This window comes from Bradyrhizobium vignae (genome assembly GCF_004114425.1).
GTDB classification, from domain to species: domain Bacteria; phylum Pseudomonadota; class Alphaproteobacteria; order Rhizobiales; family Xanthobacteraceae; genus Bradyrhizobium; species Bradyrhizobium vignae.
In genome coordinates, this window is sequence record NZ_RDQF01000014.1 from 1 (window position 1) to 168,409 (window position 168,409).

Sequence of the window (168,409 nt, forward strand, 5' to 3'; positions counted from 1 at the left end):
ATCGTGCCGCCGCGCCACCGCGGACACGCTCGCCCCCGGCGCAAAACTCTCCGCAACAATCGCCGCCTTCGCGTCGGTCGACCAGCGCCGACGCCGGCCCGTCCCCGTGATGATCTCGATGCGCTGCAGCGTGTCGGCGCCGTCTTCAAGGATAGACGTATGCCTATCCTTATCGCTATTCTTACGACTATCCTTACGACTATCCTTGGACATTGTGACCCCGCGACAAACCATTCCGCGAGATATTCTTAGCCGACCAGATCAGCCCTCAGTGCGTGGTCCCTGGATGACGCTCACGTTTCTCCTCGGCAGGGCCGATTACCGCCCAGTACGAGACGATCGTGCAGTGCCCATTCTTGCCGTGGCCCCACCCAGTAAGGTTTCCAATGAAGATGTCGTCGTTATCCGTTTCGAGCCGCTGCCCAACAAATGCGCCCATCCCTAGCTTGTCAGTACTCGAAATGTACGTGAACATTAAAAGATCTCCGGAACGGGAGCCCTTCACTTTGAAGTTGCGGGGATTCCCTTTTCTGTTGGTACGCTCGGCAACGTCTCGATCCTGGATCATCCTTCCAGAGGCCAGAACGTGCCGGGGCACTAGGAATTCGTATTGATCAGCAGGACCATCAGAAGGATCAGTGTAGATGTACAGCGCCTGCTCAAGACTCATCAGCCGTATGAGCCAAGGGATGACGTTTTGCTCGAAGGGGTCACGAATAAAGCCGACGACGACAGCTGCCACGACAAAACCTAGCGCTGCTTTCAGGCCCTGACGCGCCAGATCAGGCGCCAGCGGCCGCACCGCGTCGCGAGCCCGCTTCCAATAGCTTTTTGCGAGCAGAAATCTCGGAGGTAATACAAGCTCTTTGCCAGCTCGTGCCTTGCGCGACTTACCCATGCTCCCACCCCAAAGAACTTCTCGGGCGCAAAACGCCCGAGAAGCCTTTTGCATCCTTAACCGCCGCAGAGCGTCGAGTTTGCCCTGACGATGACCGGTGCCGACGGACGAGAGCTGCGCATCAGATCCTCCATGCGAGCAGTAGAGTTGCTCGCTCTCATCATGTTGGAAGGCGAAAGAAGCGGTTCAAGAGAGTCGATAAAAAAACAGAGCTTTCCATCTAAGTGCCAGATATTATTTGCTTCCCACCACGTACCGCATCGCAAACAGCTACTATAGTCTTATGCTTTCCGCGACATTACAGGCGCGCCCTACGCCATCTGCCATTCGAAAAGACCGAATCTCGGGCAACTCGAGTTGGAGAATTTCAGGCGTTTCGCCACGACCTCCGCGCTCCTACCAGTCCAAAAATACAACAACCGTCTGACAAAGAGCCGAAGCACCAGCTGCACTAGCAGCCAAGGCATTGAAGGTGCTCTGCAGGTTATAAGCAGCTCCCAGCGCGTTGAGCTTTTCAGCCTCTTCCCTCATCCCAATCGTCCCTTTGACTCCGGCAAACTTGTTTCCTGAATTCACCTTCGCAGACAAGAACCACAAACCGGCGGCCAGGATCGCTAGAGCGGCTCGCCAAATTGAAGAAGTGCTTCGCAGTCAATCTTTCCCCCGTATGTTTGCTAGCCGCGGGGCCATCTAACGGCAGCGCACCTTCGCATAAATTGTGCAGCCCTGCGTCCCGTCGCAGAACAAAACCTCTTTCCATCCGGAGGGGTCACAGTCTCCCTCCCAGCATTTATGGTCCGGAGGAAGGGTGCTGCAATCCCGGTGCGGGCCCTCGCGCAGGATACCGGCGATGGCTCTCGCCCTCATTATTGCTTGCGCCTCTTCAGGCGTCTTCCGCTCCGTTGCGTAACCCAGCTGATGCGCTTCCTCGACCGTCTGCGGAATCCTTACGGCGTCTGCCATTTACGGCCCTCCTTTGCGAATGGCTGCCGCGGCGGCTTGTCCGATCAGTGCGGCGTTGTGGATTGCGGCGGCTTCGGCGGCGGCGTCCCCAGGCGGCGCGATGGTGATGGTCACATCGTGAGTACGTGTGCGCGTAGCGTTCAAGAATGGAGAGTCCGGGTTGGCCGTAAACTCCACCAGCTTCCACGTTGGCGTAACCGAACTACCATAAACAACCACGAAGGTCACCTCGTAGCTGAATGCGCTGTAAGGACCAATGATTGTTCCTGGCACGGTCGATAAGAAGATCTTCTTATCCAGGAACTGGCCAATCTTGAGATCTCCCTCGATCAGTAACTCTCCTGCCTTCTCGCACGGATTTACAACCGGCCGAGCTGAGCGCAGCTCCCTGAGCGGGTAAGTGAAGGAGATCGTTTCTATTCTTGTCGCTTCTGAAGAGGCATTCCCTCCAGCGCCGAGCGTGAATGACCTCGTATCGGAAAGAGTTCGCACCCACGACAGGCCTGGGTTCGCGCTGCCCTTCTCATCAACAGTCAACTTTAGAGTAACTGTTGCCAGCCAGTCTTTGATCCAATCAGCCTTGTTGCCGCTCCGTTGACCCGCCCCATAGTATTTCCGGATCGCATCATCCACTCCCTTGTGCAGCTCGCACTTGATGTGGTTGATGCTACGATTCTCTGTAATTTTCTGGGTTTCAGGAGGCTCGTGCCACTCCTGCATCTTCGGGACGTAAGCCCCGCAGCCCCCGACGAAAAGGACAATAGCTGCCGCGCAAAGCAGAAGCCCACAATCCGCATGATGAAAACCGCTCAACGAAAACTAAACCACTGCATGTCGACACACTCTCGGCTTGGTCGCAACGGCTCCCGATCGGACCGAATCAGAGAATCTTCAGTTGTGCTTTCGCTAACCTTGGGTCACCTCTCAGCTTGCACTTGCGACGCCGCCAAAACGCGAAATCGCATCTGCCGGTAAGACAGAGGATCAGGCGATCCTTTTATCGTGGCCTGCAGCCAACCAGCATCCCTCGCACAATCTGAGAAGCCACAGCCTGATCGCGCCTTGAGTCCGATTTGATCACCGGCGTACGGTGCGAAACGTTAGGCGGTTGACCTTCCTGGCCAGCAACGCAAATCGCAGTATGTCGGAGCGGTACAGCACGATGGAGCGCTTGCCCGGAAGCCTCAGGATTTCCGTGGGTCGAGCAGCCATCAGCTTCGCCGGCGCTTCGGCGTCAAGCCGCTCATGCCAGGTGCCGGTTCGCACCATGTCCGAGCGGATTGAATTTGTCCGAGCAGCGGGGTTTCAGGGTGTCGAGCGCACGCACCCTACCCATCTTCTGTCGCTGGCGCTCCGTGAAATTTTTCGCCCTTGATGTCCGTGCAGACGACCGAGCCCTTGTAGGACAGAGGTTGGATATAACCATGCCTGTTCCTTTGCCTGCGCCCATCGGCCCGAAGACAGGGACCATGCCGTCCTTGGTTGAACCGCAAAAAAGAACGGCCGATCCGGCCGACTATTGGTCCATTCTCCCTCCGTACGCCGAATAGAACATTTCCCAGTTGTTGGCTGTGCCGAGAGCACGGGCGCGGCTTCCGCTGCCTAACACCACAATAATGATTTTGCCAAAGAACAATCCCGCATGCACAAGCAGGAGAAGGGTCAGCAGGGTTTTGCGGAGGCACCACCACATGCCTCAGCTTGACCGTGACAGAATGATGTTGGCCAGCCCTGAAGACCAATGCGGAAGCCATTTCCGCTTCCAGCCTGATCGTAGCGTCCCAACGGTCCGGTTTGGTATTACGTGGGATACCCGTCGCAAGGGGACTTGGCATTGGCACCGATGGCCCCGCTTACAAGAACACGTCGGCGCTCATTTGGGTCTGCATTGCGGATCGGTGTGCGCAGCAAGGGCAATCTCATCCGGAACGCAATAAGTGGTGCCATCGTAGAAAGAGACAATCTTGACCAAATGCTCTGACGCCACGGCTTTTTGAATCTATGGCTTCCATATCCATCGCAGTGTCGTGGTCGTCCGATTTGAAAAGATAGCCGTACCGGTCCATCTTAACCTGAACTGCTATGCCGGCAAAAGGTCTGAACTGGTGTTGGCTTAGGTCGCCCACGATCCAGCCGGCGCCCGCGAAGGCCGCAAGGCGTGCTAATTGAAGCGCAATCCGGCATCTTGCCGCGTTTCTCGAGCAAGTGTGGAGATCGGGCAGGCCCACCGAATTCTCTGAGTGCGTCAGCTTGTCGACAGCTGGTCCTAATAGAGCGAGAAGAGAGCGACACATCGAAGCGAGAGGGACATGGACCCATTTAACAGCATCAACCCATTCGACCCAGAGTTCTCTGCTTACAACGCCGCGATGCCGCAAGCGCAACAGCAGCAAGCGGAGTTTGAGCCGTACTTGGATGAAGTGCCTAAGCTTGGTACCTCTGCCGTCGCAGAGGATCCGGTTTCTCCTGATCCCTACTATCCTCATCTGTCTGAAGAAGGCCTTAGGCTCGCCGAGGCCTTCGGACTTGAGCACCCGAGGGCCGACGGTTCTCATTCCGAACACGCGGTCACCGGACGCGAGGACGCCGCTGCCCTAATGGACGAGGACTACACCGGCCAGTTGAGGCCTACGAAGAGGCAGAGGACAGTAAGCCAGACGGAAGGCGATGCCATTGAGCGCCAGCCCCGCGACCCTAGCAATTCAGCCGCTCGCGAGCTGATTGAAGACGCCGGCACACCGTTTCAGGCCAGCGGGCCGTTGATCCTTCCTGCGGAAGAGTACGGTCAGGATATGCTGTGGGCGATGCTGGGAAACGCCGGCTCATCGTCGTCTCTCGAGGCAACCGCCCCTCATGACCTCGCCTTGGATTCAGAAGCGGCCGTTCGTTCCGTCAACTCGCGGCAGGACGACCAGCGCACGTCAGCTGCGCATGAGGGTAGCAGCGTCCCGCCGAGCCAGGACAGCCCACCGGCTCCTTTCATAGTTCATAACGATCGCTTCACGGCGCTGTTCGTACCCGCTGCGGCAATGAGGGGCGGCTCTCCACTCAATCTATCAGGCGCAACCATTCATTTCGGATCTCGACCGGAAAGCGTTTCGCAGCCGAGCGCACAGCCGGCGAATCGGCTCTCGCCAGCACTGCTTGCGCAGACGGTGGAGCAAGCCGCTCCGGCGTCCGCCAGAGCTGAGACGACGCCGCTCGCGGCCCGCGAGATTTACGCCGCATCATTCGCCGTTCCTGAGGGCTTTTCGCACGGGACCCAAGCCGCCTCAATCACAATGATCTCAAAGCTCGCCCGCTGGGGCCTCTTGCCGGACGCAGCGGAGCCGATGAAGCAATACGACATTCGCGGCGAGCGTTACACGGCTCTCTTGGGGCCGGGCGGACCGAACGACGTTCGGCTCATCCACCATCCACAGATGTAGACACTAGAGACAGTCGCTACGTGAGCGGCCAGTCCAGATAGCTCAGGTAGCGGATTCGTTGATGGACGGTAGCTTGCTTCAGCGACACTTGCGAGCTTAGTGAGGTTCTGTGCGGTGCGGATGAGCGCAGCCGGCCCCAATGAACTTGCGGGCGCCATCGCTTAGCGGCTCCTTGTTGAGCCGAACAGCGATGGCCCCTTTTGTTTGCGAAGAGGGGGATCACGTTGCGGGCTGCTTGCGACGAGGTGATAGTGCAGAAAAATCGGAGGTGACTGCCGACCCCCTCAGGGGGCCGTCGTCGCTATAATGTGTGTCTTTCTGGCGAGGCACAGGAAGGAATGGCTTTGACGCATTCGGCCGATGATCTTACCGCGAGAAAGCCCAGCGCCGCGCTGAGAGTCTACAGGACACGACCGCTCGCCTCTTTGATCGGCGCGGATCTTTACCCGGAATCCCACCGACCTGCAGCCCCTTTCCAGCATCACCACGATCGCGGTGCCGCGGAAGGCGATCCGGAGCATGCAGCCGAAACGAATCGCGAGGAACTCCAAATTGTGGTGAAGGCGCGGATCCCCTACCAGTTCGTACAGGAGATTTCGCAGCTCACGTCAGTTAGCTTTCTGGGTGTTGGTTACTTTGGGAGATTTCTTCGGTGTTGATTTTGAAACCATTTTGAAGCCAGACCAGTTTGGCGGTGTTGGACTTTTCTCCGCGACTTGTTTGCCTAAAGGCGCGTTATTTCACAGCCCGTGACGTACAGCCTGGGTGAAGAACTTACTTGCGATTACTTGTCTTTCGATTCAGGGTGTGACTTATCGTGGAATAAGGAGCCATTGGCGACCTCCGGCCCTGCTTTCGAAGCAGCGTGGAGCCGGCTCCGACAGGTCGATCCTGCGCTGTACGCGTTGTTCTAGTGATTCAGTGAGCAGCTCTCGACACCCTAAAAATTCTCGCCGTCCAATCGCGCGGCGGAGTAGTGTGGCTTTTGGAGCGGACGCGCGATGTTCAGGGCGTTACACGCTGTAATCGGGTACAAAAGCAGTTCATGAAGCCAGAATTCTGCATATGGAAGTGGTTTTTTGAGTGATTTCACCGGGATGAGTGTGTGAAGCTGCTTTGCACCTAGGCAGCTTCGGCACCGGACGTGTCTGCAAAGAGGGTTGGCACGGAAGCGAGTTGGTGGGATTGCTTATTGACCCGAGATTCGACGCTTCGAACTCGGCGCATATGTTGTCCCCGGCAACTGCGCTCTGCTCGCCCGGAATAGTTTTAAGATAGAGGCGCCCTGAAATCTGATGCCGTCCAAGCTGCCAGGATTGAAAAGACGGCTCGAGAAGAGCCCTGTCGCGAGTCAGGATGTACTTAGGCGATTCACGTGGGAGATCAGAGCCATTAACCTGTGTCTGGACGACCTTCGCTATTTCCAGGCCCATGCGCTGGGCATTGCTGCACCACAAATGATGATCTTGATGGCGCTGATCGACTTGGAACAGGACGACGGAGTTCCGGTCAACGTGGTTGCAAAGTTGATGAAAGTTGAGTCGGCCTTCATTACGAGGCATTCGAAACAGCTTGAGGATAAGCGATTTGTGCGACGTAAGCGCTGCGCGAGCGATGCACGAATTGTCAATCTGTCGCTAACCGACAGCGCTCGCAGACAACTTGCGAGCATCGCAGCGCAGCAGGAAGAACTCGATGAGTTTGTTTTTGGTTATCCCGACATTACGAACTTTGCAAAGCTGGCTAGTTGCCTTAGCGGAGTCAGGCAACGGCTGGAAAAGGCTCGCCTGCACGCCGCGTTGAAGATGCAAGAACCTTCAAGAGAGCAGCAGCTGCGGGACGCCTAGCCGGTCAACAACTTGAGCCCAGGAACCTACTCGCCGCGGCGATCACAACGAGCACAACCCATCCTGGATCGGAAGCTTGGATTTACTCCGCCGCCCTGCAACACAGCTCAAGCCGGAGCCAAGTGATCAAATTCGGTGCTCCAAGCTATAGCTGTACGCATGCTGAAGGAGCCATGCGCCGACAGAAGCTGGAACGCAGCGATTTACGTCGACTCTAGCAATCGTTTCTGCATCTGCTTCCGTGAGACGATGATAAGCGATAACTCTGCGGCATTTGGCCAATCCTTTGCTCGGAGGCGCGGTATTCTACGAGCGCCGTCTGAGAGCGCTATGGGCTAACCGACCTTCGCCATAGTACCTGCGAAGCTTGTCGAGATGGCCACCGCGATCAGTTGGAGCGAGATGTAAAACAGTGCGGGCGCGGCTCGGTGCTAACCGGACCCGGGGGCTGAAACCAGGCCAACTAGTCCCTACCACATCCGCACTGCCGTTGAGACTAGCGGGAAGGTGACTCGGCGCTGATCGATCTGGAGCAATAGCGCTGTCCCTGCCACATCCCGTTAACCCCAAAGGGCTCTGTATCTGTAATAGCTTACCGCAAGCTGACTGGCCTTTTGCGTGGGCTATCAATACCCGCTCAATGTGCCACGCAAATCCTGCAACCACTCAGACATGCTCTCAGTCTGTCAGCCGTTACGACTTCAGGAATCACCCGGACGGCTCAGGTTGGCGATCAGTGAGACATTGTCGATTGGCGGACCATACCATCCTAGATTCTCCGCCCCAGTTAGAGGGTAGGTCTCGCTGTGCCATCAGATTGCGAATTCGGTGCTTTGCGCCCGCCCGTCGCTCTGCCGCGCATATTTGTACGGCCATGTCATCGCGATCCGTATATCGGTCGACTGTCGAAGTGCGTTTGTGGAATTTAGCAAGCCTCAATCTGGGAGTACTGCGGATTAACGAAAAGCGAGCCAGATAATGACTTTACTGTTAAATTGAAGGGTCTGTGATGCGACGGAGAATACAGCATCGCACGAGTGAGCTACATAACGCCAGTCAGCGATAGATGGAAAGCAGCGCGGATGCGACTTGGCGCCTGCATCGGGGGACTTGATGAGAAAGGCGCTATCCCTATCCGCATCCGCACTGCCAATGAAGCCACGGGATCGAGAGGCTAACGCATCGGCTTTGCTCTCGGGGCTCTTCACACCAAATGCCTCGTGGGTATTAACGAGAAATCGGCCTTGAGTGATCTACCCGGACTGATAAGCGAGACTGAGGGCGTAGCTGATCGCTCGTATTCATCCCCAACATAGTCTGCGCAGAATGAGCAAAGACGGGCTTGCTGACACCGCTGCCGAAAACTTCGTCCGCCAAGCTCATCATTGAAGTAGATCTTAGTCCTCGACATCACTCATCGACAAGCCGCCGGGATGCATAAGTATATTCCAAAGAAATCCGGCGTGCCTGTTCAATGAGGTTGGCGGCGGCGCTATGCCCCCCGTCGATATTCTCATAGTAGAGGTACGGTTGGCCCAACGCAGCGAGCTTCGCCGCCGCCTTGCGGCCATGCGCTGGATGCACGCGGTCGTCCTTGGTGGACGTGAGAATGAAGGGGGCCGGGTAGGTCTTGCCTGGCACCAACCTCTGATAGGGCGAGTAGGCCTCGAGCCACTTGCGCTGTTCGGGAATGGTGGGATCGCCATACTCGCCGATCCAGGAGGCTCCGGCGCCCAGCTTAGTGAACCGAATCATGTCGAACAGCGGAACTTGTAAGATGGCCGCATTGAAGAGCTCGGGTCGTTGGGTGATTGCTGCCCCTACCAGGAGGCCTCCTTGGCTACCGCCGACTACGCCCAGTCGGCGGGGAGAAGTAATTTTGCGCCGGATCAAGTCCTCCGCGACAGCGATAAAATCATCCCATGTGCGCTGCTTCGTTGCTCCTTGAGCAGTCTGGTGCCATTGCGGCCCGAACTCACCCCCGCCGCGCAGGTTCGCGACAACATACGCGTTGCCCTGCTCGAGCCAGAGTCGTCCGGTGAGGCCCACGTAAGAGGGGATGAGCGGAGTCTGAAAGCCACCATAACCATAGAGAAGCGTTGGAGTTGATCCGTCAAACCTTGCACTCTTGGGTCGTAGCAGAAAGTAAGGAATGCGGGTGCCATCGCGCGAGATTGCCTCGAACTGTTCGACGACAAGTCTGGAGGCGTCGAACCTCGGAGGTGTCGCTTTCAGTGCCTCAAGGCGTTCGGTTGCCGCGTCGAAGTACCAGAGCATCGTCGGGCTAAGAAAGCTGGAGACGGTGAACATCGCCTCGTCCGTTTCATGCGATGCTGCAGCCAGACCGACGCTCGCATTCTCTGGAAGCGGGATCGGCGTGGCCCGCCAGGCGCCCTGATGGTACTTGTAGACGAACGCCTTACCCTGAACATTGTCGAGAATCGTTAGGATTAACAGGTTTCTTGTGGCGGTGAATCCGCTGAGCGCTTGTCGAGGCCCAGGCTTGAAAACGAGCGAGGGTCTGGCGCGCAGCGGATCCTGCTTCCATTCGGCCAGGTCATACGAGATGATCGAGCCAGCTGAGAAGGGGGTCTCTCCGGATGGTGGCATCCAGTCTTCGTTGAGTGTGACCAGCAGGCGACCACTGGCGATGGCCCCGATGGTCGCCTTCTTTGGCAGATTGAGCTTAGTCGGCTTGGCCCCAAAGAGAACATACTCATGTTCGAACGAACTGATGCCGCGCACCGCGCCGGTCGCATGGACCCTGCCTTCACTGTCGCGCAGCACGAATGGACTGGCCCCGACATCGGTCGGCTCGCCACGGAAGACCTCGCGCGCTTCCGCGAGCGACTGACCGCGCTTGAGCTCCTTCACGACGAAAGGGTAACCGGCTTGCGTCATGGTCCCTTCGCCCCAATCTCGTGCAATTAGGACCGTGTCGCTGTTTACCCAAGTGACCTGCTGTTTTCCCTCGGGAAGTTCGAAGCCGTTCGTCACGAAGGTTTTAGCGACCGCGTCGAACTCGCGGACGAACACAGCATCCTTTCCGCCCTCGGACAGCTTGAGCAAGCATAGGCGCTCTTCGGGCGGAAGGCAGCTCACCCCTTTGAGGACCCAGTTTTTCTTGTCCGCGTCGGCGAGAGCATCCACGTCGAGGATGGTCTCCCATCGAGGGCTTTGGGTTCGATAGCTTTCAAGGGTCGTACGCCGCAACACGCCGCGCACCTGGTTCTCGTCCTGCCAGAAATTGTCGAGACCGCGCCGTCCCAATGAGACGTACGGAATTCGGTCCTTAGCCTGAAGAACGTGGAGCGCTTCTCCGTAGAAGCGCTGGTAACGTGGGTCGGATTGGAGCGCACTGAGTGTCTTGCCGTTCTCGGTGTGAGCCCAAGCCGATGCGCGCAGCCCTTCGATTTCCTCAAGCCAAAGAAATGGATCCTCAGCGCCGGTTCCACTCGCTAGCGCATGGGACAGTCCCGCGGCCATCAAACAGCTCATCGATAGTGACGCTGCGAGAACAAACGAATTCTTCATGGGAGTTGTCCTGAAGGTTAGCCAGCCGGAGCCCGGCGTGTTGCCAGGTGAGTGGAAGCATTCGGAAGATGCATACTCCGCTTCGAAGAGCGGGCATGCGGGAAATGCGTCCGCTGGCTCTACGTGGTGCAAGCAGCGTGCCGCTTGAGAATTGGAGGTTCTCCAGTCGTTTCCAACCCATGTAAGTGTCGGCTTTTGGACGTCAGTCTCAAACCTGACAACCAGTTCTTTGCAAGAGCGGCATGTTGCGCAGCGGCCGCCTTGCTCGCAGTACGTACATCCTCGATGATCGCTTGCGCAACCGTTCGGCCACTCACAACTCCACTATGGGCAGCATCATCCGTCGACAGTTTCGACTTTAAGTGTGAAGTGCGAGCACAAGTGCGATCTTCGCGGCTTGCTGATCGCGTTGGCCGGCACCATCAGTGCACCGAGCAGACCCCGGTACTCAATGTGATTTGCGGCCTTTTGCCCAGGAGAGACTTGAAACGATTGCCGTTGCGCAACGCTCTTGTCCGCCAGCCAAACCCGTAACCCGCGGCAGGTTGGGTGGCCGAGCCAGCATGGGCTCGATGCTACTATTCCTAGATTCCGCAGCGGGATCTCTCCTGAGCAACCGTGACGGCGGCCAGCCCCAACATCACGTCGCGGGTGACTCCGAAATGGAGACGATAGAGCCACCAGATTGCGCAGCACCGGTCGAGATCGTACATGGCGAGCGCGCGCCTTATTGCCACGACCATCCGCGCCATCGGCTTCATTCCTCGCCTCATCTCGAAAACTCGACGTCGCCGGGCCAGCGTTCTCCATTTCGTGCTTTGATGGGCGAAGGTTCGCGGTGCGCGTGAACCGGGAATGCAATGTAGTCAAGCTTAATGTTCGTCATGCGCTCTTTTCGCGTTTCGAAGCTGGCTCCGCACGCCTATGTGCATGCGATCTACCGTGACCTACAATTGGCGGTACAGCTTCCAAATCCCCAGATCTGGTAGGGCCAATTGGTAGGACTCTCATCAGATAAATACGTTGGCGCAATCCAACTGCTACGCAAAGCGACTACGTCACTGGCGAGGGTCGGTTGCGGCACGCGACCTTTGCTGCCACCTCCTTGAGAACAGCTCCGCGCCGCCAAGACTACGTAGGCTCGCACCGGCAAAGACTCCGCCGCTTCCGAGTGCCCTCCACCGCCACCGGCTTCGCTGCCCGATTTGCGCGAAGTCAGCCGGCCGAGCGCTAGTTTGGCGCCAAGCGCTGTCTGAGCGCGCTGGCAAGTCTCCGCCTCGCTGAACAACGCCTCGAACATTGGCCCGCCGCAGCACACCATCGTGCAGCGCTTGTTGGGACCGCTCAGAGGGAAAGCAGCCGAGATGACCACCCCGCACACGGCAAGGCAGGGCACTGGCAGCGTGTAATTGGCATTCGGCGAGGTCCTCCAGTCCTCCGATCCTGCATGCTATGGTGCAGCCTCGGACTGGCCGACAGCCGGAAGCTACATCGGTCCTCAGGTGAGGCAATACCGGAAGCAATATTGCAGCCCGGATGACGGTGCGCCCCCCCAGACGAAGTGGTCAGGACGAGCGTGCATCATGGGTCCCGCCAGCGGGTCCGATCATGCGTACCCACCGGCGGGCGCGAGCAATCCACTGATAAGCGGTCAATGCTTATCTAGGTAACGAGCCGCAAAGTGACCATAGGGTTTCGGTCCGGCGCGATCACTTCACCATCGGGGTTGCGTCTCATACCCGCGTAAGCTTAACGAACCCTCCTTCGGCCAATTCGGCTTTGTAGCCCCGTCCGTTAAGCTGGATTGTTGTGGGATTATTAGCGGTCGGCATAAACCCTTCTTCGCGCAGCTTGTCCATCAGGGCCGGTGTGGCCCATTGCTCTGCTAGCGGCATTCTGAAGCGCCAGCTCTCCGTGAAAAAAGCTCCGAAATCCGGTACCCCCGCCCGGCCGGGCCTAACCACTTGGTCTTCCGCAGGGTTATGAACAAGACGAACGCGATTGGATTCATCCAATCCAGCCGTGTAGCGATGCCCCTGGATTTCGTAGGTCATTGTCGGCTGGTCCGAGTCCGGCAAGAGACCATGGTGGAACAACCTCTCGACCATGAAGTCAGGCGCGATTTGCGAACCGTGTGAGAATCTCTCGGGAGCGGCAAACGAGACGTCGACCGCTTCCTCTGGTGCGGCAGGTGATGATGGTCCCGCTTCATTCATGATCTGATCGAAGAAATCACGATCTTCTTGTGTCCACACGTGCGCGGTTGGCGATTCTGGTGAACGGGCATTGTTGAGCGGGTTCGGATCCATAAAGCTCTCCTTCCTTTTATGAGAACAAAGGCCTCTTGAAGATCTCCCCGCGAGTGAGCTGAAGTTGGTCATTTGCGGCTTCGTCATCGAGAGGCCAAGCTTGAATCTTAAAGAGGTTGGCTTTCGAGAAGCTGACAAGGGTCGAAGAGGGGAGCCAAACCCCGCATCTGCTACGTCTGATGCGATCATCTCTGAGCGACTCTCGTTCCGCCTGACCTCCCACTCGGCGCGCAGGTCTGCGTCATGCATCGCATTCACCTGGCGCTAAAGCGCGTTATGAGGCCCAGCCGATGCGGACCGCGCAGATCAAGCCTTGCACTGAACGCGTGCATTTCGATTCTGCTCGCAACCAGTCGTTCTGGCTCACACTTCGAGCCCATGCACTGGCGGCTAACCGTAGCCGCGCCAGCTCGAAACCAGACGAGAGCGCGACCTACGTGAGGATCCGGCAACCGCGGAGCGAACTGCTCACCTGATTGGATGAAGAGCGAAATCGCTCAAGCCCAAAGCAGCCGAGACGATCATGCAGGTACGGCGGTGCCGGCGGTCCGGGACTGGCGGACGGCACTGCGCGTAATGGCTCTGCGCGACCGCCCCAGTGCCTCTGATCCTTCGCGTCATGATGCAGGATTGCCGGCCGGAGCTACATCGCTCGAGCGGAACGCTACATCCTCAGGTGAGCCAATGCGAGCGGCCAACTTTGTCCTGGCTGCTATTGACGCTCTGCTTCCTGCAGATAACGCTCGTCTCAGGGCGCGCTGAGAGGGAACGAACATTTCAGCGGCGACCTCGACACCACGCGCACGAATACGACGATTCTCCTCATCCAGGATGAATGAATTCTCTTCCAACGGTCCGTTGGCGAAGAAACGTAAGCCGCTTCGTGCTCGCCTGTCCGGGCATACAAGCGCTAGCTCCTACGTGTGGCGGCAGTGATTAGCGTTCAAAGCTCCCCAAGTGGTAGACAAGATGTACGATCCTGAAACTTTGGTGGGGGTCACCGACTACTTGAGATCGCCATCGTCGGGGTGGGGGGCGAATAAGCCCTCGTGTCCTCGCGCCGGCTATAGCCGAGATACATGTCGGGGCCGCCGGGTCCTGTCGCCGGATACGAGCGGCCCCTGGGCAGACGAGTCGCTCGATCGCAGGCAACCCGGCCGCGCCGTAGGTAAAGCACCGATAGGTGGCAATCTTGCACGCGCGCGAGAACCCCCGCAGGCGCGCTGAGCGGCGGCAAGCGCGCTGATGATGAAGGTCCAAGCCCATCTGCTTAGGGAGCGGAGGCAACCTGCCGAGGCGAAATGGCTCGAGTCGTCGCCAGCCGTGTGCGATGCCGGTCAATTTTGTCGCACACTCGCCACAGTAGCGCAAATGCCTGCAGCCGCCCGACGAATGCAGCAGGTTCGCATATTTGCCTTGCCGGCCAGGCCAGCGATCAACTCAAAGGCTAAATCGTGGCGGAGACGCAGGCATTTTTGTTGCAGACATTACGGTGAGCTTCGTCGTGACACGCTTCAGCCTACATCTTGCATGGCGAAATGACCGTGGGGGACGGGAGCGGCAGTGCGATGCAAGTGCTATCTGCCTGGCCGCACTTTTGGGTCAGCGATCGGCTTCAGACTGGGTCGAGGATGTCGGAGCAATCTACTCGAGAGCGGCTGCAGCCGGTCCTCGATCCTACAGAGGAAAGGTTGACGAGCCGCGCCGTCTTGGGCGCAACCATCGGCAATATTCTCGAATTCTACGATTTCGGGACCTACAGCTTTTTCGCGATACAGATCGGCCAAGCGTTCTTTCCGGCAACCGACCCGTTCGCTAGTCTCATGCTGTCACTCGCGACCTTCGGCGCAGGTTTTGTGACCAGACCGATCGGCGCCATCGTACTCGGCTCGTATTCGGATCGGGCCGGCCGACGGCCCGCGATGACCGCCAGCTTTACCATGATGAGTGCCGCGGTCCTGTTGTTAGCTATCACACCATCGTATGAGACAGTAGGACTTGCCGCTCCGTCACTGGTCGTCTTCGCACGCCTGCTGCAAGGATTTGCTCTCGGAGGTGAAGTGGGTCCGACGACCGCCTACTTGATGGAATCAGCCCCCGCTGACACCCGCGGTCTCGCTGTCTCCTTTCAGCCCGCGAGCCAACAGATAGCTGCGACGGCCGGAGCGTTGGTTGGAGAAATACTCTCGCTCACCATGACAAGCGAAGCGCTCAATGCGTACGGATGGAGGATCGCGCTGTTGCTCGGCGCCGCTACGTTGCCGGTTGGATTTTGGTTGCGGAGCGTCTTACCCGAAACGTTGCACCGGGCCGAGGCGCATGTTCTGGTCACCCAGCCTGCAGGCCAATCGCGTGCCGATCGCCGCATCATGAGCTTGGGATTTGTCATCTTGGCCAGCTGCACGATTACAACCTATGTGATGGGATATATGTCCACTTACGCGATGAATACCCTCCATCTTTCCGCGCCTCTCGCCTTTGGTGCCACGCTCAGCAGCAATGCGGTCGGAATCGCTGCAGCACTTGTGGGCGGCCTGCTCGCCGACCGCGCAGGCCGTCGGCGCATCATGATATGGCCGCAGGTCACGGCATTGCTGATGACCTATCCGGTATTCTTGTGGATCGCAGAGAGCCGCAGTGCTCTAGCACTTCTAGGAGGTCTTGGCGCCCTCACGCTGATCGGAACCATTCCGTATAGCGCTTTCTACGTGAGCATGGCCGAAGGCTTAGCCAGGAATATTCGTGGTGGCGCCTTCGCGACGATCTATGCGTTGGCGATAGCGATTTTCGGGGGCACAGCTCAACCGATCGTCACCTGGCTGATCCACCTTACCGGGAGCGCACTCGTGCCCGCCTGGTACATGCTTTTCGCCGGCGCGGCCGGGCTTCTTGCCATGCTCATGATGCCGGAGACGGCGCCACTCACGCGAAACCATAGACGAACGTAGTGCCACGATCCGTGCCCCGGACATAGCCGAACAAGTTAAGACGGGTTTTACGTAGATCCGAAATGATAGAAAGATCGAACAAAGACGTGATGGCGTAGCATGAAATATTCATCTTGAGAACTTGACCAGTTTTAGATCGAGCAGGGGGCCCGCATCGAAACACAGCGTCTGCGACTTTCCTGCTCCACCTTCGTCGATCCGGCAATTGCGCGATGGCCGCAATCACCGATTGGCTGAACGTGAACGATCACTTTGATCATCTCGAGAACAGATGACGCCGCCAGCACCATCTGTCTTTAGCCGTACGGCATGAGGGCGCGGCCGCCGTCGAAGCAAGCGGCCGCACGAGGCTCAATCCTCATTCTCTGCTTGGCTTGTTCTCCGTTCTCAGTGCCGTACGCACGAGGGATCGGTCAAACAAAAAAACAGGTCGCAGATACCATCCAGCGGGTCCTCCAAGCACTCAGGATAGGAGGTATCGGCTACCTGCACGCTGGCAGCGATCGGTTGCGCGGCAACTGTTGCAGCAAAAGGAGGCACCGCCGCCGTTGCAAGCGCAAAGGCGCTCGCTGTCACTAACACAGACTTTTTCATTCGAGAATCGCTTCCCTAGGTTAGCCCCAACCGTCCTCGACGGGTCTATCTGACGACGCCTTATGCGGTAAAATTGATTTTCTTGATTAGATCTATCTACGGAATGGATAAGTCTGGACATCACCGTACGGCTCAATGTTAGCCCGCTCGGAACCTCTTTGGCGGAGCCCACCGCGGTGGCATGCTGGCGGTGTAGCGGGACTGCATTCGCCAAAATTAGCCATGATCGCATATGGTTGCGGGTAGCAGCCTTTTGCCGATCCCGTCAGACTGCCCTGCCGAAGATTGAAGACGTATCGATAACGGCATCTTGGGTAGACTCCTCTCCGCGCCAGCACAGCCGCAACGGCTCGGAACTAGTCAGCTTATGGACAGCTCGGGGTCGTGGCAGAAGAGCATCTTGATGTAGAGAAGAGCTCGACCTGATCACTTGAGAAGCTCGACGCTGCAAGCAACCAGCTGACTGAACCGCCTGAACCCCTGGCCGCCATTGCAGTTGAAGCGACGCAGCTCCAACGCCACTCGGCTTGAGACGCTCGAGGAATAACGACGAGCCCCAGCATCTTTTGGGGGCCAAGGAGGCTGATGCTGGGGCCGTCGTAGCCTTATGCAAAACTAGCAAACAGGCCGCGTTGTTGTGCACCGCCCGATCCGATTCGTCAAAGCGGCCGTAATGCTCACCTCACCTGCCACCGAACCCTCCGCGATCCGCTGAGTGTTTGCGCGCCCAGTTTGCAATACAAGCGAAAGCATTGCTATGTCCGTCTCTTCCGTCTGCCATACTCAGAGCCGCGCTTCTCGCTCGAGCGCCGATATTCGCCGCTCCGCGGAATTCAGCTTGCTTGTGGGATGACGTCAACCCTCCGGGATCGAGGAGTGGCAAGCCTTCCGCGAGGCGTGCTCTCTTCCCAGGCTCGATCCTTTTGCGAGACGGAGCCTGAACGGCTCGGTGTTGCTCAGGCACTTCGCCGAGCCGATCCGAAGGCATGGACGCTGCCACCGAACGGCTCAGTGCAAGACAACCAGCTCACTAGATCCCGAGTCGAGCCATCTGCGCTGGAAGGTGCGCCGGATCGGGAAGAGGCTGCCACGTTTGGCCGGCCGCGGTGCTCAACAAGGACCTGCAGAACACAGGCGTCAGCTTGCCGCGGTGGATGACAACGTTCTCGTGGCCCTCGGCGGCTCGAGCGCTCTGCCAATGCTGATTGTATCCACGCTGTTCGTCGGACTTCACGTGGCAGGCGGCGAATTCACGATCGCCGAGCGTTGCCAATTGCCAGGCATGTACCGACCGCTTGGTATGGATGTGCACCCACATCGGGCTAGGCGTCGCACCACTGCCCAGCGCCTTGGGCTGCAGCTTGATCTCGAACAGCCTCCCTGGCTCTCCTTTCAAGGCGTGCGGTGGATCCACTGATTCCAGTTCCCCCGCCGCTCGCAACTGCTCAAGGTACCTTTGCGATGGAAATGCATAGGTCTTCGTGCAATCCAACGTGATATCTGCCTTTCGCGCCTCCAAAAAGTTGATCTGTCCCTGCGCCTCGGACCCCATCCTCTTGAGCCGTACTATTTTTTCGTGCACTTCGGGCACTTGCGAAGCCGTGAGCAGGCCACGTCGGCGAGGCTCCTCCAGCGCGGCTACACAGGCCTCGATCTCGGTAGCCTGCGTCTGCAAGCGCTTAATCACGACACCCAGGACGTGTTCGGCGTCCTCGGGCTTCATCTGGCGCGCTTGCGAGACGGCCCTTTGCTGAGCTGGCAGATTGAACTGCAGCAGTTCGTCCAGTCGCTCAAGCAACCCCGCCAATGACTTTCTGGACGGTGGAGCCTGCCACATCTGGAGGTTCCCGGTGGCAGAGGTTGACGCCCGCGCACCTGCCTCCTCCGCGGTCGCGAGTTTCTTGGTACCGAGATCGGAAAGCACGATAACCTTGCCTGCCGGTGCCGTGGAGGCATCGCGCCTGGAGAGTTGCCGCTCTGTTGGGCGGGCCGTCGAACTTCCCTCGCCTGCGGCGTCTGCGCGCCTTCCTTTACCCTTCCTACGGGCCGGACTGGCTCCGCCGAGGGCGGCGTTATCTTCCGCCAGCGCAGCCGAAGGTGGCGGTTCAATCGTGGCTGGCGTGTTCGGCTGCACTGCCAGCAGGCGCATGACCTCGTTCGCCGTAAGCCAGGCACCTTCCACGATCTCGTCCAACAACTGCAACGGAACGTCAGCTTCCGTTCCGGCCTCCCTCAGCGTGGCGACCATGGAGCTCACCCCTGATGCGAATTCCGAAAGCCGCTCCATGACGCCTTCCAAAACGGCGCGATGCTCAGCGTCGAGCACGGCCCCATCGCTGTACAGAACGGCCTCGGCCGTCGAGACGAACGCCGGAAAAACATCCTCGATAAAGGTCCCGAGCAGACGCACGCGGCCGTTGTCGTCCATGAGGGCGTCGCGCACATCTGTGTTGAGCGTGCTCACTCGTGCATCAATCAAGAGCTGTGTGAGAGCGATCCGCGATTGCAGATACATGCACTTCGTGTTGAGCGCCCAGCCGGTCTGATGTCGTAGTCCGGCCTCTTCGGCCTTGCGCACCTCAGGCGTGCTGCTTGGCAAATCGGCAGTCGCCGCGCAGACCGACTGCATGCACTCAAAGCGCAACGCCTTCTTTCCCCACCACTCCATGCAGGCCATATAGCGGGCCGCTACACTTGCAAATATCTCGCTCAGTTGGGCGGGCGTGGCGCTGTCTTTGATCTTAGCGAGCACGCGTTCCGCTTTCCTTCTGTCCGCCTCCAGCTGGTAGATAATCTTGGTGGCCTCAACGTTAGATTTGTCGCCCGCTTCCAGTGTGTCATGGCGGAGCCGGCGAGCCCGATCATCAGGCAGAATGCGACGGGCCAGATCGAAGGGCAAACTCGCATAGTACTCCAGAATTGTCGCGCCTGCTTTGACTTCTTGGTCGAGCAGCTCTTGCTTCTCTGGCACGTTGCGGGCGTGCGTGGCCGCTCGACGAGACCTTTCAAGCTCCTCAAACAAGTTGCCTAATTTTCGCTTTGCTGCCTTGATCTCGTCCCGCGTAGGCGCCGCCACGTCCGAAGTTGGTGGCGGGTTCGCAAGCGCGACAGCTCTATTTTGAGATCCGGAGCGCATCCGCTCGATGGCGGCGTCAAAGGATTGACCGCCTTCCGGCGGGAAGAGGCAAGCTTCCGGGCTCGAACGGCTCAATTGCTCGGTGCGGTCGGCTCCTGCAGCGCCAACCTGCGATGTGCCAGCTCGGCCAATGCCCGTCATGTTTATCTCCGATAAGTCCAGAATGCCAGCCTGTCTGGATAGACCGTCTGGCTGACGAGTAGCTGACCAAGAGCGTTCTTGGATCCGCAAGAAGGCCGATGTCGGCTTGGCTTTGATCGCAGCTCTCGTGTTGGTGAAGAGAGCGAGGCGGGAAACTGGGCCAGTTGCGCATAATCAGCTGAGACTTGATCGCGGCCGAAGTACCCTCGCGGCGAGGCGATCCCGGAGAAGTCCTGTGCCTGTTGTGGGTGGTTCTGCCTACGCGAACTTTGGGCCAAGTCATCCAGAGTCTAGAGAGCAACAGGGAACGCTCCCCTCCTGAACGGCGGATTGTGGTCGCGCAGAAATGGCTCCCGATCGGAGACCCTCAGGTCGCTGCATGCGTCCCGCTACCGATGGGGCACCTCGACTGGAGAGCTTACGAAACCAGCGGCCATAAACCGATCCGACGAGACGGTGAACGGCGATAGGCAAGGACATTTCTCCCTCCAAACGCAGACTCGATTGCACAACTTCCTTTGGAGCTCCATTTCGCGAAAGCCGGCGCCCATCCAGACCCGGTCAGCTCACCCCTATAGCAATATGGCAGCGAGCACACCGAACGCGCCGAGCACCAGCCCAATCAGCGAACCGGTCGTCGGCACGTCTGTGAAGAGCAGAACCGTGAGTACAGGCTCCGCGACCAGGATAGCTCCCACGGATATCGCGACAATGATCCAGATATTCAGATACATGTAGCTCAGGGCGTATCCGAAAACGAGGAGAATGCCACCGAAGGATATCAACACAAACATCGGCAATAGCATTGCCCAATCGCCGCCGGTCTTTCCAAATTGCCTTGAGGCAATCAGCTCGGCGAGTATCGAAAGCGCTTCTCCGAGGAAAATCGCTGTCACGGCTGCAATCTTCAACATCAAGTTCGTCGGCCTCTACGGTTCCGGTCAAAGCAGCCGGGAGACCAGGCATCAGAATTACCGTTAGGGTTGCCCTTTGGTCTATCAGGCGCTTGCAAGCGGTTCGCGCGCTATCGCTCCTCACGGCACTTCAAAAGTCTGCCGGCTGATGACTAGATCCCGACATGCAGCGATTGTTTGGCGTCGATCAGACCATCTTCGCTGCTTGCAGACGCGAAGATTGTTTGGAACGAGCCCAACCACACCGCGCGCCGGCTCCCCAGGCCGGAGCCATCAGGTCTATGCTGCAATCCGCACGGGGAGAGCGGAATAGCCGTGCACGAAGTTAGACGCAATCCGCTCGGGTTCGCCGACGACCTCGAACCACAGTTCCGCAGACAAAATCTCTTCCCAGAGGACTCTCAACTGCAGTTGCGCAAGATGTCGACCGAGACAGCGATGGATGCCGAATCCAAAAGAGAGATGCTGGCTCACATTTTTGCGATCGATCATGAAATTGTTGGCGTTCTCGATGATCTCTTCGTCCCTGTTACCGGAAATGTACCACATGACGACCTTGTCGCCTTTCCTGATCTGTTTTCCGCCTACGATGCTGTCGATCGCGGCTGTACGGCGCATGTGTGCAATTGGCGTCTGATACCGAATAATCTCGGACACCGCGCTCGAGATCAGCTTGGGATTGTCAATTAGCTTTCGCAGCTCGGAGGGGAACTGATTCATGAACAGGAGGCCGCCGGTAATTGAGTTGCGTGTGGTGTCATTGCCCCCAACGATCAGCAGAATCAGATTTCCGAGAAACTCACTCGGCTCCATCTGGCGTGTGGCAGGCGAATGCGCCATCAAGGAAATCAAGTCGAGGCGCGGCTCGGCTTTGATGCGCTCGTTCCAAAGCCGTGTGAAATAGTCTAGGCACTCGGATAAGATGGTGCTTCGCTTGTCCCAGCTGTCGATCGCGTGGCCCGCTTTCGGAGCCGTAACAGCGACGTCTGACCAATAAGTCAGCAGTCGCCGATCCTCAAATGGAAAATCGAACAGCGTGGCGAGCATTTGCGTCGTCAACTCTATGGAGACCATCTCCACCCAGTTGAAGGCCTCATTCCGGGGCAAGCCCGCGAGAATCGTTCTGACGCGAGACCGGATCAAGCTTTCGAGCTTCGTCAAGTTTCCCGGCCCGACGATCGGGCTGACGGTATTGCGCTGCTCGGCGTGCTTGGGCGGCCCCATTTTGATGAAACTCGGGGTGCAATGCTCGCCAGGCACGTCGACAATAGTGACACCTTGGTCTGACGAGAACGCTTTGTGGTTTGTGTCTACGGCTACGATATCTCGGTACTTCGTTATGGACCAATATGGACCATTCGCGCTGTCTTGACAGTAGTGAACGGGATCTTCCTTTCGCAACCGCTCGAAGCAGGCCCATATGCTGTCGTCCTGAAAGCGCTCGCCCTCACTTACATCCAGCTTGCCCAGCGGGATAACACACGACTCCTCAGTCCTATAATCTTCCGATCGCCTTGTCATCATCATCTCTGCACATTCTGCGCTCGCGAGTTTACGGTGCGGCGCAATTCATCGGTTCGAGCTGCCGCGGCGCTCGGCTGCGACAGGCCGCTCGACCAGGCTACCTCACAGTGCAGCTAGCCTCGCCCTACCATGTCGGGCAGTAAGGATCGCATTGACTTTCCAAGTCGATCTACTCAATGGATCAGTGAGAGCTCTCAGCGTCAGTTAGAGATGGCTATGCGCTGGAGGCAGCATCAAGGCGAATGCACCTTCATAAGGTGCTCCCCCGCCTTCGGATACGACCGGAGCGGACAGCTTTCTCAACGTCATGGCTGAACGATCGTCGGGCTAGGATTATTCAGGCAGATCGATCCAGATATCCGAAGGACCCCGCACGAGGGTATCCTGATCTGGAACGTAGATATTATCGAAAATCCTGAGACCATGAGCCGTTGCCGCTCCAAAAATTATGAAAGGGAGCTTGACTTGCTCCAGGTCTTCGAAATTGTCAGCGCTGACGATTCGAACAAACTCAAGTTTAAAGTGTCGGAACTTGATCTGGGATGTGGCCGACGCGACCAGATCGTTCACCTTAGATAGCCCTTGGGCGATCTCTTTCCTCGAGTGGTTGAGTGCCGTGAAAAGGCACGACAGCTCATCAAGGTCGGAACGGCTAAATCGCCTCAAGCGCGACGAAATGGGCACTCCGTTCTTATATCTCACGGTCGGCACAAACCTTATCTCGCAATCCAGAAGGAGGTCTGCGACGGCGCGCTTCACCAAGATCGCCTGACCGATATCTTTCAGGCCGAAATAGCTGCGAGTTGGCCTCGCATAGCAGATCCAGCGGACTGCCCCGGTAACGGCTTCCTTCAAATACGCATCGCGCCCCCCTAAGCGCAAATCACAGTCGCCTTGCGATACAAGGGTACGATAGCCAGGCGGAAACATTTCGGTGTCGCTGGACGAAATCACAGCAGTTGCTCCCGAACGCAATGCAAGTCCAATATCCTCGTCCAAGTTGAAATCGTAGCTCCCGCCTGGCCTAAGCTGGATTTTGTTCGGGTAGACTGTGACGATCGCGACGTCATTCTCCGATGCCGCCCTTCTGATCAGTTCTGCATGCCCAAGATGCAGGGCGCCGAGAGTATGTACGGTCCCGATAGTCTGCCCTGTTCTCGCCACCTCCCGGATGAACGCTTTACCTGCGGAAAGACATGCAAAATGCATTTTCCTACTCCAGTCTCTTTGAACGCAAAAAGAGCGATTCGATAGGTCGGATCGCGCAGAAGGTCTGCCCTGCCTCTCGTATGTGCCTGCAAAGCCACCGAACCCCATTGCGCTTTAGCGCTCGCTCACGGCTCGAACGACCGGCCAGACATGTCCTAAGCTCACCGACACTGCATTCCCTGCTATTTTTCAGTCTCCGAAGCCGTCAGGTGGACCCTTCTCGACCCCGTCTGATCAACGACGAGAATTCAGTAAGATAGCTTGATGGCTCGTGTGGCTCATCCCCCTTCAGAGCGGCCTGTAGGCCCGGACATCGGTCTGCAAAGAACGGTGGCTCGAATGTGGTTATCTTAGCGCCCGAAAAGTCCACCTTTACGAAGCTGGCCTGGAATGGCGACATCCCCCTCAGGTTCGCCTCGCGCAAGGACGATTGGTTCATGCGAACGTACGCGGCCCGTGTTGCCTCCAGATTGGTTCCCGTCATTCCAGCTGCGAGATAGGCCTGAACGAGATTCGCCCCTTCGAGATTCGCCTCATCCAGGGCCATTGATTGCGGGGGATCACCGCTGATCATCGACCTGTAGAGATAAGCATTGGATAGGTCTGCGCGTTCGAGATCGCAGTCGCGCACAAAGGCACAGCGGCCACGAAAGCCCGCTAATTTGGCAGCTCGCATTGTGCTCTCTGTTATCGAAATGCATTCGCCTGATGCCAGCGACAGGTCCGCTCCGTCGAGCTGGCAGGAATGAATGGATGCACCGTTGAGCACGGCACCGGCGAGGTTTGCGTTGGACAAGCTTACGGACAAAAGTCGCGCCTGGCTCAAGTCTGCCTGCTCAAACTCCGCATTTGGAAAATTTGACAAGTGAATATCAGCAAAGGGCGCGCTTATGCCTCTCGCTGCAATGCGGCCGCTTACCTTTGAGAGTCTCAGATACGGAAGATGAGCGCCTTCCAGGACCAGACCATCGACCGAGGTGGGACGCACAATTGATAAACCATTCCCCTTTGAATGGAAGAACGAGCAGGATGCCAGATGTGCTTTCGTGATCGTGAGTTGGCTCAACTTGGCAAAGCGGAAGGAAGCCGAAGGAAGGAAACATTCATTGATGGTCGAACCCAGTAGCTCCGCGCCATCGAATACAGCATCACTCGCGTCGCATTGGTAAGCGAGAAGCCCGCTGAGCATGGCGTTATCAAAGCGCGTCCTTTTCATGCTGCAACCGTGAAACAGGCTTCCTGTTGCATCAATGACATTGCGTAGACTGGCATCATCGAAGTTGCAGACCTGCGCTGCAATCGCATGCATATACGCAAAATCGAGCTTGGCCCCGAGGAAACTTGCCCTCTCTAGCCCCGGACAGATAAGATTCGCCCCAGAAAGGTCTGCCCGATCCAACTTTGCTCCGTAGAGCTGCGCACGATTGAGGGTACAGCGTCGCAACGGGAAATCTGACAAGTCATGACCGTTAAAGTTCTCGGAGGATAGCTGCAAGCCAATCCCGGTCCTTCTGATCGCCTCTTCGGTTCGCCTCCCGACCGCGGCCACCGCGCGCAGCCGATCGGGAGCTCGGCTCCAGTACCGAACAAAGTCGCCATCTGATGCAAAATTGTGTTTCCGATCTGACCAGTGCTCTGCCCCTTCATTCGCGGTGCACTCGCTATCAGCGCCGATCGTTTGCGACATCACGACGATTCCGTATTGCCCGGATTAGGGGGCCTGTTATTGACCTCTTTTTGCTCCGCCTTGGAGGTACGCTATGCGACCGGCGGCGAACTCGTCGGAGAAATGGCGACACAACGCCTCGATGAGGCGCCTATTGTGCCGGCGACCGCCGCAGCCGGCGCGCTTGAGCGCGTCAGCCGAATTCTACTCATGCGCCCCCCGCTGCCGCTCGCTGAGATTGTTCACCGAGCCGGGCAACGCTGACAACACCGGTCGTTCGACAGTGCCGATATGTCCAGTAGTTGCGGTTTGTCTCGTCGGCTCTTATAGGCAAATCCAAATCGCTCTCCATCAAACCGAATGCGAAAACTTCAAGGCATTGCTTCTTTTTCGGAATGAACCCACGGCTTCCCGGCGGAAAAGTGATCGTTCACAGGGCTGAAGTCAGCCCTACTCGGTGTTACCTCATCCGATAGCAATGACCGTGCCAGCCGCATCAGTCGCAATTAAGGGCTGAATAGGCGCCATGAAATCGATACTGACGCCGAATGTTTTGAACCTGACAAACACGCTCTCGTTGTCAGGGACCGCACCATGATCGCAACGCTATCGTCAAAGCCAAGATTGCGAGCTCGTCTGTAGGAGCACAGGAGCCGGGCCTCCGTGCGGGCACGCAATCGATGACTTGCAATCCGACATTTGCGGACCTCCCCGACCTCACGGCTAGCGAATGTTCGAACTCGGCTCGCCCTGCTCCGCGCGCCGGCCGGTCCCTCTAGTGTTAACCCGTGCCACAGATTGTCCTCGACGAGCGATGAACGAGCGCGCAATCGTGACCAAATCGGCGCGCACAGGCGAATGCCCCCGCGATCGGACATAGACAACTTTATGATGCGGATCGAATTCGGAAGGAATTCATGCGATGCCTTCTTCCAGGATCGTAGCTGAATGACCTATCTGGTGGTCCCGCACAAGTTGCGGCATGGCGGCGATGAGGCTCTTGGTATATTCAGACTGTGGATTGCGAAATATCTCGTCAGTGGCGCCACTATCGACGATGCTCCCCCGGCGCATAACCATGATGCGATCGCTGATGTGACGAACAACACTGAGATCATGCGAGATGAAGAGATAACTTACGCCGAGGTGGTCCTTCAGATAACCGAGCAGGTCCAAGACCTGGGCCTGGATCGAGACGTCGAGCGCCGAAACCGGCTCATCGCAGACGATTACAGCCGGATTTGGTGCGATCGCGCGGGCGATCGCAACGCGCTGGCGCTGACCACCCGAGAGCTCGAGCGGTCGTCGGTCCAGTAAGGCCTGGGATAGTCCGACCATGTCGAGCAGCTCGATAACGCGCTCCTGCCGCTTGCGCGGTGTCTCAACGTCGCTCGAAAGGCTGTCGGATATGATGCGTTCGACCGTCCAACGTGGATCAAACGAGCTAAGAGGATCCTGGTAAATGAGCGATATCAACCGCCGCCGAGCCCGCCGTTCGCGCTCGGCGAGCGTGGTCCAAGGCCGGCCTGCAAACCGAACGGCTCCCTCGTCAGGCTCGTCGAGCGCCAGGACCATGCGCGCCATCGTTGACTTTCCTGATCCGGACTCACCCACGACGCCCAAAGTCTCGCCGGATCGCAGTTCGAAGGAGACGCCGTCCACAGCCGGCCGTAAAGTGCCATCCGGGCCCTTAAAGCGCTTCACCAGACTTGTCGCTTCGAGCAGGATGGGACGAGAGTTCGGCGGCGATTGCACGGCTGGCTGCGTCTGCCGGGCAGGCGAACGCACAATGGTCGATGGTGAGAGGCGTGAGCCGCGCGGCCGGCCTGATGGCACAGCGTCCAGCAGCTGCTTAGTATAGGGGTGCCCCGGATCTCTGAATATTTGGACGGGGTTACCACGTTCGACGACCTCGCCTCCTCGCATGACGAGGATCTCATCCGCCACGCGGGAGACCACTGCCAGATCGTGACTGATCAGGATCAGACCCTTGCCCCTCGTTTTGGTCTCCTCAAGGAGTGACAGCACATGAGCTTGCGCTGTCACATCGAGAGCGGTCGTTGGCTCGTCGGCGATCAGGATGCGCGGATCGAGCGCAAGTGCCGAAGCGATGAGAGCCCGTTGACGCTGGCCGCCGGACAATTGATGCGGCAGCTGCTCAGCCTTGGTCTCGGGGTCAGGGACACCGACAAGCTTAAGGAGAGCAATGACGCGCTGCGCGAGCTCCTCGCGTGATGATACCGCACGGTGGAGGCGCAGGCCTTCACCAATCTCTTTGCCGATCCGGCGAAGCGGGTCAAGCGAGACGAGTGCATCCTGTAATACAAAGCCAATCTCGTTGCCGCGGATGCGCCGCCAGGCACGATCGCTAAGTCCCATCAGGTCCGTCCCGTCCAAGCTTAGCTGGCGCGCATGGACATTGGCGTGGCGACCAGCGAGGCCTATGAGAGCCCGCGCAGTCACGCTCTTGCCCGAGCCGGATTCACCGACAATCGCAAGACACTGTCCTGGTCGGAGGGAGAAGGATATACTACGCACAACCGTTTTCTCGTCGATGCCGCGCCCGAAGGAAACACGCAGCGAATCGACCGTGAGGAGGTCTGCCTGCTGCGAGATAGGCTTGGGACGAAGCTGCAACATTCACCTTTTTCCTTCCAGACGGTCCTGTAGATGGCGCCCGACGATGGTGACGCTGAGGGCAAAGGCCGTCACGGCCAGACCGGGTATGATCTCCAGCCACCAGGCGTAGATCACATAATTCCGCCCGGCATTGAGCAACGCGCCCCATTCAGGGGCCGGGGGAGCGACGCCAAGACCTAGAAAGGCAAGACCGGAGGCCCAGATAATCGCCTGCCCCACGCCGATCGTCATCATTGCTGTTAGCGGGTTCATGGCGTTCGGAAAAATATGCCTCCACACGATACGGGGAAATGGATGGCCCTGCACCTTGGCGGCCTCCACATACCCTGCCCCCTTGATGGAGAGCATCTGGCCTCTGATCATGCGCGCATAGCCTGGCGCTGTGCCGATTCCGACAGCTATGACTTCAGTCAATACAGATGGCCCAAAAACGCTCACAAACACGAGGGCGAGCAAGAGCGTGGGAATTGCGAAAAGCACGTCGACAATCCGGCTGAGGATGCTGTCGAATACGCCACCAGAAAGTGCGGCGGCGGCGCCGAAAACCATCGCAATGGACATGCTCAGCGCCGTCGCACCAAGTCCGATGGCCAGGGATTGGGCTGCCCCCTCGACTACTCGAGAGTAAAGATCTCGACCCAGTTGATCAGTTCCGAACCAATGGGCGATCGACGGAGACTGCAATGACGATCTCAAATCAATAGCGAGCGGATCGTGCGTCTGCAGCACCTTTGGCGCCATAGCCGCGAGGGCAAAGAGGCCAATGATGATGAGACAGACGGCAACTCGGAAGGGAACATGGCGGACGATTGCCAGGACTTCTTTGAACGGCCGAGACACGGTGACTTCGGCGAACATGCTCATCTCAACTTGATCCTCGGATCGACCACCCGGTAAGTCAGATCGACAATCACACTGACCACAGCGAATAGGCCCGCAGAGATCAAAACAGCTCCCGAGACAATCGGAACATCTCTCGAGGACGTTGCAGCGACAAGGACTCCACCCAGGCCTTGACGGGCGAAAACCACCTCGATCAAAATCGCGCCCGAAAGAAGTTTGCCGAGCGCCCAACCTGATAAAGTAATGCCGGGCAATGCAGCGTGGCGGAGGACATGGCGAAGCCTGACGCCGAAATCGCTCATACCTCGGGCGCGCGCCGACGTAACGAACGGCTGCTCGAGCACGCGCGTGAACTCGTTCTGAACGACTTGTCCGAAAAAGCCAGACAGTTCAAGGGCCAACGCAAGTGTCGGCAGAACGAGCCCGATCGGCGAATTTCCACCGATGACCGGAAAAATGCGCAGCTTTACCGCAAAGACAACCAGCAGAATTGTGGCTAGCCAGTAAGGCGGCACAGTTGCCAAAAAGACTTGCATGTCATTGAGCAGCTTCGACCATATGTTGTCTCTGCCGGCGATGAACAAGGTTGTCAGGATTGCGATAATCCATGCGATCAGCAGCCCGGCGATCGCCAGAACAATCGTGGGGCCAATCTGTTCCGCGATGATCCCTGCGACAGGCCGATGCTGCTGGTACGATTCGCCAAGGTCTCCATGCAGGATTCGCAATATGTACTTGCCGTACTGAACCGCGAGCGGTTGATCAAAGCCGTATTTAGCATTGATCGCTGCAAGCTCTGCCGACGACGCCGCCCCGACGTTGCCACTCGTCACATTGATGATGATCTGGGCGCGATCTCCAGGCAGCACACACTGAATCAGGAACGCAAACGTTGCGGCAGCCCAGACCACGGCCACGCCTGACAGTATTCGGCGCGCGAACCAAACAATGGGACGATGGGCTACTATCTTCACGGCGTCATTTCTTGTCGTCAAAATGAGCATCATAGAAGACAGGTTCTCCAACTGACCCGCGGTCCAGCCAAACGTCTTTCAGGTTCGGCTTGGTCGCCAAAGTTACGTCCAGCACCGTGAGGCCAATCACGGGAGCCTCATCAACGATCCTACGTTCCGCCTGCTGGTAGAGGTCCGTACGTTCAGCCCCATTGAAATTCTGCTCCGCTTTTTGAATGACGTCCCAAAGCGTCAGATCCTGGTAGCGTGAAGGATTGAAGCGATTGGACTCGCCATTCTGGTCCGGTTTCCACGAGATCCGGAATATCTCGGCGCCGGGGGCAACCCAATAGAGGAGAACGACCTCATAATCATCGGGTCCGAGGTTTTTTCCGGCGAAGAAATCAGCGGGATTGGTGGGCTGAAGACGTACGTCAAAACCGGCCGCCCTTGCCTGCTGCTGGATAACTTGCAAGGCTTGCTCGCCATCTGGCTTCAGAAAAGCGTTCGAATAGGAAATGCGCACGATAAGCGGGTTGCCGTTCTTCACACGAACGCCGCTAGGATTACGCTCAGTCCAACCCGCCTGATCAAGCAGCTGATTGGCTTTCCGAATATCGTACGCATAGGAGCGCCCGAGCTCATGCAGGTATTCCGGCGAGCTCTGACTTAGCGCGCCGTTGCCTTCAAATGGCAAAGAGCCAAGGAAGGATGTGTCGACCGCGGCCTTTCGGTTAGTAGAATAGGCAAAGGCCTTGCGGACGAGCACGTCGTCAAATGGAGGCCGGGCCGTGTACAACGCCAGGCGCAGGGGGGTGCCGCCGGTCAGGTGCCGCAATACTGGAAAGCGGGAATTTGCGTCTTTCCATGCCACAGCCGGGATGTCGTATATGGCATCGGTCTCCCCCGTGATCAGCGAGCCGTATCGGACAGTCTGATCTGGCAGAAACTTCCAGCTAATCCCGTCAACGTAAGCCGGCCCCTGATGTTTGGCGGTGGCCGGTGCTGAATTGTAGTCGGGATTGCGGCGAAAGGTGACTTCTTGCCCGTGACGCCACTTGTCAACAATGAATGGACCTGAACCGACAGGGTTCTCGCAATTCACCGCAAGTCCACGTTTCAGGGCCGATGGAGAGAGGATGCCTTGTGAGGATTGAGCGAACACGTTCAGCAAGGGCTGGAACGGCACCTTCAATTTTATCTGCAACCTCAGAGGAGCGATTGCCCTTGCCGATTCGAAGCTATCGCTAAGATAAGGAGCGGCAGTCGGATTACGAAGATCGGGGTCGTTGCTGAGCCATCCGTTGATATTGTCAGCGATGGCCTGCGCATCGAGAGGAGTCCCATCCGTGAACTTCACATTGGGCTTTATCTCAAATGTGTATACCTTTTTGTCGTCGGAGATTGTCCATGACTCGGCCAACCATGGCACAATCTCGCCATTCTCGCTGCGGGCAACCAGATTATCGCTGTACTGGCGTTGCAGATACCATTGCTGCACCCACCCTCCGAACAGGCACGGCGGCTCTTGAAAATGCCCGTAACGAATAACGCCTCCTGGCTTGACGTTGCCGGCCGGCGCCTCTTGTGCATGGCCGCTCGGCGCAAACTGTGACAGGCTTTGGAGCACGAACAGGCCAGCCACCACTTTTCTTCCGCGATGGTTCGACTGGCAGGTGAAACGCCTCGATGATTGCGCATTCGATAACGACATATCCAAGCTCCAGGGCAATAAATGCGGACGCGAGAATGCAGTGTCAGACCGCCGACCTACTCGCCGTTCTTTCCGGTTCGATGTGAAGGGGAATTCCCAAATGCTCGCGCAATGTCTCTCCCCGATACTCTGTGCGAAACAGACCGCGCTTCTGGAGGAGGGGCACGACATGGTCGACAAAGGCCGCAGTGCCATCGGCCAGCACGTCCGGAATGATGTTGAAACCATCGACCGCGCCAGCGCGGAACCAAGCCTCAATTGACTGAGCGATCTGCTCGGGCGAGCCCACGACCAAGCGGTGGCCAAAAGCTTGAACGCTGCTGATGATCTCGCGAACCGTCCGGCCTTGACGCGCCAGAGTTTCGATCGTGCGATGGTGCCCCACAGAAAACGGAACTGTATCCGCATCGGGCAAGATCTCTTCCGGGATAGGCCTTTCGAGGCTGAGCTTCTCGACCGCCACTCCCATGCTTCGTGCAAGAGCGGCGGTGGCGCGCTCCAGATCGATCAACTCGTCAAGTTGCTCTTTGCGACGAGCCGCCTCTTCTTCGGTTCCGCCGATGCAGGTGACAAGACCTGGGAGGATGAGCGGAGCCGCAGGGCGGCCGAATTGACGAGAGAGAGCACGCAGGCGCTCGGCCTCCTGGAGCGCGGTTGTCAAGTCTCCGGCTGCCGCAAACACGACATCTGCACTGCGGGCACCAAGCCGTAATCCGGGATCCGAGCCGCCCGCTTGAACGATGACTGGATGGCCTTGAGGCGAAGCGGGATGTGTAAGTGGGCCTCGGATGCCAAAACTATTCGTATCAGGGTCGAGCAGCCGGAATTGACTCTGATCTGCGTAAACTCCCGCAGCCTGATCGGCGATGATCATCTCGCCACTCCAGCTCAGCCAGAGAGCACGGACGGTTTCAACAAAGTCCTCGGCGCGTCGGTAGCGATCCGCTCGTGCGACCTCCTGACCGCCAAAGTTCGCCACCGTCGCAGGGCTCGACGTCGTGACCGCGTTCCACGCGGCGCGGCCACCGCTAATGACATCGAGCGATTGGAAACGCCGAGCGAGATTGTATGGCTCATTGTAGGTTGTCGATGCGGTGGCGATCAGCCCAATCCGCTCCGTTTCGCGTGCAATCACAGTGAGAACCAGCGTAGGTTCGAGCCCATTGAGCGGCGGCTGGTGCGTAATGTCGGAATTGATCGCGGGGGTATCGGCGAGGAATACGGCATCCAGCAGACCGTGCTCCGCAAGCTTCGCAGCCCGGACGTAGTGCTCGATATCAAAGAACGCGCTTGGATTTGTGCCCGGCCAGCGCCACGCGGCAGAGTGACCGCCAGCACCGTGGAGATTTAGGCCGATATGGAGCATAGGACTGACCGAAGACATCACACCCCCGAATGCAGCGGCCTCTTAGCCGACTTGATACATCTTGAAACTCCGACCTTCGCCAGCGGTCTCGGCGACCATCCTGCCCCTTCTCGAAGGTCCGCCCTGAATGCCCGCGAACAGACATGTTGAGGAGACTAACAACAAGCCACTCATTGGTGTGAGAGGGATATCACCAAAGACATCCTGGCTACCTCTTGGCACCTTCTCGCAGCGGGGCGAGGCGCAGGAGGCCTTCGACCACGACCATGCCCACTGGCGCACAGGTGCGTTAAACTCGATTTCCTCGCTGAGCTGTTTCAAAACGGGTGCCTTCATATTGGCTCTGCACAGCTCATCAAGATGCCCCGCCACTTCTCTGGAAAGCATTTTGGACGCCTCTTCGCGATCACAAAACGCCTGGACTCCGTCGCCGATGCGAGCGCGGGTCGCGAAAGAATGTGTAGAGGTTGAAAGCAGCCAAACGCAATAGTTGAGTATTCCAATCTACTCTCCTCACTTGGCATCCTCTTCTCTCGCGAGTCTCTATCCTCTTCGTTCAAGAGGCTGGTCGCCGATCAGGCTCACGGATGACACCGATGCCTACGATCGCACCGGCTTCAATTTGGAGGATGGGCACGGAACCGAGCGACATGAATTGATGCATTCGAGAACACATCAGACATTCGGCGCGACAATGTTGATCAGCAGCTTAGCTGCCGACTTTGGCAAATAAGCGCAGCCGGCAAGCTTGCACTCGGAAACTATCTAATAATGCGATGAAACACTCGAAATTCGCGATGCTCCTTGTAAGATAAGGCCCGGCTGATTGGGAAAGGCCGGGCCAGCATTTGTCGGCGACTATGTACCCAGTTGTCCGGATCTCTGCATGCACTTTAAGGAGGGCCAAATTCGAGGAGGTGGTGACGAGACTTCATAGTCAGGAACGGAAGCGGTCGTGATATTAGCCGGGGGCCGCGGCGCCAGTGATGCACCGATGAAACGCGAAAGCGTGACCTGCCTCGCAATACGGTCAGTGGATTGGTCTGCGCCTGCATACGAGCACCGCTGGGCAGGACGCATGTAGCCGCGGGCACCCCAATGTCCGCGATCGTCCCCCAGCCGCCTGAAACGGATTGCCGATGCGGTCCCGGAATCGAATGCTTGGCGCAAGCCGAACCCCGCCTCTTCACAGAGCAACTTGGCAAGAGCCATCGAGCCCGGCATCTGGCGTGTGTCGAGACGTAACGGGGATGTTTGTGGCGGCCATGGCGCCAAGCGGCGATCAACGTGTAGAAAGCGCCGACAGAGCAGGCCCCTTCGCTAGCGGATTGTCGAACTCGGCGCATTCTTGGCGATGAGACACGCGCTTCGTCTAGCGCATTTTGGCAAATAGCCGATGCTGGATTTGCAATCCCCCAAGCAGCAAGGCAATCCGCGGCATACCGAATGCTGCGCTCCCTCTCTTGCGACTACCTGCTCCCGCATCTGAAGGGCAGACAGAATGACGGCATACTCGATGGTGTTACAAGACTTACGCGCAGCCAATCCTGGTGGCCGGATTGGAGATAACCACGACCGCAGGATGCGTTGCCCGATGCTCTTATGCCCTCCAGGACAAATTTACCGATCGAAGGATGCAGCGTGCTCGAAGAAGGCACTAGCCCGCCCTAGTTCGTTTCTCGGGTGACGTCAGGTTTTGGAAAGCTAACGTTCGTAGCGATGGAACTAGACAGCGATGTCAACGGACGGGATCATGGACCGACTCACCAATATCAACCCAGCGGACAAGAATTTCGCTGCATCCACCGTGCAACAGCCGCAACAGCAGCAAGCGGAATTTGAGCAGCATCTGGGAGAGGCGCGACAGGTCGGCCCGATATATCCCCATAGGGACCTCTATGATGTCACTGAGGAAGACGATCGCCTCATCCAAGCAGCGGCCGGCGCCGCCCTCGAGCGCGGGCCACCGCCGGGTCCTACCAGCGTCAGTATTTATGATCGTCGACTTCGCAAATTGGCCGAAGCGCTGAAGCAGTCGGGCAAATCAATGGCTGACCTCGATAACGACACGTTGCTGGGTTACGCCAAGAAGCTGCTGCCAAACGACAAAATCATCGCCCCAGCATTGCTAATGATCGAAAGATACCGCGAGCCCAATGCGGCCCCTCGGCCCGCTCCAACACACTACCGCCCTTGCAAGGAAGATGACCGCCTGATCAGGGAGGCGGCGGGCGCAGGGTTTGGTCGAGAAATGGACGCGAAAACCATCGGAAATTATTCGAGCTCTCTTCGGAAGCTCGCGGCAGCGCTCCGACCATTGTCCATTGCCAAGCTCAGTGATGATGCACTGCTCGGCCATGCCAACACTATGTTTCCGAATGACAAGAAAGTCATCTTCGCCCTGAATAGGCTACGTGAATATCGTAAGATCATTGGACACATCAATTCTCTTGAAGAAGGAGACAACTCACGCGATCCAATAATTCAGCCGGCGACCGGTTCGCTAGCACGGGTTTTCGATGAACAGCCATTGTACGACGCTGCGGACCGGGATTGGGCCTTGCCGGCTGACGGTTTCGATGCTCCGCAGCGGCAAGGGGGCGTGTTAGCCGCTCATTCTCCCACACAAAGTGTAGCCCAGGATGTGCTTTTCGACGCGGCGGAGGGCAACCTTCCAGCTCACAACTTCGAAGCTCCAGTTCTCTGGCAGGAAATGCGTTCATCCGCTCTCTCGCCCGTCCAAAGTTTCGCTCAAGAAAAGCTTTTCGATGCCGCGGATAGCGAGGGCTTGCCGCCAGTCACTAGCTTGCGTGCACCGGCGCTTTGGACGACGGCGAGTTCAAGCGGGCACTCGCCGATGCAAAGTGTCACTCAGGAAGCGCTCTTCGATGCCGCTGACCGGGATGGTCCGCGGCCGGCCATGAACTTCGATGCACCGGTGCGGGGGCAGCCAATGAGTTCAGCAATTCGCTTACCTGTCCAAAGTGTAATGCAGGAAGGCTCTTTGAATGCTGCGGGACCGCACGATTGCGTGCCTGCTGACGGTTTTGATGCCCAGGAGGCCTGGTCGTCCGCGTGGTCAGCCTCCCCCCCGCCCATTCCAAGTGTCGGTCGGGAAGAGCTTTTCGATGCCGAAATTTGGCATTCCAGCCCTCAGCCGCAGAATCCCGCGCTACCTAAAAATTCTCGGCGGATGACGGGCGAAGCCGGTGCGGCCCAGGCCGCGCTTGAGCAGGCCCCTCCCACTGCCACTGATAGCTTCGATGCTTCTTTGACAGTTCCCGAGGACTTCTCCCACGGCACCCAGCCCGCGCCGGACATGATGCGTTCCAAACTGGGCCGCTGGGGTCTGTTGCCGGATGCAGCACAGCGGGTGAAGAGCTACGACATTCGTGGCGAACGCTATACGGCCGTGTTGGGACCGGAAGGGCCGCACGACATTCAGCTTATCCACCTTCGCTCTCCCCCTGTGGGCGACACATTTGACGTGTCGTTCGCAGTTCCCAAGGAGTTTTCCCATGGTACCCAGGCGGCTCCTGACATGCTGATTTCGACCCTGGGTAAGTGGGACTTCTTGCCTGATGCGGAACAGCGGATCATGAACTACGAGATTGGCGGTGAACGCTACACGGCCTTGTTGGGACCGGAAGGACTCAATGACGTCCAGCTCATTTATCACCCTCGCCTCGCTTCGCCAGGTGACGCCCCACCTACGAGGCCAGCGGCTGCTTCAGCTATCCCCGGCACTCTTGCACCGGGATTTGATCCGCCCGCGTTATTCGGATTGCCCGAGAGCGCTCATATGGGGCTGGCGCAGAACCCTTCATTGCCGTCTGCGTCAATGGCTGCGGGCCATCAGCAACTCCCGCAGCTGCCTGAACTCGGAGAGCTGTTCGGCGACGACTGGAGGCACGGCCCACAAGAGGCATCGCCTATCGTGATCGACATGCTTCAAAATCTTAATCTCCTGCCGAACGAGCATGTCCCGATGACCGGTTTCCTGATCTACGGCCAGTTGTACACGGCCGAAAACCTACCCGGAGGCCGCGTTCTTCTGTTCCATCGGCCACAATTTGGCTAACCTCGGGCACGCCGTGATAAAGCTCCGCAAGCGAACACGAAGCATGCCGGATGTTTCGTTCTCCTGAACCAGCGGAGCGACGGCCGGGCTCCGAATACAACGCCAAGATGGCCTCTCGAGCGTGATCTCAACAGCAACGCGCGCCGATCACATCCTTTGCAGCAGCTCGTCAGCCCCCGCTTCAGGCGACGAAGCCGGTGCGCGTGCTCACATGCAGCTTGGGCGAGCATCGCGCCGCATCATATGAGTTTAGCTGCGCGGAGCGATCTTCCCGATCGCTACTAAGATCCAATGAGGATCGACGGCTCCTCGTCAGCAGCTCGAGGCGAACTGACGCAAGGTCTTACAGCTTTCCCCGCGACGGAAGACGGCCAGAGACTATCTGGCCGTCGTGCCACGATCGAAGCTATCGTGCCACGGCTGGTGAAGCCGTCCACCAGCAATAAGCTACCCAGCCCATCCCAGCCCTGTGCCGTACTTGTTTGCTTACCAGATGAACTTTGCGCCATCAGGTAGTTCGCAGATGAACTCGCCTTGGTTCACGAGCTCCGTGCTTCCGACAAGAAGCTTCGAGGCTCGCACCGTCAGCTTGCCTTCGCGGCTAAGGCTATGGCGGATGTACTCGGTCACCGCATGTCCAGAGCTGTCGACCGTTTGGTGAGCATTGGAGAAGCTGATTCCGTTCTGGACCGTCACCCTGAATGCATTGATAGCCAGACCGGCCTGCGTCGCCGATGCAGGTTTGCCGCCCTCCGCGGGGTTACAGTGGCTCATGTCCAGTATGAGCTTCACATTCTTCCCCGCCTGCAGGGCATTGAGCACCTCGGTGTATTTCGGCGAGGGCTCATCGGCTCTCGCCAGAGCGCTAGCGCTCGCGACCGAAAGCAAGGACAACAGGATCGTCAGTCCTTTGCCGGTAATCTTCATATGCTCTTCTCCCTCGATAAGTACCACAGCTTACGTTTTTCAAGATGTCGTGCTCGCAAATTGCTTGACGTTCTTTCAGCAAGCGCGCTCGCGCCTGTACAAGAACAGCCTGCCGCAATCAGGCGCAAGTCGTTGTGACGGCTATTCCGACGTCACAACCTCGTAGGTCAGGTTTTCTAGGGGCTTCGGCTCGCGGGCGTCGACTAGAACGATTCGTTTGATGGTCGGCCGTTTGGAACACAAAACGGCGAGCGGTCGCGCTCGCCAACTGCAGGCCCTTTAAGCGAGAAAATGCAGCCGTCACATCTGCACAAGCAGACGACCTACGAAAGAATAACTCGATCAGGCGCATCCGCTTGCTTGTCCTTCTTAGTCTCAAGGACCGTCTACTCGAGGCGAGGCGTCCGCAATGAGGTGGTGGAGCGAACGCTTCGCGGCGGTCGATGCCCCCGATCTGAACCTAATCGAATCAGCAGTGCCAGAAGCCACAAGGCAGCGCTTAAGCTAAATGGCGTTTATGGTCCGTCAGCTTCCGGAAAGCTGAACCTGCAACAATCCACGCCGACAGCCGGCACTTCGAAGGGAGAGAGAGATGAATGTTGATCCACGGAATGCCGCAGACAATTCCTTTGAGGTTCAGCAGCCGCACCACGTCGGTCGACAGCAGGAGGAGCTTAGCGCCCAAACCAGCACACCGGCAAGTTCAGAAGATCAAGCAAGCTTCGAGCAGCAGCTGAATGACTTGGCTCTAGACGATGTGGATTTGCTCCACTCAACCTCGGAGTCAGTCTCGTTAGCGGCAGATTCCGCGACCGCCGCGCCGCCCTCGTCTGCGCCAAACGAGGCGGCTTCTGAACCCAGTCGCTATCCAGCCTCATCATTCGTCAGTGCGCGCGCTCAGCTTGCCGCAATACTGGCAGGTGCCACTCTTGAAGCACTTCGGAACGAGATCGAACTTGCCGAGCAGCAAGCAGCACGTTGGTCGTCGGCGACCGAACCTGCCATTGATCGAGATCGCGTATTCGACAACGTGGCGGGGTCGTCATATGTCACACTGCGGCGTTTTCAGAACCAGGACGGTGATTGCAAGCCGCACACGGAAGAAAACACGAGTGCAATATCTCATGTCCGCAACACGGCTCGGGATCATTCTTCCGTTGGAGATCCTCTGGAGCGGTATCCCATGGACCGAGCCCGCCAAGCTGGTTGGCATATGCGCGGGAAGACAACAGCATCACCCTTCGTATCGTTGGTCGAGGATCCGACAAAACTCGTCGTCTCTCGCGATCCTTGGGCGAGAGCGATCGCCAACAATGCGGACGCGCTGCACACCTACACCGTACCGAAGTCCACTATCTGGACGCCGGACGACGTGCTGAGGAGCATTGCGCTTGGAATGAATGCCGAAGATCAGGACACCATCGATGGGGACGTTGATTTAATGTGCTCACTGGGTAGAACGCCAACTCGAGAAACCGAACGCCTGTTCCTGGGTGGCAATTTGGAAGGCTACCGGACCGCTAGCGAGGCAAATCCCTACAAGCGCGAGGGTAATGAGTAGATGGTCTGTCGACTGCGCCGTTTGGCGGGTTCGTAGGCGTCAAGCACCAAAACACAGCCCAAGAAGGAACTAGAAAACGGCACACCAGCTCCGCCTCAGGCATAACAGCTTGAGCATAATGGCGGCGTGACCGATGGCACGATCAACTCGCCGATCGACCGGTACAGCGGCTGAGGGCTGCGACGAAGAACGCGCCTCCGACGGTCGGGAGGACGCCGGATCATCCTCTCTCCCCAGCCCTCTCGTTGGAGCATCCTTGCATCTTGGATGTGTTGTGACACCGCCCGGCATCAATTTGTTAGCCGCCCCTCGCGGCTGACGGGCGGCTTTGATGAGGTAAGCCGCTGAACGCTCCCCGCCTTAGCTAGATCGGCCTGACATTAACCGCGCGGTCAACCAACAGGTGTTTCGGCCGTGATCGTATCAGTTATTCACTCGTCCGCAGCAAGCGGCGCTGTTGCAGTACGGCCGATCCGCCCCCTGGATGCGTTCCATCAAAACAATCGATTTTGCCGAGCACACCTAAACGCCCCATAGTCGATCGCAATGTATGGAGGCCGCATTCAAGATGACGTCTGGCAATCGATTCTCTCCTCAGTCCCTTGCCGCACAACTTTGCTCGCACGACGCTCCTGTCGTCGGGTGGACGCATCCCGCGCCTCGCCATGATCTTCCCGCTAAATTGCCACGTATGAGGCGGATCGGATCGCCCGATCCTGGCGTCATGGTTTGCGCAAAGCCTGATAACAACGACTGGCTCTTCGCGCAGGTCAAAGGGGTTTCTGGCGCTACTCTCAATTGGATGGACAAATGCTCACGACGTAGGAAAGAGCGAGACCGACCGTCACGCGCAGGTCGACGGCATGGCCGAACTGTGTCGCCGTTTGCCTCGCAACGATTCCGAATTTGAGGGCACGCTACAAGGAGCCTTTAAGGGCACTTGAATCTTACCCAGCGTCAGATTGTAGGATTTCCGACAGTCTCGCGACAGAATCCGCTCGCGTGAATTCTTCCTGACAGGTAGCAACACTTGCGAACGTCTCAACACCTCAATGCTCGGCCGATCCGCCTCGTCACAGTGCTCGACTGCTCCCCTTCAAAGCTTGCGTCGTTCATCTGCTCTGTGAGCGCAGGATGCCGCACCCTCCTCGCAGCCAGACCAGGATCCAGCGCGCGAGAACAACGCGGACAATCGCTCTTTCGCCTATGCCGACCACAGGCCGAGTCCAAGCTCGAGATTAGATCATTCTTTCGCCGTTCACCCCGTCTGACGAAACGGAGCCGGCGTAACCACCTCAGACAATGCATGATGGCAACGCCGGACTCAATTTGTCCTCCGTTGGCAGCATTTGCTCGACTGCGGCGGATAACGTCTCCGGAGCGACCGAACTTCGGGGCAGTTGACATCTTGCTTGGCTATCATCGGTTAGCGAGAGGATGTGTATCCCGCCGATGGGGCGCGTGTTGATCCTCTCGTCGCGCATCTCGGCCTTTTCCAGCCCATTGGCGGATGCTTAGCGGGTGAAGTGTCCTCAAACGCGGAACACTTGCGTTGTCGTGACGTGACGACACTACGGGCTCAACAGCCTTGCAGGACTGACCGCGGATCAAGACGAATCAGGGAGTTTCCATGTCGGTTTCGCAAGTCTGTTCGGCGCCAAATACAGCCGCTCTCGCCTGCGCTTTCGTTTCGCTCGGGCGGTTTGGCGCTATCGCTACTGCAGGCGCTCGCGTAGCGCATGCAGGAACCGCTATGCTCGGCCTACAGATGCATCAGCGCGCGGCCAGGACTCTCAGCCTCGTCAGAGATTGCAGAGCTCTTGCCGGCGTAAGGGAAATTGTGAGCCGCGCCGCCCGCGCAAGCTATCCGCCGCAGGCCTCCACCTATCCCATGACGATGGACGCGCAGACATGGGTCGCCTGCCAACAAGCCCTTGCGTGTCGTTTACGGCTTTTCGATTTCACGCCAAAGCGGCAGCCTCAGGGTTCCGCCGACTCTCATGGTCAAGCGTGACACGCTCAAGTCCTGGCGAGGATGGACGAGAGGCGATGAATGCGAATTCTCCTGGTTGATGATCATGCGGACTTTGGCCGCGCCGTGAAGGAAACGCTCTTAAATTGTGGGTTCGTCGTCGACGTGACGCGCACGCTGGATGAAGCGTCGGCCGCGCTCGATTGCGCGAACTACCACATGGTCTTGCTCGAATCGGTTTTGCCCGATGGAGACGGATTGGACTGGCTGAAGCAGTTGCGGCGCGAGGGACGATCAATGCCGGCTATGATGATGAGCAGTCTCAATGATCTCAGCCGGCGGATTGCAATTTTCAATGCGGGCGCAGATGATTTTCTGCCAAAGCCAGTGTCTATCGACGAACTCATTGCTCGCATGCGAGCTATTTTGCGACGATCAACGCAGATGACGGCGCCGGTGGTGACATTCGGGAATCTGCATTTCGATCCGATCGCGAGACAGGTCTCCGTCGGTGGACGAGTACTGAGAATTGCGCGCCGCGAAGTGTGCATTCTCGAACATTTGCTCAACCGCGCGGGCCGTACCGTGCCCCGCACAGCGCTCGAAGAAAGCTTGTATGCATTTGACGACGAGGTCTCGACCAATGCGCTGGAGGTCGGGATTTACCGCTTACGAGCGCATTTGAACCAGGCCGGGGCAACGCTCAGGATCAAGACCGCGCGCGGTGTCGGCTACACCCTTGAACTCATCGGCGCAGCATCGGCTGCCTAGCAGTCTCACTTGAAGGCAACAATCCCTTGAACGTCGTTAACAATGACGCCGCCGCCGATGAGCCGTCGGTGGTCGCCAGCAGCTCGCACTCTGCCGCTTTTCCCCGCCTCTGCTACGCCCTGTGCGCAGTCGCTCTGCTACTTCCGCTTGCTGCCGCAGCTCAGGCAAAGCGAGAGGGCAAAGGAGAACCGCCACGTGCTGCGCCTGGCAGCACCACCGGCACGCTCAACCTTACCTCCTCACAGGGAAAGACAGTTCATCTGACCGGACCGGCTGCGAGCATTTTTATTGCCGACCCGGCCATTGCGGATTATCAGGCGCCTTCGAACACCACGATTTTCGTCTTTGGCAAAAAGTCGGGACGGACTAGCCTGTTCGCGCTAAACGACAATGGAGAGGCTCTCGCCGAGCTGCGTGTTGTCGTCACCCAGCCGATCGAGGATCTGCGGGCCGCGCTGAAGGCCGAGGTCGGCGACTATCCGATTCAGGTCAGCTATACCCCGCGCGGTGCGATCCTTAGCGGTACGGCGCCTAATGCCGAGGTCGTCGAGACCGCTAGGAAGGTCACTGAGCAGTTTCTTGGGGCTGGCGCGCTGGTAGTCAACAAGATCCAGGTCGCCGGCTCATTACAGGTGAATCTCAGCGTCCGGGTGGCAGAGGTCTCCCGCAGCGCGGTCAAGGATCTCAACATCAACTTCACCGCCTCGAGCCCAAACGGCGCTTTCCTTGTCACCGGCAAAGGGGGAGGGTCCGGCGCAGCCGGCGGCGGCGGCACGATCGGGATTGGGTTTAGCGCCGGCAACACCAACTTGAGCGCTGTTCTGGACGCTCTCGCAAGCGAGCACCTAGCCTCAATCCTGGCTGAGCCGAATCTGACGGCGATGTCCGGCGAAGCGGCAAGCTTCCTCGCCGGCGGCGAATTCCCCATTCCGGTGATGCAGGATAACCGGCAGGTTTCGGTCCAATTTCGCCAGTTCGGCGTGAGCCTCGAGTTCGTTCCGACGGTTCTCAACAATAATCAGATCAACGTCCGGGTGAAGCCCGAAGTCAGCGAACTGTCGAGCGAAGGCGAAGTCAAAATCAATGGCATGGCGGTCCCTGCCCTCTCGACTCGGCGGGCGAGCACCGTGGTCGAGCTCGCCAGCGGTCAGAGCTTTGCAATCGGCGGCCTCATCAGGCGCAACTTCAACACTGACATCGGCGAGTTTCCCTGGCTTGGTGATGTGCCCATCCTGGGCGCACTTTTTCGCTCCTCATCGTTTCAAAAACGTGAAACCGAACTGGTCATTATTGTCACGCCCTACATCGTGCGGCCCGCATCGAATCCGAACAAGATGAGTGCGCCAAGCGACCGCATCTCGCCGCCCTCAGACGCGGGGCGGATTTTGACGAACACGGTGGCCCGGCCGCCACGAGAGCGCGATGCGCCTCGCGCCAGCGCGCCAGGACTGACCGGCAACGCCGGCTTTATTGTCGAATGAGGATCGTCAAATGACATTGCGACATCTGTGCTACCCGATCTTTATTGCGGCAATAATGGGTGGCTGCGCAAATACGGCCTCGATCCAGCCCGCGCCGGCTGACCAAGAGATCCAGGTCGAGCAGAAGAGTAGCGTGCTGTTCCTGCAGAGCCTTCGTGGCCCCGAACGGCATCGGCTGCGAAGCTTTATTGCAGCGACCAGTCGCGGCCGGCGGGATGCCCTCCATGTGAGGGTCATCGGCTCACCCAGACTCGTCGCACAGGTCGCCGACGAGGCTCGCGCCATGGGTGTTGCCAATTACAACATCCTCCTGTCCGCTTCTCGTGTGGATCTGCCGGCTCGTTCCGGGGTGAGGATCGAAGCGATCACTTTCGAAGCTCATCCTCCGGTCTGCCCCTCGCTCTCCATCGTCGGTCCTACGGTGAACGAGAATTCGTTCAACCCGACCCTTGGCTGCTCAGTCCGGAATAACCTCGCGGTCACGATCAATGATCCTGGCGACCTGTTAGGCAATCACGCTGTCATGCCGACCAGTGGTGATCGTGCAGTGCTTCCCATCACCGCACGTGGGGCAACGACGGTGGGCAACAGGAGCAATTTGGAGGATGACACCCATACCAGGGTTGCGCCAGAAACCCAATAAGCTGCTCGTAGAACTCGAACAGCATGAACGTCGGTTGGCATTCTGTTTGGAATCGGCCGACGAGCCTCCTGGACTCCAGCCTTTGCTCGGTCTTTTTTTGGGGATCGTGCAGCTCGCAGATCAGGTTCTGGGACAGTTCGGTCATTGCCCAGTGGTTTGAGCGCATCGATGTTTGCGCGACGCTAAACGAGGCCGGCGGCAAAGACTGCCTTTGCAACCCTCTCGAAACACTCCATCGGAACGGCCTTGCCCATCGTACCTTTTCGGATCAGCTGACGGGCCAACACATGATCCTCGACAATGCTCAGACGTTGGGCGCGCGCCTCCGCCAGCAACTGTGAAGCCGTTTCGCCCTCGCCGCGGCACACCAGTACCGGAACGCCGGTCTCGCCCCGAACGTAGCGCAGCCCAATCAATGTCGCTCGCCCCGTCAGTATCAATGTCGCCCGATGGACGCCGAGCGGAGACTCGTTCGCCGACTCCCGGCGGAGCCTGCGGTGTTCACCCTTGATCTGCGGATTACCATCCTGTTCCTTGGACTCGCGCTTGGCTTCGCTCTGCGTCATGCGCATGTCGCGCAAGAACAACCAACGCTGAATGAGCAGATCAGCCAAGCCGCCAATCAGAAGAGCGCCGGCAGCGATCGCGATCAGCACTTTGAGCTCTTTAAAGACAAAACCAAAGCAGCTCAAATCGCACACGGGCAAGTATACCAGTGCCCTCCAACTTGCGAGCACAGTGAAAACGAACGTAGCGCCAAGAACCAAAACTTTGACGATAGACTTTCCAAGCTCGACAGCCGACCGCTGGGAGACAATCCGCTTCAGCCCTTTGACGGGATCCAATTTCTCAAAGCTGGGTTTAAGCGGCTCAACCGAAATCGTTAGCCCCCCGCCGGCCAAGACACCGGCCAGAATCGCCGCAACCACCGCCGCACCTAGGATGGGGGCCGCGGCTGCTATAGAAAGGTCTATCAATCCGAGCAACGCCTTCCGGGCCGCACTGTTGAAGGGCTGTTCCTGCAGCTTGTCGATGAGCCGCACGGCTTCGCGCCATCCGTCTTCGATCGAGCTGGCCCTGAAGCACAGGCAACCGAAACCAGCGCAAAGGCTTGCCGCGGTCGCAAAGTCGGCGCTGCGCGGGCTCTGCCCTTTCTTACGCGCGTCCCTCAGCTTCTTGTGACTTGGTGGAAGGTTTTTCTCTTCGCTCGTGTCGTTCATTTCAAGAACTTCTCGAGCCACTCCAGCACGTCGTTGAACCGAATGATCTCTGCTCCCATATATTCGATCAGGAAGACGGCGTAGCTGACCATGATGGTGCCAAAGGCGGCATTCTTGATGGTCGGAGAGAGATCGTTCAGCTTGATTTGCGGCGCAAAGCGCCCCAGCAGCATGAGGGATACGTCAATCAGAAGCAGCAGAGCCAGCACGGGCCCGGCGACCACGAGGGTCGTGTGCATGATATGGTCGAGGAGCCCGATAAACTCCATTGCCCCTTGCTGGGTCAGGGGCGGTAGCAGCCGATACACGGGCCAGATCAGATAACTTCCATAGAGGCATCTGACCATGGTCTGCAGACCCCCTGATACAACGAAGATCGTAACCGCGGCAGTCCCGAGAAAGAGCCCCATCGCGGCGGTTTGACTGCGTGTCGCAGGATCGTCCACCTGGCTGGAGATGCCGCGCTGGGTATCAATGATGTCACCAACGGCCTGGATGCTCCAAAGTGGTATACTAAGCAGAAACCCGAACAGCAGGCCGATAAATATCTCCTTCAAACCGAGGAGCGAGACCGCAACCATACGGGTGCCCGGATCTAGTGTCTGCAAGCCGTTCCTGATCTGCATCAAACACGGCAATCCAATCACAACCGTCGCGCTTGCGCGGATAATCCCGCCAATGTGCGGTCGCGTGAATACCGGAAGAACCAGCATAATCCCGAGGGCCCGGGCCGCGCCAAGACCGGCCGCAACGACGAACTCGACAGCAGTCTGAATCAGAGTTTGCGTCTCGGTGGCTGACAAGGCATCCATTTGAGCTCAGCTCGTCGTTCCTTCAGCCAATGCAACCGTCGCACTCACGTCGTCATGGTGTGAGACGTCAAGAACTCTGCAGATCTCGTGTCCCAGCGGTTGCAGAGCGACAGGCCTCGCAGATGACTTCGGCTTCAACTATCCATATGACTACAGCCATCCGGCGCAGAGGTATGACCATTCGATGAGAGCACCGGCGAAATCTCGCGCCGCCTGCAAGCCACGCTTCTTCCGCTCTCACCGAGCGCGGTTTGAAGATCCGAGGGCCTCAAAGCTTCCATCAATTTCGCAGTCTATGGAGATCGGTCTCGAGCGGCACCTTCATTCGTAGGCTCATTCACCAGAATGCCAGACTCGTGGGGCCGCTTGCAATCAACGCGGTTTGCCCGTTCACTTGCGTCGACAACTCGCCAGGCTGTGCATCGAGGACCAGGTCTCAGCAGGTAATTCCATCACATCGTAAGCAAACCTGAATCGAACGGATAGAAATTCCAAATGGGGTCATTCTTCCTCCGAATACGGCAGGCTCATAGAGCCGAACAGGACAGTTCGGATGTTTATCTGTCTCAGAATAGTGAGGCGAGCTTTCGATAAGCTGACGAACTCGCCCTTTTGTGGTTCGCAATGAACGCCAACAAACGCGACGCTATAGCTGAAACTTAGACAGGCCTGCGTTCCGCGCGCACTAATACCTCGCTGTGAGCGCGGGGAACTCAGTGAAGACATGCTGGGCTTGCTCGATCAGCGGCGCGCTCAGCACCGGAGCAAACAGAACGAGCACGGCGACGACGACGAGGAGCTTCACGGTAAGCGGCAAGGTTTGATCCTGGAGCTGGGTTGCTGCCTGCACGATGCCAATACCCAATCCGGCCACGAGGGCTGCCAGGAGCGGCGGTAGAACCCAGATCATGAACAGGACTAATGATCGGCTCAGATGGGTGAGGATGCTCGCCTCGTCCATCTCACCCCCCCGGGGATGCGTAGCTTAAGACCAATCCGTGCATGAGCCGCGACCAGCCGTCGATTGTGACGAACAGAAAGAGCTTGAAAGGAACGGATATCATTGTTGGTGATACCATTGACATGCCCATGGCCATCAGAATTGTCGTCACAATAAGGTCGATCGTGATGAACGGAAGATAGAGAAGGAAACCGATTTCAAACGCACGCTTAAGCTCCGAGATCAAAAAAGACGGCACGAGGATCGCAAAATCATCGGCTGTTGCGTTGGCGCGCATCTCCTCCGACCAGATATGTTCCGTCGACGACAGGAAGAACGTGCGCTGCTCCTCAGTGGTGAACTTTTTGAGATGGGCGCGCAGCGGCTCGCTCCCCTCCTTGGCGGCGGTCAACCAGTCATCGGCGGTTTGGTAACGAAGTTGCGTATTGGTCACGCGGTTGTAGGTTTGCTCGAATACTGGGGCGCCTATGAACACGGTAAGGATCAATGCAGCACCATACAGAACGATATTCGGTGGTATGGACTGAGTGCCGAGCGCGTTGCGGATCAGGAAGAGAACGACGGAAACCTTGATGAACGCCGTTGTTGTGACAACTGCGAACGCCAGCAGGCCAAGACCGGCGGTCGCCGCAACAAGCGCAAGGATGCTCGGTTGAATGTCAACCATTGACCGCCAACTTGCTAAGTAACCGGATGCCCAACGCTTCACCGACACGTACGATGTCGCCGCGGCCGATCAATTGACCATTGGCAACAATATCGACCGGACCGTCCACCGGCCGGCCAAGCTCGAACACGTGCCCCTCGTTGATGCTTCTCAACGTACCCAGCGGGATGGGCCAGCGGCCGCATTCGAACACAAGCGTGATCTCAATACTGTCGATGTCGGCTTCCGAGAGCGGGATTGCTTGTTCAGCTTGTGGGCGTATCGTCATATTTGCATACCTTAGAGGATGGGACTGCAGGCGGAATGGTCCCCGAAGGATAAGTCTGTCGCCCGCGACCTGCGCCGGCGCCCACAACTTGTCCGCAGCGAGGATGAGCTGGCCATGAGCAAAGGGAATGACTTCGGGCAGCAGTGCGTCGCCGGGCTGTGCTTGGCGAAGAAGCTTGATGGGCGCGCGCAGCGAGCCGATCTCTCTCGCAATTACGACCGGCAATTCCGAAGAACTCTTACCTAAATCTCGCGGTGATTGGCCGATCAGCTCGCCTAAGACACGAAACGCAGACGGAACCAGACCGTCAAGAGGCTCGAACAAGAACAGGCGGGCCTTGGCCGCCAGCGCCCCGAAAGTAACGTCGAACTCCAAATAGGGGTCTTTGGCCGTTGCGTCTTCGACGCAGATCAGCTGCAAATTCCGCGCAAGCGCGATCTCGAGTGGAGCGAGCCAAGGTTCCAGTGCAAGTTCGAGAAGGAGCGAGCGGGTTGGGTCGGAAGGTAAAGTAAGGCCAGACTGGACCGTTGAAATCAGTGCCTCGACGAGAAGGCGGGGCAAGGACAACACAGCGGTCTCGCCTCCGGCGCAAAATACGCAGTCGAGCACCGACATGGCATATGGCTCGGCCTGCCAAACAAGCCGGCTCATACGGATCGACAGCGGCTTATCGCCAATGCGGCTCTGCAGAACCGTGCGCGGTGCGGCGGTCTCGTTGAGCCAGGAGACCACTTCATGCGACAGCTTTGCCGCTGGCTGAAATAGTGCGGGTTCACCCATGGCATTTATCGACAGGTTCCGCGGGTGCAGCTCGCGACGCGGTAAGAGAACCAGCCATTAGTTCGAGCCATCGACCGTCTGGCTGCGCGAACCACCCTGATATCGGAGCAAAACCTCATCGTCGGCATCGACTTCGGCTGCAAACTCCGAACGGACAGCGGTAGTGCGCTGGACATCGCCCTCAATCTCCTGCCATTTCTGGCTCGCCGCCGACCGCTTGGCCCATATGGTGCGCGCCTCATTCACTGCCCGCTCGGCCTGCTCATGCGCGATGCGCGCCTGCTCACGCGCCTGGCGTGCCGATTCGATCTCTGCTGCCAGCCGCCCAAGGACGACTTGACAGCGACGATCGAGCTCGGCCACGGACATCATCTCGAGGGACACCAGCTCCTGATAAAGTTCAGCTTCGGCCTTGGCGCGACGATTCTCAGCGCCTTTAAGATTCTCAGACGCTCGCTGCAGCGCTGCGACCGCCATTTGGCGCCTGTCTTCCATGTTCGACAATTCACGAAGCGCGCTTCGCTCTCTCATGTCTTTCACCAGCCGCAATTTTGACGCTTGTACGAGATTCAGGCCGTCAGACGCGACATCCATGAAACGGTCTCCTCAAAGCTACACGGCTCGTCCTGTCCCTGGCGCAAGAATGCGCGCAGTTCCTCGATTGACTCGATTGCCCGATCAGTCAGTGGATCGCTGCCTGGCTTGTATTCACCGACCTTGATCAGGAACTCAGCCTCATTGTAGCGCGAGAGCAGATCGCGGAAGGCGGATGCCGCCTTGCGATGTGGACCAGAGGCGACCGCATCCATGACACGACTTCGGCTCGACAGCACGTCGATGGCGGGAAAATGCTCTCGCGAGGCCAACGCGCGCGAAAGAATGATATGACCATCGAGAATTCCGCGCGACTCTTCCGCGATCGGATCGCCCGTGCCGTCACCTTCGACAAGCACGGTATAGAATGCCGTGATCGAGCCCCGCTCGCCCATACCGGCTCGCTCCAACAGACCAGGAAGCAGCGCAAAGACGGAAGGCGGAAAGCCGCGCCGGGTGGGAGGTTCGCCGGCGGCAAGGCCGATTTCGCGCATCGCACGGCTAAATCGCGTCAGCGAATCCATCATCAGAACGACCCGCAGACCTTGATCACGAAAATACTCGGCGAGTGCGGTCGCCATATGAGCGCATTGCGCCCGCTCCATTGCCGATCGATCCGATGTCTCAACGACAACGATCGTGCGAGCGAGGGCATTTCCAATGTGACGTTCGATGAATTCACGCACCTCGCGTCCACGCTCCCCTATGAGCGCAACCACGGTGACATCGGCGGCCGCGCCTTTTACAATTTGCGACATCAGCGTCGACTTACCGCAACCGGCATCTCCATAGATTCCGATCCGCTGACCTTCGCCACACGTCAGAAGTCCGTCCAGCACGCGAACGCCGAGCGGAAACGGTTGCTCGATGCCACGCCGCCTCATCGGGTTGGGCGCCTTGCCGCGGAGCGGACTAGTGTGGATCGTCTTTATCGGCCCCTTGCCATCAAGTGGACGGCCGAAGCTATCGATCACGCGGCCGAGCAGGTCGGGCCCGACTGACACTTCCTGCATGCGCCCGGTCGGGAGCACTTCCGCGCGATGGGACAAGCCTACCATATCGCCAATGGGCGTCAGCAACACCCCGTCCGGCAGCAAACCGATGACTTCCGCCTCAAGTGACCATCCGGAAGCGTGATCCTGCAACAGGCAAAGTTCTCCAACACGGGCCCCTGGCAACACGGCATGGAGCAAGGTGCCGATCGCACGCGTGATCCGTCCCCGCACGGCACGCGTATCGACATCCTTTGCTGCAAATCTCAGAGATGCTATCGCCGCATGCACATCTGCTTCTCCGCCAGCTTGATCATGGCCTGATCGTTGCGTCGTCACGGATAGCTTTCCTGAGAAGAAGGATTAAGGCCGATGCGTAATGTGCGGAGCTGCGCGGCAAGTCCTAAATCGACACTGCCGAACTCACTCCACAGAACACACTGGTCCGGCCCCACGGCAGGGTCCGGATCAATTCTGACTTTCGGGCGACCATTCGTTCCGTCGAACGCCAGGAATTCATGCCTTAGTGCATCAGCGTTCACAGGAGACACGTGAAGGCATACTTCTGCGCTGCCATATCTTTTCTCGACGGCGTGACGAACGGTCCTTACCAACATCTCACCCGGATCAAAGGAGCCCAACAAATCGCTCAATATCTCAATGACGAGCTGTGGTAACTCCTCTTGCAGAACGGCTTTTCGCCGGGCCACATCGGAAGCCGCTCGGGCAATCAGCTGTGCCATTTCGTCCGAGCCTGACCTTAGACCCTCGCAGTGCCCGCGCTCCCGCTCCTGCTGATAGGCCTTCCTTGCCCAACTGCGAACCTGCCGCAGGTATCGCTCGGCTAGCGCGCGCGTCTGCACCGCATCGTACCAGATGCCAAGTTCCGCGGCTGATATGAGCGGACCAAGCGGCCGAATCCGCGGGCTATCCGGCAGGATTGTTTCATCGGCCGTCATGCCGCTGGCTCCTCCGTGGCCAAGTGGGCCACCACCAAAGGCAATAACTGACCCGCTGAATTGTGGTGTTCGGCTGCTGGGGATTCGGCGGTGGTCCCCACAGGTAAGCGGAAAAGAACGCGCACACGGTCAAGCTCTGATGCGTCCTTGAGCCAAGCGCCAAGGCAGGCGCAGCCGTCATGTTCAATCTGGCTCGCCAGCTTCTGCGGATCGTCAATCGATGTGGTTGCGACGGCGCTGGATAAGTGTCGGATTGCGAAAGCATGTGCTTCGGCACCGATATTTTCGATCAGACTCGCTACATCATGCCTCGACACAAATTTAAGCACCGAACGGGCATGCCAGATACTGCCCGCGAGCAGCGCCGCCCGACGCGGATCATGCCCGAGCAGAACGTCCCTACCCCAGTCGCTTCCGTTCGAAACCAGCTCACTACCTAGCAGCAATTCGACCAGTCTTTGCTGCAGTCTCGGAGACTTCTGCAACTGCAGCACTGTGGCGGCCGACAGGAGCCCATCAAGATGGCCGGCAAACCGGCTGGGATGGATCAAAGCGGCAAGCTCGCGCAGGCGGTCGGAATGCGGGTTGAGTGAAACACTTGGGTTAGTGGATGCCATCGATACGGACCTGCTGCCGCTATTTCGGATCGGAGGAGAGCTTTTTGCCGGCGGACTGGACCGCTGGCTTGCTGGCATCTCTGCCGAGACTTGTCACTTTGCGCCAGGATTGACGAAGCTGTCGCCCACGTGTGCTCAGCAGCACGTAAGATAGAATGCCCAACGCGGCGAGCCCACCTCCTGCACCGACGGCAACGTGGGTTGCAATGAACTTGGTTGGTTCGGCGGAAGCTGCCGCTGGCACAACTGAGACCTCATGCTGAGCCCGCTCAACCGGCACGAACACGACCGCCACCTTGTCGTATGATAGACCTTCGATGCTGTTGGCGACGAGCATCTTGATCTGCGGCAGCAAGGCTGAGAGCTTCGCGCTCGAGGCGTATCGAATGAACACCGACGCCGAAGACGGGGTTGCATCCTGTCGCAAAAGATCATTCTTCGGCAGAACGACATGAACACGCGCGGAGAGAACCCCATCGATATCGTTGATCGTGCGCGACAATTCTTCACTGAGAGCATAGACGTAGCGGGCTCGCTCCTCAACCGGAGAGGCAACGAGGCCCGCTCCCTTGAACACCTCACCAAGGCTCTTGAAGGATTGGCGCGGCAAGCCCTGGTCATTCAGAAGCTCGATTGAGTAGGCGAGCTGCTTTTCTTCCACCTGAATTGTGCTGGTCCCATCCTTACCGACAACACGGATGGCATCGACGCCCTTGCTCAGGAGCAGCCCAAGCATCTCGTTGGCTTCGCGCTCTTGCACTTTGGTATACAGATCGGCTTTGCAACCGGCGAGGGTCAGAAAAAGCGGCAACAGGGCGAGAGCATGAAGCCGCTTTCTTGCGGGGCAGCCGCTACCGATCTTGTCTTTCGTCAAGACAGCCAACGGCCCGCTCAGCCCGCCGATAGAAGCTTGTTCAGAGATGAACTGACAGCACCTGTCCCCTTGGAGAGGAGCGAAACCTGGATGACGCCATTGTAAACATCCCGCAGATTCGCCAGCGCAGAGTCGAAATGATCCGCACCTTCCGGTTTGCCCGCTGGATGTACCTCGACTTGCTGTGCAGGCAAGACTGGTTGCGCTGCCGGCCCAGGCTGGAGACCCTTGGTAGGATCCGGCTCGCCGACGAGCGTCGGCGAAACTGCACCCGACGGAAATGGTCTGCCCTTATGGATAGTAGAAATGCTCTGAAGGACGCGATCGCCGAGCGGACTCGCCGACATGACTGCGCGCTGTACTTCCGGCAGCAATGGAGCTGGCGCGCGCTCGGTCACAGAAGAGGCGGCACCTTGGTTCGAGGCCGCCTGCGCAAGACTCTCATCAAACTGGGCGTGTGCCGGCGAACAGCCGCTGGAGGCACACTCGACGGAGTTGGCAGGGATCGACGTAATGCCAAACAACATGGAGGAAGTCATTTCTGTCACGTAGTGAGGTGAGCCGTCGGTTCACACGAACGGGCCGGCACTTTAGAGGCACAAGCTGACCAAAAACTGACGAGCAGCTGTCATCTAATGATCACGGTCAGCTTCCAATTTGCGACAGAGCAGCGGCTTCCAAATTTTGGGACAAATTCCCGTGCTTGTTCTCAAGCGTAAAAATAGCGGGAATGCTCATTCTATCCACAAGGCGGCACATCTTGAAGAAACTTCTCTATGCTGGTGTTTTCATTTGCTTGGGCGTCGTCGAGGCGCCTGGCGCTCCCCTGGCGCTGCCATCGACGCCTTATAGTTACACAGTTCTGGATCAGGACCTCGCGGCCGCACTGCAGGAATTCGGCAACAACCTAAATATCAGAGTCAACGTCAGCACCGGGGTGAAGGGGCGGATTCGCGGGCGAATGCCCGATCTCCCACCGCGAGAGTTCCTCGAACGGTTGATCAATCTCTACAATCTTCAATGGTACTACGATGGGCTGGTGCTCTATGTATCCGACGCGCATGAGGCGCAAAGCCGCCTTTTGGTCTTGCGTCCAATCAGCTTTGATGCGTTCAAGGCGGCACTCGATGCGCTCAACATCTCCGACGAGCGTTACATCGTGAGAGCCGTACCGGGAGATGGCCTCGTCTTCGCCTCTGGTCCACCCCGCTTTGTCGCGCTTGTGGAGCAAACACTCAAAGGACTTGCGGCGGAGGCACAGGCACGGCGAAACCCGAGCGGTGACGAAAAGCCACCGCACGAGTCGGTTTTGATGCTGTTTCGGGGATCCTCCAGCGTGGTCATTCGCGAAGGACGACCGAATGACGCTCCTTCGCCGGAGGCACCACATCAAGACGGCATGGTCCACATACCCGATGCAGGTAAGAAATGACCTGATGACAACAGATCGCCTACGAAGAGGTGCAATGCGTCTGTTTATGCCCTGTGTCAGCTTTTCGAAAGCTACTGCTGCCATTGTCAGAGCGCGGATATGTAGATGGCCGATGCCGCACGGCGGCGCAATAAACGTCCAGGCCGGAGCCACTGATGCGAACCAGAGTCCTGGCCAGCAGCATCGGTGACCGTGCTTTGCCGCTTTAGCGCCTCGTGCGAGCTTTTGAACAACTCTACGAACTCTGCCATGCAAATGAGCTTCATCGCATAAGAATGAAAGCCCCTCCGTTGTCCAAAGGGAGGAACAGGATGAACTTCAACTCGCTAAGCCCGGCGGACAACAGCCCAGCGTCCCACTCGTCCTCGTCGCCCGCCGGTCCGAGAGAGTCGCATTGCATAAAGTACCCGAATACAGCCAGGACCTAATTTGGCAGGAACTCGGAGGCAGATCATCGCGTGTTGAGCATTGAGCGGCGGCGAGCGGACCAATTCCCAACAGCCGATCTCTAAGCACCGCGTGGACGCGTCCGATTTCGGCAACGACCTGTTTGGCAAGATCCGGGTCACCTCACGCTGGACCATCTCCAGCGGAGCTCGCGTTGCCCGCAGCGGTTGCTCCGCCGGAACTTGGAGATTTCGCCATGGCGAACGGCCGTCGCGCCAGGGACGAGTGGGTCTTCACTGGCCAAACCGCTGCGCCTGCTCAGATCGAACTGCTAAGAGGCCGCGACCTCATACCGACTAGGGCTGCCCGGACAACCACGTTCTCCAACCTGGGTGTGCCTCACAGGGCGGAATGGCAAGAAGAAGGTTTATTCGTATCAAACCATCCCTAAACTCTGCCCTTTTGGCCTGTAGGTTCGAGCGAACACTCGCGAAGCGGATAAGCATGATGACATAAAGAATGCCAGGCGCAGCTGTGCTTCGATCCGCTCGGGGCAACATGGTCCGCACAATACCGTCGGACTTTTTCGAGCACCCACGCCAGTCAATCTCATACGATCATTCTGGTCTCATCGGGGCAGGCCCCAACACTCTCGTTGGGCAGGCGCGAGGTCGCTAGGCGTGGGTGATTTCACCATCAGATGCTGCGGAGACCTGCGACGTTGTTGCAGGAATCAGCGCACGTGACCATCCGCAGAGCGGCAGACTCGGGTTCATTGATTCGACCTAGTTGGCGTGGAGGCGAGCGATCGAAACCAAACAGGCAAGCCGATTCCGATATCAAGAACCATCACCGCCTTTCACACTTTCATTTCGCGCCTCGTTATGAAACCTCTGAATGCCGTCAGCTTTTGGAAAGCTAATCGAACCTACCATACGGCGTGAACATCTAGACGGCGATGTGCCCATAGATTGTAGCGGAACTGAGCGCTGGGGCGCACTGAGCAATCGGAAGCAAGTGGTAGGAGCCATCGATCCTATCAACATTTATTGCTCGTTGTTCGTCGCGACTCTCGGGCTGCGCCACATGACCGGCTTGTGGTGCGATCTCAAATCAGAGGACGTAGAATGTCAGTCAACAACCTGTCGCTAACCGCCAGCTCCACTTTGTCCGGGCTGGCGCCCGGGCCCTCATCGGCGCGGGATCTTTCAAGTTTCGAGGCGATGCTGGCTATTTTCTCGTTGAAAGACAAGGTCGATGACCATTCCGCACCGCAGAATCCGGCAGCTGCCGACTCAGCCAAGCAGCTGACGGAGGAACTCACGCAGGAGGTGCGGAACATCCTCCCGCCGGAGATCAAGGCCGCACTGGACGCATGTCAGCAGCCGCCAGAGCCATCCTCCACGGAGTCCTCCTCCGCTGCGAGCGCACCGAAGATTGCAGAGGCACCCGTACAAAGCTCAAGGATCACGTGGAACAGCGGCACGTTGACTGATGCCGAGCTGCAGATCGTGTCGGTACTGAACCGACACAAAGACAAATGCCCGCTGGATTGGAAATCTCTTGGAGATTTGGCCAACGATCCCTCCACACGAGCGGATCTAAAAGCGGCGATCGAGGCTCTGCAACAGGACCCAGAGCTCTTCTATGCGATAGGCTCGCAAGGTGACGGCCGCTGCGGCGGGAAGATTAAAGCAGGTGATCTCTCCGGCTTCTCCGATCACCACCCTCAGGTTGGTGCGTTCCAGGAGCAGCGGGCAAAGAGCTATACGCAAAACTACATCCCTTCCGACGGCACCCGGAATGCCGAGCCATCGGTTATGACCCAGACCGATGCATTGCGCGAGCTCTATCGGTATTCCGACAACCTGCCTAAGAACCTAAGCCTTGCGGATTTCAAGCGGATCGTCGACGGCGAAGCCAAAACCGGCAAATGCCCGCCACAGGTCCTTGCGGCCGCTCAATACTTCCTCGATCACCCGGATGAATGGACGCAGTTGTATGGTGGCTCGATAGACAAGGTCCACAAAGAGGACTTCCTGCAGATTGCTTCATCATCGATGAATCTCACGCAAGCCGAGCTCGATACGCTCAATACGATCAACAAGAACCAAAACGCTTTCTTCAGGAACGGTGATCTGACCCGGGAAAAGCTGGCGAGCATGGTCGATAATAAGAGCCTCGCGCCCGAGGTGCGAAAGGCGGCCTCCCAGCTGCTCTCCGATCCTGTGTTGTTCGGGTTGATGAACAACGCAATTACCGGCTACAAAACCCACCATAAGTTCTTCGACTTCGGCGGCGGGCATACGGTCGATTCCGGCAACATCAGCAACAGCGACTTCAACCAGTTCTTCAACAACATGTCGGGTGCGAACCGCACCGTCCTCCAAGTGAAGACGCATGCCGTCCGAACGCCTGCCGAGCAGGACGCGGTCGCGGACATGACGATTGGCGTGGCAGACCAGCCCGACATCAAGTCTCCCAAAAAGAACGGTGGCGCCTTCATGCACGCACTTAATGACGTGCTCAAAGTTGGCTCTAAGGTATTCGACTGGGCCGCGACAGCAGTCGGTGTACTTGGCTTCATTCCAGGCTTGGGGGAATTGGCCGATCTGGCGTCAATGGTGCTCGAAGCCGAGGCGCAAGCTGCAAATCTTCTTCACACTGCCATCAGTGGCGGCAACATAAAGCAAGCGCTGGAAGAAGCCGGGCTGAGCCTTGCGGCACAGGCGGTGGGCTGCATCGCCGGACCTGAGGTCAAATTAGCAATGCGAGAGGGCTTGGTGAAGCAGGCAATTCAAGAAGCCGCGACTGCCGGCATCAACCTGCCGGTTTCAGTGGCCCAGTCCTACGCGCAGGATTATTTGAATAACCTGAAGGCTCGCATCGAATCGGAGCGCTTGCAAACTGCAGGCGCTAACGCCTAGGCGGAGCGACGCTATCTTCTCAGGATCACGCCGGAAACGGCGCTTGCGCGGCCTCCGCGCGGTTGGGCCTCTCTGCCGAGCAGTAGGTCGCGCAAGCTCCACCAGCATACTTGAGCCGCCCCCGAATCCGAGGAACTTATTTCGGGTTTTCATTGCGCACAAACTATGTTGGCCGCACTCGGTCGTTCGACTCCGACCTCAAATCCAGTCTGTCGCTTTGAAGTTCCATTGACTGCATACGCCGCCTGTCAACCCGCGAGGCAGTAACAATACCCGACAGACCGGCCACAGCCGCGGAGCCTGCCGGTTACGCAAGGATCGAGAGCACATTGATCCAAAGGGCTCTTTCTCGAGTAGCGCGCTCCTGCTCGGTCTCCGTGAAAGTGGGTCGCGATTGAAGGATCTGCCATGGCCCCCCCCCCAGGCCGATGGACCGCTCTGGCCGCTGAATCGGCCGTCACTCTGGCTTTCAGCCTCGCTCCCGACGAGGTCAAGCTCCGTGCCGCATCGCCTGACCGCAAGCAAATTGTCGAAAGAGCTTGGAGGCGTCGAAAAGGACGTGAGCCAGAGATTGCAGCACGTCCAGCCCAAAACGCTATATTAGTGGCGGCTTTGATATTTCGCCAACTGAACGCTTTCGACGCGATGAGATCAAGCTCCCCAAACGATTGTTTGTCTTAACCATCTGATCTCCAGCTTTCGCCGGTGACCTTTCAAATACGCTCTGCTGGTGAAGGCTTTTGATGACGATCCACCATCGGCTCATTGTATTTTCTACGACTCGTCAGCTTGTCGAAAGCTAATGCATGCAGAGTGGAGGGTGGAAACTGCCTCCATTGGCACATCGAATTGACATAGGAGAACCCGATGCGCGTTACGAGCTCTAGCGCCGCTGGGCACGTTGATGCTGACCTCCATGCAGCTGGCGGCAAAAGCGGCGGCAAACACGGATCTCACAAGCCAGGCGAGCGCGACGATCATGGCCGATCGCCTGATGCAAACATTCCCGTAAACGGCGGCGCGTCCACTCCGGGCGGTAACTCGCATGAAGCCGCTATGCAGCAAGCGTTCAACGTCGCTCTGGGAGCCGTTGCTCTCCAATTTGCGAATAGTGCAATGAGCCGTTTCGACGATGTCATGGCCGAGACAGAGGAGGATTCCTGACGTCGCATGTTGCGACGTTAGGAAATAGGAGCCGCACGTGGCGGCGAAATCGAGCAAACAGGAGAATAGTATGGGTAAAGGAGTTGGTGCGTCTGGTACCTCGACTGCAGGTGGGGTAGCCGGCACCGCTACTGCTGCAGCAGCTTCCACCACTGCTGAAGTTGCTGGAGAGGCGGCATTCCAAAAGCAAATCGCCGCTTTGACTGCGACCAGCACAAAGGCTGCTGAGAGGGATGTGGAACTTCGCGTTGTCTCGACTGAGCTTTCGACTATCAAAAAAGCGGCCGATGAGCGGGTGCAGTAAGGGATGAGATGGGGCGGCGTCGCCGCCCCACTTTCCCCGGCTGCTGTCTGTGAAGTCGCAACGGGCCGTACGGTTTTGCCGTACGGTCCCGTTCGCTATTCAGGAAACTGACCGTGAATGAACCAAATTGCTTGCATTTCGAAGTGCTGTCGGGGGGTTATTCTGGGCTGACAAGTAAAGTGGGGATCGGATCGTGTCTGATTGGCAGCAGCCTCGATGCAGACTTAATCTTCGTCGAACAAGGCCTCGAACCGCACCATCTCCGTGTCACCCCGCATTCCAATTCAATCGAGATCGAGGCCCTTGCGAGGGACGTCAGGATCGAGGGGCACGAGACTGTTTTAGCGAATGAGCCCATTGTTGTCCCTCTTCCTGTCGTTTTGCATGCCGGGGCGATGTCCATTCGCTGGACGATCGAGGACTACAAACAAGCTGGCTCCATCGACCGGCGGCGTATATCGCTCGCCGTTCTCACTTTTGTCCTGATCAGCTCTGCCGCGGTTGGCGCAGTCTCATCCAGTTTTGTCCAGACCGACACCACCGTGGCGTCAAGTCGGTCGTCCCCTGCTACGACGATTGCACCCACGCTGGCGCTCAGCGCTCCTGATGCTTTGGCCACCAATGCAGCTGCCGAGCGGCTGCAAGAGGAAGTTGACAGAGCGGGCCTTGTCGGCATCAAGGTCGGCTCTGGGGCGGGCGTTGTCACCGCCGACGGCACCGTTACGCCCGCCTCGCTCGCCACATGGCGAGACGTCCAGCAGCGGTTTGATCAAAATAGCGATGGCGCTTATACGCTTGTCAATGCGGTCGCCATCAAGGTTGAGAAGACGCCCCCAGCAATTGAAGTCCAAGCTGTTTGGCGCGGGAGCCAACCCTATATTGTCGTTGCTGGTCAAAAGTATTTCGTCGGCGCGCTCTTGAGCAATGGATGGACCGTCTGCGGGATTGAGGAAGGGCGTGTTTTGCTGAGCCGGGATGGTCGGCTTGCCACCCTACGCTATTAGCGTTTTAGGCCGCAGGTAAGGAAGCAAAGTGCCATGACTAGGCTGCCCCCGAATCCCGTCAAGCCTGGCACCTCTTTTCAGGAGCCAAACGTCGATCATCATGCATTTGCCATCACGCCCGTTAGTTCTCGAGGCAAGTCCATCGCGATTGATCGGACGCGTGGCAATGATAACAAGAGCCACACCTCAATTTCTCGTCACAGCGACGTGCTGGATCCCTTGGTGGACGCCACGATCGAGAGCGCGCTCGAGCTCAGTTCGATCGATGCAGTTTCGCGCGTCAATCTCGACGAGGCGCGCGCCCCGCCAGGTCAGGTCGAGCCAGGCTCGGAACTCGCTTGGCTTAATGAGCCCAATCTCGCGCACGGTCTGCTCTCCTTCGTGACGCCGCGCTTACGTCATTCGCATGTTCTGCGTCCAGAGCAACACGGCCTTCTTCTGGAGCGTTTGGCTGATACGCTATCAGCCGCGCCAGAGGATTTGGTGTCACGTGAAGGGGCCGCGCTTCTGCAACTGGAGCTGCAGCGATTAATCCTGCTCCGGCAGAGTCACAACGGCTTGATCAAAGGCTAGCGATGGCCGGGCCAGACAAAGTGCAACACTTCACATCTACACAGCGCGTTTCCGAAGCCGGCGCTGTCGAGCTGATCTCCGGGCCGGAGCGAGATTTGCTCTGCGTGCTTTCTTATGTCTACCTTGCGTGCGGACAGAGCGCCAAGAGCCTGGCTCTGTTGCGGCTGGTCGCTCACGAACAGTCCCAAGACATCGGCCTGCTCCGCATCCTGGCCTACGCTCTCATCTCGGAGCGTCGCGGTGACGAAGCACTGTCGGTATTGGACAAGCTTGACAAACTGGATGACGAGCCGTCTTCGTGTCTGCCCTTGATGCTGATGCGCAGCCACGCCCTGCGTCATGCTGGCCGCATGACCGAAGCGCAAGCCGCCTTCAAACGTTATGTTTTGTTGCGGGGCAGCACAGCTGCAATCGAACAACAATAAGGCTTCTCATGGCCAACCTTCTACGAAATCTCATCACGCGCGCGCCGGCTCACCCGGATTTGATGGTCGCGTTGATGCTTCTTCTGGCGATCGGAATGATGATCATGCCGATCCCGATCATCGTGATCGATATGCTGATCGGCTTCAATCTGGGGTTTGCCATATTGCTGTTGATGGTAGCCCTGTATCTCAACACGCCTCTCGACTTTTCGTCCCTACCGGGCGTCATCCTGATCTCCACCGTCTTTCGTCTCGCTCTTACCGTTGCAACGACGCGACTGATCCTAGCCGAGGGCGATGCCGGCAGCATCATCCATACGTTCGGCGATTTCGTCATATCCGGCAACATCGCCGTCGGCATTGTCATATTCCTGATCGTGACCATGGTGCAGTTCATGGTTCTCGCCAAGGGTGCCGAACGGGTGGCGGAGGTATCGGCGCGCTTCACGCTCGATGCGCTGCCGGGAAAGCAGATGGCGATCGACGCAGAGCTGCGCAACGGCCATATCGATCAGCACGAAGCCCGCAGCCGGCGCGGCGCGCTGGAGCGAGAAAGCCAACTGCACGGCGCGATGGATGGCGCTATGAAATTCGTGAAGGGCGATGCCATAGCCGGACTCATAGTCATCTGCATCAACATGCTGGGTGGCATCACGATCGGATCGCTCTCCAAGGGCATGTCCCTCGAGGAGGCGATGCATCAATACACCATCCTGACGATCGGTGATGCGCTCATTTCGCAGATTCCGGCCCTGCTGCTGTCAATTACCGCAGCAACCATTGTTACTCGTGTCAACGGTCCTTCCAAACTCAATCTCGGCGCTGATATCGTCAACCAACTTATGGCCAGCACGCAAGCGCTACGCTTGGCCTCCTGTGTCTTGCTTGTGATGGGGCTCGTTCCTGGCTTCCCTTTGCCCCCCTTTGTCATACTGGCCGCGCTCTTCTCCGCCGCCAGCCTTCTCAAGGTTAGCGTGCAAGAGGGCAAGATCGCTCCCAAAGCCGGCGCCGGTCCCACCGGTTCGGCTCCCGCTTCCGCACAGGGTCAGAAGCAAGCCGTGCCCGCGGAGGCACTTCCAATTACGCTGTTGCTAGCGCCGAGCCTGATGCAAGCAATCGACGTAGGGGAACTCGAGCAGTGCGTCGCTCGGGTTTCGGCATTGGTTTCAGCTGATCTCGGCATCACAATTCCACGCATTCCCGCCCAAAGCGCAAAGCACCTGGCCCAATCGCAATTCCGGGTGGATGTCGAAGGAGTGCCCGTGGAAGAGGGCGCCATTGACCCTACACAACTCTTACTTAATGACGACGTGGCGAACATTGATTTGAGCGGGATCCCCTTTTGGCACGACCAAGACACGAATCGGATATGGATCAAACAAGCCCATGCGCCTGCTCTCAAAGCTGCCGGAATAGGACACTACCGTCCGAGCGAAATTATCGCCTTGCGGGTCCAGTCAACGTTGACACGCTATGCACAGCGCCTGGTGGGCATTCAGGAAACGCGTCAGTTGCTTGGCCGGATGGAGCAGGAATATGCCGATCTGGTGAAAGAGGTGCTGCGCACGACACCGATCCCTCGCATCGCGGATGTCCTACGTCGCTTGTTGGACGAGGGCATCCCGATTCGGAACACCCGTTTGGTTTTGGAGGCGCTTGCAGAATGGAGCGAACGGGAACAAAATGCCGTACTACTCACCGAATATGTGCGCTCCGCTCTGAAGCGGCAGATCTGTCACCGCTACGCCAACGCCCATCGTGTTGTGGCGGCTTTTATCGTTGAGCGCGAGACCGAGGATATTGTGCGCAGTGCGGTGCGCGAGACCGCTGTCGGTCCGTATCTCGTTTTGGAGGACCGGCAAAGCGAGATGCTGCTTTCACAATTTCGCCAGATCCATGCGAGCATCGCACGGAGCCAGAACCAGCCAGTTATCCTGGGCTCGATGGATATCCGGCGCTTCGTCCGGGGCTTTCTCACCCGCAATGGAATAGACTTACCTGTTCTCTCCTACCAGGATCTCGCCTCGGATTTCACCGTCCAGCCGATTGGCTCGGTCAAACTTGCGCCTGGCAAGGACAAGACTCCTATAGGCGGCCATCGTGACCTCCTCCCTGCGGCCGGCTGACGAGCACGGGTTTGGGGTCGTGAGGTCGCTTATGAATTCATGTAAGATTACCGTTCTGCGGCGCTGGCGTAACTTTCGTCGCCATTCGTGCTCGGCCTTTCTCCCCATGCTTGCTTTTGTGCTGCTCGCGGGTTGCGTTAACTCGCACAACTCGAGTCTTTCACAGCAGCCGGCGTCTACGGCAGAGCTGGTCGGGGCCAAGGATGTCGATCCAGCGATGCGCGAGCGCATCGCTCGCGCTCTCGGCCAGGATGCTGACGAGAAGGCTTTGCGCGATGCGCTGAAGCAACGACCGGACAATGTTGATGCCGCGATTCCTCTTGCGCGGGCTTTGCTGGCACGCAAATGCCCGAATGATGCGCTTGAGGTGCTCGACGGGATCTTATTGGCAGCCCCTGGCGACCTGCGCGCATTGAATGCCAAAGCGGTTGTTCTCGATCACGAGGGCCGACATCGGGAGGCCCAAGAACTCTACCGCCAAGCTCTCGCGGCGGAACCCGCAAACCCGATGCTGCGCAATAACTTCAACCTGTCCCTCGACCTTGACGGTAAGACGGAGACTGGCGGCGCCAACCCAGCACCGCAGGCGGACGTCCGGCACTTCGCGGCGCTATCTCGAAGCCAATGCGGGAGCGGATCGGAATGGTGACGTCTTGATGCTTAGCTCTCAGCATGCCGGCAGCTAGGCTTCCCATCAACGCGGAACACTCAATCGGCGGGAGCCCCCGCGACCTCGTCGGTACAAATGGCAAGCTTCATGTTTCAGCGCACCAACAATTTACCCGATACACAATGCGCTTCCGAGGCAAATGAAATGAGAACGAGCGCGACTAAGGGCCGGTACTACGCGCATCGCCAGCGATTCGCCGGATATACTGCCCTCCCCTGAACTCGGCGCCATCGAGTTTCCCCCGTCCCGCCATACGCGCTGGTTGACGAGCCGGCCGGTGGTTGAGATCTCAAGATCATTCGAGAACACGCTGGCAGTGTTTATGGCGGAGACATAGAGCATATTGCTGCGAATCCGCAGCGATACTCTAGCTCGGCTGTGCCGAAAGGCTCAACGCACAGCGGACGTTGCGTTTTGCTTCGGCACGAAGTCTGGTTCGGAGAAAGCGCGATATTTCAACTATCAGCGGGAACAAGAGCGCCGGGCTCCTGAGAACGGAATCCGGAGGTCGCCCGAGTGAGCTGTTCAAGCGCAAAAATGATTGGCGCGAACAATTTACTGGGTGAGATGAACTCACCTCAATAACAGATTTCCGGGTTACTCATCCGCTTGTCGATAACACGGGCGATCTCTTGCTTGAACATCAGCTCCGGATCGACGGCAACGAACCGCTCGTCCTCTCTCAGTCTTTCAATCCCGAAGCGAAAGCCCGCGCAGCAGCTTTTGGTTTGTTGAGGTAAGTGACTCGATCATGGTGCTTGATCCCACCAAGCACGAGGGCAAATGGAACAAGAAAGGATGCAAATTGCAACAAGCGGGTAAACCGCGTTTGTTACGGTCGGCTTTAGGGCTTAATGTTTACATGGCACCGCGACGCACGGTGGCGAACCAAGGACTCCTTCTTGCCGAATGCGAAGGCATCATCCCTCCGGGCAACGGAACGGCGCCCTTGGCACAGCGTCGGCGAGGGCGGAAGCAATAGAGCTGAGCTATCCGGTGGCTGGACGAGGGCCCGGGATGTGCTGGCGGAGATCACGAAGCTGTTTGAGCGTTCTATTCGACGCTCCCGCCGATGAATTCCCAGCGCGGCCGCTTGCGCGACTGGATCGTTTGGCCGACCTATTGGCCAGACGGTGGGTTCTTTTCATCGTCGAGCGCGCAATCAAGCAGGACGTGCAGCAGAACAACTGAAGTATCGCTCGATCTCCGCGATCGCGCGTTCCTCCCACTCTGCAGCTTGCGCTAGCAATGAGTCCCGTTGGATTGGCCGAAATGCGGCGGACTGACGGCACAACGAAGCTATCGCGCGATAGCGGCGCACGTTTTCCATAACGGCCGGTCCGGTCATGTGTGGATCTCCTCCCCTGCTATCCCGGGCAAGAACTTGCTCTAAAACCGTTTTCGATCCGTTAGCGGTCGGAGAATGGTTGGCCGAACTTTGCCGGCATGACGGAGGCCGATGATGAATGTCTTCCACAAGGAACACATCCACATAAAACCCGGCTCGGCAGTGCTCCATCCGGGCGCTTCTGCACCCCGTTGGCTCAGTTTATTGGTTGGATAGCGGAGTTAGCAACAGCTAGCGCGAGAGAGGCACGTTTCGGCTTGCAATCTCAATCAGGATGACTGTGAACTGGTCTGTCTTTAGAATCCTCACTAACTCGTTTGAGCAATCCGTTTATTGGTGATTTGAAAGACAGAGAGCCGGTGCTTTGTCGCCATTCTTCGACAGCAAACGGCACGCAACTGTGACTTCCTCCGTCTCATCGGAGCTAGCGAGATTGAGCAGTTGTTTACCTCGCCGGTCGACAACCGAGATGCTGCTTAGCGACGGATTCTCTCAATCGCGCAACCCTATGCAATCTAGCGTAAGCTTATCGCATAACGTTCCGAGTCTCTTCCGTAGCTCCGTTTACTTGACTTAGCGGTGCGCTTGCGCGGCCGGAGTGCACGGGGGTTTCACCGAGAATTTAGCGGAATCGAAGAAGGCCAGAGATACTCATCGATACTCATGGGAAGTGTATCGCCGCAACTGCTGAAATTAAAGGGCTATGGGAACGAGGCTAACGTTCGGGATCCACTGGGCCGCAGACTACCACCATTGGTCCACCGCGATTGATGCCGGGGCTTTCCATCGGATGCCACGTGTGCCGCTAATTGTGCTTCAAAACGTGCCGCAGTCCTACCCCTCAATATGCGGCGTCGTGGATCTGCTGAAACTATCGTGCCTGTCAGCATGGCGGCCCGCCAGAGCGCCCCTCGCGAGGTCAAGGAGGCCGTTTTAGACCCGCAACTAGCAATGACAAGTGTCCCCCGGTCTTGCCGCCGTGTAGATCACAAAAGGCTACTGCGCCATTCAAGGGGACGCTTCAGCCAGCCGAAAGACCTCTCGCCATCAGCCTACCAAAACAAGGAGACGACGGGATCTTGTTTGTAGCATATGCTCTGCGAGCGTACGGATGACAACAATTGTGGGCCGGCGCGCTCGCATCCTACGGGTTTAGGGGCACTCGGATGATTACGCCGTTTCGACGGAACTGGAGTCCAAACGAATTATTCAATACTCTTACGCCAGCGATGTTCGCCGCCGAGCCGTCGGCTGTCCGCGCACGTTGGGACAAATTGTGGCCTGATCTGTACACCGAATATGACGCCCGGTACTTGAAACAAGAGTTAGTGGCGAGAAATCTTATCGCTTCCGATGAAGCTGCTGCATTCTTTAACGCCTGGGCGGTTGACGAAGAGCGCCACACCGACGGATTTATCCGGATCATTGAACTTGTCGCCAATGGATCCGAAAGGACTCTTCGGGAGAGATTGGAGGCTCGATCTCATGATTTTGGACCGATCGTTGAACATCTGAAGGACGAATTTTCCGTGATGGTTATGATCGCTTTTGATGAAATGTGCACTTGCCGCGCCTATGCAGCAGAAAAGCCGTTTTATGACGCCCTTGGGAACAACACGTTCCATCATTGGCTGCGGGAGATAATTGCCGACGAGGCGGTCCACTCGATGAACGCCGTTAATGTTATCCGCTCGCGCTATCGCGATCGCATTGGCCAAGTCGGCACAATTCTTGATAACCTAATCCGCGCGGCCGATATTCTACGCTATTCTGGTACCTTCGTCCTAGACTACTTCGGCGCAGTGTACTCCAGGGAGCTGCTCGCCGACTCCCGCCTCGCTACCATGAGAAATATTGCCAAGCCACTCACCGTATAGAGCGAGATCTGTAACCACGGGCTTGCGGAAAGTTGCACCGGCATCATACCGCCTTCAATCCCCCCTTCTGCAAGTTGCGATTCTGCCAGTTGGCGCCAAAGCATGCTGGCGGGTCATACGTAAATGTAGTGTTCACGACAGGTCGACGGCTCACCTTCTACCAGGATGGTGCGCGCCAGTTCTGTTTTGTGTCCGGTTGACGTGCGCGCGGCCGTGAGTACGCCCCTCCGCCAATTTGGTCCGCTCTTTGCTCTGCTGTTGGCGAACGACGCGCAGCTAAGCGCTTTGTCAGATTTGTCCACCATGAACGTGGATCAGTATGGAAGGTGCCATGAAGAACGGGATTTCGGCCGCCGCCGAGGCAGGAGATGTCACCGCTAATACCTCCGGCTCGAGGACGCCCACCGCGCCGGCGCTCGAGCACAGAATGGATGATAGCACCGACTTATATCTACCTGAAGAGGAGAGCGTTTTTGCCGACAGAGTCAGATCGGATCGACCAGCTAGCATCACGCTTCAGAACGGCCTCCAGGTGCTCGTGATCCCAGATCATCGCACACCCGTCGTGACTCAGATGATCTGGTATAAGGTCGGTTCCGCCGACGAGCCGCCTGGCAAATCGGGGCTTGCGCATTTCCTCGAACACCTGATGTTCAAGGGCACTTCCAAACATCCCGCGAATGAATTCTCCAAGGCCGTCTTGCGCGCCGGCGGCAATCAGAACGCCTTCACCGGGCTCGACTACACCAGCTACTTCCAGCACGTGCCGCGCGAGCACCTCGGCAAGATGATGGAATTTGAAGCCGACCGCATGACCGGTCTCATTCTCAAAAATGAGGACGTGCTTTGCGAGCGCGACGTCGTGCTGGAGGAATTCAGCATGAGAGTCGCCAACAATCCACGTGAACGTCTCGCCGAGCAGATGATGTCGGCGCTTTACCTCAACCACCCCTACGGTCGCCCCATTATCGGGTGGCGCCACGAAATCGAAAACCTTACCCGGGAGGACGCACTTAACTTTTACAAGCGCTTCTATGCACCGAACAACGCGATCCTGATTGTCGCTGGCGACGTCGCCCCCAAAGAAATCCGCTCGATGGTAATGGAGACATTTGGTGGCATCCCCACGCAAACATCGATTCCCCTGGAACGCCTGCGGCCGCAGGAGCCGACGCCGGCAGCGCGGCGCATAGTAACGTTCGCCCACGCCCTCGTCGAGCAGCCGGCCCTGCACCGCTATTATCTTGTAGCACCGGCTCGAGCCGCGGCCGCCGGCGAAGGTCCCGTGCTTGACGTACTCGAGCAGTTGATGGGCGGCGGCGTCAACTCATATCTCTATCGTTCGCTGGTGGTCGAACAGCAGCTCGCGGTCACCGCCAGCGCGAGCTACCATTCTGCCGCGCTCGATCCCTCACTATTCGCAATTTCCGCCCTGCCAAAACCCGGCGTCCGACTGAGCCAGATCGAGCGCGCCATCGACGACGTAATAGCCGACATTGCAGGTAATCCCGCTTGCACCCAAGATCTCGAGAGGGTCAAGACGCGCCTGATCGCGCAGGTAACCTACACCCAGGACAATCATGAAATGCTCGCGCGCTGGTATGGCCGCGGCCTGACAACGGGACTATCCGTCGACGATATTCGGGGCTGGCCGGACCGCATCCGCGCGGTCGGTGCACAGCAGGTGCACGAGGCCGCGCGGAGATGGCTCGACAAGAAACGGTCGGTGACCGGCTATCTCATCAAAGAGTCCACCCCGAAACACGGAAAGACGCTCTAATGATCCATCCTTGCACACGGCGTGAGATCCTTCTCGGAGGAGCCTCGCTCTCAGTCGCGATGCTCGCTTCGGCAAATTCGCTCGCCACCACGAGGACACTTGCCCGCACCAGGATCAAGCGCCTGGTTTCGTCTTGCGGTATAGAAGCCTGGTTCGTGCAGGATTCCACTGTTCCGTTGATCGCGATGGAATTTGCCCTCACCGGCGGCGCGACTCAGGATCCCGCTCAAAAACCTGGCGTAAGCCACATGGTTGCTGGCCTGCTCAAGGAAGGATCTGCCGGACTTGACTTCAAGACCTTTCATGAGCGGCTCGACCGTCGTGCGATTGATCTGCATTTTCACTCGACTCATGATCACTTCCGCGGCTCCTTGCGCACCCTGGAGGACAATGCAGACGAAGCCTTCGACCTTTTGCGGATGGCGCTAACCTCGCCCCGTTTCGACGCGGCCGATGTCGAACGGATCCGTGCCGCTGTGCTTGCACGCCTTCGGCGCGAGTCAACCGATCCTTCGTCTCTGGCCCGTCGCAAGTTCCTCGAAGTCGCCTTTAGCGATCATGCTTATGCTCGCCCGGCCGGCGGCTCGCTGGAAAGCGTACCGAAGATCGCGGTCGCGGATCTCAAGAGCTATGTCCGACGCGTGATCGCCAAAGACATGCTCAAAATCGCGGTGGTCGGCGACGTCGATCCAGGGGTTCTCTGCAAACTGCTCGACAAGACCTTTGGCAGTCTGCCGACCAAGGCGGAAGCGACGCCGGTTCCCGAAGTCGTCGCAGCAAAGCCGCCGCAGCGAGTCTTTGTGCCGCTCGACGTGCCGCAGACAGTTGTGACTTTTGGCGGTCCAGCCGTCCGTCGCAGCGAGCCCGATTTCATGGCCGCCTATGTCGTCAACCACATCCTCGGCGGCGCCGGCCTGACGTCGCGCCTGTTCCGCGAAGTCCGCGAGAAGCGAGGCCTGGCCTATTCGGTTCGTGAGAACCTGGTCTGGTTGGATCATTCAGCCGTGTTTCTCGGCAATAGCGGCACCCGCACCGATCGCGCCCTCCAAACGGTCGAAGAAATCGAGAAGCAGGTCCGCCACATCGCCGAGGAAGGACCGACACAGCAGGAACTCAACGATGCAAAGTCCTACCTGAAGGGCTCGCAAATGCTGACTCTCAACACATCGTCAAAGCTTGCGCGAACACTGTTGCAGCATCAGCTCGACAAGTTGACCATGGACTATTTCGAAAAGCACAACGGCGCGGTCGAGGCTGTGACCTTGGATGACGCCAAAAGAGCAGCACAACGGCTGTGGGGCGCGGGTCTGCTCACAATTATCGTCGGCCGCTCCCCAGAGGACGCAGCGCAGCCGACCACCAAGCCATCGGCGACTACACCCTCGTCAGGCGCCCAGCAGCTAGGCGCCGCCCCGAAGGCGCTACCGAATTGACTTTTCGAGCAGCTCAGGCGCTTAGACGCGTTTAGCTATTGCGCGCAAAGTAAGTCTAGCCACGCGCCTTTGGCCCGCGGCGATATTCGCTCGTGGACTGTTGCCGTGCGGTCTTTCAAGCGCAGTTTTGCTCAATCGCGTTACCGCCGTAGTCGCGTTCCGTTGTCCTCGAGCTGCGTTAAGCCGACAGGCTGGCGTACCGTGGCGCCAGCAGATCGATGCCCCTCCAGCGCAAACTTTGGGGATCTGCAACACTTCGGCGGTTGCCCATGAGGACAAGAATGGCTAGCTTTACGCCCAGCCCGAATATGCAGACCAACTATCTGAAGCGCGAGCGACCAGAACACACGAGAACTGGACGCGCACCTCGCATTCCATGTCAACCGGCCTTGCCCAGCAAATTAAAAGGCTGACCACAATGGGCGCTTTAAAACGCGACGAGAGCGCATGCAGCCAGGCCATCCTTCATTACCTGCTCTGGGCCGTACCACGCAGCGCCGTCGGCGAAGAAGAATGCCGGTCCCGGGACGCGGGGTTCTTTTGACGCAGCGTGCTCGGTGTCGCTTTGTCACCGATGTTGCTCCATCGGGCTTCGTCCCGCTCACCCTTCGATCTCCCTCTCAATGACACGACAATCTCGCCTCAGCTTGAAGAGATGCATGCTTGCCATTTGCGTTAGCAACCCGTTTCAGCACTGGCATGTCTCAATATTCTTCAGCAGAGTGAGAGATCGGCCGTTCACGCTCATATCACTACTTGTCTGCCGAACAAAATCGGTCTGAACCAGCAGACCCTTGATCATTTGCCAAACCATGCGGACAGCGTAGCCCGACTCGATTGTGCTTCCCCGAGCGCGGAATCTGACGCGACGTAAGATTCGGTCGCTTCATGCCAATCTAGATATCGGCGCAATAGACCTGGCAATCGCAGATCGTTGGTCTTGGCGGCGCGCATTCCAGCCGCTTACAAACCTCACGTAGATCACCGGTACAGGTGATTTATTCCCTATCTCGGCCTGCATCGTCGTTGCGATCCAAGGACGCCACTCGCATAATGTTGAAAATGTTCATCGGTTGCAGAGCTCTCGCGTCAAAGGCTCATTGCCCCTTCTTTCTGCCATGTTCGCACCCAAAGCAGAGACGCGCCGGTTGCGCAGTCTGCGCGCGGCAATAGCGCGTGTCTCAGGAGATTTCCATGGTGAAGCCAGTTGTAATTGTGGTAGGTGCGGACAAAGGAGGAGTCGGCAAAACGACCGTATCACGAACGCTGCTGGACTACTTCAGCGTCAACAACGTGCAAACACGCGCGTTCGACACGGAGGCGCCGCGGGGAACGCTGAAGCGCTTTTATCCCGAGATCACCGAGATCGTTGACATGATGACGACGGCGGACCAGATGAAGATCTTCGATACGCTGAACTCCGGGCTGTCAGTCACCGTCATTGATGCCCGGGCAGGCTTACTGTCCTCTGCGCTGGCTTCCTTGCGCGACATCGGATTTTTGGAGTCGGCGCGGTCTGGCCAGATAACATTCGCCGTGTTCCATATCCTGGGATCATCCATCGCTTCGCTAGACGAGATCGCGGAGACCGCGACGTTCATGAGCGGCGCAAAGTACTACCTGGTCAAGAACTTCATCAACGACACTCAATTTTTCCAGTGGGATCAAGCGACCTACAACTCCTACTTTCACCGCATCAAACATGCGACTGAATTGGTCATACCGAAGCTTAACGAGATGGCCTATGAGCAGGTGGAAGTCGCATCCGTGCCATTCATTGACTTCGTCGCAAACAAGGGGCGGAACGATGAACCGGCGAACAACTCCTTCGTGCTGCGCGGCTATGTCCGGCACTGGCTGTCAAATGTCTGGAGCGAATTTGATCGCATCAACTTGACGGAATTGGCCGGAGCCAAGTCCGCCACCCGGGCCGGCGAAAAGTAGTCGCATATTCGGCGAGCTCAGGTCTGGCCCACGTACGAAACGAAATTGATCTGCTGGCTATGTTAGCAACCCCTATCTACGTCATTTGCTCTCCTAGCCCGCAGGTCGGTAAAACTCTCATCGCTCGGGCGATGAGCGAGTTTTTGCTGCTGAAAAACGGCACAGTGCTGTCGTTTGATGTCAATTTGAAAGAGCCGTCGTTGCTCGACTACCTCCCCAACATCACGGAGACCGCGGATGTAATCGACACTTATGGCAAGATGCAGCTGATGGACCCTCTCGTTATCCACGACCAAGTAGCCAAGGTAATCGATCTCGGCTTTCACGCCTTCGATGAATTCTTCAGGATGTGCGAAGAGATCGGCTTTATAAAGGAGACGGCGCGCTGCTATGTCGCCCCCATCATTCTCTTCGTCGCCGGCGCTGACCGCATCTCCTTTCGCGGTTATGAAATGCTGCGGCGGCGAATTCCGCCGGCGTCGCTGATCACTGTCCACAATGAATTCGTGCTGCGTGGCGGACTACCTGAAGCGATGGATGGCGAGCGGGTGCTTCGGATTCCCGCGCTTCCGCTGTTCCTCAAGAGATATATAGACCGGCTTAGCTTTTCCTTCACTGGATATCTGCGTAGCGAGAATGACTGGTCCACCGAGCTGCATCAATGGATCCGGCGGAACTACAGCATGTTCCGCGATCTGGATTCGAGTGTGATGCTGCGAAAGGCCTATCGATCTCGGGGCACCGATATCGACAGCCTACGTTGCACAAGGGCTACTTGAGCCTTCTGCTCGCCATCTATTGGTTCAGCCTATGAGTAGCTCTTCGATGGCGCTCTCAAGGGTCGCGAACGCATGATTTGCGGTATACGACTCTTCAGTGGACGCGCATCTTTGCTCGCCGAAAGAACGAACGGGAAAGTCGCAAGTCCTCGGATGCAATTATTCGGCAGGAATGAGGAGCCAAGGAATGGCCGCTCCATGACCATCGCTATGCTTGATACTCCAGGGACGAAGCCTCTCTGATGACCTCAATTGACGATACACTAACTGAGATCAGATCGCTTCGGAACGAAATCTGGCGCTGCCGGCGATTGCTTAAAACGGACCTGCCTGGCGCGGAGCGCATGGCCGTTGAGAAGCGTCTTCTTGAACAGCTTTCTGCCTTTGAACGGCTCTTGTCGACGGCGTTTCCTCTGACCTTGCGCCCCAAAGTGTATTCGACCAAGAGCACCACAATCGGGCCAAGCGCCCCCTGAAAGGCCCATGAGAACGGCGCATCCATTCGGGAACGCGATGGACGGCTAACAAAAGAGGTTTTCTAGCTCTATCGGTAGTTTGAGCCCGGCTGTCGAGGGCAGGCTCATCCCAGCTGAGATCTGGGGAAGACCGCGATCGAACTAACCTGCAACACCAACATTCCTGGCGATCTTTGGCAGATATAGCCGAGTTAGCGACCTGACGGAAAATACCTAGTTCCCGAGCACAACGCTATGGCTTGATGGGCCGCACGGATTCCTGCAGATGTCCGGCCGTAACCACCACAGTTTACGCAGGTTCTCCTTCCGACCAGTTACAGCAAGCCGATGGCCATCTCTCGACGGCCTCGAAGTAGGCGAATGGCTGCAGCACTGAATAGAGCGCAACTGCTGCAGTACAAAATCGCCCTTCAGAGCGCGTTACGACCTCGTAACACGCGTGGACGCACATCGATCGCTGATCGAGGCCAATCGATTCACGGAGCTCAGTCCCCCTGATAGATGAACTGCAGCTCAGCAGGATGATGCTTCTGCCCCCCAGCTGACCAGACTGCGGCGCCCGTCAGCCTAAGGCTCGTCATTGTCGCCCGATTTCTGAAAGCTACGGCTCGGACGCCTCACTCTCGAGGGAGGACGACTGGAATCCTGTTGAGACGCCGTCTCGGCCCCTCGTTTCTCTCCGCCGCAATCGGGATCATGCGGCGGCATTCGCGGCGCAAGTTCTTGAAGTTGTCCCTAAGACAAAACATGGCTACGACCACATCGCTACGCCCTGTAAAGCGGTCACAGAAGCGCATCACGTCTGGTCGGCACGACGTCAAGACTTCCTCGGCCTGCCGATCTCGCGCACAAGCTTGTCCTGCGCACCACATGGCTGTGATCGCGATCACGATCGGAGCGAGAGCGGCTGCACACCGGGGCGCTTTGCAGACCCAGCTCATTCGCCGCTCTTGATTCACCAAACCTGCCTTAAGTCTCATATCCTTCATTATTATTCTTTGGCCCGCGAGCGCATTCTGTTTACCGGATTGGGCGGTCTCCGATCGTCGTCCTGCCCCACGCAACACGCTCATTGCGAAGACCGAGATACAACAGAGATTCGGCGTTTAGCGCTGGTGTGGCGATGCTGGCTCCCAATATGGTGTTCTGCTTCGCAATGCCTACAACCTGACGCTACGGACGATTCAAGCACTTTGAGCGTCTGGCATGCGTAAATACGTCCTAAGACCCACATTGCGAGCAGTAGGACGAACTCCCGACCACTGCACGCTTGAGCGACAGCCCGCGGGCCGGAACGCCACCGATTTTGGTGGATGACGCTCAGCCTAGTGTTGGGGGCCGACATCGAGACGATCAGCGACAAGTGCGTTGGCGCAGCTCGCTTTGTTCGCGGTCTCAACCAGCCGACCTGCAGAGTCGAAGAGTGCAGTACGATTGAGTTTCCGAGAAGCACGAAGTTTGGACCGACAGGCCAGGATGCCGTGGCTGATGGTGGTTGTCGCAACTGTCACGTCGGAGCGTCAGCCTGGGTGCCGCCTAGTCCATCATTCGGAAAAGACTATTCGTCGTTGACTGCTGCAGTCTTTCTGAGGACGAGCGCGGACCGAGCGCTGTGTTCACGATCCCACGATCTAGAAGGAAAGCAAGACTTCACATGAGGAAATTAACGGTACGCGAGCTTTCCAGGGCCGGCAGGTTAAGTGTTGTGGCCTCAGCCATTCTGGCTTCCCCAGCAGCAGGTGCCAGTGAGGATCTGGCGAGCGCCGTCAAGCAGATTTTCAAGCCGATTCCCTCAATCGCCCCAGCGGTGAAGGACAATCCTATCACCCATGAAAAGGTCACACTGGGCAAATCCTTGTTTTTCGATCCGAGGCTATCGGCGAGCGGGTTATTAGCTGCAACACGTGTCATAACCTTGGGATGGGCGGGGTAGACTGACGTCGATTGGTCATCGCTGGCAGCTGGGGTCACGTCGTGCGCCAACAGTCTATAACGCGGTCTTCAACGTGGCGCAGTTCTGGGATGGGCGCGCGGCGGATCTTAAGGCGCAAGCCGCAGGCCCTGTCCAGGCCAGTGTCGAAATGAATGCGACGCCCGATCGCGTGCTGAGAACATTGAATTCAATGACCGATGTGTCGTTATGTTCGACAAGGCTTTTCCCAACGATGCGGTGCCCGTTTGAAATTTTGCCAAGGCCATCGAGCTTTTCAAGGCGACATTGATTACTCCCGCCGCCCCCTTCGATCAGTACCTCGAAGGCGACGAATATGCTCTCACCGATCAGCAAAAAGCCGGGCTAAAGCTATTCATCGAAAAGGGCTGTTCCTGTTGCCACAACGGAATCAACATCGGTGGACAGGATTTCTTCCCGTTCGGCGCGATTAAAAGGCCAGCCGAAAGCCTGCTTCCGAGGGAGGACAAGGGTCGTTTTGCCGTCACCAAGGATCTTGGCGATGAGTGTGTTTTCCGCTCAGCCCCGTTGCGTAACGTCGCATTGCGCCCGCCCTACTTTCATTCTGGTCAGGTTTGGAGTCTTAAACAAGCGGTTGGCGTGATGAGTGAGGTTCAGCTTGGCGCAAAGCTCGGCGATGAAGAAACTGACGAGATTGTCGCCTTTCTGAATTCGCTCACCGGGCAGCTGCCAGTGATCGAGTACCCGATACTGCCCACGCGCACCATTGCAACGCCAAAGCCCTCCTTAGACAAATAGGCCTTCATGATGGTGGCACGCTAGGCGGTCCACGCTGGAGCATTCAGCAGGCTCCGATTGCAAGTCTCGACCCCCAACCCGTTCCTCCCAAGACGAAAGGGTTCGTGAGGGTTCGATCAAATCATCCATCTTGGGCAGCTCAATCCTGGGCCGCGTCGCGATGCAACGAAGGGCAGCGCCCTGAAATGGCCCGCAACCGGTGCTGCGCGGAGGACGCTCTGCCTAGCTCGCGAGCACCGCATATCACCTCACATCAGCCCCTTTTTCCAAGCGCCCGAGGGGGCCTACCTTCTCCTCCGCCCAGATAGGAAGGTGCGCCAAATAGGATGGCATGGACTTGTGCGTGATTGACGAGTTTTACGGCCGCATGTTCGCCAAAGCACCATCCCGAATCCACGAGGCGATAGATCATCCTCAGCCTCCATCTGGTAGCTCCTGCATGTGCGCTTGGTGACGCGAGCGTCCCAAGTCCTACAATAAAATACAGCGATTGAAGACGCGGAGCGGAGACCGATACAAAGCCTCCCTTGCCGCAAGACGCGCAGATATTTCCTTGAAACGGCACGCGGATTGCTGGGTAGGGATCAGCCAGTCGCCGTAAAGGAAGCCACGGCGTAGCCGGAGTTCCAATGAAGTTTATCCAATTCATCTTGATCGATCTGGCTTTTATGCTGCTCGCACCCGAGAATGCAGAAGCCATGACCGTGGCTCACGGCGCAAACTTCAAATCGGCTGGCAAAACCGTGGGATCCGTGATGCGGATTTCCGGCTCCGAGCCAGTATTCAGCTCTGGCCTGAGCCGGCATTTTGAGCGCCAAACCTCTCAAGCCGCGCAATTTGGACATTCAGCAGAAGCCCGCGCGCGGGCCAAACGGGCTGAAAACCTCGCCCTAATGGACAGGCGCTTTGCCTCTCATTGGCAAGCGTACTGGGCAGCGTCCGAGTCGCAGTGCGGAGATGCTCAAGAAGCCGCTGATCTTAACACAGATCTGCAGTTCTCCGCCGCACCTTATGCCCTCACGCGAGCAGAGATCCCGTGCTGGAGCGGCACAGGCCGGATTATCTGAGGCATGGCCATCATCTCCATTGCAGCGATTGTGCTCGTGACTTGGATAGGAACATGCAGCGCAGGCGCAGGTTCATGAGGGAAGCAAAAACGGGCTATATTGAGGTGGCGTTCAACGGCTCTCTCGCAAACATTCCGTTAGATGCGCAATTCAGCCTGCCGGCCAAAGGCGTCACAGCAATTTTTGGTCCGCCCGGGTGCGGCAAGACCACACTCGCGCGCTGCATCGCTGGCGTGCAGCATGTGCCGACTGGATTTTGTGCCGTCGATGGAGAGATTTGGCAGGACGAGACGACGTTTCGACCGCTTCATCTGCGTCCCGTCGCATATGTATTCCGACCACCAGTTCCTCTTTCTCATTGGTCTGTACGGCGCACCCTACAATACAAGGTGTCAAAATCGACACCAACACTCATCGATTTTGATGGAGTGGTCGAATTGCTCGACTTGTCGCCGCTGCTCGAGCGTTCGCCATCACATCTTTCGGCGGCCGAGCGACAGCGACTTGCCCTTGCCAGCGCGCTGTTGGGCCAGCCTCAGCTACTTTTGCTAGACGATCCACTCATTGTGCTCGACCGCTACGCCAAATGCGAGATACTGCCATTTCTCGAGCGCATGCGGGAAAAGCTCTCATTGCCCATGATCTACATCACCCATGATATTGCCGATATCGAGCGTTTTGCCGATCATCTTGTCATGATGAAAGATGGCCTCGTGACTGCGGCCGGGCCACTCAATGTCGTTCAGAGCGATCCGGCGCTTGCCAGGCGCGGCGAAGCGGCAGTCTGCCTTGATACATTGGTCGGCGGCTATGACGGACGCTACAGGCTGATCATGCTCCGCCTCGACGGAGCACGCCTTCTGGTACCTGGATTGCCGCTCAGACCGGGCGCGCAGCTGCGTCTGCGCATCGCAGCCGGCGACGTCAACATTGCGTGCGAGCCACCACGTGCAAGCTCGATCCTCAATGTGTTTCCGGCACGCATCAAAGCCTCTCTGCCATTCGGAGAGGCGGAGGTCACCTTGGTGCTGGCTCTTGAAACTGGCCGTTCTGGCGTGCCGCTTTTGGCGCGCATCACGCGCCGCTCCTTTGATGCGCTGCGGCTCAGCAATGGAGCGAACGTCTTTGCGGAGGTCGCGCGCGCCGTTCCGCTCGGGCTGCCGAGCAGTGCTTGCAAAGCACTGCCACGATCCGCATGAGAACGTTCGACAGCTATGCCCCGATACGAGAAACACATCAACAGGAACCCGGTCGTGATTGTTAATCTGGATGATATAGATCCGAAAAGTGTGGCGGCCATTCTCTACCGCCCAAAAGACGATGTGGATAGGCTACTCGCCGATTTCGCTCAGGATATCGCGCAGCAAGGCGTATGCATCGGCGGCATCGTGCAGCGACACGCGAGGTGCGCAAATGGCACGCATGTCATGCTCGCAATCGACGTTACCACAGGACAAGAGATCTCGATTTCCCAACCACTTGGCAGCGGAGCTATGTCCTGTAATCTCGATACAAATGGGCTTGCCGAGGCCGCAGCTGTCGTTTCCCGGGCACTTCGCAACAAGATCGATCTTCTTGTGATCAACAAATTCGCCAAACAGGAAGCCGCTGGCCGGGGCCTGCGCACCGAATTCGTTGACGCGATCACCCGAGGCGTACCAGTCCTGACAGCCGTTCCGAAAAAATGCCTTGCCGACTGGCGAACCTTCACCGCGGGCGTTGGCACGCTGCTGCCTTGTGATCGTCAATCCTTGGAGCAGTGGTGGCGCGAGATCTCAACGCGCCTGGCGCGCAGCGGGGCGTTCAGCCCCGGCTGCGGTCATTTGGGGACGATGATACCGGATCGCTTGATGACGACAGTGACACTGTCGTCCACGCCGTCTCCGAAATCGCCCATCAGGCTCTTTCGCCGCCTCCGAAAACAGCCTTAGCTCTCTTGCGTCCGCTCCCACGCTCTGCGCCACCGCGATGCCTTGCGAACGTGCCGATTTCGGACCTTCTATCGCGAGACATCGCAGTTCAACCAGCTGCCCGCTCTCGCGCTATCAACCCCTCAGTCGGGTCTGCAGTGCCTGCCGGTCGACGACGAGATTGCTTAGGTTCAGGTCTGGCTGACGTCTTCCCGCTAACCGCCTGGCCAGCGCCCGCGTACCGTCGAGCACAAAGACACCGCAATCGTAGCCGTTCCTCTGCTGGCGTATGGGGGCGTTTTGTAGGTTGTCTCCGGCTCCCACCCGCGCAGCGAGCATTGCTGCGGGTCTATCATTGCGCCCCCGGGCGGAGTCGTAGTGGTAGGCGACCGGATTGTTGCGATCGCGGCGGTCCACCAGCAGCAACGACCAATGGGACCCGCGGTCATCGAGGTCCGTGGTGCTGGCGTCATTCACCGGCAAGAACAGAAAGTCGGCTGTGTCGTTACCATTGGGATCATCGACAATCTGATGGAATGCGGATAGCGCCTCGGCGTTGGTGCCCTGGCCCAACCGAAAAGCCATCAGAGGATCTACAAACCGGGTCCGGGTGGCAAGATTTGGATTGCTCGCCCACAACTCCTGCGCCAGGAGTTCGTAGTCCCGCTGGATATGCTCGTCGCCCAGCCAGTCCCTGGCTCCGAGCACCCGCCCGCTCCGGTCGCCGGCGGAGGCACTCGCAGCCGAACCGCCGACCCTGGCCTTAGGAGCCGAGGATGGGCCAGGATGATGGATCAGCTGAGCGTCGCGGCGTCCTCGCGGACCCAATGTGATGGAGTAGGTCTCCCCGTTGATGGAGACCGGCTGGGGAGCCATCCGCGAACTCGGCAACAGCATTTTGTTGTCCAGTACATCGAGCAGGAAATCCGGCACCGGCTGTGAGCCATGCTGCCAATCCTCGCCGACGAGATATCCGATATCCTCCAGCTCTTGGTACGCCTGATGGCCCGATGAAGAACGGAGGTCTGCCGGCAGGGCTCTGCACCGGCCGTGACTGGGCATCGTCACGCATGTCCTGAGGTGTGGACGGTAGGTCAACCAAAGAACCGAGACCCCGATAGATGTCTGAGGACCGAGCTGGTTCGGTCGTCGGCGTGGGAAAGTCGAAATAGGTCGGCAGTTGTGGGGACCAAGTCGAGCTCGACCCAGCCTGCTCCTGCAAGCCGGCCTGACCCGGGCCTAATACCGGCGGCCACTCACTTTCGGGCGGCGGCGTCGGCAAATCTCGCATCCAGGTCGGGGTGGAGGTTGAGTCCGAGCCTGCTTTTTGCTGAGTAAAGGGTACACCCAGCGCTCTGTTTGCCTCGACGACTTGCACCTGCCTGAGCTTCTTGAGAGTCACGCCAGATTTCCCCTTGGCTTCGGCGTAAGCCCGGTAGTCTGCATCCAGCGAGCGTTGCTGCTCATTGTTGCCGTTGATTCGGCTCGCGATGCTCTCCTTGCCCTCTGTGCGGAGCCAGTCACTGAACTTGCGTTGCGCCGAGGCAGTACCTTGAATGGTTTTTCTCCTGTGCTGGGAACTCGGGTCGAGCTTGCTCAGCTCTTCGTTGGCGAGGCCCTCGATGAGGCGGGCGTCGTCCTCGTAAGGGCGAAATCCTTGTTGGGGCTCGAGACCTAGGTACTCTCTAAATGGATCGAGTGGGGCCGTCCGCTTTGTGGCCTTACTGAACGCCGCATAATCTGCGTTCAATGACGATTGCTGCGCAGGATTGCCGCCGATTCGGTCCATGATGCTCGGCCTGCCCTCCCTTTGAAGCCAATCACTAAAGGAGCGTAGCCGGGAAACCATCGTCGAAACGGCGGCTTTCTCTTTTTTGGTTGCGTCAGATCCAAGCTTGGACAGAGCGTCGGTCAAGAAGTCATCGATCGTGGAGATGTCCTCCGGATGAGCCGACAATGTTTCGCGCCCCATCAGGCGGGCCCCGGCACCGACAGCTTGGAGCCCGTCAGCCCCGATCCTGCGCAGGTGAGACAGTGCCGCGCTGAGGCGGTCACGATCATCACCACCAGCTTCGACGTATTCGTCGATGTCGGCGGCTAGCGACCTTGGTTCATTGAACGCCCGAAGAGCCAATGGCCCCTTATTCTGGGCTCGGAGCCAACGAGCGAACGTGTTGAGCGCCTGCACATTGGACTTGAGCGTAGCAGCCGGGACCTTTCCGGTCCCGCGGCCTCTGGTACCATCAGGAGTAATTCTGTAGTCTTTGACGTTTTCCACGAACTGGCGGATCATCCGCTCGTCCTGGGGATGCATCGGTTGCTCTCGCGTGGTCACAAAAGCTGGGGCCGGAATGGGATTCCAGCCTGGAAATTTCGGAGTGTCTCCAATGCTCCACCCACATAGTTCCTGCTATTGGCGCTCGCCACCTTCATAAACTCATCTTTATAGGCGGCTAGCCGATCAGCATTGCCAAGCAAGTCCTTCAGCGTGATGCCTTTGGTCGGAGGAACTCGCTGAACATTCGAAGAGCGGTCACGTAGTTCTCGATGGTCTTGGTCTTCCGGTTCGCGCTACCCAATGCCGTCTTGGACTCTTCAATCAGCTCCAGGTCCTCCTCGGACGGTCGACTGCGCTTTGCGAAATCCATGCGGAGCTCTGAATAGACGGCGTCGGAGGACGAGCCGCCGGACGACTTCTCCCGGCGACTTCCTCCAAACACCTTGCCGATCCCTGATTTGACCCGCGAGAATAGTCCACGGGACTTGCTCTCCTTGGTCCGCGCCTCCGGTTGTAGTTCCGACGACGCTGTGTAGCGCATGCTGCTGAATGGCCTGTCCCGCAAGTCAGATTGGTAATCGCTTGCGGCCGAGCCAAGATGAGCGTGCGGAACATCGACGCTGTAACGCGTGCTGCTGAAGGAACTGTCCCGCAGGTTGGACCTGGGCGGCATCCGCATCGAACCACCGATATCCGGACGGTCGATATTTTCGTGCGACCGGAGAGCTGGAGCCTCGGGCGAACTCGGCTCGGACGAACTCTCCTCAGCAGAGCGGAGTTGCAGCTCACCCACTGCTGCTCGAAGCCAGCTTGATCTGGAGGCTCAGCATCGACCTCTTGCCGCGCACGCTGCAGCTCTTGTTGCTCGGCGTACCAGCGCATCCAATAGTTCGGATCGCTATATCCCGGCTCCATACTACTCTCCTTAGATGACATAACTCTTCATAGTCGCCCCGGAGTCACGCTCCGGTGCACCGACCACAGATACTCCAGCTTAAAGAAGCCGGCCGACGAGACCGATGCCTGAACAAAAGAGACCCCCAGCGCACGCCTCTCCGAACTCGCGCATTACTCACACCTGCCCAGCATTGCGTGCTGCTGCAGAGCGCCCGCTCCTGATTGGCCTCGCTAATAACTGAAAACAGTCCGAGAGAGACGAAGGCCCACTTGCCTCATACGAAGAGCAACGACCTCGCGTACTACTCCCGGGCGAGGTCGCCTGCGGCGCATCGGGGTCGAAATTGAGCTGATCCATTGCGTTGGAAGATCCGCCGGAATTTGATGCTTGCGACTGCGCTTTTTGCTTCTCACTCAATTCTTCACGCCAATGCCTCACATCCGCGACAAACCGGGCCATGCCTGCATAGTTACCTACCCGACACCTAAGATCTTCAGACAGTGAGCTCTCTCCTCGTGATGATGAGGCTTCAGAGTGATCGCCGCATGTATGATCCAGACTGTACAACCTGACGCTACGTAGAGTTAGCCCCCATCGGCACCGACGAGGAGCCTGGTTGGCTCTCAAACATTTCAGGATCCGGAAAATCCTCGAGCCTGCCGGCCGCTTCAGCGCCTCAATGAGCGAAGCGCCGTAGCCTATGATTACTCGCGCCTTGCTCAGCAACGGCGAGCATCTGGACTTACAAGCCAAATGTTGTCGCGGCGTTACAGCCGCTCTTGTTTGCTCCAGATGCGACGAACCTCGCGCTTCGTCAGGTTCAGTATTTCCATTAGATCTCGGCAGGTCGAAAGTCATTCATCACATTGATGGCGCGATGAGGCAGTTTGCTCTGAGGGACGCAGAATGGGCTTCGACCAGACCCTTGCAGGGAACATCTCAGCCGGTCGCGCGAAGCAAGGCTGTTTTCATGAGCCTTGGCAAGGAAGCGCTTGGCTACAGATTTTTCTCTGATCGATGCTCCCAGCGCGCGGGCACGCCTGTATCAAAGGCCGCTGGACTCCACTCCTGAGAACGGATGGCACATAGCTTGCTTCAACAGTGAAGCCACCATGTACAGAGAGCAAATTTGTGAGGACAGCATGCTCGGAGTTGGAAGTCAGTTGCCGCCGTTCGAAATCACCGGCGTGAAGCCCGGTTTTCAAGCGCAGGAAGAAGGAGGACAGAGTGCATTCGAAACGTTGACCGAAGCGAGCTTTCCAGGAAAATGGAAGATCATCTTCTTCTATCCCAAGGATTTCACCTTCGTCTGCCCGACAGAGATCGCTGAGTTTGCCCGGCTTTCCAAGGAATTCGCCGACCGCGATGCGGTTGTACTGGGTGGTTCGACTGACAATGAGTTCTGCAAGCTTGCTTGGCGGCGTTCACATGTCGACCTGCACAAACTGCCAATCTGGCAGTTTGCCGACACAAAGGGAACGCTCGTCGATGGTCTTGGCGTGCGTTCACCCGAAGGGGTTGCCTATCGTTACACCTTTATTGTTGACCCCCAAAATACGATCCAGCACGTCTATGCGACCAATCTCAGTGTCGGGCGCAGTCCTAAGGACACGCTCCGCGTTCTGGATGCGCTGCAAACCGACGAGCTCTGTCCCTGCAACCGCGAGATCGGCGGCGAAACCTTGAAGGTTGCTTGAGGCAGCATGTCTTCGATCGAACAACTAAGCGACAGGATTCCCGAGTTCGCGAAGGATGTCAGGCTTAATTTGACCTCCTTGGTGGCCGATGAGACGCTTCCGCCGCAGCGAAAATACGGGCTGCTGCTGGCGAGCGCGATTGCCACCCGCAATGCAGCCCTGATTGCCACGATGGAATCGGCTGCGTCCGCTGTGATGACATCCGCGGCGATTGCCGCAGCGAAATCCGCAGCCTCCCTGATGGCAATGAACAACGTCTACTACCGCTTCGCCCATCTCGTTTCCAACCCGGAATACAAGACGATGCCGCCACGGCTGCGTATGAACGTCATCGGCAATCCCGGCGTGGACAAGTCCGACTTTGAGCTGTGGTCGCTTGCCGTCTCCGCCATAAACGGCTGCGGTGCCTGCCTCGATGCCCATGAGAAGACACTGAGAGCCGCGGGCGTCAATTCCGAAGCGATCCAGACTGCCGTGCGCTTTGCCGCGATCATGCAGTCAGTGGCGATCGCAATCGAGGCCGCTGGGCCCAACCCCTCTCAGGCGAGGGGTTGATCCTTCCTCTAGCATCCAATCGCTGGTTGTGGCGCCATTCAGTGTGACGCCACAACCACTCTGCAATTCATGTCTTGCGCAGCGTCCCCACGAAAGAGTGGCTTGCTCGACTTCCAGGAGCCGTGCAGGGGAGGCGCCACAGATGCGGTGAGACCCTATCGCCTAACGCCGGCCGCACCACCACCCTTAATTCCACCATCATCCAAACTTGAACAGCACTCCATATCCACCGCGCGGATGGGTCCATTGGATGTCGCCGGTGGGCTCGGCGATCACGCGGCAGGTGCCGCACTCGATGCAGCCGTCAACTGTTATCTCGACCTGGCCGTCGTCGTTGAGCTCATAGCATCGCGCGGGGCAGGCTTTCAGGAGTGCAAGTAGCTGCGGCGATGGCGTGGTGTGCGCACGGACCTTGACGTGAGGGTTACCGATATCGACAAGATAGCGGTTGTAATACAGCTTGTCCTCGACGCGCACTGGGGGTTCGGCATTCATGCATTGATCTTCCATTGTTGAGCTTCATACTGTCGCGGTCAACGCCAGGCCCGAGCAAAACGACAAGCATCGCCAAACAGACCTGTCCATGACCGCGCCTTGACAAAGGATTTCAGGGTCGCCTTCTCCTTCTCAGCCTTGGGCGTGCCATCGACGCGCACAAAGTTTTGCATCGCCTTGGAGATGAGCTGCGGATAGGTGAGAAAAAAGTTTTGTGACTGTGTATGCATTAGGGGCGGCAAATCCTTGTACTTCTTTAGATCTTTGATGACGAAGGAGTCGTCTAGCATCTTCTTGTAGATCGACAGATTTGTTGCAGTCATCGGCTCGCCGCGCGACTTCACCAGACCTATTGCTTCTGCGGCGATGCGCCCGGAAGTCATCGCGAGATTGGAGCCCTCACGATGAATGGCATTGTTAAGTTGGGCCGCATCGCCCACCACGACCCAGCCTTCCCCATAAAGCTGCGGGATCGACTTGTACCCGCCTTCAGGAATGAGATGAGCCGAATACTCCTTGACTTCGGACCCTACTATCAGGGGCGCCACAGAGGGATGGCTCTTGAATTGATCGAGCAGGCCGTAGGGTGTCTGGCCCGTGCGCTGGAAGTCGGCGACGAGACAACCGATGCCGAGCGAAATGCACTCTTTGTTGGCATAGATGAAACCCATACCCGTCATGCCGCGGGAAATGGTACCGGCCGCCTCGATCACGACGCCTTCATCGCCCTTGAGATTGAAGCGCGCTTCGATAGTCTCGCGAGGCAAGAAGTGCATCTCCTTCACCGCGAGCGCAACGTTATCGGGTGTCGGCCGCGCGCGCAGGCCCGCGCGCGTCCCGAGCAGGCCATTGACCCCCTCGGCCAGCACGACGACATCGGCATGTATTTCGCCGTCGCGGCGATCTGTACGAACGCCGACGATCCTTTCACGCTCGTCTCGTACGAGGTCAGTGACGGTCGTCTCGCACAGCACGGTCGCGCCGGCCTCCCGCACCTTGGAAGAGAACCATTTGTCAAACTGGGCGCGTATAATCGTGTATCGGTTCGGCCGTTCCTCATTGAAGTCGTCTGAACGGTAATGCATGCCGACATGGGAGCGATCGTCCATGATCCAGAACCGCTGCTCAATCAGATGACGCTCGAGCGGCGCCTCCTCTCGAAACTCGGGGATCAGCTTTTCCATCATGTCGGCATAAAGGATGGCGCCCTGCACATTCTTCGATCCTGGATATTCGCCCCGCTCGAGCTGCAGCACCTTCATGCCGCGTTTGGCCATAGTCAATGCCGCCGCGTTGCCGGCCATACCCGCTCCGACCACGATCGCATCGAATCTCTCTTCAATCATCTTCATCTCCTCTAGACCGCGATCCGGGCCCGCGAATTCGGCAAAAGCCGGGCGCGAAATGCGGAGGTCAGCGCCGGTAGCAATTGGATGGCGTCACTGACGATCGCGAGATGGGCGAAGTCGAAGATCGGAGCGTTCTTATCAGTGTTGACGGCGACGATCAGATCAGCGCCCTCCACGCCAACCCGGTGCTGGATCGCGCCGGAAATGCCGGCGGCGATATAGAGCTTTGGCCGGATGGTTTTGCCCGTCTGGCCGATTTGCCGGTCAGACGTAACCCACCCTTTTTGTACCAGAGGACGCGAGCAGCCATATTCAGCGCCAAGCAGAGTTGCGAGCTCGCGCACCAGCTGAAAGTTCTCAGGCGATCCCAGTCCCAGGCCGCCCGCAACCACGACATCGGCATAGGCCAGATTGGAGGTTTCTGCATCGCGGTCGGGTAGGAACGACAATACTTTTGTGACAATATCATCTTCGAGAAGGCCGAGCGGATGGACGATGATACGAGCGGCATCGCGTACGACGCGCTCAGGCATCGGCATGACTCGCGGGCGGACGGTTGCCATCTGGGGACGATAGTTCAAGGTATAGATCGTGCAGAGCAGCGAGCCGCCAAAGGTCGGACGCGTGGCCGCGAGCGAACCATCGGCGTCGACGTCCAGCGCCGTGCAGTCGGCAGTGAGTCCCGTCGACAGAGTCGTCGCCACGGAACCTGCGAGATCACGACCGAGCGTGGTCGCCCCCAACAGCAGGATCTCGGGCTTGTAGGTGTTGACGAGTTCGGTTAGCGCCTTGGTATAGGATTCGTTGCGGTAATCCGACAAAACATTGTCGCTCACGATATAAGCCAGATCGGCGCCATAGCAAAAGGCGTCAAGCGCGGCGTTACGTGTGTGCTGCCCCTCTGGACCGATAACGACAGCGGCAAGATTTACCTTTAGCCTGTCAGCAAGCTTGCGCCCCGCTCCCATGAGCTCCCAGGAAACCGGATGCACCTGGCCGCGCTCCAACTCGACAAAGACCCAGACGTGCTTGTACGCCTTAAAGTGCTCCGGCAGTTCTTTTTTGGATGCTGCGCGGCCGGTCCCCGCAGGCATGGCCGTTCTGGTGGCATTGCTCATACTCTAGATTCCCCTCAAAGATAGGCGCGCCAGCGCCACAGGTTTACGTAGCTTCGTTGACTGAGGATCACTTTTGGTCAGCAAGGGGCCAGCTGCTCTGCCCCGTCTGCTTGGTCCGATCGGCCGCACAACAAGAGGCGCCGTCGCGACAGACGTACCGGTCCGGCCGGATTTGGAGAGGTCCTCCAAACTGGACGCTTGCGCGCCAGGTTCGACAAGCGCCACCGCAGCGGCCAGGGCGCCGCGGGCTCTGACCGGTCGCTTCCATGCCTGAGTTGGTAAGCCGTTCGCTGCGCAATACCTGCGCCTCACTTTCGGCCCAGCGGCTCCGCATTGACGGTGACAACGAGGGCAATCCCGGCCACGCACCTGTCACGCAATCCATGGCGAGCCTCCAGCATCGAAGACCCCCATTGGCCGACGCTGGCCCTCTCCCTGACGCATGTTGCTATCCGCCATAGAATGGATACGAATCTGAGCGGAATCAGGGATCGATTTGATGCGCACGATGCTGTGCACACCCTCTGCAGGTGTAGCGCGAAGAGGCAACTTATCCATTGACCACCATCTCACCGTCGACACGCAGCTTCGGTCGCATCAAACACCCTTTCGAACCGACCAAGCGATCGTAGGCCACGAGATGATGGTGAAGCGCTCGGCAGGCAGTAAAAGCAGCATCATTTGGTCTTTCTTCAATCTCATCTCGGACGACTACCATCTGTCGGCATCGATGATCGGATTGGCAGGACAACAGCAAGTGTCGTACCAGTTGCAAAAACCACTGAAGGTCGGTCAAAAGTACCGGTTTGGCAGACACTTGAAATGGCCGCTGTACCGTAGACACGACCGGTCCACACATGGGTCGGGAATACGACAGGCACCGCTCGGGTCACGGCCGCAGAGAGTTGACAGATGAAACGAAAGCCCCACATCGGGCTGCCACGGCGCCCCGACGGACAAACCTTGCTTGCAGTGGAGCGCGAGATCACTTCAGCTCGCTCAACGGGACGAAGGCCGCGGGCTTGTTAGGGTCTGCGACGGCATCCTTCAAAACCTTGAACACTCGCTGGTCGATCGGTGTCGATGCCACGAAATCGGCATAGGCCTGCTCGAGCATCGCCTTGCACCGAGCTCTGATTTCCGGCTCTGCGGCACCAGTAAATTGTTCTTTGGCAAAATACTGTCCCATGCGTTTTAAGATGTGAAGGCGCGCGACGTTCACGATTTTAGGGTCGTAATCGACGCCAAGCAGCGAAAAGAAATCCTCTGCCGATGAGGCCTTGCTGAGCCGATCCAGGATACCGGCTGCGGGGGATGAGTTTATCATGAAAAATTCTCCTTCGGATTAGCTCTGGACGGCCAATGAAATGGCCTGGCGCCTGTTGAGTGCTGCCGTCGTGCCTCGCACAGCTGGTGCGCATCGCCATAGCGTGACTGCGGAAACCATGCCCTCAACTTCCCGGCCCAGATCGGCAGGTCCGTCGATGACATAGTCAGTCCCGATGAAGTTCCGAGATTAATGGCCAAACCGCGATCGGAGCTGACGCTCGCCGGACCGGAAATCAGTCGCGCGAGAAGACGCCGATTGGCAGTCCGCGGACGGCTCGCCATTGGGTAGGAGATCACAGCACGTATGGCGGAACGGCAAGTAAGATCTGGAGGTAAGATCGCGCCGGGGATCTGACGCTCGCCAGTTGGACGCCGTTCGCCCATCAGCGACATCGGACACCATCCTTGCGGCGCAGCCGGTTGCGAATGGTCGACGCAAACGCTGAACACGGCTTTTCACGCGGGGCGCGATGCCAGGCATCCGCACACGTCGTGCCAGATCGCCGCGATGGTTTCACGCTCGACCGGCAGCTTGTGCTCGATAGCATATTTGCGGACTTGCAACAGGATCTGTCTGACTTGATCCGCGCTGGCGTCGAGCTGCAGTTCATCGAGTAACGCGCTGATCGCCGCAACTCCGGAATGCTTGCCGATCACAAAACGGTTGCAGCGACCAAGCAAAACGGGATCGAGCGATTGATAGGTGCGTTGATCCTTCAAAAGGGCAGCGACATGAATGCCTGATTCGTGCGTAAATACATGCTCTCCGACAATCGCTTTGTTCGTAGGAATAGCACGTGCGGCCGCGGCTGCTACCACCGCGGCAACGTGTTCGAGCTCTGGGAGTATGATGCCGGTCTCCCACCCGTAGAGCTGCTTGAGTGCGACCGCGATTTCCTCCAGCGGTGCATTTCCGGCCCGCTCGCCCAGCCCCATGACGGTCACTGAGGCGTGGCTCGCGCCAGCCTTGATGGCGGAGAGCGTGTTGGCGGTTGCGAGCCCGAGATCATCGTGACCGTGAAATTCGAGTTCGAGATCGGTGGACGCACGCAAATTCCTGACCAGCGCGTAGGTTGCGTCAGGATCGAGCACGCTTAGCGTATCCGCAATACGAAAGCGACGCGCGCCCGCGGCTTTTGCAATTGCCATCAGTCTGATCAGAAAATCGATGTCGGCGCGGGAGGCATCCTCACCACCGACGGCGACCTCAAGGCCGCGCTCACAGGCACATCCTACCACTCGCTTCACCCGCTCCAGCGCCTGGTCGCGAGGACAACCTAGCTTGGCCGCGATCTGGACATCGGAGGTCGGGATCGACAAATTGATCATGGATACCTTTGCTTCAATCGCCGCGTCGACATCGGACTCGCGCATTCGGCACCAGCCTATGGTGGTCAGCGGAAGATCTGCTTCGACAATGGCGCGAATGGCCTCGATCTCGTCGTTGCCCATTGCCGGCGTTCCCGCCTCGATCTCCGTGACACCGGCCCGCGCCAGCGCCTGCGCGATTGCCAGCTTTTCCTCTGTGGTGAACGCAACGCCAGGTGCCTGCTCGCCGTCGCGCAATGTCGTGTCGTTGAGCACGGTGGGCTTGGCGCGCACTTGGTCGGACGAAGACGTTTTGGCGGCGGTGCTGGCGGCAATCACGCGAGAGCTCCTCATAGTTTGACCTACGACGCTTCAGCAACCAGCATGCCAGCCCGCCGTCCCAGGCAACCCGTTGGGAAATCTACCGCTTCCGTCCTCGACTTTCTTCAGCATACAGATTGTTGCAAATGCGACAGGCTCGTGAAGCGGATGGCTTGCCTGTTGCTGCGCCGAATTCAAACGTTAATGCAATTGTCGCGCGCCAGGATGTGAGAATTGTCGCGGAGTGCTTGGGGCCCGCCGCCGCCTTGCATACATGGTCACTCGCTCGCATCGAAACCGCATCAACCGCGTCCTCACTCTCGCGCGCGGCTTACCAAATCCGGCGAGTCTCTCTCGGATGACGGAGCGATAGCGGAGCCTTGTGGCAGTTCGGATGGCCAGTCGCCGGCAACGAACGGCCGAGCGGCCTGCAACAGAAAGTCGCGCCGGCGCTCGGCCATCCGGCTCTCACCGCTTTCTTCGCCGAAGCAGAGATTGAAGTCCTGACATTGATTGCACACGGGTGTCGTGCACATCACAAGGCCTTCATTTTCGCAAAGCATGCGGTAGAAGAAGCGCTTCCAGCGCATATTGTTGACATTGCGCGCGGCGAGCGGCGCGAAATGGCGGCTCAGCAGACGAGATAGTTCGCCACGATTGCGCAAGCCGAGAGCTTCCCACAGGTGGTCTGGCTCAATGGCACGGCGCGCGATCATCGCAGCCAGCCAGCGCCCGATATTTCCTTCCGTCGAGCGTTGATTGAGCAAGAGATCGCGCAGCATTGCGATCTCGTCGTCCTCTTCGCACTTGAAAGCCGAGAGCTGCTCCGCGAGCTTAATCTCAAGCGCAGGAAAGTACTGCTCCAGCAAGGCCGCCAGTTCAAGGCCGGACAGGCCAGCCTTTTCGGGAAGGAAGCCACCATCCATTGTGGCAGCCGCCAGGATCGACGCCAGGACATGGCGATCGAGATTGCTCTCAAGGGCAATGTCGGCGTCTGCAGGAGGCACACCGGTGAGCAGGCGGTAGGTTGCAATTCCCCTATGCACCTGGCTGCTGGCATCAATGGCGCAAGCAGCCATCAACGGGAGGAAGTGCGCTTCGGACATGATTTTTTTGGGTCTCCACAGTAGTCAGATTTGCGCTGCCGCATATTTTTGATCAGGGTCGATCGGTAGAATGCCGGCCTCCCGGGATCGACGGGGGGAGACCGGCATCCGTCGCGCGCCGCACAAGGCCGCGACTCGCGACTTTTACGAGACCGCGAGCTCGGCGGCGGTCTTGCCGATGATGGATTCGTCCACGGGCTTCATAATGCCATGCTCCATCAGCATGTCCTCGAGTTCGTCCATAGAGATTGGGGTCGGGATAATGCCTTTGCCGCCATTGTTGTGAACCTTGGTCGCAAGATTGCGATAGTGATCGGCCTGCTTGGAATCGGGTGCATACTCGAGCACCGTCATGCGGCGTAGCTCGGCATGCTGCACCACGTTGTCGCGCGGCACGAAGTAGATCAGCTGAGTTCCTAGCTTCTTGGCCAACGCTTCCGCCAGTTCTAGCTCCTTGTCGGTCTGCCGCTCGTTGCAGATCAGACCGCCCAGCCGAACGCCGCCAGAGTTCGCGTATTTCAGGATGCCCTTGGAAATGTTGTTCGCGGCATACATCGCCATCATTTCACCTGACATCACGATGTAGATTTCCTGTGCCTTGTTCTCGCGGATTGGCATCGCAAAGCCACCGCAGACGACGTCACCGAGCACGTCGTATGAAACATAGTCAATGTTTTCGTAGGCGCCGTTCTCCTCCAGGAAATTGATCGAGGTGATGACGCCGCGGCCGGCGCAGCCGACACCCGGCTCAGGACCGCCGGACTCCACGCAGCGAATGTCCTTGTAGCCGATCTTCATTACGTCCTCGAGCTCGAGGTCCTCCACGCTGCCGGCGTTCGCCGCAAGGCTCAAAATCGTGTCTTGCGCCTTAGCGTGCAGAATCAGACGGGTCGAGTCCGCTTTTGGGTCGCACCCTACAATCAGAATTTTCTGACCCATCTCGGCCAGCGCCGCCAGCGTGTTCTGCGAAGTGGTCGACTTGCCGATGCCGCCCTTTCCGTAGAACGCGATTTGTCTCAGTGAAGACATGTTGCTCTCCATCAACCGATTTACCAAACGTTTCGCGCTTCTTGCACGCAAACTTGTTTCTCTCTCAGAAACGGGGCACACGGGTTCAAGGGAAGGAGCGCATCGCTCGTCTTACGCGTCGACGTGCACTCAGCCCTCACTCAGTGTTGCTGCCGCTTATCAGCAACCGCCGTGCCAACGCTTGCCCGTGCTCCCTAAGCTTCTGATTACGTTTCTAAAACAGGCGGCCGGTGAGTGAGGCTCTGGGCGTTTTCGATCTGCGTGGCTGTCAGAAAACTAACAACGACCACAACCATCAACGCGAAAAGCAGATTTAGCGTGACCTGTTCCGATGGCTTCAGGTGCGGAACGGAACTTGCTCCGGCTTGAGGACACTGAATATGCCGCTCGGACTGGAAACCTGGCGCACCAGCGGCAAGAGTTGCATATACGGTACGGCGCTTGGCCCGCCCGCATTTGAGATGATCGGCTATAAACTCGGATCAACTCTCGAGAGTAGCACCCCCATGCCAAGCGTTCAGCTCAACGCACCTACATAGGTATGTCATGGCGACAATCATCTTTTATCAGAAGCCCGGCTGCGCCACCAACGCGCGTCAGATTCGAGCGCTTAAGTCCGCCGGCCACGACGTGATCGCCCGAGACATCTTGAAACAGCCATGGGATGCGGAGGATTTGCGCGGCTTCTTCGGCAACATGCCCGTCGACTTCTGGTTCAACCGAGCTGCGCCCCGTATTAAGTCAGGCGAAGTCAATCCAGATACTATCGACGCGGCAAGCGCACTCACATTGATGGTGGGCGATCCGCTCCTGATACGACGACCGCTGATCGATGTAGGCGGGGCACGATGTGCTGGACATGAGCCCTTGCTGTCCCTGCTTGGCCGCACGTCGCAAGATGATCTGGAGGGATGCTTACACGACGCAAACCGCACGCGTTGCCCGCAGACGTGAGAAAACAGCGGACCGTACCTCCAGCACATCAAGCGAGGCAAAGATGACGTTTCCACCTTCCGACCTACGCGGGAAATAGGCGACGAGGCCTTCGCTGACACGGGCCTGCGCGAGTGACTGCTCTGTAACGGGCATCCGTATACTACGCTCGAATGCCGTTCTTCTCACCGTTCCAGTGGGTGAGAGGCCGCAGCAGTTACGCCCCTTTATCACGCATGAACTCCGCGGCCTGGGTTGGATCAGAGCAGCGATCAGAGACGTGGTTTTTTGAAGAGATCTGTCTCTCTTGAACTGAATAAGAATGAGAACAGACCACCACCCTTCGCGGGCGTGATCCTTAAGCAACTTAGCGACTTAATTGCCTTATGGCCGTTCCCATTTTGATCGACGTCAAATCCTCCCTCACCCGCCCTGTGTGACAGAGATCTCGCGCGGCTCTTCGCGCGGACTTTGGAATGGAGAATTCGATGAGAACAAGGACAGTTACGACGATAGCATCGCTGCTCGCCTTAGCGACCTCGTTGGCCAGCATCCCGGCACAGGCTGCGGATCTGGCTCGGGCGCCGATCTACTATAAAGCGCCTCCGATTGAACCCTCTAATCCATGGATGATCCGCCTGCGCGTGCTTGGCGTTTTGCCAGATACCGCAGGCAGCACGGTCAACGTCGCCGGGGCGCCCTCGCTGTCCTCACCAACTTCTGGGCTATCAATCAGCGATCAAGCCATACCCGAGCTCGACATCACCTACTTCTTCACAAAGAACGTTGCCGCCGAACTCATTCTCGGCGTGACCAGCCATCACATCAGCGGCAATGGCGCGCTCACTGGCCTCGATATCGGCAAAGCCTGGCTGTTGCCGCCAACACTGACCCTGCAATATCACTTCACCGATTTCGGCGCGCTCAAGCCCTATATCGGCGCGGGCATCAACTACACCGCATTCTTCAATCAATCGGCAGCCAATACGTCTCTCGCCGGTCTTGCAGTGACGGATTTGCGCATCAGCAACCAGTTCGGCGCGGCGGTCCAATTCGGTTTCGATTACATGCTTGATCGTAACTGGGGCCTCAACTTTGACGTGAAGAAGCTGTGGCTGCGGCCAGAGTACTCCGCGATCGTAAACAATGCGATTGCCGTCACCGGGCGTGCCAACATCGACCCATGGCTCGTCAGCGGCGGCGTCACATACAAGTTTTAGCGCTAGAACAGGATCAAAACGGGGAGTCCGTTTGATGAAGGGAGACGCGGCGATCTCATCGAGCGCGTCCCCTAGCCTTACCGCAGTGCAAGCAGAACGAGATGACGCGTCAAGAATGCGTCATCTCGCGAGATGCGGAGAGCTATTCGCAGCGCTGCTCTCTGTGAGCTACCGATCGTGCAGTATGGAGTGACCGTACACGACCAGATCGACCCAGCATATGTTCATATTCTTACTGGTCGCGCGTTGCAAAGGCGCCATTTGCAGATTGCGCCGGAGAAGAATGGCGGCACGCGGCGGCAACTTGAATGACTTGCTGTTCTCACATCCGAAGCGTGATGGCTACGCTCAACCCTCAGACGATCTGAGTTCCGAGCCGCCAGCTCATCGTCGGACAGGCCGTCGATGCTTGTTAGCCCGGGCAAGTGGCAGCTAATCGACGCCTCTAGCTTCGCTTCAGCACCATCACAAGGCGGTCGACACGTTTGCCCTGCTTGAGGTGGTAGTTCGTCAACATCCTCAGGCGTGGTCCCGCGGTACCACACTCCATCGGGATAGACGACCATCAAGGGACCAGAGTTACAAAAGCCAAGGCAGCCTGCCATCGTGAAGCCAATATCCTTGAGACCTTGCGCTTCGATCGCCTTGGCCATCCGATCCCATAGGGCTTGCGCGCCGGAGGCGCCACAGCTGCCGTGCGGATGAGTTGGCGGACGCTGCGTGTTGCAGGCAAAGACATGATGCCTATAAAGCTGAGGAAGCTCGAATTCGGTTTCTGAGTTCATGCGCCTGCCTATCCTGAGTCAATGGGCTTCATCTGAAAAGAGCCTGGGTTGCGAGCACATCGCCCCCACAATTCTAACAGCGCATCAACCAATCGATGCTAACATTTCCACTCGCGCTTGAGAAAGCAGGCGAAATGGGTGGGCGCCATCGTGATTGTCGTCGCTAGATCAGTGATAGATATTCTCGCGACCAGAGGAGCCCCCTTGATCAGTTCCAACCTCTTCTGCCCTCATTCCGGTCTTTCCGCTCCGGCATCACTGTCCAACTTCTCCAAAGCAAGTTGCGCACCAGATGCGTAACTTTCGTTTTCTGCAACGATCCCTTGCTTTGCGCGACTCACAATTGTTGCGAAGGTTGCGACAATGTCGTTCGCTTCTGTTTCGGACACGACAAACCTCGCATAGCGTTTGACCTCCCGCTTCAACCTTCCGTGCGCAGAATAACCTTGAAGCTCGGCTACTCTATCTAGCTCTTGCGCTATCATATCTTGGAACGAGCAGTGATCTTCATGACCGTCGAGCAGTCTAGCGAGAAGCTCGAAGATGGTGTGGTGAATCGAGCACGTGTTCTGCCATTGCTCACCGCATTGACCGGCGCGGGTCACAGCATCTTTTTCGCCCTGAAGCTAGGTCGGCCGCTGCCTACCTGTCGTTTGCTCAACAGATGCCGTCTGTCCCGAGAGTCGCCGAGCCACCTTTGCGGCAGCAGACCAAGCCGGTCGCAATCAATGCTAGACCCGCAACACAGCGGCCCGCGATTGGGACCACGCTTCACACGATACGCGTCAAGACGAGCGTGCAGTGGAAAGTGCGAAACAACGAGCACGGCCATTAATGCATTTGCTCCTAACGAGCCCTAACTGACGATGGTGGCGCCATTCGCTAAGAGCGTCCCACGAACCGACGTTTGGCACGCCAGTTGCAGCGCAGGCAATAAAGCCAGCTGTACCGGCCGGCCTTCTGACACAGGATCGTCGTTCCTCATCCCCAGACGATCCTGTCAGTCTGGGTCCCGCCATCTCCAAGCCCAGACGATGCCCTCGGCGAACTTCCAGCCGCCGGGGGCATTTCCCGCTCAAACATATCAGCGGCGGTAGCAAGCATGTCCCGCCTGCCGGCTCGATTTGGCGAGCCAGCGCAGGAGCAGCTCTTTGGTGCTACGGAGGTTAAAGGCTGTGCTACGGAGGTTAAAGGCTGTGACACGCATCTAACAGCGCTCACGAGCACAATGGCCTCATTCGAGGGCAAAGCGCCTCAGGCAGCTCGAGCACAATAAAGCGCTAGGCCCGTTAGTCCGGGTGGATCGTGATATCCATGGTTTCGTCGCTGTCTCCGAAGGGGTCGGCAAACCGATCGTCCTTGAGCAGCTTGACGCCGCACAGGCAAACATCACCTTCGATCACGGCGAGCGCTACCGGGTCAAGCGATTGTCCATCTCAGGGGCCGTCGATGCACACCCCAGTTTCGATCTCGACTCTTGCACCGTGCCAGCCGCAGCGGAGAAAGGAACGGTCCGCCGAGAAACACGCACCGCAGCCGATGTTCAGCCAGACACTCTCATGCGGACAACGATTGACGTAACCAAAATAGTCATTGCCGAAGGTGCGCACCACAATAAAACGGCCGGCGCTCGCCCCTATCATCAATCTGCGACAGGCTAACGCTCATTGCCCCACTCCGCTCGATGGCATCGGCCTGGCAGACGACAAAAACCTCGGTGCGACCGCTCATCACATTGCCGATTATAGGTTCGCTCATCCCGGCCTCGCAGTTTGCTGCTTGAAGGCTTCAATCGCAGCCCGGGTCAGCTGAAAAATCCCACGGCCACGAGCGAGCGGCCGAAACGCCGAGCTGGCATGGGCGTTGAGGACATCAAACCACTGGTTCGGCGTGAGCTTCGCCGGACGCTCGCTGATTTGGATCACCCTCCCGTTGGGAGCGAAGCGGACGTGGATGATGACTTGTTGCGAGTTCATAGCGATCCCCTATTTTTGCTAACTCTAATGATCTTGAGTGGTCACCGAAGAATCTCAACTGTGATGTGCTTGGTTTCCTGCACCTTGGCGCGTGGGCCTCTAGCCGCGGCTTGGACCCGGCGCCTCCTCTACTATCGATCAGTCCTTCTTCGCGCTCGCCTGGAGCTTTCTCTTGCGGTGTTAAGTCGAGTGCATCCGCCCGCTGGAGAATTGCTGCGAACACAGCAGCGTCTCCACGCCGAGAGCTCGGCGGCGGTGATATCGGGATCGGACAGTGGAATGAATGATGTATTCTCCTCCACAGGGTGCGCGCCATCAAGCCGATACTCTGCTGGCTCAGTGCTCACCGCCCAAAATTCCCTTCGGCCAACACGATGTCGATCGCCCGTATCGGATCGGCCGTAATCTGCACGCAGCGATCCGATCCATCGACCAGATGAAGGTCGAAAACGCGCATACTGCCGGAACGGCGGATTCGTCAAATCCGAGGCATAAAGCCGCGCCCAAGCAAGCTGCCAGCCGCTCGACTTCGATCAATTCCTCCGCGGTAAGCGCGATCGTGGTTCCTCTATGACTCGTCAAAGACGGTTCGTCATTGCCAGAACAGACGCTCCGGATCCGCATTCAACTCGTCGATTGCAGAGGTCAACCGATGGTAAAGGCTGTAAAGTTCCCAGATTCCTCGCGCATGATTCTTACGAAACAGCTTCCAGATCCCGCTCACGCCATCATAAAGAAGCAGCGCGACATCGATGAGAGCGCCATCCTTGGCGATGTTGCGCGAGCAACAGGGGCTCTCGACGAGGTAGCCGCCCCTCACCGGCGTCACGTAGGGCGAGACGTAGAGATAGCGTTTGCGCGAGCTTAAGCCGTGCTCGATCCGCTTGCGATCGAGCTCGTTGGGGTGAGGCACCAGCCCGGCCTTTGCCTTTCTCATCAGCGCAGCATTCATGGCGACGCCTCCATTCAAAGCACTGTAATTTCTTCTTCAAGACAGCCGATGAGCAGCTGATCACCAAAATCGACAATGTAGATCGGCACGTTCGCTTCCGTATGGATCGCGACGTTGATGATCTCACCGATCGCTCCGGCGGCGAGCAAGACTCCATCGGGCTTCGTATCGGGAAATGAGTCGTCGTTGATAAGGTCGACTGCGGTCTTGACCCGCTGTCCCCGCCGATATTTCGGAGAGCCGCGCTGCGTCATGACTCCTCCGGCAATGGCAGATCATCGACCTCCTCGCAGGCGTCCGCCGGCTCTAGTTCCTTGCGTTTCATGCCAACGCGGTAACCGCTTTCCAGATATTCGACGCCGTAGATGTAGAATTGCTGCAGGAATGTGCCGATCGAGACGACGTAACCCACCTCTCCCTTCTTCACTAACACGTCGCCAATCTCCTTGCCTCGATAGGTGCCATCATTGCGGATGGTGCGATTGGCTCGCACCTTTTGGCCAAAGCTGAAGACAGGCGGATCGCTGAGCTCGACGACGTCGCTGTCGCGAACGATGCTGTTCATGTGCCGCGCCTCATGCATCGCTCCTTCAGAGATGCGCGGGCCGCCTCGCCCAGGCGAGATCCTGGATCACGTCATCCTCCTGCGGCATCGCGAAGCGCCTTCGGATCGCCGCGCGGAATGAAATACCCACCAGGGACGTGCTGCCGACCAGCAACAGCACGCCGGAGGGCAATCCAGCACGGTCCTCGTGCGTGATGGAGGACCGAACGTCGTCTATGCCGGCGCCAACGCGCAGCACGAAGCTTACAATGCTTTTCAGCACCACTGGTTGGCATGCCGATCATGGGGTTCACGCTTTAGGCTGGCGCCTGGTAGCGAGGCACGGATGTGTCAACCACGCAGGTATTGTCGACTGGACAGGCGGCGACACATTGCGGCTCGTCGAAATGGCCAACACATTCAGTGCATTTCGCCGCTTCAATGACAAAGCTTCCTCCCTTTTCCGAGATAGCAACGTTCGGGCATAGGGGTTCGCAGGCTGAGCAGCTCGTACACTGCGAGGCGATGATCTTAAATGGCACATATTTCCCCTTACGCTGCAGAGATCAGAGATCCTTGCGGGAGCGCGGCGCCTCCTCGCCGCACGTGCTGGAACTCCCCGCGCTTCACCTTGTCCAGATAGGATTTGAACCAGGCGATCGCCGACTTCTCAATGAACTCATGGGCGTATTGATCGACCGGCTCGATCCCCGCCTTGATCAGATTGCTTTTCGGGCAGCCGCCGATCTTAGACACGAAGACCGCGTGGCAGTCATGGATGCCGCGCATGATGGCGGAAAGCCTGTCCTCCTCGCCATAACCGCCCTGGCAATAAACGTCCACACGGCGGTGCCCGACGAATTTGGCACCGGATGTAGAAAGTTCGTAAACCTGGAATTCCTTTGCATGCCCAAAGTGCTCGTTGATCAACCCCGAGCCCTTGGTTGCGACGGCCACTAGAAGAGTAATCGCGCTCATCTCTCCGGCAAATTCCGCAAGCTCCTTTTGAGCGGCCGCTACTTTGGCGGCACGCTCATCCTCTACCCTGCCCTGATATGCCTCGCGCATCTCCAAATCATATTGGACGTCCATTCTCATGACCTGATCCGTGGTGAACTCTGCGCTGCGATCTTCCCCGAGTAGGCCAACCGCATCGGCGCGGCACTGGCGGCAATGCCGCATCATTTTTATCTCTCCTTCGCAAGCATCTTGCAGCGCCTTCAACTCCTGCGCCGTCGGTCCGCGCTGACCGTTGAGGCCAAATACTGTGCCGTGCTCGGGCGCGGAGATCAGGGGCATGATATTGTGAAGGAACGCACCGCGCGACTTGACCGCCTTGTTGACCTCGACGAGGTGGTCGTCGTTGATGTTTGGAATCATCACCGAATTGACCTTGCACAGGATACCCCGTTCGCTAAGCATCTCGAGGCCCTGCAGCTGGCGATCGGTCAGTATCTTTGCCGCGTCGATGCCGGTGTAGCGCTTGTGGTTGAAGAAGATCCACGGATAGATCTTGGCGCCGATTTCGGGATCGACCATGTTGATGGTGACGGTGACGTGGTCAATTTTGGACCTGGCGATGGTATCAATATGGTCTAGCAGAGCCAATCCGTTGGTTGACAGGCACAGTTTGATGTCGGGGGCGGCCTTGGCGACCAGCTCGAACGTCTTGAACGTCTTTGCTGGATTGGCGAGGGGATCGCCGGGACCAGCGATGCCAAGCACTGTCATCTGCGGAATTCTAGTCGCGACCGCGAGCACTTTTCTTACCGCCTGCTCAGGAGTGAGCTTCTCGCTCACCACGCCCGGACGCGATTCATTAGCGCAGTCGTATTTTCGGTTGCAGTAATTGCACTGGATGTTGCAGGCAGGCGCGACCGCAACATGCATGCGGGCGTAATGATGATGCGCTTCCTCGCTGTAGCAGGGATGGTTCTTAACCTTTTCCCAAATTTCGGACGGCAGATCGCGTTGACCTGCCTGCGAGCCGCAGCTCGCCTGCCCGGTCTTGGCAGAAGCGCGGCAGCCGGCGGACTGCATAATCGTGCCGCTATCCACTCCAGCTTTGACATATTTTCCGCGTTCGACGACCGCGTTCATTTTCGTTTTTCCCTGCAGGCATCATCGACCACCCAGGACCATCCGTGAGCGAGCCTCAAGAATCTGGGTAGCAACTTGCATGCCATGGCGGAGACGATGAAATTGCAGCCATGCGCCAACGAGTTAGCGGAAGCGATCGTCGCTGGCGCATAGAAGAACAGCAATGATGCGCTTGTTAGCGATGCGACAGATACGTCATTATTCTCACGCAGAGCTCCATGGCTTGCGCGTTCATTCTCACGCAGCTCGCCAGAACTCCATCTGAACGGGTTTTCTCGCGTTGGGCTCTCACAATATGCCGATACGAGCTGGGAATCCCGGGCTTTCCAATGCCACCAATGGTGAGCAGTATCTCAAGCGCGCAAGGGAGCCCATTCGCAAGCGGTGTCAGACTGTGCAGCACCGTCGCCCAGCTCCCAGCCATGGCACCGGCGACTCTTGGCCAACCGCATCGTAAACGCGATGCCAGCGATTCTCGCCAATGCCGACGCGGGTGATACCCTGTACTTCGCCCCAGCGTCGGCTCGACTGCCGAGCAAAGGCCTGTGTCATCGATGCCGTCACGGCGGGTTGACGTTTGCTGCCGACGCCTAGGCATTGGCTCTAGCCGGCCGCGGCAACGCAAACCTTATTGGCGAAGACGCCGGCAAACGCCTCTGGTGTGGTCGGCACATCGGGCTTGGACAATTCGGCGCGGCCAGGACTGAGATTGGAAGCAATGCTCGAAGGCCTCAGGCCGGCAGCGACGTCCACGAGCGCCTTTGCATCGGCCCTATCGACGAACTCGATCTGCGGAGGCGCCTTCACGAACCGTCCCCGTTCTCTCCCCGTTTTTTAGCGTTGATTGTGATCGGTAACGGGGTGTCGCTCGCCATCTCGGGCAAATCGAGCACCCAGCCATTAGCCACTTTGATCCAGCCGCCCCACAGTGTCTCGTACTCGGATTCTACGATTGGCTCTTCGAGATCCTTTTTTGGCACGTAGATCGACAGGCCCTCCGGAGACCGGCGGATCATGATTTTCACGACATCTACTCCCTGACTGTGACGCGGGAGATGGCGCGCATGCGAGCCACGATGTCTGACACCGCGCACACCACCTCATCGACCTCCGCAAGGGAGGTTTCACGCGACAGAGAAAAGCGAATGGCGCCGTGCATCCGCCACCGCGGCAGCTGCATGGCACGCAGAACATGCGATGGCTGCATGGAGCCGGAGCTGCAGGCTGATCCTAGCGACACAGCGATGCCCGTCCGATCGAGATGGTGGGCGATGGCTTCGCCTTCGAGATGGTCGAAGGCAATATTGGCCGTGTTCGCCAACCGATTGCTGGTGTCGCCGAGCACAACGCACTCGCCATTCTTCAAGATTTCCTGCTCAAGACGGTCGCGCAACGCGGCAATGCGATCGCGCTCGGGTTCAAGCCGCTCCGCCGCAAGCTCGGCGGCTTTTCCCAGGCCGACAATGCCGGGAATATTCTCAGTCCCGCCTCGGCGCCCTCGTTCCTGTGATCCGCCGCAGATCAGCGGCCGGAATTCTGTCCCTTTGCGCAAATATAGCGCGCCGATCCCCTTGGGGCCGTGCAGTTTGTGCCCGGATAGCGACAGCATGTCGATCGCACTGTCCTTCAGGTTCACGCACACCTTACCGATGGCCTGCACCGCATCAGTGTGAAACAGCGCGCCCGCCTCCCGAGTCAACTCGGCTAGAAGCTCCACAGGAAAGATCGTTCCTGTCTCGTTGTTGGCCCACACAACCGAGGCAATCGCTGTGCGTGGCCCGAGTGCGCAGCGAAACGCCTCGATGTCGAGCCGACCGCGGGAATCTACGGGTACGATGTGCGTCTTGACTCCTGTTGTCGCCAATTGCTCGGTTAGCGCAAGAACGGCGGAGTGCTCTACCGAGGTGGTGACGATCTCGTCGCGATCTTCCTGTGTCGCAAGCGCAGAGAGGATGGCGGCATTATTGCCCTCGGTCCCTCCCGAGGTGAAAACGATTTCATGATCGTATGCGTTCCCTAGCAGGATACGCAAGCTACGCCGGGCCTGCCTCACAGCGACTGCGACCTCGCTGCCAAAGGCATGCGTGGACGAGGCATTGCCGAATTGCTCGGTGAAGAAAGGCAACATGGCTTGCACGACGGATGGATCAGTTCGAGTCGTTGCATTATTATCGAGGTAAATCAGCATTCGATTTCGCTCAATCCACTGCCTCGCCTGCAGCCGCGACGGGGATCAGGCGCACCAATTCGCCAAGTTTTCGACAAGCCGCGCCTGAATGCCTTTCCTCATGTTCGAAAGCTTACAGCAACGTGCGGGCAGTGGACAGCCTGACCATGACCCTGCTGCCATCGATCCCGATCAGGTGACAGTCGCCACCATCGCGTCGCAGAGTGGGTCGAATCTCGTTCGATGGCGCCGCGAATGCGACGCTCTCGGTCCGTCGCAATGGGCGACGATTGCCTCAGTTGTTTCGGTTCGGCCGGCATGCTTCTATGTCCTCCTCATCAGCTGAACGATTTGTTTCATCAGCTGAACGATTTTCCGCATGAGCAGTTCGCAGTGGCGTTCGGGTTGTGAAACGTAAAGCCAGAACTCTCCAGTGCCATCACGAAATCGATGGTCGTGCCGATCAGATGCTCACGGCTCTTGTTATCGACGAACACCTTCAGCCCATCGCAGTCGATCACGGTGTCGTCAGGCTTCGGTTCTTCGACCAGACCCATCTTGTATTTGACTCCATTGCAGCCGCCCGCTTCGATCATGACGCGCAGACCGCCGGTAGGATGGGTCGACGATGAAATCGCGCTCTTGATTGCGTTCACTGCGCTATCCGTCAGGTTGATCACGGCTTTCCCTCATCAGCTTCGATCTAGCTGCTAAGGGCAAGCCACGTGCCAGCGCGCAGCCGCTTGATGATGCTCACTTTTTTGGATTGCGCCTGTTGGCGTTGAAACCGGTGTCGGGTTCCCGACAGGCTCCCTGAGTGTTAGCAGCCACTGACGCGTTTTCTTCTAAGCTGCGGCGAAGGCCGCTACGCATGCGACGGCAAGCAATTTGCATCGCATCTGGCACCGGCCAAGGCGTCGGAAGAGTTTAGATCGAGGAAGAATTTAATGACTGCAATCGAGAACACCGCACTCGGCAGACTTGAGAAGGAGGGCCGCCTGCTCAATGCCGTACTCAAAGGCGGGACTACCAAGCCGGGCCGGTTCGGCTTTCGCGGCGACGTGGCACTAAAATTCCAGACTCAGGTTGCGGACGAGAAACGGCCGCCAGACTATTCGATTGAGCAGGTGTTGACGATCGCACAGGACGGCGAACGCACTATTCCGGCGCTGGCCGGCTATCTGCATTCCTTCGCCTATCTTGCTGACGTCGCGAGCGTCCTTGACGGCGCCTTAAGCCCAACCGGCAGCTACTTCATCTTCTGCAACAACATTGATTTACTGGCGAAGTACCGAGTGAAGTTCGGTGATATTAGCTTCCACGTCCTACCGTGCGATGAATCCACGGTTTGGAAGGAGATGATGGACCTGGTCGGGCTCAACAAGGACGACATCAAGAAGCTCGATCCGGGCGGCAAGCTTGATTACCTCCTCGATGCCGCAAAGGATCTCGACCTGTCCTATGAGGAGATCTCGTACGACGAAGGGCTAAAGAGGATGGAGCCCGTGAAAAACCGCAACGAGAATCGGCCGGTCTGAGCGCGGTCTTCAGTTGTTGGCCGATGCATCGTCTTCGACAAGATGCACACCAACGACGCAGATATCACCATCCAGAACTGCCAACGCGATCGGCGTGAGCGTTCTACCTTGACATGGACCTTCGACGCACCGGCCGGTGCCGAGTTCGAAGGTCGAACCATGCTTGCCGCACATCAGCCGGATACCGTATGGATCGAGGAATACGTTCCGCTCCCAGTCCAAATTGACGCCGTTGTGCGGGCATTTATTGACGTAGCCAAGCACCTTTTTGCCCCAGCGCACCACAATGATGGACCATGGCCGGTGATTGCCGTGATCATCGACGACCATAAGGTGGAATCCCTTGGCCTGGCGGCTCGAAATGTCGTTAAAGCTGCAGATCGCGTAGATGGGATTTGGCTTCATTTATCGCCCATTGATTGCAAGACCCTTTTCATTGTCGCTATGCAATCAACCTGCAAGAACCGTACAAGTGCCGGTTTGATAGTGTCTGTTGTAATCCAACGCGCAAGCCAGCCCTTGCTGGCTCGCCCAATTACCCGCCGCCGACCGCAGCTTCGTAAGCGCCTTCGGAGAAGGCTGTTGAACGGAGTTTCAGCCGGCGAGGGCGACGCAGCAAGCGCGCGCCCCTTTGAAGCAAGACCGTTGAGCTCGGGATAGAACGGCCAAATGTCCGTCATTTCAGGCCCGCTGCTGCTATTGCAGCCAATTTACTCCATGTGCATCCCTCTAAGAGCGCGCTCCAAGTAAAATGAAGGGTCATCGTCCGACGAATCCGTTTCGTAGCTTCTCTGAGGACCGACATCACTGCCCCCATCTTTGGAAAGATACTTCGTAGGCTTGCCTACCCGCTGCCACTCGTCGTTCTCGTTCTTCGTCCACACATCGGGGCGTTGGTGAGGATCAAGCACCCAGTGGTTACGACCCACGGGAACAAAACCCATGTCTGCTAGACGAGGTTCCATGCCAGCTAGGGCTGGCCGCGACAAGATCAGCGGATGGTCCCCGTCCTCTCGCAGTTGATGTTCTAGCAAGATATCGCCAGCGTTCTCGACAAGCGGATGAGTCACCCTAAGATCTACCACGGATGTGATATCGTTGCGCCCAAACTGCTGCTGAAAATGGTCTCCTTTAATCCGAGCCGGGCCTCCTGCTCTTAGAAGCCCGACAGTTTCGTCGCCCAACCGGTAGCTGTAAAATCGTGCTGGCTTATTTGGGTCGTCGTAGGTGTTGGCGTAACTTCCAGCAACCGTCGCTGCGCGCTCAGCCTTCTGGGAGACGAAGTCCGAGTACTCTTCTGGGTTCTCGCTGATGTGCCTGATATCATTGCGCAAGAATCTCTCAACTCCGCGCAAGAAGGACTCTCGGTCGATCTCTCTAATGGGCGGTTCGGAAACGAGAGAGTATGACGCCGCTGGTTCGGACGACGACCCACCTCGCTCCATTCCTGCAACTGTTTCCGCAAACCGGGGACTATCTTCCGCTTCTGACGAATCGTCAGTTTGGTTACCGGTTGTGAACTGGCTGGATGAGCCAACGCTTCTGCCATACATGAGAGCGCTCCCTATCGGCAAAGTTGCACGCAATTGAGCTCGTGCCGTGCGAGCTCTGCCGGCTAGGATAAAATTCCTAGCTGACCACAACCTGACCAAAGCACTCTGCGCGCTTCGGCGTGAGTACCCGACGCACTCTGCGCGTGAGTTACAGATACTCGCTGCGACAAGCCGCGATCTGCACAGCATCCACTCGGATCAAATCGCCCGACCCGAACGCTCGACACACCTTGTGGCTGCGCCTCTTGACCAGCGAGACAGAAAGTGCCGCGGACTTCGTCAAGTTGCACGATGTGTCAGAGAGTCAAATCAACCGAGCGACGGTGAATGATCGTCTCCTCGAATCTCCGGCCTTCATCTACTAACCCAAACAATGGCGCCGAGAGCGCGAAAGAGACATCATGGCCCACTACATCGTCCGGTTCTTCAAGACCCTTACCGGAGATCAGGGACAAGCCCGTGAGGCCTGCCGGCGCGTTATTGACATCAATGCGTGTAACGCGACCGAAGCAGCATCCCTTGCCAAACGGCAGTTCTGCGAGCTCCGGGAGATCCGAGAGTGGTCGCTGCTCGCGGACCGGATCGACGTCGGCCTGCCGATTTTCCCCTCATGAGGTGATGGCCCGCCAGGCGCCGGCATACTCTTCAGCTATCCGATAGGTCCGACTGCTCTCCCAGGCTGAGCCGGCGTAGTTTGCCTCCTAAACAGCACAATTGCATGGCCAAAGCTTGCCACGCGCTGGTGAGTGCCCCGAGCAGGACGTGAGGCCGCAGGTCGCTGGCTGCGGTGGATAGCCAAAGCCAGCCTCAGAAGGAGGACAATCGAGACGTTGCCCTTCCCGCTCTCGATCTGAGCGATGTATCGCTCCGAAATGCCAGACCTGCGGGCGAGCTCCCGACGCGACATGCGGCAATGCATGCGCGAGCGGCGCACACGGTCGCCGAGTTCGAGCAGGAATTCGGTCTCGGAGCATGGCGGCTCAGCATTCCCACCGGGCAACGCTTCGCCCGCGAACTCGACGACCTCTTCCAGCATTTTTTTGTCCTCTCTTCCCGAACCTAAGACTATGGCTGGTCTTCAGGTCTCTCATTGACATCGATCAAATAGCCGGCTCGCTATCGAGCTCTCGCAGCTGATTGCGGTGCTCCTTCGGAATGAAGCGAATCTTCTCCGGAAAACATAAAGTTCCAATACGGCAGTTGAATTGAGCCAGAGCAAGGTCGTCTGGGCACCGCTGCGTTAGCTAGTCCGGAGATGGAGGACCGCACATGCGACCCGACTTAGTGCAATCCTATGGCAACGACAGCCTCCCTCGGTATACGAGCTATCCAACCGCCCCGCACTTCTCGCCCGAGATTTGCGAAGTCGATTATCGAAAATGGCTCAAATCCGTGCCGCTCCAGCAGCCGGCTTCGCTTTACCTGCATGTGCCATTTTGCCGCTCGATGTGCTGGTACTGCGGATGCCATACCTTCGTAACGAAGCACGATGAGCCAATCGCCCTCTATGCCTCTGGTCTGCGCCGCGAGGCGCAGCTTACCGCTGAGGCGATCGGGCAGAGGCTGCCGGTCTCTCACATCCACTTTGGCGGCGGTACGCCGACCGTCATGCGACCGGAGACGTTCGCGGAACTGGTCGATCTCTTGCGGTCTTCGTTTCTCGTCCTTCCCGATGCCGAAATCGCCATCGAGATAGATCCTCGCACCCTGACTAAGCCGATGACGGAGGCCCTTGCCTCCTGCGGTGTCAACCGCGCGAGCCTGGGTGTTCAGAGCTTCGACCCAGCCGTCCAGCAGGCCATCAACCGGCATCAGACTTTCGATCAGACCGCGACCTCCGTCGAGCGGTTACGCCGGCAGAGCATCGGCCGGATCAACTTTGACCTTCTCTATGGCCTTCCCCTGCAGACGGTGGAATCCTGCCTGGATACCGTTCGCAAATGTCTCGAGCTGCGCCCTGATCGCTTTTCGGTCTTCGGCTACGCCCATGTTCCATCATTCAAGAAGCATCAGCGAACGATCTCCGATGACTGGCTCCCAGACAGTCTCGAGCGACACCTCCAGTCAGAGACCATTGCTCAAGCCTTACTTGATGCGGGGTACGCGCGCATCGGCCTCGATCACTTCGCGCTTGCCAACGACAGCCTTGTCGCCGCAGGCCGGAAAGGCAGATTGCGACGGAATTTCCAGGGTTACACCGACGACACCGCAGACACGCTCATCGGTCTCGGCACCAGCGCCATCGGCCGCATGCCTCAGGGCTTCGTGCAGAACGTCGTTCCCATACGCGATTATCTGGCCCGCATTGCCGAGGAACGCCTCGCCACGACGAAAGGCTACGTGCTTACCGACGAAGACCGATTCCGCGCCGCTATTATCGAGCGAATCATGTGCGATCTTGCGGTTGATCTCCGCCAAGTATCGCGTCTGCATGGCCGCGACCAGGAGTCCGCCGTAGTTGATCGCGCTCGGATTGATAGTCTCATCGCTCATGGCGCCGTGACAATGACCACGGACGGCCTATCAGTGAACGCCGGGGCAGAATTCTTGGTGAGGAGCGTGGCTTCGGCCTTCGACGCCCACCTTGTGCATTCCGCAGCCACTCACAGCCGTGCAGTCTAACCTCAGGGCTCCTCACGAGGCTCGCTACCATGAGACAATGGAAGAGGCTGGGCTCTTCCCGGCTGCCCTCACGCCCGCCAAGGCCATCGTCAAAGCAATCAGCAGCAGGCAGGCCTGCGAAGAAAGTCGACCGCCTGGGGTATTAGAGATTCCTTTCTGAGCGCATCGATCGTATAAGCGTTCGGGCAGTACTCTGGATATTGCAAAGCCGCCGTTCCTGCCCCCGTCTCACGATTGCATCGCGGCTTTGATGCACAAAGTGCGCACACCATTGTCAAGTCATGCAGCACGCCTGGCTGCTTGCGCGCAATCGACCTTTCATCAATCCCGAACACATCGAGTAGCCGTGACAATTCCTTGGCACCGTGCCGGCCATGAGCAATGAGGGCTTCGAGCTCAGCTCGCTGGACGCGAAGGTCGCGCTCAATGGACTCGATCTCGGAGGCACTGAGTGCACGGATGTCGGCGGATTCGCGAAATCGTTCGAACCAATCCGCAATCCTTCCCAACAACCAGCCCGCGATCGACGCTGATTTAGTGATCGATGTCATGGCAACCTCACGAAATTTAATAGACGCAATATTCTACCGCGGAGCGGCGCCTGCATTGCGCCAGGTCAAATGGGGCGCAGTTCACCACCGCCAGCTGCTGTCGAACGGACCTTGGGCTGGAGCGATGGCGACTCAATAGCGTCCTCAGCAATCGCGCGCCAAGCGGCCCCGTCGAGATCGTCAAACTGACCACTCTTCAACGACCATAGGAATGCCAGTAGCCCGATCACGCCAAGCAGCAATGCCAGCGGGACGAGGAACACGATCACTTCCATAGCTCATTCTCCCGTCGCAGACGGCGTCCGCGTAGCGAATTCAGCATGACCAGGATCGATGAGCTGCTCATCGCTGCCGCCGCAATCAACGGCGTGAGAATCCCGCTGATCGCGACCGGAACGGCCAGGACGTTGTAGCCGATCGCGAGCCAGAGATTTTGCCGCATCAAATGCAGGGCCTTGTGCGAGGCATCAATGGCTGCAACGACCGGGACCAAGGGACGGCCCAGGAAGACGAGATCGGCCGTGGCCTGGCTCAGATGTGCGGCCGAGATCGGCGACATCGAGACATGGGCCGCGGCGAGCGAGGGCGCATCATTCATGCCGTCGCCGACCATCAGCACCTTTGCGCCGCGTTGCTTCAGCTGCTCGATCCGCGCGATCTTGTCGGCCGGCGTTACGCCGGCGCGCCATTCCGGGATACCAAGCGCATCGGCCGCCGCCCGCACCGCCGGCTCGCGGTCGCCGGAGAGGATCTCGACCCCGATATTGCGTGCCTTCAGTGCTGCGATGACGGGCTTCGCGTCCGGGCGCAGGCCCTGGCGCACCAAAACGATGAACTTCTCGCCGCCCTTGGCGAAGGCGACGATGGAGGCTTCGGGATCAACGGTGCGCTTGTCGAGGAGCGCATCCGTGCCGCAGAAGGACGGGCGGCCGAGACGAAGGTCCTGGCCGTCGAGCGTCACACTAACGCCCTGTCCCGCCTCTTCCACGGCACCGACGATCGGCGAAACGGCGCCGGCGGCCTGCGCGATCGCGGCCGCCACGGGGTGATGGCTCGACAGCGCGAGCCGACCGGCAAGTGCGAAACTCTCTGCGGGAATCTCGGCCGCGTTCATCACTTCGAGATCGGGCAGCGTCAGCGTCCCTGTTTTGTCGAAGATGACGTGGTCGGCGTCCGCCAGCCGCTCGATGGCATCGCCCGAATTGAGCAGCACGCCCGCTTTGAACATCGCACCCGAGGCCACGGTCTGGACCGTCGGAATGGCAAGGCCGAGTGCACAGGGACAGGTGATGATCAGGACGGCAATGCCGGTGACGATGGCATCGTGCCAGCTCGCACCAAGAGCGACCCAGCCGAGTATGGTCAGGAGCGCGGTCGCATGCACCACCGGCGCATAGAGCCGCGAGGCCCGGTCGGCGAGCCGCATGTAGCGCGAGCGGGCCTGGAGTGCGTTTTCGAGCAGCCGCGTGATCTCCGCGAGCAGCGTCGCCTCCGAGGCCGCCGAAACCCGCACCCGTAACGTGCCGGAGATGTTCATCGACCCGGCATAAACCGGCGTGCCCTGCTCGGCCGTCACGTAGAGCGTTTCGCCGGTGATCAGGCTCTGGTCGATCTCGGAACGGCCCTCGATCACGGTCCCATCCACCGCACAGCGCTCGCCGGGGCGCAGCAGCACGATCTCGCCAGGACGGATCGCCGCGACCGGCACCTGCGAGATCTCGTCGGAGCCGACAAACTTGGCCGCGGTCTCCGCCTTGAGGGCGGCGAGATTACCGGCGACCGCGCGGGTCCGCCGCCGCATGTTCTGGTCGAGGAAACGGCCGACCAGGAGGAAGGTGAGCAGCATGATCGCCGCATCGAAATAGGCGTGCTCGGCGTGATGGACGGTCTCGACCAGGGACATGCCGAGCGCAAGGATCACTCCGATCGAGATCGGCACGTCCATGTTGGTGGTCCTGGCCGACAGCGCGCGCCAGGCCGAACGGAAGAACGGCTGGCCGGCATACGCCGCGGCGGGTAATGCGATCAGCGCCGACAGCCAGTGGAAGAAGTCGCGCTGCTCGGGCAGCATGTCCGAGACATTGCCCGACCACACAGGGATCGAGAGCATCATCACATTCATGGTGGCGAACGCCGCGACGCCGAGGCAGCGCAGCAGAAAGCGGGATTCGGCGACCTCGCTCGCTTCTGCACTCTCGGTCTCGTAAGGATAGGCCTTGTAGCCGAGCTCCTCGAGGCGATCGATGAAGTGCGCGGGATCGAGCGTGCCGGCCTTCCACTCCAGCGCAACACGGCGATCGGTGAGATTGACGCGTGCGAGCGTGACATCAGGCATAGCCGCTAAGCCGCGCTCGATCTTCGCCATGCAGCCGGCGCAGTGAACGCCTTCGACAGCGAGGTCGATGTGCTGGACGCCCTCGCCCGCGCTGCGGACATAGTGCGAGAAATCCCGCGTGACGTGCATGACAATGTCCCTCAGTTCAGGATCACGCGGTTGCGCGACAGGAAGACGCGCTGTCCCCGCGCCTCAGCTTCGATCACGAGGTCCCACTGCCCCGGCGCGACCGCCGCAGCATTGCCGCGATAGAGCCCGATGCCTGCTTCGCTGAGCTCGACCGACAGATCAGCCCGCTTGTCGGTCGGCCGCTCCAGGCGTCCGGCGAATTTCAATCCGGTCATCGGCTGTCCCGCGGCATCGCGCGGCTCGAGCTGGATCATGGCGCCGCCGTCGGCGCGCCGCTCAATATGGGCGTTGACCTGCCAGTTTCGTGCGGCCTGGTCGTGCGCCGCCGAAATCTCGCGGTCATAGGTCAGTCCTGCGGCATAGGGGCTGTCGACATCGGTGCCGGGCAGCGTTGCGATCGCGAGCTTCATCATGGTGACATTCACGCCGATCACGACGCCGAAGAAGGCGACGAGCATCAGGAAGACCTTGGTTCCGGTCAGCGGATTGGATGCCATGGTAGATCTCCTGAGCCTCAAGGCGAGACGAAGTTGTCGGTCGTGCTCGCCGCCACGCCAAGCCCGATATCCATGACGTGGAAATGGACGGGAATCGACTTCTCCGGATTGTTCTCCGCTGGTGCAGTGACGAGCAGCCGCAGCTCGCTGGTCGTGTCGCGCGGGATCACGATCATCGGCCTGTCGGGGGTCACGGAATCGACACCGACGACGTGGACGGTCGCGTTGACAGGCCCGTTCGCGTCGATCGCGATGACGCGGTCATAGCCGCTCTTGTTGAGCAGCCGCACGGTGTAGGCGTTGCGGATCGAGCCGTCGCTGAGCTTGACCGCGACCGGATTGCGATCGTGCAGCACGTTGATGTCGAGCAGCCTGCGGGTCGCCAGCGTGTAGATCATGAAGCCGCCGACGACCGCGATGATCGCGCCGTAGACGATGGTGCGGGCCCGGACGATGCGGTAGATCGGCGCCTTGCCTTCCTGGCGGCGATGGATGTTGATGTCGTTATCGTAGCCGATCAGCCGCTTCGGCCGGCCGATCTTGCTCATCACGTTGTCGCAGGCGTCGATGCAGAGGCCGCACTGGATGCATTCCATCTGCGGTCCGTTGCGGATGTCGATGCCGGTCGGGCAAACCGCGACGCACTGATAGCAATCGACGCAATCGCCGACCTGCTGGCCGAGCGCGCGAAGTTCGGCGGCCTTCTTGACCGAGGTGCGCTTCTCGCCGCGATCGTAGCGATAGGTGACGTTGAGCGCCCATTCGTCGGTGAGCGCAGCTTGAATCCGCGGCCACGGGCACATATAGGTGCAGACCTGCTCGCGCATGTAGCCGGCGAGCAGATAGGTCGTTGCTGTGAGGATGCCGATCCAGATATAGGCGATCATCGGCCCCTGAAAGGTGACGAGCTCCTTCACCAGCGTCGGCGCGTCGTTGAAGTAAAGCACCCAGGCGCCGCCGGTCCACCAGGCGATCAGCAGCCAGATTGAATGCTTGAGCACGATCTCGGAGATGCGCTCGAGCTTCATCGGATCAGTCGAGGCATCCTTCTTCATGCGCTCGCGCCGGTCGCCTTCGATCAGACGCTCGACTGCATAGAACAAATCGGTCCACACCGTCTGCGGGCACAGATAGCCGCACCAGATCCGGCCGCCGATGGAGTTCATCAGGAACAGTGCCACCGCGGCAACGATCAACAGGCCAGTGAAGTAGTAGACCTCCTGCGGCCACAGCTCGATGAAGAAAAAGTAGAAGCGGCTGTTGGGAAGGTCGATCAGCACCGCCTGGCTGGGCGCGCCGAGGCCGCGATTCCAGCGCACGAAGGGCAGGAAATAGTAGACGCTGAGGCAGAACGCCATCAGGCCCCATCTGATCCGGCGGAAGGTGCCGGAGACGCTCTGGGGATAGACCTTTTTGCGGGCTGCGTAGAGTGGCCCGTTGTCGTTACCCGATATGACGTCTTTGGGGTTCACGGTCTTGTTCATCGCCAACGGCTTTCGAGAGGTGCGATTGAACCTAGACCGGACATCGTCGCGCCAGTTGATCCAGCGCAAACGGAGGCACTTTTGTTCGCCTCCGTTTGCGGCCGGTCCGCTATTTTCCGCCACCGAGCGAGTGGACGTACACGGCCATCGCCTTGATGGTGGCGAGATCGAGCCGCCCTTCCCAGGCCGGCATGACACCGGCGCGGCCCTGGCTGATGGTCTCGATCAAGATCGCCTCGTCCGAGCCGTAGAGCCAGATCTTGTCAGTCAGATCAGGTGCGCCCAGCTCCTGGTTGCCCTTGCCGCCATCGCCATGACAGGCGACGCAGTTCTCGGCGAAGATCTTCTGGCCCCTGGCGGGGTCGTATCCCGTCCGCATCGAGAGGCCCGACAGCGCCCGGACGTAATTTGCGACCGTGACGATCTCGTCCGGCTTGAGCACGCCGTCCTTGCCGAAGGCGAGCATCTGGCCTTCATGGGCCTTGGCGTGACCGGAACGCGCGCCGAACTGGATGGTCTGCATGATCTGGTCGAGCGTGCCGCCCCACAGCCAGTCGTCGTCGTTCAGGTTCGGGTACCCCTTGGCGCCGGCCGCGCCGGAGCCGTGACAGGGCGCACAATTATCGCCGAATACGGTCTTACCCTTGGCGCGGGCGAGCGCCAGCAGGGCCGGATCCTTCTCGATGTCGGCGAGCGAGGCCGCGCCCAGCGCCACCATCTTGTCGCCGCGGATCTTCTCGAGATTGGCGAGCTCGACGGCGACGTCGGCGCGCGAGGAGTAGCCGAACACGCCGGTCGTGTTGCTGGAGATCAGCGGCCAGGCCGGATAGACGATCCAGTAACCGATCGCCCAGAAGATGGTGAGATAGAAGGTGATCACCCACCAGCGCGGCAGCGGCGTGTTGAGCTCCTTGATGCCGTCCCATTCGTGTCCGGTCGTGGACTTGCCGGAGAGGGAATCGATGTCGCTATGATGATCGGTCATGGTCTCTACTCCTCCCGCAACGGCAGGCGTGCCGCCTCGTCGAACGTAGCCTTGTTACGGGGCCAGAATGCGTAGGCGATGATCGCGAGAAAGATCACGACGAACACCGGCGTCCAGATCGTGGTCACCAGACCGGACGCGAGATTGTCGAGTGTCAGGATGGCTTTCATCGTTGATGCCTTCTCAGCGAAGATTGACTTTCTCGTTGTAGATCTTGAAATCGACCAGCGTGCCGAGCATCTGCAGGTACGCGATCAGCGCGTCCATCTCGGTCGGTGTGCCAGGCTTGCCGTCGAAATTGCGCACGACAGCCTTGACGTAGCGCTTGCTGAAGGCATCCGCGCCGGAATTGTCGGGATCGGCCTGGGCCTTCAGATCGGCGCCAGCGTTGGCGATCTGGTCGTCGGTATACGGCACGCCCACCGTACGCAGCGTACGCATGTGGTCGGCGATGGCGTCAGGGTCGACCTCACTGGCGCTGAGGAACGGATAGCCGGGCATCACCGACTGCGGCACGATCGCGCGCGGATTGGTCAGATGGGTCACGTGCCAGTCGTCGGAATATTTGGCGCCGACGCGGGCAAGGTCCGGCCCCGTGCGCTTTGAGCCCCACTGGAACGGGTGGTCGTACATGCTCTCGGCCGCGATCGAGAAATGGCCGTAACGCTCGACCTCGTCGCGCAGCGGCCGGATCATCTGCGAATGGCAGAGATAGCAGCCTTCGCGGACGTAGACGTTGCGGCCGGCGAGCTCCAGCGGCGTGTAGGGCCTCACCCCGTCGACCTTCTCGATCGTGCTCTTGAGGTAGAACAACGGGGTGATCTCGACGAGACCGCCGATCGCGATCACCAGCAGGATGCCGACGACCAGGATGATCGAGTTCTTCTCAAAGACTTGGTGGCGCGTCCAGAACGACATTGTCTTGCTCCTCACTCCGCCGGCTGAAGAGCGACGGGCATCTGGACTTCCTGCTCGCCGACGCGAACCGTCATCCAGAGATTGTAGGCCATAATCAGCGAGCCGATCAGGAACAGCGCGCCGCCGGCGGCACGGATGATGTAGAAGGGATGCATCGCCTCGACGGTCTCGATGAAGGAATATTCGAGGAAGCCGAGCGAGGTGTAAGCGCGCCACATCAGGCCCTGGAGGATGCCGGACACCCACATCGCCGAGATGTAGAGCACGATGCCGAGGGTCGCGATCCAGAAGTGCCAATTGACGAGCTTCAGGCTGTAGAGCCCCTTGCGATTCCAGGCCCACGGCACCAGGCAGTACAGCGCGCCGAAGGAGACGAAGCCGACCCAGCCGAGCGCGCCGGAATGCACGTGGCCGATGGTCCAGTCGGTGTAGTGGCTGAGCGAGTTGACCACCTTGATTGACATCATCGGGCCTTCGAAGGTCGACATGCCGTAGAAGGCGACGGAGACGACCAGCATGCGCAGCACGGGGTCAGTGCGCAGCTTGTCCCAGGCGCCCGACAGCGTCATCAGGCCGTTGATCATGCCGCCCCAGGAGGGCATCCACAGCATCACCGAGAAGGTCATGCCGAGCGTCTGCGTCCAGTCAGGCAGAGCGGTGTAGTGCAGATGGTGCGGACCGGCCCAGATGTAGAGGAAGATCAGCGCCCAGAAGTGGATGATCGAGAGGCGGTAGGAATAGATCGGCCGCTCGGCGCGCTTGGGGATGAAATAGTACATGATCGCGAGGAAGCCGGCGGTCAGGAAGAATCCCACCGCGTTGTGGCCGTACCACCACTGGAACATGGCGTCCTGGATGCCGCCCCAGGCGACGTAGGACTTCGAGCCGAACACCGAGACGGGCAGCGGCAGATTGTTGCCGAGATGCAGGACCGCGATCGTCACGATGAAGGCGAGGAAGAACCAGTTCGCGACGAAGATGTGCGGTTCCTGGCGCTTGATGACGGTGACGAGGAAGACGAGCAGATAGACAACCCAGACGATGGTCAGCCACAAGTCCGAGTACCATTCGGGCTCGGCGTATTCCTTGCCTTGCGTGACGCCGAGCAGATAGCCGGTACCGGCGATTAGGATGAAAAAGTTGTAGCCGAGCACGACGAACCAGGGGGCGAGCTCGCCGGCGAGGCGCACGCGGCACGACTTCTGCACCACATAGAACGAGGTCGCGATCAGCACGTTGCCGCCGAAGGCGAAGATCACCGCCGAGGTGTGCAGCGGCCGCAGCCGGCCGAACTGGATCCAGGGCAGGTCGAAGTTGAGCGCTGGCCAGGCCAGCTCCGAGGCGATGATGAGACCGACCAGGAAGCCGGCAATGCCCCAGAACATCGCCATGAAAGACGAGAACTTGATCGGGCCCATATTATAGTTGGGCCGACCGTTGATCTCCGCCGGCGGCAGCGCCGCCGGGCGATCGAAGTAACGGTTGATGATGCAGAACACCGCCGCCGCGCTCGCCGCAGCGCCAAGCGCGGCGTGGAAGGCGAAGGGCGCATCGAGCGCCTTGGCCGAGGCGACCACGCAGAGGAAAGCCGTGACCGCAAATACGAGCGCCAATCCGCTTTCACCGATGGTCATGGATTTGGAGATGGAGGGCTGGCTCATGCGGATTCTCTCTGAAAGAACACAGCACCAGAAACCACGTTCGCCTTCGCGGGGAATTGATTGAAATCAAGATGGATGGATTTCTGTTAATGTGAGGCCGATGCGTCACGACTTGAAATGCCCTTGTTCCTTTGTGCGCAGGGCGATCGCACATGGTCCGTATGCGGCCTGAACGCGCGCCTCGTCCTTCGAGACGACCGCCGCGCGTCTCCTCAGGATGAGGCTCAGCGCCGTCTTGCGCGCTCTTGAAAGTTCCGACGCGTACTCCACCGTCATGCTGAGGGCCGCCAAGCCGGGCGTTTCGAAGGATGCGCTGGAGTCCGCAACAAAGGGAATAGCCCGATCTGCGTCCCTATCAGTCGCTCGCCGTCGCCTTGAGCGCTGCGATGACGTCCTCCCGGGCGATGATGCCGACCAGATTCTGCGCGGCATTCAGCACGATGATGCTCCGGATGCGGTGCTCGACCATGATCTGGAGCACGCGAGTCAGACGCGTGTCGGGGCTGACATAGATGAACTCTGGCGTCATGACGTCGCCGACCTTGCGGCCCATCAGCTCGTGATAGCGCGGCAGCATCTGGGCCGACGTGAAGGCGAAGCACTTGAGGATGTCGAACTTGGTGACGATGCCGACGACCTGCCCGTCGTCCTCGACCGGGTATGAGTTAAAATCGTCGCGTTCGAACATCTCGCTGAGCGCGAGCATGTCGAGGTCGCGCCTCACCGTCGCGACGTCGCGCGTCATGTAGCCGTCGACGGTCTGTTCCAGAAATTTGTACACGGCGCGTCCTCCTCGATGACCTTTGCGGCCGGCCGTCAGTGCGACAGCAGCACGCTCCGCGCGGATTGCGTGACCAGATGCTGGGTGACGCCGCCAAGGATCAGTTCGCGAAATCTCGAATGACCATAGGCGCCCGCGATGATCAGGCCGGCACCGAGGTCACCGGCGACTCTCTCCAACTGCGCGGCGGCGGATTCGTTCGGCGCGCCCTCGCAGATGCGCGCCGTCGCGGTGATGCCGTGACGGGCGAGCCAGTCGGCAACGTCGGTGACGCCGGCGATCGCGACCGAGCGATCGTCGCCCTGCTCCGGAATCATGGCAATGGTGACGTCTCTCGCCTTGCGCAACAGCGGCAGCGCGTCGGCCACCGCGCGCCGTGCCTCTGGCGTGTCTTTCCACGCCACCAGGACGTTGCGCAGGTCGAGCCAGTTGACGGTGTCGGGAACGACGAGAAGCGGACGACCGACCTGCATGACGAGGTCCTTGGGACTTGCGCGCGCGAAGGCGTCGGAGAAGGCCGGGCTGCGTGCGCCGCTGACGACGATGTCGGCACAGCGCGCCTGCGCCAGCACGAACCGCGCCGGAAAATCCAGTGCGCTGCGCCACTGCGCATGTCCGCCGCGATTCTTCGTGGCGGCCCGGAACTCCGCTTCCAGCCCGGCCAGACGCCGCTTGATGGACGCTTCGCCTTCATCAATCAGCCCCTGCGCCTCGGCGCTGTCCGTGAAATAGAGCGGCGGAGCGAACTGCGCGGCTGCAACGCCGACAATGGCGGCTTCGAATCGTTCAGCGAGCTCGCCCGCGACCTCTAGACGCGGCTCGTTGGGCTGATCGAGCGCCAGGCTGACCATCACGGTCGCGTATGTCATCGGGATGCTCCGAAAAGGCAATGACCGCGGCGAAATCTAGCCGCGTTGGCGCCCGGCGGGATGAGATAGATCAAATCGCCGGGCGGCGTGTCGCGGGCATCGCCAATGGAAACAGACATCGGAACTTGCCTCCGGCCCGGCCTTGGGCGAAATTGCCGCCAGGGTTGCGGCGCCATGCCCGCCGCACGGAAATGGGAGCCCCGGTTGCCGTCGATCCGAGTCACGCATCCGCCGGACGATAGCCGCGGTGAGCATTTCCGGGTCCGGATCGAAGGGTTCGGCGTCGGCACCTGGGATTTCGACCTGGCCACGCGGGATTTGGAATGGTCTGATACTGCGCGGACCCTGCTCGGTGTCGCGGAAGGCGAACAGCCGAGCTATGAGTCGTTCCTGTCACACATCGAACCCGAAGACCGCGCACGCGTCGAGAGCGCGATCAGGCGCGTCTCCGAACGCGGCGGCGGCCTCGACGTCTCGTTCAAGGTGGCTGGCGCCTCCCGCGCGGGACAGTGGATCCGCGCCCGGGCCGCCGTGATCCGGGACGAGACCGGCACCGCCCGCCATCTGAGCGGGATATTCCTTGACGTCAACGAGGAGAAGCATCTCGAGGCGGCCCTGCGCGCCCAGGAGAATCACCTGCGCTCGATTCTCGAAACGGTGCCGGACGCCATGATCGTCATCGATTCGCGCGGCATCATGGAGCTGTTCAGCAGCGCAGCCGAGCGATTGTTCGGCTACAGCAAGCAGGAAGCCATCGGCCAGAACGTCAGCATCCTGATGCCGGAGCCTGACAAGTCACGTCACGACGGCTATCTGGAGCGCTATCTCAAGACCAATGACCCGCACATCATCGGCATAGGCCGCATCGTGACCGGCAAGCGCCGCGACGGCACGACCTTTCCGATGCACCTTTCGGTCGGGCAGACGCAGCGCGGCGGTGAGCTTTATTTCACCGGCTTCGTCCGCGACCTCACCGAGCATCAGCAGACCCAGGCCCGGCTCCAGGAATTGCAGTCCGAGCTCGTCCATGTCTCGCGGCTGACCGCGATGGGCGAAATGGCCTCTGCCCTGGCGCATGAGCTGAACCAGCCGCTGGCGGCGATCAGCAATTACATGAAGGGATCGCGACGCCTCCTGGCCGGAAGCCAGGACCCGAACACGCCGAAGATCGAGAGTGCATTGGACCGCGCCGCCGAGCAGGCCTTGCGCGCCGGCCAGATCATCCGACGCCTGCGCGACTTCGTCTCTCGCGGCGAATCCGAGAAGCGGGTCGAAAGCCTCTCCAAGCTGATCGAGGAAGCCGGCGCGCTCGGACTTGCGGGCGCGCGCGAACAGAACGTGCAGCTCCGCTTCATCATCGATCGGAGCGCTGATCTCGTCCTCGCCGACCGAGTACAGATCCAGCAGGTGCTTGTCAATCTATTCCGCAACGCGCTGGAAGCGATGGGGCAGTCTCAGCGACGAGAGCTCGTCGTCACCAATCGGCGCGTTGGTAACGAGATGATCGAGGTGGAAGTGTCGGATACCGGCTCCGGCTTCAGGGACGATGTCATTCCAAACCTGTTTCAGACCTTCTTCACCACCAAAGAGACCGGCATGGGTGTGGGATTGTCGATCAGCCGCTCGATCATCGAGGCTCACGGCGGCCGCATGGTCGCCGAAAGCAACGCATCGGGCGGCGCAACATTCCGCTTCACCTTGCCGACAGCCGACGAGACCTGAGCCATGACGAACAAGGGACATGTTTACGTCATCGACGACGACGCGGCGATCCGGGATTCGCTGAATTTCCTGCTGGATGCCGCCGGCTTCGGCGTCACGCTGTTCGACAATGCGCAGAGCTTCATCGATGCCCTGCCCGGCCTCGGCTTCGGCTGCGTCATCTCCGACGTGCGCATGCCGGGTCTCGACGGGATCGAGCTGTTGAAGCGGATGAAGGCGCAGCAAAGCCCGTTCCCGATCCTGATCATGACCGGTCATGGCGACGTGCCGCTCGCGGTCGAGGCGATGAAGCTAGGGGCTGTCGACTTCTTGGAAAAACCGTTCGAGGACGACCGACTCACCGCGATGATCGAGACCGCCATCCGCCAGGCCGAGCCGGCCGCCAAGAACGACGCCATCGCGCAGGACATCGCCGCCCGTGTTGCCTCCTTAAGCCCGCGGGAGCGCCAAGTGATGGAAGGCTTGGTCGCGGGTCTCTCGAACAAGCTGATCGCCCGCGACTATGATATCAGCCCGCGGACCATCGAGGTCTACCGGGCCAATGTGATGACCAAGATGCAGGCGGGCAGCTTGTCGGAACTGGTGCGACTCGCCATGCGCGCCGGGATCGTCAAGGATTGAGGCAAACCGTCTTGAGGCAGGTCAACACGGGCTCATTCTCGTGTGCTATCCAACCAGAATGAGCGAGATCGGTTCCCATCGTGATCAGCTGCCAATAGCGTCACCCGGACAGCCGGTTGTCTACGTAGTCGACGACGATGATGCCGTGCTCCGATCGCTGCGCTTCCTATTGGAGACCGACGGCTTCGCGGTGCGAACTTTCCGGAACGCCACGGCGCTGCTCAGCGCTATGAACAAGCCTGGCGCTGACTGCTACGTGATCGACTACAAGATGCCCGATATCAACGGCATTGAGCTCGCCGCCCGGCTGCGCCAGTCGCACGGCGAGACCCCGGTGATCCTGATCACGGGCTATCCGGATGAAAATATCTCGCCTCGGGCGGCCGCCGCCGGCGTCACAGACGTGATCTTGAAGCCGCTTCTGGAGGAAAACCTGGTCAAGCGCATTCGCCACGCGATCCAGAGCAGACGTGGAAACTCGGTGCGGCGCTAGACCGCGCTCCCTGTGCGGCGAACCTCGCTGGGGGATCGCACAAATTAAGACCGGTTCGCGCAGGCAACATTCCAAGTTGGGGATGCAATCTCGTCGCCCTCGAGCGGTATCTGACCCTGCAAGTGACGCCTACGGAGTTCTACGTAAGGGTACGCCCTTAAGATATCACGCGAAATTTTCAACTGACTCGGCACGGCGTAAGAAATCCGTCATCACAACGGAGATGGCGCAGATGCTGACCCAAACGATCAATACCCAGGCAATCAACACGCAAGTTCGTGGCAAGATTGGCTCGGCACTTCCCGCATCTGACCAGTTTGTCGCCATCGCCGGCCATGTCGGACTGGTCGCCACCGAATTGTCGTACCGCAAGGAGGAGGAGATCTATGGTGAGGACGAGCCGGCCGAATACGTCTACCAGGTCGTGTCAGGTGCGGTCCGCACTTACAAGCTCCTCTCAGACGGCCGCCGCCAGATCGGCGCCTTCCACCTCCCCGGCGACGTGTTCGGCCTCGAATCCGGCGCCAGCCACCGCCTTACCGCTGAAGCCATCATCGAGACCAATGTGCGCGTGGTAAATCGCGCGAGCCTGGAGAAGGTCGCCGGCATCGACGTGCACGTTGCCCGCAAGCTCTGGGCCATGACCTCCGGCCAGCTGCGCCACGCTGAAGACCACATGCTGCTGCTGGGACGCAAGACCGCGATGGAGCGGGTCGCAACCTTCTTGCTCGAAATGGATCGTCGCCTTGCAGTAGCCGGCATGATGGCACTGCCGATGTGCCGCCGCGACATCGGAGACTATCTGGGCCTCACGCTCGAAACCGTCTCGCGCGCGCTCTCGCAGCTTCACTCACAGGGCATTCTCGGCTTTTCCGGCGCACGGCAGATCGAGCTTCGCAACCGGCAGCGCCTGCGCAATATCGACGCCTTGTAGTGGCTACCTGCCTTTGAACTATGCTCTTCAGATTCCATCGTGACGGGCACTTCGATCCACTTGGTCCTGCGCTAGACGCAGCTCGCCTTCTACGAATAGGCGCATCTTGGAGACGAGTGGTTTGTGAGCAACGCCTATTGTATCGGCATAGCATAGCCGACGCCCAACCATCACCGGGCAATGCTTGCGCTTTAGTTATTCGATGTCTAATCGAGACCGCTCTGAACGCGCCGTCCTCACGTTGAGTTCACCTGATCAAAATGGCATCTTTCCTCACCTATATCTTATCTCGCCTGCCGCGACAGGACGAGTGCGTTCGCTCACGCTGCTTCCGGTACGGCTGAAGCGTGAGTCTGGCAGTTGGCCGGGCAAACCCTGGCGCATGCACCGCACCCAATGCAAGCACCTTGATCATTGAGAACCATAGTCTTCTTTTCGATCTCATCGTCGTCGTCATCGAGGTTGACAAATTCACCATCCTCGCTGATTCCTTTCAAAGTCATGACATCTCGGCCGCACACTTTGAAACAGCGGCCACAGCCGATGCACTTCTTGGCATCGATCGAGGTCAGGTATTGTGGCGTCCAGTCGCGTCCGTCTCGTGTTTGAAACGACATGCATTGCCCCTTTAAGTATTTTCCAGCGCCTTCAAGTCGAGGCTCTTGCGCTCAAGTTCGGCATAAGCATCGTACGCCTTCTGCGCCACCACCATGATCGAGGTCCAGTTGATGGGCAATTCTTCCGAAAGGTCGTGCAGATCCATCTTGGCCTGCGTCGCCTTGGCGGACACTTTCCTTAGTTCGGCCTTCAGTGTTTCACGATCGTTCATGAGTATCCCCAATGGTTCGCCACGTCCGGAAATTTCCGAATCAGGGCGATTCCGTCGCTGACATATTTGTCGCCCGCCTCTGCGAGCTTTGCCAAGTTATCGAAACCGAAGCGATGTCCATCCCGAAGCTGCTTGTTTACGACGATCAGACGCCCGGAGATCAGCACCACGCGGCCCACGCCTTCATATTGCAGGTTTAGAATCGGCTGGGTCAACACGCCGGTCGCCCTCTCGATCGAGAGGGCGACCGCATGGAAGAACAGCTCGAGGCGCCGCAGCGTATCGGGATCAGGATCACCGATAATCGGCAATGCGCGCCCCTTCTCTCCGTCCAGAATATAGGGTTCGAGCAGATCTCGATCGCTCTTCGCCTTCAAGGCTCCATTGGTACCGTGAACGCGCCAAATCTTAATTAACTCCTTTAGGAACGGCGCGTCGACGGCGCTGCCTTTCTGCTCTCGTTTTGTGGTCATATCACCTCATTCGTCGAACTCGAACGTACGCCGTCGGTCCTTTGCCATAGCCTTGCGTAGCCAGGGAGGTGGCGTGCCCTTCAGGACGCGCTCGAGTTTTTCGAGCAACACCAGAATGCTTTCGGGCTTATTCACCTTGATAGGATGGATCTTGTTGGCCACCACTCGCGCAGCCCCGGCACCGCCAATGGCAGCGACGTAAAGAATCGCGCAATCCTTGATCGCCTCGATTTTCGGCGCCAACTTATCGTCGTTGCCGTCTTCCTTAAGGTCGCCCTCAAACTCAATCGCTTTGAGAAACACGTGCCCGCCAGGGGCGACATCGTAAATCGCGATATTCTTTGCCCAACCAAAATGGGCATCGACTCGTCTCAGATCTTGAGTGGCAAACGCGACCTTCATGCAATTGACCTCCCGGCCGCGCCGGTGGAGCTGCGATTGCCTGAGCATCGCGGCAGTCCGGCCGCAGTCCGCCATGTATCGGGCGTAGGCTGATCGTTCTCCTCGCGGTGCGCGATCACGAGGTTGGCGATCTCGAAGATCAGATTGCGGGTACCACGATAGCCCACGGACAGTTGGTGTCCCGCACCAAGTCGATCGAACATCGGAAAACCCGTACGATAGAAGGGCAATTTCAGTCGAGCCGCCGCTTGCCTGCCATGCGAATGGGTGATCAGCAGATCGCAATGGTTTGTCTTGGCAAGCGCTTCCAGATCCTCGAGATCGCCGATGAGTACCTCCTTGGTCTTGATCCGCTCGATCACCTCCGACTGAGTGGTCGTCACGGCCGCGGTCACCTGCGCGCCCATGTCATGCAGCATGCCGGACAGATCGAACAGAAGATCTGGCTCGGCGCCGATAGCAATTTTGCGACCGCCAACATGGAAGTGCGCATCCAGCATTGCATCGGCGAGTTGACCGCGCTGACGCCGATATTTCAAGGGTATGGGGCGGCCGCTGATCTCGCTCAAGAACATCATGAATTCGTCGTTCGGACCAAGACCACACAGCCGCTCGAACACACGAAAAGGCACGCCGGTCTTGACCTGCATGACCTCTGCCGCACGCTGCATCTGCGCCCCGATTGCAATCGTCCATCCGGCGCGGCCCATGCTCGCAATTTCGTCGACGCCGATGCCGCCGATGGTCGTTGGCGTAAACTCATCGGGGATATGCCCATCGAGCGATCCCGCCAGGTCAGGCAGGAAGGACGGGCACAAGCCAAAATCCTCCACTATGACGCGGAGTTCATCAAGATCGCCGGGCGTGAGGTGACATCCCGGCAGAACATTCACTTTCGATGGATCCCGCAGCCCATTGGCGCCGGGCCCTTCCACCAGCACGTCCACAATGCGCTCCACAGCCTTCTCCCAGCCGTCCTGGAACGCGCCCTTGAAATCAGGCGTCGAGACATAGACCAGTGGCAAGTTTGCGAGTTGCGGATGCTTGCCCCGGATTAGCTTGAGGTAGGCATCCACATCGTCGCCGTTGGTCTCAGTGACACCGGTCGAGCAGATTCCGACGATCTTTGGCTTGGCACGGCTGTAGATGTTCAGTATCGCCTGCTCAAGATTCTCATAACCGCCGAGCACGGTCGCGACCTCGCTCATCGCGGTGGTCTGCAGCGGTACTGCCTCTTTGAAATGCCGGACAAAGAGCGTGAGCCCGAAGGATGTGCATCCCTGGGAGCCGTGCAGAAGCGGCATCGCCCCACGCAGGCCCATGAAGGCGAATGCGCCACCGATCGGCTGACTCATCTTCAGCGGGTTGACAGCGCAGGCTTTCGTCGGCGCCGTGACAATGGCCATGACGCCTCCCTATTCTGCGGCCTGTCGCATGGCAGATGGCTCGGACACCAAGATCCCTTCGGTGCGTCTTTGGCAGCAGTCACCGACCGCATTGGTATGCTCTCTGACCGCTGCGACGCTCCTCAGCCCGTGCGCGTAGATTGCATCCTCAAACGTGCCCAGATCGACCGTGTTACACACGCAGTTTTTCCTCGCGTGGCGCGTGGTTTCGGCGAACGCCGGATCGCAGGCGATCGCGGCCAACGGCGATTGCATCTGCTCCACTGCCTTTGCCAATGTCTCCCATGGTGCGGGTCGACGTAGCTGCTCCCACATGGGATTGGAGAGCGATTTGTCGATCTCCTCCACCAGCTTGACCATTCCGACATAGCCCATATAGGCGTGGCAACGCTCCTGATTGATATCGAGCCAGGGCATCGCCGCTTTCAGCGCGACGAACTGCGACTTGCCGCCCGATAGCATGATATCCGCTTCTGCGTCCTTCAACATCTTGTACATTTCGCGCGGCGTCATATCCTCGATCATGTGGGCGTCCCGCCCCATGAGCTCCTTGATGCGCTCCTTGTCTTTCGTGGTTGATTTCTTGACGCTGGTTCCGACTAACTCGAGCCCGGCTTCCTGGAGTGCCGCGACGACCGACCATGACTTGACGCCGCCGGTAATCAACAAGGCCTTCTTGCCTTCAAATCGAGGCTTGTACGGCTCTATCGTAGCCCAGGCTCGCGCTTCCTCGCGCTCGATCACCGCTTCGGTGCGTCCGAGCAGATCTGTCGGCGCGCCGCGTTCAACCAATAAGCGAGCAAGCTGACGCAGCGATTTGCTCGAATCTTGAATACCGTAGAACGACCCCTCGAAGAACGGGATCCCGTAGCGTTGCTCCATCTTGCGTGCGAGGTTGATCATGGACTTTGAGCAGACCAACATCGCCGCCCGCGCGCGATGAGATGAGGCGACTTCCCGATATTTGCCATCGCCGGAGATGCAGGAGAGAATCCGTACTCCAAGCTCGTCTAGCAATGGCTTTACTTGCCAGAGCTCTCCCGAAAGATTGTATTCCCCGATCAGATTGATATCGTACGGCGTAGTGTAATCCGGCTCTTGCGTCCCAATCACGTAGTCGAGCAACGCCTCGCCGGCGAGCTTGTTGCCGAGGTTCTTCGAGCCGACAAAGCCTGGGGAATTGATCGGGATCACCGGCTTTGTGAACCTTTGAGATGCTGCCTTGCAGACTGCGTTGATGTCGTCGCCGATCATCGCCGGGATGCAGGTTTGATAAACGAAGATGGCGGGCGGGTCGCACTTGTCGATGATTTCCTTGATCGCTTTGCAGAGCCGCTTCTCGCCTCCGAATACAATATCGGTTTCGCTCAAATCGGTTGTGAATGCGGTGCGCCACAGATTCGAGCCGGACGACGCCGCGCCGCGATTGTCCCAGGAATTACCTTCGCACGCGATCGGACCATGCACCAAGTGAGCGACATCGGTGAACGGCTGCAGCGCAACCTTCGCGCCATCGAAAGCACAGCCGCCGGCAGCGCTACCCGGCTGCAGTTGCTTGGTGCATCCGTTCTTGCGTTCAGCCTCCGACTTACTGCCGTTCTTGGCGCAGCCAGGCTCGTTGAAAATATTCCGGACCGTGGCCGCTAGTGAACTCATCCTTTTTTCCTCTCAGCGCGGGCTAATTGCATGGTCGACCGTCATGTGCTTGTGCCATCGTCGAGTGCTTGGGCGATGGCACGGCACGGTCGCTCATCAGCGAATGATATCGAAGCTGGAGTCAGTTTTGCCAAGAACGTTCGTCTTCTTGTCGATCTCATCGAAGATCTTGTCCAAGATCTTCACCAAAACATTCAGGCCGCCCTGGTACCCCCATAGGGGGGAGCGGTGATGGTGATGCCGATCAAAAATCGGAAAGCCGATGCGGATCAGTGGCGTTCCAGTATCGCGCTCCAGATACTTGCCATAGGTGTTGCCAATTAGAAAATCGACCGGCTCGGTGAACAGGAGTGAGCGCATGTGCCAGAGGTCTCGGCCCGGATAGGCTTGGCAGTCCTGCCCAAATGGCGAGCTTGCAAGCAGCACCTGCATTTTCTCGTGCCAGGCCTTGTTGCCATTGGTGGACAGCACATGTGTCGGTTCGGCGCCAAGTTCGAGCAGAAACGCAGCCAACCCGTAGCAAAGATCGGGATCGCCATAGATCGCGAACTTCTTGCCATGGATATGCGCGCTGGAATCAGCGATGGCGTCGACCAGACGGCCACGTTCTCGCGCGAGTTGCTCGGGAATCTCCTTGCCGCTGATGCGTGACAGCGCCACGATAAGGTCATCCGTCGCGGATAGGCCCACCGGGTAGTTGAACGATGCGACATCCTGGCCGTGCTCAGCCACGAATGGCAGCGTTTTTTCGGTGCACCACTGCTGCATGGAGATTGTCGCCTTGGCGTGAATCGCGTTGGCCGCATCTTCCAGCGTCGTACCGCCGTCATACATCCGAAATTCGCCGTCGGTCGGAGTATCGAAGACTTCAGAATTATCCGCCAGAATCGTGTGCTGGATGCCCATCAACGCCAAGATGCGCTTGATCTCGCGAAGGTTTCCGACGGTATAGCCATCGAACCCACCAATGATGTTGATCGCCCCGTTCTGCTTGCGCTCCAGCTTCGGCGCAGTTCCGGCCTTACCGTCCCAAAAATGCTCAAGAATGCCCTTGAGCGCATTGTCATAACCGGTGACGTGGCTGCCGACGAACGCCGGCGTATGGGCGAATGGCACGTCGAAGTCGGCCGGAACTGAGCCTTTTTCTTTCGACGTCTTGATGAAGGCGTTGAGGTCATCGCCAATCACCTCGGCCATGCAGGTCGTCGAGACCGCAATCATTTTGGGTTTGTACATGTTGTAGCTGTTCGCGAGCCCGTCGATCATGTTGTTCAGGCCGCCGAATACAGCAGCGTCTTCCGTCATCGACGAAGAGACGCAGGAAGACGGCTCCTTGAAGTGCCGCGACAGATGGCTGCGGTAATAAGCCACGCAGCCTTGCGAGCCGTGGACGAAGGGCAGCGTGCCCTCAAAGCCAACAGAGGCGAATACGGCGCCAAGCGGCTGGCATGCCTTGGCCGGATTGACCGCGAGTGCCTCTCGCGCAAAGTTCTTTTCGCGATATTCGGCCGTTTTCGTCCATTCCTTAATGCGTTCGACCTCGGCGGGATCGCGAGGATTCTCGAACATCTTCTTCTTGGCCAGCATCTGCTGGTATTCTGGACCGCGGAACAGCTCGAGGTGATCGAGCACGTGTTCGGCACTCTGCGCCATTGTTGAAATCCTTCACTATCGAGATTGGTGTCGCCCCGGCTTTCCCACAGAGCGAGATGAGTTGGTTTATTCTGCAGCCAGGAGTTTGGCCCTCGAATCTTCCTTCCAAGGGGCCTTCGTTTTCTTCCAGACCGGCGAGTTGATCGCCATGTCCATGTCACGTGCGAAGATCGCAAAGCCGTCATAGCCGTGATATGGGCCCGAATAGTCCCACGAGTGCATCTGCCGGAACGGCACACCCATTTTTTGAAAAACGTATTTTTCCTTAATGCCCGAGCCGACGAGGTCAGGCTGGAGCTTTTCGACGAAGCGCTCGAACTCATAGCCATTGACGTCATCGTAGATGAGCGTGCCGTCCTTTACGTAGTGCTGAGCTGTGCGCTGATAGTCGTCGTTGTGACCGAACTCGTATCCGGTGCCAATGACTTCCATCCCGAGGTCCTCGTATGCGCCAATCACATGACGCGGACGGAGCCCGCCGACGTACAGCATCACCGTCTTGCCCTCCAGGCGCGGGCGATATTTTTCGATCACAGCGTTCACCAGCGGTTGGTACTTTTCAATCACCCGCTCGGCGCCTTCCTTGATCTTGTCGTCGAAATAGCCCGCAATCCTGCGCAGAGACTCTGCGATCTTTGAAGGTCCGAAGAAGTTGTACTCGCACCAGGGGATACCGAACTTCTCTTCCATGTGGCGCGAGATGTAGTTCATGGAACGATAGCAATGCAGAATGTTGAGCTTTGCCTTCGGCGTTGCCTCGAGCTCAGCCAGTGAACCGTCGCCGGACCACTGCGCGATCACCCGCAGGCCCATCTCCTCCAGCAGAATTCGCGATGACCAGGCGTCGCCGCCGATATTGTAGTCTCCGATGATCGCAACATCGTACGGCGTCGGCTCAAATTTTGGTTTGCCGTCGGACTCGACCTGGTCGAAAATCCAATCGCGCACCGCGTCATTGGCAATGTGATGGCCTAGTGACTGCGACACGCCCCGAAAGCCCTCACAGCGGACCGGCACGATGGTCTTGCCGCCATATTCCTTGGATTTCGCTCTCGACACGGCCTCAATGTCGTCACCGATCAATCCGATCGGGCATTCCGATTGGATCGTGATGCCGTTGTTGAGCGGAAACAGCTCCTGGATTTCGTCAAGAATTTTGACCAGCTTCTTGTCGCCACCGAATACGATATCCTTTTCCTGAAAGTCGGAGGTGAACTGAAGGGTCACGAAGCTATCGATGCCCGTCGTGCCAACGTAATAATTGCGTCGCGAGCCCCACGAATACTGACCGCAGCCGACCGGGCCATGGCTGATATGGACCATGTCCTTGATCGGTCCCCAGACCACCCCCTTTGACCCTGCATAGGCGCAGCCTCTGATCGTCATCACGCCAGGTATGGATTTGATGTTGGACTTCACCCCGCAATCCGACTTGCCGGCTTGGTGAACGTTGAGGTGCTTGGCACGCCGTTTCGCGGTTTTCTCCGGATAGACCTTCAGCACCTCCTGGATCAGCTCTTTGTTGCGAGCCCTGATTTCTGCGATGCTCTGGGTCGAGGCGAGACTCATCTGATGTCCTTCAAAGGTTAGCTGTTGCGACGGCGAGTTCTTGACCAAGACTTTTGCAACCAGCATGCCAGCGTCTCGTGAGCGCAAAAAACAGAGCAATCAAAATCGCTTAGCGCGCCTCGTGCGGTGACGGGGGGATTTGTTGCGAACCCGACATCACGCTTTGGGCAGAAAACTCTTGGTTTGGCCCTGTTCGAAATGGAACAGGGCTGGTTAGCTATGAAATTGCCCGCCAATGCTCGCGCGTGTCCGCGATCGCAGTACTCCTGCGATCGCTCGCCGAAGGCGCCGCACAGCAAGACCGGCTGCAGGGGCGGCTGGCCGACACAGGCCTGCCGATGCTATCTATTTTTGCTGGGACCTACAGGTCCTTACCTGCCGCGATGACGATAAGGTGCATGACCTCATCCTCAGACTCAATGCGAGCTGCCTTGCCAACTGGACATCGTAGGCTCGCCGTCAGGAGAACAGCTGCCGCGCCTTGATAAGCGCACGCACGAGCACATCAATCTCATCACGTGTATTGTAAAGTCCGAGTGACGCACGGCACGTCGCCAGCACGCCGAAGCGCTTGAGCAGCGGCATCGCACAATGGGTCCCCGCCCGCACCGCTACACCGGCGCGGTCGATGACGGTTGCAATATCGTGCGCATGCGCACCCTTCATATCAAATGAAATGATCGGTCCTTTGTCGACCGGGGTCCCGATCATGCGCACGAAATTGATCTCCGCCAATCTCTCCTGCGCGTAAGCGAGCAGTACGCTCTCGTGCCTGCGGATCTGCACCTTGCCAATTGAATTGATGTAATCGATAGCCGCGCCTAACCCGATGGCTTCGACGATCGGCGGCGTACCCGCTTCAAAGCGATGAGGCGGATCGCCATAAATGACGCCGGAACGCGAGACCTCGCGGATCATCTCCCCGCCCCCATTGAAGGGCGGCATCGATGCCAGATGCTCAGACTTGCCGTAAAGCACACCGATCCCAGTCGGACCATAGAGTTTGTGGCCCGTCATGACGTAGAAATCGCAATCTATATCGCAGACATCGGCGCTCAGATGGACGCATCCTTGCGAGCCGTCGACCAGCACTGGGATACCACGAGCATGCGCGATGCTCACCACGTCTTTCACGGGCACGACCGTGCCGAGCACGTTCGACATTTGTGTGATTGCAACCATCTTGGTGCGCGGGGTCAGCAGTCGCTCAAAATCATCGAGCAAGAGGTTTCCGTCATCATCCACTGGCGCCCATTTGATCACTGCACCGAGTCGTTCCCTGAGAAGGTGCCATGGCACAATGTTCGAGTGGTGTTCCATGATCGAGAGAACGATCTCATCACCTGGAGTAATGCGTTCGCGGCCAAAAGTGTGCGCGACTAGATTGATTGCCTCCGTGGCGCTCCGGGTGAAGATGATCTCTTCATTTAGACGCGCGTTCACAAACCGCGCCACCTTGGTACGGGCGCCTTCATACGCCTCGGTCGCCGCGTTAGCGAGGTAGTGCAAGCCGCGATGAACGTTGGCGTATTCGCTGGAGTACACCTGCATCATACGGTCAAGAACCTCGTTGGGCTTTTGCGCGGATGCAGCGTTATCGAGGTAAACAAGTGGCTTGCCGTACACCGTCATGGCGAGCGCAGGAAAGTCCGTACGCACACGGTTCACCTCGTAACTGCCATCGCTCACGGCCGGATGTGCGCTCATCGCCGCGCCTGCAGCCAGCGTTCAGTTTCTACTGTCACAAAATCGCGCAGATTCTCGGACGTGATCCCCTCAATCGCCTCACCAATGAACGCTTTAATCAGCAACATCTGCGCATCTTTCTCGGATAGCCCCCGAGCGCGCAGATAGAACAAGAGAGTGTCATCCAGCGCACCCGATGTCGCTCCGTGGCTGCAGACCACGTCGTCAGCTAAGATTTCAAGTTCCGGCTTGTTGTCGGCCTCGGCCTGGTCGGAGAGGAGCAATGCTCGGCTGGTCAGGGTGGCATCCGTCTTCCGGGCGGCGGGACGAACGACGATTCGGCCCTGAAACACCGAACGGCCGCAATCGTCGATAACCGCGCGGAACTTCTCCCGACTGGTGCAATGTGGCACAGCGTGGTCGACCACGATCGTTGTGTCCGCGTGGAGCTTGTCCCTGACGAGATTAACGCCATTCGCCGAGAGCTTGGTTCCTTCGCCGGTCAGCGTTATGAAACCCTGATAGCGGCTGATGGAGCCGCTACAGGTCATGCTGAAGAGGTCGAGCTTAGCCCTTGCGCCGACGGCGATGATTGCCGACGAGATGTTCACGGCGTCTGAGGCAGCGGCTGCCACCCGGATATACGAAAGGCTTGCCTCGTCACCAACCAGGGCGATCATCGCATCGTTGGCTTGATAGCCGCTCGCGCCTTCAGCCGGGACGAAACTTTCCACGATGGCCGCATGCGCTTCTTTTCCGAGCTGCAGATAGGAGCGTGTATAGGTGGACACCGACGAGCCGGTTGCGACATGAACGATTTGAATTGGACGCTTCACCGCATTGCCGTCGTTGACCGTAATCACCAGACCATCCGTCGCCATTGCGGCATTGAGCGAGATCGCCGAATCGCTCGTCGTGGACAGCACCAGACCGGCCATAGCCCCAGTGGCCGAATCCTCCAGAACCTCTCGCAGCGACCGAACAACGACTCCATTTTCTACCCTGCCGATATCGGATAGCTCCGGCGCGAATATGCCATTTACCAAAACGAGTTTGACCGCCTGATCGGCAGCCACTTGCTTGGCCGACACCTTTGCGCGCACCAGCGCCTCCGCGTCCGGTCGCGGAGCGAGTGGCAGCACCTCGCCGATCAGGGCGCGCAGATCAGTGTATTTCCAATCCTCCATGCGCCGATGCGGGAGGCCGGCACGCTTGTAGACGTCGAATGCCCTCGCCCGGATTTGGGCGACAAGGCCTACACCAGGCAGCCGTCCACGCGCCGCAGCGAAAACATCGCCCGTTGCGCGTTCGGCGTCGGCTTTGGCCAAAACCTGCTTCATCGGGGACTCCCTGAGGCCGTCAGGCCGCGTCTTCAAATTGGGCATAGCCGCAAGCCTCGAGCTCCAGCGCGAGTTCCTTGCCACCGCTCTTCCTGATCCGACCTCTCGACATCACGTGCACAATGTCTGGCACGATATGGTCGAGAAGCCGCCGATAGTGCGTGATCACGATCATTGCTCGTTCCGGCGAACGCAAGGCGTTGATGCCGCTGGCGACGGTACGCAGCGCGTCGATGTCGAGGCCGGAATCGATCTCGTCAAGGAGACACAGACTCGGCTCGAACAATGCCATTTGCAAGATTTCATTGCGCTTCTTCTCGCCGCCGGAGAAGCCGACATTGACGCCGCGCTTGAGCATGTCCTGCGGGATATTCAGCGACCCGGCGACCTCGCGGACTCTTTTCAGAAACTCGGGGGTGGAGAATTCCTGTTGGCCGCGCGCCTTGCGCTGGGCGTTAAGTGCCGCCCGCAGGAAGTTCGTGGTGGTCACACCGGGGATGTCGACCGGATACTGAAAGGCCAGGAACACGCCCTTGGCAGCGCGTTCATTTGGCTCCATCCGCAGGAGGTTCTCGCCCCTGAACAAGACTTGCCCGCCAGTGATCTCATAGCCCGGCTTGCCAGCGATGACGTGCGAGAGCGTCGATTTGCCGGAGCCATTCGGCCCCATGATCGCGTGCAGCTCACCTGCATTGACGTTAAGATGCACGCCGCGAATGATTCCGCGGTTTTCGACACCAACATGCAAATCTCGGATTTCGAGTAGCGCCATTCTGATCTGATCCCTGAAACGCGTCATCTGGCGAGCCGCATTCGAGGCGGCTCGCGGGGTATTTATCCGACAGATCCGTCGAGCGAGATCGAGATTAGCTTCTGCGCCTCCACTGCGAACTCCATCGGCAGTTTTTGCAGAACTTGCTTGACGAAGCCGTTGACGACGAGGCCGACAGCCTCTTCCTGGCTGAGGCCGCGCTGGATGCAGTAGAACAGCACGTTCTCGGAGATCTTCGAGGTCGTCGCCTCGTGCTCGAACGTTGCCGACGAGTTCTTGGCTTCGATGTATGGCACGGTGTGCGCGCCGCATTTGTCGCCGATCAGCAGCGAGTCGCAGGCGGTGAAATTGCGAGTGCCGGTCGCCTTGCGATGCGCGGTGACGAGACCGCGATAGGTGTTCTGCGACCTGCCGGCGGCGATGCCCTTGGAGATGATGCGGCTCGACGTGTTCTTGCCGAGATGGATCATCTTGGTGCCGGAATCGACCTGCTGGAATCCGTTCGAGATCGCGATCGAGTAGAACTCGCCGCGGGAGTTGTCGCCGCGCAGGATGCAGCTCGGATATTTCCAGGTGATCGCAGATCCCGTTTCGACCTGGGTCCACGAGATCTTCGAATGGGCGCCGCGGCAGTCGCCACGCTTGGTGACGAAATTGTAGATGCCGCCCTTGCCTTCCGAATTGCCGGGGTACCAGTTCTGTACCGTCGAATATTTGATCTCGGCATCGTCGAGCGCGACGAGCTCGACCACGGCGGCGTGCAGCTGGTTCTCGTCGCGCTGCGGCGCGGTGCAGCCTTCGAGATAGGAGACATAGGAGCCCTTGTCGGCGATGATCAGCGTGCGCTCGAACTGGCCGGTATTGCGTTCGTTGATGCGGAAATAGGTCGACAGCTCCATCGGGCAGCGCACCCCCGGCGGCACGTAGACGAACGAGCCGTCGGAGAACACCGCCGAGTTCAGCGTCGCGTAGAAATTGTCCGAGGTCGGAACCACGGAGCCGAGATGTTTTTGCACCAGCTCGGGATGCTCGCGGATCGCCTCCGAGATCGGCATGAAGATCACGCCGGCCTTCTTCAGCTCGGCCTTGAAGGTGGTCGCGACCGAAACCGAGTCGAACACCGCATCGACCGCGATCTTGCGGCGGGCCGGGTCTTCCTCGCCGACCTTGGGTTCCACGCCTTCGAGCATGGCCACTTCCCGCAAGGGAATGCCGAGCTTCTCGTAGGTCTTGAGGATCTCCGGGTCGATCTCGTCGAGCGAGGTGACGGTCTTCTTCGGCTTCGGTGCCGCGTAGTAATAGAGGTCCTGGAAGTCGATCTTGGGATAGTCGACGCGCGCCCAGGTCGGCTCCGTCATGGTCAGCCAGCGCCGATAGGCCTCCAGCCGCCACTGCAGCATCCAGGCTGGTTCACTCTTCTTTGCGGAGATAAAGCGGACGGTGTCTTCCGACAGCCCCTTCGGAGCCTTGTCGGACTCGATCAGTGTCTCAAAGCCATATCGATACTGATCGACGTCGATGCGCCGGACGCGCTCGATCGTCTCTTGTACAGCTACCATTGCCCGCTCCGTCGGCGCAACGACAACTCCCGCCGGTGAGGGTTCCGCCGCGATCTATCTGAGTGGATCGCGCAAGGCGCCGCCGACGCGGGGCCAGCGAGTGAGAGAAACAGAAGACGAGTCCAGTAGGCGACGGCTGTCGATACCGTCTTCATAACGTTTCGCGCAGGAGCTCCTCTCATCGGCAACTCCACCTATGCCGGCACGCAGGTGTCGGGCACCGGGCAAACGACGGCGCATTGCGGCACGTCAAAGTGCCCCTCACATTGGGTACACTGGGTCGGATTGATCACATATATGTCGTTCTTCAGGCTGATCGCGGCATTGGGACATTCGAACTCACATGCACCGCAGACCGTGCACTGGGATGCGATTATCTTGTAGGCCATCACTGCGATTCCATGAGCGAAAGTTGCGGGACAGTTTGTTGGCCTTCAAGTCTTGTGCCAGGGTTAAACTTGATTTTGTTTGAGCTATTTTCTACTGACGCAAGTCGCCGCCTCGACTGCGTGTCGCAAATCGTACAACGCGCATGACAGTCGCTTGTGGGGTTGCGCATCTCATGGCAGTCAGCGATTAGGTGAACTGCGTTCGCCAGCGTCAGGGAACGATCTGCGATCCTTCCTAAGGCCGCCATGCCGCGGCGATGATGGATGCGCCGCGCGACTTCCAAAAGTTCTCCGCCAGTGTGTCAGGTCGACCCGGCGCCACATCTTAATGGTTCCACTCACCGGGGCGGCGGCTTCATCGACAGCACCACGACAACAACCCGCGCATTCATCGCCGGTCGGTTGGCGTCTCCAACCGCGGCACGCATTCTCAATTGCCCTGGATTACCTGGCAAAACCGGCATTCATATGCGCTGTATGGACTTGTCTCGCGTCGTGCGGGGACTGAAGCCAGGCGCGCTCGTCTGGTGATCGTCCGCTTCGCTTCGCGTTCGAAATAAGTGCCGCCGCCGGTCAGCAGATCGATGGAGCAGAAAAAAGAGCCACCCCGAAGGGTGGCTTAAGTCAGGGAGGAAAATGCCCATAAGGGCCTCTGGGATCAGGCCGCAGCCTGTTCGATCGGTGCGAAGGGCAGTCCGAGGCTTTCGGCGACCGCTTTGTAAGTTAGCCGACCCCGATGGACGTTGAGGCCTGTGCGCAAATGCGGATTTTCGAGCACGGCGGAAAAGCCCTTGTTGGCCAGAGCCAAGCCAAACGGGAGGGTCGCGTTATTCAGTGCCTGGCTCGAGGTTAGCGGCACGGCCCCGGGCATATTGGCCACGCAATAATGAATGATGCCATCCATTTCGTAAGTAGGTTCAGCGTGAGTGGTTGGGTGCGACGTCTCAAAGCAGCCGCCCTGATCGATAGCGACGTCCACAAGCACCGCCCTCTTGCGCATCGAGCTCAGCATGCTCCGGCGGACCAACTTCGGCGCGCTCGCACCTGGAACGAGCACCGCACCAATCACCACGTCCGCCGCAAACACCTCTTCCTCCACGGAGTCGAGAGTCGAAAACCTGGTGCGAACGCGTCCTTCGAATAGCTCGTCCAACTCGCGGAGCCGGAGTATCGAACGGTCGATGATGGTCACCTCTGCGCCCAGACCAACCGCCATGCGTGCCGCGTGCGTACCAACGACGCCACCTCCGATCACCACGATCCGGGCAGGCTGAACACCGGGCACCCCACCGATCAACAGCCCTCGTCCGCCTGCACTCCGCTTCAGGGCGCTACCCGCCGCTTCGATCGCAAGCCTACCCGCGACCTCGCTCATCGGCGCGAGCAGCGGAAGACCACCATGTGCATCGGTTACGGTCTCATAGGCGATCGCAGTGCATCCAGATTTCAGGAGCCCCTTGGCCTGATCCAGGTCGGGGGCAAGATGCAGATAAGTGAACAGGATTTGGTTTTCCCGCAGCTGACACCACTCGGACGGCTGAGGTTCCTTAACCTTTACGATCATCTCGCTCGAGGCGAATACCTCAGCTGCGGAGGTTAGAATCGTTCCACCAGCATTGCGATAATCGTCATCGGTTGCACCAATGCCAGCGCCGGCATTGGTCTCGATCATAACGCTGTGGCCTGCCGCCACGTATTCGCGGACAGCTCCCGGGGTAAGGCCCACGCGATATTCGTGCACCTTGATTTCCTTGGGGCCTCCGACCTTCATTTAAAAACTCCCTGCCTGGAGCGCCTTTCTAATCGGAAGCGAGCAGCGATATTGCGACCCAGCCATCAAAATGGCGCAGAAATTCAACGATATTTGACAAGCTTCGCAGGATTTCAAACCCATGGGTACCGAGCGGGTCGTGTCACCATGCTCCCTGAGCTTTACCGTCGAAACTGCGCGATGGCGCTGAATCGTCTCGAACTTCGTTCTCGGCTCGTGGAAAAGCTAACAAGCGAAACTCAGCACGCCTAAAGAGCGAAGTCGCAGTCTGCCGGTTGGGCAGATTGCCGTAGAAGGGATATTTCCGTCAGCCTACTGGGTGATGGGTAATGGCTCATGACCATTGATCATAAACTTGGTTTCCGAAAGCTGGACGATGCGCAGCGCGTTCAACAGATGCGAGGCAATTGTTCGCCCCACAACCAATCGACGATTCGTCGACCGCCGAAACCGGTCGCCATCTGCACAAACTTCCGTTCGTCAGCCACCGCTTCGCCGATATCAGCTGCCTCGGCCCCGAGCGGGTGCGCCTTCATGGCTGCAAGCACCGCATCGGCCAAATCAGGCGCGACGATCGCAACGAGCTTGCCTTCGTTGGCGACATGGATCGGATCGAGTCCAAGGAGTTCGCAGATAGCCGCGACCGCCGGCTTCACCGGAATGGATGCTTCCTGCAGACGGAACCCGAGCCCGGATTGATGCGCAATCTCGTTGAGGGTCGCGGCAACCCCACCGCGCGTGGGGTCGCGTATCACGCGGATGCCGCTACCGCCGGCGGCAACCATGCAAGCTACGAGGTTATGCAACGCGGCGGAATCCGAGACGACCTCGGTCTGAAAAGCGAGGTTCTGACGTTTTGACATGATCGCCACCCCATGATCACCGAGGCTACCGGACACAAGCACACGATCCCCGACCCTTGCCTTGTCGGCGGAGAGATCGAGCCCATCGGCCACAATCCCGATCCCGGTCGTAGAGATGAACAGACCATCCGCCTTGCCGCGCTCGACGACCTTGGTGTCTCCGGCAATGATGTGAACGCCGGCCCTGCGTGCTGCGGCACCCATGGAATCCGCGATCGCCTTCAGATCAGAAAACGGGAAGCCCTCCTCGATGATAAAACTCGCGGACAGATAGAGGGGATGCGCGCCGGACATCGCGACGTCATTGATCGTGCCGTGCACAGCCAATGACCCGATATTACCGCCGGGAAAGAACAGCGGCGAGACCACATAGCCGTCGGTCGTCATCACCATCCTGCCTGCGGCAACGTCAAACGCGGACTGATCGTTGCAGCGGGCGAGCCATTCATTACCAAAGGCTTGGTGAAAAAGGCCGGAGATCAGCTGCGCCATGGCACGGCCCCCCGATCCGTGGGAAAGATCAACGCGTCCGTTCTCGATGTCGAGCTTGCGTTGATAGCCCTTTGCGCTCATGACAGCCGCCTCAACGGTTCATCGCGAACTCGGCCATAGGTCCAATACGCCGCACAAGCGCCTTCCGATGATACCATGCAGGACCCTATGGGAGTTTCCGGCGTGCAGACGGTTCCAAACAGCTTGCAGTCGACCGGCCGCTTGGCGCCACGCAGGATCGCGCAGCACTCGCACGCCGGATTGTCTGCGACACGCAGATCGTGGATCGCAAAACGCGTCTCAGCGTCGAACTGCGCGTAAGACCGTTTTAGCTTCAGTCCGCTGTTGGGTACGACTCCGAGACCGCGCCATTCAAACTGCTCGCGCAGTTCGAATATCTGCGATACCTCCTCCTTGGCGCGCCGATTGCCTTCACGCGTCACCGCCCGACTGTATTGGTTCTCCACCTCGTAGCGATCTTCGTTCACCTGCCGCACCAGCATCAGGATCGCCTGCATCACATCGAGCGGTTCAAATCCCGCGATCACGATCGGCTTGCCAAATTGTTCTGCCAGAGGCTCGTAAGGCTGCGTACCAATAATGGTGCTGACATGTGCAGGCCCGATGAAGCCGTCAATTGGAACCCCGCCGATGTCGCGGATTTTGGGGTTCTCGAGAATGCTGTGCATCGCAGAGGGTGTAAGCACGTGGTTGCAGAACACGCTGAGGCCCTTCAGCCGCTTCTTCTCGGCAATTCGGATCATCACGGCCGTCGGGGGCGTCGTGGTCTCAAATCCGATGGCAAAGAAGACCACCTCGCGGCTCGGCGCCTGTTCGGCGAGCCGGATAGCGTCGAGCGTCGAGTAGACCATCCGAATGTCGCCGCCGAGCGCTTTAGCTCGCAACAGCGACTGTCCGTGCGACCCAGGCGCGCGCATCAGGTCGCCGTAAACGCACAGAGTGACCTCAGGTCGGTCGACAAGCCGGATCGCCATATCGATTCGACTGGCGGGCAGAACGCAGACGGGACAACCGGGCCCGTGGATCATGCGGACGTTCGCGGGCAGCAGATCCTCCAGGGCATAGCGGGAGATCGCATGAGTGTGTCCGCCGCAGAATTCCATGAAACGATAGTCTCTTTGCGAATTGACCTCGAGGCCAATCGCACGCGCAATGCCCTGCGCGATGGCCTTGTCGCGAAATTCGTCGGCATATTTCATGATCAGCGTTCCCCTGCGCTGCCTAGCTCCTGCAGCAGCTCCAGCGTGCGCTTGGCTTCCGTCGGATCGATCTTAGCAAGCGCATAGCCGACATGGACAAGGACGCAATCGCCGACCTTGAGCTCGTCGAGGAGAGCAATCGATATCTCCAGGCTGATGCCATCGATGGACACTATGGCCATGTCGTTGGGAAGAATTTTCGCAATCTTTGCCGGAACCGAAAGGCACATATCAGGCTGTTCCCCCCTTGGCGGACGACTGTTGAGTTATCTGCAGAGCGGCAATCCAAGCCTGGCCAAGGCTCAAACCGCCATCATTGGGCGGCACCCGCCGTGGCATGAGCGGGGTAACGCCGGCAGCGATGCAACCGCGCGGGATTTCATCCGCTAGCGCCGCGTTCAGGAAGCAGCCGCCGCTCAGAACGACGGTATTAACGCCCGTCGTCTGGGCAGACCGCGTGACCCAGTCAACGCAGGCAGCGGCGAAGGTGCCATGAAACAGCCCGGCGCCGCCCACCGCGTCAATGTCATCTCCAATCAGCCGCGCAAACAGCGGACGAAGTGACAGCACGCCGCCATCGATCGTCCAGCCGCCTTCGAGAATCGCGGTCCGCCGCACCAGTGCCTCGAGCTTCATCGCCGCTTCGCCCTCATAGGTCTGCAAACTCGCAATCCCCAGCAGCGCCGCTGCCGCGTCGAACAACCGGCCCGCACTGGTCGTGGTGGCCCCGCCCGGCTGATCGAGCAAGGCCGACACAGATCCGGCCTGTCGTTGCGCCGTAAAGCGCAGCCCGATTTCGTTACCCCGGCCGACCAAGTGTAATACTGCGCTGCCCATGCGCCACGGCTCGCGGGCTGCACGATCTCCACCAGGCATTTGCAGGGGCGCCAAGTGCCCGATGCGTCGGCACCTAGTCCCTTCGCACAACAATAGCTCGCCACCCCAGTTACCGCCCTCTGAGCCAAGGCCATGGCCATCGAGCACGAGGGCAAGCGCAGGTCCCGCATGGCCATACTCGGCGATCACTGCGGCAGCGTGTGCGTGGTGATGCTGGACAGCGACCAGCTCGCGGCCATTTGCTTCCGCAAACCGGGTAGAAGCCATATCGGGATGCAGATCATGGGCGATGGCGACAGGCTCCACATCAAGGCTCGATGTGAGATGTCGGATCGTCTCCTCGAACGCACAGATGCCTTCGGGCGTATCCAGATCGCCGATATGCTGAGAGACAAACGCTTGGTTGTCCCGCGTGATTGTGATGGTCGATTTCAGTGCGCCGCCGACGGCGAGCACGGGCGGCACAGACTTCGCAAGCCTGATCGGTTCGGGAACATAGCCACGGGCTCGACGAATGAATTGCGGCTGGCCAGCCACCACCGACACAACCGAGTCATCAGCACGCGTCAGTATATCGCGATCATGGGTCACGACAAGGTCGGAGATCCCGTTGAGCCGCCGCAGCGCCTGCGCGTTGTCGATCAGGAGCGGTTCGCCGCAAAGATTGGCACTGGTGGCGACGATGACCGGGCCGGTCCCCGCACATGCTCTTGCCGAGCGAAGCGCATAAAGGATGAGGTGATGCAGCGGCGCTACGGGCAGCATAACACCCACACGCGATAAGCCAGGAGCTATGGCGGGTGCCAGATTGTTGCGCGAAGGCAGAAGGACGATGGGACGTGCTACGGATTGGAGCAGCGCAAGCTCGGGTGCGTTCGCCTTCGCGATGTCGCTGACGCGGTCTACGGAATCGACCATGACCGCGAACGGCTTCTGAAGGCGCTGCTTTCTCCTGCGCAAACGCTGCACGGCATCCTGGTTACGCGCATCGCAAAGAAGCTGGTATCCGCCCAGCCCCTTTATCGCCACGATTTGCCCTCCCGCGATTGCAGCGACAATGGCGCTGATCGCATGGCTGAGCCGAGGCCCACATGTCGGACACGCGATCGCCTCCGCATGAAACCTGCGGCTCGCCGGATCGGCATATTCGGCCGCGCAAGCGGCGCACAGCCTAAAAGCCCTCATCACGGTGTTGCGGCGGTCGTACGGAAGCCGTTCGGCAATGGTGTAGCGAGGGCCGCAATGGCAGCAACTGATGAAGGGGTAAAGGTAGTGACGGTTTTCTGGATCGAACAGCTCATTGAGGCATTGCTGGCAGACAGCAGCATCACCGGCAATCTGCGTTGACAACTTGCCGCCTTCGCTCGTGCCGATCGAAAAGTCTTTCGCCGCCAGCGCCGCAGTCTCCCGAACGCAGATGTGGTCGATGCGTGCCAATGGAGGCGCCTCGAGCGGCAACGTTGCTACAAACTCCGACGCACGGTGGCCCTCGACCTCGATCGTAACTCCCTCGGGGTCGTTGATGACAAAGCCCGCCAATCCGTGGCGCTTGGCGAGTCCATAAACGTAAGGACGAAAGCCGACCCCTTGCACGGTTCCACTCACGCGCACGCGCAGCCGCGTTCTGCCGCAGGTGGTTGCGGCGCTCATCGCCTTGTGTCCTCTACGGAGCGCCTCTGATGCCCCGCCTGTCTATCGATCCAGGCGTAGAGCGCGGCAAAACCCTCGCCTGTGCGAGCCGAAACGACAAGCACCTCGATCTTTGGATTGACTCGTCTGGCGTATTCGATCGTCTTGCCGAAATCGAACTCAAGCAGCGGTGCCAGATCAATCTTGTTGATCACCATGAGCGAAGAAGCGGCAAACGTATCAGGATATTTGAGCGGCTTGTCTTCACCTTCGGTAATCGACAGCACTACGATCTTGCAGGCCTCGCCAAGATCAAAGGCTGCCGGACAGATCAGATTACCGACGTTCTCGATGAAGAGAATACCACCCGTGAGCAGCGGCAAGCGGCGATAAGCCTCGCCAATCATCGCCGCGTCGAGATGGCACCCCTTGCCGGTGTTGACTTGGATGGCTGGCACGCCGGCGGCCCGAATGCGTTCGGCATCGTTCGAGGTCTGCTGGTCGCCCTCGATGACCCCGACTGGCCGGCTGCGCTTGAGCTCAGACACGGCGCGGACGAGCAGCGTCGTTTTACCTGCACCAGGACTAGACAAAACATTAAATACAAGCAGGTCATCGGCGACGAAGAGCGCGCGGTTGTCCCCCGCAATCCCATTATTCTTGGCAAGAATATCGCGCTCGATCTGAATGACCCGTTCCCTGCTCATGCCGGCGACCTTCAAGCCAGCCGGCTCGGCGCCGCTCAGAAGCGCCTGCCCGCCATGAGCCTGGTGATGGGCAGAGCAGCGGTGACGACTATGACTATCGCCAGCATGGTTTAAACGCTGAAGGCCTTGCTCGCCATGCGGACGGGCATAATGGTGATCGCAATCGTCCTGCACATGGGCATCGTATCGCTCATAGCTCTGAACATCATGCGCCTTAGCGCGTTTGGTCGACGGCGACCCTTCGTTGCAGCCGCAAACGGTACACATCAATCGATCTCCAGTTCTTTCACGCGCATCTGTTCGCCCGCGGTTACCTGCAACTGATAGCTGCCGCAGCAAGGACAGCACTCACCGCGTTGCGCAATCTCGACGTTCTTCGAACAGCTCATGCACCAGGCAACGCCTGGCAGTTCGACGATGTTAAGGACTGCACCTTCGGCAACGGTCCGCGCTGCAACCGCAGAAAAGCAGAACCTGATCGCTTCAGGCGCGGCATGACTCAGCGCACCCATCTCTAGGCAGACGCTCCGCACCCGCGAAAACGATCCGTGACGTACTTCCTCCTCGACAATTTGAATGACGCCAAGACAAATCGCCATTTCATGCATGGCCAACTTCGCGAAAACTGAGAGTGAACCCGACGCACGGATCGAGCGATGCAATCACCGCATCGACTGCATCCCGACGTGGTCTACCCGTCAGCACCGCGCCCTGCAGGCTGCGGACAAGCGGTCCGCACGGGTGGAAATTCCACTCCGTCGGCGCAAGGAATTCGAAGCGGGATATCCGGCCCTGAGGATCAAGCTCAACCGCGTGGTAGAGACGCCCCCTGGCGCACTCGACCGCGGCCGCCGCACGGCCGGACCCTAACTTATATCTTTCGATAATCCCATGCTCCGCCGAGTCAATCTGAGCACCGGCCTTGAGCCACGCACATAGCCGCAGGGTTTCAGCAATTCTGGCCCTCAACCGCTCGGCCGCACCGGAGGGGCTCGGCGGGAGCCGATCACGCGTCATTTGGCGCGCCCATGGACCCGTCTCGGGCACATGTCCGTCAAGATCCGGACGATAGCAAAATGTCGGGCCATCCACGAGCAGCCGTTTAACGATATTGAGGTCGTCAGCAACGGACAGGAACGAGTGGTCCGCTGGAATTGGCTTCAGGCCGATCTCATCAAGCGCTGCAATGCGAAGCGCCAATGGGCTACCGGACCTCACCGCGCGCCCCTCATCCGACATGCCGAGCGCGTTCAGCGCACCTACGATCCGCGCTGTTGCTTCGCATTGGGCAGAGCCCCAGGGTGAATGTGCGCTGCCAAGAAGCGCTGACATTCCCCGCATCAAGGAGCGGATTGCCGCCGCACCCGCGACGTCTTGGGCAAGATGTCCGACAAACAGACCGCGTAGCAAATCCGCAATGCGCTCAATAGCGATAAGCGCAATACGACGCTGTTTTGTTGTGCGGGTGATGACTTCGTCGCGCGCCGTCTCGACCGCGGACAGCAGTGCAATTTGCTGTGCAGCGGCACACAATGCGAAGAGCCGCGGCAGCAGCGTGAGCAGCGACGAGGCTTGTTTGCCAGCAAACAGCCGTGCCAGCGGCGGCCGGACTCGCGGCAGGATCTCGATCGCGGCGACTACGTCGGCAGCTAGCGATACGGTGACATCGATTTTGTTGCCGGCAGCGAGGCTCATGCGCACCGCTCCACCAACGTCCTGCGCCACGTATGCCGGCGATCGCTGCGCCCGCGCCGTCTACGGGATCCCACCGGACGGCGAACGTTCTCCAAGCTCTTCATGTGAAGTACGCCTCAATAATTTCCTGCATGCGCTCGGCAGAATCCTGGAAATCCTCGTCAGCAGCCAACGCAACAATCGGAACGCCGCCGATCTCCAGCGTATCAAGGATGATATTGTCCGTAGAATTGAAGAACTGCACCGACCAGACGTTCCTGATCCCGGTCGCCTGCACACGGCACGTGCTGTAGCCGCGGAAGAAGAGTTGGACCGGACCATTGCCCAGACTTTGCTGCAGGAATGCCAGGTCGATAACGCTCATCGGCAGCAAGGTGAGATTGATAACATGCGCGCGCATGCCAAAGCGCCAGACGCGGGCCCGCTCGCGTACTTCGGCGAGCACCGGTTGCACGTTCATCGCGCCGTCTGGCGCCGGGCCGATCGCAAGCTCGGCGGACGTCAGGTCAGTTGCAGCGCGCCGGACAATCTGCGGGATCGCTCCGACCTCAAGATATTCGCGCGCTGGCTCGCTTCCGATGCGCACGCGCCAGATTCCTGCAAGCACGGACTCACGGATTTGCGCCAAAGAGCCATCTGGCAGCGCAACCACGCCGGCGACCTCACCTGCTCCGAGCACTTCGGCTATCAGCTTGCGCTCGGGATCGCTCAGATTCGCAAGTCCGTACAGTTGCGTCCGAGCGCCGCTTCTCTGGCTGCCGACGGCAGCGGCGGCATTCGATAATAGCGCGGCGGCATTCGGATAGGTCCTTTCAAGCTCGTTGCCGTCGCGCCAGGCGTGCTTGGCGAGCGCACGCGCACTCGTCACGCCGCTATAGAATACATCGAGACTTCCAGAGCCCGTGGCAAGGTCATTCGCGGCGCCGTCGGACGCAACGCGGATCGCTGTTCTCATAATGCGATGTTCCGTTGGCTGTATCGAGAGGCAATGCACTTGCCGACACAAGCGCTGCCGGCGTGTGGCCGAACCATCGGTACCGAAATGCGATCGATCGCGATGAAACGGACCGGGCTCCTGCCAATCAGGCGGAGTGTATCCTGCCGTTTGCAGAGGATCGGCGTCGACGAGCCTCGTAGGCCGAGCCACTCAACCAGTTCGCGACCTACGCCGCGCGCAGGCACTGCACCTTGCCTGCGCCGCCGAAACGTATTGACCATCTCAGGAAGTAAGAATGCGACGTGGATGATCCGGAGCAAATATAGGGGATTGGCCACCGGCAGCGGCATCACGGCCGCCATCACGGGAGCGTTCGCGACCAGGCGCGCATCGACGCTGACGCCCTCCACGTCGAATGGAGCGGGTCGCGCCAGACCATGCTGCGTCGGCTGCAACTTCATCACACGCCTTCCCTGACAATGTTCGGTTCTCTAGCAGGGTCATAGCAAGGGGTATGCCAATCACTTTCTGTCCGCGTCTCGCGCTCGAACAAGCGGGTCGAGGCGCCTGACATTTTCGATGCAAAGGTACTTGCGACTGGGATACGCTTGTGAGCAAGCCTGGTCGGCGCAATTGGCGAGCGGAACTGCTAGCGCAGGTGCTCCGGCAATTGCGGCTCATGAGCGATCAAGTCCGCAAAGAAGCGATCGCAGTCCTGGCCGTTGAGGCTGGCCTCAAGCCCCTCAAGTGCCTCCGAGATCAGCCTTGCTTCATTTTCGTCCAAAAGCCGCACCGCGCTGTCGATATGAACGAGCACCTTGGCGCCGGCCAAGGCGTCGGAGAGCAGCATGACCGAGACGCGCCGCTGTTCATTGCCATACTCGCACAGCGCCGTGATGCCGTCGGTCTCGACAATCGTCATTGGCAAGCCAAGGCACATGGTCAGTCTCGGGCCGCTAGATCGGCTGCGCCCCGATCTCATAGTTTGCATGGTCGATATTGTTCGCCAACAGCCGTTCTGATGCAGGCAGCGGCGAGGTCCGCGGCTTTGCCGGCGAGTCCCACTGCGCCAGGAGTTTGCAAGCCAGTTCAATCGCAGGCGAAATCTGAAGGCGTACCGGGGCGGTCAGCGGACCGCCCCAATTCTCCAGGTCCAGCGGCTGACAGCCGATGAGAGCGAGCTCCCGCGGGCACCGACCAAGCAGGTCAGCCGCACTCAAGACCTCCTGAAAGCCGGTCTGATGCAGGCTCACCTTCTTGGCGGCGGTAAATTTTGGCACTTCGTCATCTCGCACAAGCTTCAACTGCCCCGGCAGCAATCCATAGTCGATGGCATCGAACACGATCAGGCAATCGGCCTGCTCAAGAAAACTGACGAGGTAGAGCCCCTGTGTGCCGCCATCGAGGACGGTTACGTTGTCATCGATCGCGTAGCGGCGGTGAAACTCCTCGACCACCCTTACGCCGAATCCCTCATCCGCCCACAGGATATTGCCGATGCCGAGCACCAGGATCCTTTTCTTGTCTTCCGGATTCAGCATCCGCTTCCCAGTCAATCGCGAAACCCGCGCTCACCCGATATCACAGAAGCGATGCTCCGGCGCGACATGCGTCTTCCCGGACCACCGCGTAGATATGGACCAGCGCAAAGGCCACGATCACCCACAGGCCGAGATGATGCCAGGTATGGACGTCCTGGCTGTTCGGCCAAATTGAAAAGACCCAGCCGAACAGCTTGTACTGCCAGCTGTCAGTACCGGCACCTTGCCCATAAAGTGCAAAGCCTGTGATGACCATGAACGTGATCGTCTGCGTAAACATGAAGAACATCGCGAGCTGAGCAAGACGGTTGTGCCCGATGCTCCTTTCGGACTCAACTGTAAGGAACGCATACCAGCGAATCTCGTGGTACACCTCGCGCCAAAAGCACTTGCGCCAGAGCGGCACCCAAAAGATCTGCATGGCACGCGCGTTTCCGATTAACGCCCAATAGATCCGCAGAAGAAAGCCGATACTGAGCACATATCCCGCCGAGAAATGAGCAAAGCGGATATAGCCGAACAGGAAATTGCCGCTTGCCTCTCCCGACATCGCGGGTGTACCGGCTCCATGAGATGGCCGGTTAAACTCAGCATCAGAATGGCCGCCGCATTAACCCAATGCCACAGTCGCACCGGCGCGTAAGCGAAGGCAGCGCCGATGCTCCGTTCAGTGGGTTCCGCATCGACGGCGGCAAGGAGCTTTCGGGCTCTATCCAGCATGTCGCTAACGAACATTGACCGAAGCCATTTCTTGGCCGTCGGGACTCATCACGTGGGTCGAGCAAGCCAAGCACGGATCAAAGGAATGGATCGTGCGCAAGATCTCCAGGGGCCGGTGTGGATCGACCATCGGGGTACCGATCAAGGAGGCTTCAAAAGCGCCAATATTGCCCTTGGCATCGCGAGGAGATCCGTTCCACGTCGTTGGCACGACACATTGATAATTGTCGATCTTGGCGCCCTTGATCTTGATCCAGTGCCCAAGCGCACCGCGCGGGGCTTCACTGAACCCGTAGCCCTTGGCCTCCTTGTGCCAGCTTTCCGGCTTCCACCTGCTGACATCGGCAGTTGCCGTATTGCCTGCCTTGATGTGCATTACCAGCTTATCCTGGAAATAACGCATCTGATGCGCCGCCCACTGGCATTCGAGCGCCCGCGCCGCAGTGCGGCCAAGCGTCGAGAACAGCGCAGTCAGGGGAAGATTGAGCCCCTTGAGCAGTCTCTCGGCCGGCTCCTTGAACCCAGCTTTGCCTTGCGCATAACCGATGATGTATCGCGCCAACGGCCCGACTTCCACCGCGTGGCCGCGCCAGCGCGGCGCTTTGATCCAGGAATACTTGCCGCCTTCGTCGAGCTCCTTGATATCTGTCTTGCTGCCTTTGAGTTTTGGCCCAAGTTCAAAACGCGGCTCGGTGATACCGTCCCAGGGATGCAGTCCACAGCAATCACTTGGATATTTATACCATGAATGCGCGACGAATTCCTGGATCTGCTCGGGATCACCATGGTCGATCGGCAGTATCTCGTTCAGATTGCCCCCAAGAATGACCCCGCGCGGCAGCTTAAAGCTTTTGGCGGAACAGTCATTTGCGTTTTCGGGGATGTCGCCATACGACATCACGTTCTTGCTCGAAAGTCCGCCGCCATGGAGCCAGTCCTTATAGAACGAGCAGATCGCGACAATGTCGGGCAGATAGACGTGTTCGACAAACTCGATCGAACGGTCGATGATCGAGGAGACGATGTTCAGTCGCTCCATATTGATCGCACCCACCGCACCAGTTCCGTCGATATTGATCGCACAGGGCACGCCGCCGACCAGCCAGTTCGGATGCGGGTTCTTACCACCATAGATAGCTTGGATCTTGACGATCTCCTTCTGGAAGTCCAGCGCTTCCAGATAATGCGCTACAGCCATCAGGTTCGCTTCCGGTGGCAGCTTGTAGGCCGGATGCCCCCAATAGCCATTCTTGAACGGACCATGTTGCCCTGATTCGAAGAATTTGGTGAGCCGGATCTGCAAATCCTTAAAATAGCCAGGGGACGACAGCGGCCAGGGCGAGATAGACTGCGCGAGCGCGGAGGTCGACTTCGGATCGGCCTTGAGCGCGGAGACCACGTCGACCCAATCCAGTGCGTGCAGGTGATAGAAATGTACGAGGTGATCATGCACGAGCAGGCACAGCTGCATGATGTTGCGGATCGAATTGGCATTCTCCGGAATCGCAATTCCTAGTGCATTTTCAACCGCGCGCACGGAGGTGAGCGCATGGGTGCCGGTGCAGACCCCGCAAATCCGCTCGGTGAACGCCCAGGCGTCTCTAGGATCGCGCCCGCGCAGGATGACTTCGATACCACGCCACATCGTCCCGCTCGAGACCGCATTGCGGATCACATTGTCGGAATCGAGATTGGCTTCGACACGCAGGTGGCCTTCGATCCGCGTCAACGGATCGATGACGATTCGCCTGCCTGAACGATCAAGATTGAACCCATTCGGTGTCTGGACGGCCACCGTCGCCCCCTCCTCAACTCGGTTTGCTTTTGTGGGGTGCGCGATCCGGCTTGTGGGTCATCCGCTTCACGGCCGTGATCGCCGCATGTGCAGCGACGGTTAGCCCAACTACGCCGGCAGCGGCCATGCCGATCTGGTCGGCGTTCTCCTCGATCCCGAACTGCTTGATGGTTGTGAGTCGGTCGTAAAATGACCCCTTATCCCAGAAGCCGTCTTCGGAGCAGCCAAAGCCGCCGTGGCCGGATTGAATCGGAAATGAAACGCCGCCGTTCCACCGAAGGGCCGAAGAGGCATTGTAGGTGGTTGGCCCCTTGCAGCCCATCTTGTACAGGCAATAGCCCTTGCGTGCGTACTCATCGTCCCACTCTTCGACGAATTGGCCAGCGTCGAAATGGGAACGCCGATAGCACTTGTCGTGAATGCGCTCGGAATAGAACATACTTGGACGCCCTTGGCGATCGAGCTCCGGAAGCTTTCCGAACGTGGTGATGAAAGTCACGAGGCCACTCATGACCTCCGCGATAGGCGGGCACCCAGGCACCTTGATGATCGGCTTGTTGGTGATCACCTTATCGATCGGCGCCGCGCCAGTCGGATTGGGCTTGGCCGCTTGCACGCATCCCCAAGACGCACACGTACCCCAAGCGATGATGGCCATGGACTCTTCCGCCATGGACCTGAGCTTTTCAACGAACGGCTTGCCGCCGTCAATGCAGAACATGCCACCCTCGTTCAGCGGTGGATTGCCTTCGACGGCGAGCACATACCTGCCTTTGTACTTGGCACGAGTTTCCTCCAAGATGGCTTCGGCCTGGTGTCCCGCCGCCGCCATGATCGTATCGTCATAGTCGAGCGAAATCATCGACAGCAGCGCGTCCTTGATCAAGGGATGGGCCGAGCGGATAAAGCTTTCCGAGCAGCAGGTACACTCGAGCCCGTGCAGCCAAATGACGGGCAAACGCGGTTTGGTCTCCAGGGCATTGGCAATACTGCTTGCGGCGAGCGGACCAAGCCCCAAGCTCGCGGCAGTCAAACTGCAGAATTTGTGGAAACTACGACGCGTCATACCCTGACGTCTGATCACGCTGTAGAACGTTTCCGTTGCACCACTCATGAAGCGTTCCATGTGAGTTGTCTTCGGCCGCAACGAATTACTGACGTTCAGCAAGAAACAAGCCACCGAAGCGAAACACTTGACAGATACCATGTCACCGCTTCGGGATTTGCGGACTGTCGAAAGCAGCCAGCGAGCCACAAGCTGCGCGATTGATCTGTCATGCCAATCGTGTCCGGTTTTGGACGTCCATGTGAGCACTTCAACAGAGCAGCACGATGTTTCATCACTGCACGGCGACTACGTCTTGCTCGCGTTTGCATGACCGCGACACTCACGTGTTATGCCGATTGTTCAATGGAATTGGTGCAGTTGACGGGCACCGAACTGCCCCCCAGTGTTAATCAGACTTGCCGATTGTTGACCAAAGGGGCGTTAATCCGCTCATAGTCGCAACTGCGCAAGCAGCCCGTACCAAAGCGTCTGTCGATAGACGAAGAGAAGCAGCAATGTGAGTCGGACACCGCCCTCGCTTTTTTGGTCTGATCGATCCAGTCTGCCTTTAATTCAAAGCGCCTCGCCGCACGGCATCGCTGCAGGATCGTAAGCGAGAGCCTGGACGTTCGGAGGTATCACAGGAGCGTTCATCGCGCGAGCCGATCGACAGCAATGCGCGATCGTCTTGGCGCATCGCGACGGCAAACCCGCTTGCAAGAGCTTCTTCGCGATAGCCAAGCCGATCTCGTTGTTGAAGCACTGGCGCCATCCGCGCCAACGCGGATAGCAGGTAACGGCGCCGACTTTCAATCGAATTGATGCGCAGTAGCAGCACTGTCTGCCGACCACCCCAAAAACGGTTGGCCGAGCCTTTCGGCCGAAAGCGGATTATCGGATTATTGCAGCATAGACGATATATTGGACTTGTTCGCGGTAATACTTCCGGATTTCTCCGGGCGCTGCCGTTCCGACCACCACGACGAGACGCTCCTTTGGGTCGCAGAAAAATTGTGTCCCATAGGCGCCAGTCCAAGTGAACTCACCTGGATTGCCCGGAACCGCCGAGAGACCCTCGTTTATGCGTACAGCTACTCCGAGCCCGAAGCCGAAGCCGGCACGGTGCGCCTCCACATTGGCCACCTTATTTTTGATCTCTGCCCCGAGATGGTCGGAAATCATGTGGCGCACCGTCTTCGGACCGAGAATGCGCTGCCCATCGAGCTCTCCGCCGTTGAGCAGCATTTGTCCAAAGCGCACGTAGTCACCGACTGTCGCAAATGCGCAGGCTCCCCCGCAGTCAAACTTCGTCGAACTTTCGAGGAGCTCGATGTCTTGTGGCTTTCCCGTAAGCGGGTCGGCTGGAAATGGATGAGCGAGGCGTTCGCGTTGCGATTCAGACAAATGGAAAGTGGCATCCTGCATTTCGATGGGCGTCCACAGATTTCTGGCCAGATAGTCGCCCAATCGCTGTTCGCTGACCTGTTCCACGACAGCTCCCAGCACATCGGTCGAGAAGCCGTATTCGAATTGCGTCCCCGGTTGGTGCGCTAGCGGCAGCTTAGTAATTGCTTCGATGAACGCCTGCTTATCGCCCCTTAGTGGCGGAGCGGCGAAATCGGGATAGAGACGCGCCACTTGGTCTGAGCTGTCGGGGGGCACGCCATAGGTGAGCCCGGATGTGTGGCGATAGAGATCGTGGATGTAGATCGGAGAACTCTGCGTTTGAAATTCCAATGAGCCGTCATGCTGTGGCACTCCCACCTTCATGTTTGCGAATTCCGGGTAATAATCCGCAAGCCTGGCCCGTAGAGGCAGGCGGCCTTGCTCCATGAGGATAAGTCCCGCAACGGCCACCATCGGCTTGGTCATAGACGCAAGTGCGAACATCGCGTCGAGCCGCATCGACTTTCCTTTTGCAGGATCGAGTTGCCCGTACGCCTTGTAGTGAATCAGCTTGCCGTCCCTGGCGATTGCAACCACCGCACCCGGCACGCGTTTACTAGAGATTTCGCGAGCGAAGAACTCGTCGAGCTTGGCGAGGCGCTGCTGAGAAACGCCGACGTCATGGGCCGCCGCTTCGGGCAGAGGCGCGGAGTGCACTGAATTGAAGCCGATTCCAGCAGCCGCTACGGCCATAACAAGCTTGTTCATTGTAGCCTCGCAAGGATTGATGGATTCGGCTTGCAATACTGCTGCTCGGTCGTGATCGGATATGTCCGGCCGGCTAACCTAAGACGGCTCGGTGCCTCTCCTGGCACAGTGCCTGTCGATGAGGGCTAAGGTGAAGATTGCCGCAAAGGCGAACATCACCATACCGCCGGCAAGCACACTTGCCTCGCGCCAGGCGATGCTTGGACGTAGTCTACGACGTAGGCTGACAAAACCTTGGTGCGCCCAGGAATGTTGCCGCCGATCATCATCACGACGCCAAATGTGCCAATCGTATGAGAAAAGCCAACCACGGCGGCTTTAACAAATTCCAATCGCGCCAGCGGCCCCCTGATGGTAATGAGGGCATACAATGACGAAACGCGCCCCGTAGTTTCCAACTGGTGATCTCCTATCGCAACAAAGGCGTTACGGATCGGCTGCACCACCAGCGGCAGCGCCGAGAGGACCGATCCGATCACGATTCCCGCGAAGGTAAAAGCGAGCGTGCGCTCGCCCCACAAAGAGGCGAGAACGCCACCCGGTCCGTTTGGGCCGAGCAACACGAGTAAGCAAAAGCCGAGAGCCGTCGGCGGTAGCACTAGCGGCAGGGCGATCATCGTCGTCACCGCCTCGCTCAAAAGAGTCTTTGAGCGCGCTAGCCACCAAGCGAGGGGCACACCAATCACGAGGAGGATCACGGTTGTTACGCTGGCGAGCTCAATCGTGAGCGCAACGGATTGCGCAATCTCTGCCGAAAAGACATCCATATGCGTCAGCCCAAAAATGAAAGCAGGTCGGCTTACGCGCCCAGTGATCGCCTGCACGTCCGGCTCGCCCAGGTATGTGGCGCGGATCGCCTTTTAGTCGCGCCGCACTCCATGGCGGCCGTCACATTCACGCGCGTCGTTTCTACGAGCAAGAGCAGCGTCGCAAGTCTCATCGGCAACTCCTGTGACAGGGCCGCTTCCATCCATCTGACGGCGGCACCTCCTCGTTTGAAATCAGCAATTCCTGTGCCGCGTGCGAACTATGGGACGCGCTATGCGCAACATGGAGGAAATTCGCATAGACTTCGACGTCGCTGTGGCGTGGACCTAACGCCATGTCAGATTTCTGGCATCTCTGTTGCCGAGCAGACAGCGACGGCCGCGCAACGGAACGGCAGAATTTGACGCCGCCAGAGATGCCTATTTGGTTTGTCGGTCGCTCAAACGCCGCACTCGCTGGGCCGGTAATAGAACGGATCGCAGGAATCCTGCCCTTTGGCAGCAACGCGAACGATCTAGCTGAGTAATCATCGTGACGGTGCTTCTGCGACGCGGCAAAAGGCGCTGAGGGGACAACAGCGAAGGCCGTCTCTCGACCAACCTGTAATGCGTATCGTTAGCACAGACCTGGAGACAAATGCCTCGTGCACGAACGAGCTTTGCCGCTAGTGACAAGGCAGTGCATCGATTCAAGATCATTGCCGCGCAATCGAGCTCCTAAACCAGGCTTCCATCGCGTGGATGAGTACAATCCAAACTATCAATTTTACCAATGTCATCTACTGTTGCATCCATCTCAGCAGTTGGCGCATATCGATAACGCTCGGGCTTCCATCCCGAGACAGGACTCCGCTAATGCGCTCAGCCGATCAAGTTACGCGTCTCGCTGCAACTTTTTGTTCGACCTTGCGAACGAGGGCCGAGCACTCAAACCGATGCCGCCCAGAGACAGACGGCTTGTCCGAGACTCTTAATCGGGCGCACTTTGGGCAACTGGTGCATATCTTGCTTAACGAGAAAGGATAACGCAACTAAACGCCTGCCTTTGGAACGACGCACCGGCTCTCGGTACCGTCTTCAATCGGACACGGCTAAAAACGATGAGGCTCGTATGACGCTGTCGTCTCTCAATGACGCGGCGGCTCACATTCGAGTATATTCGGGAAGGAAGCGTCATGACCACCATGGCAACTGCGGCGCCCGCACGCGCGTCGCAAGCTTGGTATAAGATTCTCTACGTGCAGGTGCTGATCGCGATCTTAATTGGCGCTGTGGTCGGTTGCCTATGGCCGTCTGTCGCGACCAACGACTGGGTCAAGGCGCTCGGTGACGGGTTTATCAAGCTCATCAAGATGGTGATCGCGCCGATCATTTTCTGCACCGTCACATCTGGTATTGCGCATATTCAGGATGCAAAGAAAGTCGGGCGCGTCGGCGTCAAGGCGCTGGTCTATTTCGAGATCGTCTCCAGCTTTGCCTTGGTGTTGGGCCTTCTTATGGGCAATCTGGTCCAAATCGGTCATGGCCTTGCGGTGAAGCCGGATGCTGCGGCGGTCGCCAATTACGTCAAGCAGGCGGAAGCCTCGAAGACCGTCGATTTCTTTCTCAACATCATTCCCGATAGCGTGGTCGGCGCCTTCGCTCGTGGCGATGTTCTGCAGGTTCTCCTGTTCGCGATCCTATTCGGCTTTTCGCTGATGGCGTTAGGAAGCCGTGGGGAGCGGCTGCGAGGCATGATTGACGACGTCGCGCACGCGGTGTTCGGCGTGATCGCTATCATCATGAAAGCGGCCCCGATCGGCGCTTTCGGCGCCATGGCCTTCACTATCGGCAAATTCGGGCCGGCAGCACTCGGCAATTTGATCGGCCTGATCGCGCTGTTTTACGCGACGGCGGCGTTATTTGTCGTGGTGGTGCTCGGTTTGATCGCGCGCCTCGTTGGCTTTTCAATCTTCAAGTTCATTGCCTATATCAAGGACGAGATTCTGATCGTGCTCGGCACATCGTCCTCTGAAAGCGCGCTGCCGCAATTAATGGAGAAGCTCGAACGGCTGGGCTGCTCGAAGCCCGTGGTCGGCCTGGTGGTGCCAACTGGCTACTCTTTCAACCTGGACGGCACCAATATATACATGACACTTGCGACATTGTTCATTGCCCAGGCACTCGGGGTGGACCTCACCTTTGGCCAGCAGCTCACGATCCTGCTCGTGGCGATGCTAACGTCGAAGGGAGCAAGCGGCGTCACCGGCGCGGGCTTCATCACGCTTGCTGCGACGTTGTCGGTGGTCAACCCAGCGCTGGTACCGGGCATGGCAATCGTATTTTCGATCGACAAGTTCATGAGCGAGGTGCGCGCCCTTACAAACATCACCGGCAATGGCATCGCCGCCGTGTTCGTATCCTGGTGGGAAGACGAGCTCGAGCACGCGACGCTGCAGGCGCGGCTCAACGAGCCCACTGCTTCCACCACTATCGACACACGATGAGATAGGCCCCGTAACTTAACAGCCGCCGTTCGAAGACGCACCGAATACAAGCGCAGCCACATTTCTCGTTATTCGAATCGACACAGCCGATTTGAGACGAGCCCAAACTTTCACGCGCGATATCCGGTGCGCAGCCCCTTGCCCCGCGTCGGCCCCCGGCAGCCGCCCTGAAAAGATGCCAGCCGAGCAAAACAGTAGGAGCTTTCAAGCGTCATTTTCAATCGCGTCTTGCGCCTTCACGTCTTGCGCCTTCAAGCCCCCGGACATCTGAACGCCTGCCGTGCAACATAACAGGACTGCGACAGAACGTGTCCAGCCTGACGGACGTAGGTGCTGCTCCGCCTACAATTGCCCATGTGCGCGCTCTGCGCTTGCCTCGTCCGACCGACGACTTGGTAGAGATCTTGCTGCCCCAACTCGTCATCCCTTGTCACGGTCCGCGCTGCCGCATTGGATCGTGATGCTGTGATCAGCACTGATTAGATGGCACCTCGGCGGAGGCGTGGCGTCCTAAACGGCTAGTGTCGGTTCGGCGTCGCTGCGCGAGCTCGTTTCGGGCCAACCACTCGGAGACAAGTCCTCCGCACCCAGGCGTGACGGCCTTAGGAGATACAAGCAGTCGCGTAGCTTCGCCTTCGTATCTCGGCACAGTGCCATTGCGCTTTCTTCCGCATGACCGATCGTACCGGCGCGATGAGTGGTCGGGCAGCTTGTCTCTGTTCTTTCCGGTTCGACTAGGCGCGCCTGATTATTCCGGCTCAAAGTCTTGACTGAACTGCAGCCGCTGTCCTCGTGCGGCTGGCGTAAGGGAATTGTCCTCGGCAGCAGCCTCGAGCGCCTGCGCGGAGTAATAGGCAGCGGGGGCAGACATCTGAGCTTCGATTGCAGCCGTGTCAGCTCGCCATATTGAAAGGTTTAGGACAACTATACGTAGGTCTGTGATGCATTTTTTCTCCGCGCGTGCTCTGCTTAGCACGAAGCAATCGATCTCGGAAGCGCTCGCCAGCGAGTGCTGGTGCCGAGTATTGCCCTATTTTTGCCTAAAACGTTATAGCTCTCCCGCCGGAGAACAGGCCGGACGGTATCAGAATGCATAGCCAAATCAGCAGTTTAGAACGTTCAGCCCTTCAGTTTACCTTCGGCAGCATAACGCTTGCCGTGGTAACATTGGCCTACTTGTACCTTCACGCGCATTTCGCCGCGACGGCGTTCGCCTACTTGTTAGTGGTATTGCTGTTTTCGTTGATGGGCAGCTTCATCGCGTCGTCTGCGCTTTGCATCGTAGCCATCGCTGCTCTCGCTTACTGCTTTGCGCCGCCGGCGTTCAGCCTGCGAATCGATGACCCCCAAGATCTGCCGGTGGTTGTTGCATTCTTTATTGCCTCGATTGTGGGAGCGCACCTGATCGAAAAGCTCCGCCAGGAAAGAGAGGCTGCGCGTGTGGTTGCGGCCAAGCTTCAGCGGAGTGCGGCCGATTTGGAGGATCGCGAAAAACGGTGGCGCGCCATCTTCGAGCACAATCCGGCCATGTACTTCATGGTCGATGAAGCCGGCACTGTCCTCAACGTCAATACGCTCGGCGCGACACAACTCGGCTATGCTCGTGCTGAACTGATCGGTCGATCCGTGCTGGACGTATTTCTCGAGGAGGATCGCGCGTTCGTTCGCGAATGCGTTCGGACGTGCCTTGAGGATGTCGGACAAACGCGAACGTGGGACGTCCAGAAAGTCAGGAAGGGCGGCTCGGTGTTGTGGGTACGTGAAAAAGCCAAAGCCATGCTCTGGGGCGATGAGCAGCCCATTGTCCTTATCGCCTGCGAAGATATCACGGAGCGAAGGCGGACCGAACTTGCCCTGCAGAGGAGCGAAGCACATTTGGCCCAGGCGCAGGAGTTGAGTCACACAGGCAGCTTCAGCTGGAACCCCACTACGGGCGAGGCCTTCTGGTCAAAGGAAACATTTCGGATTTTCCAATTAAATCCTGAGACAGTGCCGCCGGGGCCGCAGCTCGTCGTTGAGCGCACTCATCCAGATGATAGGGCTTCGGTTAAGGAAATTATCGATCGCGCGATGCGAGAGCTGAGTGATTTCGAGCACGAATACCGGCTTCTGCTACCGGACGGCTCGGTAAAGCACATCCATGCGCAGGCACGAGCGACGAGAACAGCCTCTGGTGACATCGAGTTTGTTGGGGCAGCTACGGATATTACGGCCGCGAGGCGAGCAGAACAGCAGCTGCGCCGCAGCGAGGCCTATCTGGCCGAGGCCCAGCATCTCAGCCACACGGGCAGCTGGTCCTGGGACGTCTACGGTCTAGATTTCATATATCGGTCCGCCGAGGTCGATCGTCTGTTTGGCTTTAGCCCACAAGAGCCGGTATCGATCGAGACCATTCGATCGCGCATCCATCCGGAGGACTTGCCGCGGCTACAGGAGGTGCAGCGCCAGGCGATTGAACACAAGGAGCGGCGGTTCGAATATGATTTTCGTATCCTTCTACCAGATGGCGGGATAAGACGCATACACTCCGTTGCGCACGTGGTGGTTGGCAGCGATGGCAACGTCAGCGAGCTGATCGGAACACATATGGATGTGACCGAGCAACACGCAGCTAGGGAACGCCTGGAAAACACACTTGCCGCGCTGCGCGAAAGCGAACAGCGCTTTCGCGACTACGCCGAAACAGCTTCCGATTGGCTCTGGGAGACCGGGCCGGATCATCAGGTCACTCGCTTATCCGAGCACACCAGCGCTGCGGGAATTTTGGCGACAGGATTGATGGGCCTGCTTCGCTGGGACATTGCGTGCGACGTCGAAGAGGAACCCGAGAAGTGGCGGCAGCATCGGGCGACGTTGGAGGCCCATCTTCCGTTTCGGGATCTCGTCTACCGCACCGTGAATCGGACAGGTTCTCCGATCTACGTCCGCACGAGTGGCAAGCCTTTTTTCGATGGAAAGGGCACTTTTCTCGGCTACCGTGGCGTCAGCACTGACATCACCGCTACCATTCGCGCCGATCAAGCCGAACAAGAACTACGAAAGGCACAGTCGGAGCTCGCGCATGTGACGCGCGTAACGACTTTAGGAGAGCTGACAACCTCCATCGCCCACGAAATAAACCAGCCACTCGCCGCTATTATCAGCAACGCCGATGCGTGCCTCGGTTGGATGGGGCGGGAAGCGCCTAATCTTTCCGCAGCACGCTCTTCGGTGGAGTGGATCATCGAAGACGCAATCCGGGCAAGCGAGGTGATCCGTCGTATTCGCGCGCTCGCGAAGAAGGGCGAGATTGAGATGGTGCCGCTCGATATCAATGAGGTCGTTAAGGAGGTCATTGCGCTGGTAACACGAGAGCTGGTGAGCCACCGAGTGACGTTACGAACCGAGTTGACGGCAGGGCTGCCTAGGATCGTCGGCGATCGGATTCAGCTACAACAGGTCATCATCAATCTGGTGATGAACGGAATCGAAGCCATGGACGCAGTTACAGACAGGGCGCGCGAACTGCTGATTCAATCATCGAAGGACGATGCGGGGCACGTCCACCTTGCCGTGACCGATTGCGGCGTCGGCATCGCCGAGAACGACGCGGACCGCGTCTTGGATCCCTTCTTCACCACCAAATCGACTGGCCTTGGAATGGGTCTTTCGATCTGCCGGTCGATCGTGGAAGCTCATGGAGGACGACTGTCAATGGTCCACAAAAGTGGACCGGGCGCGACCTTCCAGTTTGCCTTACCGCAGCATAAGGAGGCCGTCTCGTGACAGCACGATTTGACGCGCTTGAAGGCAGCAATGCCGAGGCCTCGACGAAGGCGACCGTCTTCGTCGTCGAGGATGACATCTCAATGCGTCGCTCGCTTACGAACCTTTTTCAATCGGTAGGGTTAGACGTCATTGCATTCGGATCGGCCCGCGAAATGCTGCAGAGCACAATTCCGGACGTTATTAGCTGTCTAGTTCTTGATGTCCGGCTGCCAGGCTTGAGCGGTCTTGACTTCCAGACTGAGCTAGCGAGGTTGAACATACATATTCCGATCATTTTCATCACCGGTCATGGCGACATTCCAATGACTGTCAGGGCCATGAAGGAGGGAGCGGTCGATTTTCTCAGCAAACCGTTTCGCGATCAGGAACTGCTTGATGCCGTGGTTGCGGCGACCGAACGCGATCGCAAAAGACGGGAGGCTCAGCAGACGGTCGCGAATCTGCAGTCTTTATTTGAGACCTTAAGCCCGCGCGAGCAGGCGGTGATGAAACTGGTCGCTGCCGGCCTGATGAACAAGCAGGTCGCCGCCGAGCTTGGGCTCGCCGAGATTACGGTCAAGATCTACCGGGGACACGTAATGAAAAAGATGCGTGCACGCTCGCTGGCCGACCTGATCAGAATGACTGAGACGCTGGGAATTCGCACTAATCGTCCTGAGCAAACCCAAGTATGATTTTACAATTTCATCAGTCGAGCCCACTTTTCGCGCAAGGCGGCTAATGCTTGCAGCCGCTATTCCCGCTTCAGGAGGGCTCGTCTTGTCCACGTCTTTGATTTCCGTCGTTGACGACGACGCCTCAGTCCGTGCGGCGACAGAGAATCTTTTGAAATCGCGTGGCTACATCGCCCAAATATTTGCGTCCGCCGAGGAACTCCTGAGGTCTCCGCAATTGGACGAGACATCCTGTGTCATTACCGATATGCAGATGTCGGCTATGAGCGGCCTGGAGCTGTTGGCAGAGATGCGGACACGTGGTTACGATGCACCATTCATTTTCATTACCGCTTTCCCCAACGACCGCGTGCGCGCGTCAGCGCTGGGCGCCGGAGCGATTGGCTTCCTCGCCAAACCCTTTGCCGGACAAGCGTTAATCGAGTGCCTCGACACCGCACTGAACGCGTATGACGGCCGAAGCGGCATCTGACGCAATCAAGCTGTGGTTTGAATTGATGTCCGATCTAAACGCTCCACGCGTGGATCTCGCCACCGATCAACCTCTTCACTGTCAAACACGCTACTTGCTCTAAAACGCGCACGAGAGGCGAATTGTTGCCCTGTCCATGCCTTACTGACTATCGCCGGGCGGCTACATTGGTGCAGAACAACCTTATCGCTGCGAGGGGCCGGAAGGGCACGTTAGCTCGACTCATTCTGTAGGTCGACGTTCAACGTAATGCTCACCCAAAGCAGTCGACGACCTAAGCACTTCTTAACTCGTCTAGATTGAGGCTATATACTTCATTGCGGAGTGGAGCTGGCGCAAGAGCGCTCGATAAAGCAAGAGATTGGCTGTTCGCAGCCCGACTGCAGTGGCGATGATAACGGAGCTTCGCCTAGGACAACCGCCTGTGTTGTGTTGAGGCTTTTCTGGTGAAAGAGCTCTGCACGATGCTCGTGCTCACGGCTCGCTATGTCCGTTGACGCATGCCGGCCGTCTTGCCCATCGGGCGCCGCTTCGCTGTGTATTTCCTTGCCGACCGACTCACGGCAGGCGCAACGCGCTTACTACTTCGTAGGTTGTCCTCTGTAGAAGACCTCCAAGCCGTCGTACGTGCTCGGCGCAACACGCCCGGCCCCTCGGCGGCCGGGCGCACTTTGGCGGCACCGCATACAGATCCTCGCCGCAGCGAGGATTGCCGCAATTGCCCTGCGCAGTGAGCCCCCTACTTCCAACGCTCAAACACTCAGCAACCGCTAGGCCAAGGTGCACTCTGGGGGCAGTCTTCTGAGCCAACTCAGAGGAACTCTCAGCCGAAAAGGATATAAACACAGACGAGCCGGGAGCAGGCTAGAGCAGTCTACTCCATCGGGCCCAATCACCGGTGATCCCATGGTCACATAAAATCATCCTCATAATCGTATGCTGAGGGGCTGGCTGGGATCTCAGTATCACTACCTTCACTGTCGTCAGCTTTGGAAAGATACTGCGCAGCAGTGCCTTTTCGCTGCCATTTGCCGTCGCTATTCCTTACCCACTTGTCTGACTTCTCTGGGTCGAGAACCATGTTGTCGGCGTCAACCTCGACGAATCCCATCTTTGCCGCACGGGCTCTTGCTTCGGGATTAGCCGGACGCAAATTGAGCAGCGGCCGTTCGCCGTCTATTCGAAGCTGGTGCTCGAGCAGGATATCGCCAGCGTTCTCGACAAGCGGATGAACGATTTGAAGATCCACAGTAGAGGTAGTCCCGTCGCGTCCAGGAAATAGCTTCTTCCACCTTTTGACGTCGAACTCGGTCATGCTGTCGCCGCCTTCCATTCTTAGAAGTCCGACACTCTTGTTGCCCAATTGGTAGCTGAAGTATCGCGCATTCTCGGAGTCTCGGGTTGTCCCGTAGTCTTCGGCAACTTCTGCAGTTCGCCTTGCCTTGGCCGACACGAAGTCGGAGTACTCTTGGGGGTTGTCGGCGATGTACTGGATTTCGTCGCCATGATAGGCCTTCGCGGCTTCTCGGAATGAGCGACGATCCTTGAACTCTATGATGGGAGGGCTTGAAACGAGCGAATATGGTCTTGTTGCCGAAGATGAACTGCCACTCGAGCTAGATTCGGCTAAGCGCATATTGGCGAACGCATCAGCAAAATTGTCTGGGTCCATTTGCTCATCAGTTTCGGCAAAGTGAGAGGATTGGAAGTAGGACGAGCCATTGATCCGATTATACATGGCGATTGGTGCTCCCGTCGGACATACATTTCCGCATCTAGTTTAGGCTTGTTGGGCCCAGCGGCGCTGATAGGGAGCTTGGCTTACCAAAACCTGACGTGGCCGCCCTCACGTTGGCTTGTCATAGGGCTTCCTGCTGAACGACACGGCGGCACACGCTCGTGCCATTGGCATTCATCAGGTTTTGATGAGAGGTCGCGAACAGCTCCGAGGAAGCTCCTTTATTAAGAATTTGGTTGATCGCCGATTGACCTGCTGACGCCAATCGGATGGTGCTCTCTTCGGTGTCCGCCGCGCCCGTCTCATATCCGGCTTTTCTTTCGAACGTTCCAGTGGAGCTCGCGGCCGCCTTCCACAGATTGGCCGATTTCCAGACTTTGAGCAACGATATCCCCTGCTCCAGAACCGTAGTCTAACCTCGAACCGAGGAAGCGCGACCGCGCGTTCGGCGTCAACGCTCATTTACCAAAATCCGCATTTCGCCTTCGCCGCGGTTAGCCCAGCTGAACCACGGAATGAATGTGAGTTGCTGCGGTTCTAGTGTCCTGAGTCACAAGTTCGCAATCGTAGATTCGCAGTAGATTCGCATCGCTGTGCCAGAGATGGCGGCTGTAACAGCGACGGAGGATCTGATGTCGGCCCAGCGACTTGCGCCCCTGATATTGAGCGATGATGAGCGTGCCGAACTTCAGTCGCTGACGATGCGGCGGAAGACAGCGCAGGCGCTGGCTCTGAGAGCCCGGATCGTGCTGACCTGCGCGGAAGGCGGTCAGAACAAGGAGGTGGCGGCCAAGCTGGGCCTGGAGCGGGGAACGGTAGGCAAGTGGCGGCAGCGTTTTGTAGAGCAGCGCGTGGCCGGGCTGCACGACGAGCCGCGTTCCGGGGCGCCGCGCACCATTGACGATGGTCGCATCGAAGCCGTGATCGTGCGGACGCTGGAAAGCTGCCCCGAGAACGCCACTCATTGGAGTTCTCGTGGCATGGCGAAGGCCAGCGGCCTGTCGGTGTCAACGGTGCAACGCATCTGGCGGGCCTTCGGGCTCCAGCCGCACCGGCTGGAGACATTCAAGCTCTCCACCGATCCGAACTTCGTCGCCAAGGTGCGCGACGTCGTCGGCCTTTACGTCTCGCCGCCGGCACACGCCATCGTTCTGTGTGTAGACGAAAAGTCCCAAATCCAGGCGCTGGACCGCAGTCAGCCGATGCTGCCGATGCGTCCCGGTCAGCCGGCTCGAAGGAGCCATGACTACAAAAGGCACGGCACCACATCGCTGTTCGCCGCTCTCGACATTGCGACCGGACGGGTCATCGGCAAATGCTACGGACGCCACCGAGCCGCCGAGTTCCGCAAGTTCCTCGACGAGATCGAGGCCGCCGTACCGGGCGAACTCGACGTCCATCTCGTCATGGATAACTATGCAACGCACAAGACGCCGCTGATCCGGAAATGGCTAGCCAAAAGGCCGCGTTGGCATGTGCACCTGACCCCGACCAGTTCGTCATGGCTCAATCAGGTCGAGCGCTTCTTCGCGCTCCTTACCGATAAGAAGATCAGGCGCGGCGTCTATCGCAGTGTCGCTGCCCTCAGGGCGGACATCACCTCGTTCATCGAACGACACAATGCCGATCCGAAACCATTCCGATGGACCAAGTCCGCTGACGACATCCTTGCTTCCATCGAGCGCTTCTGCCGATACAATGCCCCGGCACAAAACGGACCAATGTTGCGAACTTCTGGTTCAGGACACTAGCTGTCCAAGCACTTTGTCGTATTGATAAAGCGCCGCTTCTTCAGAATGCGTGTGTTGCAATCGCACCCCGCCAGCCTGCAGCAAGATCTTGCTACTAAAGAGACCAGTTCCCTCGATAAGGGAAAACCGACTCTCTGCATTAAGCCAAACGTTGTGTAGCTCGGTCCCGTTGTCGGTCTCCTCCAGACAATAAATTATGGGGCCACGCTGGATGGCCACCTTGCCGGCCAAATGCGAAGTTTGCAAATAGCCCTTGCGCGGCTCGCAATTCACATGCTCGCCGTTCACGCTCGCCTGCGGCGCGCTGCACCATTCCGGCAGGCGCAGGGCGAGCGTGTGGGCAATTGGCGGCGCAGATTTGACGGCGATTTCCACCTGGTCTCTCCAGGGATAGCTATCGCTTATGAGAGCAACCGCAGCGCATGTCCGTCGACCGATATTGCCACCCTATTACCACCGTAGAGATTTACATAGAGCGCGTCGGTGCTGGCCGTGTAGATGTAATGACCAATGGATGTGCAAAGGCGTGCGATGTTCGGTGGACAGCACGCACAGCCAAACCAGCGTCGTCGCACCGGCGAGACGTGATTGTAGATGCCATTGTACCTCAGCGTTTTGGGATGCACTTCGAGCGGATTAACATAGAAATAGTGACGCCCGTCGAACGCGATACTGCCGAGAACGGTATTGTAGAGCGCGCGCTCCATCAAGTCGCCATAACGGCCGTCCAGTTCCATCTCCAGCATACGGCGCGCGAACATCATCAGGCCAACCGACGCGCAACTTTCCACGTACGCCGTATCATTTGGCAAATCGTAATCGCTGCTGAACGCTTCCCCGGCGCGTTGCGAGCCGATGGCTCCGATAACACAGATCTGCCGCTGGACCATTTTTTGCCATAGCCGTAGGCAAGTTTGGCGCTGCTGCTCGTTTTGGCGCAGACGCGCGAGATGAGCTACTGCCGTCATGAGGTATACAAAGCGAACCGCATGACCGGTTGCAGTCCGCTGCTCCGAAAGCGGCAAGTGCGCTTGGCTATACGCTTTGTTTTCATCCAAGGCGCGCCGTCGGATTTTGAGACGCAGGATTGCTGGCGCTTCTCGTACTCCGTGCCGCGTTGCTCCACGAAATAATTGCCCAGCGTGAGATATCGCTGCTCCTTTGTCGCTTCGTAGAGGCGTGCCAACGCAAGTTCGATTTCCAGATAGCCATCGTAGCCGTGTAACTGATCGCGCTCTGGGCCGAAACTGTGCAGAGGTGGTCAGCACGCCTGCAAACGACCTCCAGCAACCGCCGTTTGCCGGTCCCCTGAAACGGTGCGTTCCCCCTCACTTGATTTTAGGACCTCGACCTTGCGCGGGAATGTCCGGTTTCTAACAATCCATTTGATGACACGTAGCAGCTGGGGGGACCGCGGTGACGCGTATGGTCCAAGGGGATTGCGTGAGCCGCTGCTAGGCGCCGAAGCGACAAACTGGACTGCTAATCCTAAGCAATCGTCGTAGGGAGTCGAACTGCATGCTCAACGTGCCCGAAATGGGGCGGATGCTGGCAATCGGAAAAAGCAGGTTGTCGCGCGTATGCGCTGCCAGTGAATAAGCCGCGACGGAGCGGCCCGAAGCTGTTGTGTGCACCGACTTGCTCGTCGGCTTCGGCAGGGTGGGAGGATGAGTTAGAGAGTCACTTTGTGCACCGAGCTTAAGGCCGATTTGGCTCTGCAAAGCAGATAGCAGGCTGGGTAACCGAGAGCCGACTTGGATCTCCCAATTAGCACTACTTTGGCAGATTGTTGATTTTGGCGCGTTTTATAGGATTCCCGAATCAATTTTTCAATGATTCATGGGTGGTCGGCTCTTGGAGGGCTGACCATGCCGGGATGGGAAGACGAACTCGAACGCTGGCTGATGCCGTTCTTGGACCGACTGGGTCATAAGACCCGGCAGCGGATGTGTCCTCTGTATGTTGCGGGATTGATCGGTCCCGGCGATCGTAAGAGCGTTCAGCCGATGGCGGAACGCCTTGCCACCAGCACCTACGACCAGTTGCACCATTTCATTGCGGACGGTGTCTGGGACGCGACGCCGCTGGAGACAGAGTTGCTCAACCAGGCGGACCGACTTGTCGGCGGCAGGGATGCGGTGCTGGTTATTGATGACACCTCACTTCCCAAGAAGGGTGAGCGCTCGGTCGGTGTTGCGGCTCAATACGCCTCGGCTCTCGGTAAAACGGCAAATTGCCAAACACTGGTGTCTTTGACGCTTGCGCGCGGCGAAGTACCCGTGATGGTCGCGTTACGTCTCTTTCTGCCTGACAGTTGGACAAGCGACGAATCTCGTTTGAAGCGCGCTCGCGTGCCAGTCGAACATCGAACGCCACGGTCCAAGCCGGAGATTGCTTTGGCCGAGATTGACCGCGCGATAGCAGCCAACGTGCGCTTTGGATATGTGCTGGCGGATGCAGGATACGGCCTCAGCGCACCGTTTCGACAAGGGCTAACAGAGCGCGGGCTGGTCTGGGCTGTCGGAATCCCGCGGCACCTGAAAGTGTATCCGGTCGATGTGAAGCTCATTTGGCCGATTACCAAAGCCCGCGGGAAACCACGAAAGCACCACGT

At 58.5% G+C, this 168,409-nt stretch carries 142 protein-coding genes and 6 pseudogenes; 43 read left to right on the forward strand and 105 right to left on the reverse strand.

The features are described 5' to 3' along the window. The 4 genes from EAV90_RS14155 to EAV90_RS14170 form a co-directional block, all read right to left on the reverse strand. A partial coding sequence (locus EAV90_RS14155) for a transposase (protein WP_164936931.1) occupies nucleotides 1-213 on the reverse strand: 213 nt, incomplete at its 3' end. Nucleotides 214-268: 55 nt separating this feature from the next. Then, nucleotides 269-898 (reverse strand): hypothetical protein, encoded by a 630-nt coding sequence (locus tag EAV90_RS14160; RefSeq protein ID WP_129143690.1) that lies wholly within the window; start codon nucleotides 896-898, stop codon nucleotides 269-271. Between the two features lie 396 nt (nucleotides 899-1,294). Continuing rightward, nucleotides 1,295-1,486 carry a hypothetical protein gene (locus EAV90_RS14165; RefSeq protein ID WP_129143691.1) on the reverse strand — a complete coding sequence of 64 codons (192 nt, stop codon included), beginning with the start codon at nucleotides 1,484-1,486 and terminating at the stop codon, nucleotides 1,295-1,297. Nucleotides 1,487-1,861: 375 nt separating this feature from the next. Then, nucleotides 1,862-2,674 carry a hypothetical protein gene (locus EAV90_RS14170; protein ID WP_129143692.1) on the reverse strand — a complete coding sequence of 271 codons (813 nt, stop codon included), beginning with the start codon at nucleotides 2,672-2,674 and terminating at the stop codon, nucleotides 1,862-1,864. A 1,496-nt stretch (nucleotides 2,675-4,170) separates the two neighbouring features. Here EAV90_RS14170 and EAV90_RS14175 point away from each other — a divergent pair. Next, nucleotides 4,171-5,289, forward strand: coding sequence for a hypothetical protein (locus EAV90_RS14175; RefSeq protein ID WP_129143693.1), 1,119 nt, complete (start codon nucleotides 4,171-4,173; stop codon nucleotides 5,287-5,289). A gap of 1,295 nt (nucleotides 5,290-6,584) precedes the next feature. Further along, nucleotides 6,585-7,136, forward strand: coding sequence for a MarR family transcriptional regulator (locus tag EAV90_RS14185; RefSeq protein WP_129143694.1), 552 nt, complete (start codon nucleotides 6,585-6,587; stop codon nucleotides 7,134-7,136). A gap of 1,410 nt (nucleotides 7,137-8,546) precedes the next feature. Here EAV90_RS14185 and EAV90_RS14190 read toward each other — a convergent pair. From EAV90_RS14190 to EAV90_RS14200, 3 genes are all read right to left on the reverse strand, one after another. Next, nucleotides 8,547-10,670, reverse strand: a complete 2,124-nt coding sequence (locus EAV90_RS14190) for a prolyl oligopeptidase family serine peptidase (RefSeq protein ID WP_129143695.1) — start codon at nucleotides 10,668-10,670, stop codon at nucleotides 8,547-8,549. Nucleotides 10,671-11,254: 584 nt separating this feature from the next. Beyond that, entirely contained in the window at nucleotides 11,255-11,431 is a 177-nt protein-coding gene (locus EAV90_RS14195) for a hypothetical protein (protein WP_245509511.1), read from the reverse strand. Nucleotides 11,432-12,403: 972 nt separating this feature from the next. After that, a complete protein-coding gene (locus EAV90_RS14200; RefSeq protein ID WP_129143697.1) occupies nucleotides 12,404-12,979 on the reverse strand; it encodes a hypothetical protein in 576 nt (191 codons plus the stop codon). Between the two features lie 1,631 nt (nucleotides 12,980-14,610). On the opposite strand from EAV90_RS14200, the gene EAV90_RS14205 reads away from it, so the two are divergent. After that, nucleotides 14,611-15,927 carry an MFS transporter gene (locus EAV90_RS14205; protein WP_164936932.1) on the forward strand — a complete coding sequence of 439 codons (1,317 nt, stop codon included), beginning with the start codon at nucleotides 14,611-14,613 and terminating at the stop codon, nucleotides 15,925-15,927. Nucleotides 15,928-17,551: 1,624 nt separating this feature from the next. Here EAV90_RS14205 and EAV90_RS14215 read toward each other — a convergent pair. The 10 genes from EAV90_RS14215 to EAV90_RS14260 form a co-directional block, all read right to left on the reverse strand. Next, nucleotides 17,552-19,798 (reverse strand): hypothetical protein, encoded by a 2,247-nt coding sequence (locus tag EAV90_RS14215; RefSeq protein WP_129143700.1) that lies wholly within the window; start codon nucleotides 19,796-19,798, stop codon nucleotides 17,552-17,554. A gap of 572 nt (nucleotides 19,799-20,370) precedes the next feature. Beyond that, complete coding sequence (locus EAV90_RS14220) at nucleotides 20,371-20,712, reverse strand: hypothetical protein (RefSeq protein ID WP_129143701.1); 342 nt, start codon at nucleotides 20,710-20,712, stop codon at nucleotides 20,371-20,373. A gap of 279 nt (nucleotides 20,713-20,991) precedes the next feature. Then, nucleotides 20,992-22,233 carry a cytochrome P450 gene (locus EAV90_RS14225; protein WP_129143791.1) on the reverse strand — a complete coding sequence of 414 codons (1,242 nt, stop codon included), beginning with the start codon at nucleotides 22,231-22,233 and terminating at the stop codon, nucleotides 20,992-20,994. A 336-nt stretch (nucleotides 22,234-22,569) separates the two neighbouring features. Then, nucleotides 22,570-23,445 carry a pantoate--beta-alanine ligase gene (locus EAV90_RS14230; protein WP_129143702.1) on the reverse strand — a complete coding sequence of 292 codons (876 nt, stop codon included), beginning with the start codon at nucleotides 23,443-23,445 and terminating at the stop codon, nucleotides 22,570-22,572. Between the two features lie 205 nt (nucleotides 23,446-23,650). Beyond that, the gene (locus tag EAV90_RS14235) at nucleotides 23,651-25,132 is read right to left on the reverse strand and encodes a pentapeptide repeat-containing protein (RefSeq protein ID WP_129143703.1); all 1,482 of its coding nucleotides are present in this window, start codon (nucleotides 25,130-25,132) and stop codon (nucleotides 23,651-23,653) included. A gap of 894 nt (nucleotides 25,133-26,026) precedes the next feature. Next, nucleotides 26,027-27,751, reverse strand: a complete 1,725-nt coding sequence (locus EAV90_RS14240; protein WP_129143704.1) for a dipeptide ABC transporter ATP-binding protein — start codon at nucleotides 27,749-27,751, stop codon at nucleotides 26,027-26,029. Then, complete coding sequence (locus tag EAV90_RS14245) at nucleotides 27,752-28,615, reverse strand: ABC transporter permease (RefSeq protein ID WP_129143705.1); 864 nt, start codon at nucleotides 28,613-28,615, stop codon at nucleotides 27,752-27,754. After that, entirely contained in the window at nucleotides 28,612-29,601 is a 990-nt protein-coding gene (locus EAV90_RS14250) for an ABC transporter permease (RefSeq protein ID WP_129143706.1), read from the reverse strand. The genes EAV90_RS14245 and EAV90_RS14250 overlap by 4 nt, the downstream gene beginning before the upstream one ends. Further along, a complete protein-coding gene (locus EAV90_RS14255) occupies nucleotides 29,573-31,261 on the reverse strand; it encodes an ABC transporter substrate-binding protein (RefSeq protein WP_245509512.1) in 1,689 nt (562 codons plus the stop codon). Before EAV90_RS14255 ends, EAV90_RS14250 begins: the two co-directional genes overlap by 29 nt. Before the next feature lie 43 nt (nucleotides 31,262-31,304). Further along, on the reverse strand, nucleotides 31,305-32,645 hold the full coding sequence (locus EAV90_RS14260) for an NtaA/DmoA family FMN-dependent monooxygenase (RefSeq protein WP_129143708.1): 1,341 nt from the start codon (nucleotides 32,643-32,645) through the stop codon (nucleotides 31,305-31,307). Nucleotides 32,646-34,380: 1,735 nt separating this feature from the next. On the opposite strand from EAV90_RS14260, the gene EAV90_RS14265 reads away from it, so the two are divergent. Next, entirely contained in the window at nucleotides 34,381-36,708 is a 2,328-nt protein-coding gene (locus EAV90_RS14265; RefSeq protein ID WP_129143709.1) for a hypothetical protein, read from the forward strand. 486 nt (nucleotides 36,709-37,194) lie between these two features. Here the strand turns inward: EAV90_RS14265 and EAV90_RS14270 are convergent, their stop codons facing one another. Further along, the gene (locus tag EAV90_RS14270) at nucleotides 37,195-37,635 is read right to left on the reverse strand and encodes a VirK family protein (protein WP_129143710.1); all 441 of its coding nucleotides are present in this window, start codon (nucleotides 37,633-37,635) and stop codon (nucleotides 37,195-37,197) included. A 592-nt stretch (nucleotides 37,636-38,227) separates the two neighbouring features. Here EAV90_RS14270 and EAV90_RS14275 point away from each other — a divergent pair. The 4 genes from EAV90_RS14275 to EAV90_RS14295 all read left to right on the forward strand — a co-directional run bounded on the left by EAV90_RS14275 (nucleotide 38,228) and on the right by EAV90_RS14295 (nucleotide 44,063). After that, nucleotides 38,228-39,196: a hypothetical protein gene (locus tag EAV90_RS14275; RefSeq protein WP_164936933.1), complete on the forward strand. Its 969-nt coding sequence runs from the start codon at nucleotides 38,228-38,230 to the stop codon at nucleotides 39,194-39,196. A gap of 2,053 nt (nucleotides 39,197-41,249) precedes the next feature. Beyond that, complete coding sequence (locus EAV90_RS14285; RefSeq protein WP_129143711.1) at nucleotides 41,250-41,939, forward strand: response regulator; 690 nt, start codon at nucleotides 41,250-41,252, stop codon at nucleotides 41,937-41,939. Between the two features lie 26 nt (nucleotides 41,940-41,965). Further along, a complete protein-coding gene (locus tag EAV90_RS14290; RefSeq protein ID WP_164936934.1) occupies nucleotides 41,966-43,420 on the forward strand; it encodes a type II and III secretion system protein family protein in 1,455 nt (484 codons plus the stop codon). A gap of 10 nt (nucleotides 43,421-43,430) precedes the next feature. Next, entirely contained in the window at nucleotides 43,431-44,063 is a 633-nt protein-coding gene (locus EAV90_RS14295; RefSeq protein WP_129143712.1) for a CpaD family pilus assembly lipoprotein, read from the forward strand. Nucleotides 44,064-44,245: 182 nt separating this feature from the next. Here the strand turns inward: EAV90_RS14295 and EAV90_RS14300 are convergent, their stop codons facing one another. From EAV90_RS14300 to EAV90_RS39485, 11 genes are all read right to left on the reverse strand, one after another. Beyond that, nucleotides 44,246-45,283 carry an EscU/YscU/HrcU family type III secretion system export apparatus switch protein gene (locus EAV90_RS14300; RefSeq protein WP_129143713.1) on the reverse strand — a complete coding sequence of 346 codons (1,038 nt, stop codon included), beginning with the start codon at nucleotides 45,281-45,283 and terminating at the stop codon, nucleotides 44,246-44,248. Beyond that, nucleotides 45,280-46,095: a type III secretion system export apparatus subunit SctT gene (gene sctT / locus EAV90_RS14305; protein WP_122405444.1), complete on the reverse strand. Its 816-nt coding sequence runs from the start codon at nucleotides 46,093-46,095 to the stop codon at nucleotides 45,280-45,282. Before sctT ends, EAV90_RS14300 begins: the two co-directional genes overlap by 4 nt. A gap of 685 nt (nucleotides 46,096-46,780) precedes the next feature. Beyond that, nucleotides 46,781-47,056: an EscS/YscS/HrcS family type III secretion system export apparatus protein gene (locus EAV90_RS14310; RefSeq protein ID WP_129143714.1), complete on the reverse strand. Its 276-nt coding sequence runs from the start codon at nucleotides 47,054-47,056 to the stop codon at nucleotides 46,781-46,783. 1 nt (nucleotide 47,057) lies between these two features. Continuing rightward, nucleotides 47,058-47,723 carry a type III secretion system export apparatus subunit SctR gene (gene sctR, locus EAV90_RS14315; RefSeq protein ID WP_129143715.1) on the reverse strand — a complete coding sequence of 222 codons (666 nt, stop codon included), beginning with the start codon at nucleotides 47,721-47,723 and terminating at the stop codon, nucleotides 47,058-47,060. After that, nucleotides 47,716-48,771, reverse strand: a complete 1,056-nt coding sequence (gene sctQ / locus EAV90_RS14320) for a type III secretion system cytoplasmic ring protein SctQ (RefSeq protein ID WP_129143716.1) — start codon at nucleotides 48,769-48,771, stop codon at nucleotides 47,716-47,718. Before sctQ ends, sctR begins: the two co-directional genes overlap by 8 nt. 57 nt (nucleotides 48,772-48,828) lie before the next feature. After that, nucleotides 48,829-49,365 (reverse strand): hypothetical protein, encoded by a 537-nt coding sequence (locus tag EAV90_RS14325; protein ID WP_129143717.1) that lies wholly within the window; start codon nucleotides 49,363-49,365, stop codon nucleotides 48,829-48,831. After that, nucleotides 49,341-50,696 carry a type III secretion system ATPase SctN gene (gene sctN, locus EAV90_RS14330; RefSeq protein WP_129143718.1) on the reverse strand — a complete coding sequence of 452 codons (1,356 nt, stop codon included), beginning with the start codon at nucleotides 50,694-50,696 and terminating at the stop codon, nucleotides 49,341-49,343. Before sctN ends, EAV90_RS14325 begins: the two co-directional genes overlap by 25 nt. Beyond that, on the reverse strand, nucleotides 50,693-51,316 hold the full coding sequence (gene sctL / locus EAV90_RS14335; protein WP_129143719.1) for a type III secretion system stator protein SctL: 624 nt from the start codon (nucleotides 51,314-51,316) through the stop codon (nucleotides 50,693-50,695). Before sctL ends, sctN begins: the two co-directional genes overlap by 4 nt. After that, nucleotides 51,313-51,933, reverse strand: coding sequence for a nodulation protein NolU (locus EAV90_RS14340; protein ID WP_129143720.1), 621 nt, complete (start codon nucleotides 51,931-51,933; stop codon nucleotides 51,313-51,315). Before EAV90_RS14340 ends, sctL begins: the two co-directional genes overlap by 4 nt. A gap of 19 nt (nucleotides 51,934-51,952) precedes the next feature. Next, nucleotides 51,953-52,807, reverse strand: coding sequence for a type III secretion system inner membrane ring lipoprotein SctJ (sctJ, locus tag EAV90_RS14345; protein WP_129143793.1), 855 nt, complete (start codon nucleotides 52,805-52,807; stop codon nucleotides 51,953-51,955). A gap of 17 nt (nucleotides 52,808-52,824) precedes the next feature. Continuing rightward, complete coding sequence (locus tag EAV90_RS39485; protein ID WP_164936935.1) at nucleotides 52,825-53,334, reverse strand: nodulation protein NolB; 510 nt, start codon at nucleotides 53,332-53,334, stop codon at nucleotides 52,825-52,827. Nucleotides 53,335-53,537: 203 nt separating this feature from the next. On the opposite strand from EAV90_RS39485, the gene EAV90_RS14355 reads away from it, so the two are divergent. The 9 genes from EAV90_RS14355 (at nucleotide 53,538) to EAV90_RS41965 (ending at nucleotide 64,559) form a co-directional block, all read left to right on the forward strand. Further along, on the forward strand, nucleotides 53,538-54,239 hold the full coding sequence (locus EAV90_RS14355) for a secretin N-terminal domain-containing protein (RefSeq protein ID WP_129143721.1): 702 nt from the start codon (nucleotides 53,538-53,540) through the stop codon (nucleotides 54,237-54,239). A 1,514-nt stretch (nucleotides 54,240-55,753) separates the two neighbouring features. Further along, the gene (locus EAV90_RS14360; RefSeq protein ID WP_283810469.1) at nucleotides 55,754-57,553 is read left to right on the forward strand and encodes an HrpF/NolX family T3SS translocon protein; all 1,800 of its coding nucleotides are present in this window, start codon (nucleotides 55,754-55,756) and stop codon (nucleotides 57,551-57,553) included. A 1,201-nt stretch (nucleotides 57,554-58,754) separates the two neighbouring features. Further along, a complete protein-coding gene (locus EAV90_RS14365) occupies nucleotides 58,755-59,021 on the forward strand; it encodes a nodulation protein NopA (protein WP_245509513.1) in 267 nt (88 codons plus the stop codon). Nucleotides 59,022-59,134: 113 nt separating this feature from the next. Further along, complete coding sequence (locus EAV90_RS14370) at nucleotides 59,135-60,025, forward strand: SctD/MshK family protein (protein WP_129143722.1); 891 nt, start codon at nucleotides 59,135-59,137, stop codon at nucleotides 60,023-60,025. Between the two features lie 33 nt (nucleotides 60,026-60,058). Further along, complete coding sequence (locus EAV90_RS14375) at nucleotides 60,059-60,598, forward strand: hypothetical protein (RefSeq protein WP_129143723.1); 540 nt, start codon at nucleotides 60,059-60,061, stop codon at nucleotides 60,596-60,598. A 2-nt stretch (nucleotides 60,599-60,600) separates the two neighbouring features. Continuing rightward, a complete protein-coding gene (gene sctY, locus EAV90_RS14380) occupies nucleotides 60,601-61,023 on the forward strand; it encodes a type III secretion apparatus assembly chaperone SctY (RefSeq protein WP_129143724.1) in 423 nt (140 codons plus the stop codon). A gap of 8 nt (nucleotides 61,024-61,031) precedes the next feature. After that, entirely contained in the window at nucleotides 61,032-63,149 is a 2,118-nt protein-coding gene (gene sctV, locus EAV90_RS14385; protein WP_129143725.1) for a type III secretion system export apparatus subunit SctV, read from the forward strand. A gap of 106 nt (nucleotides 63,150-63,255) precedes the next feature. Continuing rightward, a complete protein-coding gene (locus EAV90_RS14390) occupies nucleotides 63,256-63,798 on the forward strand; it encodes a tetratricopeptide repeat protein (RefSeq protein WP_129143726.1) in 543 nt (180 codons plus the stop codon). Nucleotides 63,799-64,400: 602 nt separating this feature from the next. Further along, nucleotides 64,401-64,559, forward strand: coding sequence for a hypothetical protein (locus EAV90_RS41965; protein ID WP_488226160.1), 159 nt, complete (start codon nucleotides 64,401-64,403; stop codon nucleotides 64,557-64,559). Between the two features lie 422 nt (nucleotides 64,560-64,981). On the opposite strand, the gene EAV90_RS40530 is transcribed toward EAV90_RS41965, so the two are convergent. Further along, nucleotides 64,982-65,167 (reverse strand): hypothetical protein, encoded by a 186-nt coding sequence (locus EAV90_RS40530; protein WP_122405457.1) that lies wholly within the window; start codon nucleotides 65,165-65,167, stop codon nucleotides 64,982-64,984. 1,166 nt (nucleotides 65,168-66,333) lie between these two features. Here EAV90_RS40530 and EAV90_RS14410 point away from each other — a divergent pair. From EAV90_RS14410 to EAV90_RS14465, 9 genes and pseudogenes are all read left to right on the forward strand, one after another. Then, a complete protein-coding gene (locus tag EAV90_RS14410) occupies nucleotides 66,334-67,044 on the forward strand; it encodes a hypothetical protein (protein WP_245509514.1) in 711 nt (236 codons plus the stop codon). A gap of 427 nt (nucleotides 67,045-67,471) precedes the next feature. Further along, complete coding sequence (locus tag EAV90_RS14415; RefSeq protein ID WP_129143798.1) at nucleotides 67,472-68,824, forward strand: M16 family metallopeptidase; 1,353 nt, start codon at nucleotides 67,472-67,474, stop codon at nucleotides 68,822-68,824. A gap of 59 nt (nucleotides 68,825-68,883) precedes the next feature. Then, nucleotides 68,884-70,257: a M16 family metallopeptidase gene (locus tag EAV90_RS14420; protein ID WP_208738492.1), complete on the forward strand. Its 1,374-nt coding sequence runs from the start codon at nucleotides 68,884-68,886 to the stop codon at nucleotides 70,255-70,257. 1,194 nt (nucleotides 70,258-71,451) lie between these two features. Then, nucleotides 71,452-72,201 carry a P-loop NTPase family protein gene (locus tag EAV90_RS14430; RefSeq protein WP_129143728.1) on the forward strand — a complete coding sequence of 250 codons (750 nt, stop codon included), beginning with the start codon at nucleotides 71,452-71,454 and terminating at the stop codon, nucleotides 72,199-72,201. Nucleotides 72,202-72,260: 59 nt separating this feature from the next. Continuing rightward, complete coding sequence (locus tag EAV90_RS14435; RefSeq protein WP_129143729.1) at nucleotides 72,261-72,980, forward strand: hypothetical protein; 720 nt, start codon at nucleotides 72,261-72,263, stop codon at nucleotides 72,978-72,980. 2,130 nt (nucleotides 72,981-75,110) lie between these two features. Continuing rightward, nucleotides 75,111-76,166 (forward strand): annotated as a pseudogene (locus tag EAV90_RS14450) (cytochrome-c peroxidase). 629 nt (nucleotides 76,167-76,795) lie between these two features. Beyond that, on the forward strand, nucleotides 76,796-77,233 hold the full coding sequence (locus tag EAV90_RS14455) for a hypothetical protein (RefSeq protein WP_129143730.1): 438 nt from the start codon (nucleotides 76,796-76,798) through the stop codon (nucleotides 77,231-77,233). A gap of 53 nt (nucleotides 77,234-77,286) precedes the next feature. Beyond that, entirely contained in the window at nucleotides 77,287-78,432 is a 1,146-nt protein-coding gene (gene modC, locus EAV90_RS14460) for a molybdenum ABC transporter ATP-binding protein (RefSeq protein ID WP_129143731.1), read from the forward strand. A gap of 54 nt (nucleotides 78,433-78,486) precedes the next feature. Further along, complete coding sequence (locus EAV90_RS14465) at nucleotides 78,487-79,164, forward strand: DUF2478 domain-containing protein (RefSeq protein ID WP_347338800.1); 678 nt, start codon at nucleotides 78,487-78,489, stop codon at nucleotides 79,162-79,164. A gap of 114 nt (nucleotides 79,165-79,278) precedes the next feature. Here EAV90_RS14465 and EAV90_RS40535 read toward each other — a convergent pair whose 3' ends face one another. The 3 genes from EAV90_RS40535 to EAV90_RS39500 form a co-directional block, all read right to left on the reverse strand. After that, a complete protein-coding gene (locus EAV90_RS40535; RefSeq protein WP_245509515.1) occupies nucleotides 79,279-79,851 on the reverse strand; it encodes a Ulp1 family isopeptidase in 573 nt (190 codons plus the stop codon). A gap of 55 nt (nucleotides 79,852-79,906) precedes the next feature. Continuing rightward, the gene (locus tag EAV90_RS40540; RefSeq protein WP_245509516.1) at nucleotides 79,907-81,457 is read right to left on the reverse strand and encodes a hypothetical protein; all 1,551 of its coding nucleotides are present in this window, start codon (nucleotides 81,455-81,457) and stop codon (nucleotides 79,907-79,909) included. 169 nt (nucleotides 81,458-81,626) lie between these two features. Beyond that, nucleotides 81,627-82,214, reverse strand: a complete 588-nt coding sequence (locus tag EAV90_RS39500; RefSeq protein WP_164936930.1) for a hypothetical protein — start codon at nucleotides 82,212-82,214, stop codon at nucleotides 81,627-81,629. Between the two features lie 1,247 nt (nucleotides 82,215-83,461). Here EAV90_RS39500 and EAV90_RS14475 point away from each other — a divergent pair. Continuing rightward, the gene (locus EAV90_RS14475) at nucleotides 83,462-84,016 is read left to right on the forward strand and encodes a peroxiredoxin (protein ID WP_122405463.1); all 555 of its coding nucleotides are present in this window, start codon (nucleotides 83,462-83,464) and stop codon (nucleotides 84,014-84,016) included. A 6-nt stretch (nucleotides 84,017-84,022) separates the two neighbouring features. Next, entirely contained in the window at nucleotides 84,023-84,571 is a 549-nt protein-coding gene (ahpD, locus tag EAV90_RS14480; protein WP_122405464.1) for an alkylhydroperoxidase, AhpD family, read from the forward strand. Between the two features lie 198 nt (nucleotides 84,572-84,769). Here the strand turns inward: ahpD and EAV90_RS14485 are convergent, their stop codons facing one another. From EAV90_RS14485 to nifH, 7 genes are all read right to left on the reverse strand, one after another. Continuing rightward, nucleotides 84,770-85,066 (reverse strand): ferredoxin family protein, encoded by a 297-nt coding sequence (locus EAV90_RS14485; RefSeq protein WP_122405465.1) that lies wholly within the window; start codon nucleotides 85,064-85,066, stop codon nucleotides 84,770-84,772. A gap of 38 nt (nucleotides 85,067-85,104) precedes the next feature. Next, nucleotides 85,105-86,412 carry an FAD-dependent oxidoreductase gene (locus EAV90_RS14490; protein ID WP_129143733.1) on the reverse strand — a complete coding sequence of 436 codons (1,308 nt, stop codon included), beginning with the start codon at nucleotides 86,410-86,412 and terminating at the stop codon, nucleotides 85,105-85,107. 11 nt (nucleotides 86,413-86,423) lie between these two features. After that, entirely contained in the window at nucleotides 86,424-87,533 is a 1,110-nt protein-coding gene (locus EAV90_RS14495; protein WP_122405466.1) for an electron transfer flavoprotein subunit alpha/FixB family protein, read from the reverse strand. A 985-nt stretch (nucleotides 87,534-88,518) separates the two neighbouring features. Further along, entirely contained in the window at nucleotides 88,519-88,860 is a 342-nt protein-coding gene (nifW, locus tag EAV90_RS14505; RefSeq protein ID WP_122405467.1) for a nitrogenase stabilizing/protective protein NifW, read from the reverse strand. Nucleotides 88,861-89,318: 458 nt separating this feature from the next. Continuing rightward, nucleotides 89,319-90,509, reverse strand: a complete 1,191-nt coding sequence (nifV, locus tag EAV90_RS14510) for a homocitrate synthase (protein WP_430644728.1) — start codon at nucleotides 90,507-90,509, stop codon at nucleotides 89,319-89,321. 296 nt (nucleotides 90,510-90,805) lie between these two features. Then, nucleotides 90,806-91,597, reverse strand: coding sequence for a nitrogen fixation protein NifQ (locus EAV90_RS14515; protein WP_129143734.1), 792 nt, complete (start codon nucleotides 91,595-91,597; stop codon nucleotides 90,806-90,808). A gap of 144 nt (nucleotides 91,598-91,741) precedes the next feature. Continuing rightward, entirely contained in the window at nucleotides 91,742-92,626 is an 885-nt protein-coding gene (gene nifH, locus EAV90_RS14520) for a nitrogenase iron protein (protein ID WP_122406910.1), read from the reverse strand. Nucleotides 92,627-93,172: 546 nt separating this feature from the next. Between nifH and EAV90_RS14525 the strand changes: the two genes are divergently transcribed. Both EAV90_RS14525 and EAV90_RS14530 read left to right on the forward strand, forming a co-directional pair. Beyond that, on the forward strand, nucleotides 93,173-93,580 hold the full coding sequence (locus EAV90_RS14525; RefSeq protein WP_129143735.1) for a thioredoxin domain-containing protein: 408 nt from the start codon (nucleotides 93,173-93,175) through the stop codon (nucleotides 93,578-93,580). Between the two features lie 455 nt (nucleotides 93,581-94,035). After that, on the forward strand, nucleotides 94,036-94,779 hold the full coding sequence (locus tag EAV90_RS14530) for an OmpW/AlkL family protein (protein ID WP_164936938.1): 744 nt from the start codon (nucleotides 94,036-94,038) through the stop codon (nucleotides 94,777-94,779). A 445-nt stretch (nucleotides 94,780-95,224) separates the two neighbouring features. On the opposite strand, the pseudogene EAV90_RS14535 reads toward EAV90_RS14530, so the two are convergent. The 15 genes and pseudogenes from EAV90_RS14535 to EAV90_RS14610 form a co-directional block, all read right to left on the reverse strand. Continuing rightward, a pseudogene (locus EAV90_RS14535) lies at nucleotides 95,225-95,564 on the reverse strand ((2Fe-2S) ferredoxin domain-containing protein). A gap of 230 nt (nucleotides 95,565-95,794) precedes the next feature. Beyond that, nucleotides 95,795-96,169, reverse strand: a complete 375-nt coding sequence (locus tag EAV90_RS14540; RefSeq protein ID WP_129143736.1) for a hypothetical protein — start codon at nucleotides 96,167-96,169, stop codon at nucleotides 95,795-95,797. Between the two features lie 831 nt (nucleotides 96,170-97,000). Next, nucleotides 97,001-97,207, reverse strand: coding sequence for a Rieske (2Fe-2S) protein (locus EAV90_RS41685; protein WP_430644729.1), 207 nt, complete (start codon nucleotides 97,205-97,207; stop codon nucleotides 97,001-97,003). A gap of 111 nt (nucleotides 97,208-97,318) precedes the next feature. Next, on the reverse strand, nucleotides 97,319-97,540 hold the full coding sequence (locus EAV90_RS14550) for a hypothetical protein (RefSeq protein WP_129143737.1): 222 nt from the start codon (nucleotides 97,538-97,540) through the stop codon (nucleotides 97,319-97,321). A 592-nt stretch (nucleotides 97,541-98,132) separates the two neighbouring features. Continuing rightward, nucleotides 98,133-98,492 (reverse strand): DUF3024 domain-containing protein, encoded by a 360-nt coding sequence (locus EAV90_RS14560; protein WP_129143738.1) that lies wholly within the window; start codon nucleotides 98,490-98,492, stop codon nucleotides 98,133-98,135. Nucleotides 98,493-98,506: 14 nt separating this feature from the next. Then, entirely contained in the window at nucleotides 98,507-98,746 is a 240-nt protein-coding gene (locus tag EAV90_RS14565; protein ID WP_122405474.1) for a nitrogen fixation protein NifZ, read from the reverse strand. Further along, nucleotides 98,743-99,057, reverse strand: coding sequence for a nitrogen fixation protein NifZ (locus EAV90_RS14570; RefSeq protein WP_122405475.1), 315 nt, complete (start codon nucleotides 99,055-99,057; stop codon nucleotides 98,743-98,745). Before EAV90_RS14570 ends, EAV90_RS14565 begins: the two co-directional genes overlap by 4 nt. Nucleotides 99,058-99,082: 25 nt before the next feature. Next, nucleotides 99,083-99,319, reverse strand: a complete 237-nt coding sequence (locus EAV90_RS14575; RefSeq protein ID WP_129143739.1) for a hypothetical protein — start codon at nucleotides 99,317-99,319, stop codon at nucleotides 99,083-99,085. A gap of 34 nt (nucleotides 99,320-99,353) precedes the next feature. Further along, entirely contained in the window at nucleotides 99,354-99,578 is a 225-nt protein-coding gene (locus tag EAV90_RS14580; protein ID WP_129143740.1) for a 4Fe-4S binding protein, read from the reverse strand. Between the two features lie 10 nt (nucleotides 99,579-99,588). Continuing rightward, nucleotides 99,589-101,136: a nitrogenase cofactor biosynthesis protein NifB gene (gene nifB / locus EAV90_RS14585; protein ID WP_164936939.1), complete on the reverse strand. Its 1,548-nt coding sequence runs from the start codon at nucleotides 101,134-101,136 to the stop codon at nucleotides 99,589-99,591. Between the two features lie 603 nt (nucleotides 101,137-101,739). Next, a complete protein-coding gene (locus EAV90_RS14590; RefSeq protein ID WP_129143741.1) occupies nucleotides 101,740-101,943 on the reverse strand; it encodes a hypothetical protein in 204 nt (67 codons plus the stop codon). Next, the gene (gene nifT / locus EAV90_RS14595) at nucleotides 101,940-102,161 is read right to left on the reverse strand and encodes a putative nitrogen fixation protein NifT (RefSeq protein WP_122405479.1); all 222 of its coding nucleotides are present in this window, start codon (nucleotides 102,159-102,161) and stop codon (nucleotides 101,940-101,942) included. The genes EAV90_RS14590 and nifT overlap by 4 nt, the downstream gene beginning before the upstream one ends. A gap of 5 nt (nucleotides 102,162-102,166) precedes the next feature. Beyond that, nucleotides 102,167-103,324 (reverse strand): cysteine desulfurase NifS, encoded by a 1,158-nt coding sequence (nifS, locus tag EAV90_RS14600; protein WP_129143742.1) that lies wholly within the window; start codon nucleotides 103,322-103,324, stop codon nucleotides 102,167-102,169. Between the two features lie 112 nt (nucleotides 103,325-103,436). After that, nucleotides 103,437-103,583 (reverse strand): NifU family protein, encoded by a 147-nt coding sequence (locus EAV90_RS40545; RefSeq protein ID WP_245509517.1) that lies wholly within the window; start codon nucleotides 103,581-103,583, stop codon nucleotides 103,437-103,439. A 79-nt stretch (nucleotides 103,584-103,662) separates the two neighbouring features. Then, entirely contained in the window at nucleotides 103,663-103,983 is a 321-nt protein-coding gene (locus EAV90_RS14610; RefSeq protein WP_129143743.1) for a HesB/IscA family protein, read from the reverse strand. Nucleotides 103,984-104,250: 267 nt separating this feature from the next. Between EAV90_RS14610 and EAV90_RS14615 the strand changes: the two genes are divergently transcribed. Then, nucleotides 104,251-104,841, forward strand: a complete 591-nt coding sequence (locus EAV90_RS14615) for a hypothetical protein (protein ID WP_129143744.1) — start codon at nucleotides 104,251-104,253, stop codon at nucleotides 104,839-104,841. Between the two features lie 9 nt (nucleotides 104,842-104,850). Here the strand turns inward: EAV90_RS14615 and EAV90_RS14620 are convergent, their stop codons facing one another. Together EAV90_RS14620 and EAV90_RS14625 are read right to left on the reverse strand one after the other, a co-directional pair. After that, the gene (locus tag EAV90_RS14620; RefSeq protein WP_129143745.1) at nucleotides 104,851-105,246 is read right to left on the reverse strand and encodes a Rieske (2Fe-2S) protein; all 396 of its coding nucleotides are present in this window, start codon (nucleotides 105,244-105,246) and stop codon (nucleotides 104,851-104,853) included. A 305-nt stretch (nucleotides 105,247-105,551) separates the two neighbouring features. Continuing rightward, nucleotides 105,552-106,286 carry a host specificity protein gene (locus tag EAV90_RS14625; RefSeq protein ID WP_129143803.1) on the reverse strand — a complete coding sequence of 245 codons (735 nt, stop codon included), beginning with the start codon at nucleotides 106,284-106,286 and terminating at the stop codon, nucleotides 105,552-105,554. A 509-nt stretch (nucleotides 106,287-106,795) separates the two neighbouring features. Here EAV90_RS14625 and EAV90_RS14630 point away from each other — a divergent pair. Next, nucleotides 106,796-107,008 (forward strand): hypothetical protein, encoded by a 213-nt coding sequence (locus EAV90_RS14630; RefSeq protein ID WP_122405485.1) that lies wholly within the window; start codon nucleotides 106,796-106,798, stop codon nucleotides 107,006-107,008. Between the two features lie 152 nt (nucleotides 107,009-107,160). Here EAV90_RS14630 and EAV90_RS14635 read toward each other — a convergent pair. Then, nucleotides 107,161-107,430, reverse strand: a pseudogene (locus tag EAV90_RS14635) (helix-turn-helix domain-containing protein); the annotation flags it as partial. Between the two features lie 233 nt (nucleotides 107,431-107,663). Here EAV90_RS14635 and hemN point away from each other — a divergent pair. Beyond that, entirely contained in the window at nucleotides 107,664-109,016 is a 1,353-nt protein-coding gene (gene hemN, locus EAV90_RS14640) for an oxygen-independent coproporphyrinogen III oxidase (protein WP_129143747.1), read from the forward strand. Between the two features lie 98 nt (nucleotides 109,017-109,114). Here the strand turns inward: hemN and EAV90_RS14645 are convergent, their stop codons facing one another. The 11 genes from EAV90_RS14645 to EAV90_RS14695 all read right to left on the reverse strand — a co-directional run bounded on the left by EAV90_RS14645 (nucleotide 109,115) and on the right by EAV90_RS14695 (nucleotide 119,226). Then, entirely contained in the window at nucleotides 109,115-109,567 is a 453-nt protein-coding gene (locus EAV90_RS14645; RefSeq protein WP_129143748.1) for a hypothetical protein, read from the reverse strand. Between the two features lie 65 nt (nucleotides 109,568-109,632). Beyond that, entirely contained in the window at nucleotides 109,633-109,842 is a 210-nt protein-coding gene (gene ccoS, locus EAV90_RS14650) for a cbb3-type cytochrome oxidase assembly protein CcoS (RefSeq protein ID WP_122405488.1), read from the reverse strand. Further along, entirely contained in the window at nucleotides 109,833-112,031 is a 2,199-nt protein-coding gene (locus tag EAV90_RS14655; protein ID WP_129143749.1) for a cation-translocating P-type ATPase, read from the reverse strand. Before EAV90_RS14655 ends, ccoS begins: the two co-directional genes overlap by 10 nt. An 11-nt stretch (nucleotides 112,032-112,042) precedes the next feature. Continuing rightward, entirely contained in the window at nucleotides 112,043-112,528 is a 486-nt protein-coding gene (locus EAV90_RS14660) for a FixH family protein (RefSeq protein WP_129143750.1), read from the reverse strand. Nucleotides 112,529-112,545: 17 nt separating this feature from the next. Further along, nucleotides 112,546-114,012, reverse strand: coding sequence for a cytochrome c oxidase accessory protein CcoG (ccoG, locus tag EAV90_RS14665; RefSeq protein WP_129143751.1), 1,467 nt, complete (start codon nucleotides 114,010-114,012; stop codon nucleotides 112,546-112,548). 109 nt (nucleotides 114,013-114,121) lie between these two features. Next, on the reverse strand, nucleotides 114,122-114,997 hold the full coding sequence (ccoP, locus tag EAV90_RS14670) for a cytochrome-c oxidase, cbb3-type subunit III (protein WP_129143752.1): 876 nt from the start codon (nucleotides 114,995-114,997) through the stop codon (nucleotides 114,122-114,124). Between the two features lie 5 nt (nucleotides 114,998-115,002). Next, nucleotides 115,003-115,167 carry a cbb3-type cytochrome oxidase subunit 3 gene (locus EAV90_RS14675; RefSeq protein WP_129143753.1) on the reverse strand — a complete coding sequence of 55 codons (165 nt, stop codon included), beginning with the start codon at nucleotides 115,165-115,167 and terminating at the stop codon, nucleotides 115,003-115,005. A 13-nt stretch (nucleotides 115,168-115,180) separates the two neighbouring features. Further along, on the reverse strand, nucleotides 115,181-115,915 hold the full coding sequence (ccoO, locus tag EAV90_RS14680; protein WP_129143754.1) for a cytochrome-c oxidase, cbb3-type subunit II: 735 nt from the start codon (nucleotides 115,913-115,915) through the stop codon (nucleotides 115,181-115,183). An 11-nt stretch (nucleotides 115,916-115,926) separates the two neighbouring features. Next, entirely contained in the window at nucleotides 115,927-117,576 is a 1,650-nt protein-coding gene (gene ccoN / locus EAV90_RS14685; protein WP_129143755.1) for a cytochrome-c oxidase, cbb3-type subunit I, read from the reverse strand. A gap of 355 nt (nucleotides 117,577-117,931) precedes the next feature. Beyond that, complete coding sequence (locus tag EAV90_RS14690; protein WP_129143756.1) at nucleotides 117,932-118,357, reverse strand: CBS domain-containing protein; 426 nt, start codon at nucleotides 118,355-118,357, stop codon at nucleotides 117,932-117,934. 35 nt (nucleotides 118,358-118,392) lie between these two features. Further along, nucleotides 118,393-119,226: a universal stress protein gene (locus EAV90_RS14695; protein ID WP_129143757.1), complete on the reverse strand. Its 834-nt coding sequence runs from the start codon at nucleotides 119,224-119,226 to the stop codon at nucleotides 118,393-118,395. Between the two features lie 204 nt (nucleotides 119,227-119,430). Between EAV90_RS14695 and fixL the strand changes: the two genes are divergently transcribed. The 4 genes from fixL to EAV90_RS14715 all read left to right on the forward strand — a co-directional run bounded on the left by fixL (nucleotide 119,431) and on the right by EAV90_RS14715 (nucleotide 122,996). Next, nucleotides 119,431-120,948 (forward strand): sensor protein FixL, encoded by a 1,518-nt coding sequence (fixL, locus tag EAV90_RS14700; RefSeq protein WP_129143758.1) that lies wholly within the window; start codon nucleotides 119,431-119,433, stop codon nucleotides 120,946-120,948. Nucleotides 120,949-120,951: 3 nt separating this feature from the next. Then, entirely contained in the window at nucleotides 120,952-121,569 is a 618-nt protein-coding gene (fixJ, locus tag EAV90_RS14705; RefSeq protein ID WP_129143759.1) for a response regulator FixJ, read from the forward strand. A 58-nt stretch (nucleotides 121,570-121,627) separates the two neighbouring features. After that, nucleotides 121,628-122,062: a response regulator gene (locus EAV90_RS14710; RefSeq protein ID WP_129143760.1), complete on the forward strand. Its 435-nt coding sequence runs from the start codon at nucleotides 121,628-121,630 to the stop codon at nucleotides 122,060-122,062. A gap of 232 nt (nucleotides 122,063-122,294) precedes the next feature. Beyond that, on the forward strand, nucleotides 122,295-122,996 hold the full coding sequence (locus EAV90_RS14715) for a helix-turn-helix domain-containing protein (RefSeq protein ID WP_164936941.1): 702 nt from the start codon (nucleotides 122,295-122,297) through the stop codon (nucleotides 122,994-122,996). Between the two features lie 320 nt (nucleotides 122,997-123,316). On the opposite strand, the gene fdxB is transcribed toward EAV90_RS14715, so the two are convergent. The 30 genes and pseudogenes from fdxB to EAV90_RS14865 form a co-directional block, all read right to left on the reverse strand. After that, the gene (gene fdxB / locus EAV90_RS14720) at nucleotides 123,317-123,613 is read right to left on the reverse strand and encodes a ferredoxin III, nif-specific (RefSeq protein ID WP_122405502.1); all 297 of its coding nucleotides are present in this window, start codon (nucleotides 123,611-123,613) and stop codon (nucleotides 123,317-123,319) included. An 11-nt stretch (nucleotides 123,614-123,624) separates the two neighbouring features. Continuing rightward, complete coding sequence (locus EAV90_RS14725) at nucleotides 123,625-123,825, reverse strand: CCE_0567 family metalloprotein (protein WP_129143762.1); 201 nt, start codon at nucleotides 123,823-123,825, stop codon at nucleotides 123,625-123,627. Further along, complete coding sequence (locus EAV90_RS14730; protein ID WP_129143763.1) at nucleotides 123,822-124,298, reverse strand: NifX-associated nitrogen fixation protein; 477 nt, start codon at nucleotides 124,296-124,298, stop codon at nucleotides 123,822-123,824. The genes EAV90_RS14725 and EAV90_RS14730 overlap by 4 nt, the downstream gene beginning before the upstream one ends. 6 nt (nucleotides 124,299-124,304) lie before the next feature. Continuing rightward, nucleotides 124,305-124,700, reverse strand: a complete 396-nt coding sequence (gene nifX / locus EAV90_RS14735; RefSeq protein WP_129143764.1) for a nitrogen fixation protein NifX — start codon at nucleotides 124,698-124,700, stop codon at nucleotides 124,305-124,307. After that, on the reverse strand, nucleotides 124,697-126,106 hold the full coding sequence (nifN, locus tag EAV90_RS14740; RefSeq protein WP_129143765.1) for a nitrogenase iron-molybdenum cofactor biosynthesis protein NifN: 1,410 nt from the start codon (nucleotides 126,104-126,106) through the stop codon (nucleotides 124,697-124,699). Before nifN ends, nifX begins: the two co-directional genes overlap by 4 nt. Before the next feature lie 9 nt (nucleotides 126,107-126,115). Beyond that, on the reverse strand, nucleotides 126,116-127,762 hold the full coding sequence (gene nifE / locus EAV90_RS14745) for a nitrogenase iron-molybdenum cofactor biosynthesis protein NifE (RefSeq protein WP_129143766.1): 1,647 nt from the start codon (nucleotides 127,760-127,762) through the stop codon (nucleotides 126,116-126,118). A 96-nt stretch (nucleotides 127,763-127,858) separates the two neighbouring features. Further along, nucleotides 127,859-129,415: a nitrogenase molybdenum-iron protein subunit beta gene (gene nifK / locus EAV90_RS14750; RefSeq protein WP_129143767.1), complete on the reverse strand. Its 1,557-nt coding sequence runs from the start codon at nucleotides 129,413-129,415 to the stop codon at nucleotides 127,859-127,861. A 66-nt stretch (nucleotides 129,416-129,481) separates the two neighbouring features. After that, nucleotides 129,482-130,984, reverse strand: coding sequence for a nitrogenase molybdenum-iron protein alpha chain (gene nifD, locus EAV90_RS14755; protein ID WP_129143804.1), 1,503 nt, complete (start codon nucleotides 130,982-130,984; stop codon nucleotides 129,482-129,484). A 459-nt stretch (nucleotides 130,985-131,443) separates the two neighbouring features. Further along, nucleotides 131,444-132,691: a cysteine desulfurase gene (locus tag EAV90_RS14760; protein ID WP_129143768.1), complete on the reverse strand. Its 1,248-nt coding sequence runs from the start codon at nucleotides 132,689-132,691 to the stop codon at nucleotides 131,444-131,446. Then, nucleotides 132,688-134,010 carry a Fe-S cluster assembly protein SufD gene (gene sufD, locus EAV90_RS14765; RefSeq protein ID WP_129143769.1) on the reverse strand — a complete coding sequence of 441 codons (1,323 nt, stop codon included), beginning with the start codon at nucleotides 134,008-134,010 and terminating at the stop codon, nucleotides 132,688-132,690. The genes EAV90_RS14760 and sufD overlap by 4 nt, the downstream gene beginning before the upstream one ends. A gap of 19 nt (nucleotides 134,011-134,029) precedes the next feature. Then, the gene (gene sufC, locus EAV90_RS14770) at nucleotides 134,030-134,782 is read right to left on the reverse strand and encodes a Fe-S cluster assembly ATPase SufC (RefSeq protein ID WP_129143770.1); all 753 of its coding nucleotides are present in this window, start codon (nucleotides 134,780-134,782) and stop codon (nucleotides 134,030-134,032) included. A 62-nt stretch (nucleotides 134,783-134,844) separates the two neighbouring features. Then, on the reverse strand, nucleotides 134,845-136,341 hold the full coding sequence (gene sufB, locus EAV90_RS14775) for a Fe-S cluster assembly protein SufB (protein ID WP_129143771.1): 1,497 nt from the start codon (nucleotides 136,339-136,341) through the stop codon (nucleotides 134,845-134,847). Nucleotides 136,342-136,535: 194 nt separating this feature from the next. Further along, entirely contained in the window at nucleotides 136,536-136,730 is a 195-nt protein-coding gene (locus tag EAV90_RS14780) for a 4Fe-4S binding protein (RefSeq protein WP_122405514.1), read from the reverse strand. 658 nt (nucleotides 136,731-137,388) lie between these two features. After that, nucleotides 137,389-138,501 (reverse strand): alanine dehydrogenase, encoded by a 1,113-nt coding sequence (ald, locus tag EAV90_RS14785; protein WP_129143772.1) that lies wholly within the window; start codon nucleotides 138,499-138,501, stop codon nucleotides 137,389-137,391. 389 nt (nucleotides 138,502-138,890) lie between these two features. Continuing rightward, complete coding sequence (gene hypE / locus EAV90_RS14790) at nucleotides 138,891-139,937, reverse strand: hydrogenase expression/formation protein HypE (RefSeq protein WP_129143773.1); 1,047 nt, start codon at nucleotides 139,935-139,937, stop codon at nucleotides 138,891-138,893. Further along, nucleotides 139,934-141,076 carry a hydrogenase formation protein HypD gene (gene hypD, locus EAV90_RS14795; protein WP_129143774.1) on the reverse strand — a complete coding sequence of 381 codons (1,143 nt, stop codon included), beginning with the start codon at nucleotides 141,074-141,076 and terminating at the stop codon, nucleotides 139,934-139,936. Before hypD ends, hypE begins: the two co-directional genes overlap by 4 nt. A gap of 2 nt (nucleotides 141,077-141,078) precedes the next feature. After that, entirely contained in the window at nucleotides 141,079-141,306 is a 228-nt protein-coding gene (locus EAV90_RS14800; RefSeq protein WP_129143775.1) for a HypC/HybG/HupF family hydrogenase formation chaperone, read from the reverse strand. A gap of 1 nt (nucleotide 141,307) precedes the next feature. Beyond that, complete coding sequence (hypF, locus tag EAV90_RS14805) at nucleotides 141,308-143,563, reverse strand: carbamoyltransferase HypF (protein ID WP_129143776.1); 2,256 nt, start codon at nucleotides 143,561-143,563, stop codon at nucleotides 141,308-141,310. After that, on the reverse strand, nucleotides 143,560-144,516 hold the full coding sequence (gene hypB, locus EAV90_RS14810; RefSeq protein ID WP_164936942.1) for a hydrogenase nickel incorporation protein HypB: 957 nt from the start codon (nucleotides 144,514-144,516) through the stop codon (nucleotides 143,560-143,562). Before hypB ends, hypF begins: the two co-directional genes overlap by 4 nt. Continuing rightward, complete coding sequence (gene hypA, locus EAV90_RS14815) at nucleotides 144,516-144,857, reverse strand: hydrogenase maturation nickel metallochaperone HypA (protein ID WP_122405520.1); 342 nt, start codon at nucleotides 144,855-144,857, stop codon at nucleotides 144,516-144,518. Before hypA ends, hypB begins: the two co-directional genes overlap by 1 nt. Further along, nucleotides 144,850-145,944, reverse strand: coding sequence for a hypothetical protein (locus EAV90_RS14820; protein ID WP_129143777.1), 1,095 nt, complete (start codon nucleotides 145,942-145,944; stop codon nucleotides 144,850-144,852). Before EAV90_RS14820 ends, hypA begins: the two co-directional genes overlap by 8 nt. A 100-nt stretch (nucleotides 145,945-146,044) precedes the next feature. Continuing rightward, nucleotides 146,045-146,899 carry a hydrogenase expression/formation protein gene (locus tag EAV90_RS14825; RefSeq protein ID WP_129143778.1) on the reverse strand — a complete coding sequence of 285 codons (855 nt, stop codon included), beginning with the start codon at nucleotides 146,897-146,899 and terminating at the stop codon, nucleotides 146,045-146,047. Continuing rightward, nucleotides 146,896-147,342, reverse strand: a complete 447-nt coding sequence (locus EAV90_RS14830) for a hypothetical protein (protein ID WP_164936943.1) — start codon at nucleotides 147,340-147,342, stop codon at nucleotides 146,896-146,898. Before EAV90_RS14830 ends, EAV90_RS14825 begins: the two co-directional genes overlap by 4 nt. Before the next feature lie 188 nt (nucleotides 147,343-147,530). Beyond that, on the reverse strand, nucleotides 147,531-147,821 hold the full coding sequence (locus tag EAV90_RS14835) for a HypC/HybG/HupF family hydrogenase formation chaperone (RefSeq protein ID WP_129143780.1): 291 nt from the start codon (nucleotides 147,819-147,821) through the stop codon (nucleotides 147,531-147,533). 16 nt (nucleotides 147,822-147,837) lie between these two features. Continuing rightward, on the reverse strand, nucleotides 147,838-148,422 hold the full coding sequence (locus EAV90_RS14840) for a HyaD/HybD family hydrogenase maturation endopeptidase (RefSeq protein ID WP_129143781.1): 585 nt from the start codon (nucleotides 148,420-148,422) through the stop codon (nucleotides 147,838-147,840). 11 nt (nucleotides 148,423-148,433) lie between these two features. Next, nucleotides 148,434-149,142 (reverse strand): annotated as a pseudogene (gene cybH / locus EAV90_RS14845) (Ni/Fe-hydrogenase, b-type cytochrome subunit). 4 nt (nucleotides 149,143-149,146) lie between these two features. Further along, nucleotides 149,147-150,937 (reverse strand): nickel-dependent hydrogenase large subunit, encoded by a 1,791-nt coding sequence (locus tag EAV90_RS14850; protein WP_129143782.1) that lies wholly within the window; start codon nucleotides 150,935-150,937, stop codon nucleotides 149,147-149,149. A 13-nt stretch (nucleotides 150,938-150,950) separates the two neighbouring features. Then, nucleotides 150,951-152,051, reverse strand: a complete 1,101-nt coding sequence (locus tag EAV90_RS14855; protein WP_129143806.1) for a hydrogenase small subunit — start codon at nucleotides 152,049-152,051, stop codon at nucleotides 150,951-150,953. Nucleotides 152,052-152,876: 825 nt separating this feature from the next. Next, nucleotides 152,877-154,139 carry a serine hydrolase domain-containing protein gene (locus EAV90_RS14860; RefSeq protein ID WP_129143783.1) on the reverse strand — a complete coding sequence of 421 codons (1,263 nt, stop codon included), beginning with the start codon at nucleotides 154,137-154,139 and terminating at the stop codon, nucleotides 152,877-152,879. A 78-nt stretch (nucleotides 154,140-154,217) separates the two neighbouring features. Further along, a pseudogene (locus tag EAV90_RS14865) lies at nucleotides 154,218-154,906 on the reverse strand (molybdate ABC transporter permease subunit). A gap of 1,175 nt (nucleotides 154,907-156,081) precedes the next feature. Between EAV90_RS14865 and dctA the strand changes: the two are divergent. The 4 genes from dctA to EAV90_RS14885 all read left to right on the forward strand — a co-directional run bounded on the left by dctA (nucleotide 156,082) and on the right by EAV90_RS14885 (nucleotide 162,306). Further along, nucleotides 156,082-157,392 carry a C4-dicarboxylate transporter DctA gene (dctA, locus tag EAV90_RS14870; RefSeq protein WP_129143784.1) on the forward strand — a complete coding sequence of 437 codons (1,311 nt, stop codon included), beginning with the start codon at nucleotides 156,082-156,084 and terminating at the stop codon, nucleotides 157,390-157,392. A gap of 1,089 nt (nucleotides 157,393-158,481) precedes the next feature. Further along, nucleotides 158,482-161,157, forward strand: coding sequence for a PAS domain S-box protein (locus EAV90_RS14875; RefSeq protein ID WP_129143785.1), 2,676 nt, complete (start codon nucleotides 158,482-158,484; stop codon nucleotides 161,155-161,157). Next, nucleotides 161,154-161,834, forward strand: a complete 681-nt coding sequence (locus tag EAV90_RS14880) for a response regulator transcription factor (RefSeq protein ID WP_122405530.1) — start codon at nucleotides 161,154-161,156, stop codon at nucleotides 161,832-161,834. The genes EAV90_RS14875 and EAV90_RS14880 overlap by 4 nt, the downstream gene beginning before the upstream one ends. Before the next feature lie 46 nt (nucleotides 161,835-161,880). Then, nucleotides 161,881-162,306 (forward strand): response regulator transcription factor, encoded by a 426-nt coding sequence (locus tag EAV90_RS14885; protein ID WP_129143786.1) that lies wholly within the window; start codon nucleotides 161,881-161,883, stop codon nucleotides 162,304-162,306. 910 nt (nucleotides 162,307-163,216) lie between these two features. Here EAV90_RS14885 and EAV90_RS14890 read toward each other — a convergent pair. From EAV90_RS14890 to EAV90_RS41690, 3 genes and pseudogenes are all read right to left on the reverse strand, one after another. Next, nucleotides 163,217-164,044, reverse strand: coding sequence for an Effector protein NopP (locus tag EAV90_RS14890; protein ID WP_129143787.1), 828 nt, complete (start codon nucleotides 164,042-164,044; stop codon nucleotides 163,217-163,219). Nucleotides 164,045-164,165: 121 nt separating this feature from the next. Beyond that, on the reverse strand, nucleotides 164,166-164,429 hold the full coding sequence (locus EAV90_RS14895; RefSeq protein ID WP_129143788.1) for a hypothetical protein: 264 nt from the start codon (nucleotides 164,427-164,429) through the stop codon (nucleotides 164,166-164,168). Between the two features lie 66 nt (nucleotides 164,430-164,495). Next, a pseudogene (locus tag EAV90_RS41690) lies at nucleotides 164,496-164,570 on the reverse strand (hypothetical protein); the annotation flags it as partial. 106 nt (nucleotides 164,571-164,676) lie between these two features. On the opposite strand from EAV90_RS41690, the gene EAV90_RS14900 reads away from it, so the two are divergent. Beyond that, nucleotides 164,677-165,795 (forward strand): IS630 family transposase, encoded by a 1,119-nt coding sequence (locus tag EAV90_RS14900; protein ID WP_129143789.1) that lies wholly within the window; start codon nucleotides 164,677-164,679, stop codon nucleotides 165,793-165,795. On the opposite strand, the gene EAV90_RS41235 is transcribed toward EAV90_RS14900, so the two are convergent. Genes EAV90_RS41235 through EAV90_RS41695 form a run of 3 tightly spaced genes read right to left on the reverse strand, consistent with a single transcriptional unit; the run spans nucleotide 165,784 to nucleotide 167,050 of the window. Next, nucleotides 165,784-166,233: a hypothetical protein gene (locus EAV90_RS41235; RefSeq protein ID WP_347338801.1), complete on the reverse strand. Its 450-nt coding sequence runs from the start codon at nucleotides 166,231-166,233 to the stop codon at nucleotides 165,784-165,786. The genes EAV90_RS14900 and EAV90_RS41235 overlap by 12 nt on opposite strands. Further along, nucleotides 166,197-166,853, reverse strand: coding sequence for a beta-L-arabinofuranosidase domain-containing protein (locus EAV90_RS41240; protein ID WP_208738494.1), 657 nt, complete (start codon nucleotides 166,851-166,853; stop codon nucleotides 166,197-166,199). Before EAV90_RS41240 ends, EAV90_RS41235 begins: the two co-directional genes overlap by 37 nt. Beyond that, nucleotides 166,760-167,050, reverse strand: a complete 291-nt coding sequence (locus EAV90_RS41695; protein ID WP_430644730.1) for a beta-L-arabinofuranosidase domain-containing protein — start codon at nucleotides 167,048-167,050, stop codon at nucleotides 166,760-166,762. The genes EAV90_RS41240 and EAV90_RS41695 overlap by 94 nt, the downstream gene beginning before the upstream one ends. Nucleotides 167,051-167,627: 577 nt before the next feature. On the opposite strand from EAV90_RS41695, the gene EAV90_RS14910 reads away from it, so the two are divergent. Then, nucleotides 167,628-168,409: IS701 family transposase (locus tag EAV90_RS14910; protein ID WP_129143790.1), on the forward strand; the 782-nt coding region annotated here is incomplete at its 3' end.

Excerpts from the sequence above, each read along its gene's own strand:
- EAV90_RS14160 (WP_129143690.1), bottom strand. The coding sequence starts at position 898 with ATGGGTAAGTCGCGCAAGGCACGAGCTGGCAAAGAGCTTGTATTACCT.
- EAV90_RS14175 (WP_129143693.1), top strand. The coding sequence starts at position 4,171 with ATGGACCCATTTAACAGCATCAACCCATTCGACCCAGAGTTCTCTGCT.
- EAV90_RS14185 (WP_129143694.1), top strand. The coding sequence starts at position 6,585 with ATGCCGTCCAAGCTGCCAGGATTGAAAAGACGGCTCGAGAAGAGCCCT.
- EAV90_RS14190 (WP_129143695.1), bottom strand. The coding sequence starts at position 10,670 with ATGAAGAATTCGTTTGTTCTCGCAGCGTCACTATCGATGAGCTGTTTG.
- EAV90_RS14195 (WP_245509511.1), bottom strand. The coding sequence starts at position 11,431 with ATGAAGCCGATGGCGCGGATGGTCGTGGCAATAAGGCGCGCGCTCGCC.
- EAV90_RS14200 (WP_129143697.1), bottom strand. The coding sequence starts at position 12,979 with ATGGATCCGAACCCGCTCAACAATGCCCGTTCACCAGAATCGCCAACC.
- EAV90_RS14205 (WP_164936932.1), top strand. The coding sequence starts at position 14,611 with ATGTCGGAGCAATCTACTCGAGAGCGGCTGCAGCCGGTCCTCGATCCT.
- EAV90_RS14215 (WP_129143700.1), bottom strand. The coding sequence starts at position 19,798 with ATGACGGGCATTGGCCGAGCTGGCACATCGCAGGTTGGCGCTGCAGGA.
- EAV90_RS14220 (WP_129143701.1), bottom strand. The coding sequence starts at position 20,712 with ATGTTGAAGATTGCAGCCGTGACAGCGATTTTCCTCGGAGAAGCGCTT.
- EAV90_RS14225 (WP_129143791.1), bottom strand. The coding sequence starts at position 22,233 with ATGACAAGGCGATCGGAAGATTATAGGACTGAGGAGTCGTGTGTTATC.
- EAV90_RS14230 (WP_129143702.1), bottom strand. The coding sequence starts at position 23,445 with ATGCATTTTGCATGTCTTTCCGCAGGTAAAGCGTTCATCCGGGAGGTG.
- EAV90_RS14235 (WP_129143703.1), bottom strand. The coding sequence starts at position 25,132 with ATGTCGCAAACGATCGGCGCTGATAGCGAGTGCACCGCGAATGAAGGG.
- EAV90_RS14240 (WP_129143704.1), bottom strand. The coding sequence starts at position 27,751 with ATGTTGCAGCTTCGTCCCAAGCCTATCTCGCAGCAGGCAGACCTCCTC.
- EAV90_RS14245 (WP_129143705.1), bottom strand. The coding sequence starts at position 28,615 with ATGAGCATGTTCGCCGAAGTCACCGTGTCTCGGCCGTTCAAAGAAGTC.
- EAV90_RS14250 (WP_129143706.1), bottom strand. The coding sequence starts at position 29,601 with ATGATGCTCATTTTGACGACAAGAAATGACGCCGTGAAGATAGTAGCC.
- EAV90_RS14255 (WP_245509512.1), bottom strand. The coding sequence starts at position 31,261 with ATGTCGTTATCGAATGCGCAATCATCGAGGCGTTTCACCTGCCAGTCG.
- EAV90_RS14260 (WP_129143708.1), bottom strand. The coding sequence starts at position 32,645 with ATGTCTTCGGTCAGTCCTATGCTCCATATCGGCCTAAATCTCCACGGT.
- EAV90_RS14265 (WP_129143709.1), top strand. The coding sequence starts at position 34,381 with ATGGACCGACTCACCAATATCAACCCAGCGGACAAGAATTTCGCTGCA.
- EAV90_RS14270 (WP_129143710.1), bottom strand. The coding sequence starts at position 37,635 with ATGAAGATTACCGGCAAAGGACTGACGATCCTGTTGTCCTTGCTTTCG.
- EAV90_RS14275 (WP_164936933.1), top strand. The coding sequence starts at position 38,228 with ATGAATGTTGATCCACGGAATGCCGCAGACAATTCCTTTGAGGTTCAG.
- EAV90_RS14285 (WP_129143711.1), top strand. The coding sequence starts at position 41,250 with ATGCGAATTCTCCTGGTTGATGATCATGCGGACTTTGGCCGCGCCGTG.
- EAV90_RS14295 (WP_129143712.1), top strand. The coding sequence starts at position 43,431 with ATGACATTGCGACATCTGTGCTACCCGATCTTTATTGCGGCAATAATG.
- EAV90_RS14300 (WP_129143713.1), bottom strand. The coding sequence starts at position 45,283 with ATGAACGACACGAGCGAAGAGAAAAACCTTCCACCAAGTCACAAGAAG.
- sctT (WP_122405444.1), bottom strand. The coding sequence starts at position 46,095 with ATGGATGCCTTGTCAGCCACCGAGACGCAAACTCTGATTCAGACTGCT.
- EAV90_RS14310 (WP_129143714.1), bottom strand. The coding sequence starts at position 47,056 with ATGGACGAGGCGAGCATCCTCACCCATCTGAGCCGATCATTAGTCCTG.
- sctR (WP_129143715.1), bottom strand. The coding sequence starts at position 47,723 with ATGGTTGACATTCAACCGAGCATCCTTGCGCTTGTTGCGGCGACCGCC.
- sctQ (WP_129143716.1), bottom strand. The coding sequence starts at position 48,771 with ATGGGTGAACCCGCACTATTTCAGCCAGCGGCAAAGCTGTCGCATGAA.
- EAV90_RS14325 (WP_129143717.1), bottom strand. The coding sequence starts at position 49,365 with ATGGATGTCGCGTCTGACGGCCTGAATCTCGTACAAGCGTCAAAATTG.
- sctL (WP_129143719.1), bottom strand. The coding sequence starts at position 51,316 with ATGACGGCCGATGAAACAATCCTGCCGGATAGCCCGCGGATTCGGCCG.
- EAV90_RS14340 (WP_129143720.1), bottom strand. The coding sequence starts at position 51,933 with ATGGCATCCACTAACCCAAGTGTTTCACTCAACCCGCATTCCGACCGC.
- EAV90_RS39485 (WP_164936935.1), bottom strand. The coding sequence starts at position 53,334 with ATGTTGTTTGGCATTACGTCGATCCCTGCCAACTCCGTCGAGTGTGCC.
- EAV90_RS14355 (WP_129143721.1), top strand. The coding sequence starts at position 53,538 with ATGCTCATTCTATCCACAAGGCGGCACATCTTGAAGAAACTTCTCTAT.
- EAV90_RS14360 (WP_283810469.1), top strand. The coding sequence starts at position 55,754 with ATGTCAGTCAACAACCTGTCGCTAACCGCCAGCTCCACTTTGTCCGGG.
- EAV90_RS14375 (WP_129143723.1), top strand. The coding sequence starts at position 60,059 with ATGACTAGGCTGCCCCCGAATCCCGTCAAGCCTGGCACCTCTTTTCAG.
- sctY (WP_129143724.1), top strand. The coding sequence starts at position 60,601 with ATGGCCGGGCCAGACAAAGTGCAACACTTCACATCTACACAGCGCGTT.
- sctV (WP_129143725.1), top strand. The coding sequence starts at position 61,032 with ATGGCCAACCTTCTACGAAATCTCATCACGCGCGCGCCGGCTCACCCG.
- EAV90_RS14390 (WP_129143726.1), top strand. The coding sequence starts at position 63,256 with ATGCTTGCTTTTGTGCTGCTCGCGGGTTGCGTTAACTCGCACAACTCG.
- EAV90_RS40530 (WP_122405457.1), bottom strand. The coding sequence starts at position 65,167 with ATGACCGGACCGGCCGTTATGGAAAACGTGCGCCGCTATCGCGCGATA.
- EAV90_RS14410 (WP_245509514.1), top strand. The coding sequence starts at position 66,334 with ATGATTACGCCGTTTCGACGGAACTGGAGTCCAAACGAATTATTCAAT.
- EAV90_RS14415 (WP_129143798.1), top strand. The coding sequence starts at position 67,472 with ATGGATGATAGCACCGACTTATATCTACCTGAAGAGGAGAGCGTTTTT.
- EAV90_RS14420 (WP_208738492.1), top strand. The coding sequence starts at position 68,884 with ATGCTCGCTTCGGCAAATTCGCTCGCCACCACGAGGACACTTGCCCGC.
- EAV90_RS14430 (WP_129143728.1), top strand. The coding sequence starts at position 71,452 with ATGGTGAAGCCAGTTGTAATTGTGGTAGGTGCGGACAAAGGAGGAGTC.
- EAV90_RS14435 (WP_129143729.1), top strand. The coding sequence starts at position 72,261 with ATGTTAGCAACCCCTATCTACGTCATTTGCTCTCCTAGCCCGCAGGTC.
- EAV90_RS14455 (WP_129143730.1), top strand. The coding sequence starts at position 76,796 with ATGAAGTTTATCCAATTCATCTTGATCGATCTGGCTTTTATGCTGCTC.
- modC (WP_129143731.1), top strand. The coding sequence starts at position 77,287 with ATGCAGCGCAGGCGCAGGTTCATGAGGGAAGCAAAAACGGGCTATATT.
- EAV90_RS40540 (WP_245509516.1), bottom strand. The coding sequence starts at position 81,457 with ATGCATCCCCAGGACGAGCGGATGATCCGCCAGTTCGTGGAAAACGTC.
- EAV90_RS14475 (WP_122405463.1), top strand. The coding sequence starts at position 83,462 with ATGCTCGGAGTTGGAAGTCAGTTGCCGCCGTTCGAAATCACCGGCGTG.
- ahpD (WP_122405464.1), top strand. The coding sequence starts at position 84,023 with ATGTCTTCGATCGAACAACTAAGCGACAGGATTCCCGAGTTCGCGAAG.
- EAV90_RS14485 (WP_122405465.1), bottom strand. The coding sequence starts at position 85,066 with ATGAATGCCGAACCCCCAGTGCGCGTCGAGGACAAGCTGTATTACAAC.
- EAV90_RS14490 (WP_129143733.1), bottom strand. The coding sequence starts at position 86,412 with ATGATTGAAGAGAGATTCGATGCGATCGTGGTCGGAGCGGGTATGGCC.
- EAV90_RS14495 (WP_122405466.1), bottom strand. The coding sequence starts at position 87,533 with ATGAGCAATGCCACCAGAACGGCCATGCCTGCGGGGACCGGCCGCGCA.
- nifW (WP_122405467.1), bottom strand. The coding sequence starts at position 88,860 with ATGATAAACTCATCCCCCGCAGCCGGTATCCTGGATCGGCTCAGCAAG.
- EAV90_RS14515 (WP_129143734.1), bottom strand. The coding sequence starts at position 91,597 with ATGTCCGAAGCGCACTTCCTCCCGTTGATGGCTGCTTGCGCCATTGAT.
- nifH (WP_122406910.1), bottom strand. The coding sequence starts at position 92,626 with ATGTCTTCACTGAGACAAATCGCGTTCTACGGAAAGGGCGGCATCGGC.
- EAV90_RS14525 (WP_129143735.1), top strand. The coding sequence starts at position 93,173 with ATGGCGACAATCATCTTTTATCAGAAGCCCGGCTGCGCCACCAACGCG.
- EAV90_RS14530 (WP_164936938.1), top strand. The coding sequence starts at position 94,036 with ATGGAGAATTCGATGAGAACAAGGACAGTTACGACGATAGCATCGCTG.
- EAV90_RS41685 (WP_430644729.1), bottom strand. The coding sequence starts at position 97,207 with ATGATAGGGGCGAGCGCCGGCCGTTTTATTGTGGTGCGCACCTTCGGC.
- EAV90_RS14550 (WP_129143737.1), bottom strand. The coding sequence starts at position 97,540 with ATGAACTCGCAACAAGTCATCATCCACGTCCGCTTCGCTCCCAACGGG.
- EAV90_RS14560 (WP_129143738.1), bottom strand. The coding sequence starts at position 98,492 with ATGAATGCTGCGCTGATGAGAAAGGCAAAGGCCGGGCTGGTGCCTCAC.
- EAV90_RS14565 (WP_122405474.1), bottom strand. The coding sequence starts at position 98,746 with ATGACGCAGCGCGGCTCTCCGAAATATCGGCGGGGACAGCGGGTCAAG.
- EAV90_RS14570 (WP_122405475.1), bottom strand. The coding sequence starts at position 99,057 with ATGAACAGCATCGTTCGCGACAGCGACGTCGTCGAGCTCAGCGATCCG.
- nifB (WP_164936939.1), bottom strand. The coding sequence starts at position 101,136 with ATGAACGCGGTCGTCGAACGCGGAAAATATGTCAAAGCTGGAGTGGAT.
- nifS (WP_129143742.1), bottom strand. The coding sequence starts at position 103,324 with ATGCTGATTTACCTCGATAATAATGCAACGACTCGAACTGATCCATCC.
- EAV90_RS14615 (WP_129143744.1), top strand. The coding sequence starts at position 104,251 with ATGACTGCAATCGAGAACACCGCACTCGGCAGACTTGAGAAGGAGGGC.
- EAV90_RS14620 (WP_129143745.1), bottom strand. The coding sequence starts at position 105,246 with ATGAAGCCAAATCCCATCTACGCGATCTGCAGCTTTAACGACATTTCG.
- EAV90_RS14625 (WP_129143803.1), bottom strand. The coding sequence starts at position 106,286 with ATGGAGCGAGGTGGGTCGTCGTCCGAACCAGCGGCGTCATACTCTCTC.
- EAV90_RS14630 (WP_122405485.1), top strand. The coding sequence starts at position 106,796 with ATGGCCCACTACATCGTCCGGTTCTTCAAGACCCTTACCGGAGATCAG.
- hemN (WP_129143747.1), top strand. The coding sequence starts at position 107,664 with ATGCGACCCGACTTAGTGCAATCCTATGGCAACGACAGCCTCCCTCGG.
- EAV90_RS14645 (WP_129143748.1), bottom strand. The coding sequence starts at position 109,567 with ATGACATCGATCACTAAATCAGCGTCGATCGCGGGCTGGTTGTTGGGA.
- ccoS (WP_122405488.1), bottom strand. The coding sequence starts at position 109,842 with ATGGAAGTGATCGTGTTCCTCGTCCCGCTGGCATTGCTGCTTGGCGTG.
- EAV90_RS14655 (WP_129143749.1), bottom strand. The coding sequence starts at position 112,031 with ATGCACGTCACGCGGGATTTCTCGCACTATGTCCGCAGCGCGGGCGAG.
- EAV90_RS14660 (WP_129143750.1), bottom strand. The coding sequence starts at position 112,528 with ATGGCATCCAATCCGCTGACCGGAACCAAGGTCTTCCTGATGCTCGTC.
- ccoG (WP_129143751.1), bottom strand. The coding sequence starts at position 114,012 with ATGAACAAGACCGTGAACCCCAAAGACGTCATATCGGGTAACGACAAC.
- ccoP (WP_129143752.1), bottom strand. The coding sequence starts at position 114,997 with ATGACCGATCATCATAGCGACATCGATTCCCTCTCCGGCAAGTCCACG.
- EAV90_RS14675 (WP_129143753.1), bottom strand. The coding sequence starts at position 115,167 with ATGAAAGCCATCCTGACACTCGACAATCTCGCGTCCGGTCTGGTGACC.
- ccoO (WP_129143754.1), bottom strand. The coding sequence starts at position 115,915 with ATGTCGTTCTGGACGCGCCACCAAGTCTTTGAGAAGAACTCGATCATC.
- ccoN (WP_129143755.1), bottom strand. The coding sequence starts at position 117,576 with ATGAGCCAGCCCTCCATCTCCAAATCCATGACCATCGGTGAAAGCGGA.
- EAV90_RS14695 (WP_129143757.1), bottom strand. The coding sequence starts at position 119,226 with ATGACATACGCGACCGTGATGGTCAGCCTGGCGCTCGATCAGCCCAAC.
- fixJ (WP_129143759.1), top strand. The coding sequence starts at position 120,952 with ATGACGAACAAGGGACATGTTTACGTCATCGACGACGACGCGGCGATC.
- EAV90_RS14710 (WP_129143760.1), top strand. The coding sequence starts at position 121,628 with ATGAGCGAGATCGGTTCCCATCGTGATCAGCTGCCAATAGCGTCACCC.
- EAV90_RS14715 (WP_164936941.1), top strand. The coding sequence starts at position 122,295 with ATGCTGACCCAAACGATCAATACCCAGGCAATCAACACGCAAGTTCGT.
- fdxB (WP_122405502.1), bottom strand. The coding sequence starts at position 123,613 with ATGTCGTTTCAAACACGAGACGGACGCGACTGGACGCCACAATACCTG.
- EAV90_RS14725 (WP_129143762.1), bottom strand. The coding sequence starts at position 123,825 with ATGAACGATCGTGAAACACTGAAGGCCGAACTAAGGAAAGTGTCCGCC.
- EAV90_RS14730 (WP_129143763.1), bottom strand. The coding sequence starts at position 124,298 with ATGACCACAAAACGAGAGCAGAAAGGCAGCGCCGTCGACGCGCCGTTC.
- nifX (WP_129143764.1), bottom strand. The coding sequence starts at position 124,700 with ATGAAGGTCGCGTTTGCCACTCAAGATCTGAGACGAGTCGATGCCCAT.
- nifN (WP_129143765.1), bottom strand. The coding sequence starts at position 126,106 with ATGGCCATTGTCACGGCGCCGACGAAAGCCTGCGCTGTCAACCCGCTG.
- nifE (WP_129143766.1), bottom strand. The coding sequence starts at position 127,762 with ATGAGTTCACTAGCGGCCACGGTCCGGAATATTTTCAACGAGCCTGGC.
- nifK (WP_129143767.1), bottom strand. The coding sequence starts at position 129,415 with ATGGCGCAGAGTGCCGAACACGTGCTCGATCACCTCGAGCTGTTCCGC.
- nifD (WP_129143804.1), bottom strand. The coding sequence starts at position 130,984 with ATGAGTCTCGCCTCGACCCAGAGCATCGCAGAAATCAGGGCTCGCAAC.
- EAV90_RS14760 (WP_129143768.1), bottom strand. The coding sequence starts at position 132,691 with ATGAGCGCACATCCGGCCGTGAGCGATGGCAGTTACGAGGTGAACCGT.
- sufD (WP_129143769.1), bottom strand. The coding sequence starts at position 134,010 with ATGAAGCAGGTTTTGGCCAAAGCCGACGCCGAACGCGCAACGGGCGAT.
- sufC (WP_129143770.1), bottom strand. The coding sequence starts at position 134,782 with ATGGCGCTACTCGAAATCCGAGATTTGCATGTTGGTGTCGAAAACCGC.
- sufB (WP_129143771.1), bottom strand. The coding sequence starts at position 136,341 with ATGGTAGCTGTACAAGAGACGATCGAGCGCGTCCGGCGCATCGACGTC.
- EAV90_RS14780 (WP_122405514.1), bottom strand. The coding sequence starts at position 136,730 with ATGGCCTACAAGATAATCGCATCCCAGTGCACGGTCTGCGGTGCATGT.
- ald (WP_129143772.1), bottom strand. The coding sequence starts at position 138,501 with ATGAAGGTCGGAGGCCCCAAGGAAATCAAGGTGCACGAATATCGCGTG.
- hypE (WP_129143773.1), bottom strand. The coding sequence starts at position 139,937 with ATGAGCGCAAAGGGCTATCAACGCAAGCTCGACATCGAGAACGGACGC.
- hypD (WP_129143774.1), bottom strand. The coding sequence starts at position 141,076 with ATGAAATATGCCGACGAATTTCGCGACAAGGCCATCGCGCAGGGCATT.
- EAV90_RS14800 (WP_129143775.1), bottom strand. The coding sequence starts at position 141,306 with ATGTGCCTTTCGGTTCCGGCAAAGATTGCGAAAATTCTTCCCAACGAC.
- hypF (WP_129143776.1), bottom strand. The coding sequence starts at position 143,563 with ATGAGCGCCGCAACCACCTGCGGCAGAACGCGGCTGCGCGTGCGCGTG.
- hypB (WP_164936942.1), bottom strand. The coding sequence starts at position 144,516 with ATGTGTACCGTTTGCGGCTGCAACGAAGGGTCGCCGTCGACCAAACGC.
- hypA (WP_122405520.1), bottom strand. The coding sequence starts at position 144,857 with ATGCATGAAATGGCGATTTGTCTTGGCGTCATTCAAATTGTCGAGGAG.
- EAV90_RS14820 (WP_129143777.1), bottom strand. The coding sequence starts at position 145,944 with ATGAGCCTCGCTGCCGGCAACAAAATCGATGTCACCGTATCGCTAGCT.
- EAV90_RS14825 (WP_129143778.1), bottom strand. The coding sequence starts at position 146,899 with ATGAGAACAGCGATCCGCGTTGCGTCCGACGGCGCCGCGAATGACCTT.
- EAV90_RS14830 (WP_164936943.1), bottom strand. The coding sequence starts at position 147,342 with ATGAAGTTGCAGCCGACGCAGCATGGTCTGGCGCGACCCGCTCCATTC.
- EAV90_RS14835 (WP_129143780.1), bottom strand. The coding sequence starts at position 147,821 with ATGTGCCTTGGCTTGCCAATGACGATTGTCGAGACCGACGGCATCACG.
- EAV90_RS14840 (WP_129143781.1), bottom strand. The coding sequence starts at position 148,422 with ATGCTGAATCCGGAAGACAAGAAAAGGATCCTGGTGCTCGGCATCGGC.
- EAV90_RS14855 (WP_129143806.1), bottom strand. The coding sequence starts at position 152,051 with ATGAGTGGTGCAACGGAAACGTTCTACAGCGTGATCAGACGTCAGGGT.
- EAV90_RS14860 (WP_129143783.1), bottom strand. The coding sequence starts at position 154,139 with ATGAACAAGCTTGTTATGGCCGTAGCGGCTGCTGGAATCGGCTTCAAT.
- dctA (WP_129143784.1), top strand. The coding sequence starts at position 156,082 with ATGACCACCATGGCAACTGCGGCGCCCGCACGCGCGTCGCAAGCTTGG.
- EAV90_RS14875 (WP_129143785.1), top strand. The coding sequence starts at position 158,482 with ATGCATAGCCAAATCAGCAGTTTAGAACGTTCAGCCCTTCAGTTTACC.
- EAV90_RS14885 (WP_129143786.1), top strand. The coding sequence starts at position 161,881 with ATGCTTGCAGCCGCTATTCCCGCTTCAGGAGGGCTCGTCTTGTCCACG.
- EAV90_RS14890 (WP_129143787.1), bottom strand. The coding sequence starts at position 164,044 with ATGTATAATCGGATCAATGGCTCGTCCTACTTCCAATCCTCTCACTTT.
- EAV90_RS14900 (WP_129143789.1), top strand. The coding sequence starts at position 164,677 with ATGTCGGCCCAGCGACTTGCGCCCCTGATATTGAGCGATGATGAGCGT.